The following is a 230686-nucleotide window of genomic DNA, read 5'->3' on the forward strand; positions in this document are numbered from 1 at the left end:
ATTATGGTATCATAGTTATCGTTATTATGATTACCCTGTATATGGGGATGCGCTATGCAAAAAATCAAACGTCTACGCACTCATTTTTTTCGGCAAGGGGTAGGGTTCCGTCGTGGGCTATCGGTATTTCGCTCTTGGCCACGCTGATAAGCAGTGTCACTTTTCTCGGCTACCCAAGCGAAGGATTCACATCCAACTGGATTTTATTGGTCCAAGGGTTAATGGTGCCAATTGTATTGCTGCTTAGTATATGGTTTATCGTACCTATGTACAGAAAGGTAATCGGATTAAGCACCTATGAATATTTTGAAAAGCGCTTCGGATCATTCGCCCGTTATTACAGTTCCATTGCCTTTGTTCTGCGCCAATTCTCCGGAATGGGGACCGTGTTATACCTATTGGCAGTTGCTTTAAGTAGTATGACAGGAGCCAATACTTTTTGGGTAATCGCCGGTACCGGGGCTATTATCATTACTATTAATTTGCTTGGTGGTTTGGAGGCCGTTATCTGGTTAGATGTTTTTCAGGGATTTATGCTGTTTTTAAGCGGAATCATCTGTCTGCTATTGATATTCTTTGCCGTTGATGGCGGTGCTAAACAAGTATGGCATATTGCCCAAATGAATCATCGAACCGGCTTCGGACCTTATGACTTCGATTTTAAAAATCTGACCTTCATCGTCGTTGCCATTAATGGCTTATTTTATGGAATACAAAAATACGGCACTGACCAAACGGTTGTTCAGCGATACTTAACTGCTAAGACAGACAAGGGAGCTATTGGAGCTTCGCTATTAGGTATCTTACTTACCGTACCCGTTTGGGCGCTGTTCATGTTCATTGGAACTGCCTTATTTGCATACTATACTCAGCAACCGCTACCAGCAAATGTAAATGCCAATAGTGTGTTCCCCTATTTTATTATGACCGAACTGCCAACAGGTGTTGTGGGGTTTGTGTTAGCGGCCATGATCTCTGCTGCAATTTGTAGTTTAAGTGCCGATCTTAACTCCTTGGCAGCAGTAGGGGTAGAAGATTACTATAAAAAGATAAAACCGGGAAAAGCAGATCGTATCTATTTAGCTAGTAGTAGATGGATTGTAGTATTATCGGGCATCATTACCATCATAATTGGCTTCGTATATGCTTATTTGGGAAGTGAAGGGATTTTAGGGGTTATTTTTACATTATATGCTATATTTTCAGGTGGCATTGTCGGAATCTTTCTGTTAGGGCTGTTTTCAAGTAGGGCCAATGAAAAAGGCGTTAATATTGCTATTGTAACATGTATATTTTTCACAGCTTATGCACTTTTAACGTCAACGGAAGTCGGTATAGGAGATAATAAGTACAAACTGCTGGATTTAGGCACCTTTAATTTTACCCATCACAAGCTTATGCTTGGTGTATATAGCCATATTCTGGTGGTCGTAGTAGGCTATATTAGCAGCCTATTCTTTCCAAAACCGTCAATCAATGAAAATTTGCTTTACAGTGGCTGGTTGAAGCTAAGAAGGGAGAGAAAGCAACAACAACAAGCTCATACCGTAATAAGCGAAAAGTTTAAAGAAGGGGGTGAAACCTCTGCAAGAGAAAACGGGAAGCGAAAGCTCTTTGTTGGCTAACCTGATCACCGGATAAAGCTATTTGATTTTAGCGAGTTAATTCCTATGTTTGGGTAAAACTAATATCAAGCCTAAAGATATGTTTTATTTTTACCCTTCAAGCGGAAAGAAACCGGTCATTTTAATTTTATTGATAATTGTTTCTTTGACAGTTAATGCGCAGTTTAAGCGTATCGGTTTAAAGGAGGGTTTATCCAATAATTCCGTTACCACGATTTTCCAAGATCGATATGGATTTATGTGGGTGGGTACTTTTGATGGTTTAAACCAATATGATGGCTATCAGTTTAGGACTTTCAAAAACAGCCTTGATGATTCTTTATCCTTACCAAACAATAGAGTATCAGCCATCGAAGAAGATGGCGCCGCTAATCTTTGGGTAGGAACCAAAATGGGCGTTTATCGTCTCGATAAATCTAAATGGAGTTTCTTCCCTCTTTTTTATAGGGAGGAAAACAAACCAATCAACCCCGATAGAAAGGTTACCACTCCTATAAATGCCTTACTAAAAATGGAAAACGGCAACCTGCTGATTTGTACGGCTGGACAGGGTTTGCTGCTTCATGACCCAAATACAAATAGAGCAAAGCAAATTCCGTTAAAATGTGATAAACAGTTAACCTATCAATTTCACGCACAGGCTGCTGTAATGAGTAGTAAACAAACGGTTTGGGTCTTCGTGCAGAATGTAGGGCTCATGTATTATGATGCTACGAAGGGATTCCTGGAATTGGTCGACCACAAGGTTTGGCAGGCTAACTGCTTGGTGTCAGATAAGCAGGGAAGTATATGGATAGGTAATAATAAGGGCCTTCATCGACTTCGAAAATCGCAGAATAATAGATTCATCTATCAGCATTATGCAGCCATAGGTAGTCAACCTGTCATGAGCCTAAGTCTCGATAAACAAGGGCAAATATGGGTTGGATCAGATGGAGGAGGTGTTTTTCAGATTAATCCTCAAACGGAAGAACACCAAGGCTTTTTTGCAGGCGACGCGGCCGATAATCTATCAAGCGCTGCCGTATACGCAATATATATAGATAATGCCGATCGGAAATGGATCGGCACCTTAAGAGGCGGTTTAAATATACTGGATAAAACGGCTAATCGGTTTAAATTGGTGCAACGTAATGGTAATCATCCGAATGCCTTAAGCAGTAACTTTATTATTTCTTTTTGTGAACAAGATCGTGATCATGTTTGGATAGGTACCGACGGTTCGGGAATAAGCTTGTGGAACCGATCTACCAATACATTTAAAAACTTTAAGCACGATCCCCACAATAGCAATAGCATCAGTAATAATTATGTGGTGAATATTATAAAAGACGATGAAGAAAATCTGTGGATTGCAACTTATGGCGGCGGAATTAACAAGTTTAACCTTCGAACCCGTCAATTTAAGCGATATCGTTGCGTTAATACCGTGTACCGATATGAAGAAGCGAACGTATGGGCACTTTATAAAGATAGCAAAGGAGGTATATGGGCAGGAACCTTGTCGGACGGAGGGCTTTATCGGCTTAATAAGAAAGGAGACTACTTTGAGCTTGCGGACCATTCGATTACCAACCTGCTTACTATTACGGAAGATGAAGACGGACAGTTATGGGGAGGAACGTTCAACAGTTTGATAAAAATAGATCTCCAAGCCAAACAGCATGTCCGGTTTCCTTTGGGTAGTGCGATACGTGCCATTAAGCCGAGTGGAAAGGGAAAATTCTGGTTAGCCACCGAAGGTAAGGGCTTAATGCTTTTTGATAAGGTGAAAAGATCATTTAAAACCTATTCAGAATCCGATGGGTTGCCCGAAAATGCCGTATTGAATATCTTAGAAGACAACAGCAACCATTTGTGGTTGAGTACCTTCAACGGTTTATCAGAATTTTCTCCTCGCGACAATACCTTTCGTAATTTCTTTGCTGCCGACGGGTTACAGAGCAATCAGTTTAACTATAATGCAGCGTTGAAACTATCTACCGGCGAATTGTTGTTCGGCGGTATAAATGGATTCAATATCTTTCTTCCAGAGACGATAACATCGTTAGAAAGTAAAGCACCGTTGCGCATTACGGGCATCCGAATAAATAATAAGCCGATAGAAAATTCGGATTTAAATACCGGCGAGAGCGGACTTAGTGAGATTAATACACTTAAACTTCCTTATGATCGTGCGGTACTTTCGGTAGATTTTGCAGCTTTAAATTATAGTTTTCAAGATAAAATCAATTATGCATTCTACTTAGCGGGCTGGGAAGACAATTGGAATTATGTCGGCCATACTCGGAGTGCAAATTATGGGAAATTGCCTCCGGGAAAATACGTTTTACATATTAAAGCCTCCGATGCCGATGGGCAGTGGATGCCAAATGAACGCTTACTTTACATACAGGTATCACCGCCCTGGTGGGCTACTTGGTGGGCTTATGGTTTGTATGGTATTCTCTTTCTATTTACTGTGACAGGTTATAATCGCTATAGAAAAAGCAGTTTGCAACTGAAATATGAAGTGGAAACGGCAAAAATGGAGAAAGAAAAGGAACACGAATTGAATGAAAAGAAAATCGCGTTTTTCACACACGTTTCGCATGAACTCCGTACACCCTTAACGCTCATTATTAATCCAATTAGAGCCTTGCTGACGAAAGAAAAGGCACAGAATCTAGAGATTTTGCAAAGCGTATACCGGAATAGTAAACGGCTTTTAAGTATGGTAGATCAATTGCTTTTATTTAAAAAGGCAGAAAGTGATTTGGATAACCTAAAGATCGTTCAGCTTAATACCGACGAGCTGTGTCAGGAAATTTATCAATGTTATGAGCAGCAGGCTAAGTTAGCATCGATTGACTTTTTTTTGGAATTGCCCGAAACAACCGAGCCTATCTATGCTGACCGGGAAAAAATAGAAGTTATTTTGTTTAATCTGCTCACCAATGCCTTTAAGTTTACTGCAACAAGAGGCACGGTGACATTGAAACTACGTTTTCACGAGGATAAAGTTCAGTTCCTGGTAGAAGACAATGGTTGTGGAATACCGCGTGAATATCAGAACGAACTGTTTGAGAAATTTGCGCGACATGCACATGGACAACAAAGTGGCTTCGGAATAGGCTTATACCTCTCCAAAAAATTTGCCGAACAACATGTGGGAACGCTGGATTATTTCAATCGGCCTGATGGGGGTAGTACCTTTATCCTTTCTTTACCGCGTGGGCGACAGCATTTGCAAGATCGCTTAATTTACGAAGACATCGGTCAGAAATCGATGTTCTTGGAAGAACTTTTGGAAGAGCCGATCAGTAGACCGCAAATAATAGATTCGTACGCTAAAGGCAAGACAATGGTGCCTACAACTTTAATCACTAAAAAGCCGTTGATGATGATAATCGACGATAACCAAGAAATCGTTGATTATCTATATAGGTGCTTTGAACCAAGCTTTTCTTTGATGGTTTTTCATAACGCTAAGGATGCATTGGCAGCTTTGCCGAGTAAAATAGCTGACATTGTTCTTTGTGATGTGATGATGCCGGATATGGATGGACTTCAGTTTGTAGAGGAGCTGAAAAAAAACAAACTTTGGCATAAAATTCCTGTGATTTTATTGACTGCAAGTACTTCAGAAGAAAATAAACTTAAAGGTATAGAGTTAGGGGCTGACGATTATGTTAGCAAACCCTTTAATGAAGTTCATTTGCAGGCAAGAATACAGGCCCTGTTAAAACAAAAAAAGGTAATTGAAGAAACATTTTATGAACAGGTAACTTTGTCAACCCGCATCGGCATTTCTGAAGAAGAGGTAGCTTTTTTACAACGCTGCGAGGACATTGTTCTCAAACACTTACATCATGAATTTACTATTAAGAGCCTTGCGGCCGAAATAGGGATGAGTCATTCGGCACTTTATAAAAAGATTAAGAGTCTGTCAGGACGTACCGCCAATGAGTTTATGCGTCTGATTAAACTAAGAAAAGCAGCGCAAACACTGTTAAAAGAGGACGTAAATATCAATGAAGTGTCAATAATCGCGGGGTTCAATGATGTAAAGTACTTTCGCGAGCAGTTTCAAAAGGAATTTAGCATGACACCTTCTGAATATGTAAGAAAGTATAAAGGATTATTTCAAAAGAAGTATCAAATTAGTTGATCGCTATTAAAATCAAATCGACTTCTCCAGTCCGGAGAAGAACCGGTTCCTCTTGTGTTTACCCTCAGCGGATATTTTGGTTATATACTAACAGTACCCGCTATATAGAAAATGAAAGAAAAGCGAAGAGATAGTAAAGGAGTAGTGAAGGATACGTGGACCTGACGTGGACTAAAGGTGGACTTGACGTGGAGTTCATGTGGATTATTGGATTGTTTTTTTTAAGAGAAAGAAATGATCACGGGTTGTATAGAGGTAATGCAAAAATACGAATTGATTTAATATTTCGGAATTTTACTACCGGAAGTCAAGCAAAAAAGCTAACGGCATTTACACCGTTGGCTCTTATGAACAAGCATTATCTGTTTATTTACCAAATTATTTGACCTCTTTTTTTGCGGTAGCTGTTTGCACGACGGCTGAGGTTTTACTTTCTCCTTTTAACGCATGGCTTTTACGATGCTTTTTTACACCTTCACCTTTTTTTTGAACTTCAGTTTTAGCTGATACTGTTTCTTTTTTAACATTTTGTTGTGCGAATGCGCCGAAAGTTGATGCAACTAATGCAAGCGCTAAAATTGTTTTTTTCATGGTATTTATCTTTTTAATACATCGGAAGCTTTTGACGGCTCTTTCAATTTATGTCTTTGCTTCCGTTGTTTTGTTATACCAAAGTTGAGAAGTTAACATGAAGATTTGATGAAGATGAAATTCAATGACGTGTAATAGGTATATGCAATGCAATAGTGGTCCCTTCGTGAAGAATACTGGAAGCCTGGATATCCATCGTGTGGAAAGCAGCGATACTTTTGGCAATCGCCAGCCCTAAGCCATGCCCTTCTTCCTGTGAAGTACTGAAACGTTCATAGCGATTAAATATGTGTTGTAATGTTTCCGCTGTCATGCCAATTCCAGAATCCTCAAAGAAAAGAACGAGATGGTCGTTTTTTATCTCGTTGTAGACACGAATTGTGCCATGCTGTTGGTTATATTTTATGGCATTTTTGATGAGGTTGGCAAAAAGAATGTGAATCAGTGTTGAATTTCCGATGATATTGAGCTTCGGCGATAATTGGTTGTGTAATTGGACCTCTTTATTAGCCAGTAAATCGTCCATCTCAACTCGAATCTCTTCAATCAAGTTTGTGAGATCGATTTTCTCGAATTTTTCGTATTGTCCATTGTCAATCTTCGCAATCAAAAGTAGATCTTTTATGGTTCTTTTTAAAAATGCGAGCGTCATTAACGAATCACTTATTTTCTGAACGGCTGAAGTGGATAGACTTTCATCGTTAAGCATATTTTCAAATCGGCTACTTAAGGTACTGATCGGAGTAAGTAGTTCATGTGAAACATTTGAAGTGAATTGCTTTTCGACATCCAACTGTCGACTTACTTTTTCCATTAGTTGCATCAGGCTTCTATCTAACAGTAGGAAATCTTCTGTACTTGTTTTCTCGGGAATATAGCTAAACTGTAAGGGATCGTTAATTTTATTCAGCTTCTTTTCGACAATATTATAAAATGGTTGTAGCAATTTATTAGTAAAAGATATATCAATGATTAAGGTTATGATGATGGAGATAAGAAGTGCTAAGCAGGTAAATAACCAGATATTTTTCTCCAATTTACTTAACACAACCGTAGTTTCGCCTATTTCCAGGCGATAATTGTTTTGATGAAATCTAAAATAGTAAGTATAAATGAGGTAAGGTTGTGTTTCCCCCTCTATTTCGCGCGTTTGTTTGATGAAATTACCATGGTTGTTTTTAACGAGTTGCTTAATGGGAGTTAGAATAATAAACTCTTCCTTTAAAATGTTATAGTCGGTAAAGTTGGCTTGGCTTTGAATAAGGTGGTCGATCTGTTCCTGCGTAAGTCCATGCATGAATTTCTTGCGCTTGTCTACGAGGCGCTGCTGCAAATGATGATTCGAAATGCTATCCGTAAAAAGGTAAATAACAAAACTGAACACCAAGATGATGATTACCTTGGTAAGTGAATTATATAGCGCTATTTTATTGGAAAGTTTCATAAGCGACGCCAAATAGGTTACAATTTAACTCGGTAGCCAACCCCGCGAACGGTTTCGAGCCAATCGACCTCGGCATGTTGTTGTAGTTTTTTACGTAAGTTCTTTATATGAACATCTACAAAATTGGAGTCAACATAAGCATCGTAGAGATCACCCCATATATGTTCTGTGAGACTCATCCTCGCCACTACTTTGTTTTTGTTCAACACTAAATAAGCAAGTATATCATATTCTTTTTTGGTGAGATTTAATACCACATTCCCGTAACAGAAGGTCCTTTGCTGTATATTTAACGAAAAGTCACGTACGGGAATGTTATTATCGTTCACCTGATGTTTCCTGCGTATAATTGCATGAATCCTAGCGCGCAATTCCGGCAACGAGAATGGTTTAGGCAAATAGTCATCTGCTCCCAGCTCTAAGCCTGCTATGCGATCGTCAATAGCCCCTCTGGCCGAAAGAACAATCACTGCATCCCTTCTGTCTTTGAATTTTTTTAGCTCGTTTATTATGTCCAAACCGTTGCCATCCGGTAGTGTAATATCCAATAAAATGAAATCATAGGTGCTTTCTGTTATTTTTTCCAATGCAGAGCTTTTTTTCCATGCATGGTCGATTACGCATCCCTCTTCTGTAAACAGAAATTCAGCCACTTCGAGCGCAAGGTCTTTCTGATCTTCAACAATAAGGATTTTCATGTTTATCCAATAAACACATTTATGAACGCTTTGTCTTTATATTAAAATATTAAAGCAAAGTTAATACTATTTTACCCCCTAAACTATCATATTTTGCCACCCCTGCCATCCGTAAAAATCTTTCATAATTGCATACGATAGATGATGTCAACGACTAAACCATATGGCCATCAGCTATTGAAATCAACCAACAACATTATGGAACGTATTTTTTTAAATTATGAGCAAATCTAGGACCTATTGTTTCCAATATGGAAGTTTATTATTCATTTTTCTTCTGCTGGCGAATGTACAGCTGGTAGCAGCTCAAAATGTTCAAGTTACAGGCCTTGTAAAAGATAGCCGGGGGCCTGTTGCTGGGGTATCTATAAGAGAGCAGCGTAACGGAAAGGCTTTGGGGCAAACAGGAGATCAGGGAACCTTTAAAATTGAGGCCACGGAGGGCGCGGTTTTGATTTTTTCATGTATCGGCTATAAATCGAAAGAAATAGGCCTTAGTACATTGGCACCAACCCGCCAGGGGAACTACAATGTAAACGTGGAGTTATTGCCCGACGATGCTAATGATTTGGATGAAGTGGTTGTAGTTGGTTTCGGAACGCAGAAGAAAGTGAACCTCACAGGCGCCGTGGGAATTGTCAGCGCTAAAGATTTGGAAGCGCGGCCTGTACAGAATGTTACACAGGCACTTCAAGGAGTTCTACCTGGGTTAAATATCTCTACACAAGGATTAGGTGGAACCTTGAATGCAGGTAGAAGCGTTAATGTAAGAGGGACGGGTACAATTAGCGGTTTTTCGTCTGGAAGCCCCCTAGTGCTGATTGATGGGTCGGAAGGGGCTTTAGATGCCTTGAATCCGCAAGATATAGAGAGTATATCGGTATTAAAAGATGCCGCCTCTTCTGCAGTATACGGCTCAAGGGCACCCTTTGGAGTTATTTTGGTAACGACAAAAAAAGGAGCTTCCGGAAAAGCTAGGGTAAACTATAACAATAGTTTCCGCTGGAGCACCCCTGTATTGCTGTTAAAAATGATGAATTCGTATGAGTTTGCTACTTATAGGAATGACGCTGATTATAATGGTGGAGGAAGTGGCCAGAAATTTAGCCCAACGGTGGTTCAAAAGATGAAGGACTATATAGATGGGCTTTTGGATCCAAGCGACGTAGCTGTAGCCAGACCCGACGGTAAATGGGATTATGATAATACTTACGGAAATGTAGACTGGATGAGGGAATATTATCGCGACTGGGCGCCTGCGAATGAACATAATCTGAGTATCAGCGGAGGCTCTGATAAATGGACTTATTATTTGTCGGGTAATTACCTTAACCAAGGAGGTTTTATGCGCTATGGAACAGATAAGTTTAATCGCTATGGAGTTACTGCGAAGATAAGTGGACAATTACGCGATAATCTTAATGTCGAGTACATGAGTCGATTAATTCGAACGAATTATGGGCGGCCCACCAGCATGACCGATGGGTTCTATGATAACGTTATGCGCAGAGCTAGACCTAATCGGGCGCTTTATGATCCAAATGGATTTTATATGTCGGATATCAATTATGTAGATGCCTTACAAAATGGTGGTAGGCGTACGGATGAGCAAGATTATATAACACAACAGCTGAAAATGACCTATACGCCTATAAAAGATTTAAATATTATAGGCGAACTGAATTATAGGACAGAAACGCAATTTGTTCATGAAGACGCATTTAAAGTGTATTCACGTAATGCTGACGGAGTAGGTCAATATGTTTCTTTACTTAGTCCCGCGAATGATTATGTTTATGAATATGCCCGAAAACTGTATTTCTTCAATCCCAATCTATATGCAAATTATACAAAAAGTATAAATGACCATAACGTTAAATTGATGATGGGTTTTCAATCTGAATGGACAAGAACAAAGAATTTTAACGCCCAAAGAATGGACTTGATCACTACAGAATTGCCGGTATTGGGATTAACCGGTAATCCTGTTCCTACTGTGGGAGGTGGCTTGGATAAATGGTCAACGGCGGGCTTTTTTGGGCGTATTAACTACGATTATAAAGGCAGATACTTACTAGAAGGTAATCTGCGATACGATGGATCTTCACGTTTCAGAAGAGATGCACGATGGAATTGGTTTCCTTCTGTTTCAGCAGGATGGAATATCGCGCAGGAAGATTTCTTTCGTTCCGTTACTAATACCGTGCAAATGCTGAAGCTTCGTGCTTCTTATGGTAAGTTGGGTAATCAAAATACATTGGATAATTGGAATCCAGCATATTATCCTACTTATCAAACTATTCCAACAGGTACAGCAAATGGTAATTGGTTAGTAGACGGTGCTAGGCCAAATACGTCGGGTGCGCCGGGCTTAATCAGTACCTCCTTAACATGGGAGAAGATTCGGAATTGGAACTTTGGTTTGGATTGGCAGCTCTTGAACGGTCGATTAAGTGGCTCGTTCGATTATTATATGCGTTATACAGATGATGGTCTCGGTCGGGGTCAAACCTTACCAGCTACGCTGGGAACAAGTGTTCCACTAGTTAACAATATCGATATCGTTACAAAAGGTTTTGAATTTACGTTGGCGTGGGATGATAAGATTGGAGAGGTTTCCTATGGAGCAAGATTAAATCTTTCCGATTCAAGAACGAAGGTTCTCAACTTCTATAATCTAACCAATGACATTGGATCATATATTGCCGGACAATACATTAATAATATATGGGGATATCATACCATTGGTATTGCCAGAACCAAAGAAGAAATGGATGCCCATTTAGCTTCCCTTCCAAATGGAGGTCAAAATGCCATTTCGGGCGGGGCTTGGGAAGCTGGAGATATTATGTATGCCGATCTTAATGGCGATGGAAAAGTGGATGGAGGCGCTAACTCTTTGGCAAATCCGGGTGATAGAACCATTATCGGAAATTCTACTCCCCGCTATGCAATCGGAGTGAATTTCAATGCTAGTTGGAAGGGGTTTGATGCAAGTATGTTCTGGCAAGGTATTCTAAAAAGAGATTGGGCGCCATCGGGCATGGTATTTTGGGGTACCACCGGTGCCGGCGATTTTTGGTCAACGGCCTTGAAGGACCATTTAGATTATTTCCGTGCCGACCCAAATCACCCACTTGGCCAAAATCTCGACTCCTATTATCCGAGACCATTATTTAGCGGGAAAAACCAACAGGTACAAACCGGGTATCTACTAGATGCTTCCTACATTAGGCTCAAAAACTTCCAGCTTGGCTACACCTTGCCTAATACTTTAACCAGAAACATAAAAATGTCTAATGTTCGCTTATTTGTTTCAGGCGAAAACCTATTGACATTTACTAAGCTCAATGATACACTTGATCCGGAATCAATAGGGATAGGACGTCAAGGAGGAACAGTATATCCTTTACAAAAGGTGTTCGCCTTTGGGATTAACGCAAATTTTTAAGTTAAACAAGCATGAAAACAAATAAATTTGATATAAAAATAACACTTCTCTGTTTTTTGACTATCCTAATCGTAGGATGTAATAAGCATTTGGATATTGCGCCGCAGGCAGCAGTATCGCCGGAGAACTATTTTAATGAAGAAAGCCATCTTAGTGCTTATACAATAGCGCGTTATCAAGATGTTTTCAGAACTACTGATGGATCAGGTGGTGCCGGGCTCTATTTAGATGATGCGACTACCGACAATATGACGAATCGAGGCAGCAATAACCGGTTTTTGCCAGGGCAATGGCGCGTAGGTGCTACAGGTGGTGGCTGGTCTTTTGGGACAATTTTTCAATTGAATTATTTTTTACAGACCGCCTTGGCAAAAGTAGAGGCAGGAGCGGTTATGGGCAATGTTAATAACATCAATCATTATATAGGCGAAGCATATTTAATGCGAGCATTTGTCTATTTCGGAAGGTTAATGGAAATGGGAGATTTTCCCATTATTACGGAGGTGCTACCCGATCAACAAGCTGCGTTGGTAGAAGCAAGCAAACGAAGGCCACGTAATGAGGTCGCGCGTTTTATTCTCAGTGATCTTGATAAGGCTGCCGAACTATTGTTAACCGTTCCTCCAGTTGGTGGGCGAACCCGGATATCAAAAGATCTGGCTTACTTAGTCAAGTCTAGAGTGGCATTATTTGAAGCAACATGGTTAAAATATCATCAGGGAACTGTTTTAGTACCTAACGGTCCGAATTGGCCTGGAGCGACTAAGGACTATAATAGAGGCTATCAATTTCCTACAGGAAGTATAACCAATGAGATTGATTTTTTCTTGGGAGAAGCAATGGCGGCAGCAAAGATTGTAGCAGATGCTCATGCCTTGACGGTTAATTCGATGCATATTAAACAAGGTGTTTCCGATCCTAGTAATCCTTATTTTGAGATGTTTAACTCTGAAAATCTCGCTGCGTATGATGAAGTGCTGCTGTGGAGAGATTTTGATTTGACATTAGGTGTTGTACAATATTGGAATCACTATATATACTATGGTAATGGCTACGGATATACCCGTCAGTTTGTTGATAATTTTTTGATGGGAAATGGTTTGCCTATATATGCTGCCGCTTCCGGGTATGAGGGTGACGATTTTGTGGGTAATGTAAAAGTAAATAGAGACTGGAGGCTTAAGTTATTTATGCGTGCTCCGGGGGAAACCAAAGCGTTTATAAACCTACCCACGGGATCCTCACCGGAAGTGGAGCCAACGGTTCCTAATATAGACCTTGCTAGCAGGTTTTTGGAGGGTACAGGTTATTCTATCAAAAAAGGTTTGTCTTATGACAATAATATGCAATCTATCGTTGGGCGTGATGTGACTGCCATCGTATGTTTTAGAGCTGCGGAGGCTTATCTTAATTACATTGAAGCTTGCTTTGAGAAGAATGGTGGGCTTGATGGTAGCGCTGTTAGTTATTGGCAAGCTATAAGAAATCGAGCTGGAGTAAATCCCGATTTCAATGTAACTGTCGCGGCAACGGATATGAGTAAAGAAGGATTGAACGACTGGGGTGCATATTCGCATGGTAACTTAATAAACCCTACACTTTATAATATACGCCGTGAAAGAAGAGCTGAACTCATGGTAGAGGGGCTACGTTATATGGATTTGATACGTTGGCGGGCAATGGATCAGCTAAACGGGTTTAAGATAGAGGGAATCAAGGTTTGGGGACCAATGAAGGATATATATGGCAGTAGATTAAAATATGGAGGAACGACTACCAATACGGTCTCTGATCCGTCGCTGAGCCGTTATCTCAGGGTACATCAAATATCGCCTAACAATCAGTTCTATAATGGGTATTTTTTCACAGAAGCACATTATTTAAGTCCTATCGCTACCGAGCATTTTCTGATTTCTTCGTCCGATGGTCAGTCAACGGAGACCTCACCTATTTATCAAAATCCGGGATGGCCCGTTACAGCTGGCGCGGGGCCTATTGGCTATTAAAATAAGAACTCCGCCAAATAGATTTTTAAATTTAGTACTAATAATAAACTGGTAACGATAAACCAAGATACAAAACTGACATAGAATGAATAATTATATAGAACTTTTAGCCATCATATTTACAATTAGTTTTTCCTCTGTTTTTGCGCAACGTGTCGTAAATGATCATGTAGGAAAATATGAAAAGGAGGGATACCATCTAGTTTGGTCGGACGAGTTTGACCAGACCGGAGTACCCGATACGGCTAACTGGAAATTCGAGGAAGGCTTTGTCAGGAACAAAGAGAAACAGTGGTATCAAAAAGACAACGCTTGGTGCGATGGCGGGTTATTGATTATTGAAGCACGTAAAGAAGACAAAGCCAATCCGAATTATAATGCGGATAGCAAGCAATGGAGCGAAAGCAGATCAAAAATAACGCATACTTCTTCCTCAATCAATACCCGCGGTTTGCATAGCTGGCAATATGGCCGTTTTGAAATGAGAGGACGAATTAATATCAGTGCCGGACTTTGGCCTGCTTTTTGGACTTTAGGCATTTCAAAGCAATGGCCATCTAATGGTGAGATTGATATCATGGAATACTACAAAGGTAATATCCTTGCCAATATTGCTTGCGGCACCGATCAGCCCTACCAGGCGAAATGGTATAGTAAAACAAAAGCGGTAAAAGAATTAGGGGGCAAAAAGTGGGCATCAGAATTCCACGTGTGGCGAATGGATTGGGATGAAGAAGCAATTGCTTTATACGTAGACGATATCCTATTGAATAAGGTTCCATTGGACGAATTGGTGAATCGAGATGGCTCGGGCTTTAACCCATTTAAGCAGCCTCATTATATCCTGCTGAATCTGGCGATGGGCGGGATCAATGGAGGAGATTTAGGAAATACCCAATTCCCTAATCGTTTTGTAGTCGATTATGTACGAGTTTATCAAAAAAAGTGAATTTATCGCTTCACGATAAAAGATAAAGCAACATCATGGCGGTGCCCGACTTGAAATGTTGAAGCGATATCTTAGCTTTATTGGCTTCGGTATTGATACAGGCGGATTCGTGCTAAATAGATTTAATAAATGAACGAATAATTTATTCGGTTAGGCTTAAAAGATAAAACCAGCCACCTGTGGACCGCCGCCTATAAATAAATCGTTCGCTCAATGCCGATCTGCTCCAAAAAGTAGGTATCGTGTGATACTACAATCAGCGTGCCCCTATACTCCTTGATCGCTATGGTTAATATCTCAATATTTTGGATGTCCAGGTTATTGGTTGGCTCATCAAGTATAATTACATCCGGAGAATTGTTGCCTAGATTAAGGCAACACAGTATCAATCGCATCCTTTCGCCACCACTTAAGGTGCTACAAGGCTTGTTCCAATCATCTTTTGTAAATAAAAAGCGATTGAGACGAACCTTAACTTCGTGCTCCTCGAGGGCAGCTTCGTTATATCTTTGTGCTTGTTCATATACCGTGAGCTCATTCCGGATTAGTGAGTAATCTTGATCTATGTAAATTGCCTTGTTGATCGCTCGCCAAGTGTTACCCAAAGAAGGACTTAATTGTCCCAAAATAATATTGATTAAAGTCGTTTTTCCTGAACCATTCGAACCCGCTAGGTTAATGCGCTCCCCGCTGGCGATCTGAAAGCTTAAATTTTTTCTCCAAAGTTGATGCTCCTTGTAAGCGAAGTTGATATCGACGGCCGTAAATAGTAATTTACCTTTATGCAGCACAGAATCTTCGAAACCAAGCTTTATTTTATCTAGGTCGGCTACAGCCGAACGTAAGGTGTGTAACTCTTGCGAAATACCGTCGATTTTCTCTGTGTGTACGCTTTTAATTTTGGAACTGCTCTTCTCCGCATTGTTTCTTAATGTATTCATCATAATGCGCGCAATACCTGCTTTTTCCTGTTTCTTCTTTCCACGCGCATCCAATTTCTGTTGTCTTTCTATAGTTTCCCGTTCGCGCTCTTTAGCTTTACGTAGCGCTTTCTCCTTACTTTTGATATCCTGATTTAACGCTATCGTTTCTGTATTCTTCTGATCGATATAAAAATCGTAATTCCCTCCGTATACAGCGATACCTTGTTTATTCAATTCGCAAACCGTATTCAACAAGTTCAATAGTGTTCTGTCATGGCTTACTATAAGCAGCGTGCTCGAAGTGGATTCGATAAACTCATAAAGTAATTTTCGACTTACAGCATCTAAATGATTGCTGGGTTCGTCGAGCAGTATGAAATCTGGTTGGTGAATGGAGATTCCTGCTAGGAAAACTTTTGTTCGCTGTCCGCCACTTAAAGTATCCATCCCTTGTTCCAAGTTTAAGTCTTTGAGCTGCCAGCGATCCAAAGCCTCTCTACAACGTTCATCGATGGTCCAGTCGTCAGCTAACAAATCCATCAGTTCTTCCGTAGCTCGCCCTTCTAGTATCTCTCTTAAGGCATGTAGTTTTTCTTCGACACGCAAAGCCTGGGCAATAGTCAGGTGATTGAATTGTCCAAAGATCTGAGGAACGTAATAAGGTCTTGTGACCGTCATCACCTCTCCGGTAGCTTTCAGTTCGCCGCTGATAATTTTAAGTAACGTAGATTTTCCGGAACCGTTATTACCGATCAAGGCGATTTTATCGTGATTGTTTACCGTCAGATTAATGTTATCAAACAGCAATTCTTTGTCCGGATGTATATAGGAAACATTTCGTAGGATAAGCATGAATTTCTTTCTTAAAGGGTACAAGCATAGACCTGGTTGCTATTATTGGCAACGCATGTTCATTTGTTATTGAAAGAAATTAAATCCTACATTTAATGCCTTGTATGGTTTATGATGCAAATATATAATTTTTGTAATGACTATAAAAGTACATTCTTTCTAAGCCAAAGTGTCATGCCGGAAAAATAACCCTGATCTAGCCTGATTGAGCAAAAAGATCGCGTGAAGGCTTGGACGTGTCTTAGTATTCTCCAACCGAGATAGCTTGCTCTTCGAAAATTTGAATTAGTCGTTCACTCCAGATTTCAAGTTCACGCTCACGATCCGCTGGCGATAACCTTGCAGGGCCGTAGACGACGTGAGGAGACAGTACCTCGAAACCGGTAAATTCAAAAATCCCCCGATGAAGCGGACGCAGGATTCCTGCAAGATCCCCGTTAAAACCACCTTTTAGATAATCGCTCTTACCGCCGCCTGTAGTAAGCGATAGTAAAGCCTTTTTATTACTAAAGACGCCCTTTTCATAAATGCGACCGTTCCCATAGAAGCGTCCCATAGCAAATACACGGTCCACCCATCCCTTTAAAATAGCAGGTACACTAAACCACCAAAGCGGAAATTGCCAGATCATCAAGTCACACCATTCAACCTTTTGTTGTTCTGCCTCAATGTCGTCAGCAAAGCCGTTTGTTTTCGTGGCATGGACTTCCTCTAATTGCTGTTTATAAAATTCCGGATTGTGAACGCTGACAAAATTGCTTCGATCTGAGATAGCGTTAAAACACATTTCGTATAAATCAGATACCTTTACTTCATGCCCAGCTTTGGTAAGGGTATCGATGGCCATTTTAAACAAGGCTCCGTTCATGCTTTGAGGTTCCGGATGTGCATATACAATGAGAATTTTCATACAAATAATATTTATGTTTTAATAAAGCGTCGACAAAATTATTGGCTGATCCTTATATTTGCCAGTATGCAGCCCTTTGTATGAGGCACACAAAATTGTAAGTAATGAGTTTGCATAATGAGTAAGAGAAAGCCTACATCCACCAATAGCATTAACCGAGAAAAGTTGATAGACTTTTGCGGGATGATGTATGCGGTTGATATGTTGGGAGGACGATGGAAGCTGATCATTCTATATAAACTTGAAAAAAAGACACTACGTTTTAGTGAGCTAAAAAAAATTATTCCCGGCATTACCGATCGTATGTTGACTTTGCATTTACAGGAACTGGAAAGAGATGGATTGGTCGAACGTACAGTTTACGCAGAGGTCCCGCCTCGGGTCGACTATCGACTCACAGCAAGCGCGCAAGCGCTTATCCCCATTTGGCAACAACTCGAACAATGGGGAGTGGCGCACAAACAATGCAGAGAAGAACGAGATTCTTAGCTTAAGATTTAACGTTACCATAATATAGACCCCTTATCTTTGCTATAAGAGTTAATTGAATGCAACCTGTCCTGGAAACATGCGAAAAGGCCTTAATCGAAAGCATGCGGAACGATGACGCCGCTGCTTTTGAGCAGCTCTTCGAACGATATTGGGAGCATCTTTATCAGCGAGCTTATTATAGGCTCCGAAGACGGGAACTGGCCGAAGACCTTGTACAAGATGTTTTTGCTGATTTTTGGATTCAACGGCACAATTTACAGATTCAAAGCGATCTCGGAGGCTATCTCGGCGCTATGCTTAAATATAAAATTATTCGTTGGGCAAGCCAACAAGAACGCGAGGAGGAATTGCATGCGCACTTATTTCAGCGAATGGAAGAGATCGAAGACGGCGTTATTAGTCTTCTAGAAGTTGCATCCCTACAACAAACCATAAATGAGGCAGTGCGAGCCTTTCCGGAGAACATGCGGAGCGTTTTTCTGCTGCGTATGCAAGACTATACGATAGGTGAGATAGCCGAAGCATTGCAACTAGCCGACCAAACCATTCGAAACAACCACACGGAAGCACTGCGACGGTTGAAAACCAAACTCATTGAGTCGCATCCCCATTTGCCTATTTATTCTTTACTGACAATCCTGTTTACAAAAACTTAACAATTTAACCATCTTTTCTTGAAGTATAGATCGTGCACTTTATACACTATAGTATAAAATCAGCAGGTGTGAAATTTAGTGTATATAAAGATTTATTGAAAAGATATCATGCAGGTGAGAGCACCAAAGTGGAGCGGCAGCTTGTAGACATATGGTACGATTCATTTGAAGAGGAGAGAGCGGTGGCGGAAGTTCGCCCCGGCGAAGAAGAAAAGTTACGTGTAAAAGAACGTTTGAGAAAACATATTGACGCGAATAAGCAGGAAGAGCCAAAGCTTAAACGTAATAAGCAAAAACGTCTTGCACCGTGGTTGAGAGTCGCGGCGGCAGTTATCATGCTGATCCTCGGAATCACTTGGTTCAAGCCTACTGATTTTGGTCTACCGTCCCGTAAATACCGTACCAAAGAGCCGATTGTAATGCACTTTTCTACCAACTCGGGAGAATATAAAACAGTAAAACTTTCGGACGGCTCTGTCGTGACGTTAAATGCTAATTCGTCATTGGTGTTGAAAGATGGTTATGGAGAAAAACAACGTTTTGTTCAGTTGCGAGGGGAGGCATTTTTTGAAATCCGGCCACTTGCTGATCGCCCTTTCTGGGTACAAACGGATGAGTTGTTTATACAGGTTTTAGGTACATCTTTTAACGTAAAAGCGTATGATTACAGGCCTAAAGCAGAAATAACAGTTAGCACCGGTCGTGTACAGGTAAGCAGTGAAAATAAGGGGCAATCATTGCTATTGCATAGAGGTGACGGATATATATATGATCGGGCAAATAAGCAATTCAGAAAGAAAGCTGTTCCCGCTACGCTGGCTTGGCGCGGCGGGTCAATATCCTTAGCGCAGGTGTCTTTTTCAGAGCTGGCGCTGTGTTTTCGCGATGTCTATGGGATATCCTTGATCAGTACCGACGCAACTGTGCTAAATCATCGGTACACGCTCAAACTGAAGTATGAACGGAGTGCTTCACAAACATTGGAGATTATCTGCCATATGTTGAACAAACAATACAGAAAGGAGGCGAATGGATCCTTGAATATCTTCTAATACATTAAGGATAGCTTCCGTAAAGGAAGTAATATCAATCAATCTTTAAAAATTCAACCCTTAACTCAAATGAAATTAATACGCTGGCGCTTTAAATTGCCAATACTACAATCGCTCGCATTGCTAGTTAATATGTGCGCGGTAATTACAATGGCTTCGGCAAATAAACCCGAACAAGGACTTGAGAAGCGAATCCATCTCTCTTTTAATAAAGTAAATGCTTATACACTGCTGAAGGAAATCGAACGAAAGGCATCTGTCGATTTTGCATTTACAGAAGACGTCCAACTGGAAAAGTTGGTTTTCAGTCACATACATTATCAAAATAGTAAACTATCCGAAATACTGTCTGATCTATTTAAAGCAGAAAAAATTGTTTTTGAAGAACAAGCCGGCACTATCTCACTTCGCCGTGTTCAACAGGGATTAGCCGTTAACGGGCAAGTGCGTGATGCTACTAGCGGTAGTCCTGTCATCGGCGCAAATATACAGGTGAAGGGCACATCTCAGCGAGCGACTACCGATCATAATGGTCATTATCAATTGCAAGTTCCAACTTCACAAAGCGTACTTGTTTTTAGTTATATTGGTTATCGGTCACATGAAGTAACTGTCAATGGGCAGGCCCGAATCGACGTGACTTTGCAAGAAGATAACAACCCTTTGAACGAGGTGGTTGTTACTGCCTTAGGAATATCGAGGGAAGCAAAATCGATTGGTTTTTCTCAGCAGAAAGTAGAAGGCCAAACTATTCAAGAATCTCACGAAACAAATTTGCTTAATACCTTGAATGGAAGAGTGGCAGGTGTGCGCATCACCAATTCGAGTGGCGGAATTGGCTCCTCCGCCAACATACAAATTCGTGGACAAAATTTTGTGAGTGGTTACAATTATAATAACTCGCCCTTATTTGTTGTAGACGGCGTTCCGATCAGTAACAATAATGAGCAGTCGACCAGGGCTTATACTGGAAGGCAAGATTTTAATAATCCGAATTTCACTGCCGGAGAAGGAGAAGTAGATTATGGAAATGCGGCGGGAGAACTTGACCCCAATGATATTGAGAGCATAACCGTTTTAAAAGGACCAAATGCTGCGGCGCTTTATGGTTCGCGTGCAGCAAACGGAGTTGTATTAATTACTACCAAGTCGGGCAAGGGAACAAAGGGTGTTGGCGTTAGTTTCAATTCGCAAGCGAGCGCAGAGGCTCCACTTAAATTACCGGACTATCAGTACGAATATGGCCAGGGCCGCGATGGCGAATATAGCTATGTAGACGGCATGGGAGGCGGCTTAAACGATAATGTGATGGAAAACTGGGGGCCACGCCTGAATGGCCAGCTAATTCCGCAATTTGACTCACCAATCGATCCAGCTACAGGGCAGCGTATACCTACCCCCTTTATTGCCTATCCAAATCAATTGAAAGACTTTTTTCAAACAGGACAAACTTTCACTAATAATTTAGCTATAGCGGGAAGTAATGAAAAGTTAAATTTCCGATTTTCTTATACAAATACCTCTCAGCGCGGAATTGTACCGAATACCGATTTAAGTCGTAATGCTGTTGGGTTAAATGCAGGTTATGCTATTACTCCTAAGTTAAAAATAGATGTGAATATGAACTATGTTAATTCAGGAAGTGATAACCGCGCAAGTTATGGTGCCAAGAATGAGGATGCCATCATGAAAATCTTCCTATATATGCCTCGAAATGTAAACATAAATAGCTTGCGTAATTATTGGGCAGATGGTTCATTGCGAACGAGGCAACTTTCGCCCATTTGGGGTTTAAACAGCAGTCGATTAAACAATCCTTATTTTGTTGCTTACGAAAATCTAAACGGTAACAACCGTGATCGGGTTTACGGTAATGTAAAGTTTACCTATAACTTCTTGCCGAACTTAAGTCTCATGCTGCGTACCGGTCGTGATTTCTATAATGATAAGCGTACGATGCGTCATGCTGTGTCATCGGCACAATATGTTAATGGATATTATCAGGAAGATGATGTTTATTTTCTTGAAACGAATCATGATGCCTTACTTTCTTATCATACCAAGATCAACGACGATTTTAGCGTAAATGCATCCTTGGGAGGGAATTTGATGAATCAGGAATCAAAACGGCTCGGTGCTATTGTAGATCGTCTATCAATTCCCAATGTGTACAACCTGACGAATAACGCTTCTCCCATTGTGGCAGGTAATATTCGTCAACAAAAAAAAATAAATTCAGTTTATGGAACTGCTCAGGTTGGCTATAAAGACGCTCTTTTTTTAGATCTCACCGGGAGAAACGACTGGTCAAGTGCATTACCAAAACAAAATAGATCTTATTTCTATCCATCGGCATCCCTCAGTTTGGTGGCAACTGAACTTTTCGGTTGGCGTAGCGACGCCTTAAGCTATTTAAAACTTCGCAGTAGCCTTTCTTCGGTAAGGCGAGATCTCGAGCCCTACCAGACGATGCCAAATTTCCAGGTTACACAGGGATGGAATGGTGAGACGGTTGCTGTACACAATAATAATTATCCCAATCCGGACATTCGGCCCGAGAAAGTTAGCTCATATGAATTTGGTTTTGATTCGAGATTTTTCAATAACCGCTTGGGGATCGACTTTACTTATTATAGAAGCACTACCACCGATCTGATTATTCCCGTTACGCTAAACCCTTCGGCAGGATACGATACGAAGTTAATGAATGTAGGTAAAATGAAGAATAATGGTGTTGAACTAATGATAGATGTAACCCCCATAAGAACGAATCAATTTAGTTGGAACGTAAATGTGAACTTTGGGCTAAATAGAAACCGAGTGCTCTACTTGGCGGAAGATTTAGGCATTTCGCGTATCCGTCAGCTTGAGCGTTGGGCATCTTTGGAAATGCGTACCGAAAATACAAAAGGTGATGGTTCTTTTGGCTCTCTGTACGGTGATTACCTGATTTATCAGAACGGTACACTGACGCATCGTAACGGTTTACCCCAAGAAGAAAATGGCGACTGGGGATACTTGGGTAATGTAAATCCTGATTATACCGGAGGGATTACTAACCAATTTTCCTATCGCAATTTTGACCTCAGCTTCCTCTTCGGATTTCAGAAAGGAGGTGTTGTACATTCACGTACTTATATTGAGGGAATCAATAGTGGCTCTTTGAAGGAATCCTTAGTAAATCGGGATGCAAATGGTGGTGGTACAATGATTGGTGAAGGGGTTGATATTGATACGGGCGAACCGAACGATACAGAAGTTACGGTGCGTAACTATTGGCGAGCTTACTATAACAATGACCGTATTGCCACTTTTGATGCTTCTTATATAAAACTGAGGGAGGTGAAAATTACATACCGACTGCCCGAAAAATTATTGAAGCGTACACCGATAAGACAGGCAAGCTTTTCGCTAGTGGGACGTAACCTTGTCCTATGGTCGGACGTGCCCAACATTGATCCTGAAGTATCCGGTTACGATGGCCAATTTCAGGGTTTAGAAGCCTTTTCACTTCCTTCACTACGTAGCTTTGGCGCTGCGTTAAATATTAACTTTTAGAGAAAGCACCATGAAGAAGTTGATCTATTTTTCACTGTCGATCCTTTTACTCATTTTTGGATCGTGTAAAGACTTTGAAGCAATTAACATTAATCCTAATAATCCGGATATTGTACCTCCTGAAATGCTATTACCCCCCATACTCAGTGGTGCTGTTAGCACCATGACTGCCAGTGGAGGCAGTAGGGCCGGACAATTTGTTCAGCATATTGCCTATTTGGGCGGAACAAGTGAGGAGGATGGCCGGTACAATCTGACGGGAGCCTCTTTTCGTGAGGAATGGAACGGCGCGATGCGTCTGATTAAAGATGTGAATCAGCTACGTTTACTTGCACAGGAGAATCAATTGCCGCATTATGAAGCGGTTGCCTTGATTTGCAAGGTTTATATTTTATCGATCATGAGCGACGCCTATGGGGATATACCTTATGACGAAGCTGGAAAAGGGGATGTGGCAGGATTGGAATTTCCACATTATCAATCGCAGCAGGAGGTATATGGACTAATGCTTAACGATCTGGAGCAAGCCAATCAATTACTAAAAGGCATAGATCCCTCATTGACTATCAATCGCGATATCCTATATTATGGAAACACCGGTGCTTGGCGTAAATTCGCCAACTCTTTAAAAATCCGTATATTGATGCGCCAATCGCAAAAAGCAGATGTCGCAGCTGCGGTAAGCGCCATTTTTAATAATCCTTCGGAATATCCAATATTCGAAAAAGTGGAAGATCAAGCTACATTAGTTTATAATAATAATGCCGATTTATACCGGTGGTTTATTCTTAATCCGCCGGCAGATGGTAGTGGTGTAAACTTCGATGGGAACGATCGTGTAAGCGAAACGATGGTAGATATGTTGCAGAAAGTGGCCGACCCTCGGATGAAAATTTATGTAGCCCCGACAAAAAATTCCTATAACGCCCATCGTAGTAACTCTACTGTTCCTTATGTTTATCGTGGACAGCGGGTTGGGTTGAGTTCATTGGAGCAGAACGCTTTGTACCAGCAAACAGGCCTCAATAAAGATGATTATTCCGTATTGGGTAAACGAATAAGAAAAGAAAATAGGGCCTTCCTCTTCACTTATAGTGAACTTCTGTTTTTAAAAGCAGAGGCAATCGTGAGAAATATGGGGGTGCAGGGAGATGCGGCGGCTGTTTATTTAGAGGGGATAGCCGCTTCATTGGCTAAATGGCCACAAGTAGGTCAGGCATCCAACGAGGAAACGCCTTATATCAGCCAAGCGGAGACAACGGGTTTCTTAAGGCGTACCGATATAGCACTTCGGGAAGAAACAGCTTTGCAACAGATCGCCGAGCAGCAATGGATAGATGCTTTTTTAAATGGCTATGAGGCTTGGGCTTCTTGGAGACGTACCGGTTATCCACAGTTAAAGCCCGGACCATCGGTATTGGCACCTATTCCTGTTCGATATGTGTATTCGGATAATGAACAAAATAACCCCAATCTGATTCAATGGGTAAATGACACAATGGGAGGTAACATGCCTACTCATAATACAAAAGTTTGGTTTCAACCATAAAAGTATTAGATGAATATAAGAAAATGGATATGTGCGTGCAGCTTGGCAAGTAGCGGGCTGTTTGCGCACGCACAGCAGTACACGGTTAACAAAAACGCGCATTCGCACAACGATTATTTACAAGCACAGCCTTTTTATACAGCTTATGCGAATCGTTTTGCTTCCATCGAAATAGACGTGTTTCTGAAAAATGATTCACTTTATGTAGCACACGAAGAGGAGGAGATTAAACCCGGACACACCATTCAGAATCTCTATCTAAAGCCCTTATTGCAACAGATATCTTTGCATAATGGTAAGGTATACCCTGAAGGTGGGCAACTACAATTTTTGATCGACTTAAAAACAGATGGAGAGCCTACCTTGAAAGCATTGGAGCGCCAACTTGCGCCCATTCGGGCTTATTTTGATGTAAACCGAAATCCGGATGCCGTGCGTTTAGTAATTAGTGGTGATATGCCTAAGCCGGAGCGTTTCGGGGCCTTTGATCCAATATTTTACTTTGATGGCCGTACACAGCTTCGCTATAGCGATGAACAGCTTAAACGAGTCGCATTCTATAGTGCACCTTTTCAGTCTTTCAGTGTTTGGAACGGTTTGGGAAGAATAACTGAGCCGGAGCGGAACAAAGTAAAGCATTTTATCGATTCGGTGCATGCAGTTGGTAAACCCGTACGCTTCTGGGGCTGTCCCGACACCAAAACGGCCTGGCAGGCCTTTATAAAATTGGGAGTAGATTACCTAAATACCGATTCACCGAATATTCTGGCTAGCTTTTTAAATAGATACGAGGTGAATAGTTATACCCGTAAAAATAAGCATGAAATATATCGGCCAAGCTATAAGCAGGATGGTACGAAAGGAAAGGTGAAGCGGGTCATTTTGCTTATCAGCGACGGAGCAGGTTTCAACCAGCAATGGGCAGCAGCGACCATCAATGGTGGCCAATTGAATATGACACAGTTTAAGCATATTGGTTTTCAGAACACTGCACCGGCGGATGATTACAACACTGATTCCGCAGCAGGTGCGACAGCTTTTGCTACGGGTGAAAAAACAAAAAATCGCTACATCGGTAACGATAGTACCGGCAAAGCTTTGCCCAATTTACCGGAGAAGTTGAATAACATACATATACCAAGTGCTATTCTCACAAACGATCGACTTCCCGGCGCAACACCCGCCTCTTTCTTTGCACATCAAAGCGAGCGCGACTATTCGACAGCCATCGCTTATGATATCCTTAAAAGCCCTGTAAAGCTATTTGTAGGTGGCAGCCACCCAAGCTTAGTCGCAGACAGCGCTAAACTGAAACAGCAATTAATGACAAAAGGTACCGTTATTTGTACCGACCTACGTGAGCTAAATACCGTTTCCGGCGAGCAGCTTATTTGTCTGGCCCAAGATGATCCTTCCAGGGGTTATCATATGTTGGAAGATGCATTTGACGATGCCTTGGCTCTAATGGAAAAGCGGCATGATCGTTTTTTTATGATGGTTGAAGGCGCTAAAATTGACGGGGGTGGACACAGCAATAAGATTGCACAATGTATTGAGGAATATCTAAGCTTTGATAGGATATTGGGAAAGGCCTTGCAATATGCCGATAAAAATGAGGGAACACTGGTAGTGGTGACCTCTGATCATGAAACAGGCGGATTGGTATTGGTAGATGGTAACTATGAGAAGGGCTTTGTACTCGGTGAGTTCGTTACCAATGACCATACCGGTGCCCCTATTCCTGTATACAGTTATGGCCCCGGAGCCGCTAGGTTTACTGGTTTTATGCAAAACAGCGATATCGGGAAGCGCATTTTTGAACTACTCTCCGCTAAATAATCCATTCTTTACCCCACTCTATGAGCAGGAGTGGGGTATTGATATTTAAACTAATAGGAGTGCTAGTTGCGTCGCTTAGAAATCAATAAACTTTGGTTGACTTTTTCAGATAATATTTTTCGATAGCCGGGACTTGCTAAAATTGTCAATTCATTGCCAAGTAAAATCTTATTGCCTTCAATCGACTTAATATTTTTTGGATTGACGATAATAGACTTATGCACCCTGACAAAATCATATGGCTTTAAGTATTCCTCTGCTTCAGTTAAGGTTATATAAGTCATATAGCTTTCAGTAGGTGTATAAATGGTGATATAATTGGCCGTCGACTCGATGTACAGAATTTTGTCTATTAAAACACGGATCAACTTACCCTTTATATCGCTTTTAATAAAGAAGTAATTTTCTTTTTTGCTTGGCTGTTGGGTACTCTGCTTAAGTTTTTGATAACGCGATACCGCTTTTAAAAATCGTTCGTATCCAAAAGGTTTAGCAATGTAGTCGATGACGTCACGATCAAATGCTTCTAAACCGTATTGCGTGTGAGCTGTAGTAAAGACAATATGCGTATAGTCTTTAATTAAATTGGCTAATTCCAAACCTGATATTTCAGGCATGTTAATGTCAAGAAAGGTGATGTCGGCCCTGATTTCATTTTGTTGAAATTTTTGTAAAGCTTCCAAGGGATTTAATGAGGATCCCAATAATTCAAGGGTGGGCGTTTTGTTTATGAATTTGCTTAGCAGGCTTACAGAAGCTGCTTCATCATCAACTACATAACAACGTATCATGCGCATATCTAGTTTTGAGCTCAATCAAGAAGTCATGAACTCTGTTTTCAATGGATAGGCTAAAACGGTCATTGTAAAAGCTTTGCAGTCTTTCGCGCGCATTTGAAATGCCGACGAAAGTCCCCTGAACAGGCATATGTGTACGTTTTTTATTCCAGGTTTTAAATACAAGTTCACCATGTTCGGCAATTACGTAAACAATACCGGGAGCCTGGTGGTCCGTTAAATCGCCATGTTTATACATGTTCTCCACAAAGGTAGTAAACAAAAGAGGAAGAATTTTTAATTCATTCAGGTCATAGTCTACCAAATTGATTTCTAGGGTGATATTTAACTTGCCATTGGTTCTTATGTGGTTTATTCTAATGAGATTTCGGATGTTCTCCAGTTCCATCTGAAGCGGTACCTCATGGTCATCATCTGTTTTCTGCAAGGTATAGCGCATGATCTCCGACAAGAGCAAAACTGCCTCGCCTGCTTTTTCTGATACGCCTTCTACTGCATCATAGATGAAGTTCATGGTGTTGAAAATGAAATGCGGTTCAATTTGCGTACGCAGTTTAGCATTTTGTGATTTTATTAATTTCATTTTCAGTTCTGCCTGTTTTTGCTCATTTTCAGCACGTTCTTGTTCTAATTTCGCTACTTGTCGGTGCTTCTGCAGCGCATTAATAAAAATCCAATATACTGTGCTCAGCATTATAAAGAAAAGGGCGCGATAACTATGTTTAATCAATAGGGTTTCGAAATTATAACGGCCGCTGTTTTCAGTATCGACTCCTAAATAAAGGAAAAGTGTCTGAATTGTATAATAGGCGATGATTTCGATCGGTATAAGGAAAAACAGCCAGTATTTGTTTTTTCTGGTTAATACCCAATGGGCATGGAAATAAAATAATGCGATAGCGAGACTATACGAACACAAAGCTCTGCCAAGCGTTAACCCCACCTTCAACGCCACTATAAAACTTACCTCATAAGCGATCAGGATAAACCAGCCTACGATATGCCAAAGCACCACTTTTCTCTTGCGCAAAAAATCTGTTGCAAAAATCATTTTAGGTGTCCGATGTTTATTGAAATGCAAATTTCCATTGGCATCGATGCCAATTTACATAAAATTGCTAAAACAAGCTGACAATATCCACTGACAGCTCAAAGATAGGCCCCGTCGGGTAAGGAGAGGTGTTACCCGAGGTGATTACATAGATTTAGGCGAGGCAATTAAATATAGTCATTCATTCCTTAAACTATCTACCGGATTGACAAGGGCTGCACGGATGGCCTGCCAACTAACCGTCAGCAAAGCGATGGTGATTGCCGAAGCGGCTGCTACCACAAACATCCACCATTCAATATTAATTTTATAGACAAAGTTTTCTAACCATTTATTCATCGCCCACCAGGCAACGGGCGACGCCACAATTAGGGCAATTACTACAAGCTTTATAAAATCCTTCGATAACATGGTTACTATGCCCATGGCCGTTGCACCTAACACTTTTCGTATGCCAATTTCCTTTGTGCGCTGGAAAGCAGTCAACGTAACCAAGCCAAATAAGCCAAGACAACTGATGAAGAGTGTTATCGCCATCGCTAGGTTAATAAGTTTAGCAATTTGCCTTTCTTGTTTGTACATGGCCTCGATTGTTTCATCATAAAAGGTGTATCGAAAACCTTCAGGTGGATAGAAGTTACGCCACTGATGTTCAATTGCTTTAAGCGTTGCTTGCCATTGATCCGTATTCTCTGTATCTAATTTAATATTCAATGTAGACAGGCTTGACTTGTCTGACATCATGACCAAAGGCTCTATTGAAGTATAAAAATCTTGTGTATGAAAGTCTTTCACGACACCTACAATAGCATGTTTGGTGTTGCCTAACTGATTGATCATTTTACCGAGAGCCTCTTTGGGAGAAGGAAAGCCAAAAGCCTTAACAGCGGCCTCGTTAATCACAAATTCGCTGATCGTATCAGAAGGAAGTATATTTCTTCCTGCAACGAGTTGCATTTGATAAAGTCGGAGGTACGCTGTATCTATGTTCTTTTTAAACATTTTTATCATGTTTAAGTCTTTGCCATCCACTGCAGTCTGGAAAGGACTGGACGAATACCCGGAGGAAAGGGGCGGGATACCTAAGGCTACAGATTTGATGCCTGGTTGTTTGCGTAGTTCAGAGAACAACGTAAATTGCTTATTGCTATAACGAGCATCACCAAGATATTTCCAGGGTATATCAATCAGCACGATGGCTTCTTTATTAAATCCCATGTCTGCTTTCAACGTATGGCGCAATTGTGCGCCGACAATAATGGTACAGATAATAAACACCATGGCAATGGCAAACTGAAATATAATTAATGCCTGTTGTAAGCTGAATCGCGAGCCCGAGCGGATCACAGTGAAGGAATTTTTAAACACTTCCACTGTTTTTACCCTCGTGATAAGCCAGCTTGGATAAAGGCCCGCTAAACATGTTATTAGTATTATAATGATGCATACGAATAGCGGGAATACATGAGGTTCGCCGCTAAAGGTAACTCCTGTAGGAATAAGCTCCTTTAATATTGAAAATCCGATTTTGCCGAAAGCAAACGCCAATATCGACGCTATAAATGTAGTCAACAGCGTTTCCACTAAAAATTGGTTCATCAAATGCCATTTACTGCTTCCCAAGGTCTTTCGCACTCCTATTTCCTTTCCCCGTTGCGGCATTTGGGCAACGCTTGTATTGATATAGTTGATGCAGGCAAGTATCAATAAAAAAACACCGATGCCTACTAGTCCAAACATGACCGGTTTACTGGTTTTACTAATACCATAATCGCTTACATCAGTTGCAAAATGCACCTCTTGTATAGGTAATAATTCATACGATTTGGTTTTCTTTAATTCACTTCCCCGTTCATCTGCAAAAGCTTTCCAATGTCTTTTATCAAGCTCGTTAATCTGCTTGAGCTTGGCGATTACATTTGCATCTTTTTTGAATTGTAGATAAAGACGATCACCTCCATTTGTGTTTGTCCACATGTAGCTTTCATAAACTTTTCCAGGCAGGGCAATCATTTCCTCCGCGATAAATTCGGAAGGTTTATTAAAATCGGATACGATGCCGGTTACCGTTCGTTGTACAGTATCCCGCCCATAATAAGTAATCGTTTGATGTAACATATCTTCCGGTTTTGCATTTGGAAAATATTCCTTTGCACGACGCTCGGTAAGGACAACACTTTTTGGATCTGTTAAGGCCGTTACTTTGTCGCCTGCTAACCAATTATAGGGCAACATTTGAAAGTATTGGTTATTCGTTGCTGCGACATGCTGTGGGTCCTCTAATGTAAACTTTTCTCCATTCCGCTGCGTTTCCGCGCGATTAATTCCCTGAAAGAATACGGGAACTACGTGCTCCAATCCGGTAATTTCTTCCTGGATTCCTTGGTATAAGGGTGCCGCCACGCCCCCCATTTTTGAAGTTTTATCTTCAGAAACGAAAGAGGAAATAACTTTGTAGATATGTTCCTTGTTAGGGAGTTGTGCATCATAGCTGAATTCGTAACCAATAATACGATATATAATCCAGCAAGCGGAGATGCTGATACACAGGCCGAAAACATTTAAAGTAGTAAAAAGGCGATTGCGCCATAAATGGCGCAGGGCAATTTTCAGGGTATTATTGATCATTTTACAAATAAATCTGCCTACTGGTTCAACACCATCGCATTAAAAGTAGGGGTGTAACCGATACCTACCAAGAAGCTTGCCACCTTTAAAAGCGCATTTTTTTTGTGTTTGCTAACGATTTTAATTCTCTATCACTGTTCGATTATGAACACTGGCGTTCGAAAATGATCATAATTTAAATTTGGAGTAGTTAATCACAGTCTTCTATATTCCGTACGTAAAGCACCGATAGACCATTCGATATTTCCGTTTTTCAATCGACGTATCGTATTGGGATTACCCATGTAAAACCATTCAAAAAAACGCTTATTATAGCGTATTTCAGTGCTATCGAGTTTTGTTTTAAGAAAGTACTGGTCGTCTTGCTTCGAAATTTCAATGGAATCCGGATTGGTTGTTTTTATGTCAATCCATTTACCTACGAAGAAGCTTGGATCATAAAATTCGTTTATCTTTTTTTTGCGCTCAGTTGCCACCGCTTCAGATATTTTGGAAAGTTCGTTTGACATACCGGCGATATCTATTTGCAGGCGCTTGCTTTCACTTAGATAACGTGCTTTCACATCGACCAAATTACCGGTAGGCATCGGTAGTTTGGCAAGGATAGATTTTCCCTCCCGATCAAACATAGCCGGTAATTCAGTCTGTTCACCATTAACATTCATCACGATATAAAGCCTCCCATTTTTTTGCTTAATTTCTGTCGGTATCGCCAACTCATCGCCCGGGTCTAGCCAAAAGCCTATATATTTTTCCGGATCCTTGCCGTTCGAACAGGCGGCGTGAAAAAAAATGATCAACGATAAAAGATGGAAGATAAACAATTTGTGTGATGCCATTAGTGCTCGGTTTATATGTTCTACTGAAGTAACGCGCTACTTAGCAAACGGTTTTAAAAATTGCCATAAATGCCTTCCAATAATAAAATGATACATGCGATAACGTTATTGGAGTTCTACAAATGTTCTCTTTTTGAAAAGCTCGAAAACGGAGGGAGCGCTCATAAAGAACCAGATAGCGAGCACTGGATCGCATACGGCACACCCTGCTGATGAGCTTGGTGACATAGGGACAATGGGATTTCCGTAAAAATGATGGAGCAAGTCGTAAATAGTATGAACTAGCCGTCTAATAGCAATGTAATTGTAATTCTTAAGTCCTTTATATGACAGAAAAATCATGACGATACCTAATGGAAATTCAAGAAGGCCCAAGCCCCCGCTCCAGTAAGTGGCACCAGCGATTCTTACGCATGTACATTGTAATAGACAGCCTTAAAACAAGCCTCATTAAAGAGTGTTATCTTTGTGTTATGGTATTTCATCCCGCAGGCGAAGATCCCATTAAGGTGCCACGTTTTGAAGAGGCGGCCGGCTTTTATACTACGAAGCAGCGTAGTTACAACATGTCGCGTGTGAAAGGCAAAAACTCTAAACCGGAGTTGACGCTGCGTCGTGCGCTTTGGGCCAAAAATCTGCGTTTTAGATTACATGATAAGGCCTTACCCGGCAAACCCGATATCGTTATAAAAAAATACAAATTGGCAATTTTTGTTGACGGTGAATTTTGGCATGGTTATAATTGGGAAAAGAACAAACATCAAATTAAAAGCAACAAGGCATTCTGGATACCCAAAATTGAACGTAACATGCAGAAAGACCGTATCAATCATGAAAAGCTTAGAGAAATGGGCTATACTGTTTTTCGTTTTTGGTCAGACGAAGTGAAAAGAAATCTACCACGGGTTGTCAATCAGATTATGCTTTATGTAGAAACGGCCAGAGAGATTAAAATACCTTGATCCGAGTAATTCAATTTATGAGTTTACGGTTACAAGACGCAGATGGTATTCCTCGCGGATTTTAATCTTAGTGATACCAATTTAAAAAGATAAACGTTAAAATAATATATTAAATATTTATATGTACTTGTTTCGAACCCCGGCTAGTGCCGGGGTTTATTTTGTTTAGTTTTGTTTAGGTCTAATATTTGCCCTCTAAATCAAATTAGATCCTAAGCGAACCACGAAAACCCCTAGCAGCATAATAAGAGTCGGCACCATTGTGATATACAAAGACATGGTCATACCGACGATCGCAAAAAAGAGCACCGCCAAGTTTTCGAATATTTTCGGGTGTTATTATCCAGCTGGATGTCTTCATGTCGAACTTTCCAAGCTCCTGTAAGGAGCGATACTGTTCTTCCGTTAACATTTCAATACCCATTTCAGCAGCCATATCCATCGCGCTATTTTTCGGTTTATGTTCTTTTCTTGAATCCAGTGCGACGCGGTCATAGCAAATGCTTCGACGCCCCTTTGGGCTTTCCGCTGAACAATCAAAAAAGATGTATTCATCTGTAGTTTGATCTAAGCCGACAACGTCCGGTTCACCTTCGGTCACTTCCATTTCATGTAGAGACCAGAGCTTTTCAGGATTTCCCTCCAATCGTGCCTGTATTTTTGTCCAGTCAAGATTCTTATGACGTTGCATATTTTTTTCAAAGCGCATTTTCAATGTCTTGAATAGCTCTTCAGATTGCTCTTTAGACAACCTCTTTGTATTATTTGCCATATTATTTTTGCTTTGTTATTCAGTTCAATTAAGATGATTTAGTTTACGACTTCAGAAAGCATCAAACCAACATATTAATCGTTTAATCCTTTTCCCTCCAGTATTAGTGGTATACACTTTTCAATCCTCGCTTCTCTTGTCTTCGCCTGTTTAGGCTGAGAAAAATGAAAGATATAGGCTCTTTGCCGGCCTGGCGTCAATGCTTCAAATGCAGCTTTCAAAACCGGTGTTTTATTTAGCTTATGCAGAAATTCGTCCGGGATTGTAAAATCCGCAGTCTTTTTGAAATTTACTTTCAATCCTGCTTTTTCTACTTCAATCGCTTCATAGATGTAAGCCTTTATGAGGGCTTCCATCTCGATTATCTGTTGCACATGCGTGAATCGGATTTGGCGCGCTGCCTGCACATTTTCTGTTTGCTGAATTAAGATGCCGTTGATGTCCTGCAAGAGAGCTCCTTTGAAAAACAGAAGGGCGCAATATTCTTTAAATCCGTGGATTAAAACGATGTTTCTTTCTTGGTTATCAGGAGAAGTGTTTCGGAACGTGTAACAAGGATTACCCCACTTCAGTTCTTCGCTTAGCTGACAGTCAAGTATAATCGTTCTTAGTCTTTTAAATGCGTTTTGCCACTTTTGTTCCTCATTGAAGAAGAAATCAACTTTAGGATTCATGTTTTTTTTAGTTTTTTAATAGTCTGCGGTAGCATACTAGGTCTATTCGATTATCGGTTAGCTGTGACAAGCGTTCTCTCCGCCGGTCTGAAATACCAAGATATTACCGTTAAAACTAAAAGAAGTAGCGGCGGAAATATTTCTTTCACCGGATCGCCGGATGCTATGTGAGAAAATATCGCTCCCGACATAGCAAAGAAAAAACCTGCATAAGCCCATTCCTTTAATAAAGCAAATCTAGGAATAAGCACCGTTACAACACCTAAAATTTTCCAAATACCTATTATTGTTAATAAATAGATCGGATAGCCTAAATGTAATGTCACATCGACCTCCTCTTTTATTTTCATTAATTGGACAATTCCGGTCGAAAGCATTCCCAATGAAAGCCAAAGTGTAGCAATCCAATAAGTAATTTTTCGTGCTTTGCCAGCGGAGCGATTTAGCATATTCATCTTTCTTGTTTTAATTTGTTTACCATGTTTTGTAGACGGTTATGTGCCATGTTAATGTCTTGGGCAAAAGGTAACTTTAGCATTTCGTCGCGAAGAGCTACCGATCTAAATATTGTGTGTATCGTGAGTTTGCTTGTGTCGACCGTAAGTTGTTCAAATTCCAGAAACTCAAGTTGAACGTCAAAAGGTGCATTTTCCATTTCGAATGTCCGTATGATTTTTTGGTTTGGAATAAACGCGTGGATTGTTCCGTTGGCCCGAAAAAGAACGTTTCCCTGCTCATCTCTTGTTTCGAATTGCCAACTACCATGCTTTTTACCTTCAAGTTTTAGTACATTCGTTCCCATCCACTGTTTAACAATTTCAGGCTCTACATGAGCCTTAAAAAGAAGTTCTAGAGGTAAATCAAATTCTCTCGTAATCATTAATTCCTGCTTACCATCTACGGCATGCACCTGCGTCTTATATTTCATAATTCTTATTGATCTATTTTGTAGTTTTTCATAATATGCTCGAGCTTGTCGAATCGATCCTCCCATAATTGCCTGAATTGTTCAATAAAATCCGCAATTTCTTTCATCTTTCGAGGGTTTAAGTGATAGTAAATCTCTCTTCCATTTTGCTCTTGAGCAAGCAATTCGCACGCTGTAAGTATTTGAAGATGTTTGGAAACGGTCGGCCTGGCGGTATCAAAGTTGGAAGCGATGGTGCCTGCAGTCATCGATTGCGAAGCAAGCAATAAAAGTATAGCCCTTCTGGTTGGATCAGCTATGGCTTGGAATACGTCTCTTCTTAAGTTCATCATGTAGCTATTTGACTACAAATATATGTGTAGTTATTTAGCTACGCAATTTTTTTAAAAGAAATTCTCAATTATCTTTTAGCCGGTACTGCACACTTAGGTTGCCCTAATGCAGGGAATATCCTTTAGTATTGATCAGTTGCCACGAGTGAAGTGGTTGGATAAACCGGAGGTAGGGAAATAAGGGACAGAATTCATTCTTATATCTTCAATTTCGCCGACCATAACACCATGCGTTTTTCCCGTTTCCTGTTTAATGTTTTTCCATTCTTCATCTGCCATGAATTTACTCCAAGAGCTTTCCATCGTTTGCGTATCAGGCCATTCTAATAAATAGATAAATTTAGTTTTATCATCAGTTTTAGCTTCCCACATACCTAAAATATGAAAGTTATAAGACTTCATGATACGCAGCGCATGATCGTTAAATCTTTTATGAAATGCGTCTTTATTATGATCAAAAATCTCATAGATTCTTAATTGATGAATCTTTTTTGATGTTGTTTGCTCGGGTTGCTGGGCGTAGCCCGTTGCCGTAAAAAGAATCAGCGTAAAAAAAATTAAGAAGTTCATAAAGTCACTTTTTGATACATGAAAGATACAAATTGTAGGCGAGTATAAATTATTTTATTGTTTCGCTTTTCGCTTTTTCATAATCATAGAACCACTTCACTCCTTTATCCCATGCTTCGGCGCCTACACGCTTAAACCACGATTCATATTGTTGTTTTAAGCGCCCGGCCACTTCCGGTTCTTCCAATATCAAGTTGTGCAATTCGGTGCGGTCGGCTTGTAGATCATAGAGTTGCCATGTTTCAGGCCACTCGGCAACAAGCTTCCATCTGCCATTTAGTACAGCCTTATTCCCTTCGTGTTCCCAAAAGATGGGCTGCGATCTTTTAAGTCTTTGACCAGCTAAGACAGGTTTTAAACTAATCCCTTCAGGCGGTAAAATTGCCTTTCCTTTCCAGCTGTTCGGGTAGTCGGCCCTGCCGATCTCAGCGAGCGTTGCTAGTATGTCTACAATATGCGCAGATTGCCGCTCAAACGCTCCATTTCGCGAGGTAGGAATGCCATTTGGCCAGGAAATAATGGCAGGAGAAGAAATCCCTCCCTCATGGGTATGATGCTTATATGACCAAAATGGTGTACAGGCAGCTTCCGCCCACCCTTGTCCTAAAAACACGGTCGACTGTGAGGATCCAGGATCAGGGCCTTCGTACTTAGCTTCATAGCCCGGTTCTGCGTTTCCTCCATTATCGGATATAAAAAGAATCAGTGTGTTGTCCAATACACCCCTTTTTTCCAGTCCCGATACCAAATCACCAATACTTTTATCAAGATGCGTTATTACAGCGGCGTAAATAGCCATGATGTGATCATACTTTTCTTTTTCTTTCTTACTGAGGGTTTCCCATTTAGGTACATTAGGGTTGAATGGTGGCAATTTCCAAGACGGATCAATCAACCCAAGTTTCTTTTGTTTTTCATAGCGTTCCCGTCGTAATGCGTCCCAACCTTTCATATATTTACCTTTAAATTTTTCAATTTCAGCAGCCGGAGCCTGTAATGGAAAGTGGGGAGCATTGTGCGCCAGATATAATAAGAAGGGCTTTTTTTCTGAAATAGCTTCATCAATGAAGCGCAATCCATAGTCTGTCCATAAGTCGGTTGAGTACCAGTTCTTGGGTAATTCTTTAGCGTTATTGTCTAATGCACGGCCATTTAAAAAAAGTTTTGCGTTCTTTCCGTTACCGTAGTAAAAACCACCTGCCGGTGCATTCAGTGAACGATCGAAGCCTCTCTTCCAGGGAACTACGCCATGAGGCTGGCCGACATGCCATTTGCCGGTCATAGCGGTAAAATAGCCTGCGTTTTTCAATAATTCGGCGATGGTGATTGTGTGATCATTCAGCTGTCCGCGATATCCCGGATGTTCAGGCCCTTTGTCGTCCATCATGTGCCCAATACCGGCTTGGTGAGCGTAAACGCCTGTAAGCAAAGTCGCACGAGAAGGGCAACAGCGAGCAGTATTATAGAAATTGGTAAAGCGGATACCTCGTTTAGCTAAATTATCCAGGTTTGGTGTTGGAATTTCACTTCCATAACACCCTAAGTCGGCATATCCTAAATCGTCTGCCAAGATCACAATAATATTCGGACGATCTTGCGCAAGCGTTCTAAAATAAGATAGCAAAAAAGTCAAGACAAGAAGTGGTATTATATGATTTATTTTCGGTTTTCTTTTCATGTTATTTGTGGCTTTTGAGGCATTCGTGATACTTACTACTATAGCCGATGAAACTTATTTGCAGGTAAAAATAATAAATACACCTACATGAAATTACGAAAGAAAGATACTTATTATGTGAATAAATTGTACCGATTTCTTTGAAAGGCCATTGATGTCAACAGTTAATGGAGATCATGCGTCTTTGTTAAAGATCAACGTTCTCTTATTAAAGCGTTAAATCCGGCCTTATGGGTATCTTTTTTATTTTTTTTGATCCCGTATTTTAGCAAAGCAAAGTTTAGAATATGAATTATCGGACAATAGCGCCGCCGCCATCGTTAGCACGATATATTAGTTGCCTATGGTCTTTGGAAGCACCCGTCGATGATATGTCACAAAGGGTATTTACGGTTATGTCCAGTGGCTTTCCCGGACTCATTTTTCAGCGAGATCCCGCCGTATTTACTGGTTTTGGAGGGGATCGATTACCACAGTTGTTTATTTTTGGCCAAGCAACGCACTATGGAAATTTACAAGCGAAAGGGCGTATTCAGCTAAGCGGTATAAATTTTCGACCGACGGCCCTTAAAAATTTATTCAATCTGAATGCCAACGAGCTAAGGGACGAGCATATAAATATTCATGATCTGATTAAAACCTCTTTGACCGAACAGTTGCTCCATGCTGATTCGCTGGAAGAACAAGCAAATTGTCTTTTTACCTGTTTTAACAGGCTTGCGGGTCGTCGTCAAGATTCGGGTACAATGCTGACCTATGCCATAGAGATATTGCAGAGAGGGGGTAACATTCCTCATCTTTTGAACAAGCTTAACCTATCTGAACGTTCATTGGAACGCCTTTTTCAAAGCTATATTGGCATTAGTCCAAAGTTATACATCCGTATAATGCGTTTCCAACGATCGATTACATTGTTGAAAGAGCGCAGCGGTGCTTCATTAACAGATATTGCGTATTCGCTTGACTATTTCGACCAATCCCATTTTATTCACGATTTTAAACGGTTTTCGGGAGTAAGCCCCAAGATATATAAAAGAGATGCTGCGGAACGTATGCCGGGCTTTCCCGAATGGAGACCCTAAACAAGTCGTGTCGGTTTTTTACAATTTTCAAAAGTTCAGAGGCGTTATTTTTGCACGCTGTGAATTGAAAATTTAAAAGCATGAAAAATACCATTAACTGGTTGGACTTAGCTCCCATGCAGAAAGGAAAAAAACACATATGGAACAAAAGATAATGGAACCGGATAATACGGCGGTAAGAACCGCTTTATGGAGAGCTTTACATTTAGAAGTGGACGGAAAACCGCCTATAATAGAAGATGACCTAGGATTGAGGCTCGTTGCACCCGATGCCGGTTGGCGGGAACGACCCGACATGCATCCGGAATTTACGAAGCGTCTTCGCGCTTCAATTGTTGCCCGCGCCCGTTTCATTGAGGACTTAATCATTGACCAAAGTGCGCACGGTATTCAGCAGTATGTAATTCTTGGTGCCGGGCTCGATACCTTCGTACAACGCAGGCCGGATATTGCGTCCAAGCTTCAAGTGTTTGAGATAGACCAACCAAGTACGCTAGCATGGAAACAAAAGCGGCTTATTGATTTAGGGTATAATATACCCGATTATTTACACTTTGTACCGGTCGATTTTGAAGCCACCTCGTGGTTGGAAGAACTGCTAAAATCAAAATTTAACGCGAATAAAGCTGCCGTAGTGGTTTGTACAGGTGTAACCCTATATCTTACTAGGGAAGCTATTGTATCCACCCTGAAGCAGATCGCTTCACTCGCCACGGGCTCGCAACTTGCTATGACTTTCTATTTACCGCTAGCATTAATGGATGAGGAAGACAAACCTTTACAACAAATAGCGGAAAAGGGCGCCCGTGAAGCAGGAACACCATTTGTGAGTTTTTTTGCACCACATGAGGTGTTGGCCTTAGCTAAGGAAGCAGGTTTTAAGGAGGCGCGGGTATTTTCTACTAAAGAGATGGAGCAAACCTATTTCAAAGACAGAGCTGATCAGCTTTTGCCTGCGAGTGGAGAAGTGTTTTTATTGGCAGCAACTTAACACGATTAAGACCGGGCCGTGCTTGGCCGTTTATCTCCGAATACTAAAGCAAGGGTAACAATTCCAATTAAAAAAAAGGAGGCAATCAATGGGAATACCGTGTTGGCCAGCAGATTGCTTATAAACGAGCCCAAGGCCGCCCCAATGAAAAAGAATGAAGTTCCATATATAGCCGATGCCATTCCTGCCCTGTCGCCCATTGGTTCCATTGCCAATGCACTACTGTTTGGTTCAACTGCTAAATTAAGGCCAACCAATAAAGCAATGGCAATAAAAAATAAAGTCATCTGTGGCGGATCTCCCCAAGCAAAGGTGCAGGCAAGCAATAATGCTCCTACGAGGCTGTAAACAATCAACAGCCCTCGTATGGTTCGTCTTGCGCCAAACTTAGATGAAAGCCGTGAATTAGTAAGTGCTGATAAGGCAGCAATAAAACCAACGCTTGCAAAGATCCATGCAAATAGTTCAGGTCTTCCGTATATTTCTCCCAAAATATGTTCAGAGCTAGAAACCCAAGAACTTAAACCTGAGAAAAGAAACGTGGTAACTGCTGTATATCTTAGAAATACGCTATTGCTAAGAATGGATCGTATGGATTGACTGATAGTGTTCCAGTTCAGTTTACTGCGTTTCTCAAGCGGCAGCGACTCTTCCATCCGCAATGACCAAACAAATACTACAACCGCAAATAAGGGTGGTGTTAAGAATACGGCACGCCAAGTCGAAAAAGATAGAATCGCCAGACCTAAGAAGGGAGCAAAAACAGGTGTGAACAAAAATATGGTGAAGATCAGCGATAAGATGCTAGCCATTTTATCGCCAACAAACCGGTCCCTCACACCGGCGATCGCGGTCATAAAAACAGCTGATGCTCCCATTCCGGCTATAAAGCGGGCGACTAACATAATGCTTAGGCTGGGTGCATAAGTTGCAGCAATGCCGCCGATAATATATAGAGGAAATCCAATTCGCAAAATAATTAATCTGCCAAAACGATCAGAAAGTGCACCGAAAACGAGTTGTGCAATCTGCCCCATAAAAAAGAATACTATTATTTGCGCCGTGGCGTTTGATTCCGCAGCGAGGCCAAAATGTTTCCGAATTTCACTAAATGCGGGCAGCATAATATCAATTCCCAAGGCGGTAAGCATCATCGTGCAAGCGGAGAGTGTAATAAATTCAGCCGATTTCATTTTCATAGACTAAAGGGACTAAGTCGTTCATTTGTTTTTTTACAAATGTTCTTTTAAAATTCGTTTGTCAATGTACAAAACTACTAGCCTACGGTCGATTATAACGGGTGTGAATTAGACATTGTTGGAGGTTGATTTGGACAGGTCCCAGCGTACCAACCGCATGAATATCCGTTGCCTTTCGGTAAAGGGAAGATCCTATGGGCTCCGAGATAGAACTTTTTTTTGTGTTATTATCATTTGGGAGCTACTTTATTTTCAAGTAAACTCATCAGATCCTCTAAAACTGCTTGATAAATATTTCTTTTGAGTTCGTTGGGTTCCAACTCAATCAGGCGTTGGTATTTTTTTATGAGCATGGATACTTTAAGTTCTTTCATGAGGTAACCGATAAGTGACTTACAAAGTTATGGAAATATATTAATCCTTATAATCATTTTTGGTGCGATGGATCGTTTCTCCATTTGTAATTACTAGGTTAACGGCCATGAAAATAGTTACCTTTGATGTAGTACTAGAGATCAAAATAAATACGATTACCGGCCGCATGGATCGATGTAGGGTTAATAACGCAAAAGCCCCTCTTTCGAGGAGCTTTATAACTAGTAAAAACAAAATTTATTGTTAATAATTAACCGTCAAGTTGATGTATTGTTTTTAGTTCTACAAAAAATCTTAAAACTATAAAGGAAATAGCGAATCTGTTTCTTTATTGGGTTTTTTGTTTTAATCTGCTCACAAATTTTATGTACCTGCTTTGCGGATTTGTGATATTGAGGCGAAATCAAATGAAAGTTTCAGCATTTTTTCTCAAAAACAGGAAATTTCCTGTGTTAATTTAGGTATTAATCCTTCTGTTACTTTTTACTTTATTTCTCACCTTTGTGCTACTGAAATAAAAGCATACCTATGGACAAACATTATGGCGAAATTATCGAAATGGTAATTAGGCGCAACGGTTACAGTATTAGTGAGTTAAGTCGTTTGATGAAAGTGAATAGAAGATCAATTTATAACTGGTTCGGGCAACCACGAGTTAAATCAGAGATTATTTTCAAGATCGGTGTAACACTACGCCACGATTTTTCGCGGGAATTCCCCGAGCTTTTCAACTCCGAAGATTTTCAAATGGAGTTCGAACGCAAAAAAGAAGTGTTCCACGATTCTATCCAACATGTGGAGGAGGTATCGTATTGGAAAGATAAATATATTTCGTTACTTGAGGAGTATAATACTGCATTAGCTCGTCAATCACAGCGATACGGTATATCTGCTGCGATGGCATAGCATCAAACCTAATAGATAGGAAAGGCGGCTTAGGTCGCCTTTCTTTTTTTTGAGAGGATTCATTCTTGTAACACACCTAAATAAAATAAAAGAGATTTACGCAATTCCAACTTCTTTCCAGTTTCCCTTTCTAAGCTTGCCATTAAACAAAGGAACATTGGATGATAAAATGGATACTATTGATGTTGCTGCTTGCGACTACCAAAAACAGCTGTGCCCAAGTGGAGTCAGGTACATTACCGCTAAAGCTAAAGCATGCCGAACCACTTTATATGGATTTAATACGTGATCTCGGCGCTCACAAAGGAGAAAAAGAGATTAACATCGGTTTGAGTTACGGAATGAACGGGAGATACAAGGAAATGGGAGGGTTTGCGGAGTTCGAATTCGCTGTCGCAAATCGATGGGGAATGGAGGTGGAAACTGATTTTTCGTTTTATAAAGGAAATCATTCGGATCCGTTGGCAAATGTTCCGAGTAATCGGATAGAAGGGCTTAAGTGGGCGAACCAGTATACCTTTTTAGTGTCTGAAGATTGGCAAACTTCCATGGCATTTGCTTTTATACATGAATTTCGTTTTCACTCTTTTTATTCTATTCGCCATCGACACCAATTAATGAAAGGAGTCTCAGAGAATCCAATACTAATCATAGCAAGACGATGGGGAAAACATGTCCACTCCTTATTGTACACCGGACCCGAGTGGATGTTTTCTTCCAGTAAAGGGGACAATTACATAGGATATCAATTACATACAAGTATCCATTATGTATGGGATGGAGGATATTTTTTGGGAATAGAATGTAACCAGGAAAAGAATGTGGCCGGATGGCATAGTGTACTGCATCCACAGCTAAAGCTGGCATTAAACGATGCAGTATCTGTCGGCCTCGTAATAGGAGTGCCATTAAGGAATACAACTGAAAGGGCTGGTTTCATGACACGATTGATTTTGGAACTCTAGTGAAGTAAAGTTCGTCTTGAATCTCGTTACGTCAACGCAGAATGACAATTTTGGCTTATCCATTCAAAGGATATAGAATTGATAACACCTAAAAGTAAAAACCTAACAAATTATTCCATTGCAGGATACTTTTAAATATATTAGAGGCATAAGTATAATTCCGGGCAAGGCATAATAAAAACGAATAGAAATGTGGAATCAAACAAAAATCACCGAATTGTTTGGTATTAAATACCCGATTTTACTCGGTCCAATGGGAGGAGGGTTTTCAACACCCGAATTATTGGCAGCTGTTTCTAATGCGGGCGGTTTAGGTAGCTTTGGTGCTTACACGTTAACGCCTCAAGAGATAAGGGAAGCGGATAAAGCTATTCGCCGGTTAACTGATAAACCTTATAACTTTAATTTATGGGTATCAGATGTTGATGAACGGCTGACGGACTATTCCGTGAAAAAGGTGGAACAGGTGAAGCAACAATTCAAGCCCTATTTCGATGAACTAAGCATTCCCATGCCAGACTTATCCACAGATATCCCATCCAAATTCGAAAGTCAGGTTGAGGTTATATTCGAAATTAAGCCGACAGTATTCAGCTTTATATTCGGTGCGCCATCATCTGAAATCCTTCGAGAATGTAAACGACTGAATATTCGAACAGTGGGTGCTGCCACAACGCTTGATGAAGCACTTCTGTTAGAAGAAGCAGGAGTTGATGCCCTCGTGGCTGCCGGCTTTGAAGCAGGTGGGCATCGACCTTCTTTTCTTCGCTCGCCTCAGGAGTCGTTTACCGGATTGTTCGCCCTTCTACAGCAACTGAAGTCCAAGGTTAAAATTCCAATCATTGCAGCGGGGGGGATATCCAATGGGAAGGGGATTGCAGCGGCATTCAATTTGGGAGCTGATGCCGTACAGTTGGGCACAGCCTTCGTTGCTTGCGAAGAGTGTAACGCAACCGCGACGCATCGTGCTAAGCTTTTTTCAGACGAGAGTAGATATACCGTTGTCTCGAAATCGCTTACCGGAAGAATGGGTAGGATGATCAAAAATCGTATCGCTGACGAAATCCCCTTTGAGCAAGAGGTACTGCCATTTCCCCTACATACAAAATTGTTGGCACCGTTAAAAAAAGCTGCGTTAGAGCAGGGAAAAACAGATTTAGTAAACTTTTGGGCAGGCCAGCACGCACAAAGCTTTATTCATCGTAATGCAGCCGGATTAATGGAATCCTTAGTTCAAGAAGCATCCATTTTATTAGCTTGATACCTTATGTTGTTGCATCTGCTTGACAGGGCTTTATTAGCGCCCTGTCATTTCTTCGTAGGTTGGTCCGTAAAGGCCTGGCACCTTATTGCCGGTGGCACGAAGATAAACAATCAATTCGCCACGGTGATGATAAATATGATTAAAAAGAAAATTTCGCGCTACAATACCTCGCGGCATCGGTCCAAGTACCGTACGTTCGCCCACTTTCATGGTCCACGGGTCTTGCAAGTTTTCTTCCTTTATCGACTTCAATGCCGCCCGTGCCCTTTCCACATTTTCTTCAAAAAGTTCAATAGTTGCTTTGATATCAACCGCCTCTCCGCGTTCAAGGTGATCTGCCGCTAAGTCGTACACATCTTGTGTAAGTGTACCCACATACCAGTAATATATGGTAGCGATATGTTGCGCGAGCTCGCCCATTGTCCATGAAATGGTAGAAGGTTTGTAATTAATATCTCTTTCCGGTACAGCTTGTAATAGTTTTCTAGTACTGTTTACTTCGTATTCAAATTCAGCAATTAGGGATTCTAGTATCATAATCGGTTGTTTTCACAAACTTAACTAAATTGCATTTTTTTTACAAGTCTTATTCTGGATGACAAGGCACTTTAAAGTTAGAGAGGCGCGTGAAGGAGACGTCGCTCAATTGGCAGAGGGTTTTTACGCATTTGAGGTTCGGTCCGTTTTTATTGAACCCTTTGACGGATCTGATCTCATAGAAAGTACGCTTGCTGTTCCGTACGAAAAAATATATGATTTTGATGCAACCTCTTTAAAAGAGCATATCGGTAATGCCGAGGCTGCCTTATTTGTTGTTGATGATCTCGATTTTAGACCAAGAGGCTACATTGCTGTTTCCCACTTTTGGAATGGCTATGCTTCCATCGATGATCTCGCGGTTGATCTAAGTCTGCGTCGTTTAGGCGCGGCAAAATTGTTGATGAATGCCGCGGCTAATTGGGCACAACAAGAAGGGTTGGCAGGACTACGCTTGGAGACGCAAAACAATAATGTTGCCGCTTGTAAATTCTACAAGCAGTACGGGTTTATCCTCGGAGGCTATGATCAGTACCTGTATAGCGGTATCCAAACAGAAAAAGCAGAAACTGCACTCTTTTGGTATCTCCGTTTTCTATGAGGGCTAAGCCATTAACGCCATAAAAGACAGAATCCTAATTCGGTTCACGACAAGAAAGACTGTTTACCCCCTTAAACTGGTTGAACACCGTATCAGCTCGATACTTGAGCCGTCCAGACAAGTAAATTGAGCCGTAAGAGAAAGCAATCTCGGCGCAAAAAAACGGACCTTTATACCGTTAATCATAAAATAGCAGCAATGGCAACAATAACAAAGATAACCTTAGGTAAAAATGGACCACTTGTGTCCAAGCTCGGACTAGGATGTATGCGCATGTCGCCTGTTTGGGGAGGACAGGTGAACGATGAAAAGGAAAGCATCGCTACCATTCAAATGGCCTTAGACAATGGTATTAATTTTTTGAACACAGGCGACTTTTACGGTAGTGGTCACAACGAATTATTAGTAGGTAAAGCCATTAAGAATAGACGCGATGAGGCTTTCATAAGCGTCAAGTTTGGTGCGATCTTTTATGGAGGCCAATGGATTGGGCTCGACTTACGCCCCATAGCCATCAAAAATTTCATAAATTATTCTTTAGTTAGGTTGGGAATAGATACCATCGATCTTTATCAACCCTGTAGAATGGATAACAGTGTTCCGGTAGAAGATATTATAGGAACTATTGCAGACCTGATTAAAGAAGGAAAGGTACGTCACCTCGGTGTCTCAGAAATAACGGCCGAACAACTACGAAAAGCGAATAGTGTTTACCCGGTGTCGGCATTGGAAATAGGTTATTCATTGGCTGACCGTCAAATCGAGCATGATCTGCTTCCCACTGCTAAAGAGCTAGGTATAGGTGTAGTAGCCTTTGCCAATACGGCCGAAGGTTTACTCACCGGTGAAATGAAAGCGCCGCTTCCGGCCGATAGCTACCAAAATCACTTCGCGCGTTTTCAAGGAGAGAATCTGATTAGGAATCTGGAAAAAGTCGAATTTTTAAAGCAAATGGCGAAAGAAAAAGAATGCACGCCAACGCAGCTAGCCATTGCTTGGGTAAATAAGCAAGGTGATCATGTAATGCCATTGGTAAGCATGAGCAGGAGATCCCGGCTACCGGAGAATATGCAAGCGATGGAAATAAACTTCACGGCAGAGGAGATGAACGCCCTCAATACACATTTTTCACCCAATGCAATACTCGGTGGTACTTATTTACAGCGCTAATCGGACTACGCATAAATTCTGTCTGTTTTATATCTTTACATCATGACGAGTCCAACCGAAATAGTCCCTGGAGTAATTTTTTTTTCCTATCTTTCAAGTAAGAGGAAGGAAAAAGGAGCATTCTTGGGGCACAACATCTTGGTGTTGCTAGTTTCAGGCTATTTCACGTTGGAAACTGCGGATCAAAAAATTTCAATGAGTCGCGGTCAGATGTTATTAATGCGAAAAAATCAGCTGGGAGAGATTACTAAAACGCCCTTGGAGAATGAGGACTATCAGACGATTGTTATAAGCCTGCAAGAAGATTTGTTACGGCAGATTGCGCTTGAAGAGCAAATTGAGATAGGACAAAAATATGCCGGACCTTCCAATATTCTCATCCCTGAAAACGATTTTTTAGCGGCCTTTTTTCAATCCATTATTCCCTATATTCGTCATCCTGAGGAAAAAATAATCAATACGTTAGGCTTGTTAAAAGTAAAAGAGGTCGTATATCTGTTGCTTAATACCATGCCTCAGCTCAAAGAATTTTTGTTCGATTTTTCTGAGCCCTATAAGATCGATTTGGAAAAATTTATGTTGAATAATTTTCATTATAACATTCCTATTGAAAAATTTGCCGGGCTTACAGGAAGAAGCCTGGCTAGTTTCAAGCGTGATTTCCATAAGATATTCGGCATGGCACCTCGCCATTGGCTGCAAGAAAGAAGACTGGCCGAAGCCCGACATCTTATAGAAAGAAAGAACAAGAAGCCCTCTGCCATCTACCTTGATCTCGGATTTGAAAGTCTTTCACATTTTTCACACGCTTTTAAGAAGAAATTCGGCAAAGCACCCACTGAGTGGGTGCTCTAAAAGTTTTCGAGCTTAGTAGAGAGTTCGACTATTTTGTGCCTTTTTCCAGTAGCGCAGCTGCACACCAAAGGTAAGGTGCTTGCCCATGAAGATCTCCTGCATTTCGCGGACGGTCGTGATAATACTGTTTGTCATTCTTTTTGCCGGTACCGATGCAAACCTCGGTTACATTATTACGCTGGTCAATGTAAGGAACCATCGCCAGCCACGCTTTGCGTGCAGCTGGAGCGTAGGATGCCGCATCCAACCACCCTTCCTTCACACCAACAATAAAAGCGTAAGCGAACATCCCTGTTCCTGAGGTTTCCGGCCAGAAATCAGGTTCATCAATAAGCTGGTTCCACATACCACTTTCCCCCTGATAATTTTTCAAACTCTTCATCATTGTCAAATAACCTTCCATAATACGTGATCGATCTGGATGGTCTAAAGGTAATAACCTTAACAGATTTGGCATTCCTACTGCCATCCATCCGGCGCCTCTCGCCCAATAATAGGGGACGTCAGGAGCGTGGTAGAAAAGGCCATTGGGACGCTGTAACTCATTTAAATAAAGTACCATTTCCTTTGCCGCTCGATCCAGGTATTTACGATCACCCGTCACTTTATATGCTTCACTTTGTACAACCGTAATCATATACATATCGTCAATCCAAAGACGTGTCTGCCAGGAGTACCCCTTATCTGCCCAGGCTTTTTCCTCTGCTTTAGCATTTGTTGGCACATTCCATTGCGAATCAGCATAGGCCAGTCCTAAAGTTTTATAGCGCTCTTCTTTTGTTATCTGATAAAGCTTGAGTGCGAGACTTCCAAACATATTATAATCCACATGGTTCATGGGAGGCAATAATACCCTTTCTGTTGTAAAAAAAGGTTCAAATTTTTCCTGCAGGAGTTTAATAAGCTTTTGGTCATTAGTTTTTACAGCATAGTCCAAAGCGCCATTCCAGGTGCATACCTCTGCATAATGGATAAACCGCCCGGCATATAGCTCATGCCTCCCATCTATAAAATGATAAGCCAATCGTTTACCAACTTCCGTCGGCATTGATCCTTTCGGAAAGTTGGTCAACACATTTTGCGCCAATAAGATTTGAAACGAACATACTGTTAGTAATAACAAAAATGGTTTTTTTAAATACTTCATTGAATGGTTTTTTAATTATGAGAAAATTTAAGTTTTTTTGAAAGCATGATTAAAAATAATCGTTTTGCTATCTGAGATCCTTTTCAAGTATAGGACCGGATCGGTTTATGGTATCGGCTTCGTTCCGTTCACCTGGCTTCTCTCTTTTCTTCCACGCTCCCGGAAGTCGTTTTCCTTCCACATCGTCCCGATCCGGTGTAGGGTTTTGAGGCTTCGAATCACCGGTCTCTACGATCCATTCATCAAGAACCTTTCGCAGATAAGCTAGTATCTTCTGATTACTGCCCACCTCTGCCACATTGGTAAACTGAAAGGTATCTCCGGATAGGTTATAGAGTTCTTCTGGCTTTCGCGGCTTCAGGAAAACATCTTCCTGTGCTGCATTGGTCAAGCCTCTCTCATAAGCTTCCCAAAGTTCTTTGCCTGCCGGGAACATCTTCGTTGATTCACCGGCAAGGTTCTGCCTTTCAGGGAAGCCATTTCGGATATATACCCAATCCTTATAGCGAACCATGCGTTCGTAACCTTGAAACACGTGCCAGTTATGTTCAGCAAAAACAAAATCACGTATCATCTGTTCGCGGCCTTGTAGCACCCCGAAAAAGCTTTTTCCCTGTATTCGCTTATCTGTTGTAGCGATTCCTGCTATGTCCAGCATGGTAGGGGCGATATCAATGGCGCTAAATAAGGAGCTATTCTCGGCGATATTTATGCCAGGGCCGATCATAATAAAAGGGCTTTTTATACCGCTATCATATAATCTCACTTTGTTGCGCGGAAAAGGGCTCCCGTTATCACTCATAAAAATGATATAGGTATTTTCAAGAATGCCTTGATGTTTAAGTTCTTCCACCACCTTTCCAACATAGTAGTCGAGACGGGAAATCTCATGGTAATAGGCCGCCAAATCTTTGCGCGTTTCAGGACCGTCGTATAACATGGGCGGCACCTTTAACTTTTCCGGATCGTGTGTTATACCCCGTTCATCGAACTGCCAGTCGCGGTGCGCATCGTGCGAAGCAAACCACATAAAAAAGGGTTTGTTCTCAGGTCGGTTTTGAAGGATAGACACCCAGTCTTCCTCCGCACCGGGGCCCTTACCTGACGAAATCATATCAAATGCTTTTTTTACAGCGGGGCCCATATGGTTTTTGCCCGAAAGTGCTGTATAATATCCTGCTTTTCTGAGTATCTCCGGAAACATGATTTGCCTTGCCGGGAGCGGATCATGTAGTTCCGGCGCCCCCGTATTATGTGGATACCGGCCGGTAATGATGCTGCTTCTACTGGGGCTACAACTGCTGGTTGTAAGATACATGTTCTTAAATACTAACCCGGCAGAACCTAAGGCGTCAATATTAGGCGTTCTTACATCCTTGTTGCCATAGCAGCCAATATCGCCCCAACCAATATCATCGGCAATGATGAGGACGATATTAGGCTGACTGGCAGTCTCACGCTGGGCAAATAATAATTGAAAAGAAAATATTGCCAACATGAAAAGAAATCGTTTCTTGCACATCATATTTTTGATTTTTATTGATTTATTAATCCATTACATAATTCAATAGACCTATGTAATGCTTAATTCGTAGTATCTTCATCAGCTACGGCATCCTGCCAGTTAGTCCACATTTCAACTCCTGCGTCATAGCCGCTGTAACCGGGATTTTGATGTAATTTGGCATACAGGTTAGAATTAATTGCATCCTGAGGAATGGGCCAATAAATATTATGAGGCGCTATGGTATAGCTTCTATTCCTAACAGTTACCTTGTTTTTATTATAATAATCGTTGTAATGTTGAATACGCTGGTACCAATAATTGTTGTCTGATAAGTTATTTAGTTGATACGTATTACCCCATTCATCTGCTTTATTGCTCAATGCCAAACTATAGGATATGCGGCTTAATTCCATGTGTCTCCATTCTTCCATATATAGTTCACGAGCGCGCTCATTAACGATATCACCAATGGTAACGCTTGCATAGAACTGGCTACAATGTGCTCTTTTTCTTACGGTATTGACATCTGCTGTCGCCATTCCAATATTTCCTTTATAAAATTGTGCCTCTGCCCTTAGTAGATAGGTTTCTGCCAAACGGTAGCAGTACCAGTCGGCAGCTCCACCATCATTTCTGTTCGAAGTAGGCGTTGCTAGGAACACAGGGTCATCGATGTATATCTTATAGTGAGGCCAATTAAACCAGCTGCGGATTGTATCGGTGCATAAGAGCGTGGTACCTTCGTACAGGCGCAAGTTTTGTCCATAATAGGCATCTGTAGGATCATTATATTTAAGCATCTCCATGCGGGCCCAGTTGCCGACGGTGCTGTTGTGCCGCAAATCAGTCGTATCTTCAATTCCGTTAACAGACCAAAGACCGTATTGAGCAAAATGAGTAGGTCTTATCAATCCGATCCCTCTGCCTACCGAACCATTAATGTCATATTCAGCTCTATATTTAGAATCGGTTTTGGCGGCAGCCAACAGAACCTTTCCACTGGGTGATTTCAATGCCGCCTGGTTCCACATAGGACCCCAGTTGCGCATCGATTTATACCGAATGGTAGCATCTGTGCCCTCGCGATTAGGCATTACCAGGATCGCTTCTTTATTTGCTACGATAGCTTTATTTATAGGGCGATGCAAGTCCCATATCACATTGCGGGTAACAGGCCATGCAATAGGAGAGGGATTATCAAATGTACCAAAGTTTTCCGTCATCAATGCATATCCCGAACGATCAATCAGTATATTGGCCTGTTCAATTGCCTTATCCCACTGGCCCGTGGCTAGGTAGCATTTGATTAAAAGCTGACGGCAAGCGGCCTTATTGATCATGCCAACATAGGCCATTTGCGATTGTTCCGGCACCCATTCCACCGCTTTCTCCATATCCGCGGTAATCATTTCCAAAATAGCTGCGCGACTGGAAGTTTTATAGTTTTGTTTGGGTGCTGTTAATATTTTCGTCACCAGTGGTACATCTCCAAATTGGAAACAAAGTGCCAAATACCGAAAAGACCGATGAAAGTAGGCTCTACCTAGGTATTCGCGCTTGGTAGCCTCATCCAAATCCGGCACATTATCAATGAAACTCGTAATTGTATTGGCATATTTGATACCCATATAGGTCTGATCCCAGAAAAAAGAAATCGTGTTTATTTGATTGTCGTGCATTCCGTCCGTCGGCGTAAGGCGCGTTGCCACATCAGCAAAAATGTTACCGTCGTCTGTTTTACCGGAAACCGCTACGTCCGACAGCATATACTCGGTACTAATCGGGACAGATACATCCCTTGTTTCCAAATGGCTCCAATAGGTACGCAAATGCCTGTCTGCCATCGCAACGGTCGCGTCTAAACCAGAACGTGTTGAAAAGGTAAGTTCAGGTTCGTAAAACGAAAGTGGATCTGGCTTTAAATAATCCTTTGTGCAGCTGGCCAATAAAGTAACTGATAATATACTGATAACCGATATATAATAAGTCTTCGTTTTCATAATTAATGTTTTTAAAAAGTTAGGTTTACCCCCAAAGTGAATATTCTTGGTGCCAAGCTACCTATACCATTGTCATTAACGGTTTCAACATCCCAATACCGCCAATTCTTATCTTTGTACCATACGGCCGCATTCCGAACCGAACCAAAAACTCTTATATTTTCGATGTGGTAGCGCGAGATTAACTTACTAGGTAATGCATAGCCCAAACTTATATTGTCCAACCTGATGAAAGATCGGTCGAATACTCTTTGGGGAGCGTTAAGACCCGCAGGTCCTTTCGATTCTAATCGCGCCCAAAAATCACTTGGGTTTTCCGGTGTCCAATAAGGTTTCTCATAAGTATTTGCCAAGCCCTGGCTAATCGTTGAGGTTCCGTTATCCTGATTCAGATAAGCCCCGTTCGTGCTCTTATGCCCCCAGTATGAATAGATATTAAAAGAAAAGTTAAAATTTTTATAAGTGAAATTGTTCCGTAGCGACCACATAATAGGCGCCTGCGTTTGCCCCAAAAACTCTTTATCATTATCGTTGTAGACAGGACGCATGCTCCCGTCTGCATTCTGGATATCATCGGCGGTATAATTATTGGCTACTTTAGGATCGCCGGGACGTTGTCCGTACCGGGCGGCTTCGTCTATTTCATCAACCTGCCAAATTCCGGTTACTTTATAATTCCAGATAGCGCTGATAGGCTGGCCAATAAACCATCCATTTCCAATGTCGTCTACTTCTTTGTTGGCCACCACATTACCATTCGCATCCAGCACATCCTGATATTGGTAATACAGGTGCTTAATGGTGTTTTTATATTTTGAAAAACCAAAAGAAGTGCTCCAACTAAAGTCCTTTTTCATGATGTTCTGTGTATTGATGGCTATTTCGAATCCATTGTTTTGCACTTCACCCAAATTGGTAGTAATGCTGGTAAAACCCGAAAAATTCGGTAAAGACTGGTTCATGATCATGTCGGTGGTGGACATTTGAAAATAATCCAAGGTCGTTGCTATACGATTATCCAGAAAGCCGAAGTCCAAACCGATATTGAACGAAGCGGTTTTCTCCCACTGCAGATCCTTGTTGGCTAAGCGGTCTATCCGTAAGTACTGATACTGTATATAGTCGCCATTTGCGTTGATATAGCCCTGCGTGCCCACACCATTGGCTAAGTTGGCCAATGCAATATAAGGGTTTGCAAGCGAACGATTGCCATTTTGTCCGTAAGACAGGCGCAGTTTCCCATTACTCATGGCATTCCAATTAAAGAAATTTTCTTTGGTAAACGTCCAGGCTAATCCGGCAGACAAAAAAGTAGCCCGTGGATTGGAGGTACCAAATGCCGAGTAGCCATCCCTGCGTACCGAACCCGTAAACATATACTTATCGTCATACGAATAGAAAAGGCGGGCCAACATACCGTCTGCCGTTTGCCGACTGTCTTCGGTATCAAATTCACTTCGCAACCTGTCTCCACCACTCGTTTCATGAAAGCCCAACGCATCGGTAGGTGTTATATTCCGGGCCCTGATAACATCCCACCAGTATCGCCGCTCTTCCGCTTCCTGCACCAGGGTTATATTTACTCGGTGCTTTTCGGCAAAGGTTTGCTCCCAGTTAATCGTGTTATTGATCGACCAGTCAAAGCGTTTACTGTTTTCGCGATCTACCCCCGCATTATTAGAAAGCGGGTTCCAATCCGGGTGTGTTGATGAAGCAAAATAGCGTTTGTAGAACCACTGATACCTGGGCGAACCATTAAATGAATAGGTAATGTTAAAAGGCAGTTTTATTTTAGCTGTGAAAATGGAATTTAACACGGTATAGCCACTTTCCAGATCTTGGAATTGTCTGTCAAAATCATAATTATAGCCTCTAATAAGCCCCGTAAGACCGGAACCCTGCGGGTGTACTTCGAGGTTCCCGTTCTCATCTCGATAAGACCCAAAAGGGCTATTTAACGTGATAGCTCTACCCCAATCCGTGGCGATGTTTCCGTCCGTACGATCCTGAAAATTTATATTCGCACCAATATTTAACCAGTCTGTCACCTTACCATCTACTTTGAGGTTCGACCGTACAGCCCGGTAATTGTCGCCTACGATAACACCCTGATTAGACAAATATCCGGCGGACATATAATAATTTATCTTATCGCTGGCACCGGAAATACTCACATTATGATCTTGATTAAAACCGTTACGGAAACTATGATCGTACCAATCGAAGGTCTTTCCGGCAAGATAATTCGTTAATACATTATGATCGAGACCGATCCGTCTGGCAAATATTTCTTCATTGGAAGCATCGGCTCCGTTAACGGAATAAGCTCGCCAATCGGCCTCCGTTATTCCATATTTAGCCAGCATTTCGGGGGTCAGTTTTTCATAATAACCAGGCTTACCTTTAGCAGGTAGAGCGTCGGTACTACCGGACATATAAGGCTCGTAATTACCTGTAGTCGGATTGATGTCATACGTACCGGCGATGTACCAGTCTTGCCTGTATTGTAAATACCCCTCGGGGCCCCAAACCGGTCGGTTGGCACCCATCGTTGAAAGTCCTAGGTTTGAGGTAAAATTAATTTTGGGCTTTCCCTGCTTTCCTTTTTTTGTGGTAATGATGAGTACCCCGTTAGCAGACTGCGCACCATAGACAGCCGCTGCCGAGGCATCTTTCAATACATCGATCTGTTCAATATCGTCCGGATTAATTTCGGATAGCTCGCCATAGAAAATCACCCCATCCAAAATCAACAAAGGAGAGTTATGGTTCGCTTCCGTATATACTGAACGCTGGCCACGTATGTTGATACTACCACCGTTTTTTGCTGATGCATCCAGTCCAATCGTTAAACCGGGTGTACCCCTTAAAATATCTTGAACGGTACGCGGATTTTCATCGGCAATTTCATCCGGTTTCAGCTGTGTAATCGCCCCGGTTAGGTCACTCTTTCTGGCAGTACCGTATCCCACCACCACTACTTCATCGAGGTCACTCAATGTTTCCTTCAAGGTAACATTTATCGTTGTGTTGCTGTTAAATGGCACTTCTACCGGGGCATAACCCATTAGGCTGAAAACGAAGATACCGTTGGCTAGGGAAGTTTTGATTTCAAAAACACCATTTTCATTGGTTTTTGTACCTGCGGTTGTGCCTTTAATGCTCACGGTTGCCCCCGGTAATGGGGTGTTGTGTTCATCGGTCACCCGTCCGGAAAAACTCCGTAGCTGTAAGGGGCTTATCTGTGTTGCAGTCACCTGAGGTTTTTTCCTGATGGTAATAATCCCATCTTCCAATGACCAGGCAAACCCATTTTCATCTAATATAACACGCATCGCGTCAACAAAATCCACCTGATTCAATTGAGCGGTAATGCGTCTATCCGCTATATTATCTCCACGAAACAAAAATGAATACCCATGTTGTTTTTGAATTTCCAGTAATACCTCGCGAAGCGTTTTATTACGGGCATTTAGCGTAACAGTTTGTGCCTTGGTTTCGGCCATAACTTGTATGGTAAAGGCGACCGTTAAGAGAAGCGCTAATTTCATAGTAAGTAATAATCGGTATCTATAGGGGCAATAAAATACCCTTATACGTGATGTAAAAATCATATATTTGTTTAGTTTGGCTTTTAAAAATTGGTTTTTCGGCAGCTTCAGGAAGAATGTGCCGAATATCAAAATCCAGACAGAATGAGCGGGTGATGTCGTTACCATCATCCGCTTTTTTTGCGGATATATTTGATCAGTTTGGTTTTATGTTTCTATCATGGTTACTCCTCTTTTTTGGGTTTTCTATCTAATGAATTGGTTAATTTTATCGTTGTTCTCCGAAAACAATCAGTTGTTTTCTTTGCCCTTTTTGGACGACCTTAAATTTCAACTCGCTCTTTTCAAGCGCTTTTAAAACAGCACTTAATGGTTTGTTGCGGTCGATATAAGCAAATAGGTTAGCCTCTGGTCCCGTTCCTTCATAAATTACATCCAAGTCGTACCATCGTGCCAACTGCGTAATGGCTACGGCTGTAGGCGTTCTATTAAAATAGAAAAAGCCATCCTTCCAAGCAGTATACGCTGCAATATCTACCTTGGATTTGGTGATTCGCCCGTTACCCAGCCTTCCTTGTTCACCGGGTATCAATATTATCGTTTTATTCAGGGAAGCAGTGCCTTCGGATTTTGCGGACCAAGACAAGCGTATCTTACCATCCACCAAGGTGGTCTTGGTTTCATTTTCATCTGGATAGGCAGTGATATTAAATTCTGTACCTAAAACTTCAATCTCTTGGTTTTTGCTAAGCACCTTGAAGGGTCTTTGACGGTCATTTTTGATGTCAAAATAAGCCTCACCACTGATCTCCACAATACGCTCTTTGCCAATAAAATTACTTGGATACTTAATAGTAGAAGCAGCATTGAGCCAGACTTTAGAACCGTCGGGTAAGGTCATCCGATAGGTTCCGCCTCTTGGTGTAGAAAGTTCCAGTGTAGAATTCGTTTGCACTGTTCTACCTACGTCGGGTAACACCGCGAGCGATGAACCATCTTCATAGGTGATTTGGCCATTTTCAATAATAATTCCCGATTGCCCGGTGCTCAAATCTATTTTCCGACCGTCTGTTAAGGTAAGAAATGCATTATTGCCGCCGTTTGATATATCTTCAGCTGCGATTTCGTGCACTTGGTGTACCTCTTGATTATAGGTATACCAGATGCCAGCAAATGAGATAATCAATATGGCCGCTGCATAGGGAAGTATGCGCCTTATTCGCTGACGGAAATGCAGGTTCCTGATGGACGCCTCCTGCTGCGCAATGGCAGCTTCCAAACGAGCATCGTCTGCTACCGATCGCCTTGGAATCGCATACCAATCCCGAACATGAGTTTCGAGGCTTTCCTCGTCAATCACTTTGTTTAAGAGTTCCCAATTGGCAGGATCTGCAGCAGCCCAAGCCATGAGCTCAGCATGCTCAGCCTCCGTGAGAATGCCTTTTAAGTGCTTGTAAAGTAATTGACTGATCCGTTCCATTTTTTTCTGTCTATTTGTTGGTTAGGGGTACAGATAATATAGATACGGATGCAGAGGATAAACCTTACCAAAAAAATTCATTTTTTTATTAGGTCGTTGATAATGCATAGGGAAGATGCGATCATCCAAACCAAATAATAACGTTGATGATGATTATGGTAGCTTGGCGAGCCACAAGAGAAATAAAAGATTTCCCTTCAATAATTTGCGGAGGGTACTTACTGCCTTTGATTTCTGGGTGAATATCGATGACTCCGTCATGCCTGTTTCGCTTACAATTTCATCGGTAGTCTTGCCTTCAAGGAAACTCTTTCGGAAGACGTTTTGCTGACTAGGAGGCAGTTTGTCCACCGCTTCCTCAATTTGTTGCAATAGTTCAGCGTATAAGATACGATTATAAACTTCGGGAGCTTGTATTGCAAGGTCATCTATATTTTCCGGTAAGTACTGCATAGGGCGCGTGCGGCTGCTCCGCAAATTATCAATACAAGCATTGCGTGTAGCGATGTAGAGAAAAGCTTTAATTTGCTGCTCCGTACGAATCTGCTGGCGGTTATTCCACAGCTTGAGCATGCTATCGCTTGCAATCTCTTCCGCCAATGCGTGGTTATGCACATACGAAAAGGCAAAATGCTGTAGCGGCCGCGAGTAATAACGGTAAACTCCGTCAAACGTTTTCCGTTCTCCAGCATTAAACGCATTGATATCCACTACAAAAGAGGGCATAGGTCAAATTGATTCTGATAGCTAAATCTCAAATGTCGAAAAAAAAAGTGAAACCGAAAAATTTGACAAAAGCAGCTCCTCTTAGTTCTAAATCGATTTATAAATTCCGCCGTACTCGGCTTACGCAAAAATATTCTAGTCGATTTAACACTTGTCTATTTAGGGTCTAAGTGACATTTATCACGTAAATTTTGTGGCAAATGTCCTTGTCATGACTTGTAAAAGTATCTGACCTTTGATTCATAAAAAGTAAAATATGAAATTAAAGGATAAAGTAACTGTAGTTACCGGAGGTAACAGCGGTATAGGTTTCGGAATTGCAGAGGCGTTGAAAAACGAAGGTGCTGTGGGCGTTATCACCGGGAGGAACCGAGAAACGCTCGACCAATCTGTTAAACACTTAGGGAACAGTTTTATCGGACTCCAAGGTGATGTGACGAAGTTGGATGATTTGGAACGTATATTTAAGACTACATTCGATCATTTCGGCAAAATTGAGGTGCTTGTCGTCAATGCAGGGGGCGTTGCTGACGGTGCCAAAATGGGTGCTATTACCGAAGTTGAAGAAAAGGATTACGACCATTATATGGATCTGAACTTAAAAAGTCTCTACTTTACCGTTCAAAGAGCACTTCCTTTTATGAAAGATGGGGCCTCAATCGTGCTTATCGGCTCAAGTGCTGCACACCGTGCGGCCCCTGGAATGGCGATATACAGCGCCGCTAAAGCAGCTGTTATATCCTTAGCCAAAGGGATAGCGTTGGACTTAATAGCCAGAAAAATTAGAGTAAACGTACTTTCTCCGGGAACAATCGATACCCCCGTATTTAGTAAACTGGTATCGCAGGAAGAGGTTGATCATGTTAAACGACTTTGGGTAAATCTTATACCTGCCGGGAGGATTGGTCAGCCCTCGGATATCGGAAAAGCTGCGGTATTCCTAGCATCTGATGATTCATCCTTCATCCTCGGTTCTGAGATTTTGGCGGATGGAGGCATGACAAATATCAGCTTGATGAAATAACCAACCAACAAACGTGCGCATATAATCTCTCCGGATTTTAATATGCGTACATTTGTGTCAATATATATAATGTAAAAAGAATAAGACATTTCATAAGATCGTTCAGGCCTTGATTTTTTTATCTGATTTTAAATAGCTTTGTAAAAAGCTGTTAAAAATGTTAGAATCTTTAGCTGCCTATCTGGCTGAAAGGGGTGGCCTAAATAATGAAGAAATAAAGCGGGTTGAGGGCGTTGTGGTCCCGAAAAAACTTCGCAAGCGTCAATACTTATTACAAGAGGGAGATATCAGCTTTTATAATTCCTTTATTGCCAAGGGATGTCTAAGGCTTTATCAAGTAGGGAGGGACGGTTCCGAGCATATTTTAAGATTCGCGATCGAAAACTGGTGGATAAGCGATTATGAAAGCTATAATTCAGGCCTTCCTTCCAAGTATAATATTGAAGCGCTTGAGGACAGTCTATTGTTAATGATTCACAGAGATAAGTTTGAGGAGCTCGTCGAAACAATCCCTGCTTTTAAAAAACTGAGAGAAACACTTGATGCCAAAAATTTTGAAGTAAACCAAAAAAGAATCCTTAGCAATATTAGCGAAACTGCTGAAGAAAAATACGATAACTTCATCCAATCTTGCCCGCAGATTTATAGTCGAGTCCCTTTGCACATGATCGCGTCTTTTCTGGGCGTTTCGCGAGAAACACTTAGCCGCGTGCGGCAGCAATATGCCAAAAACTCCACCAATAAATAATTAGATGATAGCCTGCTATTCATTCTTTAAGCGTGGAAAAATGAATAGCAGGCTATTATTCTATATGAGCAAACTATGCATCTGGAATTTCAGGTTCAACTAACTTAATCAACTTATCTAAAGATTCCTGCCAGCCCAAATAGCACATTTCTGCCGGTATTACAGCAGGTATTCCTTCCTGTAATACTTTTAATTCCGTACCTACGGATGTTTTGTTAAGCCACACGGAGGTTGTCATGACGCCCGGTAAATTGGGATCGTCAAATTTATCAGAATACTTTAAAAACTCATTGGTTTTCAATTCTAAATACTCTCCGCCAAAAGAGTGACTATTGCCCGTGCTAAAATTTTGAAACGACATTTTAAAGGAACCGCCTACGCGGACGTCCATATCATGTACGGTACAAAGAAAACCGTAGGGGGGTAACCAAGAAGCGATTGCCAAAGCTTCTGTGAAAGCGCGATAAATTTTTTCCGGGGATGCTTTAATAACTCGGTGCAATGATACCTTATTTTCTGACATAACCTTATTTTTTACGTTATTCCTACTCGTTTGGCTTTTCGGATCGCCCGTTTTTTAGGTGGTTGCTGCTCCACCTTGGCGTAACTAATTGATCAATTTTGCCTTTAACAAATGTCATAACAAAATTCCATCTTAAAGAGGGGGTGATGCGACAGTTTAGTGGGCGGTTTATGCCGTTAGGGTAAGGATTGCCAAATGATGGATTACTATAATTGATCGATGGCTGCTTGGACACAAGTTAGCTTCCGAATGCACATAAAGCTATCGGCTTTTAATATCGAGACGATTATTGCGGATATCATCATTTAGTAAAACACGCTGCTTTAGTACAAAGTCGTTAAAGTTGCGAGCGGCTTTATGCCTCTTGTATGGAATGTAATAAGGACCTATAGACGAATAAATGCTTAGCGAATTCGCTAAACGTATATTATTTTGCTTTTGAAAAAGCCATTTTTATAGCCAAACCGGTAAGTACACTCGCCATAAACCACTTTTGAATTTTCAACCAAGTAGGTTTTCCGGAAAAAAAAGCGGCTACCTTTGCAGCGGATAGAACAATAATAAAATTAATACCAAAACTTACTATAATCTGTGTAAATCCTAGCTGCAGGCTTTGTGCGAGGACAGAGCCGTATACAGGTTTTATAAACTGTGGAAAAAACGATAAATAGAATACTGCCACTTTAGGATTAAGTACATTCGTTAGAAAGCCAACCGCAAATAATTTCCCGGGTTTATCTAAAGGGAGGTGCGAACTTGTTTCAAATATATTCTTGCTATTTGGCTTAATCGCTTGAAACGCTAGATATAAAAGATATATAACGCCTAATGTCTTTAAGATTGTATAAGCAAACGGCACGGCAAAAAGGATTGCTGTCAGCCCATATGAAACCATTATAATGTGAAACAGAAAACCGCAAATTACACCTACAAGAGATATTAATCCAGCTTTTCGTCCTTGTGTTAGCGTTCTTGAAATTAAGTAAATCATGTTTGGCCCTGGACTAACGACCAATATGAGCGCGGCTAATGCAAAAAATAAAATTTCGTTAAAAGGTATCATCACATTTTAGGTTAAAGATCTATATTTTTTGCTTTTAAAAAAAGAAAAAATTGCTGAGAAGCTGTTTATCCCGTACAAAGTAATCTCGTTTTCCGATAAAAATTTGCATTTAAAAGTATTCGCTCTATATTTGCGCATATTTTTAATCAGTCTAAATAATATATTATTTCAACTGATTTATCTTGCCAAATTGATATGAAGAAAACTTTATTCGTTTTAGTCGGCCTGTTCATTACTGCGACCACTCTTTGCGCTCAGCAAACATTTTCTGTTGAAGGATCGGTATTTTCACCAGATAATCTCCCTATTCCAGGTGCTTCTATTACTATTTTGGAAGGCAAAACAGTCAAGGGAAAAACACCCTCCAATAGCGAGGGTACATTTGTATTCAATGCCGTTAAAACCGGACATTATAGAATAGAGATCTCTGCATTAGGTTTACAAAAAACCACATTGGATATTAAAGTTGAGCATCAAAATTTGGTTTTGCAACCAACTATTTTGCAATCTAATGAAATAGCAATTGATGAAGTTGCTGTATACGGGAAATACTATCAAAATTATAAGTTAGATAGCCTATCTGGTTCTTTACGATTAAAGACTTCTATTTTAGAATTACCACAAAATATCCAGGTTATTTCATCCGATATTATGGCTGATCAGCAGGTATTTGATATCGTAGATGGCATCACCCGCAATATTAGTGGTGCAACACGTCAGGGACATTGGGATAATCAATACGCGAATATACGTATGAGAGGGTCAAAGATCCCAGCCTTTCGAAATGGAATGAACATTGAAGCATCTTGGGGGCCTACGGCAGAAGACGCATCCATGATAGAGCGCATAGAGTTTGTCAAAGGACCGGCAGGTTTTATGCTCGCTAGCGGCGAACCCGGTGGGTTTTATAATGTGGTAACCAAAAAACCTTCGGGCCGGCAAAAAGGGTCAGCAACGTTTAGCATGGGAAGTTTTAGCACCTATCGCGGTGCCTTGGATTTTGATGGCAAGTTAAGCCAAAACGGAAAATTACTCTATAGGTTAAATGTAGCCGCTCAACAAAAAGATTACTTTACAAAATACAATTATAATAATAGAGTTGTGGTAGCCCCTGTCTTAACCTACAAAGTAGACACCGCTACTTCCATCACCATTGAATATACTTATCAAGGATCAAAATATCTGACGAACGGAAACTATACTTTTTCTCCTAAGCAATTTGCAGACCCTGACATCGATAACGACTTTTTTTATGGCGACCCTTCCTTTGAACCAGGCAAATTAAGAGACCATAGCGCCTATCTCTATTTAGATCATAGTTTAAACTCCAAATGGAAGCTGCATGCACAATTAGCATATTTCAATTTTAATATGACTGCTAACAGCACTTGGCTAACTTATATGAAAGAAAATGGAGATATGCCTCGTAACTGGAGTATCGCTGATGAAACGGGAGAAAACAGATTTGCACAATTTTCTTTTAATGGGGAAGAAAGAACGGGAGGCATCAGACATCGGATATTAGTCGGAGGTGATTTTGGCAACAAAAAATTCTGGGGTGATTTCAGAGAAATCTTAAAATCGCTACCCATAGAACTCAATGTGTACAACCCCCAGTATGGCATTTCGGGATCGGCATTTCCGGTGATCGACCGATCACAAAGTACCAAAGTGAGAGCCGGTGGTAGCAATTATGTTTCATCGGTTTCGTATATGTCCTTCTATGCACATGACGAATTGGCTTTCTTAGAAGATCAGCTTCGTCTTTCGCTAGGCTTAAGATTTACGAACGCCGAAACGGTTGGCAGAACAGGAGCGGCGGATATTAAGGACAACGTCTTGAGTCCACGGGTGGGGTTAAGTTATTCCATCGATAGAGCAACAAGCGTTTATTCTTTATTTGATCAATCTTTTGTTCCCGTTTCGGGAACAGATTGGGAAGGTAATGCCTTCAAACCGATTCGTGGTAACAACATCGAATTAGGGCTAAAAAGAGAATGGTTTGGCGGTAGATGGATTTCTACCCTCAGTGCATATACCATTAAAAGACAAAACCAACTTGTCACCGACTACGACCATCCTATGCCCGGTGGTAGCGCGCAATTCTTCCAAAAACAAGAAGGAGAAGCAAAAACACAAGGAATAGAGATGGATATTTCCGGCGAAGTGGTCCGCGGTTTAAATGTTAATGTGAATTATGCATTGACAGATTCAAAGATCACTAAATCAACCGACGAATCCGTCATCGGAAATATAACACCTAATACTGCTAAACATACAGCAAATGCGTGGCTCAGCTACCGTATACAAAAAGGCGTGCTAAAAGGATTTGGTTTAATGGGGAGTGTACAGACTATGTTTGACCGTGCAATTGGAACTACAAAGGAAGCTAACTTCAAAAATTATGTAAGAACGGACGGAGGATTATCCTATCAAAAGAAAAGATATATGATCTCTTTCCTTATCAATAATTTATTGGACAACAGATCTTTGTTAACAGCAGGGTCCTTTAACAAAGCAAATGCAGAGTCTCAGGCCCAAGGAGGTGTAGATTATTACTCTTATATCGTGGAAGCGAGACGAAATATGCGTTTAGGAATTATGTATAAATTTTAAAAACCTTGGCACGGAAGGGGGGCACCGCAATTTGCGGCGCCTCCTTCCGTGTCAAGTGCTTACTCACTCCTTAAACTTTTCGCTAACATAAATACCTTACCGGCTTGCTGTAACGAATCCCTCGTTTTGAAATAAATAAGCAGTTATGAGACAAATCAGCTAAATCTTGAAACGACTTTGCTAAATCGGGTTAGCATTATGTAGTAATTTTACAGGCATCATACAATTAAAACGCTCAATACCCGATAATCGAGATGAACAAATTAAAAAAATTGAAGGCTTGGAGCTTATTGGCTTGTTTAATTACCATAGGCCAGGTCCAGGCACAACATAGAAAAGCCCCTGCTTATCCGCTGATTACGCACAATCCTAATTTTAGTATCTGGTCAACTACCGATCAGTTGAACGCATCTACCACCAAGCATTGGACAGATGCTGATCATTCGCTTTTAGGATTGATCGACGTGGACGGCAATATTTATCGTTTTATGGGGAAAGAAGAACCCAATTATAAAACGGTACTCAATACCTCTGACGAAGAAGCCTATACCGTGCAGTATACAGAAAAGGAGCCGACAGGAGCGTGGACAACTTCCGACTATGCTGCAAGCGACTGGAATTCGGGCGCTGCTCCTATTGGTGATGACGAAAAAAGTGTAAAAACCCTATGGAAATCTCGCGATATCTGGGTTAGACGTACGTTCAATGTAAGCAAGCCCGAAACTATTGACGAGCTCTTATTGAAATTGAACCACGATGACAATATTGAGGTATATCTGAACGGTAAAAAGGTATATGAAAAAACCGGATGGACCAATAACTTCCACTATTTACCGATCAGTAAAGCCGATCTAAAAACCGGAGAAAACCTCCTAGCTATCCACTTGAAAAATACTGCAGGCGGTCGATTCTTAGATTTCGGACTAGTAGATAAGCGGAAGGAAACCACTAAGATTCAAACGGCCATACAAAAAGATGTGGAAGTTACCGCAACGCAAACCATATATACGTTTGAAGCAGGGAAGGTAAATCTGAACCTGACCTTTACCTCACCACTACTCATGAATGACCTGAGTTTGTTATCGCGCCCTGTATCTTACATCACTTATGGTGTAAGCGCCAACGATGGAAAAAAACACGCGGTAAGGCTTTTTCTTGGTGCATCGTCCAATATTGCGGTATATCGACCGTCGCAGGAAGTAGTTGCTGAAAAGTATACCGCTGATCAATTATCAGTGCTCAAGACAGGGACCGTTGAGCAAGCCGTTCTGCAAAAAGCGGCGGACGATATGCGTATTGATTGGGGATATTTCTACGTTGCGACGCCGAAAGCGAAAGGCGTAGCGCAATTTATAACGCCTGCGACAGTTGCCGTAGATGCCTTCAAAAAAGGTTCTGTAGTGTCTACGGCGTCAAAAGGGAAATTGCTATCACTAAATACAGTAATATCTTTTGGTACGGTAGGTAAAGCGGAAGTACAGCGATTTATAGAAGTAGGCTATGATGAGATTTATGCTATTCAGTATTTTCAAAATAACCTTCGGCCATGGTGGAACAACAGCGGGAAAGAAAGCATCGAAAAGCAGTTGAATAATGCGGCGAACGATTACCAATCTGTGATGAAAAAATGTGCGGCATTTGACCAACAGGTTTATGCCGACGCGCTGAAGGCGGGAGGTAAAGATTATGCGCATCTTTGTGTGCTTGCCTACCGTCAAAGTATTGCCGCACATACACTGGTCAAGAGCCCTCAGGGCGAGTTATTATGGCTGTCTAAAGAGAACAACAGCGGCGGTTTCATTAACACCGTCGATGTGACCTATCCCTCAGCACCGCTATATTTGATTTATAATCCTGCGTTATTACAAGGAATGTTAAGTGGTATTTTTTATTTCAGCGAAAGTGGTAAATATCCGCATCCCTGGGCCGCGCATGATTTAGGGACCTATCCATTGGCCAACGGCCAAACTTATGGAGAACCCATGCCGGTAGAAGAGTCGGGAAACATGATTATTTTAACAGCGGCAATTACCAAAGTGCAAAACAATGGCAATTACGCCAAGAAGCATTGGAAAAGCCTTACGACCTGGGTTGATTACCTGGTAAAAGAAGGCCTCGATCCTAAAACCCAGTTATGTACCGATGATTTTGCCGGTCATTTAGCACGTAATGCTAACTTGTCGGTCAAAGCCATAGTGGGTATTGCCTGCTACGCACAAATAGCAGAAGCATTGGGTGAAACAGCAACCGCTAAAAAATATCGAGCCATTGCGGAATCTATGGTGCCTAAATGGATTGAGATGGCTGATGCCGGCGATCATTACGCACTGACTTTCGACAATAAAGCTACATGGAGCCAGAAATATAACTTGGTTTGGGATAAGGTGTTAGATTTGAACCTATTTCCGCAGAAAGTATACGATACTGAAATCAGATATTACCTTACCAAGCAAAACAAATTCGGTATACCCTTAGACAGTAGAAAGGCCTATACTAAAAACGACTGGATTTTATGGACTGCAACCTTTGCGCCTACTCGGAAAGCATTTGAAGCGCTAGTAAAACCCGTTTACACCCATGCAATCGAGACAGAATCGCGTGTTCCATTGAACGATTTTTATGATACAAATACCGGTATCCGCGAAAATTTCAAAGCCCGGAGTGTGGTAGGCGGTTTTTATATGAAACTTTTAGCCGATAAATTGAGAGTAGATTCGTCTCTACAAGGGGCAGAGAAACGATAATACAAAAGGGTGAAAGTACGCTAAAGAAGGCGTCTAAAAAGGGCGCCTTCTTTTTTTATAAGGGCTGTGGTCTGTAATGGTTTTAGGAGAGGAGATTGGCCTATGCCGCCAGCGGTTGATATAGGTACTTTATCCATGACTGGTCATAAATAAGGGGATTATTGTATTTAGGTTCGTCGTTTGGTCCGGAGGAAGTTGTTTTCAGGAGTTTTTTCGACCATTTTCTCAGGTTATGTCCTATACACATCAGGGCAAACTCAACATCTACCATTTCAAGTCCCTTCATGGAGAACCTGTTGAAGTGGTTGTTGCTTTTCATCTGGCCGAAGACGGCCTCCACTTCTATGGGGCGTTTGCTCCGGTGGTATTTTCCTGTTTCAGAGGTTAGACGTTCCCGTGCCCTGGCCTTCAGTTCGTTCAAGCGGTGGTTGACTTCGATTGTCCTGTTGCCTTTGGCCTTATGGCATTCTCCCCGCATGGGGCAGCCTTCGCAGCGCCTGGCCTGATAATAGCTCACCTGGGAGCCATATCCATTGGTGCTCTCCCGCTTACCCTTACCGGCAAAGGCCATCTTCTGTCCCATGGGGCATACATAGAAGTCTTCCTCTTTATTATAGTACAGGTTCTGCAAAAGGAAGGGGTTGTTCTTCTGTGCGCGTTTCTGCTCTTTATGGAAGTAATTGTACTTGACATAACCCTCTATTTTCTTTGATTCCAGCATCTCATAGTTCTCTTCACTGCCGTAACCCGCATCGGCCACCACTACATCACTCTGTCTGTCATAGCGTTCTTCAAAGCCCTCAAGGTGGTCTTTCAGCGTAGTGGTATCGGTGCTTGTCCGGTGGATACTGTAGTGGGTGATGAACTGTTCTTCCGTACTGATCTGGGTGTTGTAGGCCGGTTTGAGCTGCCCGTTCTGCATATGGTCGTCTTTCAGCCGCATGAAGGTGGCATCCACATCGGTTTTGCTGTAACTGTTCCTTTCTCCCAGCGCCGCCAGTTGCTTCTCATATTTTTCCAGCCTTGGAAGATGCTCTTCCCGCAGCTTTTTAAGCTGTTTTTGGGTAGGCTTTGCGGCTTCTTTGAGCTTTTCATTCAACACCGAAAGTCTGTCCCGCAGTTCAGTGCTGTCAATTGGACGGGGTGTTTCATCCCTGTTCAGTTCCGATTGGTCCTGTCCTATCTGTGATTCAATGTCCCGGAGGACCGACTGTATTTTATTTTCCAGTTTGGCTTTGTTCTTTTCCACTGATCTTTTCCATACAAAAGTGTAACGGCCTGCTGCCGATTCGATCTTCGTGCCGTCCACATACTGTACCTTCAGGCTCACATAGCCCAGTTCGGCAAGCATACGGACAACTTCGGCAAAAAGCCCCTGGATATGCCCTTTGAGCCTCTTGCCCCGGAAGTAGTTGATTGTCCGGTAATCCGGTGTGCTGTGCCCCGATAGCCACATGAAATAAATATTCTCCTGCAGGGCCTGTTCGATCCTGCGACAGGAATAGATATTGCACAGATAGGCGTAGAATAGCACTTTCACCAGCATACGGGGGTGGAAACTTGTCGTGCCGCCACCTTTGTATTGCCCTATGATGTGATCAATGTTCAATTTATCAACCACTTCGTTAACCAGACGTACTGGGTGATTGACAGGGATTTTTGCAAAAATATCTTCCGGAAAAAGACTCGGACTGTTGGACGGTAATGCTTTGAATAGTATGTTTGCCATATTGTTTGGGTGCACCTAAAAATAACCATTTTTTAGGACAAACAATAAAAATCCCCGACACTTTTCCGTATCGGGGATCTTTTTTAAAAGGCTTTTTAGACAGCCTCTTTTTTTAAGCAATGAAATCTTTAGAATCATTATTTACAGCACATCTAAAGTGGCTGTAAATGAGATAAATTGATGAAATTTTGAAGCAAATTAAGAAACATATTAATTAATTACGCTTGTAGATTTGAGTCAATTATTTAATAACCACATAAAAACCAATATTATGATGAAGTCTTACTTGTCAAAAGTGGCATTGCTGATTTTTGTATTCGCTTCCTGTGGAAAATCAGATATGTTAAAAGAGCGTCCGAATGTTATTGCTAACGGAATAACTGCTCAGGAATCGGCGTTAAACCAAGCTGCAACGATACGATACTTACCCGCCCAGAATGGTCCGGATGAAACAAGCGCTTTACAGGCGCTGATCGATCAATCTGTCGCCGGAGATATCATTATTATTCGTGCGGGAAACCATTATTTCAGCGGCACCGTACATATTAATAAGAGCGGGTTAACCATTCGCGGAGAACATAATGGAAGCGATCCTACAAATTATATGCGTAAGGCGGCTACGGCGTCCGGGCAGGGCGTTTCGGTACTTGATGTAGATGTTAATATTGTCAATACGGTTATCGATTGGATTTATGTCGATGGTGGTATGCTTCCCGAGCCTAACATACGCGTTTTCGGAAATGACACGAAAATTTATAACAGTCACTTCCGCAACAGCGGGCATTCAGGTATTTTGATCCACAATGCCAATCGAATCTGGATCGAAGGGGTGAAAACTTACTATAACTATGTAGTAGGCATTTCCCAGTGGGGCAGTTCAGATAACCGTATTAAAAATTGTCAAACTTACGAAAATGGGGGAGAGGGTATCACGATCGATGGCGGATCTCATAATTGTTTTGTGGAAAATGTTTGGATTTACAAAAACAATACGCATAAACGGGGTGTCGGAGCTATCGGTATTGACGCAGCTAACGGTGCTAATATTTTCAATTGTACAATCGACCAAACCAATGGGCATGCGGTACGGTTTCAGAATAACTTAAATCAGCCGGACGATGGTTGTCAGGTATATAATAATATCATTACCAACAATCAAGGTTGTGCTATTAGTATGCGTCATCCCCAGCTGGTTACCAATTTTGGGCAATGGGGAAATACCATGACTAATAATACGGGCGGATCTATTTGTAGTGAACCCTGAAGCTTAAAAACTATAATCAAACCCGAGTGCCATAAGCGAGGCAATAGGTGGTACTAGGTTACAATCTAATACACCATTACTAGCAGTTTAGAATTTTGGGGTTCAACTGCTAGTTGCCTCATTTCAGAAGTAAAGCTTCTTTATAAGAGAGCAGATCCTTTTATTCAATCTTTTTTTCTTTCCTTCTTCTTTTCCAGGGGTCATACCTGATAATATCCTGTGATCATTTGCTAAAATAGGCGTAACGAAACAGTGCGAACCTTTATAATTTTACGAAAAACTATCAAACTATAAATTATCTATTTTCAATATATTGGTCTTTAAATCTTTTTGTAGGGATTTAGACGGATGCATTCCAATATAGTACTAGAAAAACGCTACTTCTGAAAGTGGAATTTTGTAAGAGCAAAAAAGATTTTAAACAATTTATGGCAACGAAAATGTACAAAGTAATCTTACGTGTTATCCTATTTGTAATTGTTTTAACGGAAGGGGCTTACATCGCTCGAGCACAAAATGGAGACCAAATACTCGACGGTATCGGTGAAACCGGAATGATTGCGCGTTACGTATTTGATGGAGATACCAAAGACTGGTCTAGAAATAATTTGCACGGGAAATTTCAAGGCCCTGAAATCAAGTTTACTAATGATGAGCGGTTCGGTAAGGTTTTGTCGCTCTCCGGAGCAGCTAATGATTTTGTGATGCTCCAAGGAGATGCTTTAACAGATTTAGAGTCGCTCAGTATATCGGGATGGATATACTTGCGTTCAGATAAACGGGGTCAACATTTTTTTGATTTCGGACAAGATGCCACCAGGCATTTTTTTGTAGCTCCCGTAGGGACAAATACCCAAGAAGGTTGCCAGGCATTGATAACAACAAAAGGTGATCATCAGAAGGGTGCGGTCTCTCCAGCTATACCATTGAATAAATGGGTACACCTTGCTATCGTGATCGATATTCCTTCAAAAGCAATGATAACCTATGTTGATAGCCGACCAGTAGGAGAAACAAAAGATATCCCGTCGGAGTTAACAGCGGTCTTCGGTGAACAGGGGGCAAAAAGGCAACTATATATCGGTAAATCGCTATTGCCTGAGAACCCCTCGTTGAATGCCCTGATACATGATTTTCGTATTTATCGCGTTCCCCTAACGAGAAGACAAGTTACTGGCATTTACTACAATGCCCTGAGAGGTGGTCAGGAAGCTGCGGTTAATGTCGGGAAGCCAGAAGATAATCTTCAACAGTTTTCTCCAAGCGAGTCGAAGCTTTATAACGCATATTTAATAAAAGTACCCGATGTAGAAGTGAAAACAAGCATAGGAAATTTGCCGCGTTTACCAAGTCATATAGAGGGAACTTATCGGCAAGGGATAAATGGGCCAAAAGTGCGGGTTCTTTGGCCTGCTCCAACCGACAATACTGCCGTTCTTCAAGCCGGACGTTATACCATTACCGGGCGCGTTCCAGGTACAGATCTACAACCCAAGGCTTTCGTCACCGTAATAGAAGCTAAATCGAGCGATATCCCTAGTTCAAAACTCGCACCCTTTAATTTAGACCAGGTTTCTTTGGAGGCCGACGCGCATGGCCACAAAACTAAATTTATTGAAAATCGGGATAAGTTTATCAATACATTAGCTGCAACCGATCCTAATTCTTTTCTTTATATGTTTCGTCATGCTTTTGGTCAGAAGCAGCCGGAAGGAGCGCGACCTTTAGGTGTGTGGGACAGCCAGGAAACGAAATTACGGGGGCATGCAACGGGTCATTACCTTACCGCAATTGCACAAGCCTATGCCGGCACCGGATATGATAAAGCACTTCAGGCCAAATTTGCGGAGAAAATGGAATATATGGTTAATACCCTTTATGAACTATCGCAATTATCCGGAAAGCCTAAAGAAGCTGGCGGCATCCATGTATCTGATCCGACGGCTGTGCCTTATGGCCCCGGGAAAACGGAGTATGACTCAGATTTTAGTGATGAGGGTATCCGTACCGATTACTGGAACTGGGGGGAGGGCTTCATCAGTGCCTATCCACCGGATCAATTTATCATGTTAGAACGTGGTGCTAAGTATGGCGGACAGAAGAATCAGGTTTGGGCACCTTATTATACGCTACATAAAATCTTGGCAGGGCTAATGGATGTATATGAAGTGAGTGGTAATAAAAAAGCGCTTGAAATAGCTACCGGTATGGGTGATTGGGTGTATGCGCGTTTGAGCAAACTGCCTACCGAGACACTTATAAAAATGTGGAATACCTATATTGCAGGTGAATTCGGTGGTATGAATGAGGTGATGGCCCGTCTGTATCGGATCACGAATAAACCGAATTACCTTAAAACTGCACAGTTGTTCGATAACATCAAAATGTTCTACGGTGATGCTAGCCATTCGCATGGTTTAGCTAAAAACGTAGATACTTTCCGTGGTTTACATGCCAATCAGCATATACCTCAAATTGTGGGTAGCATCGAAATGTACCGTGTTTCCAACAATCCGGTGTATTACAGTATCGCCGACAACTTTTGGTACAAAGTTGTGAACGATTATATGTATAGCATTGGAGGCGTTGCCGGAGCACGTAATCCGGCCAATGCAGAATGTTTTATCAGTCAGCCCGCGACGTTATATGAAAACGGCTTTTCTGCAGGAGGTCAAAACGAAACCTGTGCCACCTACAATATGCTTAAATTGACCAGCGATTTGTTCTTATTCGATCAAAGGCCTGAACTAATGGACTATTACGAACGCGGCCTCTATAATCATATTTTGGCGTCAGTAGCCGAAGACAGTCCGGCAAACACTTATCATGTACCGCTCAGGCCCGGTTCTATTAAGCAATTTGGTAATCCGCATATGACAGGCTTTACCTGTTGCAACGGCACCGCTATAGAAAGTAGTACCAAACTACAAAACTCTATTTATTTTAAAAGTAAGGACAACGATGCACTTTATGTCAATCTATTTATACCTTCTACCTTGGAATGGGCGGAACGTAAGATAACCGTGCAACAAACAACGGATTTTCCTAATGAAGATCACACCCGTTTAACGATTAAAGGAGGTGGAAAGTTTGATATGCATGTCCGCGTGCCGGGTTGGGCTACCAAAGGTTTTTTTGTAAGGGTGAATGGTAAAGATCAAAAACTAGAGGCAAAGCCGGGTTCTTATCTAAAAATAAGTCGCAATTGGAAAGATGGCGATGTTGTTGATTTACAAATGCCCTTTCAGTTTCACCTCGATCCCGTGATGGATCAGCAGAATATAGCCAGTCTATTTTATGGTCCTATTTTACTAGCGGCCCAAGAACCTGAAGCAAGGAAAGACTGGCGTACAGTAAGCCTGGATGCTGAAGATATAAGCAAATCTATTAAAGGCGATCCAAAACAGTTAGAGTTCACCATTGACGACGTAATTTTTAAACCATTTTATAATACATACGGGCGTCACTCCGTATATTTGGACGTCCGATTAAAATAGGATTCGCCATTCTGAGAGCACATTTTGTGCTCTCAGAATGGCGAATCTATTAAAAAGTACTTAGTTGCCGAAATCGGTCGAAAGACCCAAACTCTCATATGTAGTCATTTCGTTTTCGATCGTTGCCATTTTATCCCGGGCCATTTTATACGAGTCGCTACCCAAGAATAGATGCAAGGGTTTTGTTTCCATTTCCGCGACTTCGATAAACACCGCGGCAGCCTTTTCCGGATCGCCTGGCTGATTGCCTATTACCTGTTCTTCGTGTATAACCTCTAAATCCCGAGCTTCTTTATATTCCGCAATCGGATTTTGGGCGAGACGCATAGAACCTTTTAACAAGAAATTCGTCTTGAAATAACCGGGATACACTACCACTGCTGATACCCCTAACGATTTGGCCTCCGCCGATAAGGCCTCGGTAAAGCCGGCAACCGCAAATTTTGTCGCATTATAAATGCCCCAACCGGGAAAAGTTCCTAGAAAACCTGCAATAGAAGAAATGTTGAAGATCGTACCCGCATGCTGTTTACGGAAGTAAGGCATCACATGGCGGATGACATTTAGCGAACCAAATACATTTATGTCAAAGTTTTGACGAGCTTCTTTGTCGCTCAATTCTTCGAGTGTTCCTATCTGACCGTACCCTGCATTATTTACTACGACATCTATCATTCCGAACGTATCAACGATCCTGTTTATCGATTTGGCGACACTTTGTTCATCCACCACGTCCATTTGGAGTGGAAGGAATTCAGAGCCTGAGTGGCTTACTTCCGAACGTAACGCATTTATATCTCTTGAAGTAGCCGCTACTTTATAACCGGCGTCCAGTAATTTTTTTACCAATGTTAATCCTAAACCTTTTGAAGCTCCGGTTACTAACCATACTTTTTTTGTTTCCATAATATTTGTTTTAATGTTATGGTACAAAGTAAGTTATAGTAACGCGGTTAGGGTTTGTTCAAAACATACCGATATTTACGAGTTTCAAATATTTGGTTGCAATAAGCCGCTTTTTCTATAGATAGAAGGAGAAACACGTTCTTTTTTCTGAAAAAACGAAGAAAAAGAAGCAGGACCGGAAAAACCCAGCGCATAGCCAATGGTACTTATCGTCCAATCCGTTTGAAAAAGTAAAGATTTAGCTTCGTAAATTAAGCGTTCTTGAATGTGCTCACGGAGTGTTTTTCCTGTCCGCTCTTTAACTATCCTATTTAAATAATTGGGATGCACGTTCAACTGGTCTGCAAACTCGCTTGCGGTTTTAATTTGAAGAACCGAATTCGGATCCCGGACTTGAAAAGAAGACTCCAATAAGTTCAAAAAACTATAGAGATAATTATATCCTTCAGAAACATTCACATTAGGAAGAACCTTTTCCACTCTTTGCGCTTCCAACAATAGCATTTGTAAATGTAATAGGATCGCTTGCTTTTTATCTTCATTATCCCCTTCATTTTCCTGTAGCATTAACTCGAAATAGTGATTTATTTTTGAAGATTGGCTTTCATTTAATTGTATCACCGCTTTGTTTGCCTTAAAATAAGGGAACTGTTTAAATAATTGAAGAACATGGCCGGCATCAAGTTCAAAGTATTTTGGATTAATCAAACAAAAATGTCCACCTGTCTCTTTGGAAGTAGTTTGCCAGGACATGATTTCATCAGGATGTAGAAAACCGATATCGCCGGCCGACATATGATATTGATGCAATCCCACTGTAAGAATCCCCGTGCCCGACGTCATGTGAAAAATTTTATAGAATTGTCGCCGGTTAGGGGAGATATAATCATTTACCGGATAATCGTCTCGATTTTTTATGACGAAGTGATCTCCGTCAATAGGATAATGCTGGACATTTAAAAAAGGCACCTGATAGCTGTTTTGAGCGAATGCCGATAATTCTAAACGAGGTATTTCTGATTTTTCCATAGTGAAAATTACAAAAATGAGATTTACATCTATCCGTTTAACCCTTTTTACATTTAATCAGAAAAAACGGATAGTTTTCCGTCACTTTTGTAACCTCGAATAAGCCGAAGTTGCCAAATTCTGCTTCAATTGATTCGGAGTCATAAAAAAACAGATTAACACCACCAAACATTTCATAACGATCTTTACCAATCCGTTTGCCTTGTCCGTAAGTGGGTGCTTCTTTTGAAATGGCGGAAAAAACCATATAGCCACCCTCCGCGAGCTGGTTGTAGCAGTCGCGAATCAGTTTCTCTCGTTCATCACTGCTCAATAAATGGATTAAAGCATAACAGAATATCCCGTCAAATTGTGCATTATCAAAAGGCATATCGGTAACCGAGCCATGATAAATGGTCATATCTTTTCCATAGTGCTTTCTAGCTATTTCTATGGCCGTTTTAGATATTTCAATGCCGGTTACCCGCATTCCGTTTTCCACAAACAGTTGCGCATTTCGGCCATATCCGATTCCGGGGATAAGGATGTTGCTGATTGAATTTTTCAGAAAGAAATCTTTTGTTAAAATTGCAGAATTAGCAGGTTCAAAACCCCACATTTCCTGTTTTTCGATAAAGCTTTTTTCCCAGAACTCGGGTCCTTCGTTCTCTATTGACATAACATGTGTATTGTCATGCCAAGTTACCTATTTGATAGGACATTATAAACAACGAATTATCTCGAAGACCAAGTTCCGTACCTATCACATTTTCTAACGTACGAGCGGTGGATAGGTCGCCCGCATCTGAACCTGTGCTCGTTATAGCATTTCGGCCAGTTGAATATTGTTTCCGCAAGTGTCATCCAATACAGCTATCATGGTTGGTCCAACTTCTTTAGGTTCCATAATAAATTGGACACCGAGCGCTTTCAACCTTTCATATTCTTTCTTTAGATCATCTACCATAAAGGATGTCCACGGAATACCCGCCTCTTTTAATGCCTTCTGATATTCTCTTGCTGGCGTAAATGCCATAGGTTCGAGGAGGAGTTCCACCCCGTTCTGTTCATTTGGCGAAACTAAGGTCAGCCATCTATATTCACCGACGGGTACATCCGTTTTTTTGATAAACCCTAACTTTTCTGTGTAGAACTGAAATGCTTTTTCCTGATCTTGTACAGGTACGCTTGTTACATATATTTTAATCATTGCCGAAGTGTTTTGTTAGTACAAAGATCAGCAGTTTTCGTTCAATATACTTATTCCCGATTGCTAATATTCAGGTCTTGATAGGCTTTGGGAGAATAGCCCGTGCCTCTCTTGAAGACCTTCGAGAAGGTGGGTAAACTTTCATATCCCACATTGAAACAAACTGAGGTGACGGAATGGCCTTTCTTGAGTAGCTCTTTAGCTCTTGCGATGCGTAAATCTCTGAGGTATTGTCGGGGGGGCAATCCATAAACTTGCTGAAATACCCTAATATAGTGGAAACGAGACATAAACGCGGCGGATGCGATCTTGTCTAATTCAATTTTGTCGCCATAATGACGCTCCATGAAGGCTTTAGATTGCCTTACGTATGCATAATAATGTTGTGGCAGGCCATGCTCTCTGCTTATTCGTTCTACTTCTTGTTCGTAAAAAGTCTTCTTAGGTGTATTCATCCTTAACTATTTCTTAAACGATGGTCTATTGAAGCGTATCATATAATACGAATATCAGATACAAGCCTAATAATCACAAGCCATGGTTGAAAAATGTAAATTTTTTACACCATCCATTTTAATGAAGTAAAAAAATCCAACCAATATCATACTTAATTGTTTCAGTGTAAGATAGTTGTTTGTTGGGAAGGCAACCGGCTATTGACTGCATCGGCCCCCTTAAACAAACGACGGAATAAATGGTTAACAAAAAAAAACAATTATGAAAACCGCTAAGTACATTGTGCTTAAATTTATTGAAAGCCTCAATAGAGAAGATTTTGATGCCGCTCATGAATTGTTGGCTAAAGATATGACCTTCGAAGGCGTATTAGGCAGTCGCAATGGCTCCGATAGCTATATCGCCGACATGAGGAAAATGAAGCTTAAATACAATATTAAGGAGGTGATGACCAATGGAAATCATGTCGCTGTATTTTACTGTATTAACATGGGTGGAAAAGAAATCTTCAGTGCAGGATGGTACCACATAGAAAACGAATGTATCTCCAAATTTAAGGTGGTCTTTGATCCCCGACCCTTACTGGAAGCCGTTGAAGCCAAGAAATAAGCCGACAGTAATTGTCGCTGCTATTTTCAGATTGGGATATCCATGACTAATAGTAACGCTAATTACGCTGCGTTTATTGAAATGAACTAATAAAAATTCAACATTCCAGCCTATTTAATAGGCTGTTTGTACGCCGTCTTTTTGCTCCAATTCCTTCTCTTGACGCACACTTTCAGCGTGCACATCTTCGTAAAGCCGCTTTATGAAATCAGCTGGTAGTCCTACCTTTTCACCTTCTGCAATGGCTTGCTGTAACACCTTCTTAAATCGGTCCGGTTGAACCACGGCTAAGTTATGCTTCATTTTGTAGGCGCCAATAATTCTAGCAGCTTGCATTCGGTCACCTAACAAGTGAATAATCTCTTTGTCTAATTCATCTATTCTTTTCCTATAAGTGGCCATCGTGTCTTGTGTAGACACAAGGTGGCTTTGAGCCTTTCCTGTCACAAAGCCTATAATACATATTCCTGTGATGGTGATGATTTTACGCATGATTTTTTAGTTTCACAACAAATCGGCGGCGGCTTTATTTCTACTCAATAATAACAACAAGCTCCGCTATTTGCTGTCTGTTCAGTTTACATTATCCAAAATTATCATTTCAACGGAAAGTATAAAAATATAATAAGCTCATAAACCCTCACTTTCAAACACGTACTGCGCACTTCCGTCCAAAAGGCGTTTGCTAAGGAACAGTCTTATCAGATCGATGAATAAAAACTGCTAAAATGAGAATTATTTCAAAATCGCTTGACGCGATATACCCCTCGCAATGTCTTATTCACCCATTTTGGCTGTGAAAAAGGACCCCTATTTTTATGCAATAAAAGTAGTTGTAGCAATTAGACGAACACTTGATGTTGCAGTGAAACACAGACACAACCCTAGTTTCTGCTAGTATGTCCGGTCATTGCGAATGTTAATAAAAATTGAAAAATGAGCTCAAAAAAGGTAGATGAATTTTTGGAAAAATTGGAACATCCGTTAAAGGAAGAAATGATGGCACTGCGTAATGCAATTATGAAAGTGTATCCTGAAATTACAGAAGACGTTAAATGGGGTGGCCCAAGCTTTTATTACAAAGGTGATATCGCCACTTTTAGTCTACGTGTGAAGGATACCCTAACGCTGGTCTTCCATCAAGCGGAAGGGTTGACCCCCGGCAGCGTGCTAGAACCGGCATCTAAAGGTAAAGCCTATGCGAAGTTCAAAAGCCTTGATGAAGTAGAAGCCAAAAGTAAAGAACTGCAAGCAGTCATAAAGCAGTGGATTCAACTCAGGGATAAATTATAAGGGCGCCGTAAACTTATACATGCTTTTAAGCAAGCAGAAGCCCGTAGACTTATGCGGCTATAGGTGCGTAGTAATAAGGTAAAATGATCTTATTACTATGTGCCAATTCGTTAACATTCAAGGTGAAATACGTTTTTTTCGTTTATATTAAAATGATTTAGTAGATTCGTAACGGCGAACCGATAAACTACTCAATCCAATTAGTGTCACCTAGCGTATGTCATCCTATAAGTTATATACGGATAACGAATTAATTCATTTGTTAGCAGCGAATGACACGGCTGCTTTTTCCGAAATTTACCTGCGCTATGGTGAGCGCTTATATAAGCAAGCTTATCATGTATTGAGGAACCGCGAAGATGCAAAAGACATCGTGCAGGATATTTTTACCTCCCTTTGGAATAAAAGAACGGGGTTACAGATTAATAACCTTGCTGCTTACCTGTACATTGCCAATCGTAATCAAACAATCAAATTGATAGCCCATAAGAAGATTACTTCTGTTTACTTCGACTGGCTTCAGGCACTGGCCAAAGAAGTGTCAGATAACGCCCATCATACGCTTCTTGAGAAACAACTTAACCAACTAGTGGAAGATGAAGTCAGCAAGCTGCCCTCCAAAATGCAAGCGGTGTTTAACCTCAGTAGAAAAGCACATCTTTCTCACAAAGAAATTGCAGCCAAATTGCATCTGTCTGAAGCAACAGTTAAAACACAAGTCAAGAATGCTTTGCGGATCTTAAGAAGCAAATTAGAAGCTTTTTTATACGCCATCCTTTTCCTTCTTTATTGGCTGTTCTGAGTTAAAATTTTTTTTTTCTACCCCCAAGCAACTCCTCGTCGTACTTTACTTTTAATGATCCTTATTATCCGAGCGTATGGAGAAAGAAAGAATTAAAGAATTACTTCATAAATATAAAAAAGGTCTTTGCACTGACGCTGAAAAAGCTTGGATAGAATCCTTGTATGAGGCCCTGGCTAACCCTCCTTCTTCGGATTTAACCGATGAAATGATACAAGCAGATTTAGCAGAGGTCTATCAGCGCATACCTGCTTTATCGAAAAATAAAAGCTTTACCCTTTGGCCCCGGATCGTCGCTGCGGCGATATTTCTACTTTTCGTTTCCATTGGCTTTTATTTTTTCAAAGAAAAAGACCCAAGCCAACCACTTGTTCAAATTGTTGATAAATCGAAGATCAATCCGAACGATTTTGCACCTGGTACCAATAAGGCCTTGTTAACATTAGCAGACGGATCACAAATAGCATTGGATAATGCGCCGGACCAGAAAATACTTGACAAAGGAGGAATAAAAATTACGAAGAATGAAGATGGTTTAATTACCTACCAAATTAATCCGGGTGTCCGAGAGTCGAAATCAAATACATTGAGTACACCAAAAGGTGGGCAATACCAGGTCATTTTATCAGATGGCACGAAGGTTTGGTTAAATGCTGCTTCGTCCCTCCGCTATCCTACCGTATTTACAGGAAATGAGCGGAAGGTTATATTAAATGGCGAGGCCTACTTCGAGGTAGCCAAAAATGAAAAACAACCATTTAAAGTGGTGACAGATCGGCAAGAACTGTTGGTATTAGGAACCCATTTCAATATCAATAGCTATGAGGACGAACCTGATGTTAAAACAACCTTGTTAGAAGGAAGTGTTAAAGTCTCGGCATTTCAAACTAAACAAACCATCCTCCTTAAACCGGGAGAACAAGCCGCCTTAAAACGAAGTGGAAAATTAAAGGTAGCTCAGATCAATGCTGAAAATGCGATTGCATGGAAGAGTGGGCTTTTTCAATTTCAAGGCTCCGGTATTCAAGAAGCGTTACGGCAAATGGCGCGATGGTATGATATAACAATTGAATTTGAAGGGGCCGTACCTGATATTCAACTTTGGGGAGAAGTGCACCGGAAAGCCAATGCGCTAGAAGCTTTGGAAATTTTAAGTTATTTCGATTTAAAATATAAAATTTTAGCAACAGGAAATACCAAGAAAATCATCGTTATCCAATAAACTTTAATCAATAAATTATGACAAAATCAAAAACGAAAATCACGTAAGTAAGCATAGCGTTAACAAAAAACCGTTTCCTAACGCCATTAGGAAACGGAATACTTAGAGTTAACTCTTTCCGGATAAATCCGGAACGCCAATTTGTTAAAACCTTTATTAACTCAAGCTTTACAAAAATAATGAAAATTAGACCTAAGACAATGGCCTGGGGTAGGCCATTATCCAAAAATTTTTTTGGAAACCCAAGTCCAGTTCAATACCAAGCCACTGATATTAAAAGGAAAATTATAATGCAATTAAATCTTACATTTTTCTTTTTGCTCATAGCCTTGATGCAGCTACACGCAGCAACATACGCGCAAAAAATCTTTGTTAATAAACAAAATGCAACCTTAGAAGAAATTTTTCGGTCCATTAAACAGCAGAGCGATTATGTGTTCGTTTATAACAGCAAAGAAATCAGCAGTTTAAAGGTAAGCGTAAACACGCAGCGTTCTACAATAGAAGAGATTATGGATCAAGTTCTTCAAAATCAGCCTTTCACCTATAAAATTAGCGGACATAACGTATTGATCAAAAAGAAGAACGATTCCTCTGAAGCTCTTCCGCCGTTGCAACAGCGCGAAGTGAAAGGAAAAATAATTGACGCGCAGGGTTTGCCCATACCAGGTGTAAGTGTCAAAATAAAAGGGACCTCGGCAGGTACCACCAGCAATGCAGAAGGTTTATATACCTTGCAAGTGCCAGGAGCAGAGGCAACCTTAGTATTTAGCATTTTAGGTTACGCACTACAGGAAATCAATGTAGGTACGAACACCTTGATCAATGTAACCCTAACCGAAGAATCCTCTGCGCTGGATGAAGTTGTGGTTATTGGCTACGGAACCCAAAGACGTGCTGACGTCACGACAGCCGTCGCTTCCGTATCAGCAGAGAATATCCAAAATCGCCCGGTTCAAAACTTTGGGGAGGCCATAGCAGGTCAAATGGCAGGCGTTCAAGTACAGCAGACTAATGGTGCCCCCGGAGGGGAAGGTTTGGCCATTCGGGTAAGGGGTACCGGCTCTATCACCCAATCAAATGATCCGCTATACGTAGTAGACGGGTATCCCATGGAAGGAAATGCATTTCGTCTTATCAACCCTTCCGATATTGAAAGCATACAAGTACTCAAAGACGCCTCATCAACCGCTATTTATGGTTCGAGAGGGGCAAATGGTGTAGTGGTGATCTCGACAAAAAAAGGTAAAAAGGGCCCCCCCGTTATCAATGTCAATTCATTTGTAGGTTTCCAACAACGTGTAACAGAAATCAAAATGATGAACCGCGATCAATATGTCGATTGGTTTGTCGATGGTCGCAATCAAGCTTGGTTAGATGCCGCAGTTATTCCAAATGATCCCAATCAGTCGCCGCACAGCATCAATGATCCTAACTCACGACGAAGCCTTTATCCCGGAGCAACCGGTCAGTACATGATTCCCGACGGCACAGGAGGCTACCTCTATAACTTTTTAGATCCCGCATCGGTTGCTACCATGCCCGACAATAATTGGCAGGATTTATTGTATCGGAACGCCTTAACGCAGCAAAATGAACTTTCCGTCAATGGCGGTTCTGAAAATACCCAATATAACTTTTCAGGAAGTTACATGAAACAAGACGGGATTGTGATCAACACCAATTATGAACGTTTCAATTTCCGTTCGAGCATTAATTCTAAAATCAGCAAAACCATCAATTTAGGTGCTAATCTAATGGCTTATTCTGCCAGAAGTAGAGAACAGGCAAATGGTAAAGATTCCCCGGTAATGTACGCCTTAAACTTGCCACCCATTTATCCGCTCAGAAACGCGGATGGTACTTATGGGTCAATGGTACGCAATCCTGAAATCCTTGCGGGAGACGTGGCTAACCCGATAGGAATTGCTGAAATGGTCAATATTAATAGGAGAAGATATGGTTGGTTGGGAACAATTTCGGGCGATTGGCAGATACTTGAAGACCTGCAGTACCGCTTAAGCATCAACGGCGGGATTGAGGACGATCATTTGAAGCGTTTTGAACCATCAATGGTAGATTTGGATGCTTCCAGAGCGCCGCGTCCTGCCAGAGGAGTGGATACGCGCTACACAGATTATGATTGGGTGATTGAGAATACATTAAATTACACCAAAACCTTTGCAGAGAAGCATCGTTTTTCGGCCTTAATTGGATATACCACTCAAAAGCACACCGAAAACTACATGAACGGTGAAGCGAGAGGTTTTGCGAACGACGATATTGAGACGTTAAACGCCGGCAATATGTACGCGCTATCGAGTACCGAATCCGCTTACTCCCTGATCTCCTATTTAAGTAGAGTCAACTATTCATATGATGATCGTTACCTCTTTACGGCCACTTTTCGTAGTGATGGTTCGTCGCGTTTTGGTCAGAACCGGAAATGGGGTACTTTTCCTTCTGTTTCGGTAGGGTGGAGAATTTCGGAGGAGGGATTCATGAAAAATGTCGACCAAATCAGTGATTTAAAAATCAGAGCCGGGTACGGCATTTCCGGAAATAACCGGATAGGTGATTATGCATCCATTGGTTTATTGAATCCTGGTTATTACCCAACCGGGGGAACCTTGCAAAACACCGTGGATGTGGATGCAGAGTCGATGGCAAATGCAAATCTGGGTTGGGAAAAAACGCGGCAATACAATGTCGGTTTTGAATTTGGCTTGGCCAATGATCGGATTCGGGTAGAGGGCGATTTCTATGATAGTCAGTCGCTTGATTTATTGCTGGATGTGCCGGTGCCAACCATTACCGGTTATACGTCTCAGTTTCAGAATATCGGTAAAGTACAGAACCGCGGAATGGAGTTTTCGGTCACTACCAGAAACTTTATCAATGCCTTCCAATGGAGTACTAATTTTAATATTTCCTTCAATAAGAACAAAGTGTTAGAAGTGGGGCCCGATCAACGGCCCATATATGGCAGCGCTACCAATGCCAATAATGCTTTCATCACGACCATTGGTTATCCTATCGCAAGCTTTTACGGCTATAAACAAGAGGGTGTTTTCATGTCGCAGGAAGAACTGGACCGCTACCCTCATTTAGCCGCTGATAAAATAGGTGATGGTCGTTATGCTGATATCAATGGAGACGACAAATTAGACCAAAACGATAAAACCGTTTTAGGCAATAATACACCTGATTTTACCGGCGGAATCACTAATAATCTCTCTTATAAGAACTTCTCCTTGAGCGTGCAGTTTACAGGGTCTTATGGTGCAGAAGTATTTAGCTTTTTCAAACGCATGGTAGGCATTTACCATGGCGACCGGAATGGTATGATTGAACAGATCGATCGCTGGCGATCGCCGGAAGAACCGGGCGATGGCATTCACTTCCGTGCTACCCGCAACCCTACCGGTTGGCAACGGGACCCTTCTTCCGCATGGGTACAAAATGCCTCTTACCTTCGTTTACGTAACGTAAACTTCTCTTATAACTTTGGACAGTCCGTATTGGATAAGCTAAAAATTAAAGGATTGCGCGTATATATAACCGGTAGTAACTTGTTTACTATTACCGATTATACAGGCTATGATCCGGAAACCAGCAGCGAAAGTGGTCTTCAAAAAGGAGGCGATTATTTAGGCTATCCAACAGCTAGATCTTTCATTCTCGGTGCTAATCTAACTTTTTAACTCCTAATTTATGCGATATATAACAGCTATGAAAAAGATTCTTTTATTAAGTATGACGGCTTTAATACTGTCATCTTGCAGTAAAGATTTTATTGAACTTACGCCACCTTCTAATTTAAATAGTAGTGATTTTTATAAAACCCAACAAGATATTAATCAGGCTACTTTATCTGCTTATGCCAGCCTGCGCGAACTCTATAATGGGACCTATTATCGCTTGGGCGAAATTCGTTCTGATAATACCACTTACTCTTGGTTAGCCGGTAATCCGGCAAATGAAAAGGGAATAGACGAGTTTGCCTCCCCGTTGCTGCCCGAGAATAATTTTTTGATGGATTGCTGGGATGATAGTTATCATACCATTTTGCGATGTAATCTCGTCTTGGGACGTAGCGATGCTGTTATCTTTACCGATGAAAAGCTTCGGAACCAATATAAAGCAGAGGCTAGCTTCATACGCGCATCTACTTATTTTTGGTTAAATAGGGTGTTTGGCGGTTATGCACTAAATGGTGAACTCTTAGGTGTTATTAAAGTGGATAAAGAACTGGCACCTGGTGAGGCCTATCAATTACGTCGGTCACCCTTGGAGGAAATTTATGAATTAATTATTAGCGATCTTCAATTTGCGGAAGCCAACCTACCGGAAAGTTATGGCGGAAGCGATAAAGGGCGCGTCACTAAAGTGGCAGCAACTGCACTATTAGGAAAGGTTTATATGTTCATGGCAGGATATCCTTTGAATAAAGGGAATGAGTTTTATACCAAAGCCATTGAAAAATTCCGAGAAGTGATTAATAACGGACAGTATGCGTTAGTGGCAAGCTATGCCGATCTATTCGATGTAAATAAGAAAAATAGTATGGAATCGCTTTTTGAAATTCAATACATGAAAGGTTCACCGAATGGGGTTACGGGAAGTCCGTGGAATAATAATTTTGCTCCCCGTTTTTCGGATAAAGAAGTAGTGCTGGTGGGAGATAAAAGCGGTCAGAACGCCCCGACTCAGGATATGTCGAATGCTTATGAAACCGGAGACCCTCGAAAATATGTATCCATGCGCGATGGTTGGGTAAACGCCAAAACCGGTGCCTTTGAAACCGATAAATATATTCGCAAATATTACGATGTAGCGACCAGTGGTTCCGATAACGGAAATAACTGGATCGAGCTTCGGCTGGCCGATATTTATTTACTCTATGCTGAAGCGCTGGTGCGCACCGGTACAGATCAAGCGACCGCCTTGGTCTATCTAAATAAAATACGGGAGCGGGCTAGAAATACACCCGGAGATCCAAATGTCCCGGCTCCTGCTAATCTGCTAAGCGATTATCAATTAGCAGACTTTGCCAATGATCAGGCTTTCCTGCTAGCGATCGAAAAGGAGCGTCGTGTAGAGCTTGCTTTTGAGAATCATCGCTGGTTCGATCTCGTTAGAACCGGTAGAGCGAAGGATGTCATGATTGCGGAACAAAAAGCCGATGGTTTTAATAATTTCACCTGGAGTGATGACGCGCTGGCCTATCCCATTCCGATGACTGTCATGCAAGCCAATCCGCAACAGATTATCCAGAATAAAGGTTATACACAATTATAAATGCTAGATCATGACAATTCAAGTAAATCTCTTTTTTTTACTGATATTCCTTGCGCTCTTCGGGTTAAGTAACCAAGGCGCGTATGCACAGGATAATGCCTTAACACCACAAGAGAAGGTAGCAGGCTGGCAATTGCTTTTTAACGGAAAAGATTTAACCGGTTGGACTTCCACAAAAGGCACCTCACCGGATGCAAGTTGGAAAGTTGAAAACGGCCAACTTTCTTTAAAGGAAACCGGAGGGCAACGACATCTCGATATCATTAGCGCAGAAGAGTATAGCGATTTTGACCTGCGTGTCGATTTTAAGTTAACAAAAGGTGCCAACAGCGGTATTAAGTACTTCTTTACACAGTATAGCGAGGGTGGATGGCTCGGCATGGAATACCAGCTTATTGATAATGATTACCATCCGGACGCCAAGCTCGGCCGCGATGGCAATCGCCAACTGAGCGCCTTGTATGATATGCTGGCCGTTGAGAAAAAAGTACCGGTTAAGGTAGGCGAATGGAATCATGCCCGCGTAGTTTCAAAAGATAGTCAAATAGTCCATTATCTCAATGGCCAGGAAGTACTTCGCTATGATCGCAAGAGCGCGGCATTTGAGAAAGCACGACAGCTGAGCAAATTTAAAGAGGCGAAACCCGCTTTCGGTTCAGTTAGTAAAGGGCACATCTTGCTACAAGACCATGGAGACATCGTCTATTTTAAGAACGTGAAAATAAAAGCATTATAAAAATTTAAAAAAGACATCATGAATGCTAAATCAAGAAGAGATTTTATAAAAAAGTTGGGAATAGGCACAGCCGCTTTAACAGTTGGTGCCGACATAATAGACCATCACCCTGCGTTGGCCTTTAGTGCCAAAAGCTACCGCAATATTATCGGAGCTAATGAGCGTATTCAGCTTGCCACCATCGGAGTAAATAGCCGCGGAAGCAGCATGAGCGGTACTTTTGCCAAGCAAAAAAATGCAACCGTAGCCTGCATTTGTGATGTAGATGAGCGAGCCATTCCAAAAGCAATGAAACGTGTTGCAGAGGCAGGGCAAAGCAATACACCCCGCGCTGAGAAAGACTTACGGAAAGTATTGGAAGACAAAAGTATTGACGCTATCTATACGGCGACACCCGACCATTGGCATGCACCATTAACCATCATGGCTTGCCAGGCAGGCAAGCATGTATATGTTGAGAAGCCAATGGCACATAATCCGGCAGAAGGAGAGATGGCGGTAGCAGCTGCCCGAAAATATAACCGTGTTGTACAAATGGGAGCACAGCGTCGTTCGGCGCCCACACTTACCAAAGGCATTGAGCTCTTGCATCAAGGCATCATTGGCAAGGTGTATATGGCCAAAACGTGGTATACCAACACCCGCAAAGCAACTTTTCTGAAACCCGGTACCGTTCCTTCCTGGCTCGATTATGATCTGTGGCAAGGCCCAGCACCGCGGGTACCTTATAAGGACGGCTTAATCCACTACGATTGGCATTGGTTCTGGCATTGGGGAACAGGTGAAGCTTTGAACAATGGTACCCACGAGGTAGATGTTGCCCGTTGGGGTTTAGGTGTAGATTTCCCAACACGGGTAAGCTCAATCGGAGGGCGTTATCAATTTCAGGACGATTGGGAAACACCCGACACACAGGTTGTAACCCTGGAATATCCTACTGCAACCCTCATTTGGGAAAACAGAAGCTGCAACGGACGCCAAGTAGAAGGTTTGGAACGAGGCGTTATTTTCTACGGCGACAAGGGAAGTTTGGACACCGGTGAAGATGCTTATAAGATCTATGATTTACAAGGTAAGCTCATCAAAGAAGAAAAATCGACATCGGCAAACGAAGGTTTGGCCGGTAGAAATACAGCAAGTCCAAGCTTGGGGATGGACAGCTTACATGCTGCCGATTTTCTGGATGCGATTAAAAATAATAGGCAACCAAACTGCGATATCGAACTTGGCTATAAGAGTACAGTGGCCATGTTGTTAGGGAATATATCTTGGCGAGTAGGCCGTGATTTAAGGATTGATCCTAAAAACGGGCATATTGTAGGTGACGCCGAAGCGGAAAAATTGTGGAGCCGGAGCTATGAGCCGGGATGGGAACCTAAAATTTAAAGAAAAAGGGGCTGCGGGAGAGTCTAAGATTTAGATCGATGAACGGACCTGCAGCTTCTATACCGTTGTCTATGGATTTCTAATAAATCAACACAAATGAATAGGCTAAAAATGATGGTCTTACTTTTTGTACTACTCATGTATAAAGTACAGGCACAAACGGAAAATGAGTTAACTGCCCAAGAGAAAGCAAACGGATGGCAGCTCGTTTTTGATGGAAAAAGCTTTGCAGGTTTACAAAAACTAGCTGATGGCGGTTGGGTCGTGAAAGATGGCTTATTGATGGCAACCCCCATTCCGCATGGAAAACAAATGGATATTATCACCACGGCTTCCTTTGATAATTTTGAACTGACCTTTGAATTTAGGGCGGCAAAAAACACCAATAGCGGTGTTAAATATTTAGTCACCAATACCTTTCCAGGGAAAAAGGGCACTTATTTAGGGCTGGAATATCAAATTCTGGATGATCTGCATTACCAATATCCCGAGCGAGGCGAACTGCGGTCTGTCGCCTCACTTTACGATCTCATTCCTGCCGATCCAAAAAAGGAAGTAAAAGCACTTGGCGAATGGAATACCGCCAAGATTATTGTAAACGGGCGTCATATCAGCCATTGGCTTAATGGCAAAAAAGTGGTCGCATATGATCGGAGTACACCTGCATTTGCACAACTGATTCAAGCAAGTAAATACAAAGACCTTCAAAATTTTGGAAAAGCCGAAAAAGGACATCTCCTTTTTCAGAATGAGGGCACACCAGTTGATTTCCGAAACATCAAAATCAGGCCTTTGACGAATGTAAAATAAAAATAGTTGACTTAATTAGCCATCTCATAAAAACAAGAGATGGCTTTTTTTTGCAACAGCCGTCCATTCTTCGTCAATTGCTATGCATTTATTTACCCTAGGTAACCATTTTTTTGAACTCATTTCATAAATTGCGCGGCAAGAAAAAGAAAGTTTTGGATAACACCTCGCCGTATGGTCATTTGGTATTGAAATAACCATTCAATTTATACATTTTTATGCACAAAATCGCTTCTGCTGCTTTTGCAGACACTAAACCCCACTACATTCTTCTTGACGGCTTAAGAGGCGTTGCGGCTCTTATGGTTATTTGGTACCACATATTCGAAGCATTTGCAACAAGTCCTGTCGACCAACACTTCAATCACGGATATTTGGCCGTTGATTTTTTCTTTATACTGTCCGGCTTCGTTATCGGCTATGCTTATGACGATCGTTGGAAAACAATGAAAGTAAAAGATTTTATCAAACGTCGATTAATCCGTTTACATCCCATGGTTATTATGGGCGCTATTTTAGGCGCGATTACTTTCTATATACAAGGCAGCGTGAAATGGGATGGTTCGAAGGTATCTTTATCCATGTTAATGCTAGCTTTACTCATTAATCTCTTCTTAATCCCTGCTGCCCCTGGCTCGGGCCCCGAAGTACGTGGAAATGGAGAGATGTATCCGCTCAATGGCCCTAGTTGGTCCTTATTCTTTGAGTATATCGGCAATATCCTGTATGCATTGTTCATCCGTAGGTTATCGGCAAAAGCACTTGCGGTACTCGTCCTGTTGGCCGGAATCGGATTGGCCTCCTTTGCTATATTTAATTTTTCCGGTTATGGCCATTTAGGTGTAGGATGGACGATGGCAGGCCATAACCTGATCGGTGGATTTCTACGTTTGTTGTTTTCATTCTCCGCCGGTGTATTGATGTCGCGCAAGTTTAAACCTGTAGAAGTAAAAGGCGCATTTTGGATCTGCAGTTTGGCGATTATTATTTTACTTTCCATACCCCATATTGGGGAAGCAGAAGCTCTTTGGATGAACGGGATCTATGATGCACTATGTACACTTGTTATTTTTCCCATATTGGTCTATTTGGGTGCCTCCGGAACTACAACCGGCAAAAGCTCTATTAAAATCTGTAAATTCTTAGGCGATATATCGTATCCACTATATATGGTACATTATCCTTTCATGTACCTGTTTTATGCATGGGTATGGCAAGAAAATCTTACCTTCACCCAAATATGGCCGATAACGTTGCTTCTCTTTTTGGGTACTATATTAGTAGCTTATCTCTTCTTAAAGCTTTATGATGAACCCTTTAGAAAATGGTTGAGCAAGAAATTGCTGATGAAAAGTTAATCGACTATTTGAGATATAAGATAACCTATCCTCATTATGACTACAAATATCCGCACTTAGCACACAAGTAAAAAATGTGCATAAACTACTTTTGTTGGGAACAAAAACGATAAACAATCATGACACAACAAAAAGATAAAGTTTGGTTCATTACCGGCACATCGCGTGGTTTTGGTCGTGTATGGGCGGAGGCCGCCTTAGCACGAGGCGATAAAGTAGCAGCAACGGCACGTAAGTTGGAAAGCATTGCCGATCTGAAAGATAAGTATGGCGAGCAAGTATTGACGGTAGCACTTGACGTAACGAAACCCGATCAGGTGAAAGAAGCAGTCACAGCCGCACATGCGCATTTTGGTAGGTTGGATATCGTGCTCAATAATGCCGGCTACTCCTTGGTAGGAACTATCGAAGAAGCAAGCCCGGCAGATATCCGAGCACTTTACGAGACCAATATTTTAGGGCCGGTTGCCGTGATACAAGCCGCCTTGCCCTTGCTTCGAGAGCAGGGGTATGGCCATATCCTCGGTACTTCCAGCAACCTTGGCCATGTTACCATGCCGGTAATAGGCTATTACTGTTCTTCTAAATGGGCATTTGAGGCTATTCATGAAAGCTTAGCGGCGGAGGTAGCCCCTTTCGGTATTCAGGTAACGATTATTGAACCGGGGGCCTATGCTACCGAATTCGGTAGTCAGGAATCCTTAAAGTTTGCGCAGGGTATGGAGGTATATACTGATTTCAAAGCTAAATTTGTAGACAGTTTAAAAACCATGGAAAGAGGCGATCCGGCAGCAACGCCACAGGCCTTGTTTAAAATGATAGACGCGGAACAGCCACCGCTGCGTTTCAACTTGGGTAGCCATAACCTATCAGGTACCCGAGCGGCTTACGCGCAACGATTGGCTATTTGGGAGGCTTGGGATGAGGTATCCCGCGCCGCTCAAGGTGAACCGAAATAAAAAACAACCATAACCGGTTATCATAACTAGCCGGTTATGACTATATTAGCTGTTGGCATGAAAAAGGAAGAAAAAAGCTTGCATAAATTTGAATCGCTTTCAGATGCACATCGGGTTTTTGGTTTGCCTCAGCCCCGGCATCCGCTTATTAGCCTTATCAATGGAGCACACACTCAGATCGAACTTTTTAAAATTCCGCAACGTCACGTTTTGGGATTTTACAAAATCTCGTACAAGCCAAAGCTGAGCGGAAAGCTGAAGTATGGCCAAGGTTACTATGATTTTGATGAGGGAGGCCTGTTATTCGCTTCCCCCGGTCAGATAATAGGCGGTAATGATGATGAGGGCGCTGTATGTTCAGAATACACCCTGTTGATTCATCCCGATTTCTTTTTAGGATATCCCTTGACAAAAAAGATTAGGCAGTATGGTTTTTTCTCTTATGCCGCCAACGAAACACTCCATTTGTCGGAAGAGGAGAAAGCAATCATCATGTCCATTTTCCGTAATATCGAAACAGAACTCAATAACCGGATTGACGACTTCAGTCAGGACGTAATGATCTCCCAGATCGAGTTGTTGCTTAATTATGCCAATCGCTTTTACAAGAGACAATTCATTACGCGTAAGGTCGTTAGCAATGAGCTGTTGCAGAGACTAGAAGAGTTGTTAAACCAATATTTTGATCAAGAAATGCCGTCAAGCCAGGGCACGCCAACTGTGAGCTACCTTGCTGAAAAGCTACATCTTTCGCCCAGCTATCTGAGTGATATGTTGCGTTCTCTAACAGGGCAGAACGCGCAACAGCATATTCATGCAAAAGTAATTGAAAAGGCTAAAGAGAAGCTTTCTACCACCAACTTATCCGTGAGTGAAGTAGCTTATGCACTAGGTTTTGAACATTCACAGTCATTCAGCAAGCTTTTTAAAATCAAAACGAAGCTATCACCGCAAGCGTTCCGGAACTCCTTTAATTAAATATAAATTAGCTAATTCATCATTTTTAACCGCCGTTAGGGTGTTGTCGCCAATTCATTTAAATTGTCTAGCGTAAAAAAATTAAGGGTATTGCACATAATCAGTTACCTTTACATTGAATTATGGCTAACCCTTACATCTCCCTATTACGCACCGCCTGGACTTATGCCCGAGGTGAGAAGAAACGCTATGTTTTCATATATGGGCTGTTTATTCTTGCCAGTGCAGCCTTTGCCACTTATCCGCTACTGTATGGCTGGTTCATCAACGGTATACAGCAGGAAGGAGCTGCGTACCTACATTATGCTTGGCTCTATGTAGGGGCGTATATGCTTCTCAAGTTGGTGGAATGGAGTTTCCATGGACCGGCGAGAATACTTGAACAGAAGTTGGCATTCGCCCTTAGCCGAAATTTTTTGCAAGATCGTTATCATCAAACCTTACATCTTCCGGTGAAGTGGCATCAGGATAATCACTCCGGAATTACCATCAATAGAATCCGGAAAGCCTATACAGCCTTGAAATCCTTTTTTGAAAACGGATTTATGTATACCTATGCATTGATGAAGTTTGTGTTCTCTCTCATTGCTATGATTGCTTTTTCGCCGTTGTTTGGGCTGATCGGTGTAGGTATCGGCATGCTGACGGTTTACGTCATTTTCAGGTTTGATAAGCCCTATATCAAGGCACTGGACGAAACAAACGAAAAAGATCATATCGTATCCGGAACACTGTTTGACAGCCTTTCTAATATCATCACCGTGATTACTTTGCGGCTACAGAATAGAATGGAAAAGAGTTTAATGGGGAAAGTAGCTGATGTTTATCCTCCTTATAAAACGTCCGTACATGTAAATGAATTCAAATGGTTCATCGCCGATATGCTTGTAGCGCTTATTTATGTAGTTACCGTACTGGGATATATTTATCAGCACGGGCAGCCCGGTCAACTCTTTTTAATCGGTAATCTAGTTGCCCTGCTGGGATTTGTCAACCAGTTCACGAGCGTTTTTCATGACGTAGCTTGGCAATATACGCAGATCGTTCAATTTAATACCGATGTGGAAACCTCCCGTCATATTAGCGATGCTTATCAACAACAGCATCAGGCCGAGGCTACGGTAGCACTACCAAATGAATGGCAGCAGGTTGAGGTACAGGGTTTGAATTTCTCGCATACCGAAACCTATTCTTCCGGTCAAAATGCGCACAGCCTGCATGATATTCATCTTACCATTCAAAGGGGGCAGAAGATTGCGTTGATTGGAGAAAGCGGCAGTGGTAAAAGCACGCTTATGGCCATACTAAGGGGCTTATATACCTATCAGTCCGATACACGTATTAGATTAGATGGAAGTAAGCAAATTGATGCTGCTAGCTTGGCCGATGCTGTCACCCTCTTCCCGCAAGAGCCGGAAATATTTGAAAACACGATCAAGCACAATATCACCCTAGGGCTTCCCTTTTCTGATGAGGAAGTGATGGAAGTCTGTCGAATTGCTCATTTTGCAGAAGTCGTACAAACCCTTCCCAAAGGTTTGGAGTCGCACATTCAAGAAAAGGGTGTAAATCTTAGCGGAGGACAAAAACAACGACTGGCCCTTGCGCGAGGTATACTAGCGGCGCGATCAAGCAGTATTGTCTTGCTAGACGAGCCCACCAGCAGCATAGACCCTAAAACAGAGGTTAAAATCTATCAACATCTTTTTGAAGAATTTAAAGAAAAAGCACTTATCTCCAGTTTGCATCGCTTATACTTACTTCCATATTTCGATTATATTTACATTCTGCAAAATGGAAGAATAGTTGATGAAGGTAATTTTGTCGATTTGAAGGCACGTAGTGTGCTATTTGATGAGCTGTGGAAACATCAACGGGAAAACAGCCAGACCGGTAATTAAGCAATTGAAATTTAATCAACATATCAGGCTTTGATAAGTACCCCTATTTGATGAAATAAACTAATTGCGATATTCAATAGTGGTCACATCCATATCATAACGAGCTACCGGTATTGTTGGGTTTTTGTTGAACTGCTAATAGAAAAGCAGCTGCACTACCCACCCATACCGAATAATCGAGCGGTGCTTTTATTCCCAAAGAAACGGACATTGAAAGCGCAAATAGCAACAGTAGAATTCCCGTAGCAATAGCGGTCCATTTTAATTTAAAGCCCAAAATCAGTAATAGCGATAACACAATTTCCAAAAAAGTGGCTGCATAAGCGGAAAATCTGCTTAAAGTTGGAGGAAGAAAAAATGTGAGCGTTGCCGTATATTCTTCAAAACGCTGCCAGTTTCCCCAGGCTGAATTATCTCCCCAAAAACCTAGTCTGTCTGCAACTGCTGAGAGCATCGTCATAGCAAGAGCAAACCTTAAAAACAGTTGCGGAAATTGTACTAATTTCATGGCCATAGCTAAATTTTTAAATTAACAGTACAAAATTACTAACAGAAAAGCACATGAAACTTAAGTTGGTTTAAGAAATGCAATACAGACTTTCTTTCCAATCGTTCAGAACAAATATAACATGCATATGTTATTTCTAAACGATTGCGGTATAACTCTTTGGGTTAAGCCTGTATATTTCAGTTAAATACAATGGCATGTCGAGGCAAATCTACAACAGAACCATCAAAATCGATGGAATTGATATTTTCTACCGGGAGGCTGGCGATAGAAAATATCCATCCCTATTGCTATTACATGGATTCCCGACGTCATCCGTAGCTTTCAAAAATTTAATGATTGCCATGTCTGATCAGTATCATCTTGTCGCTCCGGATTATCCCGGATTTGGCTTCAGTGAATTTCCCGTGCCGGATACTTTTGACTATACGTTCGGGAATCTATCTGTTTTGATAAACAAACTGACTGAGGCGATAGATTTAAACAAATACTTTATTTATCTCCATGACTATGGTGCACCGATTGGACTTCAACTATGCATCAATCACCCGGAGAAGATTGCAGGTATTATTGTTCAGAGCGGTAATGCGCACCGAGAAGGTATGGGACCTGAATGGGACGAGTATATCGACTACTGGTACAACCCAACGGCTGAAAAGAAAAAAAAGCTCATTAAGTTTTTAAGCGTAGAAGGTATAAAAAACCAATACTTCGGTGGGCTTCCCAAAGAAACATTATCGAGGGTCAGTCCGGAATTTTGGATGCTTGACTGGGAGTTTTTGAAGAGGCCGGGTAATATTGAAAAGCAGTTTGAGTTAAACTGTGATTTCAAAACCCACCTAGAAATGTTTCCTGTTTACCAGGCCTATTTTCGCGAACACCAACCACCGGCCCTTGTCATTTGGGGAAAATATGAAATTTTCTTTTCTGTGAAAGAAGTGCCTTGTTATAAGCAGGATCTGCCCAACGCGCAAATTCATATTTTAGATGGAGGGCACGATGTGCTGGATACCCATTTTGATGAGGTGCTAACGTTAATAAGGAATTTTGTAAAATTTTTGTCCTAACAGCTCCCTACTAACCGTCATCCGCTTTAATCCAATTTAGTCAACAACTTATTTCATGTTTCATTATTGTATTGGTATTACCTTTAAATAAGACCCGTCCGTTGTTCAAAGGAAGCCAGCGGCTGTAAAGTAGCCAGCCTATAATTGCTTTCTCGGCAGTGCTTTTACCAGTTCTTCGGTTGTCAATATGAGATGGGCATACGTAGGCCCATTAAGTACATGTGCTGCATGCATCATTTCCTTAGTAAAGGCAGCGGTGGCGTCCTTTACTAAGGTTACATGATAACCTAATTCCATCGCAAATCGACAGGTGCCTTCGACACAGGTATTGGCTAGCAAACCAATAGCTATCACGTGACTAATACCTCGCTGTTTTAGCAACATGTCTAAGTCTGTATTGGCAAAACCACTTTGCGCCCAATGCTCCTTAACAACAATATCTCCATCTTGGGGAGCAAAATCTGGGTGCCAGTCACCTCCCCAAGTACCCTTTGCGAATGAATGACGGTCCATAATAGCCAGCTGCGTCGGGTTAGGGTACCTCCAGTATTGATAGTCAGTGGATTCCCACCGTTTATGGGGCACGATAAACACAGGGATATCAGCTTGTCGGACCGCTTTTACAATAGTACGAAGATTATTTAACAGGTTGTTATCTTCAGCGACATCTTTAACCCTCGGCCAAATTTTTCCCCCTTCTGACAAAAAATCATTGTAAGGATCAATAAACAATAATGCGGTATTGTCGCCTTCGTATGTTTGAATTCTCATTTTCCTTCAAATTTTGCAAACCATATTAATTATTTCTGAAAGCATATCGTTCAATACTTTTTGCGAACAGAGGAGTCTCGCTTTGATTGTGATAAATCGATACCGGCTGCCGTTGGCTTTTGAATAATTCAAATGGAATCCCTTGTTTTTCAATACTTTTTATAAATTCCTCAGTGGGTTTTGAAATAACTCGGTTCGTGAATTCGCAGGTGTTATCGTCAATCTTTTTTACGCTCATCTCCCAATGAACAAGAATGTTAATGTGTCCGCTAGGTGTAAATATGTCAGAGACGGATTCCAATATAAGATGCGATGGCTTTGATACCTTTTCAATATAATGCTGAACCATTAGGCTTCCTCCAAGAACTTCAACATTTACAGACATCCTTTTACCGTCTGGCGACGTGGTAACACCCGAAGTAACGTGGGCAGGCGAACACGCTTGATATTCATGTTCAGGAAGCGTAAAGCACCATTCCGGAATGTTAATTTTTTCAATCGGTGCGTTGATCATAGCTGTAAAGCTTGAATCAACAATAACTTGTTCATTTTGCATACTAATCGCGTTTAATTAATTATTTTGATTGCATTTTAATGATGTTAAGCTTTTAGCTGTTTAAGATATGCTGTTGTTTCTTTAACTATTGTTTGCATTAGCTCATTTGCTTTGGTGTGTTTTAAGATAGGAGCTATCTGGCCGCCCCAAAAGAATATCATGTCCCACTTTTCTTGTTCAATTGCGGCTTTCCGGATATGCGACATAAATTGCGTTTGCAACGGAAAGGGCAAAAAATTCATTTCTTGAGGGATTAAGTCCTGAGCGATACGATTAATTAATCCTCGGCCTAATCTTCCGGTAAAAGCTTTCGATAGCATGGTATATCGGGCTGCATCAGAAAACAACATCTGTTTGTGAAAGGTAGTAGCATTCGATTCGTCTGTAGCCAAGAAAGCTGTTCCAATTTGCACCGCATCCGCACCGAGCGTCAACGCTGCTGCAACGCCTTTTGCGTTAGCTATACCACCAGCGGCTATAACTGGTGTTTTTACCTTCTCTTTAATAAGCTGAAGCAATACAAATGTTCCAACGGTGGATTGCTCGGCTGATGCTAGAAACGAAGGCCGATGCCCTCCAGCTTCGAATCCTGACGCGACGATCATATCGACACCGGCGGTTTCTAAAGCGATAGCTTCATCCAGTGTGGTTGCAGTTCCAATTGTCACAATATTTAATTTATGGCATTGTTCCAAAACAGTAGCAGAGGGGATACCGAATATAAAGCTAAATACAGGCGGACGTTGTTGCAAAATTATTTCCACCTGGTTTTCAAAACGAGTTTTGAAGGGCGCTGGTTTCTCTGGCAGGTCTATCCCTAACTCATCAAAATAAGGTTTGAATACTTGCTGCGATTGCTTAAATTGCTCATCTGACACCGTATCATCTACTGCGTCTGTATCAGATACCCACAGGTTGATATTGTATGGCTTATTAGTAGCCGCCTTTATCTGGCGGATCAATTCGTTTATCTCCTGTGGACTTAACGTGTACGCTCCATAACCGCCGAGGCCTCCTGCATTGGATACTGTTGATACCAGTTCTACAGATGACAGCTTGCCGCCAAACGGCCCTTGTAGTATTGGGTATTGTATACCCATAATTTTAGATACTTTTGTTTTATACCACATAACACCATAATTATTATTTGATTACATTGGTTAACATTTTATTCACGATAAGCCACTGCCCGTTAACTCGATGAAAGGACAGAAATTCATCATAATTAAAATCATACATCTTAACGTGTAGCTTGACGACAGCAATAGAGTTAATTATATCGATTGATATAAGGGTTCCTTTAAAAGGTTTCCCAGAGTTTTTAACGCTTTGGCGGTTTTTGACACCATCTAGGTATTGTTCAAGCGTTTTGGCATAAGGTACACCATTTACATCGCCTAATACAAGTGCGTTAGGATGATATACCTTACGCAACCTGTCAACATCACCCTTGTAAATACCTTTAAGGTAAAAATCTTCTAGCGCATAGGTAATTGCCGCTAATTCGTCCCTGTTGTTATCCATTGTGTTTTGATTTTGTACTTCGGGTACTTGAAAGAAATAAGACCAAAAGATAATAAAAATATATTTCCACTTAATTCAAGTGATGGCCAGCGGCCATACCGCCATCTACATTAATGATAGCACCGCTAATGAAATTGCTCTTAGCAACTGTATAAACCATCTCAGCGACATCTTCTACCTCGCCTACACGATTTAGCAGGTGTAAGGTCGCACTTTCATCTGCTTTGTTTCCGTGCATCGGTGTGCGGATAGTACCGGGTGCTATGGTATTCACCCTAATGTTGTTTTTCCCAAACTCAGCTGCAAGCTGTATTGTAAGGGCATGTATTGCTCCTTTGGATGCCATTTGTGCAGAGATGGGCAGCCCGCCAAGTGCATGATTTACTAATGGTGTACCAATGTTGATCACAACGCCGTTGCGTTGTTTAAGCATTTGCGGAATAACCGCTTGGGTTGTAAAGAAAGTCCCTTTTAAATTTGTGTTTAAAAAGCGATCCAAGTACGCCTCGTCTACTTGTAGGAAGGGTTTAGTTTCGAAGATACCAGCATTGTTTATCAATACATCCACTGAACCAAATCTGTCGAGGGCTATAGCAGCGAGTTTTTTCCCTGTTTTTCGATCACTTACATTACCTGCCATCATTGCAAGATTTTCACCTGCACCTAATTCGTGATAAATTTCCCTGAGTTTTTCAGCGGTTGATGAATTGATCACTACATGATCGCCTTTTTCCAAAAAGTGGCGAGCTACTTCTTTACCAATGCCTGAAGAAGCACCAGTTACTATTATTGTTTGCTTTTTCATTTTATTATTTTCTATCGGCAGTAATACCTTTTTCTCTTAAAATTGATACCTGCTCTCCGGCAAATCCCCAGTCATCCAGGTCAATTTCCTGTATCACAACATGAGTTAATTGCGGATCTTTATTCAATATATCTGTTATTAAGGAGGTAATTCCACTAATTAACTTTTGTTTTTGTTCTCTTGTAACTCCTTCGCGAGTAACTTCGATTTTTACGTACGGCATAATTGTAATTTTAACTTTAGGCAACTTTTGCAGTAACCTTTATATTCAGTTCAAACTCGTTGTAGATAAGCGTATCGCCTAGATTCTGAAAGAAATTTCCCGAACGAAATTTCATTCCGTATTTGGTGCGGTCCACTATAATCAAGCCGGTTGCGGTTAATGTATCGCCATTTACATTAACAACCGTATTAAAGCTAATGGGATGGGTAATACCTTTAATAGTTAGGTTTCCCTCAACATGACTGTCCGTAACCGATGTTATGTCTAAAATCGCCTCAGGATATTTTTCGGATGAGAAAAAATCATCAGAAGCTAGGTGACCGAAGAATTGGGCGTTAAGTGTAGGGTCGGTTACATCCAGAATTTTTATAGAATTGGTATCAATGATAAATTTACCGCCAGTAAGTTTACCCTCATTCAATATAATTTCGCCCTCTTTAATAGAAATGGTTCCATTATGTGCGCCCGTTACTTTTTTTCCCACCCAGTCTATGTTGCTTTGTGGTGTTATAACTTTGAATTTCTGAGTTTTCATATTGTTTATGTTTTAAATACAGAACAAATTACGCTAGTATTTTAGAGTCGGAGAGGTGATCTACATCACATTTAAATAAGCCTCAGCTTTATGTGATCTAGATCACTTCCGAACTTCCTCCATCGTAAGTAATCGTTGCTATCGAATGTATTTCGTGTCCGAGGTGGACATCTATAATGAATATCAGGCTCGCCAATTAGGAGGATAGCGTGTTAAGTAATTGCCCACAAGTCGTACGCGGGTTTGTTTGATGATTGCTGGTAGGTAGCTATGGTCTAATTCTTCACAAAGTATAGAGAAATTAGACAACAGCACTTTAGGTATGGTATAGTCGGCTAAGCGTTTCTCTTGAGACTCCCAAGTAAGCTGCAATCAGGTTTTTTGGAACGGTATTATACAGCTCAGGATATAATTTTAAAAGCTCTTCATACCTATACTTTACGTTATTATTCATAAAAGAGAGCAGCCTATTCTGGGTGGCAACATAACCTCTATTCGTTCTCCACCTAAAAAAATGTCCTACTTGATGTAGCTCAGCACATAATTTCTCCCGGTCTTCATCGCTAAGACAAAGCACTTCTGCATCAGTAATGCAATCTACGTTAATGGTAGCGCTAGTTTGGTTATATAGTGCATTGTAATCCGAAGTCCACCAGGTAGGCATGGCAAACTGAAGAATGAACATTTTCAGATCATCGTTTACATAGAACGATTTTAAGCAACCCGAAACCACAAAATATTCACAGTCAACAACATCGCCTTGAGTAATAATAGCCTGTCCTTTTTTAAAGATTAGTTTTTTAAAATGCGAGAAGAAATATTCGAACTGCTCATCTGATAACGCAGCTAACTTAGAGACATGAGCTTTTAAAATTTCTTTAGCTTCCATAAAGGGTTTAACTAATATATTGATAATAGGTGAAAATAAGAATTCTTTTGTCGTTTGCCTCAGGTTTCAGTGTTTATAATACTTAACTGGGTTTGTGTGGCCAGCCTCCAAAGTTAAGTGTCACTTTTCAAATAATGAAGTGTCACATATCCGGATTTAAAAAATTTTTTAGCAACCAGCTTTAAATTGAGGTTTTCCTGGAGGCTGCCGGCATTTAGCAATGAGCGCCCTCTTCCTACAATGACCGGGCGGACAACCAAATTAATTCATCAATAAGCCTGCAGTTATCAACTCCGGAAGTAGGCTAACGGAGTCAACAAGGATTTTTTTACCTGGTTGCTGTTTGAGTTTCAGAAGTTCTTCTCAGGATTGCTACGAACAATTCGCATATATCCAAAACTTTTGTAAAAAATTAATAAATTCGGAGATTGCTGTATAACTGTTTATACTTACCATTGCTTGTTGTTAGGTAACATAGTGCTGTAGGCAATAGCATCATCAAGACTTACCTGTTAATAAGACAAATACATTTGCATGACGCCATACGAAATGCTCCGGCAACATATCCATAAAACTATTCAGTTGAGTGACGAACAGTTTGATTATTTTTTTTCTTTCTTCCAGCCAGTTTCTTTCAAAAAAGGAGAACAGCTCATTCATGTAGGAGACGAGGTTGATTGCGAATATTTCGTGTTAAGTGGCTGCTTGAAGACGTTTTTCGTAAATGACGAACAAAAAATGCACATTTTGCAATTTGCCATGCGAACTTGGTGGGCATCCGACTATAAAGCTTTGTACAATAATGAAAGAGCTACTGTAAACGTTGACTGCGTTGCGGATGCAGAAACGCTTTGTCTCCACAGTGAAGAGAGGGAAAAGGCTTGTAAAGAAATTCGCGAAATTGAAACTTTTCTAAGATGGCGTTCCAATAAAGGTTATATCAGTTTGCAAAAAAGAATTTTATCGCTATTAAATAACGATGCCCGTAGTCGGTACGAGGAACTAATGCACCAATATCCTGAATTGTACAATCTTGTTCCGAAACATTTGATCGCAGCATATTTGGGAGTTTCAAGAGAAACGCTCAGCAGACTTTACCATAGTAAATGATGTGACCTAGCTCACTAAAAATAGCGGCTTTCTAAAATGTGATCTATATCACCTAATGATGCTGTTTTTTATCCGCTACTTTGTACTATCATTTTATGACAATAAAAATTAAAAGAAATGGATAAAGTAATTTTTAAAGTACTAATTGTACTTACCTCTCACGATCAACTGGGAGATACCGGTGAAAAAACAGGTTTTTGGGTGGAAGAGTTTGCCGCTCCTTATTACGTTTTGGCCGATGCAGGCGTAGAGGTCACGATCGCATCACCCGAAGGCGGACAACCTCCGATAGATCCTAAAAGTGCACTTCCTGATTTCCAAACGGAAGCCACTAAACGTTTTGATGCAGACAAGGCCCTGCAGGAAAAATTGGCACATAGCATTCCATTAAGTGATGTGAATGAAAAAGATTACGATGCGGTATTCTATCCGGGAGGCCACGGACCGCTTTGGGATTTAACCAACGATGCGCGTTCCATTAAACTGATCGAAGCGTTTTGGAAAGAAGGTAAGCCGGTTGCTGCCGTTTGTCATGCGCCCGGCGTATTACGGTTTGTGAAAGATGCAGAGGGAAATCCCCTGGTAAAAGGAAAAAAAGTTACCGGTTTTTCCAACACTGAAGAAGAAGCGGTTCAATTAACAGATGTTGTTCCTTATTTGGTGGAAGATGAGTTAAAAAAACTTGGTGGAAACTATAGTAAAACGGAGGACTGGAAGAGCTACTCTGTGCAGGATGGGAATCTAATTACCGGACAAAACCCGGCGTCTTCAGAAGAAGCAGCTAAAAAGCTGCTTGATTTACTAAGAAAAAGCTAGCGGATTAATCCCATAACTTTAAGGGTCAGGAGGAAAGTTCTGACCCCTAAAAGCCATCACATGGCTACTAATGGATTTTACCTCCTTTAATAGCATTTTCTTATCCTATGTTATTTTGTGCTTTCGTTAATGTCCTTAACTTTACGTCTCACTAGTTGTAATGTCATATGCTTGATATCATTATAGAATCCAGACAGGCCGAAATTGCTCCCGGTTTTGCCGTTAAACGTATTCTTCCCTATCAACTTCGCAGAATGGTTGGGCCGTTTATTTTTATGGATCATGGCGGACCGGTAAATATTCCGGCAGCGACGGTCAATAAACTGGATGTGTTGCCGCATCCGCATATTGGTTTATCTACGGTAAGTTATTTGTTCAGCGGCAATGTAACCCACCGAGATAGTCTTGGCGTAGAACAAGTGATAAAACCGGGCGAAGTAAATTGGATGACTGCCGGAAAAGGCATTGCCCATAGCGAACGTTTCGAAGATCCCGCAATGCTGAACGGAGGCGAACTGGAAATGATACAGACATGGGTAGCACTTCCCGAGAAGGATGAAGAAAGCAATCCTACCTTTGACAACTATAAGCCCGAACAATTGCCCGTATTTACTGATACAGGTATTTGGATGCGTTTGATTGCAGGCGATGCATACGGATTGAAAAGTAATGTCAAAACGCACTCACCCTTGTTCTATGTGCACGTTATACTGGATCAGGGCGTCCGTTTTGGCCTGCCTACCGGGCATAGCGAAAGAGGCGCTTACATTGTTAGGGGCAGTGTCGAAGTAAATGGAGTAATCTATACCGCCGGAAAACTCATGGTATTTACTAAGGGTGTTGATCCGGTGATTATTGCCAAAGAACATACTACGTTGATGATGCTTGGCGGTGAACACTTAGGTGATCGGTATATCTGGTGGAATTTTGTTTCCAGTAGAAAAGAAAGGATTGAACAGGCCAAAGAAGACTGGAAACAAGGGCGTATCGATTTGCCACCCATGGATAATGAAGAGTATGTGCCCCTACCTGAAAGTAAAGGTAAACCCGCAGGAGGCCCTCCACCCAATGCACTTTCCTAATTCTGATGATTATTAATAGTTGAAAGGAGGTTAAAATTCACATTTTATTGCAAATTTAATTGTTCCAGCAATTTCTCAGCTGTGGCCTGAATTGCGGGCACGGCAACTGAGTTTCCGAATTGCCTATAAGCCTGCACATCGGATACGCAGATTCTGTACGTGTCCGGAAAACCCTGCAAACGAGCCCACTCGCGAGGAGTCATTTTCCGGATTCCCTCTCGGTTCACTTCTCCTTTTATTTTTGTAACCGGTGTGAAATTCGTTAGTCTATTATCGATTATTAAATTTCGTTCCCTTCCCATGCCTCCACAAACAACCGCATTGGCAATGCCATCATTTGGTATGATTTCAAATCCGAAGCCATTACCCTTACTTTCATGCCTGGCTTTATGTTCTTTTAACGTCTTTAAGTATTGCGTTGACAAGTAATATTTCACGGAGACTTCCTCTTCTTCAAAAATATCCTCGATGGCTACCGGTTCATCCAAGGGTTCAGGATATTCAAAGCGATCTATCCCCAAATCTTTGCGGTAACCCACAATAAAAATGCGTTCCCTGTTCTGTGGCACTCCGAAATTTTTGGCATTGACGATCTCCGGATCCGGAACAAAATAGTTTAGGTCATTCCGCAACACGTTCAATATCGTGGTTAAAGTGCGCCCCTTATCGTGATTTCTAAGTCCTTTTACATTTTCCAAAAAGAAGGCCTTCGGTTGATGTCGCTTGATAATCTCCGCAACATCAAAAAAAAGCGTTCCACGCGTATCTTCAAAACCACCCCTTTTTCCGGCAATGGAGAAAGCCTGGCAAGGAAATCCTGCACATAAAACATCAAATTGCTTTGGGATAAAGGCTTTTGTTGATTCTTTGGTGATATCTCCAAAAGGCACTTCCGCAAAGTTAGCTTCATAGGTTCTTTTGGCACTCTCGTTCCACTCGCTGGTGAACACGCATTTTCCTCCAAGATTCTGACAAGCCAATCGAAATCCTCCAATCCCCGCAAAAAGATCTATAAATGTGAATTTTGGTCTGTCAGGAGAGGGGAAAGGAATATCCCACTTGATCGACTTAAGGTGCTGCATGGATATATCTCCGAATTCGGGGACATTCCGTTGAAGTTCTTCGTAAAAACTGTGCGCATATTGCTCATATGTCGCGCTCGATTCTAGATCCTGATTTTGCAAATAGTGGGTTAGGGTGGCAACATTGTCCGCGGAGCCATTTAATCTGTTAACACGCAAATGTTTCCTTATATCAGAATAGCGTAGTTTCATAAAATTTACGTGAGCACAAGTTTACAAATTTCTTTGTTGAAAGACCTCTCCTTGTGGAAAAGATATGTAAGAGAATGTATCGTGCGGCAATGATTCCAAATGTAACAAACTATCGATAAGCGTATTTGAAACGCTGTTCGTACATGGACGGTTACATCAAGTGGATAAGTAAAGAAGATTTTTCTTCAATCTCAGCTTTTATTCTCGCAACACTTTGTTCGATGGATAGATCTGTTGTATCAATGACATTTGATTCATAGTGCTCTAAGTTGTTAAATTGCTCCCACATCTTTTCCACCAACTCCGTGTTCGTTTCCTCGTCTAATTTGGAACGACTGATTGCCCGTTTCATCGTTTCTTCTTTTGTCGCTCTTAGAATAATGTAATGTACTTCATAATTATCCTGTACCGCTTGTAACCACGGGCCTAAGAACCACGGGCCAACAATCCCATCAATAACTACATCAAATCCACCACGTGCAAAACGTTTTGCAGCTTCCAAAAAGGCTTCAATAACAATTAAGTTCTGTTCCTGTGATTCCGGTAGAAATGGCGGTATTGCCCCCTTGCAGATATAGTGATAGAAGTCATCGGTGTGCAGGTGTACCGACTTTGATAAAGTAGATTCCTTAGCCACTATGGATGCCGTTGTACTTTTACCTGTCCCCGGCGAACCGGTAATTATGATCATTCTACCTTGTTTCATCGCTATTCTCCCGAATTAAAATGTAAGCTTCTTTCTGCGATCAAATATATTGATATCTTGATGACTTTACTTATTTACAAGCTCCCTTCTCCGGCTAAAAATCTTTCATCAAACCTTATACAACGTCAAGCTTTCACTGTTGCCTTTCAGTCAACTGGCCGTCCTTTGGATTGGTACCCCTACACCCTTGTCGTCAACGTTAGCTAATTGATCAATCCCTCAAAAACGTCGGCCAATTCGTTTGGAGCGGTAATCATCGCGTCATGGCCGGTGCGAAGTTCAATATGTTGCCAACTCAGGTTTTTGTCTGCCTGAACCTTATCGCTCATTTCTTTCATTATAGGCAGTTGTGGGCGGGTACATGCGATATAGACTAGCGGTAGGCCATTCCCATATTTATGCTTTAGTTTCAGTGGTTGAGCAAACGTATTAAAAGGTTGAGGCGTCAATCTTTTCTTAACCGAAGTAGCCACAACAGCATCGGTAACACCAAATAATGCCACATCAAAAGGTTCGAAGTTCTCCTTCCTCTTGATGTTTTTTAATTGCAGTTGCTGCACACCATCGGGCTGTAGAGAAATAGCGCTTTGTCCATTTTCAACAATCATCGCATCAAGAAAAATCAATTTCGATAATCGTTCCGGAATACGGTCGGCAACGCCCGCAATAACAGCACCGGCATAACTATGTCCAACCAGGTAAACATCGTGCAAATCTTCCATTTCTATCAGATGGACAATATCGTCAATATGCGTATCCAGGTTTACCTTTTCGCTAACCAAATGTTTACGTTCACCAAGTCCGGTAAGTGTTGGTGTAAAAACTTTGTAGCCCTTGTCGATAAGGTTTTGCTTTACGTCCGACCAACACCATCCGCCATGCCAAGCGCCGTGAACGAGTACAAATACCGGGTTATTTTTGGGAGCTTTTGCCGTCGCAAAGATATGGACGCTTACCAATAATAGTAGTAATACTACGCTTTTAAACTGTTTCATTCTAAAATATTTTGTTTCTTAACTGCCTTATGAAACCTCCTTTTTTTTTACCTTTTGTGTTAGCGGTACTATCGCGGAGGTTTCATTTTTTAATAAATTTGTATGATTAAACGAAGACTACAAAAGTATGGTGAGGTGTTAGGCAACACAATAACTCATCCCAAAGTGAGTAAAGATTATCAAGATTACACTATGGCAACCCCCCGGAAAGAACTATCGACCAATAGCGAAAATCGGCAGACATTAGCAGAAGCCTGCGACGTAAATGACGTATTGGCCAGTATTTCACTGCGATGGAAAATGCAATTATTATATTGTATCAATGAAGGTATCGCTCAGTTCACCGCGTTGAAAAAAAACTTCCCCACGCTTTCCGATCAGATCTTAGGCAAAAGGCTTAAAGAATTAAAAGAAGAATCACTCATCACTGCTAGCGATATTCCGGATACCACACCGCCCCAGATTCGCTACACAACGACTGAAAAGGGGAGAGAACTCTTAGCCATCATTTTGGATTTACATCATTGGGGATTGAAATGGAAAACCGTGGGCAATAATTATTGTACAGCTAATAGCTAACAATTTGTCGTTGCCAACACAAAGATAACTTCGAGAAAATCAATAAACTGCGTGGCATTAGGTTTATGAAATAAAAAAAGCTTCAACTAAACGATGCATTTGATTGTTCCAGTAGAAAACAACTAGATATAGTAGATGTCAAGAACATCCAGAATGCAAGGGATAGGAACAACATAGAAGAATATGAGTAAGTTTAGTGAAAAGTTTGAAGCGGCGGCAAATAAAATTACCCAGTGGACGGGATCTTCCTGGGCATTCGGGATCGCTTTAGGATTTATTGTTGGGTGGGCTGCGTCGGGTCCTGTTTTTGGATTTTCAGATACCTGGCAGCTTGTCATAAACACCAGCACCACCATCATTACTTTTTTAATGGTTTTTCTTATACAGAAAACCCAGAATAAAGATTCAAAAGCTACTCAATTAAAACTGAACGAGCTGGTAGCGGCTAGTCGCAAAGCAAGTAACCGACTTGTAGATATTGAGGATCTGAGCAAGGAAGAACTTGATACATTGCATAAGTATTACCAGATCATTTCCGATAGAGCCGAAAATGAAAAAGATATCCATAAGTCCCATTCAATCGAATCTGCGCAACGGCTGCACCAGTATAAGATGACAAAAAAAAATACAGAACCCGAAAACGGTGAATAAAAAATTGCAACAGATATCGCTGCTTTATTTTCCACTCCGGCTTTACCCGTAATGTGATTGAACCTGACCGTTTAGCCTATACGATCTTCAATTAGCTTTCCAATGGTATCTTGATTCAGCATAGTTTCTGTAGTCGTCGCGCCTTCTGAAGTTTTCATGAACCAATTACCGTCAGTATCTTTGTTTATTACATATGACCTATCGCCAATGTCTTCCGTTAAGATGAACGTATTCTCTTCGCCGGACGGCTTAACATTAAAGTCGCCTAAACCCGGTATTGTTAAAGTGAATGTTTTCATAATCGATGTTTTCTGAATAAACAATTCAGATAACCGCTTGTGTGGTAAAGGGCAATAAAATGTATGGAATAAATATAGGCTATAAGGCAACTGAAATTTCATTTCATTCGTGTTGGATGTAAAGTTGCGGTGGTGAGAAACTCAAGGTGGTCAAACTGGTAGTCAAATTAATGTATTAGCCGATAGACAAAGAGAAGCTAGCTTAATAAAGTTAAAAAGATCAAAATTACTATTTCTAAAAATTCTAGAAGGCATATAGCAGTTGCTGTTTAAAAGATGAACCCGAATTTGTAGGCTAAGTATGGCTAATATCCATAAAATTCGTTACACTAACAATTTCGATCCGAAAGCCGTTGAAAAGTTTGCAATCAATTAATAACCATTAAATAGATGACAATAATAAAAAAATTACCTTTTTAATTTCAGATAGGGTTGCTTAGTTTACTACTTAGCTTTACTTTTGCTGCGTGAAAAGGTTTTTTCTCTATATAATGCTTATACTATTGATAAGCGAGGCAACCTCGCTCTATCAACTGGCAAAGCTGCCAAGTTTATACAGGCATTTTATAGAACATAAAACGCTTTCACCAACGGTTAGTTTTACCGAGTACCTTTCAATGCACTATTGGGGGCAAGACCTTAACGACGATGATGACGAAAAGGATATGCAACTGCCGTTTAAAAAGTTCGATATCCATACTCCTGTTTTCCTTTTCGTAGCATTCGATAAATCATTTGCTATCAAGCCCGAATACTGGCCGATTAATCTCGACTTTGCACGGGATCGGCTTGTTGTATACTTCAGCCCCGAACAGAACTCGCTCTTTCGCCCGCCTAGAGTGTAAATACATTTAATCATGACATGCAGGGAATGTTCCCTGTAAAAGCGCTGTCCGCCGTAAGGGGGCCGGTATGTGTTTTCATGTATTTACTTCAAATTCCATGTTAAATAAAATCATTCAGTTTTCAGTTAAAAATAAACTGGCAATTGGTATATTCATGTTGCTGTGGGTAGTTTATGGCGGCTACCAGATCACCCAACTACCCATCGATGCCGTTCCGGATATAACCAACAACCAGGTCCAGATTATTACCACAGCCCCGTCCCTTGGTGCAGAGGACGTAGAACGATTAATTACATTTCCGATAGAACTAGCAATCAGTAACGTTCCGGGCATACAGGAGAGCAGGAGTATGTCCCGATTCGGACTTTCCCTTATCACGATTGTGTTTGACGAAGGTACCGATGTTTACTGGGCGCGCCAGCAGGTTACTGAAAGGCTTTCGCAGGTAGAAATCAACGAAAATGCCAATGTTCCGTCCCTTGCGCCGGTAACTACCGGTTTGGGCGAAATATATCAGTATGTGTTAAAACCCAAAAAAGGGTATGAAGATAAATTCACCTTGGCTGACCTCCGCTCTACACAGGATTGGCTCGTAAGAAGGCAGCTATTGGGTACACCCGGCGTAGCTGATGTCTCTACCTTCGGAGGTGAACTTAAGCAATATGAAGTTTCGGTAAACCCGGCAAGGCTCAAGGCACTCAACCTAACTATAAGCGATATCTTTACCGCTCTGAGCAGAAACAACCAAAATACCGGGGGTGCCTATATTGAAAAGGGCCCCTCCGTTCTATATATTCGGAGCATTGGCCTTACCAAATCAATTGAAGACATCAATAAAATCGTAGTAAAGAGTAATGGCGGGCAGCCCATACTCATCAGCCATGTAGCCGAAGTCCGTTTGGGTTCAGCTATACGTTATGGAGCATTAACCATGGCTGGTTTAGGGGAAGTAACCGGCGGCATTGTGATGATGCTCAAAGGCGGAAACTCTTCCGAAATTATCAACAACGTTAAGCAACGGATCGCTGAGATACAGAAAACCCTTCCTGAGGGATTAGCGATCGAACCTTTCCTTGACCGCACCAAGATGGTTAACAACGCTATCGGCACCGTAGAGCACAACTTGCTTGAGGGTGCATTGATCGTCGTGCTCGTGCTGGTACTCTTTTTAGGGAATCTACGGGCGGGATTAATTGTAGCTTCTGTTATTCCCTTATCCATGCTCTTTGCCATAACCATGATGAATACCTTCGGTGTAAGTGGCAATTTGATGAGCTTGGGGGCCTTGGATTTTGGACTCATTGTAGACGGTGCCGTCATTATCGTTGAGGCAATTCTGCACCATCTTCATTTTTCTAAAAAATATAACGATGTCACTAGTATTTCGCAGGAGGAGATGAACCGCGAAGTAACCAAGTCCGCATCACGCATGATGAATGCGGCCGTCTTCGGTCAGATCATTATCCTGATTGTATATTTACCAATTCTTTCCCTTACGGGGATAGAGGGAAAAATGTTCAAGCCAATGGCTCAGACCGTGGCATTTGCCATTCTGGGAGCCTTTATCCTTTCGCTCACCTACGTGCCGATGGTAAGTTCGCTGTTCATCAGTAAAAAGATAACACATAAGCCGAATCTGTCCGACCGTATCATGACACGGATAGAAAATGGGTACCGGCAAATGTTGGAGAAGGCTTTATCGATCCGTCGGTCGCTGGTCATGTTCGCGTTTATATTGTTCGGTGTGTCTGTGTTTATGTTCATGCGCATGGGCGGCGAGTTTATACCCCAACTTGAAGAGGGCGATTTTGCCGTCGAAACCAGGTTATTGGTGGGCACCAACCTCAGTACCACCATTAATGCCATTGACCGTATCGCCGAAACGTTGCAAGCGCAATATCCCGAAGTTGAGAAAGTGGTGTCGAGAATCGGCAGCGCCGAAATCCCGACCGATCCTATGCCTATTGAGGGGGGAGACATGATTGTTGTGCTGAAGCCGAAATCAGAATGGACCAGCGCGGAAACTTTTCCGGAGCTTGCCAGTAAAATGGCTGCGACTGCACAGGAAGTTATGCCTGGTGTAACCACCGGCTTCCAGTATCCCGTTCAGATGCGGTTCAATGAGCTCATGACCGGCGCAAAACAAGACGTTGTTTGTAAAATCTTCGGTGAGGACCTCGAGAAACTAGCGACCTATGCCGATCAGCTGGGCGCCATTGCAAGAACGGTGGATGGAACAGCCGATCTTTATGTTGAAAAAGTGACCGGTATGCCTCAGATCGTCATTGATTTCAACCGTAGTGAGATCGCTAAATACGGCATGGATATCGAAAGCCTAAACCGTACCATCAACGCAGCCTTTGCCGGTGCCGAGGCTGGAAAGGTTTACGAAGGTGAAAAAAGCTTTGATCTGGTGGTAAGAGTTAGCAGCGAGGGGAGAAAAAGCATAGAAGATGTCCGTAACCTGCCCGTATCTACCCCTATGGGGGTTCAGGTACCGCTCTATCAGGTGGCCGACATACAGGAGATCGAAGGGCCAAATCAGATACAACGCGAAAATGCGCGCAGGCGGATTATTGTGGGCTTCAATGTACGGGGACGTGACGTACAAACCATTGTTGAAGAACTCCAGCAGAAGATTGACGCTAAAATGAAGTTAGATGCAGGTTATAGTATAACCTACGGGGGGGCTTTTGAAAATTTGCAACAGGCTAAGAGCAGGTTGAGCATCGCTGTCCCGGTTGCGCTTTTACTCATTTTTGTAATGCTATATTTTGCGTTTTCGTCCTTTAAAGAGGGCGCACTGATCTATACTGCCATACCATTGTCAGCCATCGGCGGAGTATTTGCCCTAACCTTAAGAGGCATGCCCTTCAGCATTTCTGCCGGTGTCGGATTTATTGCCCTCTTCGGCGTAGCGGTGCTGAATGGGATCGTGCTGATTTCCGAATTTAACCGAATAAAAAAAGAAGGCGTAATAAGCGATCCGAAGCAGCTCGTGATGACCGGAACCCGTAACAGGTTACGTCCGGTACTGATGACAGCGGCGGTAGCTTCGCTCGGTTTCCTACCCATGGCACTCAGCAATGGCGCCGGGGCGGAAGTACAGCGGCCTTTGGCCACGGTGGTGATCGGAGGGCTTATAACAGCCACCCTGTTAACATTATTTGTCCTGCCTTCACTGTATCTGCTCTTTAACAGAACCGCTAAGCTCAACATGAATAAAAGTTTAAGTGCGATCATTGTATTTATGTTCCTTGCTTATCCGGCTACCGCACAGGAGCAGCCGGTAAAAATAAGCCTTGACAGCGCGTTGAAGATGGCAATACGGAATAATAGGCAATTGCAGAGTACACGCATGGAACAACAAGCAGTTGAAGAACTGCAGCACAGCGGGTTCGATCTGCCTAAGACGCAATTGTCCGGCGATTACGGGAAATTTAACAGCATACACAATGACAATAGGATCGGCGTGAGCCAATCTTTCAACTTTCCCACCGTATATACTAATCAGAAAAAGATGCTGCAGGCAAACTTCGAAGCCTCACGTGCACAGACTAGGTTGAGCGAGCAGGAGCTTAAAGCCAGTGTCAGGTTTGCATTTTTCGATTACGCTGTAATGAATAAGCGGAAACAGCTGCTGCTCTATGCAGATAGTATCTACCGATTATTCGAGGCCAAATCACTGAAGCGTTTTGAGAGCGGCGAGGCCAATATCCTGGAAAAAACGGCAGCGCAATCCCACAGGCAGCAAATTACCAATCAGCTGAATATGCTTGAAAAAGACCTTGCTATTGTGAACAAACAGTTTAATCTGTATTTACAGGATAGTATGATGTACGTTCCCGATCTCGCGCAGTCGAAAGTTGCTCAATCATTAATAGATGATTCCGTTGTGACCGATGAGCTTCCGGCGGCCGCGCTGGCCAGACATGCGGAAGAAGCTGCCCGCAGCCGGTGGCGGGTAGAGCGTGCCCGCCTTCTTCCCGATCTCACAATAGGTTACAACAACCAGAGTCTGCAAGGAGTTCAGAATGTGAACGGGCAGGATGTTCTTTTCAGCGGTAGGGATCGCTTCAATTATTTCAGCGCGGGAGTAAGCATTCCATTGTTCTTCAAAGCGCAATCGTCTAAAGTAGCGGCAGCGAAGCTGCAATGGCAGAGTCAAATAAAAAAAGCCGATCAAGTTCAATTGCAATTACATGCTGAAATTATGAACGCCCGCGCTCAGGTGCAGAAATTTGAGGAGAGTCTCGCATATTACGAAAATCAAGGACTTAGCAATGCAGATTTGATCATTGCTACGGCAGACCAACAGTTTCAGGGTGGAGAAATCGATTACCTACAGTGGGTTATCTTGGTAGATCAGGCTATCACCATCAGAAACGAATACATCAATATGCTCGGCAGTTATAACCAGGCCGTTATCCAATTACAAAAATTAAACGATCAATAATTTAAAATGAAAGCATTTATATACAGTTGCATCTGCCTTTGGTTTCTGGCGGCATGCAGCAATCAAAATAAGCAAGAGACGGAATCGACTAGCCAAAAAGACAGTACGATCAGTCCTATTACTGAAACTGTACGACTCACTTCGCAGCAGCTAAAAAGCGTCGGCATCGAAGTCGGCAACCCTGAGTCGGGCAGCGTAAGTGGCAAGCTTACACTGCAAGGAGCAGTAGAGGTGCCGCCCCAGAATATTATTAGCCTGAGCTTTCCTATGGGAGGGTATCTGAAATCCACAGCGATGTTACCCGGAACACATGTGAGCAAGGGACAAGTGTTGGCCATCATGGAAGATATGCAGTTTATTCAATTACAGCAAGATTACCTAACGGCGAAGACCGACTTTGAGTTGGCAGAAAAGGAGTTTATTCGTCAACGTGAACTTAATAGCAGTAAAGCAAGCAGCGATAAAGTCTTCCAGCAGGCAAATGCCCAAATGGAACGCCAAAGAATTTTAATGAATGCGTTGGGTGAAAAACTAAAGCTGATCGGTATCAATATCAATAACCTGAACGCATCCAATATATCTAAAAGTGTAGCGGTATTATCGCCCATCAATGGTTTTGTGTCCAAAGTAAACGTAACGGTCGGCAAATATACTGCTCCAACCGATGTACTATTTGAGCTGGTAGATCCGCGTGATATCCATTTGGTATTAAACGTATTTGAGAAAGATTTGGCGAGCGTGGCTGTTGGCGAGCAAGTAGCCGCCTATTCCAATAGTGAACCGGATCGAAGATTTGATGCCGAAGTCATCCTGATCAATAAAACACTTGATGCCAATCGCATGGCAGAGGTACACTGCCATTTCAAAAAATATGACACCTCGCTTGTGCCCGGCATGTTCATGAATGCCGAAGTTTCAATCAAGGATATGCCGGCACTTACCGTACCGGAGGATGCGGTTGTCAGGTGGGAGAACAAACATTATGTATTTGTGGCCCAAAACACCGGAGAATTCCGGATGGTGGAGGTAAAGCCAGGAATGCTGAATGATAAACACCGGCAAATAGAGAGTAATGAGATTACGTCGGCATCTAAGGTAGTGCTCAAAAACGCATATACATTACTTATGAAAATCAAGAATACAGAAGAAGAAGGTTGATATCCAGAGGTATTCCTGCGTGAGCAAGCAAATAATTTTCGGCAATTGACCAATATGAGGCCTACCCAATTTAAAGCGCAACGTATATTTCAAAAGAGTGCTTTAATACCATTCCAAAAAGATTGAGGATGAGTTACAGCAAAGTATATTATTTTCAATACTCCTGGCGCAAGTTCCAAGGCTGGAATAAATAAAATAACAAGTAAATAAGAAATCGCTTTTTGATTCTCAGAACGCATGGGTTTTATGTTTGATACAGTTTTCCAGACCGGCGTTAGTTGATTTTTATAATAAAACAATAAAAGGCCGATATAACACAAATAGCCAGTTAATCGGAAGGCAAATGCAAGTTTGAGACCGTAAGGCATAATCGTCAGATCAATAATCAAAATGTTCAGAACAATAGGGGCGAGCATCAGTGCCCCTATGATCATCGTTCTGTTATACAATAACATCAGAGAGGCTATAATTTGAGAGACGCCTATAAATATTTTGAAAGGCTGATGATCAAACAAGTACCAGGCAATTTTAAACAGGCTCAGATCCTTGATAGGTGTAGCCAGTTCTTTTTCGGTCAAATTACCGAACTGTCCGCCAGACAATTTTCCCGTTCCGTATGAAATAAAAATAAGCGCTAGTAAAATACGGATTGATAAGATAATGAGATCCGATATTCGTCTTTTTTGAATCATAAGTATTAGGGTTATAAGTCATTTTGGAGTATTTCCTTAAAGATGCAATTTTTAGTCAAATTTCATAATTGGAGTACTAAATTTCTTGTTTTATGATGTTCGAGGCCTACTCCTTTTATTTAAATAAATTTAAGGATTAACACTTCAAAAATTCACTATTCAGCTTTCCAAAAGATGTCCTGCCATTTTTGGATAGACATCTTTTTAAGTTCATCATCCGGAAATTCAGCTTCTATCATAGCGAACCAATCGTTGCTTTCTTGCATCAGCATCAGTATTGTGGTATTCATGCTCGAGAACTGATAAAGCCGACGATTTTTACCTCCCTGTTCTTCCTGTTTGATGAGCATTAACTTGCTGTCCGGATTATAATTCTTAAGGTTTTTCTCAATACCGTCAGCTACGCCATTCATGTTCATTAATTTACTGCTCGTTTGGGTAATGATGATTTCGAAGGGTTTGGAGTTGTCTTTGGTGTCTACGGCATCGTAATAAGTTATTAAAAAGCCTTCCTCATCTTCTTTCCTGATATGGAACTGATAGACGTCTGAAAGGGTGGTGTCTAACTGAAGAGATTGAGCATAAGCAGTAGAAAAATTGATAGACATTAGCGAAAGCAAGATGATAAATTTATAAAAGGACATTTCAGTTCCCATAGTTGTTTTTAATAATCTCCATTACTATTCTCCCTGGACTTTGAAGAATGATGGCGCTTGAAGTACAAAAATAGTTTCATCAGCACAAAGATCATATACCAGATTTCAGGGATATCGCCTCTTTATCGTGCATCCAGCCAATGAAGAATGTTCAAAAGAAACTGGGCGTTCTGCCTTGCATCGGGATGATTCATACCTCGTTTTTCACTTTTGATCCCCCTTAAGAGCGCGTAAAACGGACCCGCATCAGCAATCAGACATACCCGTCCACGCCCACATTGTAGAATAGCACTGTTTACTAAACCTTTACCTGATATTTTGGACCCATCAGACGCAAGCGATACTTCGTAGTCTTCGCCCAACGACGAAACAATAATGGCGTCCGGTGGCGGAACAAATCCCGTTCCTACCCAAAAGCGGATGCTGTCTATTGCAAAACCGGCTGCATCGGTGACCGGATTGCCCGTGAGATTGCCTCTGTTACGAGAGAAGATTTCAGGCTGGCCATCCTTACGCTGTGCAAAACCATTGATGAGGGCAAAGCCAAAGCGGGCAGCCAGCTTACCGGCGGACCCGGCAGCAGGCATCTGGTCGGTGATAAGGAAAAGCGAGCCGCCGCGCTGCACCCAATCGTACAAAGTTTCCACTTCTTCGTCGGCATAGGCACTTGCTACCTGGGCACCCCAATTGTCCAGGTCGTGCAATGCATTGGCGGTCACAAACACGCGGACACCCGTTAAGGTTTCTGCAGTAATGGTTTGGCTGCTGGCTTCCAATCGGTAACCATCCGCTTCCAATACCTGGGCAAATGCAGCATACTGTCCCTTTAACGTGAAGGGGTTGTTGTGCCCCTCATCATAGAGAACAAGGGGGCCCTTCCCGTTTTTATATCGGGGGCGTTCCGTTTCAAACCGAAAAACCGGATCAGCAACACTTTGGGCAGATAGGTAGGTGAATGGCATGAGCAGCCAGATCAGGAGAATTGATTTGAATATCCGATTATTCATTGTTCTATCCTTTCCCAACGATCTGATTCAAAACAGATAAGTTCTTTGACGGTACCATTCGAGACAATGAATGTCAGCGGAAAGGACAATTCCGCATTAAGGAAATCCGTAGGGGTGAAAGCTTCAAACACGATGGTTTTGTTATCCCATAGTTGCTCTATCGCAAGTTTATTGCCCTGCTTTGTTACGTTGATTTCCATATTGCTGTCTCGTTGGAGTCGATATTGCCCCAAAAGCGGTGTAAGTTGGTCTGCGGTAAGCGAAACATATTGCGTAGGATTGAAGGAAACTTTTTCCAGCGTTAGCCGGTCAAGGATCTTGGCCTTATCAATTTTTCCATCAGTGCCTGCGATAAATGCAATCTGGTAGGCTTCATCACGCGACTGGAAGGTGAGCGATCCGGTGCGCTGTAGCGGATAAATCCGTCCATCCCATGTCTGCTGGGCTACGAATTGGCCGTCCTGATCAAAAAACCGAATGTACGCAGCTCGGTTTGGAAAGCGGAAATACCCCGATACGTCATCCAAGGATACGCTATCGCTTTGAAGCGGTCTCATTTCATGGAATACACTTCCTTTTTGCGGATTCACGGTGTAGCTGCTAAGCATAACTAGTCCCGCGGCTACAAGTGTGCAGGCCTTTAGCGATCGATACTTTACTGTTTTTACATTCATATCATTTTTTTGTTTTAATGATGCAATAATCAGTATAAGATTGGTAAAGGTCGTTCGGCTGGATACAGATGAACAAATTCACGGTGATAACTAGCATAAGTTTGCCTCTAAAACAGACTGCGGCTTGCCGTATTGTAAGCTTCTGCCTAGTTGACATGTTTCAATATATCTGATTCATCACTACCTCTTTAGGGATGATTAAGCTTTCATTTGATGGTTTGGTCTTGGATGTAGGTTTTCTGTTATCTTATTGCATGTTGATCATTTTAAGATTTTGAATTGCAGAAGGAATAATTTAGTTTAGCTTGAAAAAAAACACATTTACTATTTTTTCTATTTGGTTTACCGTTAGGCGTTTTGGCCCAAGTTGACACAATTAGATTACATAATGGAAAAACTATTGAAGGTAAGGCCTTGAAAAATTCAGACGACCAGATTACATTCACGTATGAAAATGAGACAGCTGATTAAGTTATCGAAAAATACGCCGTTGTAAGTATCACATATGGTCAGAGTGGTAGGAATGAGGATATTAGCAGTGCTATTCAAGTGAATGGCAAAGGAGACCGGGAAAAGGATACTAATTATACAGGCCTTGGTGGTAAAGGTTTTGGAAATATTCAGGCCGTTAAGAAAGGCGTTTCATAGAGCTATCAATAAGGCCTTATTCCAATTTTTCTTTAAGCCATTTGTCTATATTATTAGGAACATTGGCTCTCATAGCTATTTCGTTACAGTTATCACCGGAGAAGTACGAAGCAATTGAGTTATTGTGCACCTACCGGTTATTTCTTATATTTAAACGATGCATAGAGAGATTGAAATTTTTTATGATCAATATGTTCATAGATCTTATCCCGATGAGCAATTCTTTTTAGGGCATTTCGATGTTCTTCATTGGGAAGATCTTAAAAAAGATTTATCTGCCTGCGAACGATTGCAGCGCAAGCCGTTTTATAAGATTGCCCTGCTCAATGGTACGGCCAAATACCATTCTAATAATGTAGAAGTTCCTATCTCTGGTTATACAATCGTTTTTACGGAGCCTATGACACGATCTAGCTTTTCGACCGATGATGAAAACTTCGTTGGTGACTATTGTGTGTGCAGCGGAAGCTTTCTCAGGGGAACAGCCAAGCTGAACCTCTCTAATTGGCCTGTCTTTAAAGATCGAGAGATTTACACCCAACCATTAAGCAAAGAGCAATACCTGTTTTTGTCCCAAATAATGTTGGAGATAGAACAGGAGAAAGATTCAGATTATTTCTTTAAAGAACAACTGATCCGCAACCGTGTGTTTGATATCATCCATTACATACAGAAATCAATTAAAAGCAATAATTTTCCTTCTCTTTATATGGAGGATACGCTTGACGAACGCTTCCTCAAACTGGTCGAAAACACCTTTTTAGACATCAGCCTGCAAAAGCCATTAATGGGTAAGACACCAGCCTATTTTGCTGGTTTGCTCAACACAACTGTCGATCACCTGAATCAAACGCTTAAAAAGATAACGGGGAAAACAACTCGTGACATCCTTCATGAACGTATTATTGAAGAAGCCAATATACTTTTAAAGCATACAAACTACTCTGTAAAAGAGATTGCTTGGTGTTTAAATTTTCAGGAAACACCCCATTTTGTGAACTTTTATAAGAAACTTACCAAAACGACTCCACTTGTTTATCGAACGACCTAGGATTTTTGCAGTTATTAACAGTTTTCTTGCACCTTAATACCTTTTTTATCGGGATAACTTTGCGTCAGAAATAATTCTCAATACGTAAATAGATCAAAGATGAAAAATTCATTCTTAGTAATCGGAACGGGCGAAGTTGGCCTATCCATGTTGCAGGCCTTACATGATTATCAAGATGTATACCAACTGGATCTGACCGTTGCCGCATTGGTACGGCCCTCTGGAGCGGTCATTCAAGATTTCAAACAACATACACAATTCCGAAATGTAAAATTGGAGGCCGTAGACCTCCTTACGAGTGAGGTGACGGAATTGGCAGAGGTTTTTGGTCGTTATGATACCATAATCTGCTGCAGTGGTTTTTCAATCGGAAAAGGTATGCAGATAAAAATTACCGAAGCTGTGCTACAAGCCGGTGTCAGGCGTTACGTGCCCTGGCAATTTGGAGCGGATTATGATCAGATCGGGAGAGGAAGCGCACAGCCGGTTTTTGACGAGCAGCTTGACGTCAGGGACCTTCTGCGAGCCCAAGACCGAACACAATGGGTAATTGTATCTACCGGCATGATCACTAGTTTCTTGTTTCGCGAAGATTTCGGGGTCATCAGCCTTGAAAACAAGGTCGTCCACGCACTGGGAGATTGGAACCATTCATTGACCCTAACCTGTTGCGAGGATATTGGAAAACTAACCATTGAGGTACTATTTCATCAACCGGAAATTGTAAATGAAGTTGTATTTGTTTCGGGTGAAACGGCAACCTTTACACAAATTGCCGAAGAGGTAGAAGCCGTCTTCAATACCACTTTTGAGCGTATTCTTTGGAGCAAGGCGCACCTGTCCTCAGCTTTAGAACAAAGACCAGATGATATTTTTAATAAATATCGTATGGTATTCACGCATCCTGGAGTAACCTGGCCGATGGAAAAGACATTTAATTATCAATGGAGGATACCCACAATTGGTATCCGAGAATGGGTGAAGACAAATATACTTACTTTGCAAAGTTAACTCAAACTTGTATGAGTCGATCAAGCGAAGACCGAATGAAATTCCCCTTCGCTTGATGTTTCTCAATTTTCGGTCGACAAGAATAGACTATAAATTCATCTAATCGTGCTACTAAATAAAGCACTTGTTTTAAAGTTTTGTCAATAAAAAATTCAGGCTTACACCACTTTATTTATGCTCTTTTGCTTCCTGAATTGCAAAACAGAACCGATCACAAACAGCACAAAAAGGATGAGCAGAGTTTTTCCGATTAATGGGTCTTGCGGTCCATTGGCCAACGGATGACCTATCGGGATACGGTTAAAAGTTTCATTAACCGTTGGAATCAGGGACAGGAAAAAGCTGAACGTAAGAAAAAAATTCTCAATAAAACGCGATCGATTGTTTCCCGATCTTTTTGCGTAAAGATAGTACGCCACCGAAATCAATATAACAATTAACAGTGCAAGAATATGCCCCGGATTGACGCCTTTAACACTGGATAGTCCTAAAGCTGTTAACGATGTAACTAAGGTGAAATAAAAATAGATCTTGCCACTCAATTGGCTGAGATCTATCTTACCTCTTCTTATTAAAGATACAATGGCGGCAATAATAGCTGCTACACCTATAACCGTATGAAAAATACCTAAATGTGATAGTCCCATGAGTTTAATTTTAAAATTTAACAATTATTAATAGTGCAAAATTACACGGTCCGAAACCGGATGAATTTGTAGATTAGGCCAATTATTTGACAATTTGGTTCAAAAATCGAGGTAAGCTTTTAGGCTGGAATGGGGTGTTACAGCCGTATCTTACTCAACCTTCTTTTATTTTTAGGCGGAAATTTGAGGGGGAAACGTTATACCTGTCGTGAAAACTTTTCGTGAAGTTTGCCAAGTCATTGAATCCACAATCAAACGCAATGTCTGTAATCCGTTCATTAGAAACCGAAAGCAATTCGGCAGCCCGTTCCAATCGTTTCGTTCGGATATAATTGGCAGGCGAATCGTCGTATAATTTTTTAAATTCCCTTTTAAACGAAGAAACGCTCAAATTGGCTTTTTGCGCCAGATCCTCTACACCGACTTGTTCAAATAGATTGGCTTCTATAATCTGCTTGAAGGTATAGGTTGCCGGCGAGAAAAGTTGCGATAGGATGACTTGTATCGTTTCCGCATCTTGCGTTTGCGATAATAAAAGTATGATTTCCTTTAGCTTCAAAACCAAAATTTCATCATTGACCAACGATGGATTTTCAAAATAAAAGAGCAATCCTTCAATATATTTATGAATCAAAAAGTCGTTGTTGATTGCCTTTCTGGACTGATTAGTTACCCGATTAGCTGGCTTAAAGATTAGTGGGATTTCTTTATCGTAAACTTTTTTCAGTATATCCGGATGGAAAGTGACAATAACGATCTCACCTTCGCTATCCGAACCGGTATCATGTATCTGTTTGCCCGAGTTGATGCAGTTAAGCAACAAGGAGTGATGGGTAGGTATCTTCAACTGATCGTCTGCTGATTGGTATTCCATCTCACCTTTCAGCATATATAAGAAGCAAGCCTGCTCGGCCACGGGGAAGGCAAACTCAAAAGGTGGTTTTAAGTCCACTTTTTGGATAAATGTCTTCCCGAATAAGTCGAATTTTTTGTAATCAGTAACCACTCTTAGATAATCCTTTAAATATCAGGTAACTTAACTAATATGACTTCGATAGCCTATGAGATTAAACAAAGCATGCCCATTCAACACCAAATCAAAGATAGATAAAAATGTTGAACGGGACATTGCTTGCTAGTATGTAAAAACCTATTGGTTTTACCCGATTACTATGAAACCAGTAGTGCTTCTGAAGTTATAGGTACTATCAAAACTTTTGAAATTAAGCAGTTTTGTTCCGCTTCTGGTATCCCGTACGATTCAGACCAAAATCGCACATTATGGGATGCGTAAACGCTCAAAAAAATCCCATAGCAAATCGTTTGCATCTATCGCAGCGGATGGCGGTGCAGCACCGGGCCGTACCTGCTCGCCTCCCGGCCATGAGTGGCCGCCGTCCGCGGTGACATAGTGCATGATAAGCGGCGAGCCGGTTTCATCCACCCACTGCATCTGTGTGTATCGGTCGTTATCAACAACCACCTGGGCGTTCGGCAGGCAACCGTTCCGTTTCGCCCATACGTTCAGTACCGAATCAACCGGTGCGAAATGGTACCCCAGCGAGTTTGTGCCGCCTTCATAGGGGACAATCTCATCCAGCACGGAGTGCAGGTGGATGATAGGCAGCGGACGCGATTGTTCGGCCGGAGGGTCGAACACCATCGTGCAGCTCACGGGCGCTATGGCGGCAATCTTTTCAGGAATCTCCGCAGCCAGCCGGTAGGCGAGCATTCCGCCGTTGGACATGCCGGTCACATAGATGCGTTTGGCATCGATGCGGTATGTCTCGATCAATCTGTCGATGAGCTCGCTGATGAACTCCACGTCGTCCACATGCTCGCGCATCGCAAAATCGCAGCACGATCCGGCATTCCACGTACGTATGCCGAGACGGCCATCGCTCCTGACGCCGTTGGGATAAACGGCTACGAATCCCGCTTCGTCGGCTTTCTCAGAGAGATGGTAGTGACGGTCAAACTGTACTGCACTGCCTCCTGTGCCATGCAGCCCGATGACCAGTGGAAACAGGGTATCGCCTTCTTCATATTGGGGCGGCAGGTGCACATTGAACGTGCGTGCACGGCCGCCTACTGTCAGGGTATCCCAGTCGACAAGGCGCTCCCAATCCATCCAATCTCCCCATGGGTAACGGGGAGCTGGATCGGGCGCTTCGTCAGCACATCCACCAAACAAAAAAAATGGCAGCACTATCAGTAGCGCTAAACGGATATATCTCTTCGCGTTCATGATTTTTTGCGACTTTTTAATTCACTCCTCATCTCTTTCTGCATCGCCTTGTAGCGTTTGTACTGATTCCCGTCGAGCACCTGCTTCATTTGCTCATCGCGCGTTTCGCTAAGCGTTCGATACATTTTGAACTTCGACAATTTGGAACCGTTCGATGCCTTGAGCCCGGCCAGTCCTTCGAAGTATGTGGCATTGATTGATTTCACCTGCTCCTGCTGTTGGTCCGATAGATTCAATTCGGCCCGGTATTGCTCCATCTTAGCCAACAGTTCTTCCTTCTGCTCATTGGTGAGCTTCGATTGTGCGAATGCACCGGTGGTAAGGCCACTGACGACCAATATTAACACCCATTTTAAGACGTTCTTTTTCATATGATATTACTATTTATTGATGCAAAGCTCGAAGGAATCGAAACATGTTTAATATAAAATGATGATGAAACGGACAGATTGCCCAATGAGAGGGAACTGTGTCCGTAGCAAATCACCGGCCGCTTCTATCCTGTAAGATGACTCTTGCATGCTATGATTAAGGTTTGTAAATGACAGTCTTCCTTCGGACGACCGTTGTTGACGACAGCGGCTGAACAGGGAAGGGAGCTACTATTACCGGCTTTGGCGTTATAATCACCGGAGCCGGCGCTACCACTACCGGCCTTGGGGTTACGATCACACGGGGCAACGGCCTTACCACGGTCATTCTTGCCGGCGGAAGCGGAGCTACAACCACCCGGCGCACCGGCCGTCTTACTACAACAACCTGTGCATTTACTTCGGAGACGATGGTACCCAGTACCAGTGTCAAGGGGATAATTAGTTTCTTCATGATATTCATATTTCTGTTATGGTTGTTTCGACATTGCGGACCCGAGGAAGTAGACCACTTTGGTATGAAACGGCCACATATCGAGATGAACAGGTCATTACCGAACATAGGATTAGCCTCACAGCTTTCCGTTCATCGGCCTTTTTGTCCGTTTGATTATCACGGGTAAACCTTCCTGTCTGCCAAAACAGTACCTTTGTACCATGAAGCGACTATACCCCCTCACCGGGTCTATTATTTCTCTGTTTATTGCACTCCTAGGCTACGTGCTGCGCAGCTACCGGGAAGAAACAGCTTCCTCATTGCTCACTTTTGCCGGTTCTTTTGTTAACGTATTCCTGAGTTGGCTAGTGATACAAAGTGTCATACAGCTAGATAAGCCACGGTGGCACGGGTGGAAAGCCGCTATTGCCATTGCAGCATGCATGTGTATTTCGTTAGTTGTTTTTTATAGCATTCAGGATATCGGTGAAATCCGCGGACGGGTAGCAGCACTACCACGAGGCATGCGCGTCGTATATTTTTTACTCCTGATGCGGGGGATGGTATTAGGCGGGTTCCTGTATTATATCGTCTACTTGTTACGAATGGCGGAAGTGACCCAACGGTCTAGGTTAGAAAACGAACGGCTGAAAAAAGAAAACCTGCAAGCGCGGCTCAGTCTCTTGCAGGAACAGGTGAGTCCACATTTCCTGTTCAACTCGTTGGGCACACTTCAAAGTATGATCAATGAACGCGCACCGCGCCAATTTATCCAACGCCTCGCTGACGTATACCGCTACCTGCTGAATAACCGCATGGCCGATCTTGTATACCTCCGTGCAGAGCTTGATTTCGCCCGGTCCTACCTATATATCCTTCAGGAACGGTTTGAGCACGCTTTGTTCGTAGATATCGACATCACTGAGCAATTCCTCGGCATGAAACTACCGCCCATGACCTTGCAAGTGCTCATCGAAAACGCTGTCAAGCACAATGTCGCCGATGTCGAAGTACCCCTGCACCTGCAAATCAACGCCACGGATACCAACCGGCTTACCGTCAGCAACTCCCTGCAACCGAAACCTACACAGGGAGACAGCCTGGGCACCGGATTGGACAACATCCGCGAGCGCTACCGCCTGCTAGCTGGTCAAGAAATCGAGGTGTTGAAAACCGCTCACGCATTCACCGTATCCGTTCCTCTGTTAAATGACCCGCTATGAACATCCTGATCATCGAAGACGAAACTAAAACGGCCAAGGCCTTGAAAGCAATGATAGAGCGACTCGGTGACGATTTGCATGTCACAGGCATCGTCCCATCCGTAAAAGCTGCTATCCAATGGCTGGGTAATCAGTCTACACCGGAACTCATCCTTTCGGATATCCAACTTTCCGATGGATTGAGCTTCGAGATCTTCCGCACCGTCCAGCCTCCCTGTCCGGTTATTTTCTGTACCGCCTACGATCAATACGCCATACAGGCCTTCGAGGCCAATGGTATCGACTATTTGCTAAAGCCCATCGATGAAGATAAACTAGCCAGGGGCCTACGCAAATATGAGCAGATGCGGCAGTTGATGGGGGGCCGAGTGCAGACTATCCCGCCCGGATTGGAAACCCTCCTTAAACAACTGGTGCATCCTGCCTACAAGTCTAGTCTACTGGTCTTCAAAAACGAGAAAATCATTCCCATATCCACCAAAGACATCGCATTTGTCTACTCGGTTGGAGGCATTGTACATGCCTATACCCAAAGAGGCGAAACGTACCTGATCCAAGAAGTGTTGGACGAGCTGGAGTCTATACTGGACCCGTCTCTGTTTTTTCGTGCCAATCGGCAATTTATCATCAACCGTGCCGCCGTCCAGATGGCCGAGCACTTCTTTAATCGAAGGCTCATCGTCAAGTTGAGTGTCGAAACTCCTGAACGGATAGTTGTAAGCAAGGTAAAAGCCTCAGATCTACTCGCTTGGCTGGCCTCGTAGTTAAATTGCAGTATCCAAGCAGACCTAGTCATTATTGACAAGGTAAAATTGCATTACAAAAAAGAGATGCATTTTGCGAAACAACCCAATTATTTGGTGATTCGGTTCAAAGCACAAAGCATTATTGTTGAGTGATCCGGTTAAGGATCTGAAGTAATTCAGTTGGTTTGGAGAATTATGAAATCAACCGATGTCCTTCAATCAGAGGGACACCGGGGGATCAGGGCGGCATAAAGCCTGAGGAGGGTAAGACGTTTAAGCTAAAAGCTCCCTAAGACCATAGGCTTCCATGGTCTTATTAAATTCGATCTGCGTGCCTTCATTGATGGCACTGATAAACTGTCCTGTGGTTGGGTCGACCACTGTCCTTACCGGTCGTTCACCTTTCGGCATGCCGATCAGTTTAACTACGGCGTCGGCGATGTACTGCGGATCCGGCTTATGCGTCTCAAAAAGCTGGCCGATAGCTGCGAAGATCTTTCCTGGATATTCTTCAAGCGCTCTATACCCTTCGGCGACAGCGGTATCGGCACCTGTCTGCACTTTTGAACCCATTTCAGTGGGAAAGCCACCCGGTTCAAGAATGACCGCATCAACGCCTAACGGCCTGAGCTCATAATAAAGACCCTCGCACAGCCCTTCCAGACCGAACTTCGAGGCGCAGTACATGGTGAAGAACGGGAAGCTGACCCGGCCAAAACCGCTAGTCACGTTGATGATCAGACCCTCTGAACGCTCACGCATTCCGGGCAGAGCGAGCTTCATCAGTCGCCATGGACCGATAACGTTAATGTCCAGCATACGCTGTAGATCGGCAGCTGTGGAGGTTTCACCCACGCCGAACATGCTTGCACCTGCATTGTTCACCAGAACATCAACCTTTCCTTCTATGGCAATGATGCTGTCGAAAGCTTTTTTGACACTCGCTTCATCGGTTACCTCCAGGTCTACCACGGTAATGTTCTCCACCTGGGACAGGGCCTGTGCCTGTGCTGCATTTTTGCTTGCTGTATCTCTCATGGTGGCATAGACCTTATGCCCCAGAGCTGCGGCACTTTGAGCGGTCAGCCAGCCGAACCCGCTGTTGGTCCCTGTGATCAGTACGACTTTTTTACTCATTTTTATTAACGCTTAGATATCGATACAAATATTGGGATCTGGCGTTCAAAACTGTTTATCATATGGTAAAAAATGAGCTAACGCAGATTTTTTCTGATCCTGCTAAGCGATTGCTGCGTGACGCCGACATAAGAAGCAACGTAGGCCAGCGGTATGCGGGTGACCAGAGCGGGAAAGCTTTCCAGGAATGACAGATAACGCTCCGTAGCGTCGTTGGAGACCATCGGACTGCGTCTCGACAGCGATTCGTTCAAGCATTTTTTGACCATTTTGGTCTCTATGTTGCTCCAGGTTATGATCGTCGCCAGCAGATAATCCCAGTCCTCCTTCGTGAACACGAGCAGTTTGCAATCGGTGACGGTCTGTATATATTCAGCCGAAATGATCTGCGCCTCGAACCTCGGAAAATCGGTAATGAACTGGCCCTCGCCGACAAAATAGTGGGTGACCTCCTGACCTTTGTTATCGTAGTAGCAGAACCGCAGGACGCCTTCCAAAATGTAGCCAATCTGCTTCGGCACTTTACCGGCTTCGGAAAAGTAGGTCTCTTTGGGAAATTCGACGAGTTTGGCTTTGCTGGTGACCATTTCCGCCTGCTGTTCATTCAGGGTATCGAATTGCTGTAAATAATCAAGGAGTTCTTTCATGTACTAAAGATCATAATAATTTCACAGGAAGTATTTACCATATGGTAAAAAAATGACGACGCTAAGGGGCTCAGGCGAGTATTACCTTGCCCGGCCAGCCGGATAATCCGTCGTTCATTCTGCAGGAACCGGGGCCTTCACTCGCAGAACCATTCAGACACCCAATAGGGATACACAAAACAGCGATCTGGTTATTCCGTTCCAAATACGACGCATTTAAATTTGCGTGGTACGGGGCAGAATATACCAGACATTATTATTAAACATCAAAATTAAATAAGATCATGAAAAACACGCCTGCTAAGGAAAAACCGGGAAACAGAAAAGAATTTATCAAAGTGGCGCCAAATGTGCGTCTCCACGTGACAGACCTCGGCGAAGGGAAACCGCGGGTGTTGATATGCAGTCACGCAGTCGCTCATCACCCTAAAAGACCCGCAGCATTGCAGAACCAAAAACGGAGCATAACGGTTCGATGAGCGCAGCCCGGTTGACAGAATCGGAAACGTCGACATAAATCTACGACTTTTAAAGGCCTATGTCATCTTTTCACGCTAGCCGAAACAAGTAGATTTGTGGCAACGACCGGGAAAAGCGACATACGTGAAAACGAACAAATTTACTATCCGGCAGCGGACCATCGCCCGTAGTTCACTGACTGGCCATTACAGGCCGGAAACACCCAGGTCTATGCAATCTATGAGAATAGCTATTGATAAATAACCATATACTATCAGATCATGTCAAACATTCAAAAAAAGGGCCTTGACGCCCTGTTACGGCCGGAAGACAGTATCCTTGTACTGATCGATCACCAGCCTTTTCAGTTCACCAACCTGAACAGCCACGACCCTGCGGTCATCATCAACAATGTGACCGGCCTTTCCAAAGCGGCTAAAGTGTTCAAGGTACCTACCATCCTGACCACCGTGATCGAGGAGCGCGGAGGATTGATCATCAAACAGCTGCAGGAGCTTTTTCCTGATCAGAAACCGATCAACCGTACCTTCATCAATACCTGGCAGGATCCCGCTGTTACCGATATCGTTGCCGCAAGCGGCCGTAAACAGCTGATCATCGCAGGTCTTTGGACGGAGGTCTGCGTGGCGATGCCGGCGATCCAGGCGGTGGCCGAAGGCTATGATGTTTTCGTCGTTACCGATGCCTGCGGCGCTGTTTCAAAGGAAGCGCATGATATGGCGATACGCCGTATGGTGCAGCATGGCATCACGCCAATTAACTGGATGGCGGTCGCTTCAGAATGGCAACGTGACTGGGCACGTACAGAGACCGCAGGACAACTGGCCAGTGTGCTGTTCGAGAATGGCGGTGCCAGCGGAGTGGCATTAGCATGGGAGCTGCAGTTACTGGCTACACCGGTGCCGGCAGAGAAATAGCCGCCGTGCAGCGGCATGCCGGACCGAACGGCATGCCGCTTACTTCTAATTCGTTTAACATTCAACACTTACTGATCATGCGCTATGAACTATCCCGGATCATGGAAGAAAACCTCGATCAGGTCTGGAACGAAAAGGACCCGGCAGCCAGGCTGAAAGCCATTAAAAAGATATACAGCGAGTCAGCGATACTACATCACGTAGAGGACCAGGTGACCGGCTTTGACGCCATCAATGAAAGCGTTTCCACAACACAAAAGGTACTGCCTTCCAATTTCGTGTTCACTAAACAGAGCCCCGTTATCATCAATAGCGGGATCGGCAGGCTGGTTTGGGGCGTGGGCCCGGCGGGGCAGCAGCCCGTCGCCACGGGGATGGACATTGTTCAATTCCATGATGGCAAGATCGTGGCACTGTTCAATTCCATGATAGCAAGATCGCGGCACTTTACGTGTTGCTGGACAGCGGTCCGAAATAAAATAGCATTGGACAGCCATCGCAGACAGTAACATTAATCAATAGAACGGAGAACCTTATCTCGTCCGCCACGGCGAGAAGCAACAGTTGTATTTTAAGGAAGATCAGATCAGAATCTGGGATAACCATGTTTGACCTTATCGAAGGCCATATCGTCTACATCAAAAGTCCTTTCATCCAGGTGATTTCTTGAACTAGTTAAATGGACAGGAATTTTCAGATCGCCAATTTTGTGTCAGACCCGGCGTCGATCGGAAGATATGGAGGATCGATCGTCTATGGCGCTCAAAGCTACCGGAGCATCGCGCCCGCAGCCTTGCCGGTCATACCGGAATGGTCGCCCTTCATCAATGATATCATCGATGCACACCGGGACGGTTTTTTATGAGTTATCAGGCACAATTCAAGTTTTAAGAAATATGAAAAATATGAAGAACGATCTGGCCGGGCCGGCTTTCTTTAACAATGCAAACAGCGGAAAAACCGCAGCGATCACAGAACTGAACAAATATTTATTAACCATTTAATTATTCATACCATGAGCAGTATTACACCCATCCGCGATCCGAAGAACGATCATCTGATTACACCTGAAAATTCAGCATTGATCCTGATCGACTACCAACCCCTTCAGGTCAATTCCGTAAGGTCGATGGACCATGAACAATTGGTCAAAAACATCGTCACCGTGACGAAACTTGCAAAAGGATTCAATCTGCCGATTATCCTGACCACAGTTAATGTGGAAAGCGGCATTAACAAACCGACGGTGAAGCACCTTAAAGAGATCTTACCCGACGTGCAGGAGATCGACCGCACGACGGTCAATTCCTGGGAGGACAAGGAATTTCAGGAAGCTGTAAAATCCCTCGGCAAAAAGAAGCTCGTTATTTGCGCATTATGGACGGAGGTTTGTCTGTGCTTTCCGGCGCTGGATCTTCTTAAAGAAGGTTATGAGGTGTACACCATTGTCGATGCGATAGGCGGAACCTCGACTATTGCGCACGAGGTTGCCCTGCGCCGGATGGAGCAGGCGGGCGTTCAATTATCTTCCGTTACCCAGTTTGGCTGTGAACTGCAAAGAGACTGGAACCGCCTAGAGACCAAGCAGGTGTTTTTCGATAATTTAATGGAGAACGGCTCCTTTTTTGTGGAAACACTTCGCTGGTAGAACCTGCGACAAAAACCTTTCAGACCAGGTCCGCGGGCCTGGTCTGCTTTTGATATGCACGTCTGATCAGACGACAAATGATAGGGGGGCCTAAATGAAAATCATCAGTACCATATCCGACAAACATCGCCTGCTGTCCTTACCTGATCCGCTTCACCCTTTGATCAGCGTCGTTCGGATAGCGGATGTCCGTGCGGCGGCCGATTCAGTCTTGGAACGTTTTTCCTTGAATTTTTACTGCATCGCTTTGAAAAGGAATGTTAAAAGTAAAATGCAGTATGGTCAGCAGCAATACGATCACGATAAAGGGATACTGACCTTCCTGGCGCCCAAAAAAATCCTTTCGCTGGACGGTCCGCCGGTTTACGAGGTTGGTGAAGATGCTGGTTACGCGCTATTTTTTCACCAGGATTTCCTATATAGCTTCCCGTTGGCTACCAAGATCAAAAACTACGGATTCTTCTCCTACGTATCCAGTGAAGCGCTTCACCTTTCGGAAAAGGAAGAGAAGTACATCGCAGAGATTTTTTTAAAGATCGAAGAGGAGTATCAGCATCTGGATGAACACTCACAGGAGGTCATCATCGCACAAATAGAATTGCTGCTGAGTTACAGCAACCGGTTTTATGAGCGACAGTTCGTCACACGTAAAACGGTCAATCATGCCGTGATCACTAAGTTAGACCTAATCATGAATAATTACTTCGACAAAAAGCTCGCCTTAAAATCCGGTATACCCACAGTCGAGTATATAGCTGCCTGCCTTAACCTTTCGCCGCATTATTTCAGCGATCTGCTCCGGTCGATAACCGGTCAGGGGGCACAGTATCATATACAGGAGAAGCTGATTGACAGAGCCAAAGAGTATCTGTCCGTCACGGATCTGACGGTCTCGGAGATCGCTTACCAGCTAGGGTTCAAACACCCGCAGTCGCTCAATAAGTTATTCAAGAGGAAAACCAGCACATCACCATTAGAATTCCGAAGGAACTTAAATTTAACACCGAATTTGTTTTTGCACGGGCAAACGTGAAGGACCTTGATCAGCTACCCGTCCTGAAAGAGCGACCGGCCATATTAACTGCCTCTATCCTGCAACGGCAGTGTTTCCCGAAAAAAAAGCCGGTCAATTTCATTTTTTACCATATGGTAAGCAGATTAAAATAATAGTTTACAAGATTTGTAAGGCCATTCCCAATTTCTGAACAATGGGTAAAAATTGTAAGACTTAACATATTCAATCCGATCGCGATGTTCGAAAATATACTTCTTAATGTCAGCAGGTACATCACATTGACGGATGATGAAAAAGAAACTTTCACCAGCTTATTAGAGCGAAAAATGGTTCCGCGCAAGACCGTTCTGTTGCGAGCCGGCGATATATGTCAATTCGAGGGTTACATCGTTAAAGGATGTGCAAGAATCTACCACGTAGATTTTAATGGCTGTGAAATCATTCTCTCTTTTGCGGTTGAGGATTGGTGGATAAGTGACATCGCTTCGTTTCATGAGCGAAAGCCGTCAACGTTTTTCATCGAAGCGCTTGAAAAGACAGAGCTTCTGATGCTTAGTCGCCGGAGCAAGGAAAGGCTCCTTCATGAGATACCGAAATTCGAGCATGTTTTCCGGATGCTTGTTCAGCGAAATCTATGTACGATCCAGAACAGGCTGGTAAGTGCAATCGGTAAGTCGGCGATGGAACGATATGTTGAATTCGTTACCCTGCATCCAACTGTTCCGTCGCGAGTTCCGCAATATCACATTGCATCCTACATAGGTGTCTCGCCTGAGTTTATCAGTATCATCAGAAGACGGCTGGCATCTAAAACAGACCCAACCCCTTAAACCGGATACTGTTGTATCATCCTTGGCTATGAACGTTCCTTCCGGATTTTTAAAGGACTTGCCCATTGATCAATTATTAACATACAGTAATGACACGCATTCAACTAAGCTATTTGTCGATCATACTATCGATAACATATTTCGGGACACGGGCGAGCGCGCAGGTCTTTGAAAAAACACCTGTGCTGCATGGCGACTCGGTCGTTTTTCCCATCACGCTTATAAACGGCTACCCGTTCATCTCAGGAGCGGTAAACGGTGTAAGTGGCAAGTTTATGTTCGATACAGGCTACAGAACGTCCATATCGTTAAATGATAACCTTATCGATCTTCCCAACAAAAAAACGAAGAGCACCGGTATCACCGGCAGCGGGCATGGTTTCAAGATCAATACGAACGACACCGTTAGGGAAATCAGATTCACGAACGGTGTTATCTATCGAAATCTTGAGAATATCAGCAGCGGAAACTATGATTTCCTACAGAATTATATCACACCTGATTGCCTGGGCTACATAGGCCATGATTTCTTTACCGGCTATCTGTTTAAGCTAGACTATATCCACAGAAAGGTCACCTTCTATAAAAGCTCTGCTGAACGTAACCAATGCAAGGATTTTTTGAAGGGCGAACAAGTATTGGCTGTTATCAATTTTGAGAACAGAAAGTTGCCGAATCACCCGATGGTCAGACTATCGATAGACGGGATCAATGTTTTAGGGGCATTTGACACAGGCCAGAACGGCTTGTTGCAATTGGATGAACCATCCGGTAAGATATTGAAAGGCCGCGGTTCCGTTCAAATTTCCGGTACTGACAGTGGCGGCGATACAATATTGACCATAAAGAATGTGATCATCGACGGAAAATATAAATTCACATTAAAAGGTGTAGAACTCTCTTCTCTGAAAGGCACGCAGGTTATCAGAAGAGAGCTGGCAATAACCGAACCGAACCTGATGAATTTAGGGTATCGCTTCTTATCGCAATTTAAAACGGTATGGGATTACGCCAATTCCAAGATTTACTTACTGGAATACTGAAATAGATCAGTCGACCTATCGTAAGTAGTTGAGAAAAGATAGAGCACAAATTGGAATATTAAAGAACGGAATTGACAGTCAGGTGTTTTCCCCGCAGGTGCTTTGGTAACATTGTTGACCGAACAGTTAGCACTAAAAGTTTAACTTTGTAGGATATTAATCCATTAAAAAGAATTGATGATTACCATTAACCCCAAATATGCTTTTCCTGTTGAGGACGTACTGTTTACGTTCGCACTGGCATCTGAAGCAGCCGATGTATTTACGGATTACAAGCACCTGATATGCGGAATTGGCAAAGTAAATGCGGCTTATAACCTGATGAAAGCCATACAGCAGGAAAAACCGAAATTGATTGTCAATTTAGGTTCTGCCGGAAGCAACCATTACAAAAAAGGCGACATCGTCTGCTGCACCAAATTCATACAACGGGATATGGACGTTAGAGGATTGGGCTATGAGCAGTACGAAACGCCCTTATCGGGATTGCCTCCAATCCTTGAATACGGTTTGCAGATGGACGGACTACCCGAAGCCGTTTGCGGAACGGGAGATAATTTTGAAATGGCACATTCCACTACTATTTATAATGTGGTGGATATGGAAGCCTACGCATTGGCTCTTGTGGCAATGAAAGAAAATATCCCTTTCCTCAGCCTCAAATACATATCGGACGGAGCAGACGGCAATGCGGCAGAAGACTGGACAGTACAGGTACACAAAGCTGCACTGGCATTTGGCAAAATACTAAAGCTGGGCAAACAGGATATTCCGGTAACATATAATGAGCAATATGGAAGAATTACATAAAAAACAGCATTGGGAAACGATTTATGAAACCAAAAGCGCCGAACAGGTAAGCTGGACACAGGAAGTACCGAAAACTTCACTGGATTTTATTCATTCGTTCGGCGTAGATAAAACGGCTCGCATTATTGATATTGGTGGTGGCGACAGCAAATTGGTGGATCACCTGCTAGACAACGGTTGTGAAAATATAACCGTTTTAGATATTTCAGCCAAAGCATTGGACAGAGCCAAAGCCCGCTTAGGCAACAAAGCCGAAAAAGTAAATTGGATAGTCAGCGACATTACCGAGTTTGAGCCGGAAACGGCTTTTGATATTTGGCACGACAGGGCAACATTTCATTTTCTGACAACCAAAGAACAGGTAGCAAAGTACCTCGATATTGCAAGGCAGCGCGTAAGCGGCTATATGACCATTGGTACGTTTTCAACAAACGGACCAACAAAGTGTAGTGGACTGGATATACAGCAGTACGACGAGCAAACTTTGACAGCAGAACTCGAAAATGGTTTTGATAAATTAAAGTGCATTACGGAAGACCATACTACGCCATTCAATACCAAGCAGAATTTTTTGTTCTGCAGCTTTAAACGACAAGTGAATTAAATCAGAACTATTCGATGTCCTATCTTGCAAAAGTTCGATCTGCTCATCTACAGTTTTAACCATCATAACGATACACCCCGTTTAATGTGCCAAACCAAATACTTCCATCGTTCGCTTCCAGAATGCCAAAAATCATCTCGTCATTTGACTTTTTCGAATAGTCAATCTAGCTGAGAATGCCGGATACGGATTTGATAAAATGGAAGAAGGCTGGAAACATTATACCGATACCGCTCCAATTTTTGAACAAGGTACCAATTTTACAAAAGTGGAATTTTGGTTGTCTGCAAAAGAGATTCAAGGTGGTCAAACTGGTGGTCAAACTGGTGGTCAAACTGGTGGTCAAACTGGTGGTAATATTGATGTATTAACTGATAGGCAAAGAGAAGCTTTGACTTTAATAAAGGCAAAAAGATCAATCGGCCGAAAAGAGTTAAGTGCAATTTTGAACATAAACGAATCCGCCGTACAGAAAATATTAAATGTTTTAAAAAGCAAAGGATATATTCAAAGAGGAGGAAGAGCAACTTTTGGAGGGTATTGGGAGATTTTAAAAGAATGAACATATAAGCATATGTACCTTATCTAACACCAGGATAAATTTTGGAGGTTTATTTTGTCAAGGTTATTGGTTGCAAATCTTACCGTGTCACGCTTATCAGTTTTGTTGCTTAAAGCCAAAGTATGTGAAGAAACGTTGAGTCCCGTTCCAGCAGCAATCGCTATCTACATATTCCTTTTTTAAGGAGCCGTATGTCATGGTATACGTTTCCGTAAAAGTGCAGAAACCTTGGTCAGGAAGCAGGGGAAGTTCACATTCAAACTTGGTTAAGTACTCAATATCTTCCTTGTTGAGCTTGCGTTCTTCCTTGCCATATTGTAAAAAGTATGCCCCCTCATTCCGGCTTAGCAGTACCGAATCTTTACCCGCATTAAAACATCCTTGTAGGTTGAAGACAAATTTTATAGTTTCAGTATCTTTTAGTTTAGCGATCCAGCTTTCATCAAGATGTTTACGATAGTCGGTTGAGTCAAGAAAAAGCGTTGTGTTCTTTCTTTGTGAATTTTCCGCCGATACCGATTTCTCTACCACGTTGCCCAGTACATTTTTAAACTTAAAATTATATTGAGCCGCGTTTGGATACACCAGTAAGGTGTCACGCTGATTGTTCTGCGGGAGCCATACGGTTAACAACGAATCGTTTCTAAAGATCGTCACCGAGTCGAGAGAAAGATATGGACTGCCGTAGGCACTGTCAAGAAGGCCCACATCCACCACGAGTTCCGAATCCAGCTTCTTTTGCAGACCGCCGCAGGCAACTAGGGTAAACATCAAAATGGATAGAATACGAACTAACATTAATAACATTTTATAGAAGGATGAAAAAGAATGAACTTTTCCATATGCATCAACAATATTTTCAAGAACCAGTTGATATGCTTTCAAAGTTCTTTTGCAAACTTAAGGATGTTGATAGTAAATGCTCACTACTTTCTCGATAATAGAAACGCTAGCTAAGTGACCTAGGTCTATATTTTAGTAGAACAATACCCGTGTCATATTTCTTAAGGTCGATCAACTCCAGGTTGATGTATCCATCACCGGTAGGGAATAAAGGCCTACCACCACCTAAAGCAACTGGACAAAGTTGTAGATGATACTCATCGATAAGCCCACACTTCATTAAAGACTGTGCAAGGGTTATACTGCCCCAAATGACCATATTTTTTCCCGGTAAAGCCTTTAGTTTTGCGATTTCCTCAACAGCATCACCATTAACAACTTTTGCATTTTCCCATTTACCCCAGTTAGCTTCATTAAGTGTGTTAGAAAATACGAGTTTCGGCGTCCTATTTAAACTTTGCGCAATTGGCTCTTTTTCCGAATCAGCGGTAGGCCAGAAATCAACAAACATTTCATAAGTTATCCTACCAAGCAGTATCGTGTCAATATTGTCCATAAATTTCACCTGGTCAAGGTCGGAGTATTTGTATGCTTCGTTATTGATATCCGTGAAGAAAGTGAGCTGGCCGTCCTTATCAGCAACATAGCCTTCAAGAGAAATCCACTCCTGTAAAATGATTTTTCGCATAGTTATGAATTTAAAATATCGTGCTTACTGATTGCAAAAATAAGTAGTACCCAGAAGTTCTTATAAGTGTAAATCTGTCAATTCAGCGGTGTACTTGCGACATACAAAGCATACGTATTTTATCAATAAATTCTTTTGTGTCTTAACAATCGTGCATCATGTTTATCAACACCTAAAGCCCTAATTGTCGTTTATTTGCTAATCCGATAGCGTGAGGGTACTCAGTTTTCGGTTCAGCTCATCACCGCGTAAATTCCTGCCGATAATTTTTCCTTCAGGATCAAGCAAAAAGTTATCAGGTACCGACCTTACCAGCAGTTTTTTTGCAAGAGGGCTATTAAATAAACCCGTTAGTTCCGAAACATGCGTCCATGGCAATCCATCATCGTTGATTGCCTTTACCCAATTGTCGCGTTTATCATCAAACGAAACGGCCAAAATCTCGAATCCGCTCGGTTTATAGGTATTGTAACTTTTAACCAAATTGGGGTTTTCGCGCCTGCACGGCACGCACCAACTGGCCCAAAATTCGACAAGTACATATTTACCCTTATAGTCGGAAAGACTGATTGTGTTACCTGCGGTATCCGCCAAAGTAAAGTCGGTTAACTGTTCACCCAATTGCACCGATCGTTGTTTGCTAAGAAGCTCTTGTATACGTTTACCCCTTTTTGTCGATCTGATCTCGGGTGTTAGTTGATCGAATAACCGTTGGCTACGAGCATAAAAAGAAGGTTCATGATGTACATAGCCGGCTAGCAAACTGGCTGCATAATGTGTATTGGGATGGTCTTCAATAAATTGGAAATTTAGCGCATCACGTTCTCTGGTCAATGAATCGAAAGCACGTTTATCTTCTGCTGTATAATTATCCGATCTGATTTTTTTTCGCAAGGAAGCTATTTGTTTATTGAGCGGTTTTTGTTCATGATCTAGCTCATCCTCTAAGCGTTGCGTTTCTGAGTTTCGGACAATTTGTTTACGGAAGCCTCGAAGCCCTTTAAAATAAGTTTCTTTATCCGGTTCCACCCAGAAAGAATAGCACAACCAATTACCCAGCACATCCTTATCATAAACGTTATCTACAGAAAGCGATACAGATGTTGGTTCACTTATATGGCCGCTTAAAATGAAATGTCCTTTTTTATCCAGCTCAATGGTGTCGTAGCGGAGACCATCGGCGGAATAGTAATTCACATAATAAGACGCATGTGGAACTGTATCGATCGAGCCGATAACTTTAAATGGTTTGGCATCCTGTGCACTGATAGTTCCGACGTTAACGAACACAGCGAAAGTTAATAGAATCAAAAGACAATGTTTCATGTATCGTTTTTTTAGCGCATCCAGTTGGAGAATAGATCCCGTGATGACTTCTATAGTTGGTTTATAAAAATCGATAAATTTTCAGCGTGCAATTGCATCCAGTGGTCAGTCAATGCTAATATAATTAAATTTGTTGAAAGTTTAAAATACGGCGATTTTCAACTTCTCATACTGCAGGTATATTCTTAATTGCAATGAACTAGGTTTGTTTTCTTAAAGATGGGTTTATTCAAATACGGAATTTTTTCCGAAAGACCTCAATAGAAGGCGTTTTATCGATATAATATGTTGGCGGTCTTCCTCGGGAGGGCACTCCTTTTGTAGGTCTTCCGGTGCAAAATAGCTTAGCTTCTTGCTGTCCGTTTTAGTTACCAGCCTGACATTATAGCTGTGGGATTCCATATTCCGACCCTTGTACTCTTCAATCGTGTTGCCATCCTTATCTTTCGTTACTTTTGGTTTAATGGGACATCCTGTACCCAATATTGCATTATCTTTTAATTGCCACGGGTGGTGTTGCATCAATGCACTCCATAGCTTTTTACCTTTCTTTTCACTTATTGGATGCACTTCAAAGAAGGGGCCGACTACACTGCCGCGACGACTGTATTTCGTTCTGGAAATATAGTCGGCTAATGACCTTGGCACACCCTCGTAACTAGAGATTTCGCGCATGGCGTAGCGATAGGAGAATAGGCTTATTGTATCACCCTTCTTGCTGATGATCAATATATTTTCCGGTGCAGTGTTAAACGGAATCGAACCGGTAAAGATTATTGTACTGTCGGCATGTAGCCTAAAGATGCTATCCAATTCGTTGATCCGGTCATTGGCTTTAGCAATATGCGTTTGGCATATAAGTGTAGCAAATATCGAAAAAAGTAATATCCGTATCATATTCTTAATCGTTTCCTGTTGGATGTATATAGAAAACAAATTCCATAAAAAGACGCATTGTAGACCGCTCACTAAAAGGCATTAACTTTTGGAGAAGCGGCTAACCAAGAGCTGCTTTTGCCAAGTAATTTTTAAAAGATTCAACATTGCGTAGGCTGCAAGGAGCCCTGTCAGAATATGGCTTTCGGAATATTACACTCCTATGAAGGCTATTGTCGAGCAGGACGTCTCCCCTGGTAAATTCTCCTAAAAGCAACTCAAAAATAAAGATTAAAAGGTTGTTAATGAAGTGTTAAAGACCTATCGGATCGATCTGCTGCCCGATAAGGCTATTCCGGCAGATTTCATGTCGAGCGTTGCTTATCGCGGAAAAAGGATGGCCTATACAAACACAAATAGTAAAGTGATTTATTCAGTTGCCGATTTCTTTAAATCGGGGAAAACGGTTGTTTTTCGATTGATAAGCCATTTAGACAGACCATTGTTTGTTTACTATGGCACCTCGAAAAGGCTATTCTCTTTGTCGGATTACACTTCAGATAATGCTACTCACCTGCTCCCGGTTATCGAACAGGGAATCCATGCTGTTGATTCAGAGAGGCGATTTATATCTTCCATAAACGCTAAAACACTATTTCAAATAAAGTCATATATGGATAATGAACCAAGTTGGTATCGATTCCTTCCTAGTTCTTTAAAGGCGTTTTACAAAATCAATGATCATGCACAAAATCCGGTGTTAAGCCTGTTGTCATTTAAAGAGAAAACAGGATTTTAGCAATTAAATTACTTATCATATTTTTTTATCTTTAACCTGATTAAATGCTAAAGTTATGAAAAAGTGATTTTTAACACTCGCCATTGCAACAGGCTGCTCGTCTATCTGCATGTCTCAAGAACGTCCAAGTGATTCTTCGGTACAGATATCGGCCGCTAAGGTTGTGGTTCATGCCGATTATCCAGAAGATGGTGCGCCTAATTATTGCGTGAAACCTGCCAATCGTCACGATGCTTCCGGAATTGTGACAACGTATGACGAAAAGGCTAAATACGTGATACTTGAAGGAGAAAAGAAGGGCGAGGAAATAGAAGTAACTTTTTCAAAAAATTCTGAGCAGGACAAATAAAATTCGCATTGCCTGTTGATAGTTTTAGGTATAGAACTGAAAAAAGTGCACCAGGCATAACCTAACCTGATCGCAGGTTTAGTAATATTAAATCGATGTTGAATGCTTGAACGATGGAAACAAAAGATTTTATAGAGAAAATGATCGAAGACATGTCCGAAGCTATGAAGCGGCTTTTGAAAATGGACTTTAATGCAGAAGGTGAAGCATTTATCCACGAGTTTGAGCAATGGGCGCGACACAATGCTGAAGCAAACAATAACTTATTAGTATACCTGAAAGAACAAGGTAATAATGCTGTAAAAGACACCTTGTTAACTACAGATCTGATACTTGTATTTTACCGAGCGTCTCTGGCTTATCAAAATAAATCCGATAGTCAGAAATCAAACTATTATCGTGAATTAGCAGCTAGCTTAGAAAACAAGCCAAGAACCATCTCATTCAATAATCATGAAATATTAGGCCAGATAGACGGATTAAAAAATGCCTTACATACTAAATGAAGCGAGAAACTTCTTTGGAGAATAACTAAGGTAGACCCCTGCTGGAGAAAGAAAGATGTGAATGTCTTCGAACGTATTGAGTATAGCCAATCACCTAAATACAAACAATATTCCACGATACACCTACATTACATTCAAGATTCAGCTAAATAACTATTTTGATGTACTTTACCATATCCCCAAAACAAAATCCTCCACAGAAATTAATTGAGTGGGTGAATCGGTTTGCATTTGCACCAAGCGAAGGGTCATTCGAAGCCATATTCCATTACCTATTTGTTATCGCATTCTTCAAATGGATAGCCTTGTGAATAGTGTGCTGAACCCTAAACATCTGATCGTTATTAGGCCACGATCTCTAAGTTGTTGAATTGTCGCTCAATAGAAAAGGCGCCTATTTAAGGTACATTCAATCATGGTTGGTTTAAGTGTTTAACAGTATAAAAGCAAAAGACACGCCCTGGGACGTTGTTCTTAAGGGTAGCATGACCGTGTACTGTTAATGCAAAAATAAAAAGAATTTATTAAGGCAGCCAAGGATATCACCAACAAAGCCCTTTGTATCAACACCTAAATCTCTAATTGTCGGACAGTCATATCAATAAATATGATCTATCAACAGGCATTCGTAGTAAGTGGCGTAATCATTATAGCGTAAATTTGCTGCAACGCCCGGTACGCGTGTATGATACAAGTCCATTGGAAAAGGTTCATATTCCGGATAAATCTCTTTTATGAGTTCACTGACCTGATTAATGATGTCCCGCTCTTCTTGGGACTGTATGCCACTAAGTGTGTTTAAACGGGTAATTTCGGATAGCAGGTAGACGGAAAAAAGATTCGTTATACCACTAATGATAAATACACAGGCTTCAAGTTTCCTGGGACCGATTCGCTGCGGAAGGTAAAACTCTGCTACATAACTTAAATCTACCTTTAGCTCCAGGACATTGACCTCCAATATCGATGCTACCTTTTCTTTAAGGCGATCAAATCTGACCATATCATTGCGACACTGCTCGACTTTTTCCCAATAATTTTTAGATTGTTCCGTTTTGTCATAATTCAGATCGCTGCGGGGTATCTCCACCGCATAATAGCGGTATATGATTTTCTGATATTCTTCGTTATGCATTAACATGGAGATTCAAATCAATTATTCTATACAATTTTTGTTATCAAGCAAATATTGAAAGTAAATCGTATTCAGTATTACAAATAAGCTAGCGGTAAGAGCAAAAGATACTAAGTCTGAAAAAAATGCAATCGCAATAGTACACTTATTGCCGTTTTTTGTCTGTACCCCGGAAGGGATTCGAACCCCTGACCCACGGTTTAAATAACCGTGATCGTACCTAGGGCGGGAATCGAACTTGCGGCTTATGTGGGCACAAGAGCACTCCACAGCTAAATTTAAAAATAAATCTGAATTTTCCGAAAAGAAAAATCCTTATTCAGTACTATTATATCCCTTTAACGCTTCTTTCAATCTATCTGCAATTTTCTTTTTAAAGGATTCAGGTTCCAAAACTGATACACGTTCTCCATAAGACAGGATAACGCTTTCCAGCTCATAATTAGGTATAACCTCAATTGAGATAACTAAATCGCCTTGTGATCGGGAGATAATCTTTTGCGATCCATGTAGTGGCTTTGATTCAACATAAGGAGCTGCCTTTGCATTAAATCTTAGCTTAATTTTCTGTAAGGTTTCTCCCTCTATTAACGAGACGCCGATGATGTCGTCAAAGTAATCTTTGAAATCGAAATTATGATTTTCAACATAGGAAACATGATGCGGCGTCAAGTCCAAAATTCTATCTAGAGCAACAATCGTTATTTTTTTTAGATAATCGTTCAAACCAAATAAGAACCATCGGTTATTATACTGCTTAAGATAATAAGGATGTATTATATATTGCCGAGGTTCAGGACTGTTAAAGGGGTGGTAAGTGATGCAAAGAGGTTGGCGATTTAAAATAAAGTGAAATAGCTGACCAATATATTCAGCTCCGCGTAGGTATTCATTATTGTCAAAGCCTATAATGTCCGGTTTGCCTTTTTCGAGCGTTTGTTCCAATTTGGCACTTAATTCAGAAATCCAACTGAATTCAGGCAATCCCTGGATACGTGAGAAAGTTCCTATGGCAGCTTGTAGCTGATCCCGCTCATTTTTGTTTAACGGCTGTTTATAAATTGTGAATCCCTTTTCTCCGTAGCGATAGAAAGATTTCCCATTCTTTTTATAGACTTCAATGGGAGCATTCCATCCCTCTGCACTCCGCATATGTTTAAGATCATCTCGCAGAGTTCTAATGCTAATGCCTTTACTTCCTGGAAAAATATCTTCCAATGCCAAGTTACATGCATTCAGCAAATCGTCAAATGAATATTGTTTAAAAGAATTGGATAGACATTTATCCAATATGTTATAACGGATCAATGCATGTTTATTATCGGCCATGTTGAGAAATCGATATCGTAAAGATAGTAAATTTTCTTACTGTGCAGATACATTGCACAATAGATGCTAATCTTTGTATCGTAAATAAAAAACATATGGATAAGCGTAATATCCCTCATGACATACCTAGTTGGAATATCACAAACTTGCCGTTATCTTTGTTACACACTAGGTTGTCTCAAAAACAAAAACGTATGGAACTTACATTAGCACAAGAAAAAGCTTTGAATGCATTGGTTTATTTCGCTGAGCGTATAAAGCCACTATATCTTACCAAAGCGATTAAGCTTCTCTATATGGCCGATGAGCAAGCTATACGTGATACAGGCGTCCCGATCACTTGGTTAGACTATAAGGCATGGCGGTTCGGGCCGGTTCCCGAAGATGTTTACAACAAAGTTAAGCAGGTTGATAACCTCCAAAAGCTAGATGCAGGTGATGGTGTATTATATAGCTTAAAAGTCTCCGATGCGCCCGCAGATTTACCGGAAGGACTTGTCTTAAATCCGATTCGACCATTTAATGATGATGAGTTCTCCGATTACGAGATTGAAATTTTACAGAAAGTCATCGATAGATATGGTAAATTAACCAGTGAGCAACTGGTAGATATACTTCATCAGGAAGGTACGCTTTGGCACCGTGTTGTGCAAGCTAATAATCTCAAACAACAATTTGAGCTGAAGAGTAACCGTTCCGATTACATAATAGAATTTACCGATCTACTAGATACTGATTATAAAAAAGCTGCTTTTGAAGTAGCCTATCAGTCTCACTTAATGCAACAAAACCTAATGTAGCTAATGGATATACTTAAACCGGGGAATATACTACATATTAAAGATTACGAATTCGAAAACGGGGGAGAGCCAAGAGACAAATATTTAATAGTCATTGATGTGTCGGAAGAGAAATCTCTTCTTTTAAGAGTACTTACTACATCAAGAATCCATGTTCCAGAACATAAGATGATGCACGGTTGCCGAAAAGAACCTGAAAACGGGTTGCACTATTTTATGTTCGAGAAAGCACGATGCATAGGAACGCATGAAGGCAATGACTTCTTTTTCGTAAAACATACCTTTCTGCTCTTCCGTAATAATATTAAAGCCGTAGAGCTCGAGGCTTTTATCAGGAAGTACGTCAATATTGCGCGCTGTGTTTGTACTATAGAAGAACAAGAGTTCAAACGGATTAAAAAGTGTATACGGCAGAATAGCGATATGGCGGATCGCTCTGCAAAAAGAAGCTTTCCGCATTTATTTTAGTGGTTAAACCTAAAAAACAAATTATGAAGTCATTACCTAAAGAATACCAGCTTTTAAAGGAGCTGAGTAGACAGAAAGATATATATTTCGCAACAGCGGTCAAACGAGATCGATACCGTTTAACAGATATTTATGATTATATTAAAAAAAGGAGCCCTTTTTGTCTCTTTTCCCTGAAGAGAAGTTTTTTAGTCAATTAAACCTCTAGGAGCAACAGATCTTCACGGCGATTAGCCGCTAGAGTACCTCTTCAATCAGCGTGCTATTTTGCTGTCATTTCGATGCAAAAAAAACAATTGGAAAATCGGCGGCTCGCTTTGATTCGGTTTTCCGGATCATAAGCCACTGTTAGAAAAGAAACTAATTAATCGCCAATACAATTATCTATGCAAGTATTCCCGTTAGCAAAATATCTACTCCTTATCGTTAGTTTGCTGAGTGGTTTATATTCACAGGCACAGCAGCATACGTTGCTAGATCGTATTATACGGCAAACCCAAGAAGGCTCGGTATATCGCAAACGACTATTATGGGATACCCTGAAACCTCAGATATATGCTGCCTATAATACGGCCGGAACGGATACATTAGTTGCGTTACGCGCTGCAGTAGGTTTAATGCTCGATAAACTTGATGATAATCATTCCTTTATACTTTATAAAGGAAAGTATATTGGACGGACGGGACGACGCAACACAATGGATCAGCTTAACCAGCAAACCAAAAACGCACTGAAAAAGCAGCTGGGCAGCCCGGTGCATACAGCAAAACTAGCCAACGGTATCGCATATATTAGTGTCCCCGGTATGCCTGCCGGTGCGAAGGACGGTCCCGACAAAGCGCACATCTTAGGGCAAAAGCTGCGCGATTCGCTTTGTTCCTTGGATCTCTCGCATTTAAAGGGTATCATTGTTGATTTACGTCTTAATACCGGCGGAATATGTACCCGATGATAGGTGGCTTGGGCCCCCTATTAGGGGATGGAAATGCAGGATCCTTTGTACGTGATGGGAAAATTTTAAGTACCTGGAGTATTAAGCGGAGTAACGTTTACTTAGGACGGAGAGCTTTCACTACGATAAATAACAATTGCAAGCCAAATAGGAAGTTGAAGATCGCTGTTTTGATAGGACCCGTTACAAGCAGCGCCGGTGAAGCAACCGCTATTTCATTCATCGGAAAGAAGAATGTAAAGTCGTTCGGAGAGCCGACTTCCGGCTTGATTACCGCCAATCAAATGATGGCCCTAGCGGCAGATGTTTATTACTACCTATCTGTTTCAACCGAGGCCGATCGGAATGGAAAAGAATATACAAAACCAATTCAGCCCGACGAGCTTGTTATGGATGGTGACAATTTTGAAAATTTACATGCAGATCAAAAAGTTATTGCAGCATTAAAGTGGCTGGAAAATTAACGAAGAAATATGTTATTCATGCATTCAGCTGTTTAGCGTAAACAGCCTTAATTCCATGACCGATTCTACTCCTTTACTGAAAGATAAATATCAATCTCAGCATTTTCCCAGTTATGGCTTCTTTCATCGTAAACCTCAAAATCAAAGCCGAATTTCCGGTTGATATCTGAATTCCAAATCTTTTTCCAAGCCTCGGTAATGCAGCCTGTCATCTGGCCTTTGGCCATTTCTTTGTGATAGGTCTGTTCTGGAATGATCAATTCATCCAGATTTTCCGGAACTTGAGTGTCATTTGCTACTTTGCAACCTATAAAATAGGAAAACAGTCCTTTTTCATTACTTTCATAGTCAAAGTAAACTGCATAAATAGCATCTGAAACTTTGCCAGGAATCTGATCTGCAATTTTTTTAACTTCAAATTTCTGCCATAGCTCGCCGCAATCTTTTCCCGATTGTTCGTTTTCATTTTTAGTCTTTCCTGGTAATTGGAGCCCTACGAGTTTAAATGATTTCATTTAATAATTCTTTGTGATTCGATAGACAAATATAATCAATGCTACTTTTATGGGCCCATTCCCCCTCTCCATTTGTGGAAAAGCGCCGTTTAGTTTTTGATCAATTCATTTCGGTTACCATATATCACAAGAGCTATGAAATCGGGAATCCGATCGAGGTACAGGTATGGCCAGATAAAATCGAAATATTAAGTTTTCCGGGGCCAATTCCACCCGTGGATGTTCAAATACTGAATCACCAAAGGCGGATAGTTGCCCGGGATTACCGAAATCGCCGTATCGGTGATTTTTTAAAAGAATTGGATCTTACTGAAGGACGAGGTACAGGTTTTCCGACCATATACCGCACTATGAATAAAAATGGTTCTCCTGATCCTATTTTTGAAACCGATGGCCAGAGCACCCATTTCCTGACTATTCTGCCAGCTCGTCAAGAAAAAAATGACCAAGCTATTAACCAAGCTGGTGTCGGAGTTAAAGATTTGGTATTTAAAGAATTAGGTGATGTTGTAGCTTTTTTCAAATTACCGAGTAACCAAGCTAGTAACCAAGCTAGTAACCAAGTTCAAGAGATAATCAATAGAACGGTACATGATAAAGTTGTCCCTATTTTAGGAACTGCTATGCAGTGGATTTCTAGCAGAGATTTGCTTACTCAAATAGGTCTTAGTGTACAATCCAAGAATAAAAACCGTTACCTAACTCCACTGCTTAAAATAGGCTGGCTTCAACTGGAATATCCTGAAAATCAAGCCCACCCTAATCAGCGGTATAAGATTACTGACGCTGGAAATAGGTATTTGGAGTTTGTGAAGTCGATAGGTTAGCTAATAAAGCCAACAATGAGGTATAAAGTTCGCTGATCTATATATTTTGATGGCCGAAAAGAAACCGAAACGGAATTTCTGCTGCTGTGACTTTAATAACTTCGGATTGATGAGCAATCGAAATATGAAAGATATCCGGTTCGCTCAAAATATCAGACTGATTAGGATATAAGAGAAGTACGCTGTTAAAGTCTACCTACGGTTTTAATAGCTTTGATTCCTTTTAGAAAAAGAAAGTACTGGCTTAAGTTTAGGTAAATACTACCTCTATCTATCGGCTGTATAAGCGCTTTGCTGATTATCATCAGTTTTTTCTCAAATAAACTTGGACAACCGAGACGTGCGAAAGTGGTTCATAAAGTTGTTCTGTTAACTATCTTTTGAGCTCACGGTTTGTGATCTCCATCCACATTAATTTTCTTGAATTGCCCCGGCGGCCTGAACTCCCAGTGATTGTGTTTATCGGCAACGATATAAACATGTTCATATGATGAAATTACATTTAATGGATGTGCACGATCGAAATAGAAACTTTTGACATCAGCCTCGTTAAAATAGTGATTAAAGTAATATACCTTATTGCGATCTCTCGCAAAAAAGAAATATTCAGGACCATCTATCACGTTGAACGTTTTGCTGTATTTGTTGTCGTGAAAGGTTATTCGCGACAAATTTATGTCGCAAAAATTGATTTTGCGACATAAAACAATTATTATTGTCGTAAAACTGTGGCGAATACTTGATGAATGCAACGGAACAATTAGACATAATCGTACAATCATTAGATGAAAATGGGCTATCCATCGATCAATTAATGGACAGGCTCCCTTTTCAAATTGAAAGGCGGACATTGCAACGACGATTAAAAAAGTTAGCGGACGATCATTTGATAATGATCACTGGGGGCTCGAGATCAACCAAGTATTTTCCCACCATTACCGAGGTACAAATACACAATGAAGACCGTTCCTCAAAACCAAAAGATGATATTCCGTTATCTATTGAAGGAAAAGATGTTTTAGCCCTAGTTACACGATCTGAGACAAAAAGAAAGCCAGTTGGGTATCAAACGGAATTTTTAGCCAACTACCGTCCTAATTTGGATAGTTACCTGACAAATGCAGAAAAAGAACATTTGGCACTGATCGGAAAAACACAGGGAGCTGCACAAGCAGCGGGAACTTATGCAAAGCAGATACTTGGTAGACTATTAATCGATCTATCGTGGAATTCCAGTCGTTTAGAGGGCAATACCTATTCTCTGCTGGATACCGAGATATTGATCCATGGTGGCAGACCTGCCGAGAATAAGTCTGCTAAAGAAACCCAAATGATATTGAATCACAAAGATGCGATTGAGTTTTTAGTTGAGGGAGCAGATGATGTGAGTTTCAATCGCTATACCATTTTAAATCTTCATGCTCTGCTCTCCAACAACCTGCTGTCCAATCCCGCGGCTTCAGGTAGATTAAGGGAGTTTGGTGTTGGTATAACAAATTCGGTGTTTACCCCCTTGGAAATACCCCAACTCATTTCTGAATTTTTTGATTTAATTTTAGAAAAAGCAAGGCAGATAAAAAATCCGTTTGAACAGTCATTATTTGTCTTAATACATTTGCCTTACCTTCAACCGTTTGATGACGTAAATAAGCGGGTTTCGCGTTTAGCTGCAAACATCCCATTAAACAGCAACAACCTTGCGCCACTATCCTTTGTCGATGTACCGGAAGAATATTATGTTCGAGGAATGCTAGGCATCTATGAATTGAATAGAATTGAATTATTCAAAGATGTTTTCATTTGGGCGTATGAGCGATCCGCAATGCGCTATGCTGCCATTAAACAGTCGCTTGGAGAACCTGACCCATTTCGCTTAAAATATCGAGAAGAGATGAGAGTTATTATCTCCAACATCGTTCGTAATGGAATAGGAAAAGAAGGGGCAGCGCTTTTCGTAAAAAAGGAGGCGGAAAAAATCCCAGAAAATGATCGCAACAAATTCATCGAAGCAATTGAAACGGAGATTTTAGCTTTGCATGAAGGTAATTTTGCACGTTTTCGGATATCGCCTTCAGAATTTAAATATTGGAAAAGTAATTGGAATTGATACTTAATCACCCTCGTAAGGATTAGGCGAGCACAAGAGCACTCGACAACCAAGTTTAAAATTCCGAAAAGAAAAGGATTTTCTAGAAGCAGGGGACATTGGAAAATCAACAATTTTAAACAATCTCCGATCCCTTTACCTATTTAAAATAATCAACCACGGGATATTCACGATAGGAGCGACGATCCGTATTTGTCCAGAATACCGATTTTTTTCCAAAAGCCTTTAGTAGTAATTCCTTAACCTTAATGGCTTGTTTACGCCCATCTTTTCCGGGGCATCCTTTTTCCAGCACTTCGGGAGCGTAATACCGTAAGCGTTTGGTACCATTTTTTGTTAACAGATCGAAGAAATAGGTGTGTAAATCATGCTGGCCTAATCGCTCTTCCGTTACCGTATTTCCCTTTTCGTCTGTTGTTACCTTCTTTATAGGTGGGCAGCCAGAGCCATAGATATTATCATCAGCCATTTTCCACGGATCCAGTTTCATCAACTGTTTCCAGATCTTTAGTCCATCCTTAAGGGGCATTTGATGTACGGAAAAAAAAGGCCCGAATTTAGAGACGTTTCGGGGAAATTGCTTGTTACGAATAAAGTCACCAAGCGAATCAGGTAGGGCTTCATATCTAGGAAGATCATTGTGATCGTAATGATAAGTGAAAAAGCTTACCGTATCCCCCTTTTTGCTTACAATAAATACATTTTTTGGCTCTGCTGAAAAGGGAACGGATCCGCTGAAGATCAAGGTGCTGTCCGCATAACGAGTAAATACTTTTTCAACCTCATCTGCGTGATGTTTAGTGGCCAAAGTTGTTAATGGTAGTAAAAGTGATAATATTAGTATATATAAGACTCGCATGCTTTTAGTAATAGATGAATTACTGAACATTTTTCCATAATGTCAAGCACTGCGAGAAGAGGAAAAATAAAACAGCCACTTAATTACAGAACGATGTTCCGCTGTTTGGTTTGTCCTTACCTCCCATATAGTTTGACGATTTTTCTTCCATGCCCCGTCTGAAATGGTATATTTTAAGAATGGCGGAAATAGGAATATAAGTATTCGGGTCTAATTCTCGGTTACCCATAACAGGTGTGTGAATTGTCAGGAACGCTGGATATCGTGATCAAAAAATTCAGATTGGCTATTTTCATTGATGGCGAGTTCTGGCACGGTTACAACAGGGAGAAAAATAAACATCCGACGAAAAGCAATAAAGCTCTCTGAATAACCAAGATAGATCACAATATGTAGCTAAACCATATTAAAAAAGAACGACTACATGCCATGGGTTACACGGAATGAAGGAGTTGAAAAAGAACTTATCGAAGTTGGTCAATCAGGTAATGTAGTATGCAAAGAAGCAAAAAGAAACCGAATACCTTTTACAATTGATTCCCCTTTTAAGTGAACCTTACTTGAAGATTAATCTTATAATACAGTTTATTTTGCTCCTCATAAAGCCAACCATAGTAATATTTCTTTCCATTGCTTTTTGGAAATCCGGGATTTAATTCATCTTCTCCGGTAGAGGCCTGTTCAAACATTGTGTTGTTAAGAAGATAATTACTAAAAAGATTGAAGTCGTAAACATGGAAACAAACTATGTCGCCATCATTTTTTGCAATTATGACACCGCCAAATGAATCATATTCGCCTATCCAGGGAGTTTCTGCCGTCATACCCATAGCAGATTCGATTAAGAATCGTTTTATTTTACTTTCGTAAAATTTTTGGCCTGAGGTTTCACCTCCATAAAATTCCATGGGATCGTTGGCCTCTAAGAGTTCTGTGACTTTTTTTATCGATGGTTCCCTAAAAAACCATCGATAGTACAAGGCCCAAGCCATTACTTCTGGAAGATCTCCATCAACTATTTTTAGATTTTTCCAAAGTTTACGGGACTGAATATCTTTGAATTTTAAACGACATCCCATTCTATGGAGCTCATTAAGCCGATAAGTCAACCTAGATGTTTTGTTTGGTGATTTATAGGTGTTTTTGTTAAAATCAGTAAGGTCGCAATTTGATTTGTTTTCAACCTCATATATGAAATTATTACCTAATCCTGTATTGAACAACGTGGAATCATTTCCCAGCAGAGATTTTATACTAAATCCAAGGTCAGTTTCTTTAGCAAGACGGTGATCATAAATTCTTAATTTTATATCAGCTTTAGTGGATGAATCTGCCTTAAGTTTGGTGATCAGAAGATCTCTGTCCAATGATTCACCGATTGGATTTATAGGAAAGGTTTTCCCTTTTCCAGTTTTTATGCCTTTTAATATCTCTTTCGAAATAGTTGTAAACTCGTCTATTGATACAGTGGCAACATGCTCGGCGGCTGAATTGATTACTTTATAAATCGTAATGTCATCAGCCCTACGGAAATCGAGGCGATAATTCCGTTCGTCTTTATACGCGGTGACTATTTCATAGACATTGTCTGGATCCCTGTTAAGGGAAAAATCGGATTGAAAAAGCTTTCCATCAGCAATAACCTTTATCAATACATACAATTCGCTCCATTCTCCTTTATTTCCAACTAATGGCATAATACACTTTTAATTAGGTTGTTGCAGATTCAACTTTGCTAACAATTTTTCGGCCGTAGCTTGGATGGCTGGTACGGCAACCGAGTTTCCGAATTGTTTATAGGCTTGGACGTCCGATACACAGATCCTGTACGTGTCTGGGAAACCTTGCAGACGGGCCCACTCACGGGGAGTCATTTTCCGTATTCCTTCACGGTTTACTTCCCCTTTTATTTTGGTAACAGGGGTAAAGTTGCTAAGCCGTTCATCAATTATCAGATTTCGCTCTCTGCCCATACCGCCACATACAACGGCATTAGCAATACTATCATTTGGTATTATCTCAAATCCGAATCCATTGCCTTTGCTTTCGTGTCTCGCTTTATGTTCTTTTAGCGTTTTTAAGTATTGAGTTGATAAGTAGTATTTTACTGAGACCTCCTCCTTTTCAAGGATGTCTTCGATAGCGACCGGTTGATCCAACGGTTCAGGATATTCAAACTGATCAATTCCCAAATCTTTATGATAGCCAATAATGAAAATACGTTCTCTATTCTGAGGCACTCCGAAATCTTTTGCGTTGATAATCTGTGGATCTGGTACAAAATAGTTTAGATCGTCTCTCAATACGTTTAATATCGTATTTAACGTTCTTCCTTTGTCATGGTTTCTAAGTCCCTTTACATTTTCCAAGAAAAAGGCTTTAGGCTGATGACGCCTAATAATTTCAGCGACATCAAAAAAAAGTGTTCCACGTGTATCTTCAAATCCACCTCTTTTTCCGGCAATGGAAAATGCCTGACAAGGGAACCCGGCACAAAGAACATCGAAACGTTTTGGGATGAAGCCTTTGGTTGACTCTTTCGTGATATCACCAAAAGGCACTTCTCCAAAATTAAATTCATAAGTCCTTTTTGCGCTTTCGTCCCACTCGCTAGTAAAGACGCATTTACCCCCCAGATTTTGAAATGCCAACCGAAACCCACCAATACCTGCGAAGAGGTCTATAAAGGTAAATTTCGGTTTGTCAGGGGCAGGGAAAGGTATGTCCCATTTTATCGGAACTAATTTCTTTAACGGTACAGCTTGGATCTTTTCGTTTCCCTGTTGGATTTCCTGATAGTATGAAATGGCCCGTTCCGCATAATCGATTGTATCTTCCAACGCGAAGTTCTGCAAATAATGGGTTAGGATAGCTACATTTTCCGCAGATCCGTTCATCTTTTCGATATTAAGATGTTTCCTAAAGTCCGAATAATTGACTTTCATAAGTATTTCGATGATAACCGTTCAAATAGGTGAAAATATTAAAAGTACAAATATGCTAAAAAAATTAGTTTATTTGAAAAGAAAACGCTTTTCCTCAGGATAAAAGTAAAAAGATTCTCTCTGTGATAGGATCTTTGTGGAAACATTGGAACAATGTTGAAAAAATAGTTGGAAAATCAATATTCCGTGCAAAGAGCAGGCTTAATCAATTTACCCCGGGATATCAGGCACGTTTGGATCAAAATGGAACAATAGTTTATGCGTAAGCAGATTGTCTGTTTCCACGAGCCTACTTTTTATCAACGACTTGGTGCGTCTATGGTGATCCCCCCGATCTCTTTAATTTGCCTTACCGCATCTTACATTAAGTCTTGTTGACCAAATGACACATTGAAGTAGTTCACCGTATACCACGCGTTTGCAATCATGCTAGCCAAGAGCTGGTGCTTGTTCAACTCGGCAGTAGGTTTTTACAATAGAAGGGGCTAGAAAATTGAGACATAACAACTTTAAGTATATTTTCTGTTTATACTTGGTCGCCATAACTTTAATAGTCTTTATCAAATGGCGGTTCTAACCAAAGAACAACATCTGGTGTATATTTTAGAGAGAATGTGACTTCTACGTTCCTTTCAAGAATATTTTTACCTTCTTATTTTGTATAGCATTAAGTTTTTCTTTATACCGTTCTGCTGACGGGTTCTTAGCTTTTAATTGTTTCAACGTACTTTTGGTTACGAATATGGTGTCATATTTTATTTGATTCCGCCAAGGTAAACTTGCTCCTCTTTCCTTCTTAAATCCATTTGTTGCAACATTGGTTAGGGTGCCGCTGTCAATTAGAAGAATTTCTTTTATTTCTTTATTGTTGAAAACCGAGTTGAAATCTGTAAAAGCAGTTCCTTGCCTAATTTTTAAAGAGTCTAATGCGTTTTTATCCTTGTAGCCAATAAAATCTTTATCTACGATCCAAAAATAAGGGGCGCATGAGGCAACGGTTATGCTCGCGAATAGCGCTAATAGTAACCTGCACGAGCCAGCATGTTTGAATTTTTTATTTTTCATTCTTCTTGTAAAGTATCCTAAAATACAAATTATGGCATATTATCTCTCCCTTTTTCCATATAAACTGAAAAGAGACTAATGGGGGTGGCCATCATTTTGCTGGCATCAGCAAAATGAAGCACCCTGCATTACATGATAAAGTTTTCCTGGCAAACCAAATAACATCCGAAGCTGAATATTAAACCAAGCCAAAAGAAACGGCAAAGCGGATCAGTTCGGCCAAGCTCTTTATGTTCAGTTTGCGAATAATGTTCTTCCGGTGGTTGTTTACCGTGTGGATAGATATGAAAAGCAAATCCGAGATATAGTAACTGCTTTTTCCCTCCGCAATGAGGGCGATGATCTCCTTCTCGCGTTTACTTAGGGCATTGAACAGGTGAAAATGCTTCATGCAATAAGTACTCTGATCTGCCAAATAGTGGCAGCGGTTAGAAGCCTGTATCAAGCCGTCTGCAGGTAAAGACAAATGGAGCAACAGCCCTGCTTCTGCATTGAGGGTGCGTGTTGTGGTAAGATACCATTCATAGCGGCCTTTTGTTCCTGTTTTTACCCGTTGGTAAAAAGAAAATAAGCTTTTCGGATCTCCGAGTTGCAGGTAATTTACCAGCTGTTTGCGTAAAATCGAAATCTCTTCGTGCGGAAAAAATTGCTTAAAATATTCCGGCCCCATCAGTTTAAGCTCTTCCGATGAGTGGCGCAGCCTGTCGGCTCCGTATCGGTTCATATAAATATTTGTTAGGCTCTTGATGTTCTGTAACATTACACTGCCCGGCAAGTAATCACCAACCTCTTCCAACTTCAGTTTTCCTGCTTGCACTTCATTTACTAGCGCATACAACGGGGCTTGTATATGTTGCCCAATGTAGCGTGCGGGGATAGACTTTAGCGTGGCCATAGTGCGCGGTTTTAGATTGTTAACTTGTTGATTGTTAGCTATAAATATAAGTGTATAAATAAAAAGAAACAATACACAATTTTATAAAAATATAGCTTTTATTAGCATCTATGCGTTGGGGGTAACAATATTTGTACTTTACAAATGAACGAAGTGATAAACAATAAATGGCTACCAATAGCTATTTGAGAACATTAAATAAAGCAGGAGCTTTAATCAAGATTCAACCACTTATAAGTAAATACAACTAATCAGTATCAAAAGCAAAAACAACCGTCAAAAATGAATTTAGACGATTATCTCAACGAAAACCTCGGCGCAACGAACACTCCATCCAATTTATGGAGTACCCCTAAATTCAATGCAGTTACCGATATATTCGGAGGTATCGAAAATGTAGGCCCTATCATGGCAACTACCACTTGGCAAACCTTATTAGAATCACCCGATCTTAATCGCCGGCTTTATCCCAACGCCCTGAAACATGCTTCCTATCAGCCAGCGCTAAATCACCAACTGGAAAAATACTTGCTTTGTTTAGGTAATGGACAATATTGCCTTCTGGTGTTCGACCCTACAATGACTACGGATGACCCTATATACATTGATGCCTCTAAAGGCAATACCAAACAATCTATCCGATCAGGCTATGGTATCTGGAAATCAAAAATCGCGAGTACCGTAAATCATATGTATCTCCGCAATATGAATAACTTATATGGTTTCGGTAATCACAATCAGTCACTGGATAAATTCTCATATCCGTTTCAATCCATTTATAACCAAAACACGCTTGATTTGCTGGAATCCGATCTATTTGAATACAGCATCGATCAGATCGAATGGCCAATCATCGTATGCAAGCCACCCGAAAGGATTCTTTCCTGTTATCATCCGGATGAATCGCATGGTGTTGCGGTAAACAGCGATGGTTCATACAATTCATTGGCAGGCATTTACACACAGGATGTAAGTGGCGATTACGGTGCAACCGTTTGCTTGCATTGCTTCCCCAATTCGTATGTCGAAATAGGGAAAACCCAAGTTATCATACACGGCTTGCAAGGCATTGTGAAATCGGTCAACAATATTACAGACAGTTGTTTTGTGAAATTAGATTTAAATGAAAGCCAGATCACCCAGTACAAACCTTACAAGGGTCCCTTATTGGGTGTAACACCGCGCGAATTCGAAAGTTGCTTCTTTTATAACCGAGATGGCAAAAAGATAAAAAGCGAAGTGATCGGCTGGTCGCCAGACATCTTGAATTATGAACCCTACAATCAAGTCAAGGTACTTACCTCCCCACATACAAATCCAGGGGATTCAGGGACCGCGCTGATCGATAATAACGGAAACGTTTTAGGTTTCGCTTTTTATCGTACTGGCCTAGATGCTCTTAAACAGTTTTCTGCATGGATTTGGGCTGCGTCCGTATTCAAATCGCACAATTTAATCTCTTAATAACAAACATATGGGATGGTTTAATGACATATTCAGCAAAGACGCCGAAAACTGGCTCTTCAGAAAACTAGCTGCCACGCAAACACCTGAAATGCGGCAGCATACCATTATAGAAGCAGACGGAGGATACCTCAGTATACGATTGAAATCCATGCGCATTGTGAAGACCAGAAGCGGCTTCAATAAATTTTACCCTACCGTTCACAGTCACCTTGAACTGAGTTATATTGGCAGCGGCACTGCAAAATTTAATGTCGTCACAACACCGACCAATTTGGTAGAGCTAGACGGAAAAAATGTCGATAAGGTTATCAACGTAAATCGTACCTTGCTAGATTCGGTACCCTACCGTGGCGGGAATGTGAAGCTGGAAATAGGTCTGTTCTCAATACAGGAAGATAATCTGGCATCGCCATTCATTACGTTGCTTACCAAGATGTCAAAGTTAGGAGGCGTTTCATTTATAAGTGCAGCTTTACCCTATGTAGAACCCTTGGAAGAAGGGATTAAACTGTTAACCGGGAGCGATGTGAAACAAAAATTAGAAATAGGAGTCTGTACGGAACTTAACGAGATCAGCACGGGCTTATTTGTAGTAATGCGAGCTAACGATAATGATGTCGACGTATCCAAGCTAAGTATCAAGGGTGATGAGTTTGCACTTATAGACCGTTCTGGAAAACCCGTAAAAGACTATCCTTATATGGTTTTTGAAATCGCTGCGAGCGATAAACGGACCGATTTCTTTAAAATACCTGATATAGCCAGCGCTTACAATGATTTACGAAAAGCTGTGCAAACGAACGACTTTGAAAAAGTAAAAGAAGCAAAGAACTTCTTCCGGGTTATTTTATTAACAAGCCCTGATCTCTTGACTAAAGACGCCCAAAACATCTTTAACCAGGTTGATAAAGAAGTCAACGAAATTATGAATACCACGCAAGTTAACCTCGCGCCAAGAGAATTAATGCCGCTAAATCGAGTAAAGTTATAAGTAAATTTTTTACGCGCTAACCACTAATGATAGCAAAGAAATTATCATCCGAATCAAAGGCCTCTGCAACTGAAGTGCCTTCGATTAAGCTCTTTACCATTGGCGATAGTATTTCGCAGGGCTTTATGTCTATGGCCGCTGCCAGAACCGATCTAAGCTATTCCAGTATTGTTGCTAGAGAGATGGATTGGATCAGCGATCATCCATTTTGGGATAAAGGCGGGCATCCGCTTAATCTTGAATTGTTCTTTAGAAAACTAACGAAACGTATAGGTCATGAATGGGATACTTGGAATCCTTTCGAATTAATTAAATTGGTGGATGGCGCTATGGACATTCTTGATAGCGTAGAGGATTTTTACGAGCGTGGAGAAGGTATCTACGATTCTGACTATGTACCTGTCAAAAACGGAAATGACATCCTTCATCAAGACTTTTTCCACAATGTAGCTGTCAGAGGGTTTAATGTTGCCGATGCTTGGACTGTTAGTGCGGATTTGGCCAAACGGATGATCGATAAAGATAAAGACTCATTTATTGATAACAGGCTTGGTGGGCCGTCGGCAAGTTTTTTCAGAACCGCGGCCAGGGTACTCAGTAGGCTACCACAAACTAAGCCGCAATATAATACTTATACGGCAATTGATTGGCTGGAACATCATACCAAACATAATGGAGGGGTAGAAAATGTATTTCTATGGCTGGGGTCAAACAATGCATTGGCTACCGTGCTTGATATGAAGATCAGTCAGTCTCCCGGAAACTTGCCGCCATTACCTAGAGTGAGTACCGCCTTGAATGATAAAGAACGATCGCATTTATACGCACTTTACGAAAATTATTATAATAAGTACAATCTCTGGCATATTAACGATTTTTTAAACGACTATCAGCTTTTGCTCGATTACGTGGATAAAGCGTTGATTAATTCCCCAGTAGATACCAAGGTGTTCTTAGGTACCATACCTTATGTTACAATTGCTCCGATTGCCCGAGGGATGGGAAAAGAGTTTGAAATTAATGGACGAAGATACTTTGAATATTACACTTATTTTCCTTTCGATGACGAGCGGCTCGCTGACCATCCTAAACTGCCAGTTTTGCGCCTTAGCGAAGTTCTTTTCATTGAGGAAACAATAGCTGGCTATAATAGAGTTATAAAAGAACTTGTTGCTGCAAGAAATAAAGACCTTAAGAAAAGCAGGTACTACATTGTTGATATAGCCACTTCTTTTGAACAAATGGCCTTTCGCAGAAATCACGGTGTACCAGCTTACACTTTTCCTGATTACATTAACAACAGATATCCAAAACCAGATACACGCTTTTATGAACGTCATCAAAATCAAGGTAGTAAAGGCGGATTGTTTTCATTGGATGGTGTCCATCCAACAGCTATAGGACAAGGTCTATTGGCTTATGAATTTATGTGTGCTATGTTAGGGGCAGGTATTAAAATGGAAACAGTGCAGCAAAAGATTATTAAAAATAATGTCGAATCCTTTGTAGCAGTGCCAAAAATCAACTGGGAACGAATCTATAATGATGATCTGCTATACTCCCATCCGCTGCCGCTTGCAATGGAAATCTTTAAGCACGATCGGTTGAAAAAATTTGTGATAGAGTCTGCTCACTATTTTAAGAGATGAGAGACGTTGTATCTAGCTAATTTATAATGAGATAGTTTTTTGAAAATTTTAATTAGAATTATCGGATTGATTTTCTGATTAATTCAAGCAATAAAATGGTATCTAACTATGTTACACGAAGAGTTATTAAAAGAGGAATATTTACATCTTCAAAAAATTGTAGAAGAGTTCGATGGTAAGACTATAACTATAAAGGCGTGGAGCGTAACAGGGAGCCTAGTTGCAATTGGAACGGGTTTTTCGAATAATGTACATTTTGGCAATGCTTTGTTCCTCATTGGCGCATTATCTTCATTTTTGTTTTGGATCGTTGAAGCGAATTGGAAAGCGTATCAATTAAGTTACTATCAAAGGATAACAAGAATCGAAACACATTTTCGCGGAGGCGATTATACATCAGCCTTTCAAATATCTTGTACATGGGCAGAAAGTTGGCACAATGAGTTTAAAAAAAGGAGAATCGAAATTATGTTTTGGCCGGGTGTTATGCTTCCCCATGCCGTGATAGTTGTCGGAGGGATAATTTTGTTTTTTGTTATTTAAGGAGGAATAGTTAAATGTCTTCACCCTGTAACGTTGATTCTGAACCTAACGATGCAAATAATTGATGTTTATAAGGTACGAGATTAAGGGATAAAGATCTTGCGTTTCGAAAGTATATAACGGGGTGGTGAGATTGAATGAATTGTGATTAGAAAAGAACAATATAGCTAGCAATAGTCATTTGATGAACACAAATTAATTGTCAAATTTGGTGAGATAAGTCGTAATAATTTTGTACCAAATAAACTGGAATTATGATAGTACCACCAGAAAAACCACGATTATCGGCAAGAGACCTAAAGCTGATGATAGAACCATATAATATCGACCGTAATATATACCCTCTAGTAATTGTAGGGATTAGGGGGTATTACTTGCGTAGTATGGGTGATCCGAACAAAAATGACCGCGGAATATACGATGATGCTATATTTGTGGACTCACCAAACGTCACTGCATCCTTCAATGCAAATACAGACCCAAGTAAAATAAGGAAAGGCGTTGGATATAATAAAGGTAAAGGAATGGCAATGTTGAAACGTGGGGCATGGAAGTCTTATCAGTTCGGAAAACACAAAAGCTATCAGGCACTTATTCAAACAGGAGGCAACGTAACCGTTGTCCGTGATGGGAGTCCAGATTATGAAGATACAGGTTTTTTCGGAATAAATATTCATAAAGGTAGTTATAGTTCTACCTCTAGTGAAGGCTGCCAGACGATCTATCCGAATCAATGGGACGGTTTTATTTCGCTAGTGAAAAGTGAAGCGATAAGATGTTTTGGAGAAGAAAACAAAAATTTGATAATCCCATATGTTTTGGTAGAGAGTAAATAAAAGCGGATATATTTTCACATATAATAATTATTGACGAACTAAACCGCAGAAATGTAGTCTTTCATTAGGTAAGTTATAATGAACATAGGAATAATGTTGCCTGGATTAGGCGAAGCTTTTGATGGTATCTCCGCCCGGAATTATGCAAAGCGGTTGGCGAAGGAATATGATCTCAACACCGATCCTGAAATAAAATATTTTGTCAAAGAAGAGAAATTTGAGTACACAACCGATTCAACTACTCACTGTCTATCTATCTTTTCTCAGAAAAATGGAAAAGAAATATTAGAGTATATATTGTATGATTTCGGCTATAGTTCTGTTCTGTGTGGAGAGTTTAAGAAGAAGAATGTGCTTCAGCAAAGCTTTTTTTTATTCTTTATAATATTATCAAAAATTTCAATAGTAATAAAGAGACTTTTTAAAGCTTCTGGTTCTGGGTTCCGGTCACAGCGGTTGCGCTTTTTTTCTTTCTATACATTTACAATTCTATTAATTTTAGCTACTGGAGGAATCCTCCTCATTCCAGCTACGTTGATACTGATAGAAGAGGTTCTGGAACTGCAATCGTCTTTCTTTATTACCGCTCCTTTTTATGTTTTCATGAAAGGGATTTTACTAGCCATAGCCTCTGTTGTTTTGGCTGCAATAGCAATCGTTCCCAGTGTAAAAGAAAAAATCAGCTCGTTGTCGACGGAATTCGCTTGCGCCCATTATTACCTCGCTTTTGGAGAGCGAAGGCAGGCATTAATGGGGCAATTAAACTCATTATTGCAATTTATCGCTGAAGTTCAAGGTAATAAAGAACCAATTAGTGTTCAATTTCATTGCTACAGTTTTGGCAGTATCATCGGAATGGATTTCTTATTCCCATATGGGGACAAGCCAGCAAAGCAGACTTTAGATCTTGTTGATGGAATTTTTACAATCGGATGCCCCTTTGAATATATTTCGGCCTACTATCCAAATTACTTTGACGAGCGGTATACAAATACAGGAAATTCGATAACGTGGTTTAATATTTTTTGTTCTGTTGATGCTTTATCGTCTAATTTCAGGAATGATAATTTAGATGAACCACCGTCTTTTAGCTATTCGAATGGAGTCCCAATGCCTATAAATAAGAAATACGAGTTAGCCAATATCAAAAACGCTAATATATTTAACTTTTTGGCGCTTTATCCACTGAGAGCTCACCAATTTTATTGGTCAAAAGATTTAATGGGTACTAGTTGCATTAACATCGTTTTTGATGTGTTACAAGAACGCGGGTGGGCAACTCAAAACAACGTATCGATTGAAAGTGAAATGAAAATAGAAGACGGGTTACGTTTGCCTAATAATAGCACGTCTATTTCAGGAAGCATTGAATAATCGCTGGTATTATAATATAATAAACTTTAATGAATCTGATCTCGCAAACTAAAACGACTTACTATGGCTACAGAAGCAGGAAAAGGTGAAAATAAAGTATATGTTAAAATACCTGAGAGTAACGACAAAGCAAAGCTCACTGTTCGAAATCACTATATTGGGGTAGACGCGGTCGCTTGGTATGTTAATAAAGAGAACAATTGGTTTTCAAACAAAATGGCTTCAGGGACGCTTGAAATTAAGCTTTCCAGTGGACTTGAAAATTATAGTGTGGCACTTGGGACATTTGAATTCAAGGGTGGTAGCAAAATTGCGCCTATCTTTGAGCAAGCTGTAATTCCAGATAGAAATTTTAGAGGCGGAAACATTACGCTTCGCGCGCAGCTTTCTGCTGTTAAAAAGGATACCGCATTGGCTGGGATCTTAAAAAGTGCAGCTAAGGCTACGTTGGGTGTTGCTGCCGGAATGGTGTCAACAGCTTCCGCAGTTACCGGACCTTCGAAATTTGTCGCTGCTGCTGGAGAGGATATAATCTCTGGCGTGAAGAATGTGCTTTCTGCTACTGGAGCCAAGCGGGAGCCGCTATTTGACTTTAGTGGGCTAGAATATAGTATTCGTCCAGAGGATATTGTAGGTCCAGAAGTATACATTTTATTTCACAGAGGGAAGGTGTTAAATACAAATCAGCTACAAATAAAAAAAGAGGAAAACATCTACTTGCCGTTTTATAATAATGTATTGTTAGACGACGGAGTTTGGTTATTGGTTAGAATTCGCAGAAGCGATGAATATACCGGTGTAAGAGAATGGCACGAACTTGCTAGACAATTTCGAACAAAAATAAGCAATAAAGTAAACGATTTTTTTTTCGGTTTGGCTGATAAATCAAAAGCCCTTTCAGAGTTTCAGCCCACAGCGTCAGGAGAGGCTACGTTAATGGATGAATACATCAAGCTACGAAGTCTAATTAACTACGATGGCGTAATCACTGAAAGAGAGGCTAATTTTCATGTTATGTATTTATTGACAATAGTTCATGCCGCTAAAGTTGCGATTTCAAATGATAAAAAGGAATTGTATGAGGCTGAGATTGAAAAATTTAATAACGCTGTATTGTCTTCAATTGTTCCTGAGACCCGCTTGCTAACAAGTTATAAGGAAGAAATAAACAATCTTCTCTCTTTGCGGGCAGGAACAATTAGTAGTGATACTCCATTCAAAAGAGTAGCAAGCATGTCCCTAAACGATGTGTTTTCTTCTACAAAGTATATGAAGAACCTTGTTTCCGAATATAACGATCAAAGAGTTATGGGTTAAAAATAATTGTTCTCTAAATAATATAGTGTAAATTTCTGTTCTGGATTTATGCTATGATCTAAGAATCGATGCTGAATCGTTGCCATGTTTTGTACATGGGAAGATTCTTCATTTTAACTTGATTGTATCTCTGAACGTTAAATACGCTAATGGCATAAACGAAGTAGCATATAGCATTCCCATTAGTAGAGAAACAGGCAAACTAAAGCCCTTATGAATACCAACTAGAACAAGTAAGCCCCCCGTAAAAATTGTCAAAGCTAGCACAATAATACATAAACCTATTCGAAACCGGGTGAATGGTTTCGAATCTATTACAGTAAGGATTATTTTGGCGATTTCTAAGGCAGTATCTCGATCTTTGTAAATTGTAATAATAGCGGATAAAAGTCCTGCTAGGGCTGCTAAAGTCATTAAAAAGTTCATAATGAAAGAATTTATTGGTTATACAAGTTAACGAATATAATATTATACACTAACATTTTGGTCGTAGAAGTTATTTTTTTCTACAAAAACTCAAATCCATTATTAGCAGCAATGGTAACCAAAGGATTGATTACATCATAAAATTTTTCTTTCGATAATCCCTCTCGCCAATCCGTGCCGATATAAAAGTAATCTTCCAGGAGTTTTTCGTTTGGTTTTGCTTGGATGTAAGTGTTAATGGCTAGTTCTTGCAGTGCATAGAAAGCTTCAAAATGTTTGTCTAGTATCGGTAGCTTATTGCTTTTACTGATGTTGAAGCTGTTATCACAGGGGATAAGGTTCCATATCTGATCATGAGAAACAAAGCTGTAGGGTATAAAATGCTCTACATGGTATTGTTTTTTATGGAGTATCTTGCCTGTATAGATACAATTGATCGGACCGTTTATATCGATAACAAAATCCCAGAACTTACGTTGTTTAAGTAGTGAACCACGAAGGGCGGGCTTAATCAGTTTACCTGGGATATCTGGCACGTTTGGATTACGTGCCTGTAGAAAAAGTGTCAGGTTCCAATATACGTAATCCTTTACAATACGGAGATGTTGACCCAGGTATTCAAACCACTCGTCTTGTATCACAATGCGGTCTTTGTGTAGATGGTACATGGGTTTATTAAAACCTTCTTGCGAATATTGATAGATGGCATTCCTATCGCTTTTAGGATACCAAGGGCTAAGGAACCAATGCGGAACCTGCTTATCAAAATGGAACAATAGTTTACGGGTAAGACGATTGCCTGTTTCCACGAGCCTGCTTTTAATCAACGACTTTGGTGCGTCTATGGTAATGCCCTCGATCTCTTTAATTTGCCTTACCGCATCTTGAATTAAGTCTTGTTGACCAAATGACACATTGAAGTAGTTCACCGTATACCATGCATTTGCAATCATACTAGCAAATAACTCGTGCTTGTCCAATTCTTTCCGCCCATCCTGAACTCCATCCAATATGGCTAAAAGCCAATAGAATTTGTATGTGGTGGATGTATTGTTAAAACATGCTGCCAGACGATGAACAGGAACAGCGTTGTTTAATGGAAACGTATGTGTCATTTAAGCAAAAATAGGAATAATAAGCAACGACGGCTTCAATTCCTTTAGTTTTGGATAATTGATCCCAGAGCGAAACCAATTATTAAGTTTTGCTGTTACCTTTGTATTATGGCAAACCATCCCGCAGGCGAAGAACCCATTAAAGTACCGCGTTTCGAGGAGGCTGCTGGCTTCTATACTACCAAGCAGCGGAGCAAGATCATGTCCAAGATAAAAGGCAAGCATTCAAAACCCGAGTTGATTCTTAGGAAAGCGCTATGGGCAAAAAATCTGCGTTTTAGATTGCATGATAAAACATTGCCAGGCAAGCCTGATATTGTCATAAAAAAATACAAGCTAGCCATCTTTATTGATGGTGAGTTTTGGCATGGCAAGGATTGGGAGAAAACGAAGCCGAGAATAAAGTCTAACCGTAGTTTTTGGATCCCAAAAATTGAACGCAACATGCAAAAGGATAGGTTATACAATGAGCGGTTAAATACTATGGGATATACCGTGTTTCGTTTCTGGTCAAATGAGATATTTAGTCGTACAGATCTGGTGGTAAACCAAGTAATGCTTTATATAGAGTCAGCTAAAGAAATTAAGATCCCCTCATTCGACTGTGCGCATATGATTAAAGACCATTTGTGACTACTAGTTAAGGTCTAGTGGCAGAGCTCGTGTAGAAACGAATCAGAGCGAGCAGAGTGCACAGGTCAGATAGCAGAATAATGTTTCACGACTGGCTTCCTTAGTTGTTAAAGGTCAACTGATTTTCTATATTTACAACAAAAAAATAGAAAAGAATGCAGCAAAACAGAAAAGAAGCGATTGAGTACGTCCCAGTAGATCAATTGTTCTTTGATCCTGAAAATCCTAGACTGCCACGAACGGTAAATGGATCTGATGAGCAGGAAGTTATTAACTGGATGCTTGAAAACGAAAATGTTATTGAGTTGATGGCTTCAATCGCAGAAAAAGGATTTTTTCCTGCAGAGCCGCTACTAGTGGAGAATAGAGTTCAAGGAGGTTATAATGTTATTGAAGGTAATAGGCGTCTGACTGCAGTAAAGTTGTTGTTGCGACCCGAGCTTGCTAAAATTAGAAAAAATTCAATTAGCGAAATAATTGCAGAGGGAAAGTATGTAGATAGCCTTCTAGAATTACCTGTCATTAAGTTTGTAAGTTCTAATGATATACAACTTTATCTAGGCTATAGACATATAACAGGAGTTCAACCCTGGGATTCGCTGGCTAAGGCACGCTATCTTAAAAAGTTAAAAGAAAGCTTAGACGAAGAAAATCAGTCGGCACTTTATAAGAGCTTGGCAAAGATAATCGGAAGTCGAGTTGACCACGTGAAGCTATTGTTGGCCGGACTAGCTGTCTATGAGAAAATAGAAGACTCTGGATTTTATCAAATAGACGGGCTTAATGAGAAAAATATAAAGTTCGGCGTCTTGTATACAGCGATCAACAATGGAAATATTGCAGATTTTATTGGAGTAAATCTGGATGACGAAAACCCAACTCAAGATATTAAGGAGGATGAGTTAAAAGAGTTGGCAACTTGGATGTTCCAAAAAACACAAGATGGATTTACGAGGTTAGGAGAATCACGTAATTTGCGTCAACTAAACAAGATCGTAAATAACGAAAAAGCGTTAACTGCGTTCCGAAGGGGAAGAACTTTATCCGACGCGGTATTACTGACAGATGAACCAATAGAAATCTTTCGAATAAGTATTAAAGAGTCTCTTACTAGTTTAGAAACTGCGAGAGACTATGTTCACTATCTTAGTCATCCGAGTTCTTCCTATGAAGAGATACTTAGAGAAATAAGGCTTATAAGTAAGAGTATATCTTCCGTATTGAAAGACAAGTTGACAGAAGAAGATGATGATTTTTAACGATGGGAACAAAAAAAAGTAATATTTATTTTCCGAATTTCCAAAAAAAAGATAATCACCATTGGGCTGATTATTTAGAGCTTCTATGTGTTTTTAATATTGATAAAATGTTGTCACAGAATGATTTTATCGATCGATTATCAAATAGAAGGGACAGAGAGGATACGGATGACTTTAAAAAACACCGAGCTGCGATAGAAATTAATCAAAATAATAGTATTCTTGCTGAAGACGTCTATAGTTTGATAGCTTATAGAGTAGAAGTGTTTAAGGGATACTATCCATTTTATTTAAGTGATGATAATAAAGTAATCTATTTCAAAGAGGATATTTCAGATAGATCTAAAATCTATATTCTTATGCTGTTTTGCTCTTGTTTAGGGGCATTTTCTAAATATAATTCGATTTTTACGAGTAGTTTTGAACAACTCAGCTTATTAGTTTTAAAAGCAGTTTTGCCAGCCGGGGCCGAAGTTCATCTCTTTGGAAGTAGCAATATCGAGTCTGTAGGTGAGGAATCAAAAAAAAATGAATTGTTTTGGGAAAAACTAACTACTTTAGCGGAGCATTTAAGAGAGCAAGTATTGATTAAAAGAGAAGACCTGTCTGAAAAGAACCGGGGGGATGGAGGATTAGACATATACGGATTAAGCCGATTAGGAGATAAAAATAAACATTTTCCTATTTACTTTTGTCAATGTGCATGCACTCCTGAATGGGTAAATAAGCAACATTCGTCTAAATTTGATTCGTGGAATGAATTTATTACCTTGTCGACATATCCCCTAAATGTGGTCTTTATTCCCTATTCATTTAGAAGAGCAAATGGCAACTGGCATGAAGAATACAAGATAAAAAAAAGTGTTGTTTTCGACAGACAAAGGATGCTACATCATTTACATGAAGAAATCGAATTGAAAAAATTTGATTCATTTGATATAATTGCTGAAATTCTTGCAACTAAAGAGTCGGTGGTATAATTAATTGATATGAATATTATATCCTTATTTTCTGGATGCGGGGGAATGGACTTGGGCTTCGAAAGAGCTGGGTTTGAAGTTATTTGGGCCAATGATAATGCATCAAGTGTTTGGGAGACTTATGAGAGAAATTTTCCTGAAACAACGTTAGATAAGAGAAGCCTTTCCAAGATAGCTACTCGAGAAATACCAGACAATATTATGGGAATTATTGGCGGACCTCCATGCCAATCTTGGAGTGTTGCCGGTAAAGGAAGGGGCTTTGAAGATAAAAGAGGAAGACTTTTTTTTGATTTTATAAGGATAATACATGATAAGAAGCCGCTTTTTTTTGTAGCGGAGAATGTTGAAGGGCTTTTGTCTAAACGCAATCTGTTTGCATATAGAAATATCCTAAATTTATTGAATAACGCTGGAGATGGTTATGAAGTATCTGTACAAGTGTTAAATGCAAATGACTATGGAGTTGCGCAAAACAGAAAAAGAGTTTTTTTTGTAGGATATGCAAAAGAGATGGGAAAGAAGTATTGCTTTCCGATGCCGAAATTAGAAAAGCCCGTCGTAAAAGATGCGATTTACGATTTGCGAGGGGAGATAGGCGCTTCAAATATTATAATACCAGAGGGCTTAAAGTCTGTACCAAATCATGAATTTTGGCAAGGAGGATATTCGTATATATTTATGTCCCGTAATCGCGTATTGTGTTGGGATGAGCCCTCGTTTACGATACAGGCGAGTGGTAGACAGACATCGCTACATCCAGATTCTCCACCGATGGAGAAAATCGGTAAAGATGTTCGGCGATTTGTGTCTGGAAAGGAATATATGTATAGGCGTCTTACTGTCAGAGAGTGCGCTAGGTTACAGTCATTTCCGGATGAATTCGTATTTAGGTATGGGAATCTAAATAGCGGGTATAAAATGGTAGGCAATTCCGTTCCAGTCAATTTAGCCTTCAGCCTTGCTGAAGTCATAGCTAATGACATTAAACAGTATATGAAGGGGAGCGATATTAATAATAAACGCTTTTTGGCGTCAGAAATTGCATAGAAGGGAAAATCAAATCTTCGAACACGTTGATATATAGTGCTGCCTGGTATATCAGCTTCAGCTAAGGTCTCGAAAGGAGAATTTCTGTTTCCAAGTTTAAATTACAAGTAAACGCATCTACCTCATGCTGATCCTCTGGGAAGTTATACACCTCTACGATCTTGCCATTGTCTATTTTCCACAATAAACAAGACATGTTATCTAGATTAGTTTCACCATCTAAATTGCTCCAGTTGCGGTGGCAGTCGATCACATACTATCGCTTACCCCATTACAATAGGAGAGGCCTGGAATGCGGCTTTGCTTAGCTGTCCAAGGTATTCCACTACAGCCGGTATGCCGACCTTAGTTCCTGCTAGCGGATGCTTGCCCGGAATGTGCCATTTGATGTATTCTGCTAGTACATTGGCGAGCTGGTTGTCTCAATGCAGGCATCGATGCAGAGAAGCTCGTGTATCGTAGATGATTTGTATTAAAATTTGGGAGTACCAATATATGTGAATGGCCCATAACTAAATTTTATTTAATTTTTATAGGTTACAATTTCAGAGATAAGTTTACGTTCCTCATCGGAAACTAAAGGACTCAATCTATCGAACATGAGCGTTCTGGCTCTGATAGTTGTTGACTCAAAATCGTCCCATTTAAAAAAGTCAATGGTATTTCTTCCAAGTTCAGTGGACTGCGTTCTATCAAATACCACCTTATCCTCGTCTATAAATTTGATTTCGTCATCAGGATTATTGAAAAAGGGATGCACGATTAAAAAGGTGCAATCTTTGTAGTATTGTTGTAAATTTAAAACAGTTGCTTTTTGACCTTTTCTGGCGGTTGAATTGCAAGAGCTACAAGAATAGTATAAGTTGACAGTTACAAAGGTAAAGCGAGGATAAAGTGCTTTATGAGCAAAGTGGTCAATTTCATGTCCTAAACCAAATAAATAGCGTTCGCAGTAAGCACACTTACCTCTTTGGTTGTACGATAATTTCTTCGAAATTTCGTTTTTAACCCTTTTACTAATTGTCGACCAGGAATTAACCGTTAGCGATCCTTTTTTTTTGGTGAGTGAATTAATAGTTTTTTTACTTGCTTTAGAAAGCGACACTCTGGTAACAATATTAAGCATCTTTTTCAGAAATATATTTTTGTGTTTTTTCGATTATTATCTTCAAAGGGTCTTCCTCACTGAGCTGGACACTTTCAAGTTTTTTCAATATGGCGACTAATGTTTCATAATCATTTGAGCCGTTATTAATCATTGCTGTAAGTTTAACTAGATCGTACTCTAAATAACTGTTCCTCGTACTTCGAACATTGAAAACTTTATATAGCACCTCTTCGGCAGACCAGCCAAATGTGTTCTCTCCTTCTAACAGCCTTGCTTTAATCGTCTTCTCTTTATTTCCTTTTCTTTTCAGGGCGGTGATGGATGAACTTTGCCCCTCTAAATCTGAAACTAAAAAATGCGAATGGGTAGTAAGAACAAAATGACAATTTGAAAGGTTCGAAAACGCTTTCTTTAAAAAGGAGATATATTGCATTTGCCAATTCGGATGTAAACTTATCTCTGGTTCATCAATTAAGATAAGGCTGTTATTATCGATCCTTGAAAAGATGTTTACTATTGAAAGAAGGAGACTTGACTCGCCTGAACTTATTTCTGTGGTTGTAAATTCATTGCCAGCCTTTTTTATTTTGATACCGTCTAGGCCTAGAATATCTAACCTTTCAAGGTGTTGAATAGATCTAATTTCTTCAGAGGACGTGTTGACGTTTAGAAAATCAACTATGAATGCTTTTGTTGATGAATTTGGTTTTTTCTTTAGTTTTTCGTCACTATTGATAATGCCCTCTAGGTAATCGATAATTTTGCGTATCTCCGTTTCTTTCCCTTTGAAATTGTTGTCGTAGTAGGATTTGCTCCAAGGCGGATTATTCTCCTTTCGCGCAGAGAATTTAAAATCCTCTTCCCACCAACGTTCATAAAACTTGATAAAGTTCGAGACAGTTAGTGAGTTAGAAAAAAATAAACTATTATACCTTGTTGTATATTGAACTTTAAAAGTTTCTTCGAAATCTAAGAAATTAAGCAATTGTTTTAGATTATTAACAAAGGAATCGTTTGTGATAGATGCACTAAACAGGTTGCCTATGGTTTTCCGTTGTGCAGCCCGGGTGCTTGTTGAGCCACTACCGCTACGGAGTCCTAAATACTGATAAAACTCATCGGGTTGACTATCTTTAAATGTGAATCTGTCGTTATAAATTAACGATACTGCTAAAACTTTGCTCGGAAGTTTTAGATCTTTTAAATCTATATCGAAGGGCGTTTTATTTTTTTCAAAGGGGATATCATCTTCAAAATAATCAAAATTAAAAGGTCTGTCTTTGAAAAATCTATGGTTCCTTGTAACATTTGTTTTGTTCACAGCAATAAGCCTGTAAGTTGCGATTTCAAAGCTGCTTCCGTCTACGTGGTATCTCAATATAAATGAGTACGCTATCCTAACAACGCTTGTACCTGTAGCCTTGTATTCTTCGAACTGACGAAATATCTCCGCTATCTCGCGCAAAATATAACTCTTTCCAGTTCCATTCGGTCCTATTATAACGGAAGTATATGGTTTAGAAGCATTATTTAACTCCGATAGTTCTAAAAGTGGTACATCAATGTCACCGAGCTGAGGATGTCCAATAAATTTTATTCGTTCTAATCTAAACATTCAATAATCATGGTTTTTTTTACCCCCAATGTACGATTTGTGGCAATTCGAGCAAATTAGCATAAGGTCTTCTAAAGTTTGTTTTTGTTTCTATTGTTAGTTCGACTAACGGAGTATAGCGCTATTAATGTGCGCATTTCCGCGAAACCGAGGTTAGAAGATTTAGTGCCATTAGCGTTGTTTGTATTATCTATTACCCATAAACCTCCTAAAAAAATGCATCTACCTTATGCTGGTCTTCTGGAAAGTTGTAAACCTCTACGATTTTACCATTGTCTATTTTCCGCAATAGGCACGACATATTATCTAGATTGATTTCACCTTCTAAATTGCTCCAGTTGCGGTGGCAGTCGATCACATATTGATCAGTTACACCCATTACAATAGGAGAGGCTTGGAATGCGGCTTTGCTTAGCTGCCCAAGGTATTCTACTACAGCTGGTATGCCGACTTTGGTTCCTGCTAGCGGACGCTTGCCCGGAATGTGCCATTTGATGTCTTCTGCTAGTACATTGCCGAGTTGATCGGTTTCATTGCTGGCATAGATGCGGAAAAATTCGTGTATTAGTGCTACGTTCGGATGATTTGTGTCCATATTATCAGATTTATATATTAGTCGTTTTCATTATTTACTCTGTGCTCCTTTTATTTCATATCCGATCGTTTTCTTTTGCACAGATGGTGTTGTTTCAATTTTTTCTTGAAGGCGATCTATGTAAGAAAATATAAGGTCAATATTTTTATTCTGACTCTCCTGTGTGCGGCTTTGTTTTTCCAACTCATTTTTGATATACTCGATCTCTAGCCGTAGGTCCGTATTGTCAGCTAATGCTTGTCTAAGCTTGGTAAATACTCTTATGATTTGGATATTTACTTGTATAGCCAGTTTACTGTTTAATACGCTTGAGAGCATAGCAACGCCCTGCTCAGTAAAAACATGGGGAAGATATTTACTGTGGGCGCCTCTTGTCTTTAAGGTCACAAATTGTGACCTTAAAGATTCATATTCTTTTAGTGATAGTTCAAACATGAAATCCTCAGGAAACCTGTCGATATTACGACGAACCGCCTGATTTAATACCTTTGTCTCTGCTCCGTACAAATCCGCTAAATCCCTGTCTAGCATTACCTTCTGATCGCGGATATAATAGATCTGATTCATCACCACTTCTTCAGGGATGATCAAGCTTTCATTTGATGGTTTGGTTTTGGTCATTGGTTTAGGTTTTGTTGATTAGAGCTATAAGCGTTTATTTATTTGAGATCACAACTTGTGACGCCTTATTTTTATGTGTACTCATTATATTCCTCCCGGCTAACTCGATACCAATTGCACTTAATTCCATTTAGAAAAAACACCTGTTTATGCCTCAAGCCTATTTTGGTTAATATTTTATTTGACCCTGTATTGTCGCAATCGGCAATGGCAAAAATCTCCGGTAAATTGAGCGTATTAAAGCCATACGCTAGCGAAGCTTTTGCGGCTTCCGTTGCGTAGCCCATTCCCCAGAATTTTTTTATTAGCCTGTAACCTAAATCATAGTAATCAATATGACTATTGGTTGTTTCTTTAATCAGCTTTAAACCCGCCCAGCCTATAAATTCGTTAGAGTTTTTCTTTACCACAGCCCAACGGCCAATATTATTTTCAGTGTACTGCTGCCGTATAAAATCGATGCTTTTCTGCGCTTCCTCTTTGTTCTTTATAGGATTGTTTCCTAAATATCTATGTACTTCGTGATCGGAATCAAGCTCAAACATTCCATCTACATCCTCAGCAACGATCTCCCTTAATATCAGCCTGTCCGTTTCTAAATAAGTTTTCACGTTATTTAGGCTTCCCCATAATATCTTTGTACAGGCTCTTTCTTCTTGTTTTTTCCATAAGCTATTAAATAGGCAATCGCACCAAAAAACGGAGCAACGCAAATAAGTAATATCCAAACAGCTTTTTCAATAGGAGTGAAATGCTTATTAGCTATGCACTTAACAAAGGCTATTACAAAAATTACTGCCCAAACAAAGGCACTGAACAGGATTAACATTTCTGGCATTCCGAGGTTTAGAAAATTTACAATCATAATTTTAAGTTTTAAGTTATTTAATTCTTATCTTCTTACATAGTTCTTATTAAATAGGAGATAACATACGCATCCAAGTAGTGGTATGACGAGTATTGCACACAACCATAGAAGCCTTTCTTTTGAAGAGAGCCTTGGGTTGGTCATACACTGGTACAGCGTATAGATCCCTATCGCCATAATCAGGGAAACAAATACGAATACCTCTACTGAGCCGATATTTAGAAAATTTACTATCATTACATTCTTCTATATTCTGTGCGAAGTGCGCCAAGTTCCCACTGTAGATGTCCATTTTTTAGCCTACTTATTCTTGAAGGGCTGTTCAAGTAAGACCAGACAAAAGCTCTTTTGTCATATTTAATTTCCGTATTGTTATGGGCAGTTTGGAGAAAATATTTATTACCACTGCCGTCCAAAACGTTGAAAAATAATTAAGGAAAAAAGAGGAGGTACGGCTAAAAAGCCGTAAGTTTTGATTGCGAAAAAAAACATAACCTCCAATGGTAAATATAAGTTTATTCAGTCAATTGCTGTCGTATTTTCCGAGGGAAAAATTCGACAGGTTGGTAAAAAAGCACGGTAGCGATAAACATAGTAAGGGAATCAACAGCTGGACACATTTTGTATCGATGCTCTTCTGCCATATAGGAGGTGCCGGTTCCGTCCGTGATATCAGTCAGGGCCTCAGGAGCACCACGGGTAATATCAACCATCTGGGTATAGGCCGTGTCCCGTGCAAATCAAGTCTTTCCTATATCAACAGACACCGCAGTTATGAGCTTTTCCGGGACTTTTATTATAAGATGCTGGAAGAATTGTGGCAACGGCACACTTTTGCGCGTAACGGCCTTAAACAATTGAAACGGAATATCTACCTGCTGGATGCCACGGTCATCCCCCTGTGTCTGGAAATATTCGACTGGGCCACCTACCGCAGCAGCAAGGGTGCAGTGAAGATGCATACATTACTGGATTACGATGGCTGTCTGCCTGTCTTTACAGCCATCACCCAGGGCAGCGTCCACGAAATAAATGTGGCAAGGAAGCTTACTTTTCCGGTAGGGAGCGTCCTGGTAATGGACCGGGGCTACGTGGATTACAAATGGCTGTGGGTTTTGGACAGCAGCCGGTGCTTTTTCGTTACACGGGCCAAAACCAACATGGCCTATCAGATCATGGAGGACAATACCGGTAAAAGTGGCGGCAACGCCTTTATCCTTGCCGACCAGCTCATTACCCTTACCGCACCGCAGGCGCGCAGGGATTATCCCGAAAAGCTAAGGCTGGTGGTTTATTTGGACAGCAGAAGTGGACAGGAATACACCTTCATTACCAACAATTTACACTGGAAGGCCCAGACCGTGGCCGATATCTATAAAGAAAGATGGCATATCGAGGTATTCTTCAAACAAATCAAACAGAACCTGAAAATAAAGTCCTTTGTGGGGACATCGGAAAATGCCGTAAGATACAGCTATGGACCGCCCTTATCGCTGTTCTGCTACTGAAATTCCTAAAGGAAAAGGCCCAATATAAATGGCACCTGTCCAATCTGGTTTCCTTTATTAGATTGAACCTCTTTGTGAAGATCGGACTGAAAAAATGGCTCGATAATCCTTTTTATGAACAAAAAGAGATTATCCAAATGGCGCAGCTGAAATTATTTGATGGTTAAATTTATACCAACACCCAGGGATTCTTTTCAATAAGAAGCGTTTGGATTGCTTTTTAGACCGCTGAAACCCTTATTTTTTGTTCTCAAATTTATTTTGGACAGCTCTGATTTATTACCATCCTTTCTGATTTCTATGGGGTCTAAGTCGGTAGCTTTTAAATTAATCCACTTGCCGATAAGAAAATCCGGATCATAAAATGCTTCCACTTTCTTTGTTCGTTCTTTCGCTTCTGTTTCCGATATTTTAGTGAATTCTGTGGAGCTATTAGCCATGGTTATTTTTAGGCGTTTACTATCTTCAAGATAAACGACCTGCATGTCTAAGCTACCCGCTGGTGTAAGATGCTTCGCATTTAATGATTTTCCGTCTTCGTCGAAAGTGGCAGGCATCTCGATTTTTTCGCCATCATTGTCTGCTATGATAAAGAGTTTACCTGCTTGTTTTTTGATTTCCGTTGGTATAGTCAGATCACTGTTGCCTTCTACCCAATAACCCATATATTTTTCAGGATCTTTTCCGCTTGAGCATGCTGAAAATACCAACATGGCGATTAGCAGTTTGAAGATGGAAGAGGTAAACGTTTTTATTATGCAGTTGTTAGTTCTCATTCAGTCATTTTTTAGCAAGCTTTTTCAATTTTCTTTGTGTTTCCTATACGTGAAAGCCCTGCCTTTAAAATATTTAGTGTCATAATCATGAGTTCTTATTGGTTAGTATCATAATTTGTGATATCAAGATTGTTTGTTACTATCGTTATGTTGCCATTCGCTCTCATGAAGTAGTTGTCTTTTGTCGATCTTTAAGAATTTTGAAATCGTTTCTAAATTTTCAAGCGAGGGCTGCCTATGGTTATTACGCTATCGCGAAATCGTTTCTTCTGATTCACCCAAAATCTTGCAAGCTCCATTTGCAAGATATCTCGTGCACGTGCAAACCAACTTCAAAATCCTCAAATACTTATAATAACAGCTCCTACATAAGCCTATAAATCTCAGTTTAATTATTTGCTAAATCTCATTTTTTAAATGATTTAATGAATAATTATGTCTTTTTCAATTCAATTTTTCAATACCTAAATCTAAAAGAAAACGAGGTTTAAGTGCCTACAGGGACTCCTATGTCTCAAATATAAGCTTTATACATATATATTAAAACATTATTGTCCGGCTAAATTTCTAACGGGACTAAAAAGCCTGCCTTTTTTTTGTGAGTGCTGTTTTTCTGTTTAATACCGATAGCATGGTCATGTCTGAAAGATATTTAACTGATTTTGATCTCCTAATGTTAACCTATCCCATTTCACATCTGGATTATCCAGGAACTTATAGAGATTTATGTAAGTTAAAGCATGGTTCCTGATAAAGGATACCATATTGGAAAAGGCCCATCTACGTTTAGTCCTTTCTTTAATTACCAGTAGGATGAGCTGGGCGATCAGTGATACCCAGATCTGTATCTCTATGGCATTCTGGGATTCGCCCAGGAAATATTTAAGCGGGAAGTTCTGTTTGAGCCTTTTGAACAGCGATTCTATCTGCCAGCGCTGCCGGTAAATATCGGCGATAGCGGTAGCTTCCAGCTCGAAGTTGTTGGAGAGGAACTCATAGATGTTATCATTTTCATGGTCGTAATAGAATACCCTGCGCAATAACAAAGGTCTACCCTTTACCTCTATGCTGATTACCTCATCCTCCATTACACCCTCTGCATCCTTTTGGTGGACAGTAAATTGCTCTAAAGATTTATAAACAGCGTTTTCCTTCTGTCTGGTCACAAAGAATACGCCTTCCATATCCCAGCTGGCATATTGGGTATAATCAACATAACCTTTATCGAATACCACAAAGGATCCCTTTTTAAGCGCCAGTTCCTTCAGGAATACATGGTCATGGGTGGCCGCTGAGGAAAAACGTACCAGCGAAGGCACATCTTTCCGGGAATTGATCATGGTATGCACCTTGATACCCCCTTTCTTCTTTCCTTCTTTCGGGTTACGCCCAACTCCCCTGAGCACATCGCTGAAAAGGCTAATGGTGGTCGAATCGACAATATACAGATCTTTCACCGGCAATCTTTCATTTGGGCTGTCCGGTAAAAAGGAACGGTAGCGCCTATAGAGCTTCTGGTATATCTTGGCGAAGACATCGCTGCTGCGCTTGCTGTTGGCTTCGGCAAAAGTGCTCCTGCGGGGGAAGTCTTTCAGTCCCAAATGGCCGATACGACCCTGGCAGGCCAGAAACAGACCTGAAATCTCCCGAAGGGAACTACAGCCACTTATTACTGTCATTAACATCGTTACCAGATGATCATAGGTGTGAAACTTTTTATAGTATCGGTCACTTCGCTCTTTTTTGGCTGTCCGGTTAATTTCTTCCCTGTCCAAAAATTTTATCAGCTGACTAACCAGCGGCTGTCCGCTGAAATAATTACTTTTGTTCATGCTTTTTTGTCGCAACTCAAAAGTATGAATCTCGGAGCAGTCTGATTAATTTCTACTGCTCCTTTTTATTTTTCCCCGGACAACAATGATTTTAATTTTATCCTATCAAATAAAAATCAACTAATATATGACTAGTCCTAAACGGATAATTTTTGCAGCCTCCAGGTGAGCTCGTAACGGTCACCCGGATGAAAAGTAACTTTTCCTAACAAACGAAACTTTAGATTAAAAGGTCGCCCTAAAGAAAATAACGTACTTGCTTTTTTCACTTGTAAAATATAGATTTGAGTAAGTTTAAATCACGTTATTGAATCTGGTTATATTGAAAAGAAGGAGACGCTCAATTGACTGAAACAAAAAAGTGATGACGACGGTAAAGTATAAAAATACCCTATAAACCTCTTGCATTATGGCTGCTTGGTAATTTGTATAAAAGCCGTTTGAACAAAATACATACTTAAATTTCATTGAAAATGAAAATAACGTATTTAATAACCGGCCTTCTGATTGGCGGAATTTTAAGTTTTTTCCTAGCAAAATCTTTCTATCAGACAGACGCTCAAACAGATCTTGTTAATTCTGGAACAGAATCCGATACAGCGTTTGTTGAATCCAAATGGAACGTACCTAACGACGTGGACGCGGTAAAAGCAGCGCCTGAAAGTCACAAAATTGTTTATGAAGATTCATCCGTAAGAATTTTGCGGGTAATTCTTGAACCAAATAAGACGGAACCGGTACACACGCACAGATGGAAGAGTATCATGTGGTTTTCGCAGGCTACGCCGATGACTTATTACAAATACGTTTTGAAGGATAACGGATATATGATTCAAGACAGTATTGCAATTGCGCAAATGCCACCGGAAGTTTTGAACCATGGTGAAATTATGGGAGCTGAAGGACCCCATGCGATCAAAAACCTGGGTAGCCGGGAGGGTGTTGCCTATCGGGTGGAATTTAAAAAAGAGTTTAAACCCTAAAATCCACAAACCAATAAAATAAATACTTGATTTTACTATCACGGCGGAAAGGGAAACTGAACCCAAAAATAAACTGCAGATACTGGATGATCTGAAAAGGCGGGCCAGCGACCTGAAGGGACCGCATGCATATACCACTGCCAGGCCTACAGGAACTGGAAAATGAAAGTGACCCGTATTTGCATGACCAAAGGAAGCCGGATGATAAGGAAGATCATGATTGATTTCACCAAACAACAAGGGCCATGAGTGTGTCAGGTTTGTCCACGTGGACGGGTAGCCGACGTTGGATACATAGTGTACATTTTGTTGCCAGGTATTCTACCCGTGAGGGCGGCAGTGAGTGTGTAAAGCTCTTAAAGTTTGCTTCTACACCTTTCGCTGTAAAAGGGAAAATAGGCATTTAGAGACTCTTCTATATATAACAATGATGGCAACAGTCACCCCCGGAAGTGTTATTCCGATCTCTTCTTTAGATATCACTTTTGTTCGACTAATACCGAGGAACTTTGAATTGTCCATCTGAAATAATGACTGTTCCTATTAAAACATTCGTGCCGCTGCTGCTGTCGTACCAGCTCAATGTGCCGGAAATGGTACCACTGATATGCGTGTTGGTAATCTCGGTAAATTCAATAAAGGCAGGTTCATACAAGCCATGCATATTCTGGTCGCCCATTCCCGAAGCTGAAAACAGGTGACCATCCGCGTCGTAATATCCCAATGTGAACATGAAATTGGGGTAATCGTCACCTGCATCAGGAATATTGCTATAGCTAACTCCTTTAGAAAATTCTTCCGTGTCACTCATGATAAAAGTGAGCGTATGGGTCTGCGGTTGATAGATGTCTTTCATCCCGGCTACATGGATGGTGTGGGTACGGGCGTTTTCATCATAGCCCATAGTACCTGTAAGATTGATCTGGTCTGTTTGCATCGGGTATTCGATTTGTGTACCATCAACTTTGAATCGAAAGTAATAGTCTGAAGACATATCCGGTCCGGGGTCACTTTTAGAACATCCGCAAAATAGCAAAACAGCCAGCATGAGGCTTGATGCATAAATCAATTTTTTCATTTGTTGAATATTATTTAAAAGGTTTCTTGCTGTTCTACTACCATGTGCTTCCTTTACTTTGAAGAACGATCCATTCTCCCTGTTCATTGATGTATCCCTTTTTGGTCTCTATGATTTTATGACCGCTTTTTTCAACAATATTATCTATTTCTGCATAGGCCAGATGAGAAACCGGATCAAAATAACCTAAACGCGAAAATGCAGGCATCACCACCTGACCTGTCGCCAAGTTAATGAACCCTATATGGGCAGAAGGATTGATCGAAAAGTAAATCTTCGGATTGCTTTCTCCTATTACACTGAACAGCCCTTTCCCGGTGTGTCGCTTTCCGTTGCCACGATCATAATAAGCCCCTTTAAAATGAGCAACTCCAGCAATACCATAGCGTGCAAAAAAGTCGGCCTTGGGAATGATGCGGAAGGTAGTGTCCATCACATAAAACCCACCTATGCTGCTCATCATGCCATAGTCCTGAAAATCTCCAAAGGTTACATTGTTTAGCCCATATTTTTTCCTGTCGGCCATCGTAATGGTAAAAATCAATTTTCCTGCTTTATTGATATAGCCATACTCAAATTCACTTTTATCCTTGGGTTCCACTTTGGCATATCCACACCAGAAATCGGACGGGCGCTTTGAGAACATACATGGAATGATTAACTTACCATCACTATTGATATAGCCATATTTTATCTGGCCAAACTGGTCCCGTTGACCCACCAGTGCCATACCGTTACTGAATGGCCTCGCTTCGTCGTACACTGCCTCGGTTATACTTTCTCCGTTCAACCGCGCGTAGCCTGATTTCCAGGTGTTACCGCTATATGCGGAATATATGCCGATCCCTTCCCGAATATATCCCAGTTGTTTTTCATGCTGATAGACCTGTCCATCACTGGTCATATAGTAGAACAGGGTTGGGTGATGGCCTTGCGCATTTCTAGGTCTGTTATATAAAGTCTTTGTTTTGATCAAAATGGATTTGCTTTCATCAAATGAAAGACTGGAGCTGTTTTCCACCGTAGGGCCAGTAAGCTCCTTCCCTCCCGCGTTCATGAAATGTGTAAATCCTTCTTTTTCATTTGGGGCAAACTGGAAAATGCCATTAGCTGAGACGTTATCATTGAAAAAACTATACGTATTGTCCAGCGCAAAGAAACGATACCGGTTGAACGGTACGACGATATTTCCCTTTGCATCGATCATGGCTGTAGCGGTTCCTTTTTGGATAATGGCTTTGCCTTTATTGAAGTCACATAAGCGGTCAGCTTCAATGTAAACTACATCGGCAGCCAATTTATCACCGACTATCTGGTTCCGACTTCGCGAAATAGACTGGTTCTCATTTTTTTCTATAGACTGGCTGTTATCGGTCCCTTTCTTCTTAAAGATCCCTTTCAGTTCTTCAAACGATTCTTTCAGCGTAGGATTAGAAGTTTTTTTTGAAACCTGGCCATACGAAGGCGCATTTGACAGTAATATAATTAACAGCAGAAAGTTATATGGGTGAAACTTTAACATGATGAATGTGATTTAAAATGGTGTGGAAGGTGTTAGTAGGGACTGTGCAATTTTCATGGTTAAATAGCCTGCAAGGAGGATGGCAATGGGTGAAATATACCACCCTATAGTATCGCTGGTTCCGCTTGCGCGAAGTGATTGCTGGAAAATATTGACCATAAACAGGTAGATATACAGCACCAAAATCAGCAAAAATCCAATGCGCTGAATAATGCCTCCCGGACTCATCAGGTCGTACATATCCAAGCCGTTACCGAATATTCTTACCAGCAACAATATGAAAAGAAGCAAAATGAGGCCGACACCACACAGCGCTCCGGTTAACAGTTCCTGTTTGAAAGCAGGTTTCCCATTGAAGGTTTTTATACCGAAGGACAGCAGACTGACCAGCAACACGAAGATACCGGCAAGCAGAGCAAATTTAAACAGTGCGCCGAAGGAGAGCATTTCCCGGAGGTATTTTCCGGCAAGGAGATAAGGGCCGATAAAATACAGGAGCATCGTGGTGCCGATCAGAAGCAGGGCATTCCCATAAGTTCCTGCCCCTTCCCCCTTAAATATCCGGCAGGTTCCATTAATAGGCTCTATAAAGACGGTTTTCAAAAGTGCCGGAAGCTGTTTTTTATAAAAGTCTTTCAGATTCTCCCTGTTCATAAGCCCTTTGAGATCATCGCTGCCAGGACCGGATTGATTACTGTTTTTCATAAGCTGTTTGATTGATTCCTTCCCAAAATTAGCAGATGTAAGAAATGGTGAAAGTCAGAATGATTATATGCCGGTTTTGGATGATTTACTGCCTGGGACTATTTATTTTATGAGGCATATGATTATTGCATATGACACAAATTTTGTCTAAGTTTGGTTATTTGTCAACTTTGTTATGCCCCCTTAATCCTTTAGGCAATGAAGCCGGTGCTTATTTTTTTTATGATGCTGTTGGTTGGTTTGCAGGGATTTTCTCAGCAATTGCAACGGGAAATAGATTCTCTCAACCTTTTACTAACGCAAAATCTGCAGCAAGATACCGTAAGGGTGATCCTGCTTACTGAGCTCGCCTTTAATTATCATTATACCGATCCGGATAAAGGGCTGCAACGGGCAAAAGAGGCAGAAGAACTGGCAGGGGAGCTTCATTTTCTGCGGGGAATGGCGATGGCCTATAGCCGGATGGGAATCAATTACTGGGCCAAAGGGCAGGATTCACTGGCAATGCTGGCAACCGGTAAAGCCCTAGATATCTACCGGGAATCGGGTAACCGCCTGAGCTATGCCAAGACGCTCAATAACCGGGCCCTGAATTATTTTGCCCTGGGTGAATACGCCGAGGCCCTGCGTGATCATGAAGATGCGCTGGAGGTCTTTCGATCGCTTGACTATCCAGCCGGTATCAGGCATTCTTATAACAATATTGGAACGGTCTTTATGACGATAAATGACTATCGGCGTGCTATGGATGCTTATGTCGCAGGATTAAAGGTGAATAGACCGGAAGATAAAGGCCTTGAAGCAAACCTGCTCAGTAATATTGGTCTGGTACTCAAAAACCAGCGACAGTACCGCAAAGCGCTTGACTATGAACAACGGGCTCTTCGGCTGTATGAGCAACAGGGCAACCAACGAGGCCTCGCGCTTTGTTATGCCAATATCGGCTCGCTCCATGACTTTCTGAAGCAGCCTCAGCAGGCCCTGGAATATTACAATCGTTCCTTAGATCTTAACAAAAAGGCGGGCGATGCTTACGGAATTGCCTCTGATAAAACCAATATCGGAATCACCTTACGGGATATGGGTGAGCCGGAAGCATCTCTCGCATATTTGCAAGAGGCCGTGGGTGCTTACAGGAACCTGGATGACAAAGGCAACCAGTCACTTGCCCTCATTGCTTTGGCAGCCGCCAAAGGTAGTCTCGCCCGTAACAGGGAGGAGAAAATAGAAGTACTGAAATTGCAGCAAGAGGCTTTAAAGCTTGCAGAAGAAAGTAAAGTTCCTTTAAGAGAAAGCGAGGCTTTGGGTGCGGTTAGCAAAACCTATGAAGCGCTTGGCAGGTACCGGGAGGCGCTGGAGATGTACAGACGCCATGTGACTGTCAATGATACCATATTCAATGAAGAAAAGACGAGAGAAATTACCCGTAAACAGGTCTCCTTTGAATTTGAGAAAGAACAGGCTGTGGCACATGCAGAGATAAGGCGGCAGAAGATGATCCGTAACGCGACCATGCTTGGCGGCAGTGGCGTGTTACTGGCATCCGTTGCTGCTTTTGTTTTTTACAAACGCCGTAAGGACCTTAAGATCCAGAAACAGGAAGCAGAATATAAAGCCCTCGTGGCCGAGACAGAGCTACAGGTACTCAGGAGCCAGTTGAATCCCCATTTCATCTTCAATTCGCTCAATTCTATTGGCGATTATATGGTTAACAAGGGAAGCCGCGAAAGCCAGGACTATCTGGCCGATTTTGCAAGGCTTATGCGCATGACCCTGGAATATTCTTACCAAAGCGAGATTCCCCTGCGGGAGGACCTGAGCTTTCTTACACTCTATCTTGAATTGGAAAAAAGACGGTTGGCCAATCAATTATTTGACTATCGCATAGAGGTGGCAGATAATGTAGATCAGGATAATGTGATGGTGCCCCCCTTACTATTGCAACCTTTTATTGAAAACAGCATTAAGCATGGATTCGCATTCACGGAGGTAGCGGGATTAGTACGTATCTCAATAAATAAAGATAACCAGCAATTGGTTTGTTCTATAGATGATAACGGAACCGGAATAAAAAATAAGGAAGATAGAGGCAACCGAAAGTCCCGCGGGTTATCAATTTCGGAGAAAAGAGTGGCTTTGTTCGCACGTCAGCATAAGGGGCAGGGACATATGAAGCTGATTGATAAACAGGAAGTGCAGGGCACGCGGATAGAAGTTAATTTGCCACTTGTGTTCAGATTTTAAATTTTTAATCCATGAGAATCGCCATTGTAGATGATGAACAGCATTGTGTCGACCGGCTGATGTCCTTACTTGAGCCTGAAATAAGTTCGGGTAGCAGCGTTCATGTGTTTAAGACTTTTACTGAGGCTGTAGTTGGAATTGATACCCTGCAGCCCGAAATTTTATTCCTGGATGTTCAGCTTCATGGTAAGACGGGTTTTGATGTGTTGCAGCATATTTCCTTTAAGGGATTCAGCCTGATTTTTACTACGGCCTATGAACAGTATGCCGTCCATGCTTTTAAGTTCAGCGCATTGGATTACCTGTTAAAGCCGCTCAGACGGGTTGATCTAAGTTCGGCCCTTGAACAAGCAAAAAAAAGGATGGAAGAAAAGCAGTTCACAGAGAAGCTTAAGGTGCTGTTTTCCCACCTTTCACCTGCCGGGAAATCAAAAAGAATCAGCATCGCCACCATGGAAGGCTATATTTTTCTTGAAATAAACCGGGTCATCCGCTGCCAGGCCGATGTGAACTATACGTATATTTATACTTTGGACGGCGATAAATACACGGCATCTAAAACATTGAAATACTTCGAGGATCTGTTAACGGAGTATAATTTTTTCCGTGTACATAATTCACACCTGATAAACCTGGAGCATGTCTGTAAATATAATAAAGGTAAAGGGGGCTATATAACGTTGTCAGATCATTCAAAAATTGAAGTGTCAACCAGAAGACGAGATGCGTTCTTACAGGCATGCCGTATATTACATGCAGATCTGTGAATATATAGGTGATATTTTCTAAAAAAGATAAAATATTATAAAGTTGGCCTGTCATCAGCCCTTATACAAAAAGATAAATGCAGTAGCCCGGCTACAGGCCGGACATAGTGGAGGTGAGCAAAAAATACTTTATAATTTTGGTGGCGTAGATAATAACATTATACCACGTACGGATACTGCTGTTCAATTTTCGCAAGATGCCCCTTATGCTTTTTAGTCATTAACTGGAGATAGCAATTTTTGCTTTCATTTTTCAAGTGTACTCTTTAAATTCTTCCGAGCCAATTCGATACCAATTGCACTTGATTCCATTTAGAAAGAACACCTCTTCGTACTTCAAGCCTATTTTGGTTAATATTTTATTCGATCCTGTATTGTTGCAATCTGCGATCGCAAAGATCTCTGGTAAATTGAGCTTGTCAAAACCGTATGAGAGCGTTGCTTTTGCAGCTTCTGTTGCATAACCCCGTCCCCAGAATTTTTTTATTAGCCTATAACCTAGATCATAGTAATCAATATGATTATTGATCGTCTCTTTAATCAGCTTTAAACCTGCCCATCCTATAAATTGATTCGAGCTTCGCTCCACTACTGCCCAACGGCCAATCTTATTTTCGATATACTGCTGCCGTATGAAATCAATGTTTTTCCTTGCTTCTTCTTTGTTCTTTACAGGATTGTTTCCTAAGTATTTATGTACCTCATGGTCGGAATCCAGTTCGAACATTCCATCAACATCTTCTGAAACGATTTCTCTTAGTATCAGCCTGTCTGTTTCTAAATAGGTTTTCATGCTAATAAGACAACATTGGTCCCTTAAAATTACCCATAAACCTCCCCAAAAAATGCGTCCACCTTATGCTGATCTTCTGGGAAGTTATACACCTCTACGATTTTGCCGTTTTCAATCTTCCACAAAAGGCAAGACATATTATCAAGGTTGTTAGCTCCTTCGAGATTGCTCCAGTTGCGATGGCAGTCGATTACATACTGATCAGTTACGCCCATTACAATAGGAGAGGCCTGGAATGCGGCTTTGCTTAGTTGTCCAAGGTATTCTACTACGGCTGGTATACCAACCTTAGTGCCTGCTAGCGGATGCTTGCCCGGAATATGCCATTTGATGTCTTCTGCTAGTACATTGCCGAGTTGATCGATTTCATTGCTAGCGTAAATGCGGAAGAACTCATGTATCAGTGCTACGTTCGGATGATTTGTATTCATATATTAGGTTTATGTGTTAGCTGTTTTTATTAATCGTTCTGTGTTCCGTTGTTTACCCTTGTAGAGAATAGATAGATTCCTACTTCCTTACTGCACCATTATTTTTATTGGTCTTGTTTGCTAAAAGGTACCCAACACATCCAAACAGCGGCACCGAAAGAATAATGATAAGCCAGACAATGCGCTGTGTGGTTGTAAGCTGCGGATTAGTTATGCACTGGTATAGAGCGTAAATGCCGATCGCCATCACTGGAGCTACAAACAAGAGCATTACCATTTCTGAAGAGCCGATGTTTAGGAAACAAAGTGTCATATCTCTTTAGTTTTTATATTTCCCACTTGTCCAGATTTTACATCATTTACTTCCTTTGTCATTGCCATCTCGTTCATATAAAGCCTTAAAAACTTCACTTGGTTTTTTGTCCAAAGCCAACGCAAGCAGATATATTTCAAAAGCATAAGGGCGTCTATCGTCACTCTTAACTAGCTTATTAAATCGAGTGCGTTCTATCCCAGTTTTATTCGCGATATCTCTTTGTTCTATCGTGAATTGCTCTATATAATTACCAAGTCTTGACAGCTTGCTACTATTCCCAATTTCTTTTTTATAGTCAGCTACCTTTAGGTCTCCGAAAATTACTTTGCAAGCGTCGTCAATGCTTCTGTCTATTTTTGTGATGATGTGAAAAAATTCATCGGCATACAATAGCGACGTTGCTTTAGTGCAAAGTGTATCCAGTCGTTCCAACGTAATCTGTTCATCGGCTAAAATCATTTCCTCAAAGCCGTCAACGCGTAATAAATATTGTCCTAAAGGAGTTAATTTCTTTTCTTTTTTATTGTTATTATCTTGTCTGTCAAACATTTGACTATTATTAAAAATAAAATCAGCAATTATAGTTGCTATTTTTATTTTGATGTTTTATCTTTGTATTGTGAGTGTTAGTAATAGCACCAACGATATTTTAACACATTAGCGATTTACGTTAATGTATACAGTCTCCAATATTTCGATTGGTACCCGAAGAGGAGGCGGTGAGATGAAAGCCTTTTTCCTTTCAAAAAGCTTATCTTTGCTTTTTGTGCAGGGAAGGGCCTCGCCGCTAATTGCTTTCGGGTACCAAACTTCGAAATGAGTAGTTAGTTTGTGAGGATTCCTCCCTGCTTTTTTACTTACCGGAGACTCGTTTAAACCTAACGAAAGATGAAAACGAGTTGTTCAAATAACCTAAAAAACCAACTAACTAAAACTCTCGCAAGTTCGGTTTGCGAAGTGGTTCCTGCACATGCAATGCCGCTTCAAAATCCTATTATCCTTATCATTACAGCTCCAACCTAATCTCGTAAATCCTATTCTTATTTTCGACTTGATGAGCTATTTATATAGCCCAAATGGGTGGATTATATTTGAAATTTTTTAACAAAAACACCTAAATCTAATTTAAAAAAATGACGGTTTACGTTCATAGGGGATACCTATGTCTCAAATATAGGCTTTATAGGCATACGTGCCAAATGATTTTGCTCACATTTGCACGTTTTATTAAAAATTCAACGGTTTTTAAATTATGTAGAAATTGTTTGATTAAAACAGAGCCTATTGAAAATTCCAAATCTGATCGGCGACTTGCAGAAAAAGAGCTGCAGATTACAAGAAAACTGGCGCAACTGGTAGGAAAAGGGGGGCGACCTGCATTCGACGAAAGGCGAGATGCAACGAAAGGTGTGCCAAATGCATTCAATAAGGGGCGAAATGCGGGTACGGAGGGGCGAAATACAATCTGGCAGGGTCAAAATGCATTTAACGGTGAGCGAAATGCAAAGAAGTTTAGGCGAAATGCATTTGCTAAATGGCGAGATGCAACGAATGCTATGCCAAAAGCAGTCAATAGAGGGCGAAATGCAGGTACGGAGGGGCAAAATACAATTTGGCGGGGACGAAATACAATATTCAGGGACGAACGACGTTTTTGGGCGGGCGCGCAAAAGCCTTCTTTAGTGATGAATGATGAATTATTAGTGATGAATATTCCTTGTACCTTTTCCCGCAAAAGGTACCCAAAGCTCCTGGCTGCAAACCTTCTTTCAAAGTTTGTGCCGTTACTTAGCTTCTACTACCAGAAGCTTTGGAGGCCAGTTATTCGCTGTCGAGCAGATATTCCTTCGAGACCTTTCCATAGCATCTACAGGGAAGGCGTCAATTTAAGGTTGGGACGAACTGCAGAAAAACTGTTGCAGAATGCAAGAAAACTGCCTCAACTGGTAGGGAAATGGGTGCGATCTGCATTCGACGAAAGGCGAGATGCAGCGAATGCTATGCCAAAAGCAGTCAATAGAGGGCGAAATGCAGGTACGGAGGGGCAAAATACAATTTGGCGGGGACAAAATGCATCTTTATGCTTTTCGCTTTCAACCACTTTATTCTGTGCTTTTCAGTATTTGTTGGGACGAACTGCAATATTCAGGGACGAACAACCTATTTGTAGTACTGTTTTGGGACGAACGACCGTTAATAGGGACGAATTTTCTTTTTGTACCTTTTTCCGCAAAAGGTACGCAAAACTCCTGGCTGCAAATCTTCTTTCAAAGGTAGTGCCGTTACTTAGCTTCTACTACCCGAAGCTTTGGAGGCCAGTTATTAGCTGTCGAGCAGATGTTCCTTCGAGACCTTGCCATGAAGGGTTCGGCAAATCGAGGTGGTATGTGACGTGCGTTAGGCGAGATGCAGGTAAATTATGGCGAAATGCAAGGAAATTAAGGCGAAATGCATTTGCTAAATGGCGAGATGCAACGAAAGGTATGCCAAATGCAGTCAATAGGGGGCGAAATGCAGGTACGGAGGGGCGAAATACAATTTGGCAGGGGCGAAATGCATTTAATGGTGAGCGAAATGCAAATAAAATATGGCGAAATGCAAAGAGATTTAGGCGAAATGCATCGGCTTTAACGCAAGGTGCTATACCTTCGAGAGATAGCTTTTTTGGCTTGTTGTGTAAGTGGGCCTCGCATACCCTTAAACCCTATACCATATACCTTACAGCCTTAAACGTCTTGTTCTGTGTTTGTTTGGCACACGCCCGGCAGTCCTCCTCCCCGGAGGCTGCCCACGGCGTGGCTTTGCAGAGTGATTATTTTGTAACGGGAAGAGTCATGGCGGGAGGTACAGATGAGCCACTTACGGGGGCAACCGTGCGAATTAAAGGGAGCACTATTTCTGTACGCGCTGATGCGAAAGGTTTATTTAGAATAAGTGCTAAAGAGGGGATAGGTGTACTTGTCATTAGCTTTCTCGGTTATAGAACACAAGAAGTGGATTTTCAAAGAGGCCAAGCGGAAGGCTTGACGATTCGTTTGGAACCCAATGATAATCAGTTGGATGAGGTAGAGGTGAGCACGGGTTATCAAACCTTACCCAAAGAACGTGCTACGGGCAGTTTTGTACAGGTTGATAACGAATTGTTCAATCGGAGTGTTAGCACCGACGTTATCAGCCGACTGAAGGGCGTGACACCATCGCTGGCCTTTGATGAGCGAGGGGGAGGGGAGCCAAAGTTGAGTGTACGAGGCAGGAGCACCATCTTCGCAAATGATCAACCGTTGATTGTACTGGATAATTTTCCTTACGAAGGCGATATCAATAGTATCAATCCCAATGATATTGCAAGCATCAGTATTCTACGTGATGCGGCTGCCGCTTCTATTTGGGGTGTTCGAGCCGCTAACGGCGTTATTGTGATTACAACAAAAAATGGCTCGGGCGAGACACCTTTGTCCATCGGAGTCAATACGAACCTGACCGTGGGCAACAGACCTAACCTATATTATCAACCTAGAATGAGTTCAGGCGATTTTATTGAGGTGGAACGTATGCTATTTGAAAATGGATATTTTGATAACGACATCAACAATGTAACGAGCTATCCACCTTTAAGTCCTGTAATTGAACTGTTGAATGCCGCACGAAATGGAACGGTTGCCGTGGCTGAGTCGGAAGCCTTAATACAGCAGCTCAAACAGTATGACGTAAGAGATGATTTAAAGAATTATTTCTACCGCAAATCAGTAAAACAGCAATACGCGCTTAATTTTAACGGAGGCGGTAAAAGTTACAGTTATTATTATAGCGCCGGTTTTGATCATAACAAGGATAACCTGGTGGGGAACGGTCTTCGGAGGATAAGCCTGAGTACACGCCAAAATGTGCGGCCTATACAGAATCTTCAACTTTCTTTTGGACTCGATTATATCTTGAGCGATAATCCGGCTAACACTGCATTAAATACGATCCGTTTGGGATCTCGTAATATTTATCCATATGCCCGCTTAAGTGGAAACAATGGAGAAGCACTACCCATTAGCAATAAATATCGGACAGATTTTATACGTGAAAGTAGTTCGATCGGATTGCTGGATTGGGGTTACCGCCCCTTGGATGAAAGAAACCTTACAAAGCGAACAGCCGACGCAAACAATGTAAGGGTTCAAACGGGCATACGGTACAGAATATGGGAGGGTTTAAATGCCGAAGTACGTTATCAATACCAACAGCAAAGGGGTGACACTGAAAATCTTTATCATCCGGATGCTTTTTACACGCGCGATCTGATCAATCGATATACAACTTTTGAGAATGGGACACTTATAAGAAATATACCTGAAGGTAGTATCTTGAATAGGTCACAGAATAAATTAAACGCCCATAATGGAAGGATACAACTGAATTACACGCAAACATGGGAAGATCATGCTGTAGCGGCCATCGCAGGATTTGAAGTAAGGGAAATAAAAACTGCGGGCAGTACCTTCGGCTTTTATGGTTATGATGAGGCGAACGGCTCCTCACGTCCGGTCAATTACAATACTTATTATCGACTTTATCCTTCAGGTTATGCACTCATTCCCGATCCGAGAAATGTATCGGGAACGATTGATCGGTTCCGATCTTATTATTCCAATGTGTCATACAGTTACAAAAACCGTTATACTTTATCAGCCAGTGGGCGGATCGACCAGTCCAATCTGTTTGGTGTAGCGGCCAACTTGAAAGCGGTGCCGCTATGGAGCTTGGGCGGGAAGTGGGTGTTGAGCGATGAGCCCTTTTATAAGTGGGCGGCACTGCCTTCACTCACGCTGAAAGCAACCTATGGATATAATGGCAATCTGGACAATTCCGTGACGGCCTTTACGACGGCCCGATTGGCGAATGCAAGCTTTACGGGAAAACCTGCCGCTTTTATCATTTCACCGCCCAATCCAAATTTGAAATGGGAACGCGTTTCCATGTTGAACCTGGGAGTGGAATTTGCAAGTAAAAATGAGCGTATTTCGGGTAGTTTCGAGTATTTCAAAAAGCGGGCGTCGGATCTGATAGGCGAGGGGCCACTGGGTGCTACCACAGGGTTAACAAGCTTTCGCGGAAATGTGGCAGATATGATAGGCAAGGGTTTTGACCTTACACTCAGCACCGCCAACATTCGCAAAAAGTTAAGCTGGCGAAGTACTTTACTGTTCAGCTATGCCATCGACGAAATTACGGCTTACAAACGTACAGCGAGTAGTTTGAGTGCTTATTTCCCTGATCAGAGTATCAATCGCGAGAGCTTATTTTATACACCGGTAGAGGGCAAGCCACTGTTCAGTATCTACAGCTACAGATGGGCAGGCCTCGATGATGGCAATGGAAATCCCTTAGGTTATCTGAACGGAGTGCCGAGCGATAATTACACAGCAATCAGTTCCATGAACAATACTCCTTTAGATAGCCTGATCTACCACGGAAGGGCAATAGCGCCATTTTTCGGCTCATTGCGAAATGATTTCACATATAAGCAGTGGAGTTTGTCAATCAACATTTCCTACAGTTTCGGGCATTATTTCAGGAAGCCGACAATCAGCTACGGTGATCTGTACAGAAACTACAGTTCGCTCCATGCCGACTATAATAAGCGATGGCAAAAGCCAGGTGATGAATTGTTTACTACGGTGCCATCTATGGTGTTTCTGGATATAAATGGTCGTGACGCTTTCTACGTGAACAGTGAAGTCAACGTAAAGCGGGCGGATCTGATCCGTTTACAGGATGTACGTTTGGCCTACGATTTTGCTATCAAACAACGAAAAGGATTTATTAAAGCTTTACAGGTGTACGCTTTTGCTAATAACATAGGCCTGTTGTGGACGGCAAATGGAGAAGGGATCGATCCGGATTTTCCTACAATGCCAATACCCTTTGCCCTGAGTTTTGGCGCACAGCTCACACTTTAAAAATTGAATGCAATGATGAATAGATATATTTTTTCTCTACTCCTCCTGATGTCTGTCCTAATGCAGGGATGCAAAAAAGATTGGTTGGAAGAAAAAAGAGATCTCTCCGTAGTTGTCCCCACTTCGATCGGAGATATGAGAAGACTGATGAACGAAACCAACACCTTTCGAAATGACTATCGGATGTTGGCTGTTTTTGCAGGTGATGAATATTATGTTACTGATAATACGTGGAATACCATGACCTGGCCGATTTCGCGGCTTAGCTATATCTGGGAAAGTGATATTTACGGCGGTGAAACGAATGTTGCACTCTGGAATGGTCCGTATACACAAATATTCTATACAAACATCGTATTGGAAGGCCTTGACAAAATTACTGCCAAACCTAATGAACTGGAAGAATACAATGATATAAAAGGTAGTGCACTGTTTTTTAGGTCGCGCGCTTTTTATGCGTTGGTAACTCAGTTTGCTTTGCCTTATATAAATGGTGAAAATAGTAATGCATTGGGAATTCCGCTCAAGTTGAAATCTGATATAAACGAACCTGTTCATAGAAGCAATCTGGCTGAATCTTATGGGCAGATCACCAATGATCTGAAAGCAGCGGTGCAACTATTGCGCATCGCGCCGGAGATAAAAACAGACGCCTCGAAACCAGCGGCTATGGGGTTGCTGGCCAGAGTTTATCTGGCCATGGCAGATTATGAGGCAGCTTATCATTACGCTGATTCTTGTCTAGCGCTTTACAATAGTCTTCTGGATTTTAACGAGCTGGACCTTTCTCCCCGATATCCTTTTGCTCTCTATAATGCAGAAGTGATTTTTGAGTCTGCTTTACAGCCTTATTCTTCTTTTGTAGGGGCGCCAAATGGCCGAGTGGATAGTAATCTTCTCGTCAAGTACGACATTGGTGATTTACGTCGCGAGGCTTTCTTTGTGAAGAACAGCGATGGATCTTATAGTTTCAGAGGCGTTTACAACGGAGCTACGGGTTTATTCGGAGGTATCAGTGTAAACGAAGTCCTGTTGATAAGAGCGGAAACGGCGGCGCGTTTGGGCAGAACAGAGGTGGCGCTTGCTGATCTGAACAGCTTGCTTGAAAAGAGGTACCGAACCGGCTTCTACCGTCCCATACAACAAAACGATACAGATTCGCTGATCGATCTGATTCTGATGGAAAGACGAAAGGAACTTCTTTTTAGGGGCTTACGGTGGGAGGATTTGAAACGATTGAACAAGGAACCGGGTAGAGAAACCACGTTGAAGCGGACTGTAAACGGCCAGCCGTATGTGCTGGAACCGGAAGGCAAAAGATATGTGTTCAAAATCCCCGAATATGTCTTAATCGAAACCGGTATTGAACAAAATGACTGATTTAAATTTTATGACCATGTACCTATACAGATGGAGATATAGTATCGTATTACTAGGGTTTATTTGGCAAGCGGCAACTTCGCGGCTACTGTTCGCTCAACAAAAATCCATCGGCGACAGCGCGCCTGAACACATCTTGAATAATGTAGTTAATTATGATAGCGGCTCATTGCAATTATCCGATTTTCGCGGAAAGATTGTATTGTTGGACTTTTGGTCAATTGGCTGTCCTAGTTGTATTGCTGCTTTTCCAAAGCTGGATTCGCTGCAACGCAAATTTGATAGACAATTACAGATCGTTTTGGTAACGTCTAACAAGCTGGATGCAGTAAAGGCCTATATGAAGGCAAGCAAATATCAATTACCGGATTTACCCTTAATCTACGCTGATACTGTCTTGAAGCAGGCCTTCCCCTATAAGATGGTGCCTATGCAGGTATGGATTGACGAGAAGGGCAGGGTACGTGCTATTACTAATCCTTGGTATGCTACGGAGACAATTGTAAAGCGGATGTTGGCAGGAGATTGGCCGAACATGGAAGTACGTCGTGACAATCTGCAGTACGATAGAAGTAAGCTGTTAGGTGAACAGAACCTATTGGATTTGGTGAATTACACTTCTTCATTTGCTAGATTTATACCTGAAATTCCGGGCCATATGATTCTGGAAAAGGATACGGCAAAAAAAGTGAGCCTGAAAGCTTTTTACAATAAATCCGTCTTGAACCTTCTCCAGATCGCTTATAGTCAAAATACATTTCCTAATCCCAGTCCGTATCGAAACATCAAACGAATACGGTTTGAGGGGGTAGATACAGCGGACTGGTTTAGCCAGAGAGCCGATGAACATTACGAAGAATGGCGGAGCCGTAACCTTTTTTCTTATGAGCTGAAGATTCCATTGGAAAGGGATAGTTTATGGTTCGACTTTATGCAAGCAGATCTAAATCGATTTCTTGCCTTGGAGTATGGTGTTACCGCTAAATTGGAAAGAGAAGAGGTTACGGGAATGATGCTGGTAAAATTAAGGGAAGGTGTAGAAAAGGATAAGTTTGACTATGCCGTTCGACGGCGACGGGAAGTGAAGGGTCAACCATTTAGAACTTACCTTAATCCTGAAGAGCTGACATTCTTTTTAGAACGGAACTATGCAGGTGACGATATCTTTTTCCTAAATGATACGGGCATCAAAAGTTATTTTCCTATTGTGTTGAAACAAGATATTCCGGATTTGAACCATGTGAATGAAGCGTTGGCGCCTTACGGTCTTTATTTAAAAAGAGGAAAATTTGAATTGGAGCGGTTGGTTATAGCTAAGGTAGTAAATCACTAAAAAAGAGAGACCCTTCTAAAGGGCTCTCTTTTCCGCATTGCTGAACAAGATGCTGTCTAGGGCTATTGTAATGGAATGCCATTGGCTTCCTGACCTGTTGCTTCCAAAGGATTGTTCTCTGAATCGACAAAGTATTCCTTGGAACACAAGGGGCCCGATTGTTCACAATTTGGATTACTCATGGCTTCACCTGTAGGTTGGCCATTTGAATCTACGTGAAACCACCTTGTTTCTTGTTGAAAGGCTTTTGCGGCAGCCGTTCCGCCGATGGTGAGTAAGAAGGCAGCTACTGCCACTTTACTCAGAGAAGTTTTTCTCATAATTTTGTTTGTTAATAGGGCCTTAAAGGATTACGGGCTTAAGGCATATCCCGTTTGTTGCAACAAATTCTTTCTCTGTTTTCGTTCCTCCTTTAGCAATAGAATTACTAATAGCAGAAGAACGGCGTTCATTACCAATTGCCATGTCCAGGTAATACTTTCTGAAAAGCCTATACAGGTGCATGGCTTGAATTTAGCGATTGTTAAAATCCCAATGATATATAAAGTGAATGAACCGATGACAGCTATATATAGACGGAGCACTCTTTCCCTCAGTGGTTTTATACACAATAGACCGGCGATAGCAATGAGTGTTAATGGCACAACCCACGATAAGATCGTGGTGCTCCATTCTGGAATGAGTGGCGAGAAATCCAGTTGAGCGTTAAACTTTTTCCTTGAAATAAGCTTATCCACACCTGGGTATCCATAAGCAGCTATTAATAAGATAATCATGATTTCATTAATAGTTTTGTCTCTCTTCATTTTCTATATCTCCTTTCTTTTTAACCGGCGGGCTGCCAATGCTCCGCACTCATCCTACTGATCGGCAGCCGGCCGGTAATGGAACTTTGCCTACGGTCTGGCTCCGCTACTCCTCGTTTCCATTAAAAGCAAATTTAGTAAGGTGCAAAGGCGAAAAATTGTGCTGCTGAAACAGAAATAATTCGAAAAAAAATTGTAGGGAATCCATAGCTAGATTGCAAAATGCTATAGATTCAACCTTTAAGATGTCTTTTCAAACCTTGGTAATACCACCTATGGTTAATATCGAGCAAGTCGCAGCATTCATCAACCTTCAAAATCGTTACCCAACTATTTAGATCTTCTAAAGCCTTATACATCCGTTCAGCGGGAGGAAGCTTTAAGATTTTTACAAGGGCTTGAAAGTGCTTTAACTTTTGTTCTTTCATCACGTGAAGAAGCTCGGCAAACGCTGGGTATCTATGCTGGGCCATGCGCAGTGCAGAGTACGGAAATTCTAACAGCTCACTGGACTGGAGAAATTTAAGCTGTAGGCCATGGGGCTGATAGCTAAAGGCATGTTTGCTCCCGGTAAAATATTGGTTCTTGACGCTTAACCACTGTAAAAATTCATCGCCTTCGCTGTCAATTTTGAAACCAGCTATCGCGCCATCTAAAATGAAACACCAATTGGTTTTGTATTCACCGGCAAGCAAGTAATAGTCATGCCTATTATAGCTTCGTAACCGACAATTGGTGATGATAAACTGCTTCTCTTGTTCAGTTAAAATGCAATACTGTTCTGCATAAGTAAAAAATCTTTCCATATTGTTCCTTTAAGTTAATAGGCAATCCGCCGCTACCGCTGGGGTCCAAAACAGGGGTAGGCGGCGGAAGCCTTGTTGGTGCCTATGTCTTAATCACGCTCATAACGTATATTAATGATCAGGCTGGAAACGCTGCGCAAACCGTCATCAAGTTTGAAAGCGCTTTGCCGCACGTAATTGGTTTCAATTACTTTGCCTTCTCCATCGTCATCGTCTGCCGGTTCTTGCTTCTGCAACATAATGGGGCATTGGTTCTCTATAGCTTTGCTCACTTCTTGGCTAAGGAGATAGAGATAGTCCGCATCAAGTTCGTTCACGTAGGCTTCTTGCCTTGGAGTGAAATCAAAATGCACTAGCAGCCAAGTGCGGAAGTCCGATTGTATGTCATACAATTCGCGTTGATAGTCTGCTACGGGTAGCCGATAAATGTCGGCCAGAAGGAGTTGTACTCCTTCATTGTTGAAAGTTTTTCTTGTCATTGTAAAATGATTTTGTGTTAATAAATGGGTTGGCCAACCTTTGCCGGTAAAATTAGGTGTAAAATGATTGTTTTTTACCTGTAACTCGCGAGTTACAGGATTTCGGCCTTTATAGTACTTTCTTGGCTGTTTTATTATTTATTCTTATGTTTATAATTTCACTTTTTAAAAACCGAAATTTAGCCTTACATGAACACGAACAAGCAACTGGCGGTGTTTTTATGGAAAGGAAAGAAAGCTGTTACCTATTTGCCTTGGTTATGTTTACCGCCCATAGCCTTATTAGCTGCGTTGTTTTTTACCTACATGCAACAATCCCGTTCGCCTTGGGAAGCTTTACAGAATGAACGCTTTTTGATAGCGGCTGCCTGGAGTTTTTTGCCGGCACTGATAATCGCTTTTTATATACAAGGCCTGAGTTATGTGCTGGATCTAAAATTCCACCGGAGAGGTTATCAGTCGGCACGTATCAAGAAGCAATTCTTCTACGGTGTATTGATACCCTGTTTATTTTTAGCAACCTATTACAGTATTTATTATACTGCCTACGGTAAAAACATCTTCAAACGGAAGTATTTTCAGATTGAATTTCCCATGGCGACGTCGGTTATTACCGGGGTTAACATGGGTTACATGATTTGGTACTTGTATAGGATAGAAAGGCGAAGATCGGCTAGGCGGAACCGATTACTCGATGCGAACCGGGCCAAAAGGCAGGGCTATCACAACGAGATCACCGTAAATAATGGCAGAAGGAAAACGGTGGTTGTTACCAAAGACATTATCTGTATTATACGCTGGGATAAGGTAGGGGTCATTTTGCTGAAAACGGGAAAGGTTGTTCAGATAGATAACACCTTGAATGAAATGTTAGCGATGTTGGATCTCCGCTTTTTTGCTAAAAGTAATCGCTGGTGCATCATTAACCTGCGGCAAGTGGCGCTTACAGTTTATGAAAACGAGAACTTTAGCGAGATACGGTATAAACCGACAGCGTTAAAGGTGTTACAACATCTCGAATCTGATGTGGATAAGACGCTGGAAAAGGAGGGGAGAAGTGAGTTTTTGACGATGGATAAGTATAGGCTGAACCGAAATTTTCGGAAATCTTTCGAAGCGAAGTTGTATGCCTTGCGCAAAACGCCGATGTCATCCTAGCTCATTTTGTTCACTTTTTTGATTTGACTGCGTTTTAATTTTATAATTATTAAATTGGTCACCATTATTAACCTACCGGTAATACGGGAGTATTCAATTGAGTTTAATGATTTTGCTGCTTGGATACTGGGTCCAAACCAATACACCGGCCTAAACAGCTAAAACATGACACAATTCGATCGTATCATTCAATTGCTAGAGTTAATTCGCCAATCTATTAATGTGCTTGCCGAGCGGCAAGCTTTACAAACCTTAGTTGAAATCGCTGATGAACAGTTGCGGATTATGCAACACTTGAAGGAGCAAAGCATGAGTTATGGCTCTAAGCATAATGCTGAATCTACGCTCATGACGAAACAGGAGGTACTTGCTTATCTCAATATCAGTGATAGTACCTATAAAAGGCGCGTGAGGGAAGGCTTGTTGAAACCTATGCGTTTGGGTGGTGGGGATGTGTTCTATAAAGAGGATTTAGCGGCAGCACTTTGGGAAAGTAAAAGAAAAGGCAAGATTTAATCTTGCCCTTTCTTTTAAACGTGGCTGTTCCTATAATTGGCAGAAACTGCCATCAATATAATTAAGCGTTGCTTAAGGAGTTGCCACATAAGCAACGTGGCCGTTCCCGGTAAAGATCAAGTTTTTTAGATGTGTGACCTTTACTTACAGGTACTGACCGAAATCTGTTGGCATATAAGCCAAATAAGCGCACCGTTGTTGTCTTTATTTTCCATCGTACCTGCAAAGGTAATAACCCACTTCTTCCATTTGGCCATGCTAGTGTCGTTTTTCGTCCCTTTTTTTCTTTGATGACTTTAGTATTGCCTTAGTTTTTGATTACCCTTTGATTACCCTTTGCTTACCTTTTGTTTACCTTATAGTTACCCAAACTATACCCTTCCTTTACCTTGCGCTTACCCTTTGTTTACCTGGGAGGTAGCGTGGGGGGCTGCTTAAGGATAAGAGATGGTAACTTATCACTTTAACCGGCATAAAAGAACAATAGATCTGGGTCAAATAGGGTCAATGGAAATCAATGAGGGGCAAGATGGTTCAAAAATCGTTGCATTGCTCAGTGTGCTTTTATGTTTGAACCGTGGATGAAAAAATACCGGTATTGAAGCTCATCCTTAACAGAATGTTTCATTTTAATTTTTTCAATCATGGGAAGATATGTTAAAGGCGCCAATGGCGCATTCTCCGGAAAGGTAGGAAGTGTGGTAGGAAGCAGCTGGCGTAGCATCAATTACTTGCGTAGTTTGCCTAAGATCACTAAAAAGGGTGCTTCCGAAGCGCAAATTGCGCATCGCACGAAGTTTGCTATCAGCTCGCAATATTTGCGTCCTTTAAAGGACATCTTGAATATTGGTTTCAGCGATCAGCAACAGGCGAAAAGTTCGGGCTATAACATGGCGGTACGTGCTTTTTTCAACAACGCTATTATAGGGGAGTATCCTGATTTTGAAGTCGATTTTTCAAAGATGGAATTGAGCCGCGGTTCCATCAATCCGCTTCCAGGGTTAGGTTATGTAGAGGCTAATCCGGGTGAACTTTCCTTCACGTGGCAAACGGATACGAATAAGTATAATGCCTTTGCTGATGATGCGGTTTTGCTGGTGATTTACAATCAATCAAAACGGATGTACATGATCTATGATGAAGCGTCCAGAGCAGATGGAACCTTCAGTGTAGCGATTTCCATCAACTATTCAGGTGATGTGCTGCACGCTTGGGGCTTCGCTTTGCATCGCGATGGTAAGCTGGCTTCGACTAGTCAATACCTCGGAACGCTAACCGTTTCCTAGGGTGAAATCAGGTAGGGCGGCTATTGCCGCCTTGCTTTTAACCAATAACGAGTAACGAACAACGAGTAACCAATAACGAACAACGAGTAACGATTATGGAAAATTTTATCATCATTTATAGAAAATATCTTTTAACAACCCTTTTAATAGCCAGTATCTTGGCTTACATCGCTTATCAACCGCTTATCCGTTTAGTGGATGTTACGGCAGCGCCTATTGACTATGGGGTGTTAAGTGCGATTTTAGTAGCTGCGGTAGCTGTATTAAGTTTTGTGCAGCTCTGCTTATGGGTGCTTCACAGGCATTGGCCGTTCTTAGGGGAATACGCCGCCGAACATTTTGAACGCAACTTTAAATCGTTGCTCTCTTGGCAGAAGGTTGGTGTTTACTTGGGTTTCTTTTTGGCTTTGCTGTATGCTTTTGTTATCGCTTTAGGGGCGTTGCTTTAGGAGAGTTGGTTGTTAGTTGTTAGTTGCCCGTTGTTAGTTGTTGTTTGCCGATGTGGGTATTGAGGAGTGAAGGTAATAGTCGTGGCATTAAGGTTGACAAGTGTTATTAGACAGTTATTTGCTGGGGTAATTTGGTGCCCTAGAGGTATGGAAAATAGATATTACGTAAATAACATCGCTAGGTTGATCAAACCAATAAATGATAACGAACGGGAAAACTTTTACTGGTGCAAAACGGATATCATCACCAGTCCTAATAGGAAAAATGAGGGGTGAACTCTTTACTGAATTTAATGTTGCTGCAATTCGTTTAATGAACTTGCTAGATAAGCCCTTTTGTTGTTCTTCATACCATTCGATAGAGGCATAAAGCTCTTTTTCCGCTCTTTCTAGTAATTTAACGGAACGCACGGTCTAGCTCTTTTTGAACTTCAATCCAATCTTTAGCGGTTGTTTTACCGTCTTTAAAGGCTTGTTGAGTATCACGGAAACTTTTGAGATCGGCTTCGGTAAACGGGAATGCATCTGTATCCTCATTTACCGTATATGGGATACCAAAACGGTTGAGTACTTCTTGTAAGAGCTTAACATCTTTACTATTATGAAGTGTAGCAGTTATCGTCGTCATAATAATCAAATATACTAAAATTTAAAATCATGGCAAAAAGTGAATTTTATTAAGGTCTTTTCTGATCGTTGTATGCGATGGTGATTGCAGTGAGGTCGGTTGCCTGTTAGTAGTTATTAGTTGTTTTGATAGTGGTGAGATGATAATAGTAACGGTTGGAGTAATACGAAATATTGCCGTTTGTGAATGTACGGTAACACGACCTCATGAGATGAAGCTTTAATTTCGTCTACTTTTTTTCATTTGTGTTAATTCTTAAAGGTCAAGCTTTCTCTTTGCAAGAGAAGGTTCCTTCAGCTGAAAAAGTAGCAAGACTTAGCGAAGCGACTTCATGAGCACCACTAATAACAAACAATAGCGAATAAACGCCTAGGCCATTTAGTATTTATCAACGTTGGTGCAACGGGGCTCTGGCGGGTAGGGCAGGACGGCCTCACGGAGTGAGCGTTAAGAAGATTTAGGATAGCCTAGGCTAAAAAATCATGTGAAGAAGCGAAGCATTGGCATGTGCTTTGGCGCGGCTCCACAGGATTGAGGGTGAGCCCTAAATCTTTAGCGAAATACGTGCAGCCTTGATGTTTTGCCCCTTTTGCATCTAAGGTAAAAGGGGAATAAGTTTTTATCAAGAAAAAGTTGAAAACAATTTTAACGTTTTAAAAATGAAAAAGAAAGTAAACCCTTTAATAATTATACTAAGTGTTTTAATTATAAAAGCACTGATATCCTTCTTAGTTCCTGCTATGATGGATAACAACAGTAATGCAAGTATTTCTATTTCGTCCAAGAAAAAGGAGGTGTTTTTGAGAAAAAGTTCATTTCGTCCAACAGATTCGTTGGTTTTGGAAAAGAATCGTATAGAAACTACTCGTTTAAGGGTCAAGAAAGTTTACGATAGCCAACTCGGGGTACGGGAGGCTACGGGGCGTAACGATGGGCCGCAGGTAGAAGCTTACTTAGCTTATACGGGCCTTGGCAAAGGCTATGCCTGGTGTGCGGCTTTTGTCTGTTGGGTGCTGGGGCAAGCGGAGGTGGAGAACCCTAAAACTGCTTGGGCCGCCAGCCTCTTCCCTCATGATAAATTGGTGTGGCCACGAGGGAGGGTGCCTACAACGGGATCACGAACAACTAATAACGGACAACCCATAACGAAAACAGCCTGTGTGTTTGGCCTCTATTTCCCCTCGCTCAAACGCATTGCGCATTGTGGTTTTATTGATGAATGGGGTGAAAAGGAAGTGATTACAGTGGAAGGGAATACCAACGATACGGACAGTAGGGAAGGTGATGGCGTATATCGGAAAAGAAGGCCGATCAAAAGCCTCTACGCGGTGGCTGATTGGATAGGGAAGGAGGCGAAATGAAATATTACATCCTTGTCGGTGCAGGACTGTTGTTGTCTTGCACCGCCTCTAAACTCAAAACGAAGTATTCAACGAAAGAGAGCGTATCAAATTCAAATGATTCATCCCTGAGCGAAACCAGCTGGCGTGGTTATATAGCCGAAGATCAGTGGGAATATGATGCTTTATGGTGGTTAAAAGGAAATGCGCGTTGGCATCCGGATAGTGGTTTGACCGCGGACGAGCTTTGGTTCCGCTACCGTGGTCGTGATGAACGCAGTGTGCGTTTGTTGGATAGCCAAGGGCGGCTATTGGAGGGAAAGAAAGTGATGCAGCAAGAAGTATCTTCGCAGTTTCAAGAAAAACAGAAAGAAAAATCAGGCTTGTTTCGCTTACCTTGGTGGGTTTATGTGATTTTGTTAGTAGGTGTCTACTTCTTTATGCAGGTAAAAGGGAAGAAGAGGTAGTGTCGATTATTAAAATAAATATCGTCTACTTTCTTTCCCCGCGAAAGAAAGATAGCAAAGAAAGCTCTGGCTGGCTTACTCCCTTGCAATTCGTTGCCACTTGTCCGTTCGCAAAAGGAGACACGCCCGGCAATGGCTATCCCTTCGTTTGTCTTTTGCTTTATGACGTTAGCTTCGCGTGAAAATATGTTTAGGGACAAGCTAGGCTGCCGATTGCTGCGTCCGCAGGCCTAGGCCATTTGGTATTTATCAACGTTGGTGCAAACGGGGCTCTGACGGGTGGGGCAAGATGGCTTTATAGGATGAGACGTTAATAAATAAGTTGAGAAGATGTGAAAATGTTCCGTGTGTTGTTGTTTAAAATAAATCAGAATGAGTACCTGTTCGGACCAATTCTAATAGACTAATTTCTTCGTCTTCGGCCCAGATTAGAAGTAAATCCGATTTTACATGGCACTCCCAATAACCCTTGTAATTACCACTAAGCTTGTGTGGCCTATGCTTTTTGGAAAGGCCTTTATGCCCGTTTTCAGCTAATACGCTGATTAGTTCCTGTAATAGCTCTAAATCTTTGGTTGATCGCTTTTTGAGTAGTTTTAGGTCTTTTAGAAATTTGGTTGAGGTAACGATTTTAAACATTAGGTTAAATCATATGCTATCAAATAATTCATCTACATTATTGAATTTTTTTCCTTTGCCTGCTTTTAATTCGTTCATCGCAGCAACAGTTTCAGCATTGGGTTCCTTGCTTACCTTTTTTACTTTGACGATCACCCCAAGTTCTTTTAAATATGCTTTTACTAAAGCTGTTTTGTTGTCAGGGACTTTTATTTCAAGCGTTTCCATACATACAAAAATACGAGAATAGCTCTTTTTTTGCAAATGCAACGAGCTGAATTCTAAAGATTAAAACAAACACGACCTCATGAGATGAAGCTTTAATTTCGTCTACTTTCTTTCCCCGCGAAAGAAAGATAGCAAAGAAAGCTCTGGCTGGCTTACTCCCTTGCAATTCGTTGCCGCTTGTCCGTTCGCAAAAGGAGACACGCCCGGCAATGGCTATCCCTTCGTTCGTCTTTTGCTTTATGACGTTAGCTTCGCTTGAAATAGTTTAGGGACAAGCCAGGCTGCCGATTGCTTCGTCCGCAAGCCTAGGCCATTTAGTATTTATCAACGTTGGTGCAAACGGGGCTCTGGTGGGTGGGGCAAGATGGCTTTATATGATGAGACGTTAATAAATAAGTTGAGAAGATGTGAAAATGTTCCGTATGTTGTTGTTTAAATAAATCAGAATGAGTACCTGTACGGACCAATTCTAATAGACTAATTCTAAAGATTAAGTTTGTAACTACTTTAATCGAGATACCCTTTGGGATAGGTCTTTTGACCAAATTGCTTGTCAATCCGTGCCATCAGTTCCCGACGTTCGTCTGTAAGTTCCGGAATGGGGGCAAATTCACCGCTACCTACCGGAACACCGACTAGTTCGAAAACTTTTTCCAAACCGGCGGGCATGACGGTACAAAGTAGCTTGGCCACAGTGCTGGAGGTATTCGTAAAACAATGAATAGCTCCTCCAAGTGGGATGGTTATAAAACCTCCGGCACTAACTATGGATTTCCCCTGTTCCGTCTGAAATTCAACTTCTCCTTCCAATACATAAAAGGTTTCGTGTGTATCGGGATGCGAATGGGGCGGAGGTCCGCCTCCGGGTGGGACAATCATCTCAATGACTGCATATTTATTATCCGTTTTATCTCCGGGTACAATGATGCGGTAATTGCCACCTGCTACTCCTAAAATTTGTCCCTTGTCTTTTTCGATAATCTCGATCCCTGATTTCATATAGTGCTAATTTAAATGCCCATGTCTCCGTCAGCCTAAACGCTTACAGCCGGTTTTTCTGCAAGATACTTAACCTCATACTGTTCTGAAGAATTTACTTCCCGTATTCTTCTTAGGATTCTTTTTTCGTAACTTAACTTTTTAAAAAGATATAAAAAGGAACCGAAATTAGGGGTAAATGTTTTAGGGTGGATTGATTGAAAATGGACCGGCTATAAACTCGGAACCGTAATGGAAAAATTTGTAACTTCCGTGCAGTTGACATCAACATAAAGGAAGTGATATGAAAAGACAGAACCATAATCCGTTCCTTCTTGCCCTGAAAGCCCGCAACCTATCGGTTGAAATTCATCATCATGCCGCGTATCAAATCGTTTTATCGGATGATACGCCGTTTAATTCAACGATCGGCGGAATACATTATGAACAGTAAACTAAATAGTGGCAGTCTGTAACGGACAGCGGAAATCTATTTATCAAAGGAAAACAGCGATCTGATACATATGTGCACTTGTATCGCTGCACCTTTGTATCGTTAATACGTCATTCCAAGTTGCCAAAGCGGAATGGTGTTTAAAAATCCGGATTCGATATCGTCTTTTACAACATAACCGTTTTTAACACCTTGTAGCTGTTTTTGACTTTTTGTTTTTCCTCCGATTTCGAAGACCATATCACCGATCTGAAAGTCACCGACGGTTGAAGCGATGACTTCATGTTTGACCCGTAGTTGATTCAAAAAAAACGTTTCCCGAATATTCCCAATGTTCGGGGAGCTTTCAGCTAAACTATAAATGAGATTGGTATTATCCAGGTATATTTTATCAACCTTACCTAAGCCTCTTATCCCCCCGGTGTCGTCCCGCAATTGGGCAATCATTCCTGCTTCTTCTATATATAGGCAATAATCAGCGATATTGTTTCTGCTTGCAGAGAGCATAGTTGCAATGTTGGAAAAATTGGGTTTGAAAGGAACGCTCTTGGCGATGATGGCTAACAGCTGTTTCATTTTCCGTCCGGTTGCCACGTTCATATCAGCAAACAAAGGAATATCAGATTCTAACGTTTGATTGATTATCTGTTGCAACCGTATATCAAAATCGCCTTCTAATGCAAATGGGTAATATCCTCTTCTTAAGTACTGAGCAAAGAATTTGAGCGGATGCTTCAAGTTCGGTATTTTTACCTGATGCGCCAGAATGTCATCCAAAGAGTATACATCCGAGGATATTTGATGAAAGAGTTGTAAATATTCCCTAAATGATAGCCCCTGCATATGGTGCATAACAGCTCTACGACTTAAATCGGAAGCACCCTTGTTAATGTCCAATACGGAAGATCCGGTGAAGATAACTTGCAATTCGGCATAATAGTCATAAATTAACTTGAGCTCTTTTGACCAGTTTTTATATTTATGAATTTCGTCTATAAAAAGGTGTTTTCCCCCCTGTTTGACGAAGGCGTCGGCTAAGTCTATTAACTTGTGATCGGCAAAATAAAAGTCCTCAGTGGTAACATAAAGCGCTTCTGCCGGATTCAAATTTTTCCTGATGTATTGTAGGATGAGCGTAGTCTTACCGACGCCTCGCGGTCCGGTAAGGCCGATCATTCGGCTTTCCCAATTTATTTCTGCATAGGTATAGCGAAGAAAGCTTGTATCAATAGCCTGTAAAAGCTTATGAAAATATTCCAATAATTTCTCCATAGCAGTTAATTTTCACAAAGATAGCTATTTTGCACTGTAATAGTGCAAATTTCAGTAAAAAATGCACTGTGAGAGTGCAGAATGAGTATGGCTATTTATATAGTCTCATCCACTACCGTAAATTAAGGTTTTCTTCACTGGCTGTGGGCTTGCCGGTTCATCGAAATAATCCATGTTGGCGAAGGGTTTAGGTGTAACGGTCCGGGTGGCTGCTACTTCGAAAACCTCAAAACCATTGACTTTTTAGAAGAAAACCAATTTCATGTTGATAATATACCGCACCTTACAAAGATCGGGCAGGGGGCGATAAGATAGAGGAATTGCCCGATGATTCGTGTTCTTTTCCCGCCTTGGTAGCTTGGTGGAGCAGGGCCAGCTGTTTCTCATGTTAATAAGTCATTCCCAACTGTCAAAGAGGGATGGTGTTTAAAAATCCTGATTGGGTATATTTTCTAATAAATTATATTTGGTAATACAGCTTAAACCGATCACAAGTGTAAGTGTATAAACAAATTTTTGAGTGATATATTTAATAAAAAAATGTATTTTTGTATACAAAATGAAAGAAGATTCACTTGCAAATAAAGTGTATAATGAGATTCGTAAAAAAATTTTGGCGAATCAATTGGTAGGTGGTGCCCGCTTGAAAGAAAGCTCATGGGCGGAAAAGTTAAATGTTAGCCGTGTTGCCGTTCGTGAAGCGCTAATTCGGCTATCGGGTGAAAATCTGGTGGAATTCGGTGAAAAGGGTGGATGTTTTGTTAGAAATATGACCGCTGAAGATGTGCGTGACATCAGGGAATTGCGTGAAATTTTCGAAGTAGGGGCGCTGAAATTGCTGTTTAAGAAAATCGACAAAGATATTATTAAAGAGCTGGAAGCAATTTGTGATGATTTTACCTCCATGACAGAGCGGGGGTATTATAGTGGCGCCTGCGAAGCAGATGTGCGTTTTCACGAAACTATTATGGAGCGATCTGGAAATAAACGTCTATTGGCTCTGTATAAAAACAGTAATATTCCGTTGTTCCATTTGAAATTAGGTAATTCGCTGAGCCATATGGATGACTATAAGCAAACGGATACGGAGCATCGTAGAATTGTGCAAAGCCTGAAATCCGGAAACTTTGACGATGCGTTAAATACGCTTATTAACCACTTGGACCGAGGTGAAAAAGAAGCACTTGAACTAATCTAATATAAAAGCCTGAAAAAATGAGTTTGCGAACCGCTTCCATGAAGCGGTTTTTTCATTTAAAATATTCCCAAATATTTTTATGTATACAAAAATATTATATATTTGTATACAATTCTGCTTAACTGATTATAGCCAATAAACTGTCGGAAAACATTTTAAAAACAAACATGTGCCAAGCTATGCGTCCTTTTGTGCTTTTCAGCTTTCTGTCCATTATCTGTGGGTCTTGTCAAATTGGCAATTCCCCCTTGATGTCAGGCAAACTTGTAGGTATCTATAGGCTTGATACGACCGCCGTTCGGATCGATGCCTTGGCCGAACATCTCGATGTTCCTTGGGAGTTATGTTACGTGGGGAGCGATGAACTTTGGTATACGTTGCAATCCGGTGAAGTTTGGCGTCTCAATTTGCGTGATAGCACAAAACAGCGTTTGTTGTTAATCCCTGAGGTTTACCGATACCGCACCTTGGGCCTGCTCGGAATGACGGTTCACAAGTCCGGGGAAAACACACAGGCTTATCTGATTTATAATAAACAATTGGACAGCGCACATATTGTCAGTCGTCTCGTGCAATATACATTGCGTGGGGATTCGCTGGTTCAACCAAAGAAACTATTGGAATGGCCGGGTAATACCGGACATAATGGTGCGCGCGTTGTTTATGGTGCCGATAACAACTTATACCTAAGTGCTGGGGACCGGGCAGAAGGCCTGCTTGCGCAAGATTTGCATTCACCGAATGGGAAAGTTTTACGACTGAAACCGGATGGACAAATACCTGCTGACAACCCCTTTACCAATTCATATGTATGGAGTTATGGGCACCGAAACATTCAGGGATTAGCTATTGGTCGCGACGGAAAGCTCTACGCTTCTGAACATGGGGACGCAATTGAAGACGAAGTAAACTGGATTCAAAAAGCGAAAAACTACGGATGGCCCCTAAAAGAAGGGAAGGTTTACGCACCACAAACGGATTCAAGCAGCAACCTGGATTTCACGGATCCGCTCGAAAGTTGGACGCCTACCATCGCACCGGCGGCAATGACCTATTATAAAGACGGTCCGATTAAGGAATGGCGCAATTGTTTATTATTGGTGACATTGAAGGGGAGTGCTTTGTATGCGCTGCAGTTGAATGAGGAAGGGAACCGTGTTGTAAAAGAGCAAGTTTATTTCAAAAATAGTTTTGGCCGACTTCGCGGAATTTGCATAGGGCCGCTGGGTGAGGTGTACCTAAGCAGTAGCAACCGCGACTGGAACCCCGCACCGGGATATCCGAAAGTATACGACGACCGGATTTTGCGCATAGCTGTTGCACACACAAGTAGTTTGGGAGGTGTGATAAAACCTGCCATGCAGGTAGTAGAAAAGCGCGTGGATGCTGCGGCACTTTATCAGAATTATTGTGCTTCCTGTCATAAAGAGAATGGATTGGGTGTGGAAGGGGTATTCCCTCCATTAAAAGGGAACCCGATTCTAAACCGCCCTACGGATTTGTTTCATGTGGTGTTTAATGGGAAATCGCCCGGCGGGAAGATTATGGGAAAAACCTATGATCAGGCCATGCCGGGCTTTTCCTTTTTAAAGGATGAAGAAGTGGCTGAGATACTCACTTACATTTCACAAACATTTGGCAATAACTCAAATGTCTTTTCTGCTACTCAGATAACAGAAGAGCGAGAAAAAAGGAAGAAATAAAATGAACAGACCTAATAATAAGCTAGTCCTAACCCCTTTTATATGAGAACTAATCAATTTATTTTGTTAATCGGCATATTCAGTATGCTGTTTGCGACAAACCTTCATGCATGGGCGCAAGGTACCCGGGTAGTGGAAGGATATGTCATCAGCGCAACGGATAAGGGTCCTTTGCTTGGTGTAAGTGTGCATGCTACCGGTACGGCCGTAGCAACCAAAACGAATGAGCAAGGGTATTTTTCGCTTCAATTGACGCTGCCAAGCGTCCTGCGCTTTTCCTATTTAGGATATACAACGGAAGAACTTGAGGTGAAGGAGGTGGGTAATCCGCTTCGTATCCTATTGGAAGAAACTTTTGCTAATCTTGATGAGGCTGTGGTGGTGGGCTATGGAGCCGTTAAACGGAGCTCCTTGACGGCGGCTGTTACTAAAGTGGAAAACAAGGGGCTCGACGAAATTCCAACCGCCCGACCCGAAGTTGCACTACAGGGAAAACTAGCAGGTGTCAATATTTCGCAGACCAGGAATGCGCCCGGCTCAGCACCGATAATCCGCATTCGAGGTGCGGGTTCTATTTCGGCGGGGAATGATCCCCTAATTGTGGTGGACGGTTTTCCAGGTGCCAGTTTTAGCAACATCAATATGAACGACGTGGCATCAATTGAGGTGCTTAAGGATGCCTCGTCTGCTGCTATCTACGGATCGCGTGCGGCCGGAGGTGTAGTGATTGTAACCACCAAGTCCGGAAAGCAGGGAAAGCCTGTTTTATCAGTTAATGCGTTTGGCGGTTTTTCAAAGGCGAAGCTCCACAACGATTGGCTCAATGTGAACGAGTATTATGATGCTATCACGAAATACCAGAACCGCGAATATGCGTGGATTGGTGGCGACACATCAATTCCAGTGTGGGGCGATAGCAATCGTCCGGCGGGTTATCAGGTGAGCCCTGCCGTATTGAATGGTACGGATGTGAACTGGCAGGATGCGGTGATGGAAACAGCTCCTTTTCAAAATTATGATCTGGCGGTGAATGGAGGAAATGACAATGTCAATTATTATATATCCGGCATTGTCAGGGATCAGCAGGGAACGCTACGGAATACTTGGTATCGAACCTATGGTGCCCGGGCCAGCTTAAATATCAAGGTAAACGAGCGTGTCGACCTGGGGCTAATGCTGAACCCCAACTATGCAACAAGCCGTATCGCACCCAATAATATGATCGACTATGCGAAATACCCTCCATTTGTGGCAATCCAAAACCCGAATGGTACGTACCCAACCGCTAGGAGTTATTGGGGTGCCGCGGTAACCAGTCAAGCTAATCCAATGGCCATACTGGAAGGGACCAATTATCGAGCTAATACCCTAAACACCATTGGTAATTTTTATGCTTCTGTAAAGCTGGCGGAAGGTCTGCTTATCAAATCTACCATAGGTACAAATATGGCTTATAACATAACCGATCGGTTTCAAGCGTCCTGGGCGTCTAGCTCAAGTACATCGTCAGGTTCTGCCATTGATTCGCGTACCATTAGCTTAATCAATGAGAATACCATCAATTATCAAAAGACTTTCGGAGCTGATCACGATTTCGGCGCATTAGGGGGAGCTTCTTATCAACACAACTTCTCCAGGTCGATGACAACATTGGCCGTTAACGGCTCTTTCAATAATGACATCATCCAAACCTTGAATAATGCAACCATTAATCCGGTTGGTACCAATACCCTTAAATCGGAATGGGGTCTCGTTTCCTATTTCGGACGTGTTAATTATGGCTTCAAAAATAAATACCTGTTTACTGCCTCCATCCGAACGGATGGATCGTCCCGTTTTGGCCCCGATCGTAAATGGGGGTGGTTTCCTTCGGCATCTGCTGCGTGGCGTATTTCCGGTGAGCGTTTTATGGAAAACTTAACCGTGTTGAGCGACTTAAAGTTACGGGCGAGTTTCGGGACTACCGGAAATATGAATATTGGTGACTTTGCGTATTTAGGTACGATAGGCGGCGGTATCTATACGGTAAACGATCAGATTACCAACTGGCAGGCCCAATCGACCTATGGCAACAGTAGGCTGGGATGGGAGAAAACACGGGAGCTTGACTTTGGTGTAGATGTCAGTTTATTCAATAACCGAGTAACCATTAATGCCGACTATTACCGAAAACGTACTGATGGATTACTTTATGCCGTATCAATTCCTGGTATTACAGGTTTTACATCTTCCCTTTCGAATGTCGGTGAGGTGGAAAATAAAGGCTTTGAGATTGAGTTGAGCACCAAAAACCTAGTGGGTGATTTTAAATGGGAAACCAGCTTTAATGTGGCGGCCAACAGAAATAAAGTGCTGAGCTTAGGAGGAGTGAAGGAACGCATCACAACCGACGGTTATGGGATGAGTTGGTTATTGCGTGTTGGCGAACCGATGTTTTCCTACTATGGTTACAAACAAATAGGCGTTATTCAAAGCCAGGAACAATTGAGCTCAAGCCCTGTGATGGCGGGATCTAAATTGGGTAACCCTATTTATGAAGATATAAATCAAGACGGTCTTATCAATCAACAGGATCGGGCAGTGCTCGGCAACTTTATGCCGAAGGCCACTTTTGGGATGACTAATAGTTTTGCTTATCGGAATTTCGATCTGTCCTTTACAATACAGGCCTCCATAGGAGCGAAGATGTACAATTTTGAAAATCAGTTTTACCAAGGTTCCGTACTGGGTGCTATGCGGAAATCCCTGATTGCTAATCAGTGGTGGTCTGCCGATGATGCCGGTGACGGTTTGCATCCGGCAGTATCGTTGAGCCAGCTTTCGTTCAACGCAAATTCAGATTACTACATAGAAGATGCCTCCTTTTTGGCGGTACGGAATATAAATGTAGGTTATAATTTTCCGGTATCAATTAGTCGTAAGATCGGTGCTAATAAATTACGGCTATTTGCTTCTATAAACAATGCGATATTTTTAACGAAAGGCGAATTCCATGGCTATAATCCGGAAGGATATACCGCAGGAGAAATAGCGGGTATAGATAGCAAACCTGGTTACAATATCGGTTCAGAACCTATAAACCGCGTATATACATTTGGAGTCAACCTAGGTTTTTAGGAAAAATAGATCAAAAATCAGTATTCAAATAACAAATTTATGAGAAGAAATTATGTTATAATAAGCTTGTGTTTGTCGCTTCTGGCTTTAAGCGCCTGTCACGATGAACTGTTAAATCCGGTGCCCGAGTCATCGCTGACAAATGTGAACTTTTATCGATCTGCCGACGATATTGACCAAGCGGTGCTGGGTATTTATGGACAGCTACAACTGCGTAAACCTACGGATTATCAATTACTGGAGATTGGTACGGATAATCTCTATATGTCTACTAATACGGTGATTGCGGGAATTCCGGAGGTAGATGGTTTAACGGTTTCTACCACAAATCCCCTGGTTTTGAGTTTTTGGCAAAGTACGTACAATGGCATTTTTAGAGCGAATGCAGTGCTGGCTAATATCGATACACCTACCGATTATCCTTCGGGTATGAAAGAGCAATATAGAGGTGAAGCGAAATTTATGCGGGCGCTTTTTTATTTTGATCTGGTGCGCGTTTTTGGAGCGGTGCCGTTGGTGACGACGCCGATTTCGGCAGAGGAAGCGACAAATGTTGGACGGACTGATGCTGAGGCGGTGTATCAATTGATCATAGCGGATCTTACAGGGGCGGTAGATTTGCTTCCGCTTAAGGGCGCAATTGCGAGCGGACGTTGTAACCGTGAAACTGCATTAGGACTGTTAGCAAAGGTCTATGTGAGTAAAAATGATTGGCAGGCGGCAAAACAAACGTTGGATCGTTTTTTTACGGAGTTTGGATCAACCTTTAGTTTGATGGAAAATTTTGGCAGCCTTTGGCAGGTGGCTACTGAAAATAACGCGGAAGTATTGTTTGCAATGAAATACACGGATGGAACCAATGGGCATAGCTTGTCTACGGCCTTTATCCCGAATGCCGGCGTACCGAACGTGGTGAGCAGGGGCGCAGAGATTGCACTTCCTTCCTGGAGTTTGCATAAACTGTTTGATGAAGAGGATAGTAGAAAAACGGCTACTATTGCAGAGCAATATGTGCCTGCTTTATCGCCAGGTGATGACCCGATCTGGTATCCCTATGTCTCAAAATACGCAATAACCCATACTTTTAATGCTTCCGGACTGGATTTACCGGTATTGCGATATGCCGATATTATTCTCTTACATGCGGAAACCTTAAATGAACTGGGGCAGCTCAATGCGGCATTATCTGAGTTGAATAAGGTGCGGGCACGGGCTTTCGGGAATACAACACATAACTATACGGCCCGCGAGGTGGCAGGCCAGGATGAATTTACGGATGTGCTGCTCAAAGAACGTCAACTCGAATTTGCGTTTGAAAATGAGCGCTGGTTTGACTTGGTGCGGAAGGAAAAATTTGTGCAGGTGCTGCAATCGGAAGAACGGAACTATAATCCTGCTAATGGGCAAGCACAGGTGGTTCCTTTACAGCCTGCTGCCTATATGCAGTTGTTCCCTATTCCACAAGCTGAAATTGATCTGGTGGGTAGTAGTGTGCTTACGCAAAATCCCGGTTACTAGTGAAATATCAAAGAAAGAAAATCAACCAAATTTCATCCTAAGCTCTTTTTATATGAAAACATACTATTTTATTTCAACGAAAAAACAACCTAAAAACGACTTGTCCCTAAATCCTATTAATCCGAATGCGAATGAGACAGAATCTATTTAAAATCAAAACGGCCACGAAAGGGGACTGGCTGTTATTAAGCATTCTACTTATTTCATTGCATGTATCTGTCGGAATACATGCAAGCTATGCCAAGGATTCGGATGCTGATCAACGCGTTTCCGCTGCGCTTCCTAAAGGGCTTGTTCTTCAAAGTGATTTAATTGGACAGGTACTGGATGGTAACGGGCAACCAATACCGGGTGTTGAAGTTAAAAATCTCACCAATGCTGCCGTCACTGTAACAGATCAGGAAGGTAAATTCCGGGTGAAAGGAACGAAAACTGATCGGATTCAGTTTCGAATGATTGGTTATATATCAACAACGGTAGATGGTAAGGACATTGGAAATATTGTATTGGCAATGGACGAAAAGCTACTCGATGAAGTCGTAGTGGTAGGTTATGGTACGCAAAAGCGGGCGAATGTTACGGGGGCTGTGGCAAGTATGAGCTTTGATCAATCTACCAGAAGCAGGGGCTTGTCAAACGTTTCACAAGCATTACAAGGTGCTATCCCTGGATTGGCTGTTAACCAAAATTCAGGGATGGCCGGTAATAATGCAGCAGAAGTATTGATAAGGGGGCTCGGAACAGTAAACTCCGCTGGTCCTTTGATTGTCGTTGACGGCATGCCCGATGTTAATATGAATCGAGTTAATGTGAACGATATCGAGAGCGTTACGGTTTTAAAAGACGCATCTTCTGCAGCTGTTTACGGTTCGCGCGCGGCGAATGGTGTGATTTTGATCACAACAAAATCTGGAAAAAGAAATACGAAAGCCAGCATTTCGATCGATGTGAAGCAATCCTTGGTGAAACCGACACGTTCGTTCGACTTCGTGAACAATTATGCAAAAGCGATGACGGCGACGCAACGAGCGCAAGCAGTCAATACCGCGGCCAATAATTTCAATTTCAAGAATGGGACGGTTGATGAATGGCTTGCTTTAAGTATGATCGATCCAAAGCTTTATCCGAGTACCGATTGGTGGGATGTGGTGTTACGAAATGGGGAAAGCGGAAATTATAATATCTCGGCTAATGGCGGAAGCGAAAATAGCAATTATTATCTATCGGTTGGCGTGTTGGATGAAAAAGGGATCCAAATAGGCAATGATTTTAAACGCTATAATACTGCATTTAATTTTGAGACGAATGTCACCAAAACGATTAGCGCAGGTATTCGATTTTCCGGCAACTGGTCAGACTATAAGTACAATTACGAGCAGGGAATGACTGCCAATTCTACAAGCGGCCTGGATTTGTTCACATCACCAGCGGGGATTTTACCCTATGATCCGGAGACGGGTTATTATGGTGGCGCCATGGCTTACAATGAAAGCCCACAGGCTAATAATATTTATGCCGATTATATGGTGCGCAATCTGAACAACATGAACCAAAAGCAGGCATTGGCCAGTGGTTATTTAGATTGGAAACCCTTCAAAGGGCTTTCCGCACGCGCCAATTACACATTAAATTACGAGACCCGATTTCAATGGAGAGCAGATATGCCAACGCAGCTTTATAATTTTCAATTAAACCAATGGACGCGCACGCTGGTGTCCGAAAATGAAGGTATATCAAATGTTGACCAGGAAAATTATAAAACCCAATTGAATTTACAGGTACAATATGAAACTAAAATCGCTGAACAACATGATTTTTCCGTGTTGGGTGTTTATAGCGAAGAATACTGGAAAGATCGAATTTTATCCGGAAGTAGATTAGACCGTTTGCATCCTAATCTACATGAGATCGATGGCGCCTCTCAAGATGTACAAACGGTTTCAGGATCTTCTTCTACAGAAGGTATGCGGTCTTATATTGGGCGTGTCAATTATGTCGGTTTTGGCAAATACCTGTTAGAAGGGAGCTTTCGTGTCGACGGGTCTTCGCGCTTCCTTCCGGGAGATCAATATGGGTTTTTCCCTTCTGGATCTGTTGGTTGGAAGATTTCCGAAGAATCTTTTATGCAATCGTTCAATAGCAAAATTGGCTTGAGCGCAGCAAAGTTGCGCGCTTCTTATGGTGCCTTAGGTAACAACAGCGGGGTAGGACGTTATGAACAATTGGAGACCCTAATCGCCAGCCCTTATTTTTTAGGAGAAAGTGTAGTTACCGGATTAATCAATAAAAAGTTGATCAATTATAACCTGACCTGGGAAAAAACACGTGTATTCAATATCGGGCTTGATCTGGCATTTTTTGATCATCGATTGACTTCTGAGTTAGAATATTACGAGCGAAAGACGATCGGTATGAACAGGCCTTCTGATATTTCGATCCACTTATCAGGGCTGTATACAGCGCCCCGGAGAAATATAGGCGATATGCTCAATAGAGGTGTTGAAGCAAATGTGACGTGGAACGATCGAAAGGGTGATTTTCATTACATGCTTAACTTTAATGTAGGTTATAATAAAAATAAGCTTTTATCCTGGAATGAGCCGTTGCAGCGAGGGTCTGTGTTCTTGGACATGCCTTATAATTTCGTCTACGCATTCGAGTCATTAGGAATTGCGCAGACTTGGGAGGATGTTTACCAAGCAACGCCCCAAGGCGCTTCTCCAGGCGATATTTTGTTGAAAGATGTGAATGGTGATGGTAAGATAGATGCCAATGACCGCGTTGCATATCCAGCCTATCAACTGGGGCGGCCAAAGACCAATTTCGGACTGCGAGGAAGTGTTGATTATAAAGGATTTGACTTTTCCTTCCTGTTGCAGGGCGCTACGGGAAGAAAAGAATTTTGGATGAATAGAGCTAATTCCAATTTTATCGGTGCGGCCAACCAGGCAATCACAGTTGATCAGTGGGAAAATACGTGGAGTTTGGATAATCGGGATGGAACGTATCCGCGATTGCAGCCAAGCACGTTGGGGTCTACCAGCACAAATGGTTATTTAAGTACCTTCTGGTTACAGAATATGAATTACCTGCGTATAAAAAACCTGCAATTGGGCTATACCTTTCGAAAGCAATTCGCATCTAAACTCGGGATTCATGGAATCAGGATATATGGCTCTGTCGACAATCTGGCCGTTTTTACTTCATTTAGTGGTTTAGATCCCGAAAAAAGTACCTACACGAATGATGCCTACCCGATAACCAAAAGCTTCGTGTTCGGACTTAATGTTGATTTATAACGAGATAGCCTTTAAAATATTTATAAAAATGAGAACAAAATATAAAGAAATATGGGTCTTTGTTTTGCTGGGGTTAGGGCTTTTCTCCTGTAGAAAAGACCTTTTAACACAAGATCCAACCACCACACCGAGCACGAATACCTTTTGGGTGAATGAAAACGATGCATTGTCTGCCTTGATGGCCAACTACGCCACTTTTAGACCTTGCTTTGATCGTGATTACCATTTTGATGGGCATGGCGAATTTTTGAAAATGTGGAATACTGGCGCGGCGCCCATATCGATTTCAGTCAATAATCCAAGTAGTTATGGTGGTGGTGCCTCTGCGATGTACCGAGCATTGTATGGTTCCATTTTCAGCTCCAATTATGTAATTGAAAACGTGCAGAAGTACTTATTGCCAAAAGCGAATTCGGAAACTTCAAGAAGTACCTTGGAGGCGATCATTGCGGAAGCTCGTTTGTTAAGAGGAATTACTTATTTTAGGTTGATTTCCTTATGGGGTGATGTCCCATTCTTTAATCAGGCAACTCCTGCTCCCATTGAGGCAGATACAGTTTCGCGTAGCCCTATCGCAGTTGTGAAGGATTCCATTATGGCAGATTTTACGTACGCGGTAGAAAAACTTCCCAATAATGGCAGCGAGATTGGAAGGGCGGGGAAACCTGCAGCATTGGCTTTTCGCGGTAAATTACAATTATTTTGGGCTTCTTGGAAAAAGAACGGCTGGCCCGAATTAGCCGGGTTTTCAACTTCCTCTGCGGAAGCGCAGGAAGCATTTGCAGGTGCAGCCGCTGATTTTAAACGGGTCATTCAGGATTTTGGAATTGTATTGTTCCGGAATGGAGAACCTGGAGAATGGGGAGAAATGGGGAAAGCGGATGTTTTGCCTAACTATTACTACATGTTTATCCCTTCTACCGGTAACTTAAGTCAGAACGAAGAGATGATTATGGTGTTGACACATGGCGGGCCAGGTACGAGCCAAAGTGAGGAATACCAACGGGTGTGGACCGGGCCACTAGTAGCATACGGTCAGAATCAAGCGATACCGCGTTATGAATTAGCCGATCGTTATCAATCAACTATTACAGGCGATTTTTTACCCAAAATGGTTCAGATGAATCCGCAGACAAATCCCAATGCCCGTACAGCACCGAACTCGGCCGTGAACCCTGCATCTTATCAAAATCGCGACTACCGGATGAAGGCGACCTTGCTATGGGATTATGAAAAAATAATGGGCATGACGGCGACGGATGCAACGGGATACCTGCCTTTTATTTATAAGACTTGGGGAGCACCTGTAACATTGGATGGCATTTATTATCCATCCACATTTACAGATAATACCACCAATCTTTCCGGTTTACAATCGCGCAAATTTGTGCGTAACTATGCAGGTGTTGCAAGAAGCGATGGTAATTACAATTGGCCGCTTATTAGACTTGCGGATGTTTATCTAATGTATGCTGAAGCAAGCAATGAAGTGAGCGGTCCTCAAAATGACGCGATCGAGTTGGTTAACCGCGTGCGTCATCGCGGAAATCTTCCACCTTTAGCACCTGATAAAGTGGGTACAAAAGCTGATTTTTTCGCTGCGATCGAGCAAGAGCGTATTGTTGAGTTGTTTGGTGAAGGGCAACGTGCTTTTGACCTGAGAAGATGGCGTAAATTGGAAGACGTATTCGGACAAGCTTATGGCGAAGGCAAGTGGTTTATGGATACGTATGGAAATAATTGGGAACGGTTTTTTTATAATGAGCCGGAGTTGACCTACCAACGCTGTTATATTTATCAGATTCCTGAAACAGAAAGAACCCGAAATCCGAACCTAAGTCAGAATATTCCATGGAGATAATGGGTTTAAGTAAAAAGTAAAAATTCAAAAGTAAAAATAAATGCTGCATGCTGGAAAGTCGTCATTCTGACCGACGTGTCTTTTAGGACTTTTTAGACTGCTCTCAAAAAAAAATAATATGGGAAATATGAAATATAGGTGTCTAATATACGTATTACTGAGCGTCCTTATTACTGCTTGCAAAGATGACTATCCCATCGATGATGATCACTTGTTGATCACGGATAGAGCAGAATGTTATGTAAGTAATTTTGAATTACTCGGCGCCGATTTCCAGACTGTGCGAACAAAAGCTGCTGTAGTTGATACAGTGGCTCAAACGATCAATGTAAGCGTGATGTTCGGTACCGATCTGAAAAATTTATATCCACAATTTAGTTTGGTAACGGATGCTACCTTGGAGCCGAAGATTCAAGGCAAAGAAGATTTTTCCGTGCTGGATCAACCCAGGGAGTGGACGGTAGTCTCAGGGAACCGAAAGGTACGTAAAACATATAAAGTGTATCTAACCATTCAGCAGTGATGGTTAAGTCCGCATAAAATGCATGTGGTTTAGCTTTTAAATACTTGTCTAACGGTAGATTAATAAATAAAAAGACGAAACTATCCTGATTTGCCAACCACGCGATGAAATGAACTAAGCATAGCGCGCTCTTGAACGCCGCTGAAAAACATACAAAAAGTGGAAAATAGATCATGATACCTGCCTGCGGTAAACAGGGTTTCATCACCTTAATAGAATAAATTATATACGGATGAAAAACATCGTTTTATACAAAAATAGGTTGTTGCTTTTTTGCTTGATCGTGTTATTAGCAAATTGCAGCGACGATGCCTATGAAATTCCCCAAGCAGGGGAAGGCCTACAAAATGATCTTATCAAAAGGTCTGTCGGGCCTAATGTAGTCGGTACTACTATCGACTTTGCATATGCTGCTGCAATTTCTGAACAGAGCCTGCTGAGCACGATAACGGTTGAATCGAGTATTGTTGGTGCAGCTGGAACCGGGTTGGAGAATGTATCTTATCATACCAACAGTAGCGGCTTAGATGTTGGCGTTCAGGTCGGCGCGCCGGCCGTGCAAGAAGGTAACTCATGGAAAGTCAACTTTACTACAGATACCGCTGCTGCAACATTAAGGTATCATTATGTTATTCCTGAAGAAGCAAGAGGGCAGTCCATTGTATTTACATTTAAGGCAAAGGCCAAGGATGGAAAAGAGATTTCAATCAAGACCGAGCCCTATGAAATCAGCAACATGAGCATGCAGTTAGACTTGGTGGGAAAAGATGGCGAAACAGCTTTCTTTTCCATAGAAGATATGAAATGGTACAATGCTTCCGAAGCGGTAACCAAAGCGGATAAAATTGATTTGATTTACCTGTATCGAAATTTGCCGACCGTAACTTTTGGTCATTCGTTGGTATCCCCGTCTGCTGATCCAATGTATTTGCCTAACCTTACTTTGCCGAATGGTGTTGATAGAAAATCGAAATTCGTCAAGGCCTGGCAGCTTCAAGATCAACAGTTGGCGCGACTGCAATATGGTGTTTATGTAGATGATGTAGATCTGCTGGGAAAAAGCTTTACAGATGCACCGGATTTTGCCATCAATTTAAAAGCCGAAAGTGGACTCTGGGTTGAAACTGCCGATGGTAAGTACCGTGCATACATTTTTATCAATGCATTGAATAATGTCAGTAAGGAGATTAAAGTAAGTATAAAGCGGCTAACGGTTAAATGAAAGTTATGAAAATGCGTTTTATGGCGCAATCCTATTTGTGGAGAGGTTGCCTTGGCGTTCTCTTGGTGACGCTGCTTCCCTATCTGACCTATTGTCAAGATACCGCTTTTTCTGCCTCCTATCGGGCGGCGCAGGGCCGTGGGGATAAACGTCAACTAAAATTTGAAGTATCTGTGCCAACAGCAGGTTTATATAAACTGCATACTCATGTAAAAAATAAAGTAAAAACGGTCGATCCGTCAGCCATCGAAACCGTCTATGCTACGTTGAAGTGGGAAAACGAAAGGCCTACCAAACGGATTTTTTTTGATCGCCACAATAAGGGCGAACAAGTAGCCGGCATTTTCCCGCTGCGACAAGGGAAGCAATACCTGACTTTTTGGTTACCTCCGGATATCAGCTTTGATGGGTTTACAATAAGTCCTTACAATGCGCCAAAAGTACCAGAAGCAGCTCAACACTATCAGCCGCAGGTTTTACCTTCAGAAGGACACCCACGACTATGGTTTACGCAAGAAACATTAGCGCTTATCAAAGCGCGTTTAGAGCAGGGAGAGAATCATGCCCGATGGGAGGACGTAAAGACCCGGGCGAAAGCTGTGCACTCCTTTATTATTGATCCGAAGCAGGAGATGTTTTATAACGAAGCGGTTGAGAAAGCAGCGGAGGCAAAGGCCTTCTATTATGCGATGACGGGAGATATTGATATAGGACGGGAAGCTATTCAATTAATGACTGATTATTATTCCGTGCTTGAATTTGGCAACGTAAGTTATGGGGATATCAGTAGGGAAATCGGGCGCGCTATCTATATCGGCGCCTTAGTTTATGATTGGTGTTACCCTTTGCTGGAGCAGGGCGAAAAAGAGCTCCTACGTAAACATATGATGCGCCTGGCCCGGGATATGGAGATCGGTTGGCCACCCTTTTACGGAGTTGAAAGTATTGTAAATGGACATGGTAACGAAGCACAAATTTGTCGTGACTTATTAGCAATGAGTATTGCTATCTACGATGAAGACCCGCTTCCTTACCGATACACTTCCTATACTGTATTGGAGCAATTGCTGCCCATGCGCGCTTTCGAATACCAATCGCCCCGACATAATCAAGGGGTAGATTACGGAGCCTATCGCTTTGGTTGGGAGATGCATGCGGTTTGGTTGCTATATCGAATGAGTGGACGACGGGTATTCGATGAGAATATTAAAAACTTAGCCTATTACTGGCTTTACATGCGTCTTCCGAATGGCGAAATGTTGCGGGATGGTGATATGTTCAGCCTTGTTAACAACAAAGGCCGCTTTTACTGGAAGCAGCCGCAGACAATGCTACTGGCTTATGCTTATGGCGATGACCCCTATATTAAGGGTGAATTTGAGCGGGAGGGAGGCCTGCCGGATAATCCCATACTTTTTCTATTGGTAAATGACCCAAACTTAAAGGCCGAGCACAATCTGCAAGCGCTGCCTTTAACGAAGACATCGGGTACGATCCTGGGCTCGATGGTGGTACGTACGGGCTGGGATAACCGGCCGCAGAGCGAGGATGTCATCGCTGAAATCAAGGGAGGCGGCTATATTTTCGGTAATCATCAACACCCAGATGCCGGCGCAATCCAATTGTATCATCACGGGTTTCTAGTTGGTGATATAGGGTTGTATTTATCGTATGGGCCGCCATACGATTTTAATTTCAACAAGCGCTCCATCTCACATAGCATGCTTTTAGTTCGCGATCCTAAAGAACCTTTACTTTTCCGAACCGAGGCAAATGACGGTGGTGCACGTTTTAATCAGCGTTTTCCACGAAGCCCCGAAGAAGTGACGTCAGATGCTTGGTTTGATAACGGTGTAGTATGTTCAAGCAGTTTCGGACCTTCCAAGATAAGTCCTCGTTTCAATTACTTTAAAGCTGATTTAACCGGGGCTTACACGAGTAAAGTTAGTTCTTATGTGCGAGGTTTTTGTTTCTTGAAATTGAACCGAAAGGACATCCCTGCCATTATAATCTTAACAGATGATATAACAAGTGCTGATTCAAGCTTTGCTAAGTACTGGCAGATCAATACATTGAACAGTCCGGATACGCTTGGCGATGGTTGGGTCTTGCATAGCGAAGCGTCCGGTCTTCGAGGGAAAGCTTTTGTATCCATGCTCTTGCCAAAAACATCGGATCGGGAAGTCGATATTTTATCGGGTAAACGTGCCAACAGCACCTTTGAATTTCAATACGAGCCGAAATCGAGCAGACCCGAAGCCAATGCACACCGCATTATGGTTTCTCCCAAGAAAAAAGAAAAACACCATCGATTCATTGCCTTATTTCAGATTGGTAGTGAGGAAACTGGAAAATTGCCCTTTCAATTTCAAGAGGAACAAGGGCGTTATTCGCTCGTTATCGAAGATCAGGTGGTAAATCTAGGAGCTGGTTCTAACCTACAACAAGACCGGCTCGTGCTTACCGTTCCTTCGGAAAAATCACATTATCAGGTGTTGATTACGGATTTACAGGCAGGTTATTGGCATATAAAGACTGGAGCAGGTGATTTCTTTCGTAATGTGAAGGTGATGCCCGGAGAAAATACACTTCATTTTGAGGCGGACCCTGGTGTTTATCAGGTGATGCCTGGTAGATTATACCAAGAGGAGAAGTGATTCTACTCTGTACTATATTAGGTTCTTTGAGTTATAATAGGGTATCGTATGGCTCCTTTCGCGCGACGATTTATTTGCAATAACTGCCCTTTTTCCGCTTCGGTAACAATCAGGCCTAATTTACCTGATGGATCAAATGCGCAATTGGTCGGGTTGTTGCCGGGTAAAGGAATTCTTTCGATCGTGCTCCCTGTTGGGTCAAAAACGCATATAGATCCGCTGCCGTAAACCGCCACGTATAGATTGCCTTCATCGTCAAAGGCGATCCCATCGGGGCCAATAGGCCCGCCTGTGTGGGCAAATATCCGTGGGTTTTGCCAGCTGGCCGTTGCGCTGTGCCAGGTTCCTATCCAAAGGCGATGCTTGGCAGTCTCGGCAATTACTAGTTGATTGCCATCAGGTGTGAAAGCCAATCCGTTTGGATATTGCAAGCTACGGGCAACTATAAGGAGTTGTCCGTCTTGCTTGTAGCAACAGACGTAGGCATCTGTAGCATCAAGGCTTGGTCCTGGGCAGGTAAATACCAAATTACCCAGATCATCAAAGGCGAGATCATTCGGCATGTTCAACGGTATGCCTTTAATGCTGCTGAGAACAGTTTCTAACTGCGTTGAAACAGGATCGTAAACCCGGATGGCGTTAAAACCCGCATCGCAGAACCATAAACGTCCCTGGGCATCGAAAGTTAAGCCATTGGGCCGACCACCGGTATGCACGTTTATCAAGCCCTCGTTTGTATAGGCAAGTAATGATTCGCCCTGCTGTTCAACACACCAGAGGGTACCATCCGGCGCGAAAGCCGGGCCTTCGGGAAAACGGATGCCTTGTGCGAGTATATGTATTAAAAGCGGTGGATGTGCCATTTTTCTATCGATCGATTAAGATACTATAATGCTACAAAGAAAATAAAAATACAGTTTTTTGTATACAAAAAAATAATATATTTGTATACAAAATTATTTTATCCCAATTGAAATATTAAAATCAATCATAAAAAATAAAAAGATCATGGTAAATAAGAGGCAACGGTCTGCCGAGATACTGGAGACCAACGCGCAATGGATTCCCGGAGGAGTCGTGTCCCTTAATAGAAAATCAGACCCAAATATCTGTTTCGAAAAGGGAGTAGGCAGTAAAGTTTACGACGTTGATGGCAATGCCTATATTGATTACCAAGCAGGTTTTGCTGCTTCCTTTTTAGGTCATAATGACCAAGATATAAATGCGGCGGTATCAGCTACCTTATCAAATGAGAGCCTGTTGATGGGTGCTGGGCCTACCGTACTTGAAGGCGAGTTTGCCAAGCTTTTTTGTGAGGCAGTGCCAACGGTAGACAGCATTCAGATTACCACTACGGGTTCCGAAGCCACGTATCATGCTATACGCATTGCGCGGGCAGTTACCAAGCGAGACCATGTTATTGTGATGCAGGGAGGTTATAATGGTTGGCATAACGATGTTGCCTGTAATGTGATCAGCGCTAAACAGGATGTGGGGGTACGCGTGAGCCCGGGTGAGTACCCTTTTGATGCGGGCTCCGCAGGGATACCAAATGCGCATAAAAATTTAGTGCATATCGTTAATTACAACGACCTGGATTCAGTGCGTTACGTATTGAAACGTTATCCAATAGCTTGCATCATTCTGGAACCTATCTTACAGAACGTGGGAATTGTGAAGCCGCAGGCGGGTTATTTACAGGGACTGCGTGCTTTGGCAGATGAAGAAGGTTTTCTGTTGATTTTTGATGAAGTAAAAACAGGTTTTCGACATGCTTTAGGAGGATATCAGTCTATCTGCGGCATTCAACCTGACTTGTCAACCTTTGGAAAAGCTGTAGCGAATGGTTACCCGATGGGGGTTATTGCCGGAAAAAAGAAATATATGGATTATTTTGTGCATCCAGAGAGAGCGGAGCGTGTATTGATAGCAGGTACGTATAATGCGTTTCCTTCTACCACCGCCGCAGGTATTGCTACGCTAAAAAAACTTGCATCACCTGAATTTGATGTTTATGGACATGTTAATGCTTTAGGGGATCTAATGGAAAACGGATTGAATGATATTTTGAGTAAATTAGGTCGACCTTTTTATGTGGCACGTCAAGGATCGGCTTTTTGTACCTATTTTATGGATCATCAACCGGTGGATTTTCATGATATTTTGGATCATCATGATTTTGACTTGGATAAACGCTATCGCCTTCAATTAATTGACAGAGGAGTTTACCATTTTCCGCTTCCAATTAAACAGGGTAGTATATCTTATGCACATAGCCTGGCAGATATTGAACAGACATTAGAGGTTACAAAGCAAGTTATTGAAGCATTATATTAAAATGAAAATTACAAAAATTGAAACCTATGTTTGCCATGCGCGTATGCGTAATTGGATCTTTGTAAAGGTCTTAACCGACCAACCCAGTTTGTGGGGATGGGGCGAGGCTACACTCGAATGGCATACAAAAGCTGTAGTGGGGGCAATCGAGGATTTATCGCAATTACTTATCGGCGAAGATCCCCGGCGGATCGAACACCTTTGGCAGATGATGTACCGCCAGCATTTTTGGCATGGCAATGGCATCGTACGCGGTACCGCAATCAGCGGCATCGATATTGCGCTATGGGATATTGCCGGTAAAATCCATGGTGTTCCCTGCCATGAGCTATGGGGTGGTCGCGTACGCGACTATGTACGTCTTTATTGTCATTTAGGTGGGGGACGCATGGAGGACTTTTATGAGACGAGCCCCGCTGATGCCAATCGTTTCGCAGCGCTTGCCCTTCAGGCTGTAGAACAAGGTTTTACGGCCTTCAAGTCAATGGCGGTTCCAGAAACCATGTCGTTGGAAGGTCTACAGCCCCTTAAATACGCGGAAGCCTGTGTCCGTGCTATGCGTGACGCGGTGGGGGATCAGATTGATATTATGGTGGATTGTCACGCGCGTCCCAGCCCGCGTATGGGATTGCTCTTTGCCAAAGCCTTAGAACCTTATAACCTTTATTTCTTCGAAGAGCCCTGTTGGCCGGAAGCGATGGATGATATTGCGATGATTCAACGAGCGGTTAAGACACCGATTGCATCAGGCGAACGGTTGGTGGGCGTGTATGCTTTTCGCGAGATGCTCGAAAAACGCGCGGTTAGTGTTATTCAGCCCGACATTACCCATTGCGGTGGATTAACGGAGGCGCGTCGCATCACTGCATTGGCTGAAGCCTATCGTGTATCGGTAGCTCCCCACAATCCACAAGGACCTATCAGTACAGCGGCATCACTTGAGCTGGGTTTTGCTACCCCATCGTATATCATTTGCGAGAGCGTTCATCAGGATGTTCCCTGGCGGAATGAAGTTGTAAATGAGGGCTTTTCCTTACAGGAAGAAGGGCGATTGATCTTCCCTAACAAGCGGCCCGGATTAGGCATCGAGATTAATGAAGAAGAGGTCAAAAAACATCCTTTCCAGACGGAGATTTTACAAAGAACCTTTTATAAGGATGGAAGTGTAGGCGATTGGTAAAATTGTTTTATGGAAAAAACAAAAGCATTTAAAGAACAGGTTGTCATGATTAGTGGCGGTCTTGGCGACATTGGACAGGCAATAGCAAAAGCTTTTGCCAGCGAGGGGGCCTACGTGGCTATAGGTGACATCCTTCCCGTAAGCGAGGCCAATAAAGTACGCATCAACCTGGGCATTGCGGAAGGGTATTATCATTACCAACAAGTGGATGTACGTGATGGGCAGGTGGTTGCAGATTGGGTAGAAGCGGTTACACAATATTGGAAATTGCCGAGTATCGCCATTGTCAATGCGGCCACGGTAACACTGAAGAATTTTCAGCAGTTAACGGATGTGGAATGGAATAATGAATTGCAGGTGAACCTTTCGGGTGCTTATTTTTTTGCCAATGCACTTGCCAAGCGCCTGGAAGCTAAAGGGCAGCCCGGAAATATAGTGTTTTTGGGCAGCTGGGCAGCCCATGCGGTGCACAGTCATATTCCCGCTTACAGTGTCTCTAAAGCAGGGATCCGGATGCTGTGCCGTTCTATGGCCTTAGCCTATGCCGCTGTTGGCATACGGGTTAATGAACTGGCTCCGGGCTATGTAAATGCGGGCCTCAGCAAAGCAGTTTGGGAACAAGATCCTGATTTAGCAGCACAAGCGAAAACTAAAGTGCCTTTACACAGCTTGATCGAAACGGATGAGCTTGCATCGCAGGTATTATGGCTTTGCCATGCTCAAAATAAGCATATTACAGGAAGCACTTTTTTAATTGATGGCGGTCTTTCCTTGGTAAGCATAAGTGAAAAATGATGATCGAATAAGATGAAGAAACAGGAATTGGTAGATACATGTCCCGGCTTGCAGGGTTTTTTTGGACTAGCGGAGGCTGATATTACGCCCACACTAGATATCTATGCCCGTAATTGGGGTGCAGCAAAACAGGATCGATACCAAGAAATTCATCGGCCATTATGCATGCAATGCTTGGCCATTTCAACGACGAAAGATGCTAAAGCTCTTTTTTTGCTGACGGCTGATTTGGGCTGGTGGAAAAATGCAGCGGACGAACAGCAGATCAGGCAAGCAATTCTTTCGGCTTGTCAGCTCACTGAGGATCAGCTCTTGCTGTGTTTGTCGCATACGCATGCCGGACCTGTCATTTGCTCTACGGATTATGATAAACCGGGTGGCGAACACATTGTTCCCTACTTGCAATTATTGGTAGAAAAAGCCATTACCCTCATTAGGCAATGCACCGAAAATAAGGTATCGGCGAAACTGACATGGACGTACGGAACCTGCGATTTAGCAGCAAATCGCGACCTGGACCTGGAGGGCGAAATGCTAGTGGGCTTTAATCCAGTGGATGCCGCAGATCAGACTTTATTGGTTGGGCTCCTTGAAAAAGATAATGGTGAAAAGCTCGCCGTTCTGGTAAATTATGCCTGCCATCCAACTACCTTGGCGCATGAAAATATAGCGCTTTCACCCGATTATGTAGGCGCCATGCGCGAGCTGGTAAGGGCGCATACAGGTGCCGCCTGTCTTTTCTTGCAAGGCGCCTCGGGCGAATTGGCTCCCCGAGAGCAATATGTGGCAGACCCGGCAATAGCAGATGCGCATGGACGTAAACTGGGTTATGCCGTTTTATCGACCTTAACGGGAATGTTGCCCGCCGGGGAAGCATTGCTTTATACAGGGAAAATACCATCCGGCGCTGACCTTGCTGTATGGACACGTGCTGAATACGAGATGCCAGATACGATACAGGCTATGCTGTTAACCGTTGATTTGCCCCTAAAGCCTTTGGGTGCAGTGGAAGAAATAGAACAGGCCTGGACAAACTGCCAGGATCGGGTATTGAAGGACCGACTTTGGCGAAAATTGAACACGCTTCGTAGCCTAGGAAATGGAAATACAGCAAAAGCAAAGCTATGGATTTGGAAATTGGGAGCCGTGTTATTAGTTGCCCAACCCAATGAAACATATGCTTGCTATCAACAACAGTTACGAGCTGCTTTTCCGGATACAATACTCGCCGTGGTTAATATAGCCAATGGTTACATAGGTTACTTACCACCCGCTAGCCTATACGCAAAAACGATGTATGCGGTGGAACAAACGCCTTATGCAAAGGGAGCACTTGAAATATTAATAGAATCGACCATTAGCGCCTTGCAAACCATTAAACCATGAACTTAAGTACACTGGATATAACCATCTTTTCTCTCTACATACTTTGTATTCTATTGCTCGGTTTGTATGCATCCAAGCAGAATAAACGAACAAAGCGGGATTACTTTTTAGCAGGGGATAAACTTCCGTGGTGGATGATTGGTGGTAGTATTATCGCGGCTAATAT

Annotated in this window: 215 protein-coding genes, 1 tRNA gene and 1 pseudogene (2 of these 217 only partly in view); 113 read left to right on the forward strand and 104 right to left on the reverse strand. The window is 41.6% G+C overall.

Annotation, left to right across the window (positions count from 1 at the left end):
• Window positions 1-1625, forward strand: the 3' portion of a protein-coding gene (locus E0E36_RS04310; protein WP_130854850.1) for a sodium:solute symporter family protein. 28 nt of this gene lie to the left of the window's left edge; 1625 of the gene's 1653 nt are visible here — the last part of the coding sequence; its start codon lies off the left edge, out of view; it ends in the stop codon at window positions 1623-1625.
• A 79-nt stretch (window positions 1626-1704) separates the two neighbouring features.
• Window positions 1705-5775, forward strand: coding sequence for a hybrid sensor histidine kinase/response regulator transcription factor (locus tag E0E36_RS04315; protein ID WP_130854851.1), 4071 nt, complete (start codon window positions 1705-1707; stop codon window positions 5773-5775).
• Window positions 5776-6153: 378 nt separating this feature from the next.
• Here E0E36_RS04315 and E0E36_RS04320 read toward each other — a convergent pair whose 3' ends face one another.
• From E0E36_RS04320 to E0E36_RS04330, 3 genes are all read right to left on the reverse strand, one after another.
• On the reverse strand, window positions 6154-6366 hold the full coding sequence (locus E0E36_RS04320) for a hypothetical protein (protein ID WP_130854852.1): 213 nt from the start codon (window positions 6364-6366) through the stop codon (window positions 6154-6156).
• A gap of 121 nt (window positions 6367-6487) precedes the next feature.
• Window positions 6488-7810 (reverse strand): sensor histidine kinase, encoded by a 1323-nt coding sequence (locus E0E36_RS04325; protein ID WP_130854853.1) that lies wholly within the window; start codon window positions 7808-7810, stop codon window positions 6488-6490.
• Between the two features lie 17 nt (window positions 7811-7827).
• On the reverse strand, window positions 7828-8508 hold the full coding sequence (locus E0E36_RS04330; protein WP_130854854.1) for a response regulator transcription factor: 681 nt from the start codon (window positions 8506-8508) through the stop codon (window positions 7828-7830).
• Window positions 8509-8728: 220 nt separating this feature from the next.
• On the opposite strand from E0E36_RS04330, the gene E0E36_RS04335 reads away from it, so the two are divergent.
• From E0E36_RS04335 to E0E36_RS04345, 3 genes are all read left to right on the forward strand, one after another.
• Window positions 8729-11959: a SusC/RagA family TonB-linked outer membrane protein gene (locus E0E36_RS04335; protein ID WP_130854855.1), complete on the forward strand. Its 3231-nt coding sequence runs from the start codon at window positions 8729-8731 to the stop codon at window positions 11957-11959.
• A gap of 11 nt (window positions 11960-11970) precedes the next feature.
• On the forward strand, window positions 11971-13965 hold the full coding sequence (locus E0E36_RS04340; RefSeq protein ID WP_130854856.1) for a RagB/SusD family nutrient uptake outer membrane protein: 1995 nt from the start codon (window positions 11971-11973) through the stop codon (window positions 13963-13965).
• Window positions 13966-14050: 85 nt separating this feature from the next.
• Entirely contained in the window at window positions 14051-14914 is an 864-nt protein-coding gene (locus E0E36_RS04345) for a glycoside hydrolase family 16 protein (protein ID WP_013664277.1), read from the forward strand.
• 191 nt (window positions 14915-15105) lie between these two features.
• Here the strand turns inward: E0E36_RS04345 and E0E36_RS04350 are convergent, their stop codons facing one another.
• On the reverse strand, window positions 15106-16689 hold the full coding sequence (locus E0E36_RS04350; protein WP_130854857.1) for an ABC-F family ATP-binding cassette domain-containing protein: 1584 nt from the start codon (window positions 16687-16689) through the stop codon (window positions 15106-15108).
• Between the two features lie 241 nt (window positions 16690-16930).
• Window positions 16931-17599 (reverse strand): NAD(P)H-dependent oxidoreductase, encoded by a 669-nt coding sequence (locus tag E0E36_RS04355; RefSeq protein WP_130854858.1) that lies wholly within the window; start codon window positions 17597-17599, stop codon window positions 16931-16933.
• Between the two features lie 117 nt (window positions 17600-17716).
• Between E0E36_RS04355 and E0E36_RS04360 the strand changes: the two genes are divergently transcribed.
• From E0E36_RS04360 to E0E36_RS04385, 6 genes are all read left to right on the forward strand, one after another.
• Window positions 17717-18088, forward strand: coding sequence for a winged helix-turn-helix transcriptional regulator (locus tag E0E36_RS04360; protein ID WP_013664274.1), 372 nt, complete (start codon window positions 17717-17719; stop codon window positions 18086-18088).
• Between the two features lie 59 nt (window positions 18089-18147).
• On the forward strand, window positions 18148-18747 hold the full coding sequence (locus E0E36_RS04365; protein ID WP_130854859.1) for an RNA polymerase sigma factor: 600 nt from the start codon (window positions 18148-18150) through the stop codon (window positions 18745-18747).
• Between the two features lie 68 nt (window positions 18748-18815).
• Window positions 18816-19799 carry a FecR family protein gene (locus E0E36_RS04370; protein ID WP_130854860.1) on the forward strand — a complete coding sequence of 328 codons (984 nt, stop codon included), beginning with the start codon at window positions 18816-18818 and terminating at the stop codon, window positions 19797-19799.
• Window positions 19800-19868: 69 nt separating this feature from the next.
• On the forward strand, window positions 19869-23357 hold the full coding sequence (locus tag E0E36_RS04375) for a SusC/RagA family TonB-linked outer membrane protein (protein ID WP_130854861.1): 3489 nt from the start codon (window positions 19869-19871) through the stop codon (window positions 23355-23357).
• 10 nt (window positions 23358-23367) lie between these two features.
• Entirely contained in the window at window positions 23368-24906 is a 1539-nt protein-coding gene (locus E0E36_RS04380) for a SusD/RagB family nutrient-binding outer membrane lipoprotein (RefSeq protein WP_130854862.1), read from the forward strand.
• A 9-nt stretch (window positions 24907-24915) separates the two neighbouring features.
• Entirely contained in the window at window positions 24916-26745 is a 1830-nt protein-coding gene (locus E0E36_RS04385) for an alkaline phosphatase (RefSeq protein WP_130854863.1), read from the forward strand.
• Window positions 26746-26807: 62 nt separating this feature from the next.
• Here E0E36_RS04385 and E0E36_RS04390 read toward each other — a convergent pair whose 3' ends face one another.
• From E0E36_RS04390 to E0E36_RS28310, 5 genes are all read right to left on the reverse strand, one after another.
• The gene (locus E0E36_RS04390; RefSeq protein WP_165446912.1) at window positions 26808-27536 is read right to left on the reverse strand and encodes a LytR/AlgR family response regulator transcription factor; all 729 of its coding nucleotides are present in this window, start codon (window positions 27534-27536) and stop codon (window positions 26808-26810) included.
• Entirely contained in the window at window positions 27514-28593 is a 1080-nt protein-coding gene (locus tag E0E36_RS04395; RefSeq protein WP_130854865.1) for a sensor histidine kinase, read from the reverse strand. The genes E0E36_RS04390 and E0E36_RS04395 overlap by 23 nt, the downstream gene beginning before the upstream one ends.
• A gap of 177 nt (window positions 28594-28770) precedes the next feature.
• Window positions 28771-31221 (reverse strand): FtsX-like permease family protein, encoded by a 2451-nt coding sequence (locus E0E36_RS04400; RefSeq protein ID WP_130854866.1) that lies wholly within the window; start codon window positions 31219-31221, stop codon window positions 28771-28773.
• 194 nt (window positions 31222-31415) lie between these two features.
• Window positions 31416-32060 (reverse strand): hypothetical protein, encoded by a 645-nt coding sequence (locus E0E36_RS04405; RefSeq protein WP_130854867.1) that lies wholly within the window; start codon window positions 32058-32060, stop codon window positions 31416-31418.
• Window positions 32061-32165: 105 nt separating this feature from the next.
• The gene (locus E0E36_RS28310) at window positions 32166-32435 is read right to left on the reverse strand and encodes a DUF6010 family protein (RefSeq protein WP_377476620.1); all 270 of its coding nucleotides are present in this window, start codon (window positions 32433-32435) and stop codon (window positions 32166-32168) included.
• On the opposite strand from E0E36_RS28310, the gene E0E36_RS04410 reads away from it, so the two are divergent.
• The gene (locus tag E0E36_RS04410; RefSeq protein WP_242627121.1) at window positions 32414-33022 is read left to right on the forward strand and encodes a very short patch repair endonuclease; all 609 of its coding nucleotides are present in this window, start codon (window positions 32414-32416) and stop codon (window positions 33020-33022) included. The genes E0E36_RS28310 and E0E36_RS04410 overlap by 22 nt on opposite strands.
• 205 nt (window positions 33023-33227) lie before the next feature.
• Here the strand turns inward: E0E36_RS04410 and E0E36_RS04415 are convergent, their stop codons facing one another.
• The 7 genes from E0E36_RS04415 to E0E36_RS04445 form a co-directional block, all read right to left on the reverse strand.
• Window positions 33228-33794, reverse strand: coding sequence for a DUF4256 domain-containing protein (locus tag E0E36_RS04415; protein ID WP_130854868.1), 567 nt, complete (start codon window positions 33792-33794; stop codon window positions 33228-33230).
• A gap of 74 nt (window positions 33795-33868) precedes the next feature.
• The gene (locus E0E36_RS04420; RefSeq protein ID WP_013664262.1) at window positions 33869-34468 is read right to left on the reverse strand and encodes a YdeI/OmpD-associated family protein; all 600 of its coding nucleotides are present in this window, start codon (window positions 34466-34468) and stop codon (window positions 33869-33871) included.
• Between the two features lie 50 nt (window positions 34469-34518).
• Window positions 34519-34923 carry a DoxX family protein gene (locus E0E36_RS04425; protein ID WP_130854869.1) on the reverse strand — a complete coding sequence of 135 codons (405 nt, stop codon included), beginning with the start codon at window positions 34921-34923 and terminating at the stop codon, window positions 34519-34521.
• The gene (locus E0E36_RS04430; RefSeq protein ID WP_130854870.1) at window positions 34920-35396 is read right to left on the reverse strand and encodes an SRPBCC domain-containing protein; all 477 of its coding nucleotides are present in this window, start codon (window positions 35394-35396) and stop codon (window positions 34920-34922) included. The genes E0E36_RS04425 and E0E36_RS04430 overlap by 4 nt, the downstream gene beginning before the upstream one ends.
• A gap of 5 nt (window positions 35397-35401) precedes the next feature.
• Complete coding sequence (locus tag E0E36_RS04435; protein WP_041387956.1) at window positions 35402-35725, reverse strand: ArsR/SmtB family transcription factor; 324 nt, start codon at window positions 35723-35725, stop codon at window positions 35402-35404.
• A 135-nt stretch (window positions 35726-35860) separates the two neighbouring features.
• Window positions 35861-36298 (reverse strand): NIPSNAP family protein, encoded by a 438-nt coding sequence (locus tag E0E36_RS04440; protein WP_013664258.1) that lies wholly within the window; start codon window positions 36296-36298, stop codon window positions 35861-35863.
• Between the two features lie 49 nt (window positions 36299-36347).
• The gene (locus E0E36_RS04445) at window positions 36348-37976 is read right to left on the reverse strand and encodes an arylsulfatase (protein WP_242627122.1); all 1629 of its coding nucleotides are present in this window, start codon (window positions 37974-37976) and stop codon (window positions 36348-36350) included.
• A gap of 287 nt (window positions 37977-38263) precedes the next feature.
• Here E0E36_RS04445 and E0E36_RS04450 point away from each other — a divergent pair, with 287 nt between their 5' ends.
• Window positions 38264-39058, forward strand: a complete 795-nt coding sequence (locus tag E0E36_RS04450; protein WP_130854871.1) for an AraC family transcriptional regulator — start codon at window positions 38264-38266, stop codon at window positions 39056-39058.
• 139 nt (window positions 39059-39197) lie between these two features.
• Complete coding sequence (locus tag E0E36_RS04455) at window positions 39198-40049, forward strand: class I SAM-dependent methyltransferase (protein WP_130854872.1); 852 nt, start codon at window positions 39198-39200, stop codon at window positions 40047-40049.
• Between the two features lie 5 nt (window positions 40050-40054).
• Here the strand turns inward: E0E36_RS04455 and E0E36_RS04460 are convergent, their stop codons facing one another.
• Both E0E36_RS04460 and E0E36_RS27645 read right to left on the reverse strand, forming a co-directional pair.
• Window positions 40055-41248, reverse strand: a complete 1194-nt coding sequence (locus tag E0E36_RS04460) for an MFS transporter (RefSeq protein WP_130854873.1) — start codon at window positions 41246-41248, stop codon at window positions 40055-40057.
• A 230-nt stretch (window positions 41249-41478) separates the two neighbouring features.
• A complete protein-coding gene (locus tag E0E36_RS27645) occupies window positions 41479-41622 on the reverse strand; it encodes a hypothetical protein (protein ID WP_157622183.1) in 144 nt (47 codons plus the stop codon).
• 529 nt (window positions 41623-42151) lie between these two features.
• Between E0E36_RS27645 and E0E36_RS04465 the strand changes: the two genes are divergently transcribed.
• From E0E36_RS04465 to E0E36_RS04475, 3 genes are all read left to right on the forward strand, one after another.
• The gene (locus E0E36_RS04465) at window positions 42152-42529 is read left to right on the forward strand and encodes a hypothetical protein (RefSeq protein WP_013664252.1); all 378 of its coding nucleotides are present in this window, start codon (window positions 42152-42154) and stop codon (window positions 42527-42529) included.
• Between the two features lie 161 nt (window positions 42530-42690).
• Entirely contained in the window at window positions 42691-43494 is an 804-nt protein-coding gene (locus tag E0E36_RS04470; protein ID WP_130854874.1) for an HAEPLYID family protein, read from the forward strand.
• A gap of 190 nt (window positions 43495-43684) precedes the next feature.
• Window positions 43685-44755, forward strand: coding sequence for an NAD(P)H-dependent flavin oxidoreductase (locus E0E36_RS04475; RefSeq protein ID WP_130854875.1), 1071 nt, complete (start codon window positions 43685-43687; stop codon window positions 44753-44755).
• 36 nt (window positions 44756-44791) lie between these two features.
• On the opposite strand, the gene E0E36_RS04480 is transcribed toward E0E36_RS04475, so the two are convergent.
• Window positions 44792-45295 carry a DinB family protein gene (locus tag E0E36_RS04480; protein WP_130854876.1) on the reverse strand — a complete coding sequence of 168 codons (504 nt, stop codon included), beginning with the start codon at window positions 45293-45295 and terminating at the stop codon, window positions 44792-44794.
• 58 nt (window positions 45296-45353) lie between these two features.
• On the opposite strand from E0E36_RS04480, the gene E0E36_RS04485 reads away from it, so the two are divergent.
• From E0E36_RS04485 to E0E36_RS04495, 3 genes are all read left to right on the forward strand, one after another.
• On the forward strand, window positions 45354-45896 hold the full coding sequence (locus E0E36_RS04485) for a GNAT family N-acetyltransferase (protein ID WP_130854877.1): 543 nt from the start codon (window positions 45354-45356) through the stop codon (window positions 45894-45896).
• Window positions 45897-46094: 198 nt separating this feature from the next.
• Complete coding sequence (locus tag E0E36_RS04490) at window positions 46095-47066, forward strand: aldo/keto reductase (RefSeq protein ID WP_130854878.1); 972 nt, start codon at window positions 46095-46097, stop codon at window positions 47064-47066.
• A gap of 42 nt (window positions 47067-47108) precedes the next feature.
• Complete coding sequence (locus E0E36_RS04495) at window positions 47109-47921, forward strand: helix-turn-helix domain-containing protein (protein WP_130854879.1); 813 nt, start codon at window positions 47109-47111, stop codon at window positions 47919-47921.
• Window positions 47922-47949: 28 nt separating this feature from the next.
• On the opposite strand, the gene E0E36_RS04500 is transcribed toward E0E36_RS04495, so the two are convergent.
• The 6 genes from E0E36_RS04500 to E0E36_RS04525 all read right to left on the reverse strand — a co-directional run bounded on the left by E0E36_RS04500 (window position 47950) and on the right by E0E36_RS04525 (window position 58332).
• On the reverse strand, window positions 47950-49068 hold the full coding sequence (locus E0E36_RS04500; RefSeq protein WP_130854880.1) for a glycoside hydrolase family 88/105 protein: 1119 nt from the start codon (window positions 49066-49068) through the stop codon (window positions 47950-47952).
• Window positions 49069-49135: 67 nt separating this feature from the next.
• Window positions 49136-50593, reverse strand: a complete 1458-nt coding sequence (locus E0E36_RS04505; protein WP_130854881.1) for a sulfatase family protein — start codon at window positions 50591-50593, stop codon at window positions 49136-49138.
• Between the two features lie 59 nt (window positions 50594-50652).
• Entirely contained in the window at window positions 50653-52575 is a 1923-nt protein-coding gene (locus E0E36_RS04510; protein WP_130854882.1) for a RagB/SusD family nutrient uptake outer membrane protein, read from the reverse strand.
• An 11-nt stretch (window positions 52576-52586) separates the two neighbouring features.
• The gene (locus E0E36_RS04515; RefSeq protein WP_242627123.1) at window positions 52587-56126 is read right to left on the reverse strand and encodes a SusC/RagA family TonB-linked outer membrane protein; all 3540 of its coding nucleotides are present in this window, start codon (window positions 56124-56126) and stop codon (window positions 52587-52589) included.
• A gap of 268 nt (window positions 56127-56394) precedes the next feature.
• Window positions 56395-57606 (reverse strand): FecR family protein, encoded by a 1212-nt coding sequence (locus E0E36_RS04520; protein WP_130854884.1) that lies wholly within the window; start codon window positions 57604-57606, stop codon window positions 56395-56397.
• 153 nt (window positions 57607-57759) lie between these two features.
• Window positions 57760-58332 carry an RNA polymerase sigma factor gene (locus E0E36_RS04525; protein WP_013664239.1) on the reverse strand — a complete coding sequence of 191 codons (573 nt, stop codon included), beginning with the start codon at window positions 58330-58332 and terminating at the stop codon, window positions 57760-57762.
• 256 nt (window positions 58333-58588) lie between these two features.
• Between E0E36_RS04525 and E0E36_RS04530 the strand changes: the two genes are divergently transcribed.
• Window positions 58589-59356, forward strand: a complete 768-nt coding sequence (locus E0E36_RS04530) for an SDR family NAD(P)-dependent oxidoreductase (RefSeq protein ID WP_130854885.1) — start codon at window positions 58589-58591, stop codon at window positions 59354-59356.
• Between the two features lie 157 nt (window positions 59357-59513).
• The gene (locus E0E36_RS04535; RefSeq protein ID WP_130854886.1) at window positions 59514-60104 is read left to right on the forward strand and encodes a Crp/Fnr family transcriptional regulator; all 591 of its coding nucleotides are present in this window, start codon (window positions 59514-59516) and stop codon (window positions 60102-60104) included.
• Between the two features lie 73 nt (window positions 60105-60177).
• On the opposite strand, the gene E0E36_RS04540 is transcribed toward E0E36_RS04535, so the two are convergent.
• Window positions 60178-60627: an SRPBCC family protein gene (locus tag E0E36_RS04540; protein WP_013664236.1), complete on the reverse strand. Its 450-nt coding sequence runs from the start codon at window positions 60625-60627 to the stop codon at window positions 60178-60180.
• A gap of 427 nt (window positions 60628-61054) precedes the next feature.
• Window positions 61055-61690, reverse strand: coding sequence for a LysE family translocator (locus tag E0E36_RS04550; protein ID WP_130854887.1), 636 nt, complete (start codon window positions 61688-61690; stop codon window positions 61055-61057).
• Between the two features lie 195 nt (window positions 61691-61885).
• On the opposite strand from E0E36_RS04550, the gene E0E36_RS04555 reads away from it, so the two are divergent.
• Both E0E36_RS04555 and E0E36_RS04560 read left to right on the forward strand, forming a co-directional pair.
• Window positions 61886-64306, forward strand: coding sequence for a TonB-dependent receptor (locus E0E36_RS04555; RefSeq protein ID WP_130854888.1), 2421 nt, complete (start codon window positions 61886-61888; stop codon window positions 64304-64306).
• Between the two features lie 254 nt (window positions 64307-64560).
• A complete protein-coding gene (locus E0E36_RS04560; protein WP_130854889.1) occupies window positions 64561-67050 on the forward strand; it encodes a glutaminase family protein in 2490 nt (829 codons plus the stop codon).
• Between the two features lie 205 nt (window positions 67051-67255).
• On the opposite strand, the pseudogene E0E36_RS04565 reads toward E0E36_RS04560, so the two are convergent.
• A pseudogene (locus E0E36_RS04565) lies at window positions 67256-68779 on the reverse strand (IS1182 family transposase); the annotation flags it as partial.
• A 271-nt stretch (window positions 68780-69050) separates the two neighbouring features.
• On the opposite strand from E0E36_RS04565, the gene E0E36_RS04570 reads away from it, so the two are divergent.
• Both E0E36_RS04570 and E0E36_RS04575 read left to right on the forward strand, forming a co-directional pair.
• Complete coding sequence (locus E0E36_RS04570) at window positions 69051-70043, forward strand: right-handed parallel beta-helix repeat-containing protein (protein ID WP_130854890.1); 993 nt, start codon at window positions 69051-69053, stop codon at window positions 70041-70043.
• 428 nt (window positions 70044-70471) lie between these two features.
• Window positions 70472-73540 carry a beta-L-arabinofuranosidase domain-containing protein gene (locus E0E36_RS04575; protein WP_013664223.1) on the forward strand — a complete coding sequence of 1023 codons (3069 nt, stop codon included), beginning with the start codon at window positions 70472-70474 and terminating at the stop codon, window positions 73538-73540.
• A 60-nt stretch (window positions 73541-73600) separates the two neighbouring features.
• Here the strand turns inward: E0E36_RS04575 and E0E36_RS04580 are convergent, their stop codons facing one another.
• The 5 genes from E0E36_RS04580 to E0E36_RS04600 all read right to left on the reverse strand — a co-directional run bounded on the left by E0E36_RS04580 (window position 73601) and on the right by E0E36_RS04600 (window position 77119).
• The gene (locus E0E36_RS04580) at window positions 73601-74446 is read right to left on the reverse strand and encodes an SDR family oxidoreductase (protein ID WP_130854891.1); all 846 of its coding nucleotides are present in this window, start codon (window positions 74444-74446) and stop codon (window positions 73601-73603) included.
• Window positions 74447-74530: 84 nt separating this feature from the next.
• Window positions 74531-75475, reverse strand: a complete 945-nt coding sequence (locus E0E36_RS04585; protein WP_130854892.1) for an AraC family transcriptional regulator — start codon at window positions 75473-75475, stop codon at window positions 74531-74533.
• Between the two features lie 37 nt (window positions 75476-75512).
• Window positions 75513-76133, reverse strand: a complete 621-nt coding sequence (locus tag E0E36_RS04590) for a class I SAM-dependent methyltransferase (RefSeq protein ID WP_013664220.1) — start codon at window positions 76131-76133, stop codon at window positions 75513-75515.
• Between the two features lie 141 nt (window positions 76134-76274).
• On the reverse strand, window positions 76275-76664 hold the full coding sequence (locus E0E36_RS04595; RefSeq protein WP_013664219.1) for a VOC family protein: 390 nt from the start codon (window positions 76662-76664) through the stop codon (window positions 76275-76277).
• Window positions 76665-76714: 50 nt separating this feature from the next.
• On the reverse strand, window positions 76715-77119 hold the full coding sequence (locus E0E36_RS04600; RefSeq protein ID WP_130854893.1) for a helix-turn-helix domain-containing protein: 405 nt from the start codon (window positions 77117-77119) through the stop codon (window positions 76715-76717).
• 262 nt (window positions 77120-77381) lie between these two features.
• On the opposite strand from E0E36_RS04600, the gene E0E36_RS04605 reads away from it, so the two are divergent.
• Window positions 77382-77729 (forward strand): nuclear transport factor 2 family protein, encoded by a 348-nt coding sequence (locus E0E36_RS04605; RefSeq protein ID WP_013664217.1) that lies wholly within the window; start codon window positions 77382-77384, stop codon window positions 77727-77729.
• 114 nt (window positions 77730-77843) lie between these two features.
• Here E0E36_RS04605 and E0E36_RS04610 read toward each other — a convergent pair whose 3' ends face one another.
• Window positions 77844-78221, reverse strand: a complete 378-nt coding sequence (locus E0E36_RS04610; RefSeq protein ID WP_130854894.1) for a chorismate mutase — start codon at window positions 78219-78221, stop codon at window positions 77844-77846.
• A 444-nt stretch (window positions 78222-78665) separates the two neighbouring features.
• On the opposite strand from E0E36_RS04610, the gene E0E36_RS04615 reads away from it, so the two are divergent.
• The 12 genes from E0E36_RS04615 (at window position 78666) to E0E36_RS04670 (ending at window position 94475) form a co-directional block, all read left to right on the forward strand.
• Entirely contained in the window at window positions 78666-79022 is a 357-nt protein-coding gene (locus tag E0E36_RS04615; protein ID WP_130854895.1) for a DUF1801 domain-containing protein, read from the forward strand.
• A 217-nt stretch (window positions 79023-79239) separates the two neighbouring features.
• Window positions 79240-79824, forward strand: coding sequence for an RNA polymerase sigma factor (locus E0E36_RS04620; RefSeq protein ID WP_130854896.1), 585 nt, complete (start codon window positions 79240-79242; stop codon window positions 79822-79824).
• 76 nt (window positions 79825-79900) lie between these two features.
• Window positions 79901-81046, forward strand: a complete 1146-nt coding sequence (locus E0E36_RS04625; RefSeq protein WP_130854897.1) for a FecR family protein — start codon at window positions 79901-79903, stop codon at window positions 81044-81046.
• 290 nt (window positions 81047-81336) lie between these two features.
• Window positions 81337-84750, forward strand: coding sequence for a TonB-dependent receptor (locus E0E36_RS04630; RefSeq protein WP_130854898.1), 3414 nt, complete (start codon window positions 81337-81339; stop codon window positions 84748-84750).
• A gap of 28 nt (window positions 84751-84778) precedes the next feature.
• On the forward strand, window positions 84779-86347 hold the full coding sequence (locus tag E0E36_RS04635) for a RagB/SusD family nutrient uptake outer membrane protein (RefSeq protein WP_130854899.1): 1569 nt from the start codon (window positions 84779-84781) through the stop codon (window positions 86345-86347).
• A 10-nt stretch (window positions 86348-86357) separates the two neighbouring features.
• Window positions 86358-87083: a 3-keto-disaccharide hydrolase gene (locus E0E36_RS04640; protein WP_130854900.1), complete on the forward strand. Its 726-nt coding sequence runs from the start codon at window positions 86358-86360 to the stop codon at window positions 87081-87083.
• An 18-nt stretch (window positions 87084-87101) separates the two neighbouring features.
• A complete protein-coding gene (locus E0E36_RS04645; RefSeq protein ID WP_130854901.1) occupies window positions 87102-88469 on the forward strand; it encodes a Gfo/Idh/MocA family protein in 1368 nt (455 codons plus the stop codon).
• Between the two features lie 96 nt (window positions 88470-88565).
• On the forward strand, window positions 88566-89279 hold the full coding sequence (locus tag E0E36_RS04650) for a 3-keto-disaccharide hydrolase (RefSeq protein WP_130854902.1): 714 nt from the start codon (window positions 88566-88568) through the stop codon (window positions 89277-89279).
• A gap of 218 nt (window positions 89280-89497) precedes the next feature.
• Window positions 89498-90637: an acyltransferase family protein gene (locus tag E0E36_RS04655; RefSeq protein ID WP_130854903.1), complete on the forward strand. Its 1140-nt coding sequence runs from the start codon at window positions 89498-89500 to the stop codon at window positions 90635-90637.
• Between the two features lie 119 nt (window positions 90638-90756).
• A complete protein-coding gene (locus E0E36_RS04660) occupies window positions 90757-91596 on the forward strand; it encodes an SDR family NAD(P)-dependent oxidoreductase (RefSeq protein ID WP_013664213.1) in 840 nt (279 codons plus the stop codon).
• 36 nt (window positions 91597-91632) lie between these two features.
• On the forward strand, window positions 91633-92574 hold the full coding sequence (locus tag E0E36_RS04665; RefSeq protein ID WP_013664212.1) for a helix-turn-helix domain-containing protein: 942 nt from the start codon (window positions 91633-91635) through the stop codon (window positions 92572-92574).
• Window positions 92575-92696: 122 nt separating this feature from the next.
• Window positions 92697-94475, forward strand: coding sequence for an ABC transporter ATP-binding protein (locus E0E36_RS04670; protein WP_130854904.1), 1779 nt, complete (start codon window positions 92697-92699; stop codon window positions 94473-94475).
• A 94-nt stretch (window positions 94476-94569) separates the two neighbouring features.
• Here the strand turns inward: E0E36_RS04670 and E0E36_RS04675 are convergent, their stop codons facing one another.
• Window positions 94570-94989, reverse strand: a complete 420-nt coding sequence (locus E0E36_RS04675; protein ID WP_130854905.1) for a DoxX family membrane protein — start codon at window positions 94987-94989, stop codon at window positions 94570-94572.
• 191 nt (window positions 94990-95180) lie between these two features.
• Between E0E36_RS04675 and E0E36_RS04680 the strand changes: the two genes are divergently transcribed.
• The gene (locus E0E36_RS04680; RefSeq protein WP_130854906.1) at window positions 95181-96050 is read left to right on the forward strand and encodes an alpha/beta fold hydrolase; all 870 of its coding nucleotides are present in this window, start codon (window positions 95181-95183) and stop codon (window positions 96048-96050) included.
• A gap of 138 nt (window positions 96051-96188) precedes the next feature.
• Here E0E36_RS04680 and E0E36_RS04685 read toward each other — a convergent pair whose 3' ends face one another.
• From E0E36_RS04685 to E0E36_RS04720, 8 genes are all read right to left on the reverse strand, one after another.
• Complete coding sequence (locus tag E0E36_RS04685) at window positions 96189-96821, reverse strand: cysteine hydrolase family protein (protein WP_130854907.1); 633 nt, start codon at window positions 96819-96821, stop codon at window positions 96189-96191.
• A 25-nt stretch (window positions 96822-96846) separates the two neighbouring features.
• Window positions 96847-97377, reverse strand: coding sequence for a hypothetical protein (locus tag E0E36_RS04690; protein WP_130854908.1), 531 nt, complete (start codon window positions 97375-97377; stop codon window positions 96847-96849).
• A gap of 44 nt (window positions 97378-97421) precedes the next feature.
• A complete protein-coding gene (locus E0E36_RS04695; RefSeq protein ID WP_130854909.1) occupies window positions 97422-98507 on the reverse strand; it encodes an NAD(P)H-dependent flavin oxidoreductase in 1086 nt (361 codons plus the stop codon).
• 13 nt (window positions 98508-98520) lie between these two features.
• Entirely contained in the window at window positions 98521-98901 is a 381-nt protein-coding gene (locus E0E36_RS04700) for a nuclear transport factor 2 family protein (RefSeq protein WP_130854910.1), read from the reverse strand.
• Between the two features lie 70 nt (window positions 98902-98971).
• Window positions 98972-99706, reverse strand: a complete 735-nt coding sequence (locus tag E0E36_RS04705; protein WP_130854911.1) for an SDR family NAD(P)-dependent oxidoreductase — start codon at window positions 99704-99706, stop codon at window positions 98972-98974.
• 4 nt (window positions 99707-99710) lie between these two features.
• On the reverse strand, window positions 99711-99929 hold the full coding sequence (locus E0E36_RS04710) for a tautomerase family protein (RefSeq protein WP_130854912.1): 219 nt from the start codon (window positions 99927-99929) through the stop codon (window positions 99711-99713).
• 16 nt (window positions 99930-99945) lie between these two features.
• Window positions 99946-100464 carry a YceI family protein gene (locus E0E36_RS04715; protein WP_130854913.1) on the reverse strand — a complete coding sequence of 173 codons (519 nt, stop codon included), beginning with the start codon at window positions 100462-100464 and terminating at the stop codon, window positions 99946-99948.
• Window positions 100465-100780: 316 nt separating this feature from the next.
• Window positions 100781-101353, reverse strand: coding sequence for a Crp/Fnr family transcriptional regulator (locus tag E0E36_RS04720; protein WP_130854914.1), 573 nt, complete (start codon window positions 101351-101353; stop codon window positions 100781-100783).
• 534 nt (window positions 101354-101887) lie between these two features.
• On the opposite strand from E0E36_RS04720, the gene E0E36_RS04725 reads away from it, so the two are divergent.
• The 3 genes from E0E36_RS04725 to E0E36_RS04735 all read left to right on the forward strand — a co-directional run bounded on the left by E0E36_RS04725 (window position 101888) and on the right by E0E36_RS04735 (window position 104361).
• Entirely contained in the window at window positions 101888-102463 is a 576-nt protein-coding gene (locus E0E36_RS04725) for a Crp/Fnr family transcriptional regulator (protein WP_130854915.1), read from the forward strand.
• 117 nt (window positions 102464-102580) lie between these two features.
• Window positions 102581-103279: a type 1 glutamine amidotransferase domain-containing protein gene (locus E0E36_RS04730; protein WP_013664205.1), complete on the forward strand. Its 699-nt coding sequence runs from the start codon at window positions 102581-102583 to the stop codon at window positions 103277-103279.
• Window positions 103280-103446: 167 nt separating this feature from the next.
• Window positions 103447-104361 carry a pirin family protein gene (locus E0E36_RS04735; protein ID WP_013664204.1) on the forward strand — a complete coding sequence of 305 codons (915 nt, stop codon included), beginning with the start codon at window positions 103447-103449 and terminating at the stop codon, window positions 104359-104361.
• A 44-nt stretch (window positions 104362-104405) separates the two neighbouring features.
• Here E0E36_RS04735 and E0E36_RS04740 read toward each other — a convergent pair whose 3' ends face one another.
• The 3 genes from E0E36_RS04740 to E0E36_RS04750 form a co-directional block, all read right to left on the reverse strand.
• On the reverse strand, window positions 104406-105635 hold the full coding sequence (locus tag E0E36_RS04740) for a DNA cytosine methyltransferase (protein WP_013664203.1): 1230 nt from the start codon (window positions 105633-105635) through the stop codon (window positions 104406-104408).
• 151 nt (window positions 105636-105786) lie between these two features.
• Window positions 105787-106326, reverse strand: coding sequence for an AAA family ATPase (locus tag E0E36_RS04745; RefSeq protein WP_479724659.1), 540 nt, complete (start codon window positions 106324-106326; stop codon window positions 105787-105789).
• Between the two features lie 218 nt (window positions 106327-106544).
• The gene (locus E0E36_RS04750) at window positions 106545-107336 is read right to left on the reverse strand and encodes an alpha/beta hydrolase (RefSeq protein WP_130854917.1); all 792 of its coding nucleotides are present in this window, start codon (window positions 107334-107336) and stop codon (window positions 106545-106547) included.
• 102 nt (window positions 107337-107438) lie between these two features.
• On the opposite strand from E0E36_RS04750, the gene E0E36_RS04755 reads away from it, so the two are divergent.
• Complete coding sequence (locus tag E0E36_RS04755; RefSeq protein WP_013664200.1) at window positions 107439-107915, forward strand: winged helix-turn-helix transcriptional regulator; 477 nt, start codon at window positions 107439-107441, stop codon at window positions 107913-107915.
• A 183-nt stretch (window positions 107916-108098) separates the two neighbouring features.
• Entirely contained in the window at window positions 108099-108566 is a 468-nt protein-coding gene (locus E0E36_RS04760; protein WP_130854918.1) for a low affinity iron permease family protein, read from the forward strand.
• A 71-nt stretch (window positions 108567-108637) separates the two neighbouring features.
• Here the strand turns inward: E0E36_RS04760 and E0E36_RS04765 are convergent, their stop codons facing one another.
• Complete coding sequence (locus E0E36_RS04765) at window positions 108638-108865, reverse strand: hypothetical protein (protein WP_013664198.1); 228 nt, start codon at window positions 108863-108865, stop codon at window positions 108638-108640.
• Between the two features lie 491 nt (window positions 108866-109356).
• On the opposite strand from E0E36_RS04765, the gene E0E36_RS04770 reads away from it, so the two are divergent.
• From E0E36_RS04770 to E0E36_RS04780, 3 genes are all read left to right on the forward strand, one after another.
• Window positions 109357-109710 (forward strand): hypothetical protein, encoded by a 354-nt coding sequence (locus E0E36_RS04770; RefSeq protein WP_013664197.1) that lies wholly within the window; start codon window positions 109357-109359, stop codon window positions 109708-109710.
• 97 nt (window positions 109711-109807) lie between these two features.
• On the forward strand, window positions 109808-114166 hold the full coding sequence (locus tag E0E36_RS04775) for a CusA/CzcA family heavy metal efflux RND transporter (protein WP_130854919.1): 4359 nt from the start codon (window positions 109808-109810) through the stop codon (window positions 114164-114166).
• Window positions 114167-114172: 6 nt separating this feature from the next.
• On the forward strand, window positions 114173-115324 hold the full coding sequence (locus tag E0E36_RS04780; RefSeq protein WP_130854920.1) for an efflux RND transporter periplasmic adaptor subunit: 1152 nt from the start codon (window positions 114173-114175) through the stop codon (window positions 115322-115324).
• An 89-nt stretch (window positions 115325-115413) separates the two neighbouring features.
• Here the strand turns inward: E0E36_RS04780 and E0E36_RS04790 are convergent, their stop codons facing one another.
• The 4 genes from E0E36_RS04790 to E0E36_RS04805 form a co-directional block, all read right to left on the reverse strand.
• Window positions 115414-116016: a DoxX family membrane protein gene (locus E0E36_RS04790; protein ID WP_130854921.1), complete on the reverse strand. Its 603-nt coding sequence runs from the start codon at window positions 116014-116016 to the stop codon at window positions 115414-115416.
• Window positions 116017-116171: 155 nt separating this feature from the next.
• Window positions 116172-116672 carry a hypothetical protein gene (locus E0E36_RS04795; protein ID WP_130854922.1) on the reverse strand — a complete coding sequence of 167 codons (501 nt, stop codon included), beginning with the start codon at window positions 116670-116672 and terminating at the stop codon, window positions 116172-116174.
• A 122-nt stretch (window positions 116673-116794) separates the two neighbouring features.
• Window positions 116795-117679, reverse strand: a complete 885-nt coding sequence (locus tag E0E36_RS04800) for a DUF4350 domain-containing protein (protein WP_130854923.1) — start codon at window positions 117677-117679, stop codon at window positions 116795-116797.
• The gene (locus E0E36_RS04805) at window positions 117676-118353 is read right to left on the reverse strand and encodes a hypothetical protein (RefSeq protein WP_130854924.1); all 678 of its coding nucleotides are present in this window, start codon (window positions 118351-118353) and stop codon (window positions 117676-117678) included. Before E0E36_RS04805 ends, E0E36_RS04800 begins: the two co-directional genes overlap by 4 nt.
• Before the next feature lie 805 nt (window positions 118354-119158).
• Here E0E36_RS04805 and E0E36_RS04810 point away from each other — a divergent pair.
• Both E0E36_RS04810 and E0E36_RS04815 read left to right on the forward strand, forming a co-directional pair.
• Entirely contained in the window at window positions 119159-120052 is an 894-nt protein-coding gene (locus tag E0E36_RS04810) for a helix-turn-helix domain-containing protein (protein WP_130854925.1), read from the forward strand.
• Between the two features lie 99 nt (window positions 120053-120151).
• Entirely contained in the window at window positions 120152-121063 is a 912-nt protein-coding gene (locus E0E36_RS04815; protein ID WP_130854926.1) for an aromatic alcohol reductase, read from the forward strand.
• A 158-nt stretch (window positions 121064-121221) separates the two neighbouring features.
• Here E0E36_RS04815 and E0E36_RS04820 read toward each other — a convergent pair whose 3' ends face one another.
• The 5 genes from E0E36_RS04820 to E0E36_RS04840 form a co-directional block, all read right to left on the reverse strand.
• The gene (locus E0E36_RS04820; RefSeq protein ID WP_130854927.1) at window positions 121222-121710 is read right to left on the reverse strand and encodes a hypothetical protein; all 489 of its coding nucleotides are present in this window, start codon (window positions 121708-121710) and stop codon (window positions 121222-121224) included.
• Window positions 121711-121864: 154 nt separating this feature from the next.
• The gene (locus E0E36_RS04825; protein ID WP_207303716.1) at window positions 121865-122662 is read right to left on the reverse strand and encodes a helix-turn-helix domain-containing protein; all 798 of its coding nucleotides are present in this window, start codon (window positions 122660-122662) and stop codon (window positions 121865-121867) included.
• A gap of 327 nt (window positions 122663-122989) precedes the next feature.
• Window positions 122990-123958, reverse strand: a complete 969-nt coding sequence (locus tag E0E36_RS04830; RefSeq protein WP_130854928.1) for a CE1 family esterase — start codon at window positions 123956-123958, stop codon at window positions 122990-122992.
• Window positions 123955-124329: a hypothetical protein gene (locus E0E36_RS04835; protein WP_130854929.1), complete on the reverse strand. Its 375-nt coding sequence runs from the start codon at window positions 124327-124329 to the stop codon at window positions 123955-123957. Before E0E36_RS04835 ends, E0E36_RS04830 begins: the two co-directional genes overlap by 4 nt.
• Window positions 124330-124486: 157 nt before the next feature.
• The gene (locus E0E36_RS04840; RefSeq protein ID WP_130854930.1) at window positions 124487-124792 is read right to left on the reverse strand and encodes a hypothetical protein; all 306 of its coding nucleotides are present in this window, start codon (window positions 124790-124792) and stop codon (window positions 124487-124489) included.
• Between the two features lie 194 nt (window positions 124793-124986).
• Between E0E36_RS04840 and E0E36_RS04845 the strand changes: the two genes are divergently transcribed.
• Both E0E36_RS04845 and E0E36_RS04850 read left to right on the forward strand, forming a co-directional pair.
• Window positions 124987-125988, forward strand: a complete 1002-nt coding sequence (locus E0E36_RS04845) for a sensor histidine kinase (RefSeq protein WP_013664176.1) — start codon at window positions 124987-124989, stop codon at window positions 125986-125988.
• Complete coding sequence (locus tag E0E36_RS04850; protein WP_130854931.1) at window positions 125985-126752, forward strand: LytR/AlgR family response regulator transcription factor; 768 nt, start codon at window positions 125985-125987, stop codon at window positions 126750-126752. The genes E0E36_RS04845 and E0E36_RS04850 overlap by 4 nt, the downstream gene beginning before the upstream one ends.
• Before the next feature lie 255 nt (window positions 126753-127007).
• Here the strand turns inward: E0E36_RS04850 and E0E36_RS04855 are convergent, their stop codons facing one another.
• The gene (locus tag E0E36_RS04855; RefSeq protein ID WP_130854932.1) at window positions 127008-127871 is read right to left on the reverse strand and encodes an SDR family oxidoreductase; all 864 of its coding nucleotides are present in this window, start codon (window positions 127869-127871) and stop codon (window positions 127008-127010) included.
• Between the two features lie 77 nt (window positions 127872-127948).
• Window positions 127949-128518, reverse strand: a complete 570-nt coding sequence (locus E0E36_RS04860; RefSeq protein WP_130854933.1) for a Crp/Fnr family transcriptional regulator — start codon at window positions 128516-128518, stop codon at window positions 127949-127951.
• Between the two features lie 284 nt (window positions 128519-128802).
• Between E0E36_RS04860 and E0E36_RS04865 the strand changes: the two genes are divergently transcribed.
• From E0E36_RS04865 to E0E36_RS04905, 10 genes are all read left to right on the forward strand, one after another.
• Complete coding sequence (locus E0E36_RS04865) at window positions 128803-128997, forward strand: hypothetical protein (protein ID WP_130854934.1); 195 nt, start codon at window positions 128803-128805, stop codon at window positions 128995-128997.
• A gap of 261 nt (window positions 128998-129258) precedes the next feature.
• The gene (locus tag E0E36_RS04870; protein ID WP_130854935.1) at window positions 129259-129915 is read left to right on the forward strand and encodes a hydrolase; all 657 of its coding nucleotides are present in this window, start codon (window positions 129259-129261) and stop codon (window positions 129913-129915) included.
• Window positions 129870-130424 carry a nuclear transport factor 2 family protein gene (locus E0E36_RS04875; RefSeq protein WP_130854936.1) on the forward strand — a complete coding sequence of 185 codons (555 nt, stop codon included), beginning with the start codon at window positions 129870-129872 and terminating at the stop codon, window positions 130422-130424. The genes E0E36_RS04870 and E0E36_RS04875 overlap by 46 nt, the downstream gene beginning before the upstream one ends.
• Before the next feature lie 200 nt (window positions 130425-130624).
• On the forward strand, window positions 130625-130780 hold the full coding sequence (locus tag E0E36_RS27650) for a hypothetical protein (RefSeq protein WP_165446913.1): 156 nt from the start codon (window positions 130625-130627) through the stop codon (window positions 130778-130780).
• A 150-nt stretch (window positions 130781-130930) separates the two neighbouring features.
• Window positions 130931-131563 carry a hydrolase gene (locus E0E36_RS04880; RefSeq protein WP_130854937.1) on the forward strand — a complete coding sequence of 211 codons (633 nt, stop codon included), beginning with the start codon at window positions 130931-130933 and terminating at the stop codon, window positions 131561-131563.
• 94 nt (window positions 131564-131657) lie between these two features.
• On the forward strand, window positions 131658-132596 hold the full coding sequence (locus E0E36_RS04885; RefSeq protein WP_130854938.1) for a helix-turn-helix domain-containing protein: 939 nt from the start codon (window positions 131658-131660) through the stop codon (window positions 132594-132596).
• A 218-nt stretch (window positions 132597-132814) separates the two neighbouring features.
• A complete protein-coding gene (locus E0E36_RS04890) occupies window positions 132815-133408 on the forward strand; it encodes a Crp/Fnr family transcriptional regulator (protein WP_130854939.1) in 594 nt (197 codons plus the stop codon).
• Window positions 133409-133497: 89 nt separating this feature from the next.
• Window positions 133498-134451 carry a hypothetical protein gene (locus tag E0E36_RS04895; RefSeq protein WP_130854940.1) on the forward strand — a complete coding sequence of 318 codons (954 nt, stop codon included), beginning with the start codon at window positions 133498-133500 and terminating at the stop codon, window positions 134449-134451.
• A gap of 177 nt (window positions 134452-134628) precedes the next feature.
• Complete coding sequence (locus E0E36_RS04900) at window positions 134629-135261, forward strand: 5'-methylthioadenosine/S-adenosylhomocysteine nucleosidase family protein (RefSeq protein ID WP_130854941.1); 633 nt, start codon at window positions 134629-134631, stop codon at window positions 135259-135261.
• The gene (locus E0E36_RS04905; protein ID WP_130854942.1) at window positions 135245-135865 is read left to right on the forward strand and encodes a class I SAM-dependent methyltransferase; all 621 of its coding nucleotides are present in this window, start codon (window positions 135245-135247) and stop codon (window positions 135863-135865) included. The genes E0E36_RS04900 and E0E36_RS04905 overlap by 17 nt, the downstream gene beginning before the upstream one ends.
• Window positions 135866-135920: 55 nt before the next feature.
• Here E0E36_RS04905 and E0E36_RS28315 read toward each other — a convergent pair whose 3' ends face one another.
• Entirely contained in the window at window positions 135921-136031 is a 111-nt protein-coding gene (locus E0E36_RS28315) for a two-component regulator propeller domain-containing protein (RefSeq protein WP_423213028.1), read from the reverse strand.
• Between the two features lie 33 nt (window positions 136032-136064).
• Between E0E36_RS28315 and E0E36_RS04915 the strand changes: the two genes are divergently transcribed.
• Entirely contained in the window at window positions 136065-136427 is a 363-nt protein-coding gene (locus E0E36_RS04915) for a winged helix-turn-helix transcriptional regulator (protein ID WP_130854943.1), read from the forward strand.
• 96 nt (window positions 136428-136523) lie between these two features.
• Here the strand turns inward: E0E36_RS04915 and E0E36_RS04920 are convergent, their stop codons facing one another.
• The 4 genes from E0E36_RS04920 to E0E36_RS04935 form a co-directional block, all read right to left on the reverse strand.
• Window positions 136524-137225 carry a hypothetical protein gene (locus E0E36_RS04920; RefSeq protein WP_130854944.1) on the reverse strand — a complete coding sequence of 234 codons (702 nt, stop codon included), beginning with the start codon at window positions 137223-137225 and terminating at the stop codon, window positions 136524-136526.
• A gap of 151 nt (window positions 137226-137376) precedes the next feature.
• The gene (locus E0E36_RS04925) at window positions 137377-137958 is read right to left on the reverse strand and encodes a dihydrofolate reductase family protein (RefSeq protein WP_130854945.1); all 582 of its coding nucleotides are present in this window, start codon (window positions 137956-137958) and stop codon (window positions 137377-137379) included.
• Between the two features lie 198 nt (window positions 137959-138156).
• Entirely contained in the window at window positions 138157-139284 is a 1128-nt protein-coding gene (locus tag E0E36_RS04930) for a TlpA family protein disulfide reductase (protein ID WP_130854946.1), read from the reverse strand.
• 225 nt (window positions 139285-139509) lie between these two features.
• Window positions 139510-140181 carry a hypothetical protein gene (locus tag E0E36_RS04935; protein ID WP_130854947.1) on the reverse strand — a complete coding sequence of 224 codons (672 nt, stop codon included), beginning with the start codon at window positions 140179-140181 and terminating at the stop codon, window positions 139510-139512.
• Between the two features lie 289 nt (window positions 140182-140470).
• On the opposite strand from E0E36_RS04935, the gene E0E36_RS04940 reads away from it, so the two are divergent.
• From E0E36_RS04940 to E0E36_RS04950, 3 genes are all read left to right on the forward strand, one after another.
• Window positions 140471-140959, forward strand: a complete 489-nt coding sequence (locus E0E36_RS04940; protein ID WP_130854948.1) for a hypothetical protein — start codon at window positions 140471-140473, stop codon at window positions 140957-140959.
• 109 nt (window positions 140960-141068) lie between these two features.
• The gene (locus tag E0E36_RS04945) at window positions 141069-141308 is read left to right on the forward strand and encodes a hypothetical protein (protein ID WP_130854949.1); all 240 of its coding nucleotides are present in this window, start codon (window positions 141069-141071) and stop codon (window positions 141306-141308) included.
• Between the two features lie 113 nt (window positions 141309-141421).
• On the forward strand, window positions 141422-141814 hold the full coding sequence (locus E0E36_RS04950) for a hypothetical protein (RefSeq protein ID WP_130854950.1): 393 nt from the start codon (window positions 141422-141424) through the stop codon (window positions 141812-141814).
• A gap of 598 nt (window positions 141815-142412) precedes the next feature.
• On the opposite strand, the gene E0E36_RS04955 is transcribed toward E0E36_RS04950, so the two are convergent.
• From E0E36_RS04955 to E0E36_RS04960, 3 genes are all read right to left on the reverse strand, one after another.
• On the reverse strand, window positions 142413-142949 hold the full coding sequence (locus E0E36_RS04955; protein WP_130854951.1) for a hypothetical protein: 537 nt from the start codon (window positions 142947-142949) through the stop codon (window positions 142413-142415).
• A gap of 165 nt (window positions 142950-143114) precedes the next feature.
• Window positions 143115-143176: transfer RNA gene (locus E0E36_RS27655), tRNA-Ser, on the reverse strand.
• A gap of 88 nt (window positions 143177-143264) precedes the next feature.
• Complete coding sequence (locus E0E36_RS04960) at window positions 143265-144278, reverse strand: helix-turn-helix transcriptional regulator (RefSeq protein WP_130854952.1); 1014 nt, start codon at window positions 144276-144278, stop codon at window positions 143265-143267.
• A 194-nt stretch (window positions 144279-144472) separates the two neighbouring features.
• Here E0E36_RS04960 and E0E36_RS04965 point away from each other — a divergent pair, with 194 nt between their 5' ends.
• From E0E36_RS04965 to E0E36_RS04980, 4 genes are all read left to right on the forward strand, one after another.
• Window positions 144473-145078 carry a Panacea domain-containing protein gene (locus E0E36_RS04965; protein WP_165446914.1) on the forward strand — a complete coding sequence of 202 codons (606 nt, stop codon included), beginning with the start codon at window positions 144473-144475 and terminating at the stop codon, window positions 145076-145078.
• A gap of 3 nt (window positions 145079-145081) precedes the next feature.
• Window positions 145082-145546 carry a hypothetical protein gene (locus E0E36_RS04970; protein WP_130854954.1) on the forward strand — a complete coding sequence of 155 codons (465 nt, stop codon included), beginning with the start codon at window positions 145082-145084 and terminating at the stop codon, window positions 145544-145546.
• 386 nt (window positions 145547-145932) lie between these two features.
• Window positions 145933-146499 (forward strand): S41 family peptidase, encoded by a 567-nt coding sequence (locus E0E36_RS04975; protein ID WP_130854955.1) that lies wholly within the window; start codon window positions 145933-145935, stop codon window positions 146497-146499.
• Window positions 146487-146963, forward strand: coding sequence for a S41 family peptidase (locus E0E36_RS04980; protein WP_130854956.1), 477 nt, complete (start codon window positions 146487-146489; stop codon window positions 146961-146963). The genes E0E36_RS04975 and E0E36_RS04980 overlap by 13 nt, the downstream gene beginning before the upstream one ends.
• A gap of 65 nt (window positions 146964-147028) precedes the next feature.
• On the opposite strand, the gene E0E36_RS04985 is transcribed toward E0E36_RS04980, so the two are convergent.
• Window positions 147029-147478, reverse strand: a complete 450-nt coding sequence (locus tag E0E36_RS04985) for a GyrI-like domain-containing protein (protein WP_130854957.1) — start codon at window positions 147476-147478, stop codon at window positions 147029-147031.
• 38 nt (window positions 147479-147516) lie between these two features.
• On the opposite strand from E0E36_RS04985, the gene E0E36_RS04990 reads away from it, so the two are divergent.
• Window positions 147517-148305, forward strand: coding sequence for an ATP-binding protein (locus E0E36_RS04990; protein WP_130854958.1), 789 nt, complete (start codon window positions 147517-147519; stop codon window positions 148303-148305).
• Between the two features lie 386 nt (window positions 148306-148691).
• Here the strand turns inward: E0E36_RS04990 and E0E36_RS04995 are convergent, their stop codons facing one another.
• Window positions 148692-148976, reverse strand: a complete 285-nt coding sequence (locus tag E0E36_RS04995; RefSeq protein WP_130854959.1) for a hypothetical protein — start codon at window positions 148974-148976, stop codon at window positions 148692-148694.
• Window positions 148977-149047: 71 nt separating this feature from the next.
• Between E0E36_RS04995 and E0E36_RS05000 the strand changes: the two genes are divergently transcribed.
• The gene (locus E0E36_RS05000; protein WP_130854960.1) at window positions 149048-150412 is read left to right on the forward strand and encodes a Fic family protein; all 1365 of its coding nucleotides are present in this window, start codon (window positions 149048-149050) and stop codon (window positions 150410-150412) included.
• A gap of 139 nt (window positions 150413-150551) precedes the next feature.
• On the opposite strand, the gene E0E36_RS05005 is transcribed toward E0E36_RS05000, so the two are convergent.
• Both E0E36_RS05005 and E0E36_RS27660 read right to left on the reverse strand, forming a co-directional pair.
• On the reverse strand, window positions 150552-151271 hold the full coding sequence (locus tag E0E36_RS05005; protein WP_130854961.1) for a hypothetical protein: 720 nt from the start codon (window positions 151269-151271) through the stop codon (window positions 150552-150554).
• A 79-nt stretch (window positions 151272-151350) separates the two neighbouring features.
• On the reverse strand, window positions 151351-151500 hold the full coding sequence (locus tag E0E36_RS27660; RefSeq protein ID WP_165446916.1) for a hypothetical protein: 150 nt from the start codon (window positions 151498-151500) through the stop codon (window positions 151351-151353).
• Between the two features lie 35 nt (window positions 151501-151535).
• On the opposite strand from E0E36_RS27660, the gene E0E36_RS28320 reads away from it, so the two are divergent.
• A complete protein-coding gene (locus E0E36_RS28320; protein ID WP_423213029.1) occupies window positions 151536-151640 on the forward strand; it encodes a hypothetical protein in 105 nt (34 codons plus the stop codon).
• 176 nt (window positions 151641-151816) lie between these two features.
• Here the strand turns inward: E0E36_RS28320 and E0E36_RS05015 are convergent, their stop codons facing one another.
• From E0E36_RS05015 to E0E36_RS05030, 4 genes are all read right to left on the reverse strand, one after another.
• The gene (locus E0E36_RS05015) at window positions 151817-152968 is read right to left on the reverse strand and encodes an HpaII family restriction endonuclease (protein WP_130854963.1); all 1152 of its coding nucleotides are present in this window, start codon (window positions 152966-152968) and stop codon (window positions 151817-151819) included.
• 9 nt (window positions 152969-152977) lie between these two features.
• Window positions 152978-154216 (reverse strand): DNA cytosine methyltransferase, encoded by a 1239-nt coding sequence (locus E0E36_RS05020; protein WP_130854964.1) that lies wholly within the window; start codon window positions 154214-154216, stop codon window positions 152978-152980.
• A 621-nt stretch (window positions 154217-154837) separates the two neighbouring features.
• Window positions 154838-155281 carry a hypothetical protein gene (locus E0E36_RS05025; protein WP_130854965.1) on the reverse strand — a complete coding sequence of 148 codons (444 nt, stop codon included), beginning with the start codon at window positions 155279-155281 and terminating at the stop codon, window positions 154838-154840.
• Between the two features lie 178 nt (window positions 155282-155459).
• Complete coding sequence (locus tag E0E36_RS05030; protein ID WP_130854966.1) at window positions 155460-156176, reverse strand: response regulator transcription factor; 717 nt, start codon at window positions 156174-156176, stop codon at window positions 155460-155462.
• Window positions 156177-156458: 282 nt separating this feature from the next.
• On the opposite strand from E0E36_RS05030, the gene E0E36_RS05035 reads away from it, so the two are divergent.
• From E0E36_RS05035 to E0E36_RS05065, 7 genes are all read left to right on the forward strand, one after another.
• The gene (locus tag E0E36_RS05035; protein ID WP_130854967.1) at window positions 156459-157640 is read left to right on the forward strand and encodes a hypothetical protein; all 1182 of its coding nucleotides are present in this window, start codon (window positions 156459-156461) and stop codon (window positions 157638-157640) included.
• 10 nt (window positions 157641-157650) lie between these two features.
• Window positions 157651-158634 carry a hypothetical protein gene (locus E0E36_RS05040; RefSeq protein ID WP_130854968.1) on the forward strand — a complete coding sequence of 328 codons (984 nt, stop codon included), beginning with the start codon at window positions 157651-157653 and terminating at the stop codon, window positions 158632-158634.
• Between the two features lie 26 nt (window positions 158635-158660).
• Window positions 158661-160283: a hypothetical protein gene (locus E0E36_RS05045; RefSeq protein ID WP_130854969.1), complete on the forward strand. Its 1623-nt coding sequence runs from the start codon at window positions 158661-158663 to the stop codon at window positions 160281-160283.
• A gap of 108 nt (window positions 160284-160391) precedes the next feature.
• Entirely contained in the window at window positions 160392-160826 is a 435-nt protein-coding gene (locus E0E36_RS05050) for a hypothetical protein (RefSeq protein ID WP_130854970.1), read from the forward strand.
• A 254-nt stretch (window positions 160827-161080) separates the two neighbouring features.
• Window positions 161081-161662 carry a hypothetical protein gene (locus E0E36_RS05055; RefSeq protein ID WP_130854971.1) on the forward strand — a complete coding sequence of 194 codons (582 nt, stop codon included), beginning with the start codon at window positions 161081-161083 and terminating at the stop codon, window positions 161660-161662.
• Between the two features lie 78 nt (window positions 161663-161740).
• Window positions 161741-163036, forward strand: coding sequence for a hypothetical protein (locus E0E36_RS05060; protein ID WP_207303718.1), 1296 nt, complete (start codon window positions 161741-161743; stop codon window positions 163034-163036).
• 63 nt (window positions 163037-163099) lie between these two features.
• Window positions 163100-164353 (forward strand): hypothetical protein, encoded by a 1254-nt coding sequence (locus E0E36_RS05065; RefSeq protein WP_130854973.1) that lies wholly within the window; start codon window positions 163100-163102, stop codon window positions 164351-164353.
• A 506-nt stretch (window positions 164354-164859) separates the two neighbouring features.
• Here the strand turns inward: E0E36_RS05065 and E0E36_RS05070 are convergent.
• The gene (locus tag E0E36_RS05070) at window positions 164860-165894 is read right to left on the reverse strand and encodes an HNH endonuclease domain-containing protein (protein ID WP_130854974.1); all 1035 of its coding nucleotides are present in this window, start codon (window positions 165892-165894) and stop codon (window positions 164860-164862) included.
• Between the two features lie 108 nt (window positions 165895-166002).
• On the opposite strand from E0E36_RS05070, the gene E0E36_RS05075 reads away from it, so the two are divergent.
• The 4 genes from E0E36_RS05075 (at window position 166003) to E0E36_RS05090 (ending at window position 169816) form a co-directional block, all read left to right on the forward strand.
• The gene (locus tag E0E36_RS05075; protein ID WP_130854975.1) at window positions 166003-166527 is read left to right on the forward strand and encodes a very short patch repair endonuclease; all 525 of its coding nucleotides are present in this window, start codon (window positions 166003-166005) and stop codon (window positions 166525-166527) included.
• A 155-nt stretch (window positions 166528-166682) separates the two neighbouring features.
• Window positions 166683-167786 (forward strand): ParB/RepB/Spo0J family partition protein, encoded by a 1104-nt coding sequence (locus E0E36_RS05080; protein WP_130854976.1) that lies wholly within the window; start codon window positions 166683-166685, stop codon window positions 167784-167786.
• 2 nt (window positions 167787-167788) lie between these two features.
• Window positions 167789-168766: a hypothetical protein gene (locus E0E36_RS05085; RefSeq protein WP_130854977.1), complete on the forward strand. Its 978-nt coding sequence runs from the start codon at window positions 167789-167791 to the stop codon at window positions 168764-168766.
• A 9-nt stretch (window positions 168767-168775) separates the two neighbouring features.
• The gene (locus tag E0E36_RS05090; protein WP_130854978.1) at window positions 168776-169816 is read left to right on the forward strand and encodes a DNA cytosine methyltransferase; all 1041 of its coding nucleotides are present in this window, start codon (window positions 168776-168778) and stop codon (window positions 169814-169816) included.
• Between the two features lie 61 nt (window positions 169817-169877).
• On the opposite strand, the gene E0E36_RS28155 is transcribed toward E0E36_RS05090, so the two are convergent.
• The 8 genes from E0E36_RS28155 to E0E36_RS27975 all read right to left on the reverse strand — a co-directional run bounded on the left by E0E36_RS28155 (window position 169878) and on the right by E0E36_RS27975 (window position 174860).
• Window positions 169878-170012, reverse strand: coding sequence for a hypothetical protein (locus tag E0E36_RS28155; protein ID WP_278045503.1), 135 nt, complete (start codon window positions 170010-170012; stop codon window positions 169878-169880).
• Window positions 170013-170339: 327 nt separating this feature from the next.
• Window positions 170340-170942, reverse strand: a complete 603-nt coding sequence (locus E0E36_RS05095) for a retron system putative HNH endonuclease (RefSeq protein WP_130854979.1) — start codon at window positions 170940-170942, stop codon at window positions 170340-170342.
• Window positions 170935-172539, reverse strand: coding sequence for an AAA family ATPase (locus E0E36_RS05100; protein WP_130854980.1), 1605 nt, complete (start codon window positions 172537-172539; stop codon window positions 170935-170937). The genes E0E36_RS05095 and E0E36_RS05100 overlap by 8 nt, the downstream gene beginning before the upstream one ends.
• A gap of 208 nt (window positions 172540-172747) precedes the next feature.
• Window positions 172748-173134, reverse strand: a complete 387-nt coding sequence (locus E0E36_RS05105; protein ID WP_130854981.1) for a nuclear transport factor 2 family protein — start codon at window positions 173132-173134, stop codon at window positions 172748-172750.
• 30 nt (window positions 173135-173164) lie between these two features.
• On the reverse strand, window positions 173165-173755 hold the full coding sequence (locus tag E0E36_RS05110; RefSeq protein ID WP_130854982.1) for an ORF6N domain-containing protein: 591 nt from the start codon (window positions 173753-173755) through the stop codon (window positions 173165-173167).
• Between the two features lie 71 nt (window positions 173756-173826).
• A complete protein-coding gene (locus E0E36_RS05115) occupies window positions 173827-174366 on the reverse strand; it encodes a GNAT family N-acetyltransferase (protein ID WP_130854983.1) in 540 nt (179 codons plus the stop codon).
• Window positions 174367-174371: 5 nt separating this feature from the next.
• Window positions 174372-174620, reverse strand: a complete 249-nt coding sequence (locus E0E36_RS05120; protein ID WP_130854984.1) for a PLD nuclease N-terminal domain-containing protein — start codon at window positions 174618-174620, stop codon at window positions 174372-174374.
• A gap of 27 nt (window positions 174621-174647) precedes the next feature.
• A complete protein-coding gene (locus E0E36_RS27975) occupies window positions 174648-174860 on the reverse strand; it encodes a PLDc N-terminal domain-containing protein (RefSeq protein ID WP_130854985.1) in 213 nt (70 codons plus the stop codon).
• A gap of 263 nt (window positions 174861-175123) precedes the next feature.
• On the opposite strand from E0E36_RS27975, the gene E0E36_RS05130 reads away from it, so the two are divergent.
• Window positions 175124-176131: an IS4 family transposase gene (locus tag E0E36_RS05130; RefSeq protein ID WP_207303720.1), complete on the forward strand. Its 1008-nt coding sequence runs from the start codon at window positions 175124-175126 to the stop codon at window positions 176129-176131.
• 194 nt (window positions 176132-176325) lie between these two features.
• On the opposite strand, the gene E0E36_RS05135 is transcribed toward E0E36_RS05130, so the two are convergent.
• Both E0E36_RS05135 and E0E36_RS05140 read right to left on the reverse strand, forming a co-directional pair.
• Window positions 176326-176907 carry a hypothetical protein gene (locus E0E36_RS05135; protein WP_130854986.1) on the reverse strand — a complete coding sequence of 194 codons (582 nt, stop codon included), beginning with the start codon at window positions 176905-176907 and terminating at the stop codon, window positions 176326-176328.
• A 635-nt stretch (window positions 176908-177542) separates the two neighbouring features.
• A complete protein-coding gene (locus tag E0E36_RS05140; RefSeq protein ID WP_130854987.1) occupies window positions 177543-178739 on the reverse strand; it encodes an IS4 family transposase in 1197 nt (398 codons plus the stop codon).
• A gap of 473 nt (window positions 178740-179212) precedes the next feature.
• Between E0E36_RS05140 and E0E36_RS05145 the strand changes: the two genes are divergently transcribed.
• A complete protein-coding gene (locus tag E0E36_RS05145; protein ID WP_130854988.1) occupies window positions 179213-179722 on the forward strand; it encodes a hypothetical protein in 510 nt (169 codons plus the stop codon).
• Between the two features lie 493 nt (window positions 179723-180215).
• Here the strand turns inward: E0E36_RS05145 and E0E36_RS05150 are convergent, their stop codons facing one another.
• From E0E36_RS05150 to E0E36_RS05160, 3 genes are read right to left on the reverse strand one after another with little or no spacing between them, the layout of a single operon-like run.
• Window positions 180216-180887, reverse strand: a complete 672-nt coding sequence (locus tag E0E36_RS05150; RefSeq protein WP_130854989.1) for a hypothetical protein — start codon at window positions 180885-180887, stop codon at window positions 180216-180218.
• On the reverse strand, window positions 180838-182322 hold the full coding sequence (locus E0E36_RS05155; RefSeq protein WP_130854990.1) for a WG repeat-containing protein: 1485 nt from the start codon (window positions 182320-182322) through the stop codon (window positions 180838-180840). The genes E0E36_RS05150 and E0E36_RS05155 overlap by 50 nt, the downstream gene beginning before the upstream one ends.
• A 12-nt stretch (window positions 182323-182334) precedes the next feature.
• On the reverse strand, window positions 182335-183027 hold the full coding sequence (locus E0E36_RS05160; protein WP_130854991.1) for a hypothetical protein: 693 nt from the start codon (window positions 183025-183027) through the stop codon (window positions 182335-182337).
• A 198-nt stretch (window positions 183028-183225) separates the two neighbouring features.
• Between E0E36_RS05160 and E0E36_RS05165 the strand changes: the two genes are divergently transcribed.
• The 3 genes from E0E36_RS05165 to E0E36_RS27670 are packed head-to-tail and all read left to right on the forward strand — an operon-like array spanning window position 183226 to window position 186255.
• On the forward strand, window positions 183226-185271 hold the full coding sequence (locus E0E36_RS05165; protein ID WP_130854992.1) for a tetratricopeptide repeat-containing sensor histidine kinase: 2046 nt from the start codon (window positions 183226-183228) through the stop codon (window positions 185269-185271).
• Window positions 185272-185282: 11 nt separating this feature from the next.
• Entirely contained in the window at window positions 185283-186038 is a 756-nt protein-coding gene (locus E0E36_RS05170) for a LytR/AlgR family response regulator transcription factor (RefSeq protein WP_130854993.1), read from the forward strand.
• A 43-nt stretch (window positions 186039-186081) separates the two neighbouring features.
• Entirely contained in the window at window positions 186082-186255 is a 174-nt protein-coding gene (locus tag E0E36_RS27670; protein WP_165446918.1) for a hypothetical protein, read from the forward strand.
• A 36-nt stretch (window positions 186256-186291) separates the two neighbouring features.
• Here E0E36_RS27670 and E0E36_RS05175 read toward each other — a convergent pair whose 3' ends face one another.
• The 4 genes from E0E36_RS05175 to E0E36_RS05190 all read right to left on the reverse strand — a co-directional run bounded on the left by E0E36_RS05175 (window position 186292) and on the right by E0E36_RS05190 (window position 188127).
• Complete coding sequence (locus E0E36_RS05175; protein ID WP_130854994.1) at window positions 186292-186831, reverse strand: GNAT family N-acetyltransferase; 540 nt, start codon at window positions 186829-186831, stop codon at window positions 186292-186294.
• 29 nt (window positions 186832-186860) lie between these two features.
• Window positions 186861-187262 (reverse strand): nuclear transport factor 2 family protein, encoded by a 402-nt coding sequence (locus E0E36_RS05180; RefSeq protein ID WP_130854995.1) that lies wholly within the window; start codon window positions 187260-187262, stop codon window positions 186861-186863.
• 79 nt (window positions 187263-187341) lie between these two features.
• Window positions 187342-187575 carry a PLDc N-terminal domain-containing protein gene (locus E0E36_RS05185; protein ID WP_130854996.1) on the reverse strand — a complete coding sequence of 78 codons (234 nt, stop codon included), beginning with the start codon at window positions 187573-187575 and terminating at the stop codon, window positions 187342-187344.
• A 42-nt stretch (window positions 187576-187617) separates the two neighbouring features.
• Window positions 187618-188127: a hypothetical protein gene (locus E0E36_RS05190; protein ID WP_130854997.1), complete on the reverse strand. Its 510-nt coding sequence runs from the start codon at window positions 188125-188127 to the stop codon at window positions 187618-187620.
• 716 nt (window positions 188128-188843) lie between these two features.
• Here E0E36_RS05190 and E0E36_RS05195 point away from each other — a divergent pair.
• Genes E0E36_RS05195 through E0E36_RS05205 form a run of 3 tightly spaced genes read left to right on the forward strand, consistent with a single transcriptional unit; the run spans window position 188844 to window position 196239 of the window.
• Window positions 188844-193526: a SusC/RagA family TonB-linked outer membrane protein gene (locus E0E36_RS05195; protein ID WP_165446919.1), complete on the forward strand. Its 4683-nt coding sequence runs from the start codon at window positions 188844-188846 to the stop codon at window positions 193524-193526.
• Window positions 193527-193538: 12 nt separating this feature from the next.
• A complete protein-coding gene (locus E0E36_RS05200; RefSeq protein ID WP_130854999.1) occupies window positions 193539-194906 on the forward strand; it encodes a RagB/SusD family nutrient uptake outer membrane protein in 1368 nt (455 codons plus the stop codon).
• Window positions 194907-194922: 16 nt separating this feature from the next.
• Window positions 194923-196239: a TlpA family protein disulfide reductase gene (locus E0E36_RS05205; protein WP_165446920.1), complete on the forward strand. Its 1317-nt coding sequence runs from the start codon at window positions 194923-194925 to the stop codon at window positions 196237-196239.
• Between the two features lie 62 nt (window positions 196240-196301).
• Here the strand turns inward: E0E36_RS05205 and E0E36_RS05210 are convergent, their stop codons facing one another.
• The 4 genes from E0E36_RS05210 to E0E36_RS05225 form a co-directional block, all read right to left on the reverse strand.
• Entirely contained in the window at window positions 196302-196559 is a 258-nt protein-coding gene (locus E0E36_RS05210) for a hypothetical protein (RefSeq protein WP_130855001.1), read from the reverse strand.
• Window positions 196560-196589: 30 nt separating this feature from the next.
• Complete coding sequence (locus E0E36_RS05215) at window positions 196590-197045, reverse strand: MauE/DoxX family redox-associated membrane protein (protein ID WP_130855002.1); 456 nt, start codon at window positions 197043-197045, stop codon at window positions 196590-196592.
• A gap of 233 nt (window positions 197046-197278) precedes the next feature.
• Window positions 197279-197851: a Crp/Fnr family transcriptional regulator gene (locus E0E36_RS05220; RefSeq protein ID WP_130855003.1), complete on the reverse strand. Its 573-nt coding sequence runs from the start codon at window positions 197849-197851 to the stop codon at window positions 197279-197281.
• A gap of 89 nt (window positions 197852-197940) precedes the next feature.
• Window positions 197941-198330 carry a hypothetical protein gene (locus E0E36_RS05225; protein ID WP_130855004.1) on the reverse strand — a complete coding sequence of 130 codons (390 nt, stop codon included), beginning with the start codon at window positions 198328-198330 and terminating at the stop codon, window positions 197941-197943.
• A gap of 189 nt (window positions 198331-198519) precedes the next feature.
• Between E0E36_RS05225 and E0E36_RS05230 the strand changes: the two genes are divergently transcribed.
• The 4 genes from E0E36_RS05230 to E0E36_RS05245 all read left to right on the forward strand — a co-directional run bounded on the left by E0E36_RS05230 (window position 198520) and on the right by E0E36_RS05245 (window position 201739).
• A complete protein-coding gene (locus E0E36_RS05230; protein ID WP_130855005.1) occupies window positions 198520-199488 on the forward strand; it encodes a hypothetical protein in 969 nt (322 codons plus the stop codon).
• Window positions 199489-199653: 165 nt separating this feature from the next.
• Complete coding sequence (locus E0E36_RS05235; protein WP_130855006.1) at window positions 199654-200004, forward strand: helix-turn-helix transcriptional regulator; 351 nt, start codon at window positions 199654-199656, stop codon at window positions 200002-200004.
• Between the two features lie 644 nt (window positions 200005-200648).
• The gene (locus E0E36_RS05240) at window positions 200649-201290 is read left to right on the forward strand and encodes a DUF6266 family protein (RefSeq protein WP_130855007.1); all 642 of its coding nucleotides are present in this window, start codon (window positions 200649-200651) and stop codon (window positions 201288-201290) included.
• A 95-nt stretch (window positions 201291-201385) separates the two neighbouring features.
• On the forward strand, window positions 201386-201739 hold the full coding sequence (locus E0E36_RS05245) for a hypothetical protein (RefSeq protein WP_130855008.1): 354 nt from the start codon (window positions 201386-201388) through the stop codon (window positions 201737-201739).
• A gap of 114 nt (window positions 201740-201853) precedes the next feature.
• Here E0E36_RS05245 and E0E36_RS28325 read toward each other — a convergent pair whose 3' ends face one another.
• Together E0E36_RS28325 and E0E36_RS05255 are read right to left on the reverse strand one after the other, a co-directional pair.
• Entirely contained in the window at window positions 201854-202150 is a 297-nt protein-coding gene (locus E0E36_RS28325; RefSeq protein WP_130855009.1) for a type II toxin-antitoxin system RelE/ParE family toxin, read from the reverse strand.
• Window positions 202137-202367, reverse strand: a complete 231-nt coding sequence (locus tag E0E36_RS05255) for a hypothetical protein (RefSeq protein ID WP_130855010.1) — start codon at window positions 202365-202367, stop codon at window positions 202137-202139. Before E0E36_RS05255 ends, E0E36_RS28325 begins: the two co-directional genes overlap by 14 nt.
• Window positions 202368-203026: 659 nt before the next feature.
• Here E0E36_RS05255 and E0E36_RS05260 point away from each other — a divergent pair.
• Together E0E36_RS05260 and E0E36_RS05265 are read left to right on the forward strand one after the other, a co-directional pair.
• Window positions 203027-203728 carry a C40 family peptidase gene (locus E0E36_RS05260; RefSeq protein ID WP_242627125.1) on the forward strand — a complete coding sequence of 234 codons (702 nt, stop codon included), beginning with the start codon at window positions 203027-203029 and terminating at the stop codon, window positions 203726-203728.
• Window positions 203725-204174, forward strand: a complete 450-nt coding sequence (locus tag E0E36_RS05265; protein WP_130855011.1) for a hypothetical protein — start codon at window positions 203725-203727, stop codon at window positions 204172-204174. Before E0E36_RS05260 ends, E0E36_RS05265 begins: the two co-directional genes overlap by 4 nt.
• Before the next feature lie 357 nt (window positions 204175-204531).
• Here E0E36_RS05265 and E0E36_RS05270 read toward each other — a convergent pair whose 3' ends face one another.
• From E0E36_RS05270 to E0E36_RS05280, 3 genes are all read right to left on the reverse strand, one after another.
• Complete coding sequence (locus tag E0E36_RS05270; RefSeq protein ID WP_130855012.1) at window positions 204532-204813, reverse strand: type II toxin-antitoxin system YafQ family toxin; 282 nt, start codon at window positions 204811-204813, stop codon at window positions 204532-204534.
• 9 nt (window positions 204814-204822) lie between these two features.
• A complete protein-coding gene (locus E0E36_RS05275; RefSeq protein WP_130855013.1) occupies window positions 204823-205020 on the reverse strand; it encodes a hypothetical protein in 198 nt (65 codons plus the stop codon).
• A gap of 507 nt (window positions 205021-205527) precedes the next feature.
• Entirely contained in the window at window positions 205528-206019 is a 492-nt protein-coding gene (locus tag E0E36_RS05280) for a cupin domain-containing protein (protein ID WP_130855014.1), read from the reverse strand.
• Between the two features lie 283 nt (window positions 206020-206302).
• On the opposite strand from E0E36_RS05280, the gene E0E36_RS05285 reads away from it, so the two are divergent.
• Window positions 206303-206452, forward strand: a complete 150-nt coding sequence (locus E0E36_RS05285) for a hypothetical protein (RefSeq protein ID WP_207303721.1) — start codon at window positions 206303-206305, stop codon at window positions 206450-206452.
• A 102-nt stretch (window positions 206453-206554) separates the two neighbouring features.
• Here E0E36_RS05285 and E0E36_RS05290 read toward each other — a convergent pair whose 3' ends face one another.
• The gene (locus tag E0E36_RS05290; RefSeq protein WP_130855015.1) at window positions 206555-207724 is read right to left on the reverse strand and encodes an ATP-binding protein; all 1170 of its coding nucleotides are present in this window, start codon (window positions 207722-207724) and stop codon (window positions 206555-206557) included.
• Window positions 207725-208283: 559 nt separating this feature from the next.
• Here E0E36_RS05290 and E0E36_RS05295 point away from each other — a divergent pair.
• The 9 genes from E0E36_RS05295 (at window position 208284) to E0E36_RS05335 (ending at window position 224822) form a co-directional block, all read left to right on the forward strand.
• The gene (locus E0E36_RS05295; RefSeq protein ID WP_130855016.1) at window positions 208284-208922 is read left to right on the forward strand and encodes a GntR family transcriptional regulator; all 639 of its coding nucleotides are present in this window, start codon (window positions 208284-208286) and stop codon (window positions 208920-208922) included.
• A gap of 251 nt (window positions 208923-209173) precedes the next feature.
• Window positions 209174-210625, forward strand: coding sequence for a PQQ-dependent sugar dehydrogenase (locus tag E0E36_RS05300; protein WP_165446921.1), 1452 nt, complete (start codon window positions 209174-209176; stop codon window positions 210623-210625).
• A gap of 42 nt (window positions 210626-210667) precedes the next feature.
• Complete coding sequence (locus E0E36_RS05305; protein WP_130855018.1) at window positions 210668-213742, forward strand: SusC/RagA family TonB-linked outer membrane protein; 3075 nt, start codon at window positions 210668-210670, stop codon at window positions 213740-213742.
• Window positions 213743-213781: 39 nt separating this feature from the next.
• Window positions 213782-215260, forward strand: a complete 1479-nt coding sequence (locus tag E0E36_RS05310) for a RagB/SusD family nutrient uptake outer membrane protein (protein ID WP_130855019.1) — start codon at window positions 213782-213784, stop codon at window positions 215258-215260.
• 131 nt (window positions 215261-215391) lie between these two features.
• Window positions 215392-218559, forward strand: a complete 3168-nt coding sequence (locus E0E36_RS05315; RefSeq protein WP_242627126.1) for a SusC/RagA family TonB-linked outer membrane protein — start codon at window positions 215392-215394, stop codon at window positions 218557-218559.
• Window positions 218560-218587: 28 nt separating this feature from the next.
• Window positions 218588-220420, forward strand: a complete 1833-nt coding sequence (locus E0E36_RS05320; protein WP_242627127.1) for a RagB/SusD family nutrient uptake outer membrane protein — start codon at window positions 218588-218590, stop codon at window positions 220418-220420.
• 118 nt (window positions 220421-220538) lie between these two features.
• Window positions 220539-220943, forward strand: coding sequence for a hypothetical protein (locus E0E36_RS05325; protein ID WP_130855021.1), 405 nt, complete (start codon window positions 220539-220541; stop codon window positions 220941-220943).
• Window positions 220944-221175: 232 nt separating this feature from the next.
• On the forward strand, window positions 221176-222165 hold the full coding sequence (locus tag E0E36_RS05330) for a DUF4466 family protein (RefSeq protein WP_130855022.1): 990 nt from the start codon (window positions 221176-221178) through the stop codon (window positions 222163-222165).
• 5 nt (window positions 222166-222170) lie between these two features.
• Entirely contained in the window at window positions 222171-224822 is a 2652-nt protein-coding gene (locus E0E36_RS05335) for a hypothetical protein (RefSeq protein ID WP_165446922.1), read from the forward strand.
• 17 nt (window positions 224823-224839) lie between these two features.
• Here the strand turns inward: E0E36_RS05335 and E0E36_RS05340 are convergent, their stop codons facing one another.
• A complete protein-coding gene (locus E0E36_RS05340) occupies window positions 224840-225685 on the reverse strand; it encodes an SMP-30/gluconolactonase/LRE family protein (protein WP_130855024.1) in 846 nt (281 codons plus the stop codon).
• 145 nt (window positions 225686-225830) lie between these two features.
• Here E0E36_RS05340 and E0E36_RS05345 point away from each other — a divergent pair, with 145 nt between their 5' ends.
• The 5 genes in view from E0E36_RS05345 to E0E36_RS05365 are tightly spaced (at most 12 nt apart) and all read left to right on the forward strand, a layout consistent with a single transcriptional unit that may run on beyond the window.
• Window positions 225831-227159 (forward strand): aspartate aminotransferase family protein, encoded by a 1329-nt coding sequence (locus E0E36_RS05345; protein WP_130855025.1) that lies wholly within the window; start codon window positions 225831-225833, stop codon window positions 227157-227159.
• A gap of 1 nt (window position 227160) precedes the next feature.
• A complete protein-coding gene (dgoD, locus tag E0E36_RS05350) occupies window positions 227161-228339 on the forward strand; it encodes a galactonate dehydratase (protein WP_130855026.1) in 1179 nt (392 codons plus the stop codon).
• Window positions 228340-228348: 9 nt separating this feature from the next.
• Window positions 228349-229134: an SDR family NAD(P)-dependent oxidoreductase gene (locus tag E0E36_RS05355; protein ID WP_130855027.1), complete on the forward strand. Its 786-nt coding sequence runs from the start codon at window positions 228349-228351 to the stop codon at window positions 229132-229134.
• Between the two features lie 12 nt (window positions 229135-229146).
• On the forward strand, window positions 229147-230520 hold the full coding sequence (locus E0E36_RS05360) for a hypothetical protein (RefSeq protein ID WP_130855028.1): 1374 nt from the start codon (window positions 229147-229149) through the stop codon (window positions 230518-230520).
• On the forward strand, window positions 230517-230686 hold the 5' end (the start) of the coding sequence (locus tag E0E36_RS05365) for an SLC5 family protein (protein WP_130855029.1). It continues 1396 nt past the right edge of the window; only the first 170 of its 1566 coding nucleotides appear in the window; it begins with the start codon at window positions 230517-230519; its stop codon lies beyond the right edge, outside the window. The genes E0E36_RS05360 and E0E36_RS05365 overlap by 4 nt, the downstream gene beginning before the upstream one ends.

This window comes from Olivibacter jilunii, from assembly GCF_900607235.1.
Classification (GTDB): Bacteria; Bacteroidota; Bacteroidia; order Sphingobacteriales; family Sphingobacteriaceae; genus Olivibacter; species Olivibacter oleidegradans.

What these genes read in the sequence shown, in the direction of transcription:
- E0E36_RS04315 (WP_130854851.1), top strand. Translation starts at nt 1,705, where the DNA reads ATGTTTTATTTTTACCCTTCAAGCGGAAAGAAACCGGTCATTTTAATT.
- E0E36_RS04320 (WP_130854852.1), bottom strand. Translation starts at nt 6,366, where the DNA reads ATGAAAAAAACAATTTTAGCGCTTGCATTAGTTGCATCAACTTTCGGC.
- E0E36_RS04325 (WP_130854853.1), bottom strand. Translation starts at nt 7,810, where the DNA reads ATGAAACTTTCCAATAAAATAGCGCTATATAATTCACTTACCAAGGTA.
- E0E36_RS04330 (WP_130854854.1), bottom strand. Translation starts at nt 8,508, where the DNA reads ATGAAAATCCTTATTGTTGAAGATCAGAAAGACCTTGCGCTCGAAGTG.
- E0E36_RS04335 (WP_130854855.1), top strand. Translation starts at nt 8,729, where the DNA reads ATGAGCAAATCTAGGACCTATTGTTTCCAATATGGAAGTTTATTATTC.
- E0E36_RS04340 (WP_130854856.1), top strand. Translation starts at nt 11,971, where the DNA reads ATGAAAACAAATAAATTTGATATAAAAATAACACTTCTCTGTTTTTTG.
- E0E36_RS04345 (WP_013664277.1), top strand. Translation starts at nt 14,051, where the DNA reads ATGAATAATTATATAGAACTTTTAGCCATCATATTTACAATTAGTTTT.
- E0E36_RS04350 (WP_130854857.1), bottom strand. Translation starts at nt 16,689, where the DNA reads ATGCTTATCCTACGAAATGTTTCCTATATACATCCGGACAAAGAATTG.
- E0E36_RS04355 (WP_130854858.1), bottom strand. Translation starts at nt 17,599, where the DNA reads ATGAAAATTCTCATTGTATATGCACATCCGGAACCTCAAAGCATGAAC.
- E0E36_RS04360 (WP_013664274.1), top strand. Translation starts at nt 17,717, where the DNA reads ATGAGTAAGAGAAAGCCTACATCCACCAATAGCATTAACCGAGAAAAG.
- E0E36_RS04365 (WP_130854859.1), top strand. Translation starts at nt 18,148, where the DNA reads ATGCAACCTGTCCTGGAAACATGCGAAAAGGCCTTAATCGAAAGCATG.
- E0E36_RS04375 (WP_130854861.1), top strand. Translation starts at nt 19,869, where the DNA reads ATGAAATTAATACGCTGGCGCTTTAAATTGCCAATACTACAATCGCTC.
- E0E36_RS04380 (WP_130854862.1), top strand. Translation starts at nt 23,368, where the DNA reads ATGAAGAAGTTGATCTATTTTTCACTGTCGATCCTTTTACTCATTTTT.
- E0E36_RS04385 (WP_130854863.1), top strand. Translation starts at nt 24,916, where the DNA reads ATGAATATAAGAAAATGGATATGTGCGTGCAGCTTGGCAAGTAGCGGG.
- E0E36_RS04390 (WP_165446912.1), bottom strand. Translation starts at nt 27,536, where the DNA reads ATGATACGTTGTTATGTAGTTGATGATGAAGCAGCTTCTGTAAGCCTG.
- E0E36_RS04395 (WP_130854865.1), bottom strand. Translation starts at nt 28,593, where the DNA reads ATGATTTTTGCAACAGATTTTTTGCGCAAGAGAAAAGTGGTGCTTTGG.
- E0E36_RS04400 (WP_130854866.1), bottom strand. Translation starts at nt 31,221, where the DNA reads ATGATCAATAATACCCTGAAAATTGCCCTGCGCCATTTATGGCGCAAT.
- E0E36_RS04405 (WP_130854867.1), bottom strand. Translation starts at nt 32,060, where the DNA reads ATGGCATCACACAAATTGTTTATCTTCCATCTTTTATCGTTGATCATT.
- E0E36_RS04410 (WP_242627121.1), top strand. Translation starts at nt 32,414, where the DNA reads ATGGAAATTCAAGAAGGCCCAAGCCCCCGCTCCAGTAAGTGGCACCAG.
- E0E36_RS04415 (WP_130854868.1), bottom strand. Translation starts at nt 33,794, where the DNA reads ATGGCAAATAATACAAAGAGGTTGTCTAAAGAGCAATCTGAAGAGCTA.
- E0E36_RS04420 (WP_013664262.1), bottom strand. Translation starts at nt 34,468, where the DNA reads ATGAATCCTAAAGTTGATTTCTTCTTCAATGAGGAACAAAAGTGGCAA.
- E0E36_RS04425 (WP_130854869.1), bottom strand. Translation starts at nt 34,923, where the DNA reads ATGAATATGCTAAATCGCTCCGCTGGCAAAGCACGAAAAATTACTTAT.
- E0E36_RS04430 (WP_130854870.1), bottom strand. Translation starts at nt 35,396, where the DNA reads ATGAAATATAAGACGCAGGTGCATGCCGTAGATGGTAAGCAGGAATTA.
- E0E36_RS04435 (WP_041387956.1), bottom strand. Translation starts at nt 35,725, where the DNA reads ATGAACTTAAGAAGAGACGTATTCCAAGCCATAGCTGATCCAACCAGA.
- E0E36_RS04440 (WP_013664258.1), bottom strand. Translation starts at nt 36,298, where the DNA reads ATGAACTTCTTAATTTTTTTTACGCTGATTCTTTTTACGGCAACGGGC.
- E0E36_RS04445 (WP_242627122.1), bottom strand. Translation starts at nt 37,976, where the DNA reads ATGAAAAGAAAACCGAAAATAAATCATATAATACCACTTCTTGTCTTG.
- E0E36_RS04450 (WP_130854871.1), top strand. Translation starts at nt 38,264, where the DNA reads ATGAATTATCGGACAATAGCGCCGCCGCCATCGTTAGCACGATATATT.
- E0E36_RS04455 (WP_130854872.1), top strand. Translation starts at nt 39,198, where the DNA reads ATGGAACAAAAGATAATGGAACCGGATAATACGGCGGTAAGAACCGCT.
- E0E36_RS04460 (WP_130854873.1), bottom strand. Translation starts at nt 41,248, where the DNA reads ATGAAAATGAAATCGGCTGAATTTATTACACTCTCCGCTTGCACGATG.
- E0E36_RS27645 (WP_157622183.1), bottom strand. Translation starts at nt 41,622, where the DNA reads ATGAAAGAACTTAAAGTATCCATGCTCATAAAAAAATACCAACGCCTG.
- E0E36_RS04465 (WP_013664252.1), top strand. Translation starts at nt 42,152, where the DNA reads ATGGACAAACATTATGGCGAAATTATCGAAATGGTAATTAGGCGCAAC.
- E0E36_RS04470 (WP_130854874.1), top strand. Translation starts at nt 42,691, where the DNA reads ATGATAAAATGGATACTATTGATGTTGCTGCTTGCGACTACCAAAAAC.
- E0E36_RS04475 (WP_130854875.1), top strand. Translation starts at nt 43,685, where the DNA reads ATGTGGAATCAAACAAAAATCACCGAATTGTTTGGTATTAAATACCCG.
- E0E36_RS04480 (WP_130854876.1), bottom strand. Translation starts at nt 45,295, where the DNA reads ATGATACTAGAATCCCTAATTGCTGAATTTGAATACGAAGTAAACAGT.
- E0E36_RS04485 (WP_130854877.1), top strand. Translation starts at nt 45,354, where the DNA reads ATGACAAGGCACTTTAAAGTTAGAGAGGCGCGTGAAGGAGACGTCGCT.
- E0E36_RS04490 (WP_130854878.1), top strand. Translation starts at nt 46,095, where the DNA reads ATGGCAACAATAACAAAGATAACCTTAGGTAAAAATGGACCACTTGTG.
- E0E36_RS04495 (WP_130854879.1), top strand. Translation starts at nt 47,109, where the DNA reads ATGACGAGTCCAACCGAAATAGTCCCTGGAGTAATTTTTTTTTCCTAT.
- E0E36_RS04500 (WP_130854880.1), bottom strand. Translation starts at nt 49,068, where the DNA reads ATGAAGTATTTAAAAAAACCATTTTTGTTATTACTAACAGTATGTTCG.
- E0E36_RS04505 (WP_130854881.1), bottom strand. Translation starts at nt 50,593, where the DNA reads ATGATGTGCAAGAAACGATTTCTTTTCATGTTGGCAATATTTTCTTTT.
- E0E36_RS04510 (WP_130854882.1), bottom strand. Translation starts at nt 52,575, where the DNA reads ATGAAAACGAAGACTTATTATATATCGGTTATCAGTATATTATCAGTT.
- E0E36_RS04515 (WP_242627123.1), bottom strand. Translation starts at nt 56,126, where the DNA reads ATGAAATTAGCGCTTCTCTTAACGGTCGCCTTTACCATACAAGTTATG.
- E0E36_RS04520 (WP_130854884.1), bottom strand. Translation starts at nt 57,606, where the DNA reads ATGGAACGGATCAGTCAATTACTTTACAAGCACTTAAAAGGCATTCTC.
- E0E36_RS04525 (WP_013664239.1), bottom strand. Translation starts at nt 58,332, where the DNA reads ATGCCCTCTTTTGTAGTGGATATCAATGCGTTTAATGCTGGAGAACGG.
- E0E36_RS04530 (WP_130854885.1), top strand. Translation starts at nt 58,589, where the DNA reads ATGAAATTAAAGGATAAAGTAACTGTAGTTACCGGAGGTAACAGCGGT.
- E0E36_RS04535 (WP_130854886.1), top strand. Translation starts at nt 59,514, where the DNA reads ATGTTAGAATCTTTAGCTGCCTATCTGGCTGAAAGGGGTGGCCTAAAT.
- E0E36_RS04540 (WP_013664236.1), bottom strand. Translation starts at nt 60,627, where the DNA reads ATGTCAGAAAATAAGGTATCATTGCACCGAGTTATTAAAGCATCCCCG.
- E0E36_RS04550 (WP_130854887.1), bottom strand. Translation starts at nt 61,690, where the DNA reads ATGATACCTTTTAACGAAATTTTATTTTTTGCATTAGCCGCGCTCATA.
- E0E36_RS04555 (WP_130854888.1), top strand. Translation starts at nt 61,886, where the DNA reads ATGAAGAAAACTTTATTCGTTTTAGTCGGCCTGTTCATTACTGCGACC.
- E0E36_RS04560 (WP_130854889.1), top strand. Translation starts at nt 64,561, where the DNA reads ATGAACAAATTAAAAAAATTGAAGGCTTGGAGCTTATTGGCTTGTTTA.
- E0E36_RS04570 (WP_130854890.1), top strand. Translation starts at nt 69,051, where the DNA reads ATGATGAAGTCTTACTTGTCAAAAGTGGCATTGCTGATTTTTGTATTC.
- E0E36_RS04575 (WP_013664223.1), top strand. Translation starts at nt 70,472, where the DNA reads ATGGCAACGAAAATGTACAAAGTAATCTTACGTGTTATCCTATTTGTA.
- E0E36_RS04580 (WP_130854891.1), bottom strand. Translation starts at nt 74,446, where the DNA reads ATGGAAACAAAAAAAGTATGGTTAGTAACCGGAGCTTCAAAAGGTTTA.
- E0E36_RS04585 (WP_130854892.1), bottom strand. Translation starts at nt 75,475, where the DNA reads ATGGAAAAATCAGAAATACCTCGTTTAGAATTATCGGCATTCGCTCAA.
- E0E36_RS04590 (WP_013664220.1), bottom strand. Translation starts at nt 76,133, where the DNA reads ATGTCAATAGAGAACGAAGGACCCGAGTTCTGGGAAAAAAGCTTTATC.
- E0E36_RS04595 (WP_013664219.1), bottom strand. Translation starts at nt 76,664, where the DNA reads ATGATTAAAATATATGTAACAAGCGTACCTGTACAAGATCAGGAAAAA.
- E0E36_RS04600 (WP_130854893.1), bottom strand. Translation starts at nt 77,119, where the DNA reads ATGAATACACCTAAGAAGACTTTTTACGAACAAGAAGTAGAACGAATA.
- E0E36_RS04605 (WP_013664217.1), top strand. Translation starts at nt 77,382, where the DNA reads ATGAAAACCGCTAAGTACATTGTGCTTAAATTTATTGAAAGCCTCAAT.
- E0E36_RS04610 (WP_130854894.1), bottom strand. Translation starts at nt 78,221, where the DNA reads ATGCGTAAAATCATCACCATCACAGGAATATGTATTATAGGCTTTGTG.
- E0E36_RS04615 (WP_130854895.1), top strand. Translation starts at nt 78,666, where the DNA reads ATGAGCTCAAAAAAGGTAGATGAATTTTTGGAAAAATTGGAACATCCG.
- E0E36_RS04620 (WP_130854896.1), top strand. Translation starts at nt 79,240, where the DNA reads ATGTCATCCTATAAGTTATATACGGATAACGAATTAATTCATTTGTTA.
- E0E36_RS04625 (WP_130854897.1), top strand. Translation starts at nt 79,901, where the DNA reads ATGGAGAAAGAAAGAATTAAAGAATTACTTCATAAATATAAAAAAGGT.
- E0E36_RS04630 (WP_130854898.1), top strand. Translation starts at nt 81,337, where the DNA reads ATGCAATTAAATCTTACATTTTTCTTTTTGCTCATAGCCTTGATGCAG.
- E0E36_RS04635 (WP_130854899.1), top strand. Translation starts at nt 84,779, where the DNA reads ATGAAAAAGATTCTTTTATTAAGTATGACGGCTTTAATACTGTCATCT.
- E0E36_RS04640 (WP_130854900.1), top strand. Translation starts at nt 86,358, where the DNA reads ATGACAATTCAAGTAAATCTCTTTTTTTTACTGATATTCCTTGCGCTC.
- E0E36_RS04645 (WP_130854901.1), top strand. Translation starts at nt 87,102, where the DNA reads ATGAATGCTAAATCAAGAAGAGATTTTATAAAAAAGTTGGGAATAGGC.
- E0E36_RS04650 (WP_130854902.1), top strand. Translation starts at nt 88,566, where the DNA reads ATGAATAGGCTAAAAATGATGGTCTTACTTTTTGTACTACTCATGTAT.
- E0E36_RS04655 (WP_130854903.1), top strand. Translation starts at nt 89,498, where the DNA reads ATGCACAAAATCGCTTCTGCTGCTTTTGCAGACACTAAACCCCACTAC.
- E0E36_RS04660 (WP_013664213.1), top strand. Translation starts at nt 90,757, where the DNA reads ATGACACAACAAAAAGATAAAGTTTGGTTCATTACCGGCACATCGCGT.
- E0E36_RS04665 (WP_013664212.1), top strand. Translation starts at nt 91,633, where the DNA reads ATGACTATATTAGCTGTTGGCATGAAAAAGGAAGAAAAAAGCTTGCAT.
- E0E36_RS04670 (WP_130854904.1), top strand. Translation starts at nt 92,697, where the DNA reads ATGGCTAACCCTTACATCTCCCTATTACGCACCGCCTGGACTTATGCC.
- E0E36_RS04675 (WP_130854905.1), bottom strand. Translation starts at nt 94,989, where the DNA reads ATGGCCATGAAATTAGTACAATTTCCGCAACTGTTTTTAAGGTTTGCT.
- E0E36_RS04680 (WP_130854906.1), top strand. Translation starts at nt 95,181, where the DNA reads ATGTCGAGGCAAATCTACAACAGAACCATCAAAATCGATGGAATTGAT.
- E0E36_RS04685 (WP_130854907.1), bottom strand. Translation starts at nt 96,821, where the DNA reads ATGAGAATTCAAACATACGAAGGCGACAATACCGCATTATTGTTTATT.
- E0E36_RS04690 (WP_130854908.1), bottom strand. Translation starts at nt 97,377, where the DNA reads ATGCAAAATGAACAAGTTATTGTTGATTCAAGCTTTACAGCTATGATC.
- E0E36_RS04695 (WP_130854909.1), bottom strand. Translation starts at nt 98,507, where the DNA reads ATGTGGTATAAAACAAAAGTATCTAAAATTATGGGTATACAATACCCA.
- E0E36_RS04700 (WP_130854910.1), bottom strand. Translation starts at nt 98,901, where the DNA reads ATGGATAACAACAGGGACGAATTAGCGGCAATTACCTATGCGCTAGAA.
- E0E36_RS04705 (WP_130854911.1), bottom strand. Translation starts at nt 99,706, where the DNA reads ATGAAAAAGCAAACAATAATAGTAACTGGTGCTTCTTCAGGCATTGGT.
- E0E36_RS04710 (WP_130854912.1), bottom strand. Translation starts at nt 99,929, where the DNA reads ATGCCGTACGTAAAAATCGAAGTTACTCGCGAAGGAGTTACAAGAGAA.
- E0E36_RS04715 (WP_130854913.1), bottom strand. Translation starts at nt 100,464, where the DNA reads ATGAAAACTCAGAAATTCAAAGTTATAACACCACAAAGCAACATAGAC.
- E0E36_RS04720 (WP_130854914.1), bottom strand. Translation starts at nt 101,353, where the DNA reads ATGGAAGCTAAAGAAATTTTAAAAGCTCATGTCTCTAAGTTAGCTGCG.
- E0E36_RS04725 (WP_130854915.1), top strand. Translation starts at nt 101,888, where the DNA reads ATGACGCCATACGAAATGCTCCGGCAACATATCCATAAAACTATTCAG.
- E0E36_RS04730 (WP_013664205.1), top strand. Translation starts at nt 102,581, where the DNA reads ATGGATAAAGTAATTTTTAAAGTACTAATTGTACTTACCTCTCACGAT.
- E0E36_RS04735 (WP_013664204.1), top strand. Translation starts at nt 103,447, where the DNA reads ATGCTTGATATCATTATAGAATCCAGACAGGCCGAAATTGCTCCCGGT.
- E0E36_RS04740 (WP_013664203.1), bottom strand. Translation starts at nt 105,635, where the DNA reads ATGAAACTACGCTATTCTGATATAAGGAAACATTTGCGTGTTAACAGA.
- E0E36_RS04745 (WP_479724659.1), bottom strand. Translation starts at nt 106,326, where the DNA reads ATGATCATAATTACCGGTTCGCCGGGGACAGGTAAAAGTACAACGGCA.
- E0E36_RS04750 (WP_130854917.1), bottom strand. Translation starts at nt 107,336, where the DNA reads ATGAAACAGTTTAAAAGCGTAGTATTACTACTATTATTGGTAAGCGTC.
- E0E36_RS04755 (WP_013664200.1), top strand. Translation starts at nt 107,439, where the DNA reads ATGATTAAACGAAGACTACAAAAGTATGGTGAGGTGTTAGGCAACACA.
- E0E36_RS04760 (WP_130854918.1), top strand. Translation starts at nt 108,099, where the DNA reads ATGAGTAAGTTTAGTGAAAAGTTTGAAGCGGCGGCAAATAAAATTACC.
- E0E36_RS04765 (WP_013664198.1), bottom strand. Translation starts at nt 108,865, where the DNA reads ATGAAAACATTCACTTTAACAATACCGGGTTTAGGCGACTTTAATGTT.
- E0E36_RS04770 (WP_013664197.1), top strand. Translation starts at nt 109,357, where the DNA reads ATGCTTATACTATTGATAAGCGAGGCAACCTCGCTCTATCAACTGGCA.
- E0E36_RS04775 (WP_130854919.1), top strand. Translation starts at nt 109,808, where the DNA reads ATGTTAAATAAAATCATTCAGTTTTCAGTTAAAAATAAACTGGCAATT.
- E0E36_RS04780 (WP_130854920.1), top strand. Translation starts at nt 114,173, where the DNA reads ATGAAAGCATTTATATACAGTTGCATCTGCCTTTGGTTTCTGGCGGCA.
- E0E36_RS04790 (WP_130854921.1), bottom strand. Translation starts at nt 116,016, where the DNA reads ATGATTCAAAAAAGACGAATATCGGATCTCATTATCTTATCAATCCGT.
- E0E36_RS04795 (WP_130854922.1), bottom strand. Translation starts at nt 116,672, where the DNA reads ATGGGAACTGAAATGTCCTTTTATAAATTTATCATCTTGCTTTCGCTA.
- E0E36_RS04800 (WP_130854923.1), bottom strand. Translation starts at nt 117,679, where the DNA reads ATGAATAATCGGATATTCAAATCAATTCTCCTGATCTGGCTGCTCATG.
- E0E36_RS04805 (WP_130854924.1), bottom strand. Translation starts at nt 118,353, where the DNA reads ATGAATGTAAAAACAGTAAAGTATCGATCGCTAAAGGCCTGCACACTT.
- E0E36_RS04810 (WP_130854925.1), top strand. Translation starts at nt 119,159, where the DNA reads ATGCATAGAGAGATTGAAATTTTTTATGATCAATATGTTCATAGATCT.
- E0E36_RS04815 (WP_130854926.1), top strand. Translation starts at nt 120,152, where the DNA reads ATGAAAAATTCATTCTTAGTAATCGGAACGGGCGAAGTTGGCCTATCC.
- E0E36_RS04820 (WP_130854927.1), bottom strand. Translation starts at nt 121,710, where the DNA reads ATGGGACTATCACATTTAGGTATTTTTCATACGGTTATAGGTGTAGCA.
- E0E36_RS04830 (WP_130854928.1), bottom strand. Translation starts at nt 123,958, where the DNA reads ATGAACGCGAAGAGATATATCCGTTTAGCGCTACTGATAGTGCTGCCA.
- E0E36_RS04835 (WP_130854929.1), bottom strand. Translation starts at nt 124,329, where the DNA reads ATGAAAAAGAACGTCTTAAAATGGGTGTTAATATTGGTCGTCAGTGGC.
- E0E36_RS04840 (WP_130854930.1), bottom strand. Translation starts at nt 124,792, where the DNA reads ATGAATATCATGAAGAAACTAATTATCCCCTTGACACTGGTACTGGGT.
- E0E36_RS04845 (WP_013664176.1), top strand. Translation starts at nt 124,987, where the DNA reads ATGAAGCGACTATACCCCCTCACCGGGTCTATTATTTCTCTGTTTATT.
- E0E36_RS04850 (WP_130854931.1), top strand. Translation starts at nt 125,985, where the DNA reads ATGAACATCCTGATCATCGAAGACGAAACTAAAACGGCCAAGGCCTTG.
- E0E36_RS04855 (WP_130854932.1), bottom strand. Translation starts at nt 127,871, where the DNA reads ATGAGTAAAAAAGTCGTACTGATCACAGGGACCAACAGCGGGTTCGGC.
- E0E36_RS04860 (WP_130854933.1), bottom strand. Translation starts at nt 128,518, where the DNA reads ATGAAAGAACTCCTTGATTATTTACAGCAATTCGATACCCTGAATGAA.
- E0E36_RS04865 (WP_130854934.1), top strand. Translation starts at nt 128,803, where the DNA reads ATGAAAAACACGCCTGCTAAGGAAAAACCGGGAAACAGAAAAGAATTT.
- E0E36_RS04870 (WP_130854935.1), top strand. Translation starts at nt 129,259, where the DNA reads ATGTCAAACATTCAAAAAAAGGGCCTTGACGCCCTGTTACGGCCGGAA.
- E0E36_RS04875 (WP_130854936.1), top strand. Translation starts at nt 129,870, where the DNA reads ATGGGAGCTGCAGTTACTGGCTACACCGGTGCCGGCAGAGAAATAGCC.
- E0E36_RS04880 (WP_130854937.1), top strand. Translation starts at nt 130,931, where the DNA reads ATGAGCAGTATTACACCCATCCGCGATCCGAAGAACGATCATCTGATT.
- E0E36_RS04885 (WP_130854938.1), top strand. Translation starts at nt 131,658, where the DNA reads ATGAAAATCATCAGTACCATATCCGACAAACATCGCCTGCTGTCCTTA.
- E0E36_RS04890 (WP_130854939.1), top strand. Translation starts at nt 132,815, where the DNA reads ATGTTCGAAAATATACTTCTTAATGTCAGCAGGTACATCACATTGACG.
- E0E36_RS04895 (WP_130854940.1), top strand. Translation starts at nt 133,498, where the DNA reads ATGACACGCATTCAACTAAGCTATTTGTCGATCATACTATCGATAACA.
- E0E36_RS04900 (WP_130854941.1), top strand. Translation starts at nt 134,629, where the DNA reads ATGATTACCATTAACCCCAAATATGCTTTTCCTGTTGAGGACGTACTG.
- E0E36_RS04905 (WP_130854942.1), top strand. Translation starts at nt 135,245, where the DNA reads ATGGAAGAATTACATAAAAAACAGCATTGGGAAACGATTTATGAAACC.
- E0E36_RS04915 (WP_130854943.1), top strand. Translation starts at nt 136,065, where the DNA reads ATGGAAGAAGGCTGGAAACATTATACCGATACCGCTCCAATTTTTGAA.
- E0E36_RS04920 (WP_130854944.1), bottom strand. Translation starts at nt 137,225, where the DNA reads ATGTTAGTTCGTATTCTATCCATTTTGATGTTTACCCTAGTTGCCTGC.
- E0E36_RS04925 (WP_130854945.1), bottom strand. Translation starts at nt 137,958, where the DNA reads ATGCGAAAAATCATTTTACAGGAGTGGATTTCTCTTGAAGGCTATGTT.
- E0E36_RS04930 (WP_130854946.1), bottom strand. Translation starts at nt 139,284, where the DNA reads ATGAAACATTGTCTTTTGATTCTATTAACTTTCGCTGTGTTCGTTAAC.
- E0E36_RS04935 (WP_130854947.1), bottom strand. Translation starts at nt 140,181, where the DNA reads ATGATACGGATATTACTTTTTTCGATATTTGCTACACTTATATGCCAA.
- E0E36_RS04945 (WP_130854949.1), top strand. Translation starts at nt 141,069, where the DNA reads ATGTCTCAAGAACGTCCAAGTGATTCTTCGGTACAGATATCGGCCGCT.
- E0E36_RS04950 (WP_130854950.1), top strand. Translation starts at nt 141,422, where the DNA reads ATGGAAACAAAAGATTTTATAGAGAAAATGATCGAAGACATGTCCGAA.
- E0E36_RS04955 (WP_130854951.1), bottom strand. Translation starts at nt 142,949, where the DNA reads ATGCATAACGAAGAATATCAGAAAATCATATACCGCTATTATGCGGTG.
- E0E36_RS04960 (WP_130854952.1), bottom strand. Translation starts at nt 144,278, where the DNA reads ATGGCCGATAATAAACATGCATTGATCCGTTATAACATATTGGATAAA.
- E0E36_RS04965 (WP_165446914.1), top strand. Translation starts at nt 144,473, where the DNA reads ATGGAACTTACATTAGCACAAGAAAAAGCTTTGAATGCATTGGTTTAT.
- E0E36_RS04970 (WP_130854954.1), top strand. Translation starts at nt 145,082, where the DNA reads ATGGATATACTTAAACCGGGGAATATACTACATATTAAAGATTACGAA.
- E0E36_RS04975 (WP_130854955.1), top strand. Translation starts at nt 145,933, where the DNA reads ATGCAAGTATTCCCGTTAGCAAAATATCTACTCCTTATCGTTAGTTTG.
- E0E36_RS04980 (WP_130854956.1), top strand. Translation starts at nt 146,487, where the DNA reads ATGTACCCGATGATAGGTGGCTTGGGCCCCCTATTAGGGGATGGAAAT.
- E0E36_RS04985 (WP_130854957.1), bottom strand. Translation starts at nt 147,478, where the DNA reads ATGAAATCATTTAAACTCGTAGGGCTCCAATTACCAGGAAAGACTAAA.
- E0E36_RS04990 (WP_130854958.1), top strand. Translation starts at nt 147,517, where the DNA reads ATGCTACTTTTATGGGCCCATTCCCCCTCTCCATTTGTGGAAAAGCGC.
- E0E36_RS05000 (WP_130854960.1), top strand. Translation starts at nt 149,048, where the DNA reads ATGAATGCAACGGAACAATTAGACATAATCGTACAATCATTAGATGAA.
- E0E36_RS05005 (WP_130854961.1), bottom strand. Translation starts at nt 151,271, where the DNA reads ATGCGAGTCTTATATATACTAATATTATCACTTTTACTACCATTAACA.
- E0E36_RS27660 (WP_165446916.1), bottom strand. Translation starts at nt 151,500, where the DNA reads ATGGGTAACCGAGAATTAGACCCGAATACTTATATTCCTATTTCCGCC.
- E0E36_RS05015 (WP_130854963.1), bottom strand. Translation starts at nt 152,968, where the DNA reads ATGCCATTAGTTGGAAATAAAGGAGAATGGAGCGAATTGTATGTATTG.
- E0E36_RS05020 (WP_130854964.1), bottom strand. Translation starts at nt 154,216, where the DNA reads ATGAAAGTCAATTATTCGGACTTTAGGAAACATCTTAATATCGAAAAG.
- E0E36_RS05025 (WP_130854965.1), bottom strand. Translation starts at nt 155,281, where the DNA reads ATGAAAAATAAAAAATTCAAACATGCTGGCTCGTGCAGGTTACTATTA.
- E0E36_RS05030 (WP_130854966.1), bottom strand. Translation starts at nt 156,176, where the DNA reads ATGGCCACGCTAAAGTCTATCCCCGCACGCTACATTGGGCAACATATA.
- E0E36_RS05035 (WP_130854967.1), top strand. Translation starts at nt 156,459, where the DNA reads ATGAATTTAGACGATTATCTCAACGAAAACCTCGGCGCAACGAACACT.
- E0E36_RS05040 (WP_130854968.1), top strand. Translation starts at nt 157,651, where the DNA reads ATGGGATGGTTTAATGACATATTCAGCAAAGACGCCGAAAACTGGCTC.
- E0E36_RS05045 (WP_130854969.1), top strand. Translation starts at nt 158,661, where the DNA reads ATGATAGCAAAGAAATTATCATCCGAATCAAAGGCCTCTGCAACTGAA.
- E0E36_RS05050 (WP_130854970.1), top strand. Translation starts at nt 160,392, where the DNA reads ATGTTACACGAAGAGTTATTAAAAGAGGAATATTTACATCTTCAAAAA.
- E0E36_RS05055 (WP_130854971.1), top strand. Translation starts at nt 161,081, where the DNA reads ATGATAGTACCACCAGAAAAACCACGATTATCGGCAAGAGACCTAAAG.
- E0E36_RS05060 (WP_207303718.1), top strand. Translation starts at nt 161,741, where the DNA reads ATGAACATAGGAATAATGTTGCCTGGATTAGGCGAAGCTTTTGATGGT.
- E0E36_RS05065 (WP_130854973.1), top strand. Translation starts at nt 163,100, where the DNA reads ATGGCTACAGAAGCAGGAAAAGGTGAAAATAAAGTATATGTTAAAATA.
- E0E36_RS05070 (WP_130854974.1), bottom strand. Translation starts at nt 165,894, where the DNA reads ATGACACATACGTTTCCATTAAACAACGCTGTTCCTGTTCATCGTCTG.
- E0E36_RS05075 (WP_130854975.1), top strand. Translation starts at nt 166,003, where the DNA reads ATGGCAAACCATCCCGCAGGCGAAGAACCCATTAAAGTACCGCGTTTC.
- E0E36_RS05080 (WP_130854976.1), top strand. Translation starts at nt 166,683, where the DNA reads ATGCAGCAAAACAGAAAAGAAGCGATTGAGTACGTCCCAGTAGATCAA.
- E0E36_RS05085 (WP_130854977.1), top strand. Translation starts at nt 167,789, where the DNA reads ATGGGAACAAAAAAAAGTAATATTTATTTTCCGAATTTCCAAAAAAAA.
- E0E36_RS05090 (WP_130854978.1), top strand. Translation starts at nt 168,776, where the DNA reads ATGAATATTATATCCTTATTTTCTGGATGCGGGGGAATGGACTTGGGC.
- E0E36_RS28155 (WP_278045503.1), bottom strand. Translation starts at nt 170,012, where the DNA reads ATGTCTTGTTTATTGTGGAAAATAGACAATGGCAAGATCGTAGAGGTG.
- E0E36_RS05095 (WP_130854979.1), bottom strand. Translation starts at nt 170,942, where the DNA reads ATGCTTAATATTGTTACCAGAGTGTCGCTTTCTAAAGCAAGTAAAAAA.
- E0E36_RS05100 (WP_130854980.1), bottom strand. Translation starts at nt 172,539, where the DNA reads ATGTTTAGATTAGAACGAATAAAATTTATTGGACATCCTCAGCTCGGT.
- E0E36_RS05105 (WP_130854981.1), bottom strand. Translation starts at nt 173,134, where the DNA reads ATGGACACAAATCATCCGAACGTAGCACTAATACACGAATTTTTCCGC.
- E0E36_RS05110 (WP_130854982.1), bottom strand. Translation starts at nt 173,755, where the DNA reads ATGACCAAAACCAAACCATCAAATGAAAGCTTGATCATCCCTGAAGAA.
- E0E36_RS05120 (WP_130854984.1), bottom strand. Translation starts at nt 174,620, where the DNA reads ATGATTGTAAATTTTCTAAACCTCGGAATGCCAGAAATGTTAATCCTG.
- E0E36_RS27975 (WP_130854985.1), bottom strand. Translation starts at nt 174,860, where the DNA reads ATGATAGTAAATTTTCTAAATATCGGCTCAGTAGAGGTATTCGTATTT.
- E0E36_RS05130 (WP_207303720.1), top strand. Translation starts at nt 175,124, where the DNA reads ATGGTAAATATAAGTTTATTCAGTCAATTGCTGTCGTATTTTCCGAGG.
- E0E36_RS05135 (WP_130854986.1), bottom strand. Translation starts at nt 176,907, where the DNA reads ATGAGAACTAACAACTGCATAATAAAAACGTTTACCTCTTCCATCTTC.
- E0E36_RS05140 (WP_130854987.1), bottom strand. Translation starts at nt 178,739, where the DNA reads ATGAACAAAAGTAATTATTTCAGCGGACAGCCGCTGGTTAGTCAGCTG.
- E0E36_RS05145 (WP_130854988.1), top strand. Translation starts at nt 179,213, where the DNA reads ATGAAAATAACGTATTTAATAACCGGCCTTCTGATTGGCGGAATTTTA.
- E0E36_RS05150 (WP_130854989.1), bottom strand. Translation starts at nt 180,887, where the DNA reads ATGAACAGGGAGAATGGATCGTTCTTCAAAGTAAAGGAAGCACATGGT.
- E0E36_RS05155 (WP_130854990.1), bottom strand. Translation starts at nt 182,322, where the DNA reads ATGTTAAAGTTTCACCCATATAACTTTCTGCTGTTAATTATATTACTG.
- E0E36_RS05160 (WP_130854991.1), bottom strand. Translation starts at nt 183,027, where the DNA reads ATGAAAAACAGTAATCAATCCGGTCCTGGCAGCGATGATCTCAAAGGG.
- E0E36_RS05165 (WP_130854992.1), top strand. Translation starts at nt 183,226, where the DNA reads ATGAAGCCGGTGCTTATTTTTTTTATGATGCTGTTGGTTGGTTTGCAG.
- E0E36_RS05170 (WP_130854993.1), top strand. Translation starts at nt 185,283, where the DNA reads ATGAGAATCGCCATTGTAGATGATGAACAGCATTGTGTCGACCGGCTG.
- E0E36_RS05175 (WP_130854994.1), bottom strand. Translation starts at nt 186,831, where the DNA reads ATGAAAACCTATTTAGAAACAGACAGGCTGATACTAAGAGAAATCGTT.
- E0E36_RS05180 (WP_130854995.1), bottom strand. Translation starts at nt 187,262, where the DNA reads ATGAATACAAATCATCCGAACGTAGCACTGATACATGAGTTCTTCCGC.
- E0E36_RS05185 (WP_130854996.1), bottom strand. Translation starts at nt 187,575, where the DNA reads ATGACACTTTGTTTCCTAAACATCGGCTCTTCAGAAATGGTAATGCTC.
- E0E36_RS05190 (WP_130854997.1), bottom strand. Translation starts at nt 188,127, where the DNA reads ATGTTTGACAGACAAGATAATAACAATAAAAAAGAAAAGAAATTAACT.
- E0E36_RS05200 (WP_130854999.1), top strand. Translation starts at nt 193,539, where the DNA reads ATGATGAATAGATATATTTTTTCTCTACTCCTCCTGATGTCTGTCCTA.
- E0E36_RS05205 (WP_165446920.1), top strand. Translation starts at nt 194,923, where the DNA reads ATGTACCTATACAGATGGAGATATAGTATCGTATTACTAGGGTTTATT.
- E0E36_RS05210 (WP_130855001.1), bottom strand. Translation starts at nt 196,559, where the DNA reads ATGAGAAAAACTTCTCTGAGTAAAGTGGCAGTAGCTGCCTTCTTACTC.
- E0E36_RS05215 (WP_130855002.1), bottom strand. Translation starts at nt 197,045, where the DNA reads ATGAAGAGAGACAAAACTATTAATGAAATCATGATTATCTTATTAATA.
- E0E36_RS05220 (WP_130855003.1), bottom strand. Translation starts at nt 197,851, where the DNA reads ATGGAAAGATTTTTTACTTATGCAGAACAGTATTGCATTTTAACTGAA.
- E0E36_RS05225 (WP_130855004.1), bottom strand. Translation starts at nt 198,330, where the DNA reads ATGACAAGAAAAACTTTCAACAATGAAGGAGTACAACTCCTTCTGGCC.
- E0E36_RS05230 (WP_130855005.1), top strand. Translation starts at nt 198,520, where the DNA reads ATGAACACGAACAAGCAACTGGCGGTGTTTTTATGGAAAGGAAAGAAA.
- E0E36_RS05235 (WP_130855006.1), top strand. Translation starts at nt 199,654, where the DNA reads ATGACACAATTCGATCGTATCATTCAATTGCTAGAGTTAATTCGCCAA.
- E0E36_RS05240 (WP_130855007.1), top strand. Translation starts at nt 200,649, where the DNA reads ATGGGAAGATATGTTAAAGGCGCCAATGGCGCATTCTCCGGAAAGGTA.
- E0E36_RS05245 (WP_130855008.1), top strand. Translation starts at nt 201,386, where the DNA reads ATGGAAAATTTTATCATCATTTATAGAAAATATCTTTTAACAACCCTT.
- E0E36_RS05255 (WP_130855010.1), bottom strand. Translation starts at nt 202,367, where the DNA reads ATGACGACGATAACTGCTACACTTCATAATAGTAAAGATGTTAAGCTC.
- E0E36_RS05260 (WP_242627125.1), top strand. Translation starts at nt 203,027, where the DNA reads ATGAAAAAGAAAGTAAACCCTTTAATAATTATACTAAGTGTTTTAATT.
- E0E36_RS05265 (WP_130855011.1), top strand. Translation starts at nt 203,725, where the DNA reads ATGAAATATTACATCCTTGTCGGTGCAGGACTGTTGTTGTCTTGCACC.
- E0E36_RS05270 (WP_130855012.1), bottom strand. Translation starts at nt 204,813, where the DNA reads ATGTTTAAAATCGTTACCTCAACCAAATTTCTAAAAGACCTAAAACTA.
- E0E36_RS05275 (WP_130855013.1), bottom strand. Translation starts at nt 205,020, where the DNA reads ATGGAAACGCTTGAAATAAAAGTCCCTGACAACAAAACAGCTTTAGTA.
- E0E36_RS05280 (WP_130855014.1), bottom strand. Translation starts at nt 206,019, where the DNA reads ATGAAATCAGGGATCGAGATTATCGAAAAAGACAAGGGACAAATTTTA.
- E0E36_RS05285 (WP_207303721.1), top strand. Translation starts at nt 206,303, where the DNA reads ATGAAAAGACAGAACCATAATCCGTTCCTTCTTGCCCTGAAAGCCCGC.
- E0E36_RS05290 (WP_130855015.1), bottom strand. Translation starts at nt 207,724, where the DNA reads ATGGAGAAATTATTGGAATATTTTCATAAGCTTTTACAGGCTATTGAT.
- E0E36_RS05295 (WP_130855016.1), top strand. Translation starts at nt 208,284, where the DNA reads ATGAAAGAAGATTCACTTGCAAATAAAGTGTATAATGAGATTCGTAAA.
- E0E36_RS05300 (WP_165446921.1), top strand. Translation starts at nt 209,174, where the DNA reads ATGTCAGGCAAACTTGTAGGTATCTATAGGCTTGATACGACCGCCGTT.
- E0E36_RS05305 (WP_130855018.1), top strand. Translation starts at nt 210,668, where the DNA reads ATGAGAACTAATCAATTTATTTTGTTAATCGGCATATTCAGTATGCTG.
- E0E36_RS05310 (WP_130855019.1), top strand. Translation starts at nt 213,782, where the DNA reads ATGAGAAGAAATTATGTTATAATAAGCTTGTGTTTGTCGCTTCTGGCT.
- E0E36_RS05315 (WP_242627126.1), top strand. Translation starts at nt 215,392, where the DNA reads ATGAGACAGAATCTATTTAAAATCAAAACGGCCACGAAAGGGGACTGG.
- E0E36_RS05320 (WP_242627127.1), top strand. Translation starts at nt 218,588, where the DNA reads ATGAGAACAAAATATAAAGAAATATGGGTCTTTGTTTTGCTGGGGTTA.
- E0E36_RS05325 (WP_130855021.1), top strand. Translation starts at nt 220,539, where the DNA reads ATGGGAAATATGAAATATAGGTGTCTAATATACGTATTACTGAGCGTC.
- E0E36_RS05330 (WP_130855022.1), top strand. Translation starts at nt 221,176, where the DNA reads ATGAAAAACATCGTTTTATACAAAAATAGGTTGTTGCTTTTTTGCTTG.
- E0E36_RS05335 (WP_165446922.1), top strand. Translation starts at nt 222,171, where the DNA reads ATGAAAATGCGTTTTATGGCGCAATCCTATTTGTGGAGAGGTTGCCTT.
- E0E36_RS05340 (WP_130855024.1), bottom strand. Translation starts at nt 225,685, where the DNA reads ATGGCACATCCACCGCTTTTAATACATATACTCGCACAAGGCATCCGT.
- E0E36_RS05345 (WP_130855025.1), top strand. Translation starts at nt 225,831, where the DNA reads ATGGTAAATAAGAGGCAACGGTCTGCCGAGATACTGGAGACCAACGCG.
- dgoD (WP_130855026.1), top strand. Translation starts at nt 227,161, where the DNA reads ATGAAAATTACAAAAATTGAAACCTATGTTTGCCATGCGCGTATGCGT.
- E0E36_RS05355 (WP_130855027.1), top strand. Translation starts at nt 228,349, where the DNA reads ATGGAAAAAACAAAAGCATTTAAAGAACAGGTTGTCATGATTAGTGGC.
- E0E36_RS05360 (WP_130855028.1), top strand. Translation starts at nt 229,147, where the DNA reads ATGAAGAAACAGGAATTGGTAGATACATGTCCCGGCTTGCAGGGTTTT.